Genomic DNA, 195000 nt, shown 5'->3' with positions numbered 1-195000 from the left:
CGCGCCTCCCTCGCCCTGCTCGACGCCATACACACCGCCCACGTCAGCCGACTCGTCTTCTCCTCCACCGCCGCCGTCTACGGCGAACCCACCCACCTGCCCCTGCTCGAAACCTCACCCACCAACCCAGTCAACACCTACGGCGACACCAAACTCGCCATCGACAAAGCCATCACCACCTACACCCGCGCCTCCACACTCGGCGCGATCTCCCTGCGCTACTTCAACGTCGCAGGCGCCCACCACTGCGGCGACGGCACCATGATCGGCGAACGCCACAACCCCGAAACCCACCTCATCCCCCTCGCCCTCGACACCGCCCTCGGCCACCACGACAAACTCACCCTCTACGGCGACGACTACCCCACCCCCGACGGCACCTGCATCCGCGACTACATCCACATCACCGACCTCGCCCACGCCCACCTCCTCGCCCTCGACAACATCCACCCCGGCGAACACAAGATCTACAACCTCGGCAACGGCATCGGCTACTCCAACCACCAAGTCATCCAAGCAATCCAAGACGTCACCGGAATCCCGTTCGACATCGAGACAGCACCACGACGACCAGGCGACCCCGCAACCCTCTACGCCTCCTCCCAACTCGCCCAACGCGAACTCGGCTGGACACCACAGAAACCAGAGATCACCGACATCGTGCGGGACGCGTGGAAGTTTCATAGTCGGCGGTCCGCGCCCTGACTACGAGAAGTAGCGCAACGCACTCAAACGCCGGGCCGTAGCGCAGCGTGAGGAATTGCGTATTGCGTCGTCAGCTGGATCCAGCGGAGCCATGCCATCGGCGGCACACCGCACTCGGCCGTCTGGCGCCAGTCGAATACGAGACCATCGTGACCCCCTCCGACCAACCAGGCCGCGTGATCGAACCTGTCACCGGGGCGTGCCGCAGTACCAAGCGCTCGTCGGCTACTTGGGACACGTAGTCGATCCAATCCTCATTGTTCCATGCGGATTCCACGCGACTGGCTCGGCCCCGATATCACCGACGGGATGGACACTGACCATCCGTGCCCAGCTCCACTCGATGTGACGACGAATCCGTCTCGACGCAGTGACTTCCGAGGTGACGGATGCGCGGGGTCTCGCCGTCGGACCGGTAATTGGGCTCGGAATCAACCGGGTCGAAAAGAAGGACTACGAAGAGCGGTGCGGTTCAACCGGCAGGACCACCGGCGATCGGGCCGAGGCGAACCACAGGGGTGAGACCAACTGCGTTGAATACCCGAAACACAACCCGGGCCAACTCCGATAAGGCTGACAGTTCCCGAGTTGCGCACCACGCAGAATCTGCGGGACGGAACCAAAGCCGACAACGCAAGGTGCAATGAGATGACGGTGCGTCATGGCTGCACATCACCTTTCGTCGACGCGGCGGCATGCGCCTGCACTCGGAGATACACCCCTACCTCGGAAAGAGACCATGACATCAACACGACGACATGTTGCCGCCCTCCTTTCGTGCGCGGCAGTGACGCTCACAGCCGCCGCTTGTGGTGCCGAATCCGCATCAACCCCAACCACCACAACACTCGTCTCCACATCAGTCGTATCCGCCGGTCGCACGACACTCCTGCCGCCGACAACCACTGACGTACCACTGCCGCCGACCACACTGGAAACGACCAAAGCCTCCACCTCGCCGCCGGCTGCGGTCGCACCTGTCCCGCCCGCGGCAGTGGTACCGACACCTCCGGCGGCGGCCGTGCCGGTGCCACCTCGACCGGCAGCTCCCAGCGTCTACTACTCCAACTGCGCCGCCGCCAAGGCCGCGGGCGCCGCGCCGCTACGGCGGGGAGAACCCGGCTACAGATCAGAGCTGGACCGCGATAAGGATGGCATCGCCTGCGAATAGGCCGACGATGATGTGCTGGGCGGCACAGTAATTGCAGCGAGGCATCTACTCACCGTTCCGCAGGTCGATCTCTGTGGTTAACGCAGGTTCCGTCCGGACGCCAATGACACGGTGGCAGATTTGCCGCGGACCCGCGTACTCGAGACGACGTTCCGACCAGCGAGCAGCTGCGGGGACCAGACGTACAGTGATTCCACATACGCGACGACTGTTGTAACACCGGCTGCCGGTGACCCGACAAACCGGACATGTCTCTCAATCCCAAGCAGTCGCAACAATTTTCGGCTCGTGCCGGTGTCGTCGCAGCGGTGGCCGCCACCGGGATGGTCGGGTTCGCAGCGCCCTCTACCGCCATACCGCATGACCCAGGCTTTCCGTTCTCGCCGACTCTGACGCGCTTGGTGCCGACGAGTTGCTCCGCGATCATCGACGCGGTCACCGTGCGGCAGGAGAAGGTCGGCACATTCGGTGTGCGGGTGAACGTCACCCAGGCCGGAGAAGGCTGCTCGGACTGGAAGGTTGCGGTGCGCTTCAAGAACCTCGATACCGGGTATGCGGACGGGCAGCAGCACCGCGTCGTGAACGGTGTCGTCCAAGACACGGTGGACGGCGTGATCGTCGGTTTCGGCACGGCGCCGGGCGTCGGCCGGGTGGAGGCTCGAATCGTCGCGCTGGACTCGAACAACCGGGAGATGGAGCAGATCTCGGGTACGGCGACGTTCACACTGAGCTGAGCGCAAGTGCCGTCTCCAGCGATCGCTGGGCACGGCATGCTCGGCGGACCGTTACCGCCAACCGGTGGCGAGTTGCAGGGCCAGGCTGGATATGCCGAGGGTGAGGGCGAGGATCCCGCCGAAGAACAGGGGACGGTGGCCCGCGGTGCGTAGACGCTGCGGCGTGAGGGTGGTCCCGATGGCGGCCAGGACTACGGCGATCAACCAGGCACTGAGGTGGCTCAGGGGCGGCGTCCAGGACGAGGGAATCACGCCGGTGGCGGCCAGGGCCGACGCGGCGACGAACAGCACGACGAACAGCGGAATGGTGCGCCACAGCGGAGTGGCGCCGCCGCCGTCGCGGCGGACTCCGAGATACAGCCCGACACACATCGGAATGATCGCCAGGCTGCGGACCAGCTTGACGATGACAGCGAAATGCGCTGCGCCGGAACCGAAGGCCACTCCGGCGGCCAGGACCGAGGATGTGTCGTTGATGGCGGTGCCCGCCCACAGGCCGAACGCCTCTTCGGACATGCCGAGCAGGTGCCCCAGTGGCGGATAGACGAGCACGGCGACGACGTTGAAGACGAAGATGGTGCCGAGAGCGTAGGCGACGCGATCGCGATCGGGCTTCAGGACGGCGGTGGCGGCGGCGATGGCGGAGGCGCCGCAAATGGTGCTGCCCACCGCCACCAGGACGGCCGACTCCCGGTCCAGCGCGAGCAGCCTGCCGGCGACGACCGCTGCCAGCGCGCCGACGGCAAGTGTGCCGAGCAGCACGAGCATGCTGCTCCGGCCCACGCTGACGACGGCGCCGACGGGCAGGCCGAGCCCGATCATGACGATGGCGGCACCCAGCAATCGCTCCTGCGCGGAGGCCAGGCCCGGCGCAAAACGCTCGTCCCCTGCTCGGCGCGCGAACACCCCGAATATCGCGCCACCGGTCAACGCGAGCACTGGCGCGCCGAGGGCGGGCCACACCGTGCCCGCGTAGGTGGCGGCGGTGGCGATACCGGCCGCCGCGAGAAGACCGGGACCGTGCCGGCGAACAATCGTCATCTTCGAGACGATCGCGGCAAACCGCTCGTTCCGGTAGCTGTCGTGATGACAGCACCTCATAAGCCACGCTGATGGGGCGGCGGATCCCGGGCCGTCGCGACCGCTCATAATCTGCCCATGACGTTGCCGCCGGGGACACCCGATCTGGAGGTGCTGGACCTGCTCGTCTCCGTGGCGGAGCTGGGCAGCCTGGGCGCGGCCGGGCGCAGGCACGGCATCAGTCAGCCGGCGGCGAGTATGCGGATCAGCGCCTTGGAACGGCGGCTGCGGCTACGACTGCTGGATCGCGGGCCGACCGGATCGGCGCTCACCGACTCCGGGCGCTCGATCGTGGAATACGCACGAGCTGTGCTCGACGCGGCGCGGGCCTTCGGTGCGGGCGTGGCCGCCCTGCACGCGGCCCAGGTTCCGCACCTGCGCATCGCGGCGTCGAAAACCCTTGCGGATCATAGGATCCCGCAGTGGCTCGGCGTCCTGCGCGAATCGTATCCCGAGGTGGCGGTGTCCCTCGAAGTGGACAACTCCAGGCAGGTCGCGGAATCGGTCCGGAGCGGTCGGGCGGACGTCGGTTTCGTCGAGGGGCCGCATCCGCCACCCGGCATGGGCAGTCGGGTGCTCGGCGTGGACGAGTTGGTCGTGGTCGTCGCGCCCGGCCATCCGTGGGCCCGGCGCCGCCGTCCGGTGACGTTGCGCGAACTCGCCACCACTCCCCTGCTGTGGCGCGAGCCGGGTTCGGGCACCCGCGACACAGTCTGGGAGATCCTGGGCGCCGCATGCCAGCCTGCCCGTCCCGCCGCCGAACTGGGCTCGGCCGCGACCATCGTCGCGTCGGCCCGGGCCGGGGTCGCACCCGCGGTGCTGAGCCGGTTGATCGCGGCGTCCGATCTGGGCAATGGAACCCTCACAGAAGTGAGAGTGGACGACACCGTCGTACTCACGCGAAATTTCCGCGCTATCTGGCGCCGTCGAACGCCTCCGTCGGGACCGGCGGAAGTTCTGGTCCGATGCGCCTCGGGCGACGGCGACCATGGGGGGCGGTGTCTCTGAGCTTTCGTCTCGCGATGTGTTTCCGCGGATGAGGGGACCGCGAGGACATCGATAACCGGCGGTAGGGCCCGTGCGGCGTCGTTTCGCCGAAGGAACGTTCGACGCATCGCACCCGAGCGGCAACTCCTCACGTGATGGCGGCTCATCGGCCCGCCGCGTGAAGCGGCCGAAACTCGACCGAGTCGTTCGCGACCGGGCGGAGCCGCCCAGGCCGAATGCGCCGCGGCGCCGGTCGCGGCGATGACCGACAGTCATCCGTGTGGCAGCGGCAGTCACCGATTACGTCATCCGACAGACGCGGCGGGATACGGGCGCTGCCTAGCGTCGTCGGTGGTGACCGGATGCGGTCAGGAGCCGGAGCCTTGCGAAGGAGTTGCGATGACCATCAACAGACGATTGTTCGGCGGAGCCCTGGCGGTGGGCGCCGCAGGGGTGGCCGCCGGCTCACTCGCCGCCTGCTCGGCAGCGGAGCCGACGCCCGCCACGGCGCAGGCGGGCGCTGCTCTGCGGGCCGGGGCGGGCGCCCACACGACGCTCGGCCCGGTCCAGCAGATCGAGGCGGGGTTGCTGAACGTCGGATACGTCCAGTACGGCCCCGCCACCGGCACACCGGTGCTGCTGCTGCACGGCTGGCCATACGATCCCTTCAGCTACGCCGACGTCGGGCCGCTGCTCGCGACGGCGGGCTACCGAGTGATCGTGCCCTACCTGCGCGGTTACGGCCCGACAACGTTCCGATCCGAGCGGACCGTCCGCAACGCCCAGCAGTCGGCGATCGCCCGCGACGTGGTCGATCTCATGGACGCCCTCGGTATCGATGCGGCGATCCTCGGCGGATTCGACTGGGGTTCGCGCACCGCCGACATCGTCGCCGCGCTATGGCCGCAACGCTGCCGGGCCCTGGTCTCGGTGAGCGGATACCTGGTCACCTCACTGACCGGCAACCAGCAGCCGCTGCCCCCGCAAGCCGAACTCGGCTGGTGGTATCAGTACTACTTCGCCACCGAGCGCGGTCGCCAAGGCTACGCCCGCAACCGGCACGACTTCAACAAGCTGATCTGGCGCAACGCCTCCCCGCAGTGGGACTTCGACGACGCCACCTACGATCGCAGCGCGGCGGCGTTCGACAATCCCGACCACGTGGACATCGTCATCCACAACTACCGCTGGCGCCTGGGACTGGCGCCGGGCGAACCGCAGTACGACGGCTACGAGCAGCAACTCGCGGCCGCTCCGGCCATCGCGGTGCCGACCATCACCCTGGCCAGCGATTTCGACGGCGCGGCCAAGGACGGCGCCGCCTACCGCGGCAGGTTCACCGGTCGCTATCAGCACCGGGTGCTCGACGGCATCGGGCACAACGTGCCGCAGGAGGCCCCGAAGCCCTTCGCCCAGGCGATCATCGACGCCGACCACTTGTGAGATCCGCGCGTCGAACACCCGTGGTGTTGCTGCACGGCGCGTGGTTGCACGCGTCGTCGTGGCAAGGGTGGTCACGGTGTCTCACGAGCCGGGGGTACGCGGTGAGCGCTCCCCGGTGGCCCGGTGAGCCGGACACTGTGGCCGCGACCCGCGCCGATCCTTCCGGGTGGCGAGGTCTCGGACTGGCGGCACTGACGGCGCATTACGCGCGCGTCGCGCGCTCGTTCGACACTCCCCCGGTGCTCATCGGCCACTGTGTCGGCGGTCTGATCGCCCAGTATCTACTCGGCGTGAATCTGGCTCGGGCGGCCGTGGCACTGGCGCCGATCCCGCCGGGCGATCTCACCCGGCCGGTCCTCGCATGGCCCGCCGTACCGGAATCCCCAGGCACGCCGGCCAGCCTTTCCCGGCGCGAATTCCAGGAGTTTTTCGCCAACGCGGTCGAGGCGAGCGAGGCCGCCGCACTCTTCGACCGGCACGTCGTCCCTATGCCCCGGCGGCTGCTCGGTGACATCGGCGCGCGAAGCGAACCCGGGCAGCCGGACCTGCCGGTGGACACCGGCAACCGGACCCGCGGACCGTTGTTGTTGGTCTCCGGGCAGGAGGACCTCCTGGCGCCCGACTCGATGACGCGGGCGATGTACAAGCGCTATGGCGACTCCGTGGCGGTGAGCGACCTCGCGCAGTTCGCCGATCGCGGGCATTCCCTCGTGATCGACAGCGGGTGGCCCGCGATCGCCGATCACGTCCTCGGCTGGCTGACCGACCACGGCATCCGGGCCTGATCGGTCGGCGCTCAGTCCTGCGGGCTACCCGCCGCACGGACCTCCGGCACGCGGGTGAGCGCGTCGCGGAGTGCGGCGCGGGTCGTGATGCCCAGTTTCGGGAAAATGCGGTACAGGTGTGAGCCGACGGTCCGTGGCGACAGATGCAGCTGTACGCCGATCTCCTTGTTGGTCAGTCCGGCCGCCGCCAGATCGGCGATCCGGCGCTCCTGCCAGGTCAACGTGGCGGGCTCCGCCGCTGCCCCGGCCCCGCTCACACCGAGCGGGCGCAGTTCGGCCCGCGCGCGCTCGGCCCACGCGGGAGCGCCGAGCCGATCGAACGAATCCGCCGCCGCCGACAGATAGTGCCTGGCCGCCGTCTTGCTGTTGGCGTGCCGCAGGCGCAGCCCGTGCGCCGACCGGATCCGTGCCAGCTCGAAGGGGAAACGCGCCGCCGCGGGATGGCTCTCGGCACGAGCCACCATGTCGGCGGCGCGCGCGTCGTCGGCGGTGGTCATCGCCGTGGCGCCGAAGGTGAGGATCGCCAGGCGCGGTGAGATCGCGGGCAGACCGGCGTCCCACGCGGCGGCGGCATGTGCGCGCGCCTCCTCCGTGCGCCCGGTGTGCACGGCGGCTTCGACCAGGTCCAGCAGGCTGCGCGAGGCCTGATAGGCGTACGGCGCGAACTCGCCCGGCGGTGTGATGCCGATGGCGTGCAGATAGGCCGCCTCGAAATCGCCCGCGGTGAGCGCCGCTGTGGTGCCCGCGGCGTCGGCGGCCTGCGTGAGGAATCCGAGACCACGCGGCCTGGCCCAGGAATCGACCACCGCCTGCAGTTCGCGGGCCTCGTCGAGGCGCCCGCGCAGCGCCGCCAGCTGCGCCAGGTAGCCGCGGCTCTGCTGGGCGAACAGGTCGTAGCCCAGGTCGGCGGCCCGCTGCAGCGACCGCCGCCCGGTGTGCTCGGCCGCGTCCCATTCACCGGTCAGCGTCTGATCGAGCATGATCAGGTGCAGCATGACGATGCCGCTGGCCGCCGCACCGGTCTCCAGCTCCCGGTCGACGATCCGCTGCAGGTACGGGCGGTACTCCCCGGCGATGTCCAGATGATAGGACGAGACCGCCAGCCGGGTGACATCCCACGGTTCCAGGTCCGGCAGCCGCGCCGCGGCCGACTGCACCGGCTGCGCCACGCCGGCGCCGTGGCGCACCACATCGCTCCACGAGTCGCGGTAGATCCGCGAACGCGGCGGCAGTCGCTCGCCCAACCCGGCGAGCAGGTCACGGGTCCGGGCCCACATCGCGGCGTTGCCGGCGTACTGACTGATCGCCAGCAGCAAATTCACCAGCCGGACCAGCACCTCCGGATGCTCGCGCGCGCGGTGGGCGGACAACTCCTCGATCGCGGCCGATACCCGCCGGTGCGAGGTGCGTACGTCACCGTCCTCGTACAGCGCCGAGTACGCCGAGGCCAGCACCGCGGCTGGTGACTCGTTCCCGCCCGGGGCCGGATCCGACTGCACGATCCGCTGCGCTTGGCCCAGCCGGGCCGCGTGCCCGGCGACGAAGGCGGCGTCGCCGAGGCGGCGCGAACGGTCCTCGTGGTTCTCGCTGAGCTGGGCCGCGCGCGTAAGCCATGCCACCGCCGCCAGCGCCCCGCCGCGGCGGGTCGCCGATTCGGCCGCCGCCTCCAGCGCCGCCGCCACCTGCTCGTCAGGATCGATGGTGGCCGCCGCCAGATGCTTGGCGCGGCGCTCGACGTCGTCGCGGTGCACCAGCGCCAGTGCGGCATGCGCGGCCCGCCGCTGGTTGGGTGTGGCCTGCTGCACTACAGCCGAACGTACCAGCGGATGCCTGAACGTGAAATCACCTGTGCGCAAGTCTATTTCGAGTAGCCCGAGGCGCACCGCCTCCTCGGCGTCGCGCATCCGGTAGCGGCTCGCCGGCCCCGCGGTCGCGGTGGCGCGCGCGCCCACCCCGTCGAGCGCGCCTTTCAGCAGCTCCGCGCGCACGGTCTCGGGGAGCGCCGCGATCCGCCCGCTGTACAAGCGCTGCAACCGCTTCGGCAGGGGAACCGCGAGCTCGTCGATGACGTCGTCGGGGGTGTCCGCCGCGGCGGCGATGTAGGCGGGCAACTCCAGCAGAGCCAGTGCGTTGCCGCGCGCGTGCTCGAGGGTGAGGCGGCGAGTACGCGCGTTCAATCCCGGGTGGCGCTGATCGAGCAGGCAGGCGGCTGCCTGCTCGGACAACGGCGGAATCGTGGTCTCGGGCAAGGCGGCGGTATCCAGCCGGGCGGGGATGTCGGCACGCAGCGCGATCAGCATCTTCACCGCGCTGCCGGTGAGCCTGCGTCCGACGAAACCGCACACCTCGGCGCTGGCGGTGTCCAGCCACTGGCCGTCATCGAGGACCAGCAGCAGCGGCCGCTCCCGCGCGGCCGCGGCGAGCAGGTTGAGCACGGCGATGCCCAGCGTCATGACCGAGGGCGGATCCCCGGCCCGCTGCCCGAAGACGGCGTCGAATGCGGCGCGAGTCCCCTCGTCGAGGTCGTGCGTGTGCGCCAGTAGCGGATACAGGAACTGGTGCAGCCCCGCGTACGGCAATTCGGATTCGGCTTCGACGCCGGTCACGCGCAGGACCTGGTACTCGGCGCGCTCGGCCAGGTCGGCGGCGTGGGCGAGCAGCGCGCTCTTGCCGACACCGGTTTCGCCGCGCAGGATCAGCGACCGACCGCCCGGGGCTGTCACGAACGAGGAAAGTCGCGCCTGCTCGTCGTCGCGGCCCACCATCGCCGCGGCACATGACTCCATGTCGGGTCGCTCCTCTCGCGCCTGCGGCAAGACTAACCGGTCGGTTCCAGTGCGGCGACGCCTTCGCGCAGCCGCGATACCGAGGTCATTCGACCGCTCGCGCGCCCAGCGCGAACCGCCCAGGCACCGGGGAAGATACGTCACCGCTGCGTCATCCGACGGATTCGGTGCTGTGCCCTCGGCAGCGATGCTCGACAGGCAGCCGGCACCGTCGACCGGCGGCACGGCCCGCCCCACCGGGCCACCGGACCTCGGTGTCCCGCCGGTCCAGACCTCGTATCAACGCCCAGGAGCAACCTCATGACCACGGCCCGCACTGAACGGAGCTTCCGATGACTCGGACCCGCATCGAATTCGACAGCGCCGGAATCACTCTCGCCGGGCACCTGTACTCCCCGGAGACCGGCTCGACCGCACTGCCCGCGGTCGTCGTCGGCCATCCGGGCACCGCCGTCAAGGAACAATCGGCGGGCTTGTATGCCGCACGCCTCGCCGAACGGGGTTACCTGACGCTGGCCTTCGACGCCGCCTACCAGGGTGAGAGCGGTGGTGAGCCACGCGGCCTGGAGGATCCGGCGCACCGCGTCGAGGACATCAAGGCCGCCGTCTCCTACTTGACCACCCGTTCCGAGGTGGACGGCGAACGCATCGGCGTGCTCGGCATCTGCGCCTCCGGCGGCTACGCCCTCAGCGCGGCCGGTGGTGATCGCCGGATCAAGGCGATCGCGACCGTCAGCGGCGTGGACATCGCCCGGCAGTTCCGGCTCGGCGCCGACGGAACCCAGGACCCCGCCGTCTTCCAGGGCATGCTCGACGCCGCGGCGCGGGCGCGCACCATCGCCGCCGCAGGCGGCAGGCCTGATCCGCTCTACCTGTTCCCAGAAACCGTCGAGCAGGCGTACGCGATCGGCGGCGAGCACGGCGCGGAGGGCTTCGACTACTACCGCACCGCGCGCGGCGAGCATCCCCGGGCAGCGCGGTTCTTCGACTGGGCCAGCGTGGACCGGATGGCGTTCTTCGACGCCTTCACCGCGGTGCCGCTCATCGGCGCGCGCCCACTGCTGATGGTCGTCGGCCGCCGCGCCGTCACCGCGTGGATGGCGGTCGAGGCGTTCCAGGCAGCGGTGGGACCGAGACGCATCCACTGGGTGGAGGGCGCCAGCCACGTCGACCTGTACGACGACGAACGCTACGTCGGCCCGGTCGTCGATGAGCTCACCGCCTTCTTCGACCACAGCCTGCGCCTGCCCGCCTGACACATCCGAGAGAGGCCATCATGAAAGACACCCGACGCCGCGGCGTCCGTATCCACCGGGTCGCTCGCGTGGTGACCGCGCTGACGGCCGTCGTGGCCGGGGGCGCACTGGCCGTGGCGTGCACGGCGAGCACCACCACCCACGCCGGCCCCACGCCGGACGCGCCGAGACCGACCATCGTCCTCGAACACGGGGCCTTCGCCGACGGTTCGAGCTGGAACGAGGTCATCGAGCGCCTCACCCACGACCGGTATCACGTTGTGGCGGCGGCGAATCCGCTGCGCGGCCCCGCCGCCGACGCCGCCGCGCTCGAGGCCTTGCTCGGCACCATCGACGGACCCGTCGTCCTGGTCGGCCACTCCTACGGCGGCTCGGTGATCAGCGCGGCGGCAGCAGGCAATCCCCAGGTCGCGGCGCTCGTCTACGTAGCGGCATTCCTGCCCGCACCCGGGGAGACGGCGCTCGACCTGACCGGCCGCTTCCCCGGATCGACCCTGCCCGCCGCCCTGGGCCGGATTCCGATCACCGGGGCCGGCGGTACGCCGGGCGAGGACCTCTACATCCGGCAGGACGCGTTCCACGACCAGTTCGCCGCCGACGTCGACACCGATCGCGCGGCCCTCATGGCAGCTACCCAACGCCCCATCGCGCAGTCCGCGCTCGAGGAGCCCGCCACGGCGGCGGCCTGGACCGACAAGCCCACCTGGGACGTGATCACCACCGAGGACCGCAACATTCCCGTCGCGGCCCAGCGCTTCATGGCCGAACGCGCCCACGCCCACGTCACCGAAGTGGCCGCCTCGCATTCGGTGGCCGTCTCCCATCCCGGCGTCGTCGCCGACGTCATCGAACAGGCCGCCCAGGGTGCGCGCCGATAACCACGAGAACAGGAGAGCCGCAATCGTGGACATGAAACTGGAAGTCGTCGTGCTGCCCGTCGCCGACGTCGACCGCGCGAAGGACTTCTACACCGGGCTCGGGTTCCGCCTCGACGCCGACTTCACGGTGGACGAGGGGTACCGGGTCGTCCAAGTGACGCCGCCGGGTTCGGAAGCCTCGATCATCTTCGGCACCGGCGTGGCGGCCGCGTCGCCCGGCACGCTGCACGGGCTGCACTTGGTCGTCACCGATATCGAGCGGTCGATCGCGGAGTTGCGCGAACGCGGCGTCGAGGTCGAGGGGCCGTTCCGCGATGCCACCGGAGTGTTCCACCACGCGGGCACCGCGCAGCGTGTCCCCGGGGCGCACCCGCAACGCGCCAGCTACGGCTCCTTCGCAGCCTTCCACGACCCCGACGGCAACAGCTGGTTCCTGCAGGAAGTCACCCAGCGGGCACCCGGCCGCTGACGAGCGAGACGAAAGCACTGCCATGACAGACGAGAACTCTCGGACCTACGACGTCGTGGTCCTCGGGGCAGGCCCGGTCGGCGAGAACGTGGCCGACCGAACCAGCGCAGCCGGACTGCGCACCGTCATCGTCGAAGCCGAGCTGGTCGGCGGCGAATGCTCTTATTGGGCTTGCGAACCCAGCAAGGCGCTGCTGCGGCCCGCCTTGCTGCACGCGGAGGCCCGCCGGGTTCCCGGCGTCGCCGCGGCGCTCACCCGGCCCCTCGACGCCGCGGCCGTCTTGGCACACCGCGATCGCATGTCCGCCGACTGGGACGACCGCGACCAGGTCGGCTGGCTCGGCTCCGCGGGCATCGCCCTGGTGCGCGGGCACGGGCGGATCACCGGCGCGCGCCGGGTGACGGTCGAGACCTCGGGCGGCGCGACGCTGGACCTCGAGGCCCGGCACGCGGTGGCCGTCTGCACCGGCACCCGCGCGGCGTTGCCGCCGCTGCCAGGGCTGGACACGGTGCGCGCCTGGACGAGCCGGGAGGCCACCAGCGCCCGCGCGGTGCCCGGCCGGCTGGTCGTGCTGGGCGCGGGCGTGGTGGCTGCCGAGATGGCCACGGCGTGGCAGACGCTGGGGGCGCAGGTGACGGTCGTCGCCCGCGAGTCCCGGCTGCTCCCCCGCGTCGAGCCCTTCGCCGCGGAGCTGGTCGCCGACCGGCTGCGCGCGGCGGGCGCCGAGCTGCGGTTCGGCACCACCATCACGCACGCCGAACGGGCGGGCGGACCGGACGACGGTGTGCACCTCACGCTCGGCGACGGCAGCCGGATCATCGCCGACGAACTGCTGCTGGCGACGGGGCGCGCACCTCGCACCGAGGACATCGGACTCGAGACCGTCGGCCTCACGCCTGGGCAGTGGCTCGACACCGACGACACCTTCACCGTGACCGCGGCAGGCGGGGACTGGCTCTATGCGGTCGGCGATGTCAACCACCGCGCGCTGCTCACCCACCAGGGCAAGTACCAAGCACGGATCGCGGGCGCCGTCATCGCGGACCGGGCCCGCGGACTCGCCCTCGAGACAGGTCCATGGGGGCGGCACACGGGCACCGCCGACCGGGTGGCGGTACCGCAGGTGGTGTTCACCGACCCGGAGATCGCCGCCGTCGGCCTCACCACCGAGGACGCGGAGCGCTCCGGGCGGAAGGTCGACGTGGTCGACTACGACATCGGCCGCGTCGCCGGGGCGGTGCAGCACACTCCCGGCTATCGGGGCCGCGCGCGGATCCTCGTGGACCCGGACCGGCACGTGGTGGTCGGCGCCACGTTCGCCGGCGCGGGCGTGGCCGAACTGCTGCACTCGGCCACCGTCGCGATCACCGGCGAGATCCCGATCGACCGGCTCTGGCATGCCGTCCCGCCCTTCCCCACCATCAGCGAGGTGTGGTTGCGCCTGCTGGAGACCTATCGCGACCAGCGGCGCTGACCCGTTCTCCGCCACCACCGGCCGCGACATGTCCGCGGCCGGTGGTCGACGTTCGGACTCGAAATACCGGCGTGAGTCGCTCTATCGGTGGCCGATCCCACCGGCCCTCGAACCGCCCGCTGAGCCGTCCGAGCAGCAGCCGGGACGAAATGTGCCCTGTGTCACAGCTCGAATCGCCAGTGACGTATTGACCACCGCCGGTCCGTCCAGCATGGTGTCGGGAGGTTAACAAGCGCTCAGTAACTTGCTCGAGAGGTTCGCAGTCATGCCCGAAGCCGTCATCGTCTCTGTCGCCCGGTCACCGATCGGTCGCGCCGGCAAGGGTTCCCTGCGGGATCTCCGGCCCGACGACTTGGGGGCGCAGATCGTGCGGGCCGCGCTGGCGAAGGTGCCCGCACTCGGTCCGAACGGCATCGACGATTTGATGCTCGGGTGTGGCCAGCCCGCTGGCGAGTCGGGCTTCAATCTCGCTCGGGTGGTGGCGATTCTGGCCGGCCTGGATCGGGTGCCCGGCACAACGGTCAACCGGTACTGCTCGTCGAGTTTGCAGACGACCCGGATGGCGCTGCACGCGATCCGAGCCGGCGAGGGCGACGTGTTCCTCTCCGCCGGTGTGGAAACCGTGAGCCGCTACGTGAAGGGCAATGCCGACGGCGTGCCCGACACCCAGAACCCGGTATTCGCCGACGCGGGGCGCCGGACCGAGAAATTCGCCGCGGGAGGCGAGATCTGGACCGACCCGCGCACGGAAGGTCTCCTGCCCGACGTCTATATCGCGATGGGGCAGACCGCGGAGAACGTGGCGCAACTGTGCGGCGTGAGCCGTGCCGAACAGGACGCTTTCGGTGTCCGCAGCCAGAACCTCGCCGAAGCCGCCCTCGCCAACGGATTCTGGGAGCGCGACATCACCGCCGTCACCCTGCCCGACGGCAGTGTCGTCGCCAAGGACGATGGCCCGCGGCCCGGAGTCACCCTGGAGAAGGTCGCCGAACTGAAGCCGGTATTCCGGCCCGACGGGACGGTGACGGCCGCCAACTGCTGCCCGCTCAACGACGGCGCGGCCGCGGTCGTGATCATGTCCGACACCAAGGCCGCCGAACTCGGCGTGACGCCGCTGGCTCGGATCGTCGCGACCGGAGTCAGCGCGCTGTCGCCCGAGATCATGGGCCTGGGACCGGTGGAGGCGTCGAAGCAAGCGCTGGCCCGGGCCGGGATGACCATCGACGACGTCGACTTGGTCGAAATCAACGAAGCGTTCGCCGCCCAGGTCATTCCCTCGGCGCGTGAGCTGGGCGTCGACTTCGACAAGCTCAACATCAACGGCGGCTCGATCGCGGTCGGTCACCCGTTCGGCATGACCGGCGCCCGCATCACCAGCACCCTGATCAACTCCCTGCAGTTCCATGACAAGCAGATCGGTTTGGAAACGATGTGCGTCGGCGGCGGTCAGGGCATGGCGATGGTGCTCGAGCGCCTCTCGTAACCGCTGACTCCACGAAGGGACGCATTGATGAACAGATTCGACGGCAAGACAGCGATTGTCACCGGCGCGAGCCGAGGCATCGGGCTCGGCATCGCACAGCGCTTGGTGGACGAGGGGGCGAGAGTCGTGATCACCGCCCGCAAACAGGACGCCCTGGACGAAGCGGTGAAAACACTCGGTGGGCCGGACCGTGCGCTGGCCGTCGCGGGCCGTGCCGATGACGTCGATCACCAGGCGGAGACCGTGGCGCGCGCGATCGACACCTTCGGCAGCGCCGATCTCCTCGTCAACAACACCGGGATCAACCCTGCGTTCGGGCCGATGGTCGACCTGCCGCTGGACGTGGCCCGCAAGATCGTCGAGGTCAACTGCCTGGCCGCGCTGTCGTGGGTGCAGCAGACGTACCGGGCGTGGATGAAGGACTTCGGAGGCGCGATCGTGAACGTGTCGTCGGTCGCCGGCCTCAAGCCTGCGCCGGGCATCGGCTTCTACGGTTCGAGCAAGGCGATGCTCACGCACATCACCCAGGAACTCGCGGTCGAACTCGGCCCGCACCTGCGCGTCAACGCCGTCGCCCCGGCGGTGGTGAAGACGAAGTTCGCCACCGCTCTCTACGACGGCAGGGAGGACGAGGTCGCCGCGGCCTACCCGCTCAAGCGGCTCGGCGTGCCCGAGGACATCGGCAGTGTGGTGGCGTTCCTGCTCTCCGACGACGCGAGCTGGTTGACGGGGCAGTTGCTGGTCGTGGACGGCGGCGTCACGCTGACCGGTGGGGTCTGACATGGCGCGGATGAAGGCATGGCGAGTCCACTCGCTGGGCGAACCGGGCGCGGTGCTGCGGCTCGATGAGGTGGGAGTTCCGGAGCCCGGCCCGAGCCAGGTTGTCGTGCGGGTCTCCGGTGCCGCGGCGAACTTCCCCGACGTACTGATGTGCCGCGGCCGCTATCAGGTGCGGCCGCCGTTGCCGTTCACGCCAGGCGTCGAATTGTGCGGCGAAGTGGTGGCCCTCGGTGCCGACGTGACCGGGATCGCTGTCGGTGACCGGGTGCTCGGGGGCGCGGCGCTGCCCCACGGTGGTTTCGCGGAATTCGCCGTGCTGGAGGCCGCCCAGACCTTCCCCGCGCCGCCGTCGTTGGATGACGCGCAGGCGGCCTCGCTGTTCATCGGCTACCAGACCGGCTGGTTCGGGTTGCATCGGCGCGCCGGATTGTCAGCGGGCGAGACCCTGCTGGTGCATGCCGCGGCAGGTGGCGTGGGCAGCGCGGCTATCCAGCTCGGCAAGGCCGCCGGCGCCCGGGTGATCGGGGTCGTCGGCGGTGCCGAAAAAGCAGCCTACGCCGAGGAGTTGGGCGCCGACGTGGTCATCGATCGGCACCAGCGGGACTTCGTCGAGGTCGTCAAGGACGTGACCGGCGGTCGTGGTGCCGACGTGATCTACGACCCGGTCGGCGGCGAGGTGTACCAGCGATCCACGAAATGCGTCGCCTTCGAAGGCCGCATCGTAGTGGTCGGATTCGCCGGCGGCGAGATTCAGACCGCCGCATTGAATCACGCGCTGATCAAGAACTATTCGATCCTCGGTCTGCACTGGGGGTTGTACAACACCCAGGACCCGGCCGCCGTCGCCGAATGCCACCGCGCACTGACCGCACTTGCCGCCGACGGTGCGATCCGTCCCCTGGTCAGTGCCCGGCTGGGACTGGCGGACATCGCCGACGCCGTGCAGCGACTCGCGGACGGCAAGACCGCCGGCCGCGTGGTCTACACGCCCTGAACTCCAGTAATTTCCGATCACATCTTCGAGGAGTATCCATGACCGATCCGACCCAGCGGACCGCGGTCGTCACCGGCGCCGCCCGCGGAATCGGCGCCGCTGTCGCCCGGCGGCTGGCCGCTGACGGTATGGCCGTAGCCGTGCTCGACCTGGACGAGACCGCCTGCACGCCGGTCGTCGACGAGATCGAGTCGGCCGGTGCCCGCGCGCTCGCGGTCGGTGTCGATGTGTCCGATGAGGCCGCCGTCACCCGGGCGGTCGATCGGGTGGCCGCCGATCTCGGCGCACCGACGGTGCTGGTCAACAACGCCGGGATCCTGCGCGACAATCTGCTGTTCAAGATGAGTGTCGACGACTGGGATGCCGTCCTGAACGTGCACCTGCGGGGGTCGTTCCTGCTGGCTCGGGCGGTGCAGGCGCACATGATCGAGCAGAAGTGGGGTCGCATCGTGAATCTGTCCAGCACGTCGGCACTCGGCAACCGCGGCCAGGCCAACTACGCGGCCGCAAAGGCCGGGCTGCAGGGATTCACCAAGACGCTCGCGCTCGAACTCGGGAAGTTCGGCGTCACCGCGAACGCGGTCGCCCCGGGTTTCATCGAGACGGAGATGACCGCGGCCACGGCCGCCCGGATGAACATTCCCTTCGAGGAACTCGAGACGGCGATGGCCGCCCAGATTCCGGTCGCTCGTACCGGCACTCCCGCCGACATCGCGCACACCGTGTCGTTCCTGGTGAGCGAGGGCGCCGGATTCGTGTCCGGCCAGGTGATCTACGTGGCCGGCGGCCCGCGGAACTGAACCGAGGAAGGAGAGCTGTGCGGGTATTTCAGGGCCTGTCCGAGCTGGAGTCCGCAGTCGGGACCCACCTCGGATACAGCGATTGGCACGCGGTGACCCAGGAACAGATCGATCGCTTCGCCGATGCCACCGGGGATCATCAATGGATCCATGTGGATCCCGCGAAAGCCGCCGCCGGACCGTTCGGCACCACCGTCGCACACGGGTTTCTCACCCTCTCGATGGTGCCGATGCTGGCCGGACAGGTGTATGCGGTGCGAGGCTTGTCGATGGGCGTCAACTACGGCACCGACAAGGTGCGATTCCCGGCTCCGGTCCCGGCCGGCTCCCGGATCCGAGCCGGTGTCGAGCTGGTTTCGCTCGTGCCGGGCACGATCGGGTCGCAGGCGGTGATCCGAGTGACGGTGGAGCTCGAAGGCTAGGACAAGCCCGCGTGTGTGGCCGAGACGGTCGCGGTGCTGGTGCCGTGATGGCCGATCCGGAACTCGGCCCCAATCTGTTCGGCGAACAAGAGGAGATCACGTGACGACTACCCAGCAGGTGCGGCTGGCGAAACGGCCTTCGGGGCTGCCCGACGCGGGCACATGGAACCTGACAACCGAGGAACTGCCCGCGCTGTCCCCGGGCCAGATCCTGGTCAAGGTGGACTTCATCTCGCTCGATCCGGCCATGCGCGGGTGGCTGAACGACGTGCGCTCCTATGTCCCGCCGGTCGGTGTCGGGGAGGTCATGCGGGCGCTGGATATCGCGACCGTCGTCGAGTCGACGCATCCGGACTTCGCCGTCGGCGACGCCGTCAGCGGAACTTTCGGCGTGACCGAATACGCCATCCATGACGGCCGGGGGGTGCACAAGGTCGATTTGCGTTCGGCGGGCGGTCCGACCTGGCTGGGTACGCTCGGAATGCCGGGAATGACAGCCTATTTCGGCTTGCTCGAGGTCGGCGCACTGCGAGCCGGAGACACGGTGGTGGTCTCCGCGGCCGCAGGTGCCGTCGGCAGCATCGCCGGTCAGATCGCGAAGATCAAAGGTGCGAGAGTGATCGGGATCGCCGGCGGGGCTGAGAAGTGCCGGATGCTGACCGAGGAACTCGGCTTCGATGCGGCCGTCGACTATCGGAGTGAGAACGTCCTGCTGCGCCTGCGGGAGGCCGCTCCGGAGGGGATCGACCTCTATTTCGACAACGTCGGCGGTGACATCCTCGATGCCGCGCTCGCCAACCTCCGGCGTGGCGCCCGCATCGTTATCTGCGGTGCGATCTCGGCCTACAACGCGGAGAAGCTCCCTCCGGGGCCTTCGCGGTATATGTCGCTGCTGGTTCACCGGGCGTCTATGACGGGCTTCGTCGTTTTCGACTATGCGGATCGTTACGGTGAGGCGGTCGGGGAGATCTCCGGTTGGCTGGCCGAGGGCAGGATCAAGAGCAGGGAGCATGTCGTGGACGGCGGCGTCGCCCGCTTCGGTGAAACCTTGAACATGCTGTTCACAGGTGCCAACACCGGCAAACTCGTGCTCGCCGTGTAGCGCCATACTGTCCAGGTGACCGATACAGAGGACCGCTCGCGCGCGGACCAGACCCGTGCGCGGCTGCTCGAGGCGGCGGTGGTCGCCTTCGCCGAACGCGGCTTCCACGGCTCGACGACGCGCGACATCACATCGATCGCCGGAGTGAGCACGGGGGCGATCTACGTGTACCACCGTTCCAAGGAAGAGCTGCTCTACCAGATCTCGCGCGCCGGTCACCTGGACACCCTGGAGCGCGTCCGCGCTGCCATCGCTTCGGCACAGGACCCCGCCGAGCAACTGGTCGCCGTGATGAGGGAGTTCACGATCCATCACGCACGCGCCCATACCGTCGCCCGGATCATCAACTACGAGCTCGCCGCTCTGAGCCCGGAACATCAACAGGAGATCAAGGAAACCCGGCGTGCGATCGAGGGAGAGGTCCGGAGCCTGATCGAGCGGGGGGCGGCCGCCGGGGTGTTCGAGAACTCGAACATCCATATGGCCGCGACCGCTCTGCTCTCGCTGGGAATTGATATCGCGCGCTGGTATCACGAGGGTGGTTCCTGGTCACCGGAGGACATCGGCGACTACTACGCGGACCTCGCGCTACGAATCGTGGGCGGTCGGCGGCCGGGTCACCCCGACTCCGCTCGATCGTGACGATCTCAGGATGATCACCTCCGGAGCGCAGCTACTGCCCACTAAATTTCTTCGGACGTCGGCTCGGAACCGGCCCCGAGGGGATTCGCCGCCATCCTGGCGGCGAGGCCGGACTGCATCGCACGGGCGGCGGAGCTGCCGGTCTTCCGGTCGGCTTGGGCCTGGAAGCAGGCAAGGAACTCGTCGGCGAGCCCGAGGCGGGGGTACCGCTGGAGTACTTCGGCACGGAACGCGGGGCTGAAATCATCGATGTTCATTCCCACGATGTCCACCGCAGCCGCCCGCGACAGCAAGTGACCCTCAGGGTCGTCGGCCACGTCCACGTCAGGCTCCATATGCCTGGCGATGACTTCGCCGAGGCGTTCGCGGCGCTCGCTCGGCCAACCGGCGCCGGCGGCGAACACCCGGGCGACATGGCCACCGGCCTCCTCGAAGGGGACGGTGTGGCTGTCGAACTCCGGCACCAGGCCGATGTCGTGGAGCATCGCGGCCGTGAACAGCAACTCGGCGTCGTATCGGATGCCCTGCCGGCTGCCGTAGGCAGCCGCCCAGACGTAGACGCGGCGCGAGTGGTTCAGCAAGGCGGCGGACTGGTAAGCGGAGACCACCTCCAAGGCAGCCGATGACGCGGCCGTGTCAGGCATCACGAGATCGTCCAGAACGCCCATGCTTCGACAATACGGCGTTTCACAACATCGGGCACGGCGGATTCGGGGGGTCGAATACCCCCGACAGCGGTGCCCGAATAGTGAAAACCGCAAAGAACTGCCTGATCGATATTCGACACAAAGGCAGCGAACTGGTCTTCTGGGCGGTTTGTCGACAGCGATATTCCGCCCGCCATTTCAGTTCCGGCGGTCGCTTGATCCCGGCATCCGAGGAGCGCATCATGGATCGTAGCGGACATGTTGCTGAACCGGCCGGACTGAGGCCGCCTCGAGAAACAGCCCCAGCGATGGCCTTCGAATGAACGACGTCGGCAGCACAGAAGGGTGGAGACAATGGCATCCAAGCGTCAGCCCCGGAGCGAAGTGCACGAAATTGATCCCCGCTGGGCCGAAGCCCTGGAAGCGTCGGATGAGAGACGCCTGTTCCGCGAAGCGACCCCCGTTCCCATGCCACGGGTGTCGGAGGAAGAACTGGCCGAGATCACGAAAGAGGAGCCAGAGGAGCAGTCCGAGAACGAGAGTTCGAGTAGATCCTTCATCGGTCCACGCACGGCGCCGACACAGGCCGATTTGGCGGTCTCCCCATATCGATATGGCGGGATACTCGTCTTCGAGGATTACAGTGACGGTCAGACACGCTACGGCACCGCACAGTTTGTCGCGGAACTGAATATACTACTTACCGCCGCCCATAATGTACGAGACTTCAAGACCGGTGGGTGGAATAGTAATCTGGTTTTCTACCGTGGTTACAAGAACGGCAACTACGCAACGAAGTACGCGATCACCTACGCGGGCACTATGGATCTCTGGGTCGGTGGAACATCGCCCAGGCTTCAGTATGACTACGCATTTCTCAGGACAGCCGGTTCCAGCGAGGGGGCGTTGGGCATGAAGACGTTGGAGAGCGAGCCCGGCTGGACGAGTATGGGTTATCCCAAAGGATACGCCATGGGGCAAGTAATGCACCGGGTCGATGGCACGAGGGGCACGAAGTCGGGCGGCGTCATCCAGATGCTCGGTAATCCGATGGATGGCGGTAGCAGCGGTGGAGCCTGGACTGTCGGCAGTATCGTCATGGGCAACAATTCCGCCAGGTACGCAAGCAATCCGGACGCGCAATGGGGGCCGGTCTTCAACAATTACGCATTCGATCTCTATAGAGCGGTGAAGAACGCCTGACGAGTTGCTACGCCTTATGTTCCAGGAATGAAGATGCTTCGGCATCCGCCGATCCCTGATAGAAACTGATCTGGAGTGGTTCATCACTTTGTAAAATTTTCAGCAGTGGGCCGAGGAGTTCCGGAAGCACATCCATGATGACATAACGGCTGTCTCCGAGAGCGGGACCGAACAGGGGACGCTGGATGTAGATGTAGCCTGCTGTCGTATTGCCATTCACCAAATGAATCCATCCCAGAAAATCCGCGTCGCGGCCTGCTCGGTACAGCGAAGTACGGTAACCGGTGACAGGATTGACTTGCCGAAGCGGATAATCGGCCGCCGAAACGCGCAGCCTGCGATCGGCACGCAATTCATCCGGTAGTAGCGCGGGATCCATCGCACAGTCCTTTCGTTGATTCACATCGCGGTCACGGACCGAGCCGTCGATCTGGTGAGTACGGTGCGTCCGCGGCCAGTCGAATGAGCGTGTGACTTGTGTCGGGATCGTTGCATTTGATCGTTTGCCGGGCGCTCGCACCATCTTCCGTAACGATCGCCCAAGTAAGCGTGCCGGTTCCGCCGGGCTCTACGCGATCAGGGTCGACATTTTCGAGCATGTACTTACCCTCGGCCCCTGGGGCATTGTCCTGATCGATGACAAGAGTTCCGGTGCCCCAGTTGCAGAAGTGGACGCTGACGCCGCTGGGAATCGACCGCTCGCAACTCTCTGCGATCCGAAACTCCTGCGACACTGCGATCCAAGGCCGCATCGCTTCATCATCGGTGCCCGCGGCTACCGCGTTCATACTGACTGGGGCGTCGCCGGTGTTGTCGACCGAAAATATCCACTGCCGGCCGGCGCGGTTGAGTTCTATGAAAATGCGGTGGACACCATGACTCTCGTCTTCAACGAACGCGGTCCCGGCTGGATTCTTTGTATCTGCGCCGTCGAACAGTTCGACAGGAGCGTCGGATAGCTCGACCAATCGGCCGCCGTCGGCCCGAACCGACATCGTCAGCGCCGACGAGCCCGCCGGCCGCACCGCCACCCGCACATGTAATGTGTCGCACCCCCGCGCGGTGAACGCGAACTCGGCGGTGCCTCTCGCCGGTATGCTCCACGGGGCGTTCCAGCCTTCTGGAAATAGTTCGACAGCCATGACAGATCTCCTACGTTGCCGCACCGCCGGTCGAATGACGGCGGTCTCACCGCAGCTTTGGGTCTTCGGGATCGCGGTGCAGCGCCGACTCCCACAGGCGGGGCCGGCGAACCACGGTCAAGAATGAGCGATCAGTTTGTGGCGGCAATACTCCCTCTCGCAAAGGCTATTCAAGCTGATGGGATCGCCGAGGAACGTGCTGCACTTCGGTTGCCCTGGGGGGCGTGAAATGCACGTATTACACGGGCCCCACGGCTGCGGAGGTGCTTTCGGTTCCTCTCGCTCGATTTGGATTCGTCTGTGACCGTCGTCTTTGTCATTACATTCGATTTTGTGGTCGAGCAGTCCCACTTTGCCGTCCAGCACTCGGAAGACGAGCTTCCCTTCCTCTCCGGGCTCGACAACATCGGGCTCGACGGATTCGAGCTCGAATATGTCGCCCGGTAGTGGCTGACCTGGACTCTGGGTAATCTTGAGCGTGGCGGTTCCGCAGTTGCGGAACCGAATCTCCGCACTCTCCGGCGCAGCCTGAAATCCGTGCGATTTCAGGATTATCTTCCCTTTGGGCAGATCGATCCATGGCCGTAGGGTGTCACTATCGGGATCGTCGGTGCCGGCAGCCGCGACATTGATGCTCGCGCTGGTGTCGGCAGAGTTTTCTACGAACAGCGTCCACTGCTGGTCTTGGACGTTGAAGATGATCTCGATGTGGTAGACCCCGTGCCCCTCATCGACCACGGAGGCCGTGCCCGCCGGCTGATCCGGATCTTCGTTCTCGTCGAGCACGTCGACGGTGGCTCCCGCACTCAACTCGAACAGTGCGCCCACGCCGGCCTGTAGGGAAAGCGTCATCAGCTCGGGATCGACGTCACGCACCCCGATCCGGATGTGGATTACTCCCATCGGTGCTCTTGCGGGGAAAACGACTGAAACACTGTCTCCGGCAGGTAATTCCTTGGGACTGCTCTGCCAGTCGTCGGGGAATAAGATGAACAAGATATCCATCGCTGGCCTCCCATGTCTCGGGGGATCATCAAGTCTTCGCGGTCACGATTCGATGCGGCAGCTCTGAGCGGGTTTCGGACAATCCGTCTGTTTCGTCGGAGCTTTCACAGGTGTTCGGTGCCTCCTCCTATTCACCGAAATGAGTGTGTGGGTCATGCCCACAGTTCCGGCACCTTGTGGGATCCCCCCAGACGCCACCTGGTTCATACTCGCGGCAGTCACACCCTGGAGCGTGGCATTTGTTGTGCGGCAGCTCTGGTTCTACCAGCAAGATCGTGAGTAGTGTGTGCTCCGGATCGGTGTCGTTGCACTGCAACTGGTGAGTGATCACCGGTGGTCCGTGGGGGTATGCGATTGTCGGGAAGCCGATAACGCATTCCACCTCGAGGCTGCCCACAGCGCCCGGCTTCAACTCGGAGGGCCGATCGCGTAGCACATACGGAGAGTCCGGCATGCCGAGAGGCGCTCCGATGGGCTCATCGATCCACAGAGTGGCGGTACCCGAATTGATGACCGTAGCGGGTGGCAGATTGGGGTTGATGAATCCGCGTTCGCCTACCAGGTGGAGCCAAGGCACCGACGTCGCGTGCTCGGAATCGCCTGCGACCGCACTGACCGAAACCACGTTTTGGTCGGTGTTATCGATCGTCAGGGTCCAGTCGAGTCCGGTGCTGTTGGGTTGGATCTCGATGAGGTGCAGTCCGTTGTCCTCGGCGGTGACCGAAGCCTCCCCCGCTGGTTCCGGGTATCCTTCCTCGAACACGTCGACCCACTGCCCTTCGCCCAGTTCCACCGGTTCCCCCGATCCGGCCTGTAAGCGGAATGTGAGGACGTCGCCCCGGTCAGGGCGCATCGCGACCCGGACGAAATGGGATCCCTCTTCGGCTGAGACGGTGAAGGTGAACCGAGCCGAATGCTGGCTTGCCAACTGGTGTGGTGTGGTCCAGCCGGCCGGGTAGAACTCAGTCGACATGGCTGATGTTCCTTGTGTCGAGTTGGCCGCTGGGGCCGATGGCGATGATGTCGGCGTAGATCAGCCGCGCCGGCCCGTCTACGGGGGATCCGGAATCCGGTGGGGGCGGATAGCTTTCGGCTTCGGTGAGCACGATGCGACGGGGCCGTCCGCCGGCGTCGGGGACGTGGATGCCGAAGGTGTTGTTCAATTTGTCGCTCGCGGTGACCACGGTGATCCACCCTGGGCTGCCGATCACCTCCGAGGCGGCTTGCCCGGACGGCGGTTGCCCGGAATCGTCGTCGTAGACCTGCACTTCGGCGGTGACGACGCTGCGGTCGCGTGGCGCCACCGGGCCCACCCCGGTAAGCCGAAGCTTCAACTGCTGGTTTGCGGTGTCCGGCGTGATCTCCAGCTGCCGATCGGGCAGCAATTGAATCGGCTCGGTTCGCGTCACCTCCGAAAGCGCCAGTTTCCTCGTGTCCGTGGTGCGGGCCTGGTAGCGGGCCAATGCCAATCGGACGAACGGGCAGTACGCTCGGCCCGGGTAGGGCGACAGGTCCACGTCGGCGTACCAGCGCCGGGCCGCGCTGTCGGACTCCACCGGGTAGGCCGCACCGGGGTGGGCAGGGCTCTGGGCGCTGTCGGCGGTAAAAGTCACAGGCGCGGAGAGGTGTTGCGCCATCAATAACGTCGGGATGGCACTTCCCAGCCACACCGGGTCACGGCCGACGAAACTACAGTCGGGGGGCACCTCGACGCCCGTCGTAGAAAACGGGCTGATCAGGACCGCCAGCATCTCCTCGGCGCCGGTCACATACCACGGTGGTCGCAGGTATACCCGTATACGCCCACCGCGGCGCAGCCGACGCACCTTGCCGTCGGCCGTGACATCGGTCGACCAGTGGAAGGAAGGCACACAGTGCGAGACATCCGGCGCCGGAGGGCGCGCGGTGCTCGGCACATCCACCTTGAATGGTGCGACCACCCGGCACGCCGCGGCGGATGCGCCGGGGTAGCAGTCTTCGAAACGCGACACCGCGGTCACCGTGTAGGTGATTTTGCGGCGCCGGGTATCGGCGAACTCGTGCCTGATCACCGGTAAAGCCTTGTCCCGCAGTGTTTGCCCGACGGTGAAGCTACCCAGCGCGACGGTGCGAGTCGTGCCGCCGGGGCCTTGGCCGGGGGTCTGGTCGGGGTCCGTCCAGGCGGCGCTGATCTCCAGGCGCCCGGTACTCGGGATATGCACGTTGAGGCCCGAGGTAACCAGCACGGCGTCGGTGCCCGCCGTGGTGCGCCGTGCGTCCAAGTTCCCGGTCGGTGCGGCGAGCGGCTTCTGTACCGCGTGCACCACAGTGAGTTCGCGGGGCGGGGTCACCAACGCGTTCCCGTTGTCTGCGATGCCGCGCGCCACGTCGTCCTCGGCAAGCCCGGCGCTGATCCAGCTCGCGATGCCGAACTTGCCGACGTCGTCCGGGTTCATCGTCGAGAGAATGTTCAATGTGAGCTGCTCTGCGCGGCCCAGCTCCACTCTGACAACCCTGTGGTCCGCTGAGGTTGTTGCCTTGCAGCCGGATTCGACGGCCACGAGATCCAACCGAATGGCCGGCCGATCGGGCCACGAAGCCCACACCGGCCGGGTGGGGATGCCGTGAATGACAGGCAGCGGATCGCCGTCCGGATCCGGCGGACGGCGTTTCACCGCGATGACCACGCGCTGGGCGCCCGGATCGGGCAGCCATGGAGCGTTCATCGTGTCGCTGGGGACCACGACGTAACGAGCATCTCCGGTTCCCTCCAGACGAGCGCCCGGGATATCTGTCGCCGTCTTATCCGCGCGCGTGGCGATCGCGAAGAATTCGTCGATTTGCTGGTCGGTGGCCTGCGGACCCAGCGCCGCATCGAAGACGGAATGCTGCAGCGCCAATTCCAGCGACGCGGACGGGCAGACCAGGTGACGGCGTGCGGTGGTACGAGTGACGTCGACGACCATCCTGTCCAGCGCCTCTCCAGCGGCCAGGCCGGCACCGGGAAGGATCTCCGGCGGTGGGATGGGTTCGAATCGCTGGTGTGGGAATTCCAGTGACTGTACGTTGTCCGCGGGCAGCAGCTCGTTCGGCCCGAGACCTCCGCCGGCGAGGTCGGCGATGCGCACGCGCATGTGGTACCTGCGGCCGAACCGCAGTCGCGGCAGGCTGCCCGGCTCGACCTTGTCGCTGACTCGGAAGGGCGGATCAGCCGGCGTGGGCGGCATCGAGTCGCCGGTAGGTACCGCGCGGCCGGGCCGCTGCACGGCAGTGCTGTATCCGTCCCATCGCGCCACCAGTTCATGGACGTACAACGCGTCGTGTGGACCGCCACCGGTGGTCAGCGCGTCAGGGCGGATGTAGCCTTCCTCCAGTACCGCTGAGCCCAGGGGTTGCCCGCCGACGGTGTAGCTCACGCGCCGCTGACAGGTGGACAACCACGTGGCGGCGTCCTGGATGTCGATGCGGTACCCGCCCACCAGGTCTCCGGCCAGCAGGGGCTGCGCAAGCAGATCCGCCGATGTTGCCGCGCTGCGACTCATTCGTTCGCGCATGGCGCTCGCACGGCCCCGGTCGACCAGCGCCACACCTGCCGATCGCAGGGCCGGCAGATTTCCTGCCACAGCGCGGGCGTCGCGGCGATCGGCGCGGCCCGCACCGACCATGCGCAGCGCGGCACCGTCGATGTCGAACGCCAGTGATGCGAAGCGGGCTCCGGCCTCCTCGGCGAGTCCGGCGCTTCCGATCGCCAACACTCCGTTGGCGATCGGGCTGCCGGTGGGGTCGGGGACGAAGCGCGTACCGGTCACGACGTATGCGGTGGACGGTGAGAGGTCCGGCCGTGTGGGATCGTCCGCAAGGCCGGTATTCGTCCACCCCGGAGGTTCGGCGGTCGACCACATCGGGCGGACGCTGAGAACCTTCTGCCCGTTTAGCACGGTCGCGTCGATGCCGAAGTCCAGTAGCAGACCCAGCGCCCGCAGCAGAACTGGATGGTCAGCTAATTGCGCCACTGTGGTGTGGAATTCGCGCTGGTCGTCGACCGTGTCCAGGCGCGGCTCCAACGGCGTTACGTCGCGATCACGCTGGTAGAAGGCGAATGCCTGATCGAGCGCCGAGGACCGCACTCTCCCGCCGTCCTCGGTCTCGTCGGCGGCCAGGCTGCCCTGCCATTCCGCCGTCGCTTCGGCCAGCGCGCGGTTCAGCTGCTCTTCGCTGCCGGGCGCCGAATACCGGGCATAGGCTCTGCCCGTGGCGCGGTAGGCATTCCGAACTTCCGTCACCGCAGCCGCCGCCGGGAAAACACGGATCGGCCTCCCGGCATAGGACGCGGCCCGATACGGTCTCACGGTCATACTCGCGCCGAACACCGCGGTCCACGCCGACAGCTGTTGCTGGAGGGTGAAGCCGTGCGGAATGCGTTGCACCTTCCCGGGCTCCACCTCAGCACCGCCGCAGGTGAACGCAAAGCCGGTGTTGTCGAGCCACTTCGGCCATGTGTCCAGCCCGAAGCTTTTCAATGTCAACGGTGCGCCACTCGGCCCGGACAAGCGCGGGGTGAGCAGCACTGACACCACCCCCACCTGTCGGCCCAGGCGTGGAATGATGCGGCCCGCAGGAATTGCGGTCCAGACGAACTGTCGACTCAGTACGACGGCAGGCTCCATGTCATTCTCCTGCGAACGCCCGGCAGTATGTCCGCCAGGGATAGGAATTTCCCACCGGACCCAGCGTGGCCGCCACTGACGACGCCGGTGACGCAGCAATGGCGACTCGCTCCGGCGCCAGCATGTCGGGGCCCGCGAAGCTCTTGCGGCAGGTGAGTTCGAAGCTTGCCGACCACAGTGTCAGGTCGATGACGACAACGAGTTTGGCGGATCCTTCCAGCCTGTTCGGGGTGTAGGTGAGGCTGAGGGTGAGTTCCACGGCCACCCTGGCCAGCCCGAGCAGGTCGATGCTGCCGCCGATGCGCAGGTATCCGGTGATGCTGACGCGACCGTCGTAGACGAACACGATCCCACCGAAGACGTGGACTTCGGCTGCCACTATGGCGAAGTCCACCGCGACACTGGCGCCGAACTCGATGCCTCCTACCAACTTGGTCAATCCATCTGGTTGACCACCGGCAGCCACTGCCAGCTCGAGGTAACCGCCGCCCCCGAGACCCGACACCGTGACCAGGAACGGCCGCTGCCGGGTAGCGAACTTGAAATCGATGGTGAGCGGCTTGTTGACCAAAGACAGCGTGACACCGGCCTCGATCGCCAGATTCGTCAAGTTGAAGACCCCGACCGAGACGGCAGGCACGGCCGCCACATAGCGCACCGCGACCGCTGTCGGCAGAACCGAAACTTGTGGTCCAGCACTGGATTTCAACATGAACGATTGCAGCGTCCGAACGAAGCGCAAAGCGCCGTCGAGGCTGACTCTACGCACGTCGACGGTGACGGTGGGTCGTGCGGTCGGACCAGCCGACCGGCTTGTGAAGGCTACTTCGTTCAGCTCGATGACCACGACCTGTCGTGCGCGATCGGGAATGTTCAGCGAGAAGTCCGTCACACGGCCCTTGGTCTCATCCGGGCCCGCGTCAAGGCTCAACGTCGAGGTAGGGCCCGGTACGAACGGGTCGACCGGTTTGGCCGCCGCGCCGTACAGCTGTTGGGACCAGTGCAGCCGGGGCGCCCCGTTGCGCCAGCTGATGGCGGGTTGATCGGTGACCGCCTGGATCAGCTTGTTCAATTTGATGACACCGAACAGGGTGGCGTCGTCGCTGAACAACGCGGCAGGGCTCGGATAAGGTTTACCGGACGGAGGCTTGACAATCGGTCCGCGGTCGCGGGCGACGCCGTTCACGGCGGGCATGGTTGGTGTGGCCACCGCACCGGTCGCCGCGCCGGCATCGGCGAAGTCGATCTTCGGGGTGTCCACAAGGTCGAGCAGGACGGTCGCATTGGGGTCGCTCAATACCTGTGCGCTCAACGTCGCGCGGATTTCTCCCGGCGCCTTGGCGCCGATCAGCTTCTGCAGAGCCGGCAGTGCCACCTTCAGCTGGGAGACCTTCGGATGGGTGCCGTTGGGTGCCTGGCCGATGCCGAACTCGGCAGTGAGCACATGCTGAATGGAGTCGCTCACCGGCTCATGGCCGTTGGCGCCGGAAGTCACCAGCAGCGGAATGGCGCGGTCGATGCGCGCCGCCGGTCGTCCTGGCACGTTCGGGGGTCCTTGCTTGTACTCGTCGTCCAATTTCTGGACTCCTGCCGGAGTCCCGTCGGTCACGAACAGCAGCGGCAACGTGGCCTCGACGGTCTCCCGCCCTGCCCGCAGGATCAGTGCGAAGTAGATCGGGTCGCCGTATTGCTGCGGCCAGAACATCTGTTTGCCCTCCGGCGGGCCGTCGACTTCCCATGTCAGCTGGCCGGCGAAGCTCACCTGCTGGAATGGGAACGCCCGCTCGTGGCTACCGCCCGCACCGCCGCCGAAGTCGCGCACCGGCTCGGTGATGACCAACGTATGCTTCACCTGCAGCGCCGCGGGGTGACTGGTCTGATCACCGAGCATGTCGGGTCTGAAGACACGCTCGAATGTCTCGATATGCACGACACGGTGCCCGAATGGGAACAGTCGCCCGCTTTTGACGACGCGGACGTAGTAGTCGCGGCCCATCGCCGCGCGGTGGCTCCATTTGAGTTCCGGAGCGCCGCCGAACTCTGCGGTCAGCGAGAACCAGGCGCCCAGACTACTGAGGATCAGCCGGTTCGCAGTGACCGGCAGTTGGGCTGCCCTCTCCACGATCCTGTCCACCGTCTCGTTACCCGCATCCAACGGCGTTTTCTGAAAGGTGTTCTGGCGGTGCAGGGCCCGGAACGGGCGCAGGGACACCACCGGACCTCCGGCTCGATTGAGGATCTGGCAGTGCCACAACCCGGTAACACCGCCTGCGCTTTTCACCGGCAGCGGTGCCGGGGCGCACCTACCTCCCGAGGGCAGCGTCATCAGCAACCGCCACGGCAGTTCCAGCACCGAACCAGAGTCCGGTTGACCCTCTGGGGGCGAGAGTTCGCGGGCGGTCATCGTGTCGAGCACGCCTTGCACAGACAGGGGTACGACTGTGCCTGGAGCAATTTTGAACCGCAGCCGTGACGGGCCGGCTGAGCGCGCATGACTGGCCTCGCTGGCCTCTTCGGCCATGTGCTGCGGAGGGAAATCGACATCCAGACGGGCGTTTTCCTCTGCGATCAGCTCCGGCGCGCCGTGCCCGTTCACGCCGCGTCGGAAACCACTGTCTTCCACGTGGACATGCAGCAGGTCGTCGGGCCGCAGCAGCGTGTACCCGGCGAGTGGGCCTGCCCAGGTATCCACCAGCTGCCACGGCGACCAGGCACGCGAATCATGCAGATCCCCGAGCGCGGAATCGTAGCGGCGATGCACCAGACCCGCCGGGGCCCACAAGGCGAAGATGTCGGTGCGTGTACTACTGGTGGCCGCGGCGGCGAGGATGTCGTACCGATCGCCGTCGGAGGTGATGATGCCGCCCATGTCCCGCCACAGAGCGGTCGCAACCGTTCGAACCCACAGGCGCTGGTCTCGGCCTGGGGCCAGCATCAGTTGATTCGCCGACGCCGCGAAGGTGTCCGAGAACGGGCGATCCAACAGGGGAGGAGCGTCCAGATCCGATGGCGTCCCCCAAGACCCCGTGTACCGCCTACGACGGTAACGACTTCCGGGCGGATTGGCCGGATTCGTCACATACAGCTCGAATCCGCCCGAAATGGGTATCGTGCGCAGCCGCCGCGACGGTCCACCTTGCATCCGGATACGCGAATTGTTCTCGAGTCGCCAATGCACGACCTCCGCACCGACGGTGTAGATGATGTGAAGGTCGTCGGGATCCGTCGCTGCCGTCGCGAATCCGGACGTAACGTTGTTGTCTGGGAGAGTCCGGGATGTCCAGTTCGGGGTCCAGGCGCCGCCGGCGAATCGCCGGTGGTACACCTTCGCCCCGGAACGGGCGAACAGCTCGATGCGATCCGTGCCCGAGGAAGTGACGCTGAGCCAGTCGGCTCCGGGTGCCGCCGTGCCCGGCATCGGCGGCCGACCGAGCTGCACCCAACTACTCCAGATCGGTTGAGAGGTAGCTGCCTCGACACGCCCAGGGCGGTACCAGATCACGCCCTGCTCGTCGCCTACAAACAAGTCGACCGTACCCGGCTTGCGGCAGCAGGCGGCCAGTGCATCGATCGCGTGTTTCATCATGAGGCCCCACTGCTCCTAAATTGCAGCCCTACCGGCTACTAATCAGCAACAGTATGAGTCCGCTGATGCACGAGGCATCGAGAAGTCGCCTACTCGAATTCGCGATTGCCTACCGAACCCCACCTCGTTCGTCGACGACCGGCGCGGCTCGGCCGCACTACAACGGCTCGACGTCGACGTACGTATCATCCACCGCGGTGGCGGGGCTCTGCTGCCGGGCTGCGGTCGCAATCTTGGTGCTTGCGCAGTCACCGCTCGCCAGCACACGGATCCGCACATCGAGCAAGAAGCCGAGACGGCCAGTCAGTGAAGTGCCGAAATTTCACCTGAGTATCAGACTACTCATTTTGTCAGTAAGCAACGTTCTGGCAAATAGGGTAGCAAGCAGGCTGGCACCCGCGCTGGGCGCAGAGGAAGATGATAGTCGACGCGGATCATGGTCCGGCTATCCATGTGGACGCACCACTGGCGGAGAGACTGCGATGTCTGATATCTCGATCGGAGAGGGCACCCTCAGGATGCATGGCGCTTCGCCAGATGGTCGAAAAGGTGCTGGCCGATGTCCAGCACTGTGAAATCACGGTCCGCATGCTGGGCAGCGGATCCCTGTGGAAAAGGAGCACTGCGATGAGCGACGTTTACGCACCTGAAGAAAGCAAGCATTCTTCCGTGCAAGACGCGGTTGAAGAGAAGAAGCGCACAGTGGCACTGAGGCTCGCCAAGACTTGGCACGTATTGGGACCCTATAACGACTTGGGCCCTCTGGTTACTCTTGCAAACAGTGATCCGATCTCGCAAGCGGGAGAATTCGTAACCGCCGCACAGAATGGCAAGTTCTGGGGGTTGTTGTTCTACTGACCGACGATCGGAGTCGCTGCTGCCCGGTAGCCATCCGTTGCAGCGACGCGCGGTCGCAGGGCCAGGCGCGTTCGGCTGCAACACAGAGCGCTCCGAGTGACCGCGATGGTGCTTCATCCATGGCCGAACCGGCAGCAGCGGCCATTCCGACGCCTACAGCCATAGGCAATAGCGTGCGCCGCGGAGTGGTATCGAATCGCTACGAACACCGCGCTTGCCGAACGCCGAGTCCGGCCAGGGACTTCGACCGGTGCCGATGGGGCAACCTCGGTGGAACCAGCCGATTCGGCATCCGAGGACGTAGGTGCCCGGAGAGCGGATCCGGTGCGGGGAGTGGTCAGGGTGACCGCCATGGCGGCTGCGATGGCCGCGGCGGCGAGGGCGGCGGTAGCGGGCCAACCGAACCAGCCGACGGCGGCTGCGCCGGACGCGGCGCCGAAGCTGCCGCCGATGAAGTAGACGATCATGTAGGCGCTGTTGAAGCGCGCTGGGGCGCCCGAGTCGATGGCGAGGACCGTGCTCTGGTTGGCTACCTGGGCCGCGAATAGTCCGGCGTCGAAAAGACCGAGGCAAACGAGGGTTACGACGGTATTCGACAGAAAAGCGCCCAGCGCTGCCGAGGCGGCGATGGCGAGCACGAGCCCGATAGCGATCACTCGCCGCGCGCCGATGCGATCGGTCCACGCCCCCGAGATGCGAGTGGCGGCGACACCGAGCAGTCCGGCGAAGGCGTACAGGCCGATCCGTTCGGGTGAGTACGAGAACGGCGGATGGGACAGCGCGACCGGGAGTCCGGCCCAGATCGTGCAGAAGGCGAAGAACCAGAGGGCACCGCGACCGGCCGCCAGGCGCAGCGTCGGATATCGGCCGTGTAACCCGGGAAGTCCGCGCACCGTCGCCAGATAACCCCCGGTCGCATTGCCCGCTACGGCGGGCAGCGTAAACCAGGCGGTGACCGCGACAGCCGCGCATGCCACTGCGAACGCGAAAAGCGTTCCGCGCCAGCTGATCGCATCCGTCATCCACCCGCCGACGATCCGGCCCGCGAGGATCCCCGCCGAAATGCCCGCCGTCACGACTCCCAGAACCGTGGCCCGCCGCCGTGGTTGCGCGAGACGTCCGGCGATCGAGCTCAATTGCGCACCGACCGATGATCCCGCTCCGATCAGGCCGACTACCAAGCCGAGCAGCCAGGCCGAACCGACCATCGCGCCCGCCGCCAGAGCGATGGCAAGGGTACCGAACTGTGCCGACAACACCCTCCGCGGCGGGAACCGGTCGACCAGCGGTACCAGTAGCGCCAGTCCCACCAGATAGCCGAGCGACCCGCACGCCAGGGCCGTGCCGACCACCGTGAGTGAGGCGTGCAGCGAGCCGGCGACTTCCGCGATGGCCGGTTGCAGCGGATAGATTGTGGCGGTGCCGAGCGCTGCCGCCAGCGCCATGAACCAAACGACGGGTGTCCGCAGCGCGGCGCCCTGTGCGTCTGGCGTCGGATCAGTTTCCATCGCACCGACGCTAGGAGCACCGCGCCCAAGAGTCCGGCGGGAAAACGACGCGATCGTCGCCGTCGTCGGGGGCATCCATGGTGCGGGCAAGCGCGAAAATTTGATCTCGCACCGTGTCGAGTGGGACCGCTCCGAGTGCTGGAGCGCGGCGCACGATCGTAGCTCTGGGTGCCGACGATCGCATGCGGCGCAGCGACCTCGATGGCGCGGCGCTGATTCCTACGCCGGGTGGCGCTGGTCGCGTCGGCGCACCGTGCGCAATCCGCAGGCTTGGCCTACGCTCGCGCCTTCGAGCAGGTACTGCAGCCCGATCACCACGAACCCGAACAACCATCGTGCGACCGTCTGCCATAAACGTGGACGCCGGCCGTCCTTCCATCGCACTACCCGCATTCCGAACAGCAGTTTCGCGAAACTGCCACGCAGCAGCAGTGTGCCGAGTACGTGGTTGGCGAACGACACCGCGAGCACGCACGGAACGAACGCGCCCAGGAATTCCGCGACACCGTCGAAAGCGTGAAAGACGCGTTGCGACAAGGCGAATCCGATGACCAGCGCTATCAATGCGTCGGTCGTCGCGGCCAGGGCGAGGCGGTTCTCCCCCGCCTTGTCCGGAACAGCGGCCCGCGGCGCAGGCGCCTGGTCGCGGGATCGGCTTCGGTCAGGACCGGGGCGTGTTGCGTTCACGCGACGTATTGTGGCCCAGCTCGCCGACTGTCCCCAGTAGTGCGATGCCGCCCCTCCACAACGGGACTTCGTTGCGGTCCGTCGCACGGGCCGCCGATGTGGATCCCACCCTGGTGAATTACTACTTCACCAACAAGTCGGGACTGCTGAAGGCGGCGCTGGAGCCGCCGGAAGCCTTCGGTGCCGACATCCCCTCGGAGCAGGTCGTCCGCCTGATCGCGCCGACTGTGCAGCACTACCTCACCGGCGCCCTGGGCGAGAACCTCCCGGCGAACGCCTGATCGGCGGCGGCTCCAACCACGGCACCTCGCCGACCGCTAACCCGCCAACTCCAGGACCTGGGCGCCCCCGCGGCCGTCATCGAGGCCTGCGCCAGCGACTTCCGGGCGCCGCGCGGTTACGCCCATGTCATCGCCGACCTGCGCGGCACGGTGGGCTCCGGCGGCGTCTACACCTATGCGGGAAGCGTTGCAGCCCATGCCTTGTCAGCGACTGTGGCGATGAACGACCGTCTCCGTAGATCGGCAACACAACGGCAGGTGATCTACCGGCGCGGCCTCTTACGGACGCCGAGGGGATTGTTCTTGGCATCGGAAAGGAGAGTTCCGCTTGGCGCGAACAAGGTCCTCGAGCACCCGGGGGGAGCACGCCGTTCTCCGGTACAGTGCATTCATGTTCTCTTCATATGACCGAGGACCGAGGCGCCCGTGACCAGCCTGGGCGAGAATCCGGCATGGAAGCAGCGCGCCGTCGAGCGCTCGCTACGCACCGCAAAGCTGCGCGCCGAGGAGCGTGTGCAGCGGTTCCTGGACGCCGCCCAGGCGATCATCACCGAGAAGGGCAGTACGGACTTCACGGTGCAGGAGGTCGTGGACCGCTCACGACAATCGCTGCGCAGCTTCTACTTGCAGTTCGACGGCAAGCACGAGCTGCTGCTCGCCCTTTTCGAGGACGCCCTGAGCCGCACGTCCGAACAGCTGCGCGCCGCCGCCGACGGGCGGACCGACCCGCTGGACAAGCTCCAGGTGGCCGTCGAGCTGCTGTTCGAGCTGTGCCGGCCGCACCCTTCCGCGCAGCGGCCGTTGTTCACCGATTTCACATCGCAGCTGCTGATCTCGCATCCCGACGATGTGAGGGTCGCGCACGCGCCGATGCTGGCACTGTTCACCGAGCTCATGGACGCGGCCGGGGAGGCAGGCCAACTGCGCCCCGAGGTCGACTCGCGCCGGACGGCGGCCATGGTCATCCAGACCGTCATGTGCACCGCGCAGTCCGCGGGAGCGTTCGACGAGGAGCCGCAGCATCCGATCACCGGGTCCGAAGTATGGAATTTCTGCGCACGTGGTTTCGCCCGCAGCTGACAGTGACAACGGCGCATTGCGCTTCCCGCCGTAGTAAACCGGCGTCGCGGCGAGCGAACCCGATCGGCCGCCCGCCTCGCGCCATCGCTGCCCGGTTCGTCCGGCCCGGACGCGACACGTGACGACCCACTGCGCCGGGGATCGATTCCGCTGGTTCTACACTGACCCCGCTCGGTGAATGACGTTTAAGCTGGAATCGGACGGCTTATGCCCTGGCAATAGGGAGCGGATGAACATCGCCAAAGCGCCTCAGCCGGAATACCGGCAGGCCTGCTTCGCCGATCTCGACGACATCGCGGCCATCGAGGCCGAGGTGTTCGCCGAGCCGTACCTGTATCTGATGCTGCGCCAGCTGTTCGACCTGCACGGATCCGAATGGCTGGTCGCGGAGGTGGGCGGGACGGTGATCGGGTACGCGCTCACCTTGGAGAAGAAGGGCCGGGCACTGCTGTTCACCTTCGCGGTGGCCAAGCGGTACCAGGGCGGAGGATATGGGCGCGGCCTGCTGAGCCGCACGTTGCAGACCTGCCGGGAGGTGGGAGCCGAAGTGGTGTACCTGACCGTGCGGCCGGACAATCAGCACGCGAGCAACCTGTTCAAACGAGCGGGATTCGAATTCGTCGAGCACGACGACAGGTACTTCGGCCCTGGGGAGCCGCGGGACGTTTTCGAATACCGGCTGAGGAGCCGCCCGCTAGACTCGTGACATGGGGGAGCTCTCACCCTTCGTCGCATCCGTCTCGACCCGGATCACCAGGCGCGCAGACGAATACACCGCCGAGATCGATCGGGGCGGCCGTTCCGAGCAAGAAGAACTCGAGCAGTTCACCGCCCATGTCGAGGCCATCCTGGCCGACTACGACCCACCCAGTACCCGGCGGCACTCCGACTCCCTGGTCTTCCGGCACCTCTACACCGCCGCACGGCAACCGGCGCCCGACGAAGCGGGCTGGCGGGTGCCGAGCGCGATCCCGGCGGCACTGCTGGCGGCCGAGATCGAATTCCGTGGTCCGCTGCGGCTGAGCAGCAGGCAGAACACCATGCTGGCCGAGGAATACGAGCAGTTGGGCGCGCAGCTCTCGGCGGCGGGGTTGCCCGCGCACGCGGCGCTGGCCTACCGGAGAGGCGCCGCGCTGTATCGGATGAACGAGGACGACGAGGCTCAGGACCGCTGCGGTCTGCGCTTGGCCCGTGCCCGCACTCTCGCGCTGCCGCCCGGCCCGCGGCGCTGGACGGGACAACTGTCCTACGTGCTGTGCGGCCACGGTTACCGGCCGTCGTGGCTGCTCGGCTGGGTGGGCGTGCAGTTGCTGCTGTTCACGACCGCCGCTTTGATCTGGAGCGGCGAGCCCTCCCCGGCCGCCACCGTCTACACCTGCGTGACCGCCTTCATCAATCCGCTGGGGCCCGGTGACACCGAGAGTCTGCGCCCGGCCGCCCGGCCGCTGTTCGCGGCGGAAGCGTGGATGGGCACCGTGTCGATGTCGGTGTTCTTCGCGCTGCTGGTGCGCAAATGGTTCCGGATGTAGCCTCGGCCGCTACCACTCGGTGTCGAAAGCTTTGTGCTGCAACGCGTGCAGGGTCGCGACCGCGATGCGATCCCGCAGCCGTGCGACCAGGGCGCTCCACTGGCGGGACAACCCGGGATCGACCTGCAGATCCCGCCACAACGCGCGCATCGATGCCGGGGTGTGGGCTCCCGGCATCCACAGCCCGGTGAGGTCTTCCAGCACCGGAGCCAGCAGGTCGGTGCGTTCCCGGCTGTGCGACGGGAAGCGGTCGGCCTCGGCCAGCGCGTCGGCGACCACGGTCAGCAACCAATCGTGCGCGGCCAAGTCCTCGCAGAACCGTTGCGCCGCATCCAGATCCGCTTCGTCGCGGACGATCATCCGGACCGTGCGGAGAGCGGCGTCGTCGAGGTACAGCGCGGCGGCGGGACCGGCGCTTCCCCCGATCCGCGCGGTCCAGCGCAGCCGGGTGGTCCCGGCTCGCACCGGCGGCTTCTGGTCCAGCCTGGTGTCGGCGCGCAGTCGAGCCAGCAGGCGTTCACTGATGGAGGCCAGGTCCAGCGTGTCGTCGCCGACCGGCCCGGTGAGATATCCCTCGGCCAAAGCCTCGGCAGCGGTGGCCCTTTCGGGAATGCGGCTGATCACCTCCGTCACGCCCTTCCGGCTGAGGTAGTGCGACCAGGTCTGTCTGCGCCGACTGCCCGCACGGATCACCTGAGTACGCGCGGTGGACTGCAGCACGCGTCCACCGCAGAGGACGGCGCTGGTCGCCACCGTGCCGACGATATGCGCGGTCCGCTCGCCCAACGACAGGTCGCAGTCGACGCCCACCGCGGTGGTCGGCGACACCGCCAGCGTGCCCGGCCGCTCCCGCCACCGCACCGTGCAGCCGGGCATCAGCGCCAGCAAATCGCAGGCCTCCGCGCCGGTCAGCGCGGTCGCCGACGGCAGCAGGCAGGTGCGCACCTCACCGAGGACGACCAGAGGCGTGGTCGCGGCCATATCAGGTCCCGTCGAGCAGCAGGTGGGAGAGCCGTTCGCTGACCTGGCGCGGCACCGGCACCGGCGGAACCTCCTCGGCGCCGCGGCCGATGATCTGCTCGAGCACGTCGTCGTCGAGACCGAGGTGGTCGAGCACCAGCCGCACGGCGTGCTCGATACCGATGTATCGCTTGGGCAACATCGACAGGGTCTTGTAGGCGGCGAAGGGCGCCGCGGCCGGGTTGAGCTGCACCACCGGCGGGATGTCGTGCCAGCGGCGCGGCGTGCGGTCTTCGCGGTGCCATGGTTGCGGATCCACCACGGCCTCACCGTGATAGCGCAGCATGCCGAGTCGCAGCAGATGCCAGACGGCGGCCAGGAAGGGGCACGACCACCTCGTCACGGTCACCCCGTCGACGACGTGCTTGCTCCACAATTCCACGTCGAGAAAGATCGAGTGCTCCCGGCGGCCGAACTCCTCCGGCGGCTGATAACTGCGCTGGCGCATGGCTTGGCCGCGTTCGTCCTCCGACGACCGGCGGCCGTTGCACAACCACCCCGATTCCGCGGTCGGCGGCCTGCGGCCGGTGCTCGGCGGCGCGGGCTCGGCGACGATGCGCGCGGCCACCAGCTCCGCCACCGGGATCGGCTCACCGAACGCCACACCGTCGACGAACCTGGCGGCGCGCCAGCAACCGGACTCGCGCGCCAGATAGTCGATGACCAGCCCGGACTCCTCCGCGGCGGCCAGCAGTTTGGCGAGGATGGCGGAGGGGTCGGTGTCGGGCTGGAAGTAGTCGTCGATCAGGTAGCAGGTGCTCACCCTGGCGTTCGGACCGTACTGCACCTTGGCCGACTCGACGAAGGCCGCGACCAGCGGGACGATGCGGCGGAACTCCGCGCCGACCCGTTCGATATCGGAGGTGATGTCGTTGGGATAGAAATGCCCGACCTCGATCGACAAGTGCGACAACGGGATGGAAGCGATTCGGGGCTCCTCGGTCGCCTCGCTGTAGCCCTGTGTATCCCGCATCTACAGCCTCTCCCACGTGGCGATGTCGATCAGCCGGCGAGCCAGTTCGGCATAGGCCAGGGCGGTGCCCTCGTTGGCGATCTGTGCGTTGACGTCGGCGTCGAGGATGAGCTGCTCGCGCCGCTGCAACACCGGCTCGATCGGGGTCGAGCCCAGGACCGCCGTGGTGCCGAGCCGTTTGGCGGTCGCCAGCCGCCGCAACGCGGTGTCCTGTTCTTGCAGCCACGCCGCCTGCGCCGGGCGCTGGGCGACTCCGTCCCAGTTGGCGTCGGGCACCGCGGTACGCACGTAACGCACCGAGCCGAGCAACTCCTCCGGGTCGTGTCCGCATTCGGCGCCGGCCTTCAGCAATCCGTGCGAGCCGTACACCAGGCCGGCGGCGGCCAGGATGTGCTGGCGAGTCCAGCGGTGGAAGATCAGCCAGCGCGCGGTGCGCTCGCGCAACTGCGGCAGGGCGGTGGCCTGCAGCGCGATCTGCAGCGCCGCGGAGCGTCCCGCGCTGAGATCCACGATCACGACGCGGAATTCCTGATCCAGCGCCACCAGCAGTTCGGCGCACCGCTGCACCACCGCGTCGTCGTCGGTGAGGAACTCGGCGCCGCCCTCGTCTCCGGGCAGCAGCACCAGCCGGCCCGAATTCGGGGCGATGCGCCGCAGTTCCGGCCGATCGGTGGCCGCGCCCACGTCGACGCGGGCCACGGTTCCGCTCTCTCCGAGCAGGTAGGAATGCACGCCGCCGCGCGGCACGCCGCGTTCGGTCGAGCTGATCTCGAACAGCGCACCGGCGGTGGGCGAGCCGAGGTCGAAGTCGGCGTAGGCGACGTTGAGACCGGAGCGGCACAGCCGGTAGGCGATGTTGCAACTGGTCACCGACCGTCCGGTGCCGCCCTTGTCGGAGGTGGAGAACACCAGCACCATGCCGCCCCTACCGTGTCGCGTCCCGGCGGGCGTACGCCAGTTCGTCGAGCTGGACCAACGCCTGTGTGGCCAGGCTGTACGCGGTGCCGGGACGATCGCGCAGCACGCGCCGGGCCCGGTCCAGCGATTGCCGGATCCGGTTCACCGCGGCCTGTTTCGGCGACAGATCCTGGCCTTCGACCTCCAGTTCCTCCTGATTGAGCAGATGCTCGGCCTCGCTGAGCAGATCCACCGCGCGGGCGACCATCGCCTGGGGCGCCAGCGGAGGTTGCTCGAACGTGCTGTACGCGATGACCAGGCACTCCATCACGCGCTCGGTGACGAACCAGGACGGCCCTTCCGGCAAATCGTCCGCCGTGCCGACCACCCGGCCGATGTCGTCCCACAGCCCCACTACCGGCCCGTCTCGCAGCACGCGCTGGTCGAGGTGGTCCATCGCGGCTTCGGCCAGCGCCATCAGCTGGTCACGGGTGTCCACGTCGGTGCGCAGGCGTGCGGCTTGCAGGCAGCGTTTGAGCAGCAGAGTCGCGAAATCCGGGACGTACCAGACCAGTTGCACTCCTTCGGCGACCTCCTCGCTGCCCGTCAAGCCCAGCCGCACGCCCGGATAGTGCAGCGGCGCGGCCGGATCATCGACGGTGAACCGGCTGGTGATGCGCCCGCGGCGGCCGAGCTGGTCGAGCACGGCCACCGTGCGCGCCAGATCCTCGGTGCTGTCCCGGTAGACCAGGTCCTGGATGAGCATCGCGGTGATCACGAGACTGAAGTACTCCGATTCCTCGCCGTCGGCGGTGCGCCACGGGATGTCCTCCAGCGGCCAGCGGCCGCTGCCGAAGCGGGCGACCCTCGACCAGTAGTTGCGCGTCAGCTCCAAACGCAGTTGCAGCGCGTCGGCGAGGACGCGCTGCTCGTCGGTGAGCAGATCGAGTTCCCGGATACGCTGCGAGGACAGGTCGAGGATGCCGTCCAGGGCGACGGCGGTGAAGTACAGGTAGGGACGGGATTCGGCGTGCCCGGCCACGCTGCTGGTTCTCCCGGGCACCAGGTCGATGGGTTCGGCGCTGCGCACGATGCCCCAGCTCCATCCGCATTCGAACAGCCGTCCGTCGTCGGCGATATCGATCTCGGTGGTCTGGCTGAGCCTGACCTCGTTGGCCGCCTGCACCCGCAGGCGTTCCAGCTGCGTGGACAGCCGTTCGATGATCTCGTCCGGCGACGTACGGGTCTGGTTGAGCATGTAGACGATCGACTGCCCGAACTCGGTGTGCGGCTCCGGGGTGTGGATGACGAAACTGCGGACCAAGCCCGCCATGGCGGCGGTGAGCCGCGCGCTGATCTGCTCGATCACCACCGGAATCCGCTCGCGCAGTTGCCGGGCCTCCCGGCGGACCTCGCCGCTGACGAATCGCAGGAATCCGCGCAGGAACCGCAGCGCCGCGATGCACAGGCTCAGCGACATCGAGTAGGAGTCGACCACCTCCACCGCCGATTGCGCCGCGCTGAGCGGGCTGCCGTCGCCGCAGCGGAGATAGGAGCCGCTGGCGAAGATCGGTTCGCCGTCGGGTCCGGTGTAGCGGCGCAGGTAGTCCTCCACCAGATCGACCAGCACACCGCCGATGCGGGTCTCCTCGCCGAACGGGGCGAGCGCGGCCTTGACGTCGGAACTCATGTCGTTCGGTTGGTCCAGCGCGAACGCTTCGATCTCGGTCGCCGGATACAGCAAGCACAGCAGTTGTTCGGCGTCGCTGATGGAATTGGCGCCGTCGCGTCCGCCCCAGACCCACTTTCCGTCCGGGTAGGAACAGGCGAGCACCGCTCGCCACAGCTCGAGCAGCTGCTGCCTCGGCCGAATCCTCATGTGCTGTCGGACCTCGCCCCCGCGTTCGACCGGCTGCGCCGGACGTCGTTACTTAGAGTGTGCCCCGGGAAGGATCACTTAGCCAAGCACCGTTTACGACGCGGCGTTTGCTACGAGATATCCGGCCGCGCAGGCGCTTCCGAAATTCGAAGACGAGGTGCCGCCTCGGCGGTGACTGCGATGCGGCGCACGGAACTGCGGCGGGGCCGACCGTATTCGCGAAGCGTCGCTCAGGATGCTCTGTGCGCGGCTACAGAACTGTTCACGCGTCGGCCTGAGCGAACCGAAGATCCGCGCACTCGAGCCGGTGGCGTCGTCGGAGCAATTCGGGCAGTCACGCGGCCGCCGGCGAAATCCGAGCGCACCCCGAAATGACGTGCGCTCGGACTCGGAGGGCGACGGCTGCGTCAGTCCTGCCGCGAGAAGCGCCGCGAGGCGAACTCTGCCACATGATCGGAGGACAGAGAGCCGAACGCGGCAGGCGCCCGATCGTCTCTCCCGTGCTCGGCCCCGCCGTGTCCAGCTGTGGTCAATCGGCACTGACCGTCGGCGCACGACCGCTGCAGGCGGCCCCGCGAGACGGTCTGCATCAGTCCGATCAGCCAGCAGGTCGGGCATCCGCGCAAGGCGAGAAATCCGACCGGTGCGAGCAGCAAGCTGAACGCCCCGACGACCGGCATCAACGCGATGGCGCCGATCAGCGCGCCGAATCCGATGACGCCGCGGGCCAGGTGCCGTGGCACCGAGGCGCTGGCGAAACTTCGCTCGTCAGTCATGTACTTCGCTCCTTTCCGGAGTCGGCTGCGGTGTATTCCGCAGCTCGTGCTGGACCGCCGCTCGGGCGCGGTGCAGACGTGATTTCATCGCCGCGACGCTCGAGCCGAGCATGTGCGCGACGATCCGGCCGCTGTATCCCTGGACGTCGCGCATGATCAGCACCTGCCGCTGGTCGGCGGGCAGGGCGGCGATCACCGCCGCCACCCGGCGCGCTTCGAGCCGCCGCACGGCCTCCTCCTCGGCGGACGCCACGGCGGAATCCGGGATCGGTTCGAAGTGCCGGGTCACCATGCGCCACTGCCGCAGGCACTCGTTGCGGACGATGCGGAACATCCACGACGCCAGCGCGCCGGAGGCCCGCAACGTCCCGATCTTGCGGTAGAGGATGATCAGCGCCTCCTGCGCGGCGTCCTCCGCGTCTTCGGCGGACGCGCACAGGGTGTGGGCGAACCGGCGAACATGCGGGTAGGAACCCGACACCAGTGCGGTGATGGCCGCGACGTCGCCCTCTCGGGCGGCGGTGACCAATTGCTCGTCAGGCCAGACGCGGTCAGTCACGGGAACGGCTCCAGCGGCGGAACAGGGTGACGCTACACCAGCCGACCAGCAGAACGGCGACGGCGATGGCGGCAACGATCACGACAACCTCCTCGATCCGTGCCGGCCCGGTTGCCGGCACAACTATGAGAGGACCGGACGTCGTCAAAGGATTCACACCGAATCTCAGCACACCGCGCCGGGCTCGAAGCAGCGCTCCCCGAACCGGTCCTCGGCTCGGCACTCCCCCGGCGCGAAATATTCGGATGTTCCCTTCGATTCTCCGGTTGTAGCGTCGAGTGATGGTCGATATCGCCGAACGGCGACAAGTGCTCGGGGCGGTGTCGCGCGCGGCTCGGGCTCGGCCTCGGTCGGCGATGGCCGTCGGTGCGCTCGGCGTCGCCACATCAGGGATCTTCATCGGCTTGTCCGGCGCCTCGCCGGCCACCGCCACGTTGTTCCGATGTCTGCTCGCGCTGCCGTTGCTGTGGCCGCTCGCCGGCGCGGAACGCGCCACAGAAGGGGCGCTGCCCTGGCGGCGCGGTGCGATCGCGGCGGTCGCCGGGGTACTGTTCGCCGCCGACGCGCTGCTGTGGACGCAAGCGATCGCCGAGGTCGGCGCCGGGTTGACCGCGGTGCTGGTGAACGCGCAGGTCGTCATCGTTCCCGTGCTGGCCTTGCTCATCGACCGCGAGCCGGTGCCGCGCGCGTTCCTCGTCGTGCTGCCGTTCATGGCGGCGGGCATTCTGCTCACCGGTGGCCTCTTCGAGACCGGAGCCACCGGCAGCGCCCCAGCCTGGGGCACGGCCCACGCCCTCCTCGCCGCCTTGTGCTATTCGGCGTTCCTCTTCCTCCTGCGGCGCGGTGGGCACGGCGGACAGGTGGCGCAGTCCTACCGGGTCGTGCTCGCCTCCGCGGCCGTCGTCGGGGCAGTGTGGCCGGGCGTCACCTACACGCCTGGCTGGGGGCCGCTGGGTTGGCTGGCCCTGACCGCGGTGTGCGGGCAGATCGGTGGCTGGCTCTTGATCGCCCTGGCCACCTCGCAGCTGAGCAGCACGGCGAGCGCGGCCATGCTGCTGCTGACCCCCGTCGGCGCGATCGGCCTGGCCGCTGTCGTCCTCGGCGAACACCCCACGATGCCGCAGCTGCTCGGCTGCGCCCTGATCCTCGCCTGCGCCTACGCGGCATCCACATCCGGCTCCGCGCGGCGCCGGATCGTCGTCACCGTCCGGAAACGGCTGAGCGTCCTTCGGGGCCACGCCATGTGAAAGCCCGCGTATTCGTCCGCCTTTCACGGCCGACGGCCGCGCTGGTGACCGGCCGCGATCACAGTGCCCTTGCCCCTTCGGGCGAGCCCGCGACCGGCTCGTCACGGGCGCGGGCTCGGCATGCAACATCAGGTTCCCTGCGGTCACGGTCGCGCTGCGGCCGGGCGGACGCGTGCAGCCGGTTCAGGAGGTGAACCCGCCGTCATTCGACAGCTGTCGAATGACGGCTCCGCTGGGCGTGGGCAGAACGATATTCAGTCGATGGTGCAGCCGGAGACAGGCTTTCCGGCGAGGCGATCCAGCAGATAGGTGATCGCGTTGTCGGGACCGAATCCGTCGATCATCTCGGGTCCGAAATGGTTCGGAACGGTGGCGCCCGGCAGGATCGGCGGCAGGTCGTTGGTGCGGAAGGTGACCGTAGCGCCCTTCGCGCACCAATCCTCGGCGAGCCGGCGCGCCTGGCCGTAGGGGACGGTGTCGTCGTTCAGGCCACTGGTGATCAGCACCGGCGTCACCGGAGTGTGGTTGCCGACGCGCATCTCGGCCAGGACGGGAGCGGCCTCGGGAATCGCGGCCAGATGCTCGGTCAGCGAACGGCCGTCGTTGGTCATCGCGCCGGTCCTCATGAAGGCGTGCCGGGTGATGATGTCGCCGATGCATTCGTCGCTGAGCGTCTCCAGCATCGCGCGCCCAGCGGGGCTGGTCACCCGGTCGACGGCCTTCTGCAGTTCGGGATAGCGGGCGAGCAGACCGTTGATCGCGAATCCGATGGCGCCACTGATGAGCGAGCCGTCGATGCGCTCGAGGATCGCGGCCAGGTCCGCGACCGGCCCGCCGGCCCAGGTCCCTTTCAGGGCGAGTTCGGGCGCGTACTCCGGTTGCAGCTCCGCCGCGGCCGCGGTGGCCCCGCCGCCTTGGGAATAACCCCACAACACCAGCGGTGTCTCGGGACCGACTCCAGCGAGGTTGTTGGCCGCGCGGGCGCCGTCGAGGACGGCATGCGCCGACTCGATCCGGTTGGCGTAGGTGTGGATTCCCGGTGTGCCCAGACCGATGTAATCGGTCACCAGCACCCGTGCGCCCAGACCGCTCCACACCACCGAGGCGGGCAGTTCCTGATTGGCCGACAGGCCCGGCGAGGGGTCGGTGAACACCGTGACCCCAGTGGAGAAGGCCACCGACATCGCGCAGCGGTCGCCCTGGCCGGAGGTGCCCGGGCCGATGACCACCGTCGGGCGCGGCCCCGGCCCCTGCCAGGGACCGGTGGCGTCGATGAAAGTTCCCGACACCGCGACCGGCGACCCGTCCTGCAGCCGCGAGGTGTACATGACGTGCTGCGCCTTGCCCGGCCATCCCTTGTCCGTGGGCAGCGTCGCGAACAGCGCCATCGGCGCGGTCTTGATGATCGCGCCCGGTTCCGGCGGGATCTGCGCGGGCGGGACGTAGAAGTCGCCCACCGGGGCGGCCGCGGCCTCGCGCGTGTCCATCCCCACCCCGGTCACCACGGCGACGCACACCGCGGCCACCGCCACCGCCACCGGAGCGGCCCAGCGCCGCAACCCCGCCCGAGAACGCCCATGCTGTCGATACATCGATCAACTCTCCGTGAATTCCACCCGGCACCGTCGCCGGAGTGACCTCAGCCGCGATAGCCGCTGGACATGAGACATGTCACAACCGCAGGCCCACCGTAGAGTAACACGATTACTACGCCTATGAATCCAGTTGGTGTCAGATTTTCGCTCAGCGCGCCGACCTACCAGCTCGCCGGCAGCTCGTACAACCCGTAGGCCACCCGGTCGTGCTCGAGCTGCACTTCTTCGAAGGAATCGCCGAGCGCAGGACGGGAATTCGCCGCACCAGCGCCCGGCCGACGGTCGGCGATTCCGCCCGGGCGATCCGCTGCCCCACACACTGCCGCGGCGCCCACGGCATCACCGGCGGGCATACCCCGACCCCGGTGGGAACCTGGCCGCCGCGTACACCTCGGCAAGTCGGCGCACATCGCGAACTCGCTGCTCACGGAAACGGGAGTAGTTGTCGCGCAAAGCTTCTCGCCGGTCGGCGGCCTGGCGGCCGGTCGACTCACCGGGTAAAGTGATCGTTGTACTCTTCTCGTGGCAGCCTGGTCGCCGCTTGGCGGCACCGCACATGCAGGAGGAATGCCGGATGGTCGTCCCCGAAGTACCGATCCCACGACGCGAACCGGGCGACGCGGCAGCGCATCCGGGCGACTCGGCCGACCGATCGTGACGACCCGGGACGTGGCGGTGCACCGCCGGTTGCGTTCGGACAAGCGCGCTTCCATCTTGCGAGGAGCCCGCGCGGTGTTCTGTCGCGACGGCTATGCCCGCGCCTCTGTCGATGCCATCGCACGCGAATCCGCGGTTTCGACGCGAACCATCTACAAGCACTTCGCTGATAAGAAACAGCTGTTCACCGCGGTGATAGTCGACAGCGCGGCGCACGCGCGCGCCAGTCGATGCGCTGCGATCGAACACCACCTCGGCGAGATGGTGGACCTCGAGGCCGATTTGATCGCCCTGGGCCGGGCGTTTGTCGTCGGTGGCGACGAGCACCACTTCGCCCTTGTCCGCCAGATCCGCGCCGAGGCCGATCACATTCCCGGCGCGGTCCTCGACGCGTGGCTCGACTCCGGCCCGCGCGCGGTACATGCCGCGCTGGCCGAGAAATTCGCCCAGTTGGCCGCGCGGGGCGTGCTTCACCTCGATGATCCCCAGCGCGCGGCCGTCCACTTCGTCCTGCTCGCCGCGGGCGAGGCCAACGACCGAACCTTCTGGGGCGCCGTAACTGCCGAGCCCGGTGTCGTCGAAGCCGACGTGACCTCAGGCGTCCGTGCCTTTCTCCGCGCCTATGCAGCCGCTTCCACCCATTGAACCGGGCGCAGCGCGGCCGCCGGGGCGACGGCGCCCTGGCCACCTCGATCGCCGACGATACGAAAGGACCCGATCATGTCCCCAGTGGATCTGGCGTCCGCCAGAGTGCTGCTGACCGGCGCCACCGGCGGTCTCGGTCACGCGGTGGCGCGTGAACTCGCCTCCCGCGGTGCGGCTCTGGTGCTGACCGGCCGTCGCGCCGACACCCTGTGCGCGCTCGCCGCCGAGCTCGACGCCACGGTGATTCCCGCGGATCTGTCGCACCACGAGGACCTCTCGCGCCTGCTCGACCAGGCCGGGCCGGTGGACGTGCTCATCGCCAACGCCGGTCTACCGGCAGGCGGGCATCTTCTCGACTTCTCCGCAGCCGACATCGACCGTGTCCTCGAGGTCAACTTGCGCGCGCCGATGCTGCTCGCCCGTCAGTTCGCCGTGCAGACGATCACCCGCGGGAAGGGGCACATCGTCTTCATGGGCTCGGTCGCGGGCCTGCTGCCCGCACCGCGCGTGAGCCTCTACAACGCCACCAAATTCGGCCTGCGGGGCTTCGCGCTCGGCCTGCGGCACGATCTGCACGACGCCGGAATCGGCGTGTCCATCGTCGAGCCGGGATTCGTCCGTGACGCGGGGATGTTCGCCGAGAGCGGCAGTCGGCTTCCACCCGGAATGCGAACGGCCACGCCGCAGCAGGTCGCCGACGCTGTCGTCCGCGCCATCCGGGAGAACGTCGATGAGATCGTCGTCGCCCCGATCGAAACGCGACTGCTCGCCACGGTCGGATCCATCGCCCCGAGGTTGGTCGCTCCCGTACATCGCTTCCTCGACTCCGAACGCCTCGGCACCGATCTCGGCAGCCGATTCCACCACGAAAGCTGATTCTCACCACCATGTGGTGACTTCCGAGAAGGAGGTCGGGTGTGCGTCATCACCAGGTCGTCGTGGTCGGCGCGGGTCCGGTCGGATTGTGGCTGGCGGCGGAACTGCGCCTCGGCGGCGTCGACGTGCTCGTGCTGGAGGCGCGCGCCGAGCCGGACCCGAACTCGAAAGCGCTGGCGATCCACCCTCGCACTCTCGAAATGCTGGCGTCGCGAGGGCTGCTCGACCGATTTCTCGCCGAAGGCAGCCGGATTCCGAGCGGGCACTTCGCCGCGTTGGCCACTCGGCTGGATTTCCGGCTGCTCGACACCCCGTACCAGTTCACGCTGTCACTTCCGCAAGTGCGCACCGAACAACTCCTGGAAACGCACGCTCGCTCGGCCGGAGCCGACATCCGGCGCGGGCGTCGCGTCGCGGGATTGACCGCGCGAACCGAGTCGGTCGTCGTACACCTCGATGAGGGAGCCGCCATCGAAGCGGAATGGGTCGTGGGATGCGACGGGGTCCGCAGCACGGTACGGCAGGCCGCGGGCATCGCCTATCCGGGAACCGAATCCACGATGCTGGGCTGGCTCGGCGATGTGGAACTCGCCGACCCACCACCGCAGCCCGTCCTGAGCGAATGGACCGAGGCGGGCCTGCTCATGGTTGTGCGGCTGCCCGGTGGCTGTTATCGCCTGATCGGTATCACGCCCAAGGATCTGCGCACCGATCGGCCCGGCGCACTCACCCTCGACGAATTGCGGGCGAAGACCCTGGCGATCGCGGGCACCGAGTGGGGGATGCACTCCCCCACGTGGTTGTCCCGCTTCGGCAACGCCTCGCGGCAAGCCGAACGCTACCGAGCCGACCGGATATTGCTCGCCGGTGACGCGGCACACCAGCACATGCCCGCGGGCGGGGTCGGAATGAATCTCGGCCTCGCGGACGCGATGAATCTCGGCTGGAAGCTCGCCGCCACCGTATCGGGGCGAGCACCCGAAGGCTTGCTGGACACCTATCACACCGAGCGGCACCCGGTCGGCGCCCGGGCATTGCGCAGCACCCAAGCCCAGGCGGCGCTGATGACTTCCTTCTCGTCGGACGGCAGGCAGTTGCGCACCCTGTTGTCCGACCTCATCGGCAACCGACCCGAATTCGCTCGCACGCTCGCCGAGCAGCTGTCCGGACTGTCGGTGGCCTACCCCGCCGCACCCGGCGCGCACGCCCTGACCGGTCACCGCGCCCCGGACCTGCCGCTCGCCGACGGCCGGTCGCTGTTCACGGCTCTCACCGACGCACGCCACGTCCTGGTCGACATCGCCGGCGGCCTGGGGCCGGTCGGTGAGCTACCGCTCGCGCGGGCGGTTCCGATCCACGACCGACCGGAGTGGGCAGGGGTGACAGCGGCGCTGGTGCGACCCGACGGCTACCTGGCCTGGGTCGGCAGCCACGACACCGGACCGGTCACCGCAGGCCTGGTCTGATGGCGACATAAACCACTGCACCACAATCCGTTTCGGCGGCACGTGCTGCCAGGATGGAGGAGTGCTCGCGCAGAATACGCTGAACTCGGTACGGACGAGAGTGTCCTCGACCTACGTGCTCGCCGCGCTGATCGTCCTGGCGGTGGGCCTGCAAGCTCCCCTGGTCCGCGTAGTCGGGTCCTCGGCGCGGTGGCAGACCGCGGTGACGGTCTTCGCCGGCGTGTTCGTGCAGGCGGTGCCGTTCTTGGTGCTGGGGGTCCTGGTCAGCGGCGCGATCGCGGCGTTCGTCTCGCCCGCTATGCTGCGGAGGGTGCTGCCGCGCAACGAGTCCGCCGCGATCGGAGTGGCCGGCCTGGCCGGTATGGCGCTGCCGGGCTGTGAGTGCGGGGTGGTGCCGGTCGCGCGGCGGCTCACCGAGCAGGGAGCGCCGGGTTCGGTGGCTCTGGCCTTCATGTTGTCCGCGCCCGCGATCAACCCGGTCGTGCTGATCGCCACCGCGGTGGCGTTCCCCGGCGAGCCGGGTATGGTCGCGGCGCGGTTCACCGGCTCGCTGGCCACCGCGATGGTGATGGGACTGATCTGGTCGAGGATCGGACGGCCGGCGTGGCTGCTACCCGGCGGCAGGCACGACCACTGCGCGGTGGGCCGCACCCGCTGGGAGGTCTTCACCGAAGCCGCTCGCCATGACCTGTTGCAGGCGAGTGCGTTTCTGGTGCTCGGCGCCGCGACCGCCGCCGCGCTGCACGTGCTGGTTCCGCCCGCCTGGTACGAGCACCTGGCCGGTCGGATGGTCTTGGCGGTTGTGGTGCTGGCGGTGCTGGCGATCGCGCTCGCGCTCTGCTCGGAGGCCGACGCGTTCGTCGCGGCGAGCATGTCGGCGTTGCCGCTGCTGCCGCGACTGGTGTTCCTGGTGGTTGGCCCGGCGGTCGATGTGAAGTTGTTCGCCATGCAAGCGGGCGCGTTCGGGCGCTCGTTCGCGCTGCGGTTCGCTCCGTTGACTTTCGTGGTGGCCGTGCTGTGCGGCACGATCGCCGGATACATTCTGCTGGGAGGCGCTCGATGAGGCGGGAGACACAGAATCTGCTGTTGCTGTTGATCGGCGGCGCGGTCTTGTGGACCGCGCTCGACGGCTCGTACCTGCGCTATGTGAAGCCGAGCCTGTATCCGTTCCTGGTGGTCAGCGGCGTCGGATTCATCCTGCTGGGACTAGTGGCCATCGGGCGCGACATCAGGCACGGCGCGGCGGCGGCCGCCGACGAGCACGACCACGCGCACGGCAGTGGCCGGGTCCAGTGGCTGCTGTTGCTTCCGGCTGCCGCACTGCTGCTCATCGCTCCGCCCGCCCTGGGCGCCCAAGCGGCGGTGACCAGCAGCCGGGTCCAGGTCGTGTCACGCGAATCATCCAGCGCAGGACCGGAGCAGCGGTCGTTTCCGCCGCTGCCCGCGGACGCGGTGCCTGCGCTGCGGCTCGTCGAGCTGGTGAACCGGGCGCTGCTCGACGCCGATCGCTCTCTGGACGGCAGGGAGGTGCTGGTCAGCGGATTCGTCATGCGGCCCGACGATCCCGGTCGGCAACGACCCGGCACGCCCGACGCCGACCTCGCCCGAGTAGTCATCACGTGCTGTGTCGGCGATGCCCGATACGTGCAGGTCCACTTGGCCGGGATGACCGAAACGATCGAGGACGACGCGTGGCTCGAGGTCCGCGGTTTCGTCGAGCCGGGGAGCGCACAACACGATCCCGACCTCGTACCGACCCTCCGCGTCACCGGCTATCAGAGGGTGGCCGCGCCGGAACACACCTACGAACAGGATCGATGAAGCGCCCGCGACAAGGATCACCTCGTGTACACGGTGGCGGTGGCGCCCGCGAAAACCGCGACATCGTCGCACTGCGCGGTGAGCGATATGGTCGCCCGCCCGGTGGCGTCGTCGACGGATCGGACCACGCCGCCGATGGAGATCTCGGCCATGCTGTCGGACGCCACCGGAACCGGGCTCGCGAACCGCACGTAGTAGCCGACGACGCCGTCCGCGACGCCGAGCCATTCGCTCAGGCACGCGGCGCCGAGACCCATCGTCAGCATGCCGTGCGCGGTCACCATGCGCAGACCCGCGTGCCGGGCGGCCTCGTCGCTCCAATGAATCGGATTGACGTCGCCGGAGACCCCGGCGTAGTGCACGAGTTCACCGCGGGACAAGCGGAACACGCGGTCGGGGAATCGTCGTCCCACTGTCAATCCCGGCACGGCGATGCGGGCGTTCCCCTCCCTCGTGAGCGAGGTCGACCGCACGGCTTGCGGCGCGAGCCGGGCCGCCGCCGGTACCGGAAGGTCGAGCATCGCGAGGGCCCGCACGGTCGGTGCCAGTTCCTGAGCGCGCCCGGCCAGGGTGGTGTGCACGGTCTGCACCGGGTTCGCCATCCCGTCGCGGATGACGGTGGTGACGGCGATGAGGTCACCACTCGGTGTGGACCGCCGGGAATCGACGACGACCTCGTGCGTCAGCCGATCTCCCGCGACCACCGGGCGGTGACAGCGGATGTCCTGATCCACGTGGAGCAGCTGCGCCGGGTCGTAACCGTCGAGCGCGGCCCGCATCTGCGACCGTTGCGCGAGAGAGCCGACCGCCGACGCGAAGGTGATCGGCGCGACCAGGCCCCGATGACCGAGCGCGGCGGCGCTGGAATCGTCCCAGTGCGCGGGATGCGAATCCTGCACGGCGCGAGCGAATTCCCGGATCTTCTCCCGGGCCACCTCGTAATGGTCCGAAACGCCGTGATCATCGGTGACGGCATGGCGCGGGAACATGACGGACTCCTCGGGTCACCGTGGGGCGCGAGCGGCGAAGACCCGCTGGCCGTGCGCGGCCAACGCGTGTTCCGGCCCGGGCAGAACCAGCCGGGCGGGCAGATCGGCCGCGACGAGCGCGGCACGCCACTGGGTTTCGGTCAGAAAGATGCGGTCGGTCCCCGCACGCACGTCATCGCGACCGGGGCGTACACCGCCGGGACGGGCGGACATCAGGAAATGCATGGAGGTGAGCAACTGGCAGTGTTCACGGCAGGACTCGATGACGACGAGGTGCCCGCCGGGGCGCAACACCTCCCGCAGCCCTCCCAACATCGCGCCGCAGTGGTGGGCGTTGTGCAACACGTTCGCGGCCAGGATGACGTCGAAGGATCGCTTCGGCGGCAACTCGGCATTGAGATCGAGCAGGCCGAACCGTAGCCAGGGGTAGTGCGAGAAGCGCGCCCGGGCGGCATCGAGGAAGAACGACGACACATCGGTGAAGTGGTATTCGACGGGAAGACCGTCGAGCACCGGGAGAAGGTCGGCGGTGGTGCCTCCGACACCCGCGCCCAGTTCGAGGATGCGGACGGGGTGGCGATCGGCGGCGAGTGCGTCCACGGCGCGGGTGACGATCGCGCCTGCCGCCGCGTTCAGATATCGGTTCACCGGATTGTCCCGGTACGCGGCCTCGGCGGTGAGCAGGTCGGCGTCCGGGAACAACAGCTCCTGGGCGAGCACTCGGTCCCGTAACAGATCGAGCGCATGGCGATTGGCTGCCGCGAAGAAGCGCGCCAGCTGCGGGGAGAACCCGAGGTCGGCGCACACTCGATCCAGATCGGCGCGACGCGGGGCAGCGGCCTCCCGCAGGGACGAGTAGGTTTGTCCGTCCTGGTGTTCCAGCCATCCGTGCGCGGTGAGCACGCCGAGCCAGCGCCGCAGCAGCCACCGATGTCGTGGTGCGACGTCCAGTGCTGCCGCGATGTCGTCCTCGGTGCGCGCCGCACCGCCGGACAGCGCCGGTCGCAGTGCGGCGGCCATGGCGCGCAGGCCGAACAGATCGAGGTCGTCGCGGGCGGAAAGGCAGTGCCGCGCATCGAAATCGGCGACCGCCGCGGCGGCGTGCGCAGCGATGTCGATGGCCTCGCCGGCGGTCATCGCGCCTCGTTCAGCGGCGGGATGTTGTGATTGCAACGAAACAGGTTGTCGGGATCGTAGCGGTGTTTGAGCTGTTGCAGTCGCGGATAGGAATCGCGATGGTAGGCGCGGCGCACCCGTTCCGGTGAGGCGGTGTCGTCGAGGATCCCGATATACGGCCCGCCCGCCGAACCGTCCTGCAGCGCGGCCACGACCTCGGCGATCCACCGGCGTGACGGGTCCAGATCCGTCCCGGCCGGCCCACCGGAGAACATGACCGCGTGGTAGGCGGCGTCGTGGTAGCCGAACGCGGTCGCGTCCACCGGCACACGGCGCAGCGCGCCGCCGAGTTGATGTACCGAGACCAGCGAATAGGGGGTGGGCATGTCGGCCGCGAGGTCGGTGAGGGCGTCGATGGCGTCATCGTCGAACGCGCGCAGCCATTCCGTTCCGGTCGCGGTGCCGTGGCCTTCGTGGAATGCCTGCTCGGTATTGCGTTGCAGCTGCGGGTAATCCAGCCGCCGGATGAGGTCGAGCTCCGGTTCGCCCAGGCGCTTCAGTCCGGCCAATGCCGCGCGGGCCCGGTCGTCGGGCCCGAAGTACGCGACCGTCACCGCGGCCATCGCAGGCCCCTCGGGCGCGGTGGGCGGCCAGTGCAAGAGGGTCGCGCGCAACGCCAACTCGTCCGGGGCTTGGGCACAGAGCTCCCGGAACTCGCGGAACACGGCGCGCCCGGACTGCAGCCGGAACAGCAGCGTGCCCGCGTGCACGGAGCCGATCGGATGCAGTTCGAACTCGACCGACACGACGACACCGAAATTGCCGCCGCCGCCGCGCAGCGCCCACAGCAACTCGGGGTGATGGTCCTGGGTAGTGTGCACCAGTCGGCCGTCGGCCAGCACCACGTGAGCCGAGCGCACGCTGTCACAGGTGAAGCCCGCCATCCGCTGCAGCCAGCCGCTGCCGCCGCACAGCGTCGAGCCGATCACGCCGACCGTGGACACGTCCGCTCCGGTCACGGCGAGGCCGTGCCGGTGGCAGGCGCGATCGAAATCCGCCCAGGTGACGCCCGCGCCGACGGTGGCACGCCGGGCGATCGGATCGATGGTGATCGTGCGCAGCCGCGACAGATCCAGCAGCAGCGCGCCGTTCGCCGCGGGGTGACGCGCGACTTCGTGGCCGCCCCCGCGCACCGAAACGGCCATGCCGTGCCGCCGCGCACTCGTGACGGCGGCGCGGACGTCGGGAACCCCGGCGCAGCGTACGACGGCGGCGGGCCGCTGGTCGACGGCCGCATTCCAGCGCTGCCGGGCCAGGTCGTATCCCGGATCGCCCGGCGTCAGGACGGCGCCTCGACAGGTCGCGCGCAGGTCGGCGAGATGGTCCGTCGATCGGATAGCGGTCATGTGGCGGCGAACTCCTCGGAGACGACGATGGAAGGCGATGCCGTTGCGCCGCGGAGCAATTCGAGATAGTCCGCGAGGACCTCCGGCATCCGGCGGCGCACATAGCGTGTGAACGGGTCGTTGCAGGCGACGAGCGCTTCGGCGTCCATCTCGACCTGGTGGTCCGGGCGGCCTGCGGCCAGCAGCCGCGCGTCGGCCGAGTCGAGCAGGACCGCGCATTCCGGCGGCAACGCCGCCGCGAGCGCAGCGGGCGCGACCGCGTCCGCGGCGTCGGGGACGAGCAGCGCGTTCGGTATGCCGGTGACCATGGTCGCCTCCCGGCGCACGGTGTCGGCGAGCGCGGCGATCCGGTCGGTGGCGTCGCGGCCGGGAAGCTCGCGCCAGGCGACGGTACGGTGCGGGCCCGGCGGTGGCGCGTCCACGGTGAGCACCACGTCGTAGCGGTATCGGGTCAGCTCGGTATCGTCTCGCATCGGTTTGGCGTAGCAGGCGACCCGCACCGATCGAGGATGCCGGCGGGCGATCCGGGTGAAGAGGCGAGGATCGCACAGCAGTTCTTCGTCCGCGTCGAGCCGGGCGGCGGCCCGCCGCGCCAGATCGTCGGCACTCAGGCCGGGATCGCGGGCCAGTTCGAGCCAGCGAGCGAAATCCCGCGCCCCGAGGAGATTGCGGATGTCACCGACGACGACAGCGCCTCCGGGCGCAACCACGTCGAGCGCGTCGTCGAGTACGGCGGTGAGGTAGCGCTCGTCCGGGAAGCACTGGGTCACGCTGTTGAGCACCACGCAGTCCGGCCGCCCGCTCGCGTCCAGCGCACGCAATGCCGCGCGCACCCGGTCGGTGCCGAGCTCGTGCGCGGCGGCGCGCAGCACCGAGACGCCCGGCAGGCGTCGATCGCGCAGTCTTTCCACCACGGGCGCGGCCGGGTCCAGGCCCACGTAGCCGCGCGTGGACGGAGCCAGACGGTGGACGAGAAGCCCGCTGCCGCAGCCGATCTCCAGCACCGTCCGGGGCCGACCGCGCCGCACCAGCCCGACGGCGTGATCGATCCACTCCAGCATGTGCTCGCGCGGGAACGCCGCACCGGTGTCGGAGGCGCGCCATCCGGACAGATCGAGATCGTCGCCGTGGCGCAGCTCCTCGGAGGAGTAGACGAACTCGTACACGTGCCGCCAGTGCTCGAGATACTCGACGAGCAACGCGCCTGGCCCGGGTCGCACCGCGAGGGCCTCCGGGGCGGGCCGCACCACCAGCGCCGCGCGCCGCTCGCACCACCGCGCCGAGTCGACCCACGGGTGCCGTCCGAGTACGGCGGCCAGCTCGTCGGTCACGGCTGGTGCGCCTGCGACACGGCCGCGAGCTCGGCCGCGGCGAACATACGGTACACGCGCTCGGGATCGTTGGCCGCATGCGCTCGGCCCCCGTGCACGTCGCGCCAGAAGCGCTGCACTGCGCTGTCGGGGCGCAACGCCCGGCCGCCGGAGCTTTCGAACAGCCGATCCATGGCGGCCACGGCGCGCTCGGTGCCGCGGACCTGATCGCGGCGCAACCGCAACCGATCACGCGGTCCGATGGGCCGGTCGGCCGCCGCCAGCGCGTACATGTCGTCGATGTTGCCGGTGAGCTGACGCCAGGCGGCATCGATCTCGGTCGCGGCGAACGCGATCCGCTCCAGTGTGGCCGGGTCGTCGCGGAACTGGTCACCGCGGTAGCCGGTGTCCTTTCGCGCGTCGCCGGGCAGCGCCGCCCGCACCCGGCCGCTCTGCTGCTCGAGATACGCCCGGTAACCCCCGCGCGCCATGCCGACGATGGCCGCGGTGATGGCGCTGGTGTGCAGGCAGCCGAACGGGATCCGGTACAGCGCACCGCCGTTGACCTGCTGGCCCGGTGTTCGGCACGCGGTCACCGCATCCGAGGAGAGCGCCCGGTGGGCGGGCACGAACACCTCGTCGACATGGATGTCGTTACTTCCGGTGCCGCGCAGACCCACCGCATGCCATACATCCGATACGCGATAGTCACCGGCGGGCACCAGGAACGTGCCCGAGTCGACCGGCTCGCCGTCGACGATCACCCGCGCGCCCAGCAACGCCCACCGCGCGTGGTCGCAGCCGGAAGCGAAACCCCACGTGCCGCTGAGCTGGTAGCCGCCCTCGACGGGAACGGCGGTGCCGGTCATGGCGTACGAGGAGCACAGGGGGACGTCGACGCCCGATCCCCACACCTCTTCCTGGGCGCGACCGTCGAACAGTGCCAGGTTCCACGGCGACACACCGAGGACAGCGGCGACCCATCCGCTCGAGCCACATGCGGAGGCCAGTTCGGCGGCCGCGGTGTAGAAGACGGCCGGATGCGCCTCGAGCCCGCTGTAGCGCCGCGGGCGCAGCAGGCCGAAGAATCCCGTAGCGGTGATCTCTTCCAACGATTCGATCGGAATCCGTCTGGCCAGCTCGGTGTCCTGGGCACGCTTGCGCAGCGTCGGCAGCAGGTCGCCGACCGCGGCCAGCACCGCGGCGGTGGCGTCGTCGGTCATTACGTTGTCCTCCATAACGGGTCGAGTGATCCGGTCGGCCGTCGCCGTTCGTTTGCGGGCGGCACGGATGCCGCGATCGGTCAGCGGGTGAAGCGCAGCAGCCCGGTCGCCGAGTCCACATCGGCGGGCCGCAGCCCGGCCGTGCGCGCCTCGGCGGTCAGGCGGTCGACGTCGGCCGGCCATACGCGGTGCTCGGTGCGCACCTCCTGCACCAGCTGGTCGCCGTCGTAGGCGCGGTAGGTCATCCGCCAGACGAGCGACTCCGCGTCCACCGGGTCGGCCCGGCTCCAGCCCTCGTACCGCAGGTCACCGGCCTTGGCGGTGGTGTATCGGCGTTCCGCCGACGGCTCGACGCGCCCGGGACGCTGCACCTCCACCACGGCGTCGGCGCCCGGGGCGAGGGCGTCCGCGACGGCGCTCCACACCCGGGGCCGGGTGGCGGGATCGAAGTGCCCGATGACGCCCAGCGCGACCACCGCCGCACACCCCCTCGGCAGTCGCGTATCGAGGAAACCGCGGGGCCGCACGGTGATCCGCTCGCGCAGGTCCTTGCGGGCGGCAAGTCGCGACAGCAGCACCGCGCGCATCGGCGCCGCCGGTTCCACCGCCACGATCCGCGCGTCGGGCAACGCGTCGGCGAGCAGCATCGTGGACAGGCCGGTGCCCGCACCGATATCGACCACCGGTCCGGCGATGGTGTCCACCTCGGCCAGCAATCTCGCCAGCACGGGTTCCACGGTGGCCACATACGGTGTGGCCATGAGGTCGTAGAACTCCGCGGCGGCGGCATAGTCGTCGGTCACGGCTTCTCCGGATCGTCCAGGCTCGCGAGCAGTTCCGACACCAGATGGGCGACCGTCGAGACAGCGGGCGGGCGCAGCAGCGCATAGTGGTGGGCCGCGACCGGCCGGGTGTCGATGACGACGTCGGTGTGCGCTGCCCATCCGAGGTCCTGGAGATCGGAGCAGTCGTCGACTCCCATGCCGACCCCGGAGTTGTGCGGCGCGGGCAGTTCGGCGCGCACCAACAGGACCTCGAGCCCGTCGCCGTCGAGGTGACCCGTGTGATGCGCGCCGAGCGCACGCAGATGACGCCGGAAGATGTCTTCCTTGACCCGCTGGTCGGCCGGGTCGCCGCGCTCGACGAGGCCCGCGTCGGCCAGCAGGCGCCGGATCTCGTCGCGCTGTCGCTCGTCCGGATGCCTGTCGAAATCAGCACTGGGCGTGCCGGTTTCGAGATCGAGGTAGGCGGCGAGCGAGCCGAGGTAGCGGGTCCAGAATCCCCGTCCGTCGACATGGTGGATGCGATCGGCGATGTTCGAGTCGAGCAGAATCAGCGCCTCGACGATGTCACCGGCCGCGCGCAGACTGCGTGCCACCTCGTGCGCGATGATTCCGCCCATCGACCAGCCGCCGATCCGGTAGGGGCCGGTCGGCTGGTGCGCGCGCACGACGTCCACGTACACCCGCGCCAGCTCGGTGATCGTCTCCGGGCCGGGAGCGCCGGCCAGTTGCGGGTCCTGTATCCCGATGATCGGTATGCCGGTGTCCAGCGTGCGCGCCAGATCGACATAACAGAGCACGTCGCCACCGGTCGGGTGAATGAGGAACAGCGGCCGTCCGGTACCGTCGCGCAGCGGCACCAGACAGTCACCCGGTGCCGACGGCTCCGCGGCCTCGCGCCGCGCGGTCGCGGCGACCGCGGCCAGGGTGGGGTCGGCGAGGAATTCCCGTGGTGTCAACGTCAAGCCGAGTTCGGCGCGCAGCCGATTCAGCATCCGGATGGCCAGTACCGAGTCGCCGCCGAGGGCGAAGAAGTCGGTGCCGCGGTCGAGGTCATCGGCGACGTCCGTCATCCGCTGCCACAGCCCGGCGACGGCGCGCTCGGTGTCGGTGGCGGGCGGGCCGCTCGCCACCGCCCGGACCGGTGCGGCGACGATGCGCGCGGGTCGTTCGGCATCGGGCACCTCCAGCGGCGCCGTCCAGGTGCCCGGCCGGTCCACGAGCGCGGTGATCATGTCGCACACCTGCGCGAACAGCGCGTCGAGCACACCCGGGGGAAACAGTTCCGCGACCGCGTCCAGGTTCACCACCACCGAGTCGTCCCAGTCCCACTGGAACACTTGCATGTCCAAGGCAACCTGCGGCGTGCGGACACGCTGATAGAAGTCGCGGACGACGACCGTGTCGGGGGTGCCGCCGGGCGGATTGAGCCCGAGGGTGCTGTGGAAGACGACGGGCGCCTGCGGCGCGGTGTCGCGCCTGCGCCGTGCCAGCTCGCGCAACACCTCGACGCCGGTGACCTGTCCGTGGTCCAGCATGGTGGCGACGGACTCCTGCACGGTCCGGGCGGCGGTCAGGAACGTCGGCCGCGCGGGCAGGGCGATGTCGAGCAGCACGGTCCCCGCGTAGGGACCGATGGCGTGATCGAGGTCGCGCGGCAGGTGCAGGCGGTTGAGATAGAGCACGTTGAGCAGGAAGCGGCGGTGCCCGGCCATCCGGGCCAGCGCCGCGGCCCAGCAGGTGGCGAACATCGTGGTGGGTGTGATGTTGTACTCGGCGCAGCGGTCGCGCAGGACCGCCATCTGCTCGCCGGATACGCGGAATTCCCGTCGTTCCAGCGTGTCCGGGCGTACCTGATCGAACGGCACCGCCAGGGGTAACGCGGGAGCGGGCGGAAGATCATCGATGCGTTCCCACCACCAGTCGCGCTGTGCTCGCCATTCCGGTTCGCCGCGCTGGCGTCCGATGGTCTCCACGTAGTCGCCGAAGTGGGCGGTGAGCGCGGGCAGCACCGTATTCGGTTCGTCCAGGTAGGTGAACAACTCGGTGAACATCAGCTGCACCGACCACCCGTCGGCCACGAGCAGGCTGCACACGATGTGCAAGCTCAGCTCGTCGTCCGGAAGCCGGACGGCGGTGACGGCGAACGGCCACGGGTTCAGCCGTGGACCGGTGCGCTGCACATCCGCGCGGATGGCGGCCAGCCGCTGGTCGATGTCCTCGGCGTCGGCCGAGCTCAGGTCGAGATGGATGATCGGGAGCGCGGCCAGCCGCGGATCGTCGACGGGCAGCACCTGCTGGGTGCCGTCCGGCAGGAAGATCGCCCGCAGCATGGGCTGGCGTTCCACCTGCCGACGCACCGCCTCGTCCAGCACGGTCGGATCTATCCCGCTGAGCCGGAAGTCGACATAGTTGTGCGCCGAGTCGTAACTGAGTGCGTATCCGTGCTGCTGCCCCACCCAATAGGCCTGTTGCAGCGGGGTGAGCGGGAACGGCGCCGCCGGGTCGGCCTGCCGCGCCAGTTCGACAGCCGCCGCCGCGATCCCGGAACGGCGCTGCGCGATCAGCGCGACGAGATCGGCGAACGAGAGATCCCCGACCAGTTCCGCCACGGGCACCGCCACGCCCAGCCGTGTGCGGACCATGGTGGCCATGCGCACCGCCAGCACGGAATCGCCGCCCAGACCCACGAAGGTGGAATGGGGTTGCACGGCAGGGGTTTCGACGCCGAGGACCTGCGTCCAGATCTCGGTGACCGCGGCGGCCACGTCTTCGTCGCGATCACCGCCGCGCATCCCGGAATCCGCTGCGGTCCACGCTTCCGGATCACCGGCGAGGCGGCGCAGCCACGCCACGTAGGAAGCGAACGCCGTATCCGCGTCCGCGGGATCGAGCACGGTCTCCAGGACGTCCCACTGCAGCTGCACTCCCCCGGCATGGACGAACGCCTGATGGTCGAGCCATACCTGCGGTGTCTGGCTCACGCCGTGCGCTATTCTGCCCGCCCACTCCAGATCCGGGGCGCCGTCCACCAGGTGAGCCGCATCGAGGGCACTGGTGAACACCACCGGCAACAGCCGGCGCTGCCCTGTGCGGGTGGACAGCTCGGCGAGCACGTCCAGCGCCGAATACTCGCGGTGATCGATGTCGTCGAATAGTCGCCGCTGGGTGCGGGCGACGCGCTGAGCGAAGGCGCCGCCCTCGGTGCGATCGACTTCGTGAGCCAGCAGCGTGGTGAAATCCCCTACCGCGCGGTCGATTCCCGGCAGCGCCACCGGTCGGTCGATCAGGGTCAGCGACAGGGTGAACCGCTCGTCACCGGACCAGGCGGCGAGCACGTCGGAGTACGCGGTGAGCAGTACGGCGGACGGCGTGACCCCGTGTTCTGCTGCCAGCCGCCGCAGCCCCTCCCATTCTCCTGGCGCGAGCCGGGCTTCCCGGCGGGCGAACCACGGCTGGGCCTGGGTGCGGGTGCGGGTCGGCAGAGCGGGCGCGCCGGGCAGGCTGTCCATCCGGCTCTGCCAGTAGTCGATCGCTCGCCTGCGGTCGGCGGACTCGGCGCGGGCCTCGATATGCGCGACGTAATCGGCGAAGCGTGTCCGCAAGGGCGGCAACACGGCGGCCGGGTCGGTGTAGAGCAGCCGCAGATCGCGGTCGAGGACGAGGAAACTGCCCGCATCGCAGATCAGCGCATCGATGCCGACGAACAGCCGGGTGGTGGTGTCGTCCAGGAGCGCGGCCCGCACGTCGAACAGCGGCCACCGGTCCGGGCGGTGCACCCGGTGCGACAGACGACGCCGCAGGTCCGACAGCGTGCCCTCGCGGGCCTCGGCGGCCGAGCCGGTGAGGTCGTGGCGGCGGATCCGGAATCGCGGCACCTCGGGGAGGATGTGGTTGCGCCCGTCCTCGGTGATGACCGCGCGCAGCATCTCGTGCCGGTGGATCGCCTGGTTCCACGCCTGCTCGTAGCGATCCAGATCCAGCTTGTCACAGTCGTATTCGAGATAGATGTGGCACGACACGTCACTCAATCCGAATGCGCCCGACCGGCCGACCCAATACGCGTGCTGTACCCGGGTGAGCGGGAACGTCAAGTCCAGGTTCGCCTCGTCTCGCGGACGGACGATATCGGTCGCAGGTGGCTCGGGTGGCACCGATGCGGCGGCGGGCGCCGCCGGGCGGCGATCTCGCAGCAGCGCCGCGAAAGCGGCAACGGTCGAGTGAGTGAGCAACTCCCGCATGCGGATATCGGTGTGCTCGCCGTCGTTGAGGATGTCGAGCATCCTGGTCGCCAGCATGGAGGTGCCACCGAGTGCGAAGAAGTCGGCCTCGGCGTCGACGACCGGCTCGCCCAGCAACTCTTCCCAGAGTGCGGCGATCCGCTCCTCTTCCGCACCCGCGAACCTCGGCGACGCGGCAGGCTCCGGAAGGGGCGCCGTCGTCTCCGGCTTATTCTGCGCGACAACAGGATCAGCGGACAGAAGCCCCGTCGCCGGTTGCGTGCTGCCGTTGCGCGTCGGCGCTTCGGGACGGATCGACTCCGTCTGGACCGGCCGACCGTCGGGCATGACCGGTGCATGGGTGGGCGATACCGCCGACCGCTCGACGGCCGCGGGAGCCTGCGCTACGGACGGTGCGCGCACCACCGCGGGCGTCTCGATCCGTCCGGCCGGGCTGGGCTGCGGACCATCGCCGTTCGGTGCCACGGCCCGGGGCGCGGGCTCGGTCGGCACCGTCTCGGTGGGCGGGTCGATCCAGAGACTGCGGCGTTGAAAGGGGTAGGCGGGCAGGCGAGTGCGGCGGCGGCGACGATGCAGGGCCTCGACGTCCACAGCCGCGCCCGTACACCACAGCTGACCGACGGCCGTGAGCAGGGCCGCCCGATCCGGGGCCGGGCCATCGGCCCGCTCCCCGGGGTCCGCGAGGGTGGTCAGCGCGGCGGTCAGCGTAGGCGGCGCGTTGCGGCGCGCGAGCGCGGCGAGGGAACTGCCCGGACCGACCTGGACCACGGTTGTGGGGGCGGCGGCCGTCGCGGCCTGCAGCGCGGCCGCGAAGCGCACCGGTTCCCGCAGATGCCGTGCCCAGTGCTCGGCGTCCACGACACGAACCGGCCGACCGGTGCGGGTGCTGTAGAGCGGCAGCGCGGCCGGAGCCGACCGCACCTCCGCGGCCGCGGCGCGCAGCGGCGCGACCGCCGCGGCGACAGCGGGAGAATGCAGGGCGGCGTCGACCCGAAGCCTGCTCGCGGGGATCCCGGCGCGACCGAGAGCCGCCGACAGCGCCTCGATGGCGTCGACCGGTCCCGCGACCACACAGGCGTCCGGGCCGTTCACGGCGGCGAGCGCGATCTCGGGGTACCGGGACACAGCGGCGCGCACATCCTCCTCGCCGAGGGTGACCGCCAGCATCGCTCCGGGCGCGGTGTCCGCCAGCGCGCTGGACCGGACCGCCACCAACCGCGCGGCGTCCGGCGGACTCAGCACCCCCGCGACGACGGCGGCGGCGTATTCGCCCAGACTGTGGCCGATGACGCCGTCGGGCTCGATTCCGTAGTGGCGCAGGGTCGCCGCGGTCGCGAGCGACACCGCGAACAGGGCGGGCTGTCCGTAGCGCACACGGTCGACGTCGTGCCGCGCGGCGCGGCCGCTCACGATCTCGCGAATGTCGTAGTCCAGCAACGACCGCATCGCTTCGGAGCATTCGTCGATCTGAGCGGCGAACACCGGCTCGTCGCGATAGAGCCCGGCCCCCATGCCCGAATACTGTGCACCGGCACCTGGAAACGCGAAGACGATGTCCGGTCGCTGGGACGGTACCCGCCCGGCGGCGAGGGGCCGTGGCTTCGGATCGTCGCCCGACAACAGTGCGGCGGCACGCCACCCGGACTCCGGATGCGCCCCCCGCGAAACCGTGTAGGCGTAGTCGGCTCCGGTTTCGGCCGTCATATCGTCGGCCTGCGCGATCTGTTCCCGGCAACCGGCCTCCGTGACCGCCGAGACCAAGAGCAGTTGCGGGCGCGGATCGGGGTCGCTCGACTGGCTGCGCACGGGGGCTTGTTCCAGCACCACATGGCAATTGGCGCCGCCGATACCGAACGAGCTCACCCCGGCGATCCGGGTGCCGTCCCGTTCGGGCCAGTCCCGGGTGTGCTCGATGACCTCGAACAGGCCGCGGTGGCGTTCCAGATCCGGATGGGCCGGACGCGCGTGCAGCGTCGCCGGAATGCGCCGATGGTCCAGGGCGAGGGCGGTTTTGATCAGCGAGGCGATGCCTGCGGCACTGTTGGTGTGGCCAATGTTGCTCTTGACCGATCCCAGCGCGATCGGCTGGGGAGCCGTCCGGTCGGCGAACACCGCGGCCAGCGCCGACAGCTCGATCTGATCGCCCAGTGCGGTGGCCGTGCCGTGCGCCTCGATCAGGTCGACCGCGTCGATGCCGATATCGGCGACCGCCAGCGCCTCGGCGATCGCTCGCGCCTGCCCGGCCGCCGACGGCGCGGTGAATCCGGCCTTGCCGCCGCCGTCGTGGTTCACCGCGCTGCCGCGCACGATCGCGTAGATCGGATCGCCGTCGGCGAGCGCGTCCGCGAGCCGCCGCAGCACCACCAGGCCCACGCCCTGACTGTGCACCATGCCGGTACCGCCGGCTCCGAACGCCCGGGTCCGGCCGTCCGCGGAGAAGACCGCGTCGGGTACATGCAGGTAACCGCGTCCCTGGGGCACGATCAACGACGCGCCCCCGGCGAGGGCGGCATCGCATTCCTCCGACAACAGCGCCTGGGCGGCCAGATGTACCGCGACCAGCGAGGTCGCGCAGGCGGCCTGCACCGCCACAGCGGGGCCGGTGAGGTCGAGCCGGTAGGCGATCTGCTGGGGGAAATAGTCGGTGAGCGTGCCCGTCTCCGCCTGCAACCGGCCGATCGGATCCCGTTCGGCATTCAGGCGATAGGCCGCGAGGTTGTGTTCCAGATAGTCACTGCGCGAGGCCCCGGTGAAAACGCCGACCGCGCCCAGGCCCGCGCCCGCGCGGTATCCCGCGTCGCCGAGCGCGTCCCAGGAGCATTCCAGCAGCAGCCGCAGCTGTGGATCCATCAATTCGGCATCGCGCGCCAGGATGCCGAAATGCTCCGGTTCGAAACGGTCCTGCCCATCGATCACCGCGCCGACGGGCACGTAATTGCGGTGCGCGCGCAGTTCGGCGGACACGCCACGAGCGGCGAGCTCCGCGTCGTCGAACCGGGTGAGGCCTTCCCGGCCCGCGGCGATCAGGTCCCAGTAAGAGGCCAGATCCGGTGCGCCCGGAAACCGGCACGCCATTCCGATGACGGCTACGGCGTTGTCTTCGTTCACGATTCGATCTCCACTTCCGAGTCCACCGCCAGTTGTCCGCGCATCATCGCCAGCACCGGGCACGAGGCCTCGACGAGCCGATGCAGGTCCCGATATCGGTCCGGTGCGTCCGGGCCGTCGATCCGGACCCGCACGCCGATGCGTCCCGGCTGGGCCGGGTCCGTGAGCCCGAGGACGGGACCGAGGTCCACCTGGGCGGTGACGTCCACCGACAGCGAATCGATGGCGATGCCCAGCCGGGCCGCGTGGAAGCGGTAGGTGACCGCCTGACAGGTGCCCAGTGCGGCCAAGGCCGTTCCGATCGGGTCGGGGCCCGCGTCACCGCCCCCGGCCGCCACGGGTTCGTCGACCACGAGGCTGTGGCGTCCGATGCGCACCCGCATCTCGGTCGGCGTGCCCGAGCGGTGTTCGGTACGAACAGTGAACCGCTGTCTGCGGTCGGTTGCGCGGCTCGCAGCCGAACGCAACCGGAATACCGTGTCAGCGAACGACATCCGCGAGCCTCACTTTCGATCGATGCGCCCGCCTGCGGCGTCCCCGCGCCGCGGCGCCGGTGAGATCGATCGGCACGGCACCGGATCGGCTCCTCGACGGGTCCGGTGCAACGCGGTCGGCGATCCAGTCCGCCAGTCGCCGGACGGTGCCGAGCCGGAAGATGTCCGGGACCGTGAGCGCCGGGGTGAGGTGCCGCAGTCTGCGATGGGCGCGAACCAGGGTCAGGGAAGTCGCGCCGAGATCGTGGAACGGCGTGGTCATCGCGATGCCGGGGCCGAGCAGATCGCTGAACACCTCGACGATCACCGCCTCCACACGTGCGCGGGCGGCCGAGGCGGTCGAGGCCGGGGCAGTGAGGACGAGTTCGGCCGCATCGCCGTACTGCGTTTCGGCGGTGAGCCCGGCGGCCGTGGCCGAGGCGTGCAGTCGGCCGACCCACTCCGCGGCGTGGTCCGCGGCGGCGCCATCGATGGGTTCCACGCGCAGCGTCAGCGTCAGCCCGAGCGCTTCGGCCTGTCGCGCCGCGTGCAGCAGCCAGTCGTCGACCGGTGTCGACGCCTGCTCCCGGTCCGGAACTCCGGCCGACGCGGCTGCTACCTCGTCGGCCGCGACGACGGTTGACCGCACCAGACCTGTTGCCGGCGCGCGCTTCTCGACCGCGGATCGATCATCGTCCGCTGCTGATGCCGCTCGACGGTCTTCGGCGGGTATCCCGGACGCCGCACCGGTCGCGTCGCGACGGAACGGGTTCGGCAGCCGGGCATGGTCGACCTTGCCGTTGGACGTCAACGGCAAGGCGTCCAACGGCACCCACCGGGACGGCACCATGTATTGCGGCAGGTGCCGCGCCGCGTGGTCGGCGAGTCCCGTGGTGTCCACCGGTGCATCGGCGCCGGTTACGTACGCTACGAGCTGCGGCCGATCGTCCGCCCCCGGCACCGCCGCCGCCACACAGCGGCGCACGCCCGGATGCCGGGCCAGCACGGCCTCGATCTCTCCCAGTTCGATGCGGTGGCCGCGCACCTTGACCTGCCGGTCGACGCGGCCGAGAAACTCGATGGTCCCATCGGGACGCCACTTGCCCAGGTCGCCCGTTCGATACAGCCGGAGGCCGAGCCGGTCGTGGCGGACGAAACGACGCGCGGTCTGCTCGTCGTCGCCGACATACCCGCGCGCCAGACCGGCTCCTCCGATGTGCAGTTCACCGGGCACGCCGACCGGACAGGGCCGGCCCTCTTCGTCGAGCACGAGGAAGAACTGCGCGCGCAGTGCCGTGCCGTAGGGGATGCTGGTCCATTCGGGCCGCACCTGCCGGATCGGGTGGCAGATCGACCAGATCGCGGCTTCGGTCGCGCCGCCCAGACTGATGATGCGCACATGCTCGCCGATCACCGCGCGGAGCCGGTCGGGCAGCGACAGCGGAATCCAGTCACCGGACAACAGGAATACCCGCAACGAGCGCAACCGCGCCGCGGCCGCCACATCCGCCTCGGCGTATTCGACGAGCATCTCGGCGAGCGCGGGCGCGGTGTTCCACACCGTGACCTCGTGCGCGGCGACGAGGTCGCACCAGTGCCCCGGATCGCGCAGCCGCTCGGCGTCCGGCACGACCAGCGCCCCGCCCGCGCCGAGCACGCCGAAGATGTCGTACACGGACAGATCGAAACTCAGCGCCGAGAGGGCCAGGACGCGATCGCTCGGGCCGACGCCGAAGCGGTCGTTGATGTCGTCGATGGTCGTGCGCGCGGCGCGATGTTCGATCGCGACGCCCTTCGGCTCACCGGTCGATCCGGAGGTGAAGATGACGTAGGCCAGAGCGTCGTCCGCGGCCGCCATCGGCTGATCCACGCTCACCGCGCCGGACGTGGCCTCCAGCGGATGCGCGGTGACGTTCGAGGGCAGTTCGACGCCGGGCGCGGCCACGGCATGGGTGATTCCGGCACGGCGACAGACCGAGGCGATCCTCGCCGCGGGCCACTCGGGCTCGACCGGCACGAATGTCGCTCCCGCCCAGAGCACTCCGTAGACGGCGACGATCTGGGCCGCCGACTTCGGGGCTATGACCGCGACACGGTCGTCCGGACGGACCCCGGCCGCGATCAGCCGCCCGGCCAGCGTGCGCGCCCGCGCGGACACCTCGTCGTGCGTCAGCGTCTCCCGGCTGGACAGCACCGCCGCCGCCCCGGGCCGCGCCGCCGACTGCTCGCGCTGCGGGTCGATGAGCAGCCCGGCGCCGAGCCCGGATGGAAGCGGCTGCGTCTGCTCGAAATGCGGATTCCAACCCAGGTCGACGGCTTCCCACGCCTCGTCGTCCTCCGCCAGGCGACGCAACAGGCGGGCATGGGCGCACAGCATCCGGGCCACGAAGTCGGCCGGGAAGGCCGCTTCGACCGCGTCCCAGGCCAGCCGGAGCCCGCCCGCCTCGTCCCAGACGATGTGGTCGAGGGTCACCTGCGGGGTCTGCGACACGCCGAAGATCTCATCGCCCAGCCATCCCGCCGCCGCCCCGTCGGCCTGGCCCAGCCCGACACCGCTGGTGAAGACCACCGGGTAGCGCGGTGCCAGGTCGGGGACCTGCTCGCGCTGGACCTCGACACCGCTGTAGGAACGGTGCTCCAGATCGGCCCAGAACCGCGCGTTCACGCGGCGGGCGAAATCGGTGAAGCCCTGCCACGAATCCGGGTCCGGCGACGGCATCTCGACCAGCGCGGTGGTGCTGAAATCCCCGACCACCCCGTCGATGTCCACGTGGTCGGGACGATCGAAGAGGGTCGCGTTGAGGCAGAACGCGTCGGTGGCGCCCCAGCGGGACAGGGTCAGGCCGAAGGCGGCGAGCAGCACGGCAGTGGGACTGAGTCCGCGCCGCGCCGCGTGGGCGGTGAGCGCCGACCAGTGAGCTGGACTCAGCCGTTCCTCATGGCGGCGGAAACGGGCGGTGCGAATGGTTTCCGGCGCGGCGGCGTAGGGCAACCGGGGACCGGGCGGCAGCGCGGCCAGGCGGTGTCGCCAGTACGCCTTGTCCCGCTCTCGCCGCTCTGTTTCGGACGCCCGGCGTGCGCGCAGTACGCGAAGGAACGTGGTGGAAGGCGCGCGCAACGCGGCCTCGGGATCGGCGAGGAACAGTCCCCACTCGCGCATGAGCTGGATCCAGCTCGCCATGTCCAGCATCATGATGTCGAAGCCGACGAACAGCCGCATCGCACCGGACGGCAGGAGTGCTGCGTGGATGTCGAACAACGGTCCGGTCGTGGCATCGCGCACCTGATGCGACTTCTCCTGCCGCAGCCGCGCCAGTTCGGCGGAGGCGTCGCTTCCGTCCCGTAGATCGGTGATCCCGATGCGGTAAGGATCTCCCGCCGGTAGCACCCGTTGCCTGCCGTCGTCGGTGACGACGGCTCGCAGCATGTCGTGACGCGTGACGACCTTGTTCCACGCCGCCTCGAGGGTGGCGACCTCCGACCACGCGTCCGCCGCCACGAACCGTTCCGGATCGCGGTCGAACTCGAAGTAGTAGAACGTGGCCACCCCGCCCAGTGGCATGCCTTCCTCGCGGCCGACCCAGTAGGACGCCTGGATCGGAGTGAGCTCCTCCTCGTCGACGGCGTCGGGCACCTCGGCGGTCGGCGGCTCGGCATCGGGGCCGGGCGGGTGATCGGTTGTCCCGCCGCGCTTCTCGACTTCGGCGGTCAGGGTTTCGATCGTGGCTCCGACGAAGGAGGCGAGCGGAACGCGGACCCCCGTGCGTTCGGCCAGGCGCACATGCAGACGGGCGGCGAGGAACGAATCCAGTCCGAGCTCCTGCAACGGCCGCCGTGCCTCGATCTCGTGCGCGTCGATTCCCAGAACCGTTGCAGCGCAACGGCGAACTTCATCCACGGTGGTCGCCATCTCCAGCCCTTGCTCGGCAAATCCAACGCGCTTACACTAACCAGTAATGACAATCTTTTTCAACAATGCGTTGGACTGCTACCGGTTGCTGGGTCGGTCGGGACTGCGCGTATCACCGATGGCGTTGGGTACGTTGACCTTCGGATCCGCCTGGGGATGGGGAGCGGACAAAGGGGAAGCCCGGCGAATCTTCGACGCGTATGTCACCCGCGGCGGCAACTTCTTCGACACCGCGGGCAACTACACCGGCGGCACCGCCGAGGAATGGCTCGGCGAGTTCGCCTCGACCGACCGGGACGCCCTCGTCCTCGCGACCAAGTACTCCGCGCTGCGACGGCTCACCGACCCGAACTCCGGCGGCAACCATCGCAAGAACATGATCGCGTCGGTCGAGGCGAGCCTGCACCGCCTGCGCACCGATTATCTCGACCTGCTCTATCTGCACCTGTGGGACGACCGGACACCGGCCGAGGAAATCCTGCGCGGCATGGACGATCTGGTGCGCACGGGCAAAGTGCTGTACGTCGGCATCTCGAACACCCCCGCCTGGCAGATCGCCCGCATGCAAACCATCGCCGATCTGCGCGGCTGGACACCGATGATCGCCGTTCAGCTCGAATACAACGTGGCCGAGCGCACCGCGGAGCACGACATGCTGCCGATGGCACGGGAACTCGGCCTCGGCGTCGTCGCCTGGTCGCCACTGGCGGGTGGCGTCCTCACCGGCAAGTACACCCGCGCCGACCTGCCGCCGGACGCACGCAAGCCGACGCTGGGCACCTCCCGCAAGGACCTGATCGTCGCCGGCGAGGGTCTCACCGATCGAAGCTTGGCCATAGCCGATTCCGTGCGCCGCGTCGCCGCGGAACTCGGCCGCTCACCGGCGCAGGTGGCCCTCGCGTGGACGCTGCGGCACCCCGATGTCACCGCGCCCGTCCTCGGCGCACGCACCCTCGCGCAACTCGAGGACAATCTCGGCGCGTTGACGGTGCAGTTCGACGAGCACCATCTCGACCAGCTCCGGGAAGCGTCTGCCATCACCGCGGGCTATCCGCACAACGTCCTCGCGCGCCCCATGGCGCGCCGGACCCTTGTCGGAGACATGCGCGTCGAAACGCGCTCCAGGTCCTGACACCCAGCACCGACACCCCCGAGGAAACGATCTTGGCTCTCTTCGACCTGTTCGTCGACCACCTGCTGCGCCGACCGCGAGGGCCGCTGGCCCGGCGGATGTGGCGGGACATGAAGTCCCACCACGACATCTTCCGGGACACGCTGGCGGCGCTGCACCTCACCCCCGACGACCGGCTTCTCGAAATCGGCTGCGGCGGCGGCACCTTCGCCGCACGAGCGCTCGAGTCGGGCTGCCGGACGACCGCGGTGGATCACAGCGCCGACATGGTGGCGCTCACGAAGTCGGCGAACGCGGACGCCGTGCGCGAGGGCCGGCTCGAGGTCGTCGAGGCGGCCGCCGAATCGTTGCCTCTGCCGGATCGGCACTTCACCTGCGCCACCGCGATGAACGTGTTGTTCTTCGTCTCCGTGCCCGCCATGCTCGCCGAACTGCATCGCGTGCTCGCGCCCGGCGGACGCCTCGTGCTGCACACCGTCGCACCAGAGCCGCCGCGCTCGGTCATGCCCGCGCCGCTGGCGGGACGCGTGCGCTTGCACTCCGACACCGAACTCGTCGCCATGCTCGAGGCGGCAGGCTTTCACCAACCGCGCGTCGAGCGGGTCGACGGCGCCTACCAGCTCGTCACGGCCTCACGTCCGGCCTGAAGTCCCGCGGGTCTCGGCGTGCTCCTTCACCGGGCGCGCCACAGGGAAACGGCGAGCGTCGAGACATCCAGCGCCGTCTCCGAGATCGAGATTCTCCCTATAGGAGAATACTCGTGCGGAAGGACCCCGCACACGACAGGGATTTCGGTGACCCCTTGCGGCGCGCACCGATGAGCGAGGTAATCGATGAGTGCGGGGTTCGTATCCCGCCCCGTCGCCGGATCGATCGCTCCGGCGGCCTGAGCATCCGTCGACAACCGAAACGGCCGGGCAGGGAGGCGCCCGGCACGACGACAGCGAGGTTCGTCATGAACAAGAAGTTGCACGCCGGGGTGGTCGCGCTGGCGCTAGCTCCCGCCATCGCCGCCGCTTCCGGCACGGCCACCGCCGAATCCGCACCCGCTCCCGGCACGGAGCAACGACACGAAGCCATGGCCGGGTTCTCCGCCCCGCCGTGTTTACCGTGGATCCTTCCGCCCGCAGTGAACGTCAACGCGTTCTTGATCTGTCTCGCGTGACCCCGGTATCAGCCGGAGGGCGGCGTGTCCGCACCCGCACGGCGCGCGCGGGCGCGCCGTTTACCCTCGTGCATCGCCTGCACCCGGGCCACCGGGATGGTGTGGCCCTCGGCGATCAAATCGTCCGGAAGCCGTTGCGTCGCGGGCATTCCGGTTCGCCAAGGATCGCGGTCCGCCAGCCGGGTCAGCGCGGTTCGCAGAGTGAAGTCCGTCGGCGTCACCTCGTCGAGCTGCGACCACGTGAGCGGGAAGGACACCGGCGTTCCGGGGCGGATACGGGGACTGTAGGCCGCGACCACAGTCGCGCCACCCGCGCGCGTCGAGTCGAGGAACACCTTCCCCGCACGGTCTTCTTTGATGAACGCCGTCGTGGCGAGGTCCGGATCCAGCCGCTCGGCTCGGGCCGCGATCGCGCGAGTGGCCGCGGCGGCATCCTCGACCGGCGTGCCCGGCTCGACCGGGACGAACACGTGCACGCCTTTCGCGCCACTGGTCTTCACCGCACCCGCCAAACCGTCGTTCGCCAGCGCCGTACGGATCAACTTCGCCGCGTCCGCGGCGTGCCGGAAGGTCTGCCCGGGTGAGGGATCGAGGTCGAGCACCAGATGTGTCGGACCGAGAGCATGGTCGGCGGGCAGCAGCGTCGGGTGGTACTCCACCGCGCGCTGATTGCCGAACCACAACAGGGTGCGCACGTCGTCGCACAACGCATAGGAGATCTCGCGCCGGGAACTCTCTGCCCACACCGTCACCCGCCGGACCCACTCCGGCGTGTACTTCGGCAGGTTCTTCTGCATAAACGCGGGCTGACCAGGCCGGATTCGCACCACCGACAGCGGCCGGTCGCGCAATACAGCGACCAGCCGCTCCCCGACCGCCTCGAGATAGTCGATCAGATCCCGCTTGGTCGCCTCCGCACCGTCGAACAGCGGCTGATCGAGATTGGACATCGCCACACCGTGACGCACCTCTTCCTGGCCCACCGGGCCACCATGCCCGCCCACGCCACCGAGGTCAACCCGCCACACGCGGCGATGACACGGCCGCGATCTCCCGCGACCTATGCCCGCGCGGTATCGCCGTACTCCACCATTCCGGAAGTCGTCGGATAGAGCCCGAAATGCCGGTTTCTGCTCGACGCCGTATCCGTCGATCGAGCCACCGACACAGCCATGAGGGTGACGAGGACGGCCAGCACCACAGCGACTGCCACGCCGATCGCCCTGCGCGGGACCGGATCCGAGACGGGGACCGGCGGCGGCAGACCCCCGAACCCGCCATAGGGCCGGTAACGTTTCACCGACTCCAGCACATATTCGCTTCCGCCCGAATATCGGTCGGTGGTGAAGGAGATGGATCCGCCGTCTTTACCTGCGTTACGGTAGGCTTCCACTTTCAGATCGCAGATGAGCAGTTGTCCCGTTCCGCTGTCCCAGCGAGGCCAACCGCTGGCGTGGCTGTACTTCCGCTGTATCAGAGGGTCGACCATCCGCGCGACGAGGAAGACGCTTTTCCCGGTGGGATATATCGCCAACCTGTCGATATCGCGCCACGAGAAGCGATGGACGACGCCGACTTTGCGGACCTCGACGCCGCCCGCATCGATCGCCAGTTTGTCACCGCGGCTGATCATGTAGAAATGCCCGGAGACGACGGAGACGCCGAAGAGCACCGAGAGCAGATCGCGCAGTTCACCGTGCACTCGGAATACGAACCAGACGAACAGCGGGATCGCGATGCCAGCGATCGCCACGTTGAGATACGTGCTGGCGCTCTCGCCGGTGTCGGGAAACACGGTGCCGCTGTCGGTCCTGCGCTCGGGGACGGATTGCGCGACGAGACCATCGACGATGCGGACCAGCCTGTCCGTATCGTCGTCGTAAACCTCGGACCTGATCCGAACAGTGTTGTGCTCGAGCAAATTCCGGATGCTCGGTGGCAACTCGTCCGGGTGGGGCAGTCTGGCATCGTCCACCAGAAGCGGGAGTATCACCTTGCCCAGGCTCAGCGCCGTCTCGATCTCCATGCGTACCGGGTCGTCGGGTGCGTGCAATCGGCTCTTGTTGTGGGCGCTGAGCCACTCCGACCCGATGACCACGATGACCACAGCCGATCCGGCGATGGCTTGGACAATCGCCTGACGAAAGGGAACCCCGACGTCGATCGAGTCCCGGTCGAAGAAAGTCAGGTCGTCCGGGAGCTCCTTTTCGAAGGTGGCGCGCAGCCGACCGACGAAGTGGTGAGTGCCGTCCCGGCGATAGCTGAGAAATATCCGATAGCGATTCATGTACCCCCCTCTTTCCCGAACGAGACTCTGACGAGCCTCGATGCGTCGCGAGATCTTGAACGGCATTATCGCGTCGACTTCAGCGAAAAGTCAGCCGATGGAGATTCTCCTCGCCGATCCCCGGCAGCACGAAACCAGAACCGCGCTCCTCCCTTGCCGGGCGGTAAAAGTCCGGTTGCCACCCTTGCCAGTACCACAGACCAATAGGTCTATTCGTCGTTCCCGCCCTGGACGCCAAGCGCGACCCGCGGGAGATCAAGGACGACGTCAAAGCGGACCTCGCCCGCCACAAGGTTCCCCGTGATGTGGTGTTCCTCGATGAACTGCCGCGCAACGCCACCGGCAAGCTGGTGCGCCGCCAACTGGAGCAGGCCGAGATCTAGCGTCGGGCGACGATCCGCCTCGACCCGGCCGTCGAGGCGGAGAACCGGCGGCGCACACCGCGCCTCGTCGCCCGGGGCCGGTCAGGGGCCGGTTGCTTCGATGAGGCGTTGCCGCAGCCAAGTCAAGGGCGTCGCGGCATCCGGGCCGATGGCGTACGAGGGATAGCTCTGGTGGATGCCGGATCGCAGGAAATCATCGATCTGCCGCTTCCTTTGTTCGTAAGCGGAGGCGTTGAGTTGATCGGACAAGAGGCCGAGCCCGCCCGCGGCCAGTGCGTCGCCGATGATTTCGGTCGCCTGTTGCTGGTAGCTGCCCAGCTGCGCCGGATCCGGATTCGACAACTGGACGAAGAAGCCCGCGATGCGTCCGGCGAAATCGCCATCCGGCATCGCGCAATACAGATCACCCGCGACGCAGAAGGTGTAGGTCCGCGCGGCGAGCCGGCCGAATCCGCCGATCCGGGGACCCGCCGCGCCCGCGCCGGGGACGGGCGGACCGATCAGCGTGTCACCGGGCGAGCGACGAGGGTCGGAGATCAGCCCCACCAGAACGACCCGATGCGGCGGCACCACGCCCCGCCCGGTACCGATCTCGGCAGCGAGATCACCTGCGGCATCGGCACCTTGGCTGTAGCCGAGCAACGCGATCCGGGTCGCGTCACACGCTTGCGCCATGCCCGAGACCAAGCCACGCGCTTTGTCGATAGCCTCCTGTTTGGAGCGGCCGTACACTTCGCTCTCCCAAGGGAAGGCCGTCGCCGCGTAACCGACATAGTCGACCTCGACGTCACCGGGCAGATCGTTCAGGCTCACCGCGAGCATTCCTTTGCCCGCGCCGGTGCTGGACGTCTCCCATGTTCCGGGGATCGCTACGGCGTACAACGCCGGGCAATGGGGCGGTGCGCCCTCGGCAACGGATACGACACCGAGTTGGAGACTGGTGGTCACCGCCGCCGCAAGGCATACGGCGGCGATCGTCTTCCATGCTCCGCGCAGGCCGAGTTCGTCCATATCTGCGCCACTCCTCATTGAGCCCGAGCACTGATCACGGAGACCGCGAGAGCGCTCATCACATCAGAACGACTATTAACATAACAGACGTTACGCTTCCCGTTCCACCACTTCCGTCGTTATCGACAACCTTGGTCCACCGCCATGCCTCCAGCTGGGCATTTCTGAATACTGCTTACCAGCATGGCTTTCACGCTGACATCAACGCGGTGCAGCCACAGGCCCACCGAACAACCGGCCGAAGCAGACAGCAGGGCTCATGCCAAGGATCATCGTTGCATGAGAGAAATTAGCAGTCACATAATGCAATTTCAGGCAGCCCTGCGACCGATTCGCGAGAGGCGGCCGCACACCTCCGGGAGCAGACTCGGACAGATTCATCGCTTCCAGATGTATCTCTCACAGATCAGTTTGGTGCGGTGAGGCGCGTGAACGGCAGGCAGCTCTATCGCCTGGCTCGGCGGCTGACCGAGCTGTCGCGTCAGGCCGACATCGCTCCCGGCGACCGCCTTCCGTCCCCGGGAGAGATGGCGATCCTCGGCGAGGTCGCCGAGTATCCGGGCTGCTCCATCCGCCAGTTGTGTGAGCGCACGGGGTTCGTCCAGAGTCACGTCTCCACGATCGTGGCCGGGCTCGCCGAGCGGGGTCTGCTCGTCACCGACACCGATCCCGCCGACCGTCGCCGCACCTTGGTTCACCCGGGTGAGCAGCTCACGCGAGGTATCGACCGTCGCCGGCGGCCCATCGACGACACCCTCGCCGGCGCCCTCGGCGACCCCGCCGCCGCGCGGCGTGCCGCGGCACTACTCGAGGAACTCGCCACGCTGCTGCTCGACGAACATCGACCCACGGTGGCGCCACGGCCGTCCACCCCCACCGACCGAAAGGACCGTCCATGACCGACACCAGCGAGCAGCCGGTCACCGTCGTCACCGGCGCGGGCTCGGGCATCGGCCGCGCCATGGCTCAGGCTTTCGCCCGGGCCGGACACCGAGTCGTGGTCGCCGACGTCGACGCCGACCGCGCGAACCAGGCCGCCACCGAGATCGGCGAGCATGCCCGGCCGTCGCGGCCGACATCTCCGACGCCGAGGCCGTGGACCGGTTGGTCGAGCTCATCCTCGACGCCTACGGCCGCATCGACGTGCTTTGCAACAACGCCGGGATCATGGACAGCATGGCGCTGCCCGCCGACACCTCGCTCGAGCAATGGAACCGGGTCATCGACATCAATCTCACCGGCACCTTCCTGGTCACCAAAGCGGTGCTGCCCCACATGCTCGAACGCGGGAGCGGCGCGATCGTCAACACCGCCTCCGAAGCCGGAATCCGCGGCGGCGCGGCCGGAATCGCCTACACCGCGTCCAAGCACGGCGTCTCGGCATCACGCGCAACATCGCCTGGGCACACGCGGGCGACGGCATCCGCTGCAACGCCATCCTGCCCGGCCCCACGATGACCGGCATCGCTTCCGACTTCGACCCCGAAGGCGTCGCCCCGCTGCGACCGATCATCGAACTCAACCAGCAACGCCTCGCCACGCCCGAACAGATGGCCGCGGTCGCGGTGTTCCTCGCTTCCGACGCCGCCTCGTTCGTCAACGGCGCCATCGTGCCCGTCGACGCCGGATGGTCGACCGGATGACCTGAGCCCGGATCGCTGTCGACGGACGGCTCGATGTCTTCCGCGAGCAACTGGCCGAGGCCGCGACCGGTCTCGTTCTCGCCGTCGCGGTCGACCACCGAACGCGGCATGCTCGGTCACATCCCGATGGCGTCGGACGCCTCGAGCCGAGCGCGGCGGCTCGCCGTTCACCGGTTCTTCATCCGAGCGTGACCACCCGGCGGCAGGATGACACGATGCGGCGAATGTGCGTGGTGGGCGCGGTGGCGGGGATGCTGGCAGCCGGTGGTCTGACGGCAGGCGCGCAGCAGGCGGCGGCCGACGGTCCGGCCGCGTTCGATCTCGAAGCCCATCGCGGCGGGCTGGGGCTGGTGGCGGAGAACACGCTGCCCGCCTTCGCGAACGCGCTGGAACTCGGGGTGAGCACGCTGGAGCTGGACGTGCAGATCACCGCGGACGGGTACGCGGTGGTCACCCACGACCGCGATCCGAGTCCGGCGAAGTGCGTGGACACCGCGCCTGACGTTCCCGGCGACCCGAAGTTCCCCTATGTGCCGGGGAACATCTTCATTCGCGATCTGACGCTGGCTCAGGTGCGGACGATCGATTGTGGTTCGGTGCCCTCCACCGACCAACCCGGACAGCGCACCGCGCCGGGAGCGCGAATGCCTCTGCTATCGGAGGTTTTCGACCTCGTGCGCGCGTATCACGCCGATCAGGTGATGCTGAACATCGAGACCAAGGTCGAGGCCGCCGCCCCGGAACAAACCGCGCCGCGTGAACAGTTCGTCGACATCGTGGTAGCGGAGATCCGCCGGGCGGGCATCGCGCGGCAGGTCACCATCCAGAGTTTCGACTTCGCCACCCTGCGGCGGCTGCGCGAGGCGGCGCCCGACCTACCGGTCGTCGCGTTGACCGACGGCCAGCCGAAGTTGCGAGCCGGAGAAGCCGGCGCTTCCCCGTGGCTGGGCGGAATGGACATCGACGACTTCCCGGGAACGCTGCAGGAGAAATACGTCGCGGCCGCGGCCGCCATCGGCGCCGCGGCGGTCTCGCCGGTCCACGGCACGCCACAGAACGCCCCGATCACCGATCCGGCTTATCAGCCGTTCACCACCAGAGAACTCGTTCGCGCCGCGCACCGCCGCGGCATGCGGGTGGTGCCGTGGACGGTCGATGACAGTCCGACCATGACCGCGCTGCTCGACCTCGGGGTGGACGGTCTGATCACCAATCGCCCTGACGTGTTGCGTGCCCTGCTGTCCGACCGCGGTTACCGCCTGCCACCGTCGTATCACCGCCCCTGAGCTCGGCGGCCGGAGAAGCAAGACGCCATCGAGTCCCGTCGCGCCGCACCCGCTGACCTCGGGTTCGCGAATATTCCTCTTTCACTTTTGTCGCCCTGCGGCCGCCCAGGCGCGCCGCCGGTCGGCGAGGCGCCGGCCACACAAGGCCATCCTCCTCCTGACCTGCGCTTGCGCGCGGGCCATACTGGACCGGTGACTGAAATGGGACAACGGGAGCAGGAGACTGCATCCGAATTGCTGGGCGGTTGCTCCAACATCGGCAGCTTTCGCTTCCGGTTCGCCGACCAGCGGTGGGAATGGTCCGACGACGCTGCCGCGATCTACGGGTACGCACCGGGCGAGGTCGACCCGTCCGCCGAACTCCTGCAAAGCCACCTGCACCCCGACGACCGCGTGCGCGTCGCCGAGGCGCTCGCCCACGCCGTCGAGACCGCCACGCCGTTCTGCACCCGCCAGCGGATCATCGACACCGAGGGCGAGACGCACGACGTGATCGTCATCGGCGATCAACTGTTCGACGACGACGGCGCGGTGGTGGGCTCCGCCGGTTACCTCATCGATGTCACCGAGACGCTCGAGGACACTCTGCAGGAAGCCCTCGATGACGTGCTACCCGACGTGATCGACGCCCGCGCGGTGATCGAACAGGCCAAGGGCGTGGTGATGTTCGTCTACGGCGTCAACGCCGATCAGGCGTTCCGGGTGCTGCGCTGGCGCTCGCAGGAGACCAATATCAAGATCCGCGCGCTGGCCGAGCAACTGACCGCCGACGTCGTCGCGATGGGCGGCGCGCTGGTGCAGCAACGCACCCGTTTCGATCATCTCCTGCTGACCCTGCACGAGCGGGTGACGCCCTCGGAACCCGTCATGGACTAGCCGGCGGTGCGACCGCTGCGGGCGAACGAAGTAGCAAAAGGTGGTTGCGGACTCGAACTGCCTGCCCACCGTGTGCCCTGCGTCTACCGTCCGGCAACAGAAATCGCGCGGTAGACGAATACTTCCAGTTCTTCGGCTGCGGCCCGCAGATCGAACTCGGGTTCGGTCAGCCATCGGCCGACCAGACCGTCGATAGCGGCGCTGATCACCACCGCGGTCGTCTCGACGTCGAACGCGCGGAACCGGCCATCCGCCTGCCCCGCGGCCAACAGGTCCGCCAGTACTCGCCAGCGCGAGGAGTCCGCGCGGATCGTGCTACGGCCTGCGGCCTCGCCGATCGCGATGGCCTCGGTGAGCGCTCGGATATGGGACGGGTGGGCGCTCAGATGGCCGAGCATCGCCCGGATGTACGCGCCGACCGCGTCGGCGGGCGTGCCCGCGGCGCGCACCGCCGCCTCCACGTGCTCGACCAGGCCGCCGAGCACGCGGTCGAGCACCTGATCGAGCAGTTCCTCTTTGTTCTTGAAGTGGTACAGCACCGCGGCTTTCGAGACGCCCGCCTTCTCAGCGATCCGCGACAGCGAGGTACGAGCATGTCCTACCTCGGCGATAAGGGCGATCGCACTGTCGACGAGCTGCCCACGACGCACGTCGGCGGCCGATTCTGCGGGGTCGACTGTCACGATGTTCTCCTTCGTCTCCACTGAGATCAATACGGTCCCGCAACGCGTTCACGACCGCGAAATGGCCACCGCAGGGGAGTACATGCCGGTCAGATCACGGGTGAACTCGAGGACGGTGTCGCTACCACGCCTGCGGACCGTCACCGAGCTGCCATCCGCCGCCAAGGTGCCGGTGGATCCCGGAAGCGACAGTGCCTTCAAGGTGACCTCGCGCCCCTTCGGATAGCCGACCACCAGGACATGGACGGCAGTGCTGTCGCACGTCAGCCGGACAGGCAGCCCCTCGGCCGTCTCGCCCGCCGCTTCGTTCCAGGGGCTGGTGCCGTAGATCGCCGAGCCGTTGACCCGCAGCCAGTCGCCGAACGCCGCGAGCCGATCGAGTTGCGCCGCGGGAATGACGCCCGCGCCACCGCTCGGGCCGACATCGAGCAGCAGATTGCCGTTCTTGGCGACCGTGTCGGCGAAAGCCGGGAAGAGATCGTCTTCGAAGGAGGCGTAGTCCGCGTCGGTCTCGTCGCGGTTGAAACCGAACGAGTTGCCGATACCCCGGGTCGCCTCCCATTCGACCGACTGAATCGTGTCGAATCGGGTGTACTCGCGAGTGGTGAAATCCGCGTGCGGAACCGCCTGCGGCGCCGCGTTGTGAAGGAGGTCCGGGCGCGCGGTGAGCAACTGCTTCATCAGCAGATCGAAACCGGCCCTGGCCGGTTTCCAGCGCATCACCTTCCTGACCCACGAGTCGATCTGCCAGCGATCGTTGACCACACCGTCGGGCACCACGTCGTAATAGTCGGCGAACAACGAGAGCAACTGTTCCCGGCCGGTCGGCCACGAGATGTCGTTCCACAAGATGTCCGGCCGATAGCGGGTCACGAGTTCACGCATCTGGGCGTCGGCGTAGGCGGGGTAATCGCGGCCGTGCGGGGAGTAGATGTAGTCCCCGAGGGTCTTCATCGTCTTCGGCTGGAAGGTCCAGTCGATTCCGCCGGAATAATAGACACCGAATCTCATCCCGCGCCCGCGCACCGCGTCCGCGAGTTCGCCGACCAGGTCGCGCTCGGTGCACCATCCGGCTTTGTGCGGGTTGCGTACACCGGTCGGCCACAACGCGAACCCGTCGTGGTGCTTGGTGACCATCACCACGTACCGGGCGCCTGCCTGCTGGAACGTCTCGGCCCACGCGTCCGGGCGCCAATCCTCCAGCCCCTGCTCGAACATCGTCTTGAAGCCGTCGTACGGCAGATCGCCGAAGTGCCGCCGATGGAACGCGGCGGTCGGCGAGCCGGGATCCTTCATCGCGTTCAGGTATTGCTCGGCGTAGGGATTCCTGGTCATGGCGTGCCGGTAATCGTCGCGCAACACATCGGTATAACGGCCTCTCGGAGCGAAGCCGGGCACCGAGAACAATCCCCAATGGACGAAGATCCCGAACTTGGCCTCCCCGAACCACGTCGGTTTCGGGCGCGCCGGTGATCCCAGCGAAGGCTCGTTCGCTCCACCCGCGAGCTGCTTCATCCTGCCCCTCTTCTCGTGTGCCTGCAGGCCAAGGGTAGCTGACCGATCGGTCAGCCGCTGCACGCCGGCGAGGACCGGATGCGGAACTCCCCGCCGCATTCACCCCGGACACTCATCTGGTCGCCCTTATGCTGTGGTAGTGAGCGTCGTTGTGGCTGAGCGCCTTTCCGGATGCACACGTGTCGGGGTCTGATGTCGCAGCCGGTGCGTATGCCTGGTTTCGACGAGCGGTAGACGAGATAGATCCGCGGATCTGGGAGTCCTGGTGGACCTCGCTCGAGCGGCGGGTGAACGACGGAACCGACGTGATGTGGCACGAACCGTGGCCGCACGACTACTGGGTTGCCCAGGGGGTCCGGTACTCCGTGATCGGCTTCGCGATGCAAACCTGGAGTCAGCGCGGCCCCTTGGACGACTGGCCGCTACTGGAAGCCGAGCCGACGGGTTTGGTTCCACCCGGCCTCGGCCGGACATCGAACTCCGCTGCCCTCGACGAGGTGCTCACCGGCGCGGAGCCCCTCGCCGACCGGCGGGCGGAGTGCCTCACTCGGCTCATTCCGATCCTTCGCGAAGAGCCAGGTGCGGCCGGACAACCGTCACAGCGGCTGCTGCAAGCGGAGTTCGTTCGCGCCTGGCTGAGTTCGATCACCGGTAGTGCGCTCACAGGCCTCCTCTTCGCCGAGACCACCGACGCCGACCTGCTCTATCGAGCGACATTGCAACGACTCGAACAAGTGCTGGACATCGTGGAGTGGACAGACCAGCCGCAGATCGACCTCGCCCGCGCCGTCGAGGCCTGGTATGCGGCGGAATGGCGCGACCAGCAACCGAATCTCGTTCCCACGCAGCAGGGACAACCCATCTGGTGGCAGGACCACTGGTACTGGTTGGGTCAGACATGGGAGCACGACGCTCTGCGCGCGGCCATACGCCTCGTCGCCGAACTCCTGGTCTGTCCGCCGATCGTGGCCGCTGTCGGCTTCGTGGCCACCAGGGACGATCCCGTGCAGGCACTCGGCTTGTGCGTCCTGCGCCGTTACGCCCTGGGACTGCGGGCCCTGGCCTGGCTCGAGGAGGCGATCTCGCATCCGTGGCAAGACGTCCGGCCGGCAGACGTCGTCCTCTACGCATTCAGCGCTGTCGCCCCGTGGTGGCCGCGCCCCTCGCTAGCGCTCAGCCACAGATCCGGCGATGTCAAACCGACGCTGATGACGCTCGGCCTCTGGGGCGCCGCCCACGTGTCCATCGACGCGGTGACGGTCCCGGCGGGTGAAACCAACACCGCAATGGTGTGGCGCCTCTTCGCCGCAGCACCGGTGATCGCTCGCGTGCGCTCGGAGCGATACGCCGCGAGTCTGTGGTGCAGACGTGAGGCGGAGCTGACGCAATATCTCCGGGATCGTTCCGACTTCCTCCGCGGCCGTGTCGTCGCGGATCTCACCGTCTCCGGCTTGACGGTGGTCGATCGAGAATTCGCGGCCCGGCAACTGCTCTCGGTGCGGTCGGGGCGGCGAACGCCCGACTTCCCGCCCAACACCCTTGTACTGGATGTACCGAGTCTTCCGCGCGTGCTCATCGACGTATTCGCGGCAGTGAGCACCTTACGGCTGCTGATCGGCCTCCTCCGCGACGTGGATACGGTCAATCGCATCGCCGACGACTTGTTCACCGATCAGCTCATCACTCTTCCGGCGCCGACCAACCACCCGATGGGTTGGGCGATGCACCGCGCGGCTTTTCGGGCATTGCCGCGGTACGGACGCAAGCACCAGCGATCGCCGGTGCGTCTGACCCGGGGCTATCCTCCTTCGGAGTTCGCGCTGGACTTCGCCGAGGTCGTCGACCGAGTACCCGATCTGAGCCGGCGCCAGAACGCAGATACCGACCTGTTGGCCGCGTTGGAGTGGAACCGTGAGATCCGCCGCTGGTTTTCGGACCGTTGGCAATCGCAGCGCGTGGTCATCGACTGCCGACCGCTGGACGCGAGAACATTCGCCGACGACCCCAGCCACGCCATCAAACGCGGCATGCTGCAACTGCGCACAGAGGCCATCGTCTTCCTCACCCAGCACGCCGACCAGGCGGCGGACACCTGGCCCGCGATCAGGGATGTCGACCTACCGATCCTCACCGTCTACCTGCCCGACCAACTGAGATGGCTCGGCCAGGCATTCATGCTGCCGACATGGATCGCCGCCTACTGCTCCCTCCCCACCCTCGAGTTCGCGCCAAGCCTCGTCGACGCGATGTTCACCGCCCTTGCCGACCAGTTCGCGGCCGACCCCGGCCTGCCTGCGCCACAACACTATTCCGACGTCTTCGCGGTCGATGCCGGGCCGGGCAGCCCGCTGTACGAAACATTGGAACTCGCTCGCGAACTCGACGAAGAGCCACCATCCTGACCGAAAATCGGGCACCCTCACCGACCCCGCAACCGGGTAACAGCTCCGGCTCAGGCGCACAGCGCCGAAGTGTGGCCCAGCAATACCGCACGTCCGACGCTTCACCTGAATCCCGCAATCGCTCTACGTGCGGCTCTGCACCAGGTGCGGGCTGAATACCGGCGGGAAGTTGTCACCGATGTCCGCGCGCTCAGCGAGCGGTCCGGAGGATCGGCCTTGATGCCGCCGCTGGTGCTGGGCCCGGCTTCGGTGTGGCACGTCTGCCGGTGGATCGATTTCGCCGCTCCGGTGTTCCCCACGGTGCGGGGCGTTTCGGGTGGATTCTCATGGTGCGTGGGCGAGGCGGTCGGCGAACGCCCTGCCGGTGAGCGTGGTGTCAGTCGGCAGTGAAACGCGGGGCATTGTCGGCGGCCCAGCGGGCGAAGGTTGTCGCGGGTCGGCCGGTGACATCCTGGACGCTGGTGACGGGCAGGGCCTGAGGAGGCACGTCGAAACTGGTGAGGACGTTGTCGACGTACCACGTTGCGGTGTCGCCCATGGTGGGGGTAAGCGCAGCGATAGTGTCCTCGCGCGTGGATTGCCGGAACGTGATGTCGCGGCCCAGTGCCTCCGCGAGGTGTCGGACGAGATCGGTGCGGGTGAGGATCTCCGGTCCCGCCAGTGGGTAGGCCCGGCCGAGATGAGTGTCGCTCAGCAGGGTGGTGGCGGCGACGGCGGCGATGTCGTCCATGGCGATCGGTGCGCTCGCGGCGTCGGGCCGCGGCTCCAGCACCGCACCGGTCTCGCGGATCTGGCGCGACCAGATCAGCGTGTTCTCCATGAAATCGCCGGGCCATAGATGAGTCCAGGCCAGGCCGCTGTCCTCGACAGCCGTGCAGACGCTGCCCCACCAGCTCTCCGGTTCACCGGACAGGTCGACGACGTGCCGCACACCGGCCGCGCGGGCCAGCGCGAGCACCTCGGTGACGCTGTCGGGTGTGGGCGCCAGATACATCCGCTCTACCCCTGAAAGCGCGGCGGGCAAGGTGTCCGGTCGCCGCAAGTAACCCTCGGCCACCTGCACCGCGGCCGGAAGCGCGGCCTTCCGCGGGTTGTTGGTGAGCGCGCGAATATCGGTGGCTCCCAATTCGAGCAGGTGGTCGACAACCTTGCGGCCGATGTTTGCGGTGGCCCCGGTTACCAGGATGGTCATCTGCACCCTCTCCGGTGTGGATCGCTGAACAACCCATCCTGCACCCTGAGGCGCCCAGGAGCCGCGCCGCCGGCGTCGATGTCTGCCCGGGCTCCGGTTTCGGCACAGGCGGCTAGGCGCGTTGTTCGACATCCAGGACGTACTCGAGGTCGCGGATGCGGTCGGCGGCTTCCGACGAGCACAAGATGACGACGCGATCGGCGCCGCAGAGTTCGACGGGCTCGGCGTCGACGGTCTGCAGCCAGTCGAAGAACGCGCCTCGAACCCCCTTCGGTGTCGCACTTTCGTCGCGTAGGCAGGGGTCGAGACGAACGAGGTAGGTACGGTGTCGCGCCGCCATGACGCTCTCCTCCCATCCTCCGGGCCGCTGCCATGTCGCAGTGGCGTACCGCGATTTCCGAACGCTCGCCTTTTGCGCTGCGCAGACGTGATACCCAGTTCGGGCGGTCGCACGCCAAGAAAGCTGTCCTGGGCCTACTGCCGCTCGGTGTGGTGGTGCACCGCGGGCGCCACCCAGGTGGCGAGGTTGCGGCGTAACCCGGCACCGGAGCGGGGCGGACGGCCGGGGTCGATGACGAAGGACTGCACGATGCGCAGCATGTGTTCGACGAGTTCATCGAGGCGGTCGTCGTCGATGCCCGCCCTTGCCCAGTCCACGGCCATGTTCGAGCACGGCGCGGCACACTCGTCGCGGCCCCCGAACTGATCGCAACCGGGGGCACGTGGCCGACACGAGGGCGGAGGGCGGTCGCGCCGTGCCCGCTCGGTTGATCCATGGGTCACCGAGCCGGTCTCCCGGCGCTAACCGATCGGCAGCACGCTCAGGATCGGGTGGTAGGCCCAGTTCAACATGCGCTCGGCGTCGTCCTTCGCGGCGACGTCGCTGTCGGCCGAGCTGTGCAGAACCACACCGATCAGCGGTATTCCCGCCCTGACGGTCTCGAACAGCAGGCACGTTCCCGCGGCGTCGGTCCATCCGGTTTTGATGCCGACTGTGCCGGGATAGTCGCGCAGCAGCCGGTTCGTGGTCTGCCAGAGGTGAGCGCGGTTGCCCGGTCCGGCGGGCACGTGATAGCTCTGCGCGCTGACGATCTCACGAAACACCGGCAGACTCATCGCGCGCAGGCCGAGTGCCAGCAGGTCCGCCGGGGTGGAGTAGGTGGAGTGGTCGGTGGGGATGGGAAGTCCGCTCGGATCGGTGAAATGTGTTCCTGCCAGGCCCATGTGAAGCGCGGTGTCGTTCATCTCGGCGATGAAGCCGTCTTGGCCGGGCCCGTAGGCTTCGGCGAGGGTGTAGGCGGCGTCACAGCCGGACGGCAGCAGCATCGCGTACAGGAGTTGTCGTGCGGTGAGCACCTCGCCGAGGACCAGGCCCGCGTTGCTTCCGTCGTGCTCGGTGCAATAGGCGATGGCTTCACGCGGCACGGTGATGACTCGGTCGAGGTCGCCGGCATTGATCACGACCAGTGCCGTCATCACCTTCGTGATACTGGCTATCGGGACCGAGGTGTGCGGCTGCCGGGACCACAGCACCGTGCCCGTGATCCCGTCCGCCAATATGGCTCCCGACGCCCGCACTCCGTCCGGCTCAGAAGTCAGCCAGGGCAACCGAAGATGGACCTCTCCTGCGGCGGGAGCGGCCACGACGCTGTGACCGGCCACCACGATCAGCGCCCCGAATACGACACACCGCAACAACCGGGCAAATGTACGCATAGCCGCATTCTGCCGTGTGCCTCCGCCGATCAGCGGGATTTCACCGTCCGAATTGAGGTGCCGCTCCAGCGACAGCATGCAACCGGCTAATCCAGCATCCTCGGGACCGGAGGGGTGTCGCGTGGGGCCGCTCCCTCGGCATGACGAGGTGTTCGCAGTACCCGCGCCGGGTGATGTTCCCGGCTTACCGGCAGGTGCTGGACTGCGCCGCGAATCCCCCTTCAGGTGGAGGAATTCGCGCGGCCAGGTTACCGGAGTTCATACCATCTCGGGCGCGCGTCGGCAGTGGAAGAATGTCTGGATCACCGTGCGCACCAGGCCGAATAGCGTCCACAAGCCGACCAACCGAGCGTCGCCGAGGAACGCGAACGAATCGCGCTGCGGGGGCTCTGGACCGGCAGCCCACCACAGACTGTTGGCCGGCCGCTCCGACACCCTGGCGTCCGCCTCGGATGCGTAGCCGCAGAAGCGGGGGTTGCCGGGCGCATCCGATCGACGAACTTCGGGCCAGGGCTTCGTTTCTCACGTAGGCATCGGTAGGCAGAGAGACCGCGACGGCCGGTCGCGGGCCAACTTGGAGCAAATCCTGGTCGCCGACCGCCGCCGAGCTTTAGAGTTATCGGCTATGGGTGGTAGGCATCGGAAGGATCGGGAGCGGAGCAGCATCGACTTCGCGGCGGTCGCTCGTGTCGCCGCCGCGTCGCGGCGTGATCCGGAAAGCCCGACCGCGCGTGCAGGATTCGCTGTTCGTGCGCTGGCCGCACAGCCGGAGGTTCCGGGGTGGATCGTGTGGCTGTATGAACACGCGGGTGAGCAGTTGGCGCGGTTGGAATACCAATCGCATTACCCGCTGGACTACGGCGGTCCGGGAGTTCGCACGAGCGAGGAATGGCTGATCACGCAACGCGCCTATCTCGCCGAGCGGTCGGCTCGCGCGGTGGAGCGGGCGCGCCGCTTCCACGGGGACCGTCCCGGCGTCGTCTACGCCCATGGTCCGGAATTGCCCGATGACGAGGAGTTCTACGCAGCCCTCGAGGCAGGGCGGGAATGGACCGGGCATTGGTATTCCCGCGACCCGGTGGAAGCGTGGGACTGCGCGGGGGTGCCGGCCTGACCGAATCGGTGCAGGCCGAGCCCACATGAGCCCCTTTGGGGCCCCGGGGGGTGGAGGGCGCCCACCCCCCGGGTGGGTGGGCACCCGCAGGGGGTGGGCACCGTGCACCCAACTCGGACCGTAGCGCCTTCGGGTCGGCTACGAGGCGATTCGACAGCGGCGTCAAGCGGGGCACGACGTTGTCCTTACCTGATCTCACGAACGTAGGTCGCCACTGCCTGCGGAAACGACCTCCATCAGCCACATCCGCCCGTCGTACTCCACCACAGTGACCGGGTTGCGCCGAGCCAGGCCAGCTCGGCGCCCCCCGCTCAGGCTCTCCACCACCGTTCACGCCGTCGATTTACCGCTGCTGCCAGTGGGCTGGAATCGGATACAGCCACGTCAGTGCCGCGAGGCTCTTGTCGAGATACCTCCGCAGCCCGTGCTCGAGCCCGTAAGCCATATCCTCCAGCACGCTGCACCTGGCATAGAAAGCAGCACGCGCCCGGATCGCCCGCAAGGCGTGCGCACTGGTCCGGTAATTGTCCAATGCCATGTCCAGAGCGCGACGTTGTCCTCCCCCTCCCCGAGCAGCGCTACCGAGTCGATCCGATAGTTGGGCAGTTGCGCGGCCACAACGTCCCGGACGTCTACGGCACGATCGCCGTCGCGAATTCCCATGGCACGACTCTAGAACCCTCGAATCCGCCCTCCTCGGGCCCGGATGTTCCGCGATCCGCCAACCGGCACGGCTCGCCGAGCAACTGCCTCGGCTTCGAAGAACGACCGGCGGGGGCTGTCGGCCTCTCCAGCCGAGGGCTCCTGCATCCGTCCATCACCGGGAAGACGAGCACCGATGTCCGGTGTCGCGCGGCTCGGCGCAGACGGTGAACACGGGAAACCGGTCTTCCCGGGGATGCGGCTGGAAGTGGACGCGCACCGTGTCTCCCTGGATCGGGGGGATGTCCCCTTCGATGGAGGTGTAGACCCACGGGCCCTCGTCGAGTTCGACGATGGCGATCGTCAACGGCACCAGTTCGCCGCGCCGGTCGGACGGAGCCCGATCCACTACCCGCCACGACACGATGGAACCGCCGCCGGACGACGGTACGCGCACGAGGTCGTCGGATCCGCACGACGAGCACCCGGCCGTGATCGGCGCCAGCAGCTTGTCGCAGCTCGCGCAGCGGCGAATCATCAACGTGTCATTCGCGCGCTCGGCGATGCCGTCGCCGACGACGGTCGCGCCGTCCTTCGTATCGTGTGCGTACATTGCGATCCTCCGCGAAAGAGTGCCGGTAGGTTTCCCTCCAGAGTGGTCCGGTCGGCGCGTCGCGGCGACGGTCGAATTACCTACGACATACCTATTTTTTTCCGGGCGCCCGCCGCGGCACCTAGCGCGCGGGTGGCATTTCCGCCCACTGACCCGGGGTAATCATCTCGGCGCCCCGTCAGGGCTCGAGATCGACCACACCTTTGCCGCTCGGGATATCGAGCGGCACCGAGACCTGGTCGTGGGCGATCAACCAGGTGCCGTCGATCCTCCGCATGCCGTAGGTGACCCGGACCCACATACCGGTCGTTGCCGCTCCGTCTTGCAGTGTGCCGCTCAGACGAGCGAAGGCGTGCCCGAATGCCACGTCACCGCCCACGGTGAACGTCAGATCGCGAACCTCATAGGTCACACTCGCGAAGAACAAGAACACTCTCGCCCAGTTCTCCAGTTTCGCCGCTATTCCGACATGCTGGAGTGGCGGCTCGACATCGAAGGACACGACGTCGGCTGTGTAGCACTGCTTCAGTGTTTCGAGATCCTTGGCTCGCAGTGCTTCGACCACCTTGTCGATTTGCCGGCGGAGCTCGGCGTCATCCGCCTCGATGCGGTCGGCGGGTGATTGGAAGTCGTCGGATTCGGTCATGGTCGGCTCCTCAGGAATCGATGAGCGTGGTTTCGGCGCCCGCCCGCAGCGGCGCGAGCGCAGCGCTCCAGGCGAGGACCTGATCCAGCGTCTTGTGCAAGGCCGCGACATGGTGGTCGCGCGGTGTGAAGGTCGTGTGGTTCTCGAAATCGGTGAGCACCGAGAGCGCGACCTGATAGCCCACGTCGGCCATGCCCAGCGTGCCGCAGACCGTCCGCAGCTGCACCACGGCGCGGGCGCCGCCGCTCACGCCGTAGGAAACGAAGCCGACCGCCTTGTCGGTCCATTCCGCGAACAGGTGGTCGATGGCATTCTTCAGCACCCCGGGGGCGCCGCCGTTGTATTCCGGGGTCACCATCACGAAGCCGTCGAACGGGGCGATCCGCTCGGCCCAGGCGCGGGTGTGGTCATGGGTCGATGGACCGAACATCGGCGGCACGGGCTCGTCCAGATGGGGCAGCGGGTGGTCGCGCAGATCGACGAGTTCGAACTCGGCGTCGCCGCGCTGCGATGCCGTATCCAGCACCCACTGCGCGACCTGCGGGCCTTTGCGGTTGGGCCGGGTGCTGCCGAGGATGATGCCGATTCTGGTCATTTTTCCCACTCCTGCTTTGCTGACAGTGTCACGACCTACCGACGACACAGCTGTCCGGAATGTCAGGCCGCCTCACAAATCGGGTCGCTGATTCGTCGATTTCGGTGAGCGCCCACAGACCGAAGGAGCCGAGCATGACCGACCCGCACCTGCCCGCGGTGATCAGCGAACGTCGTCAGCTGATCAATCTCGCCTACCGGCTGCTCGGCTCCCTGGCCGAGGCCGAGGATGTGGTGCAGGAGACCTACGCGCGCTGGTACGCGCTGTCCGAGCGGCAGCGGCGGGAGGTGGCGGCGCCCGGCGCGTGGTTGACGACGGTCGCCGGCCGGATCTGCCTCGATCTGCTCGGCTCGGCGCGCGCCAGACGGGAACAGTACGTGGGCGAATGGATTCCGGAGCCGATACCCGGCCGGTCCGAATGGCTCGACGGTCCCGCCCCCGTCGATCCCGCCGACCGGATCACTCTCGACGAGTCGATCAGCATGGCCTTTCTCGTCGTGCTGGATTCCATGACGCCCGCCGAGCGGGTCGCGTTCGTCCTGCACGACGTGTTCCGCTACTCCTTCGCCGAGGTCGCCGAGGTCGTCGGACGTACCCCCGCGGCCTGCCGTCAGCTCGCCTCCTCCGCCCGCCGCCGCATCCGCACGGCACAGGGTCCGTCCGCAGTCCAGCGCGCCGAGGTGGTCAGGAACTTCAAACGGGCCTGGGAGACGAAAGGCATCGAGGCGCTGATCGGCCTGCTCGATCCACGGGCGACCGCGACGGCCGACAGCGGCGGCCTGGCACCGGCCTTCCTCGCACCGATCGACGGCGGCGAGCAGATCGCCCGCGCCTGGATGGAAATCGCGGCGCGCGGCCCCGCGGTAACCCTGCTGGAGCGCACCGTGAACGGCCAGCCCGGCCTGGTAGCACAGCTCGACGGCACCATCGTCTCGGTCTACGCCTTCGACATCGCCGACGGCCGGATCACTCGCATCTGGGCGATCCGGAATCCGGAGAAACTGCGGCTATGGGTGGGCGCCACCGGATAGCCAGTCGGCCCACGGGATGCTCCAATCGCCGTTCTGCCAGATATCGAGGGGGTCGCCACCGGTGTTGCGGACCTCGACCACGTCGCCGGGGATGACGAAGTCGTAGAACCATGCGGCGTCGTCCGGGGAGAGGTTCAGGCAGCCGTGTGAGACGTTGGTGTTGCCTTGAGCCCACATGCTCGCGGCCAACGCGTGCACGAAGATCCCGTCGTGGCTGATGCGGACCGCGTGGTCGATGCTCGTGCGGTAGCCGAGCGCGGAGTTGGTGGGCAGGCCGTAGGTGGCGGAGTCCATGATCACCGGGTTTTTCTGGTCCAGCACGGTATAGATGCCGGGGCGAGTCCAGAACGACATGACTCTGCCGCCGACCACCGCGGTGCCGCCCATGCCCATCGAGGTCGGCATGGTGCGCACCAGGTTTCCGTTGTCGAAGACCTCGATCTGTTTGGTAGCGTCGTCGGCGATCGCGACGTGCGCGGGCCCGATCATCACCGAAACCCGTCGGTCACGTGCGCCGTAGCGGCCCTCGCCGAGCGCGCGGCCGAACAGTTCGGCCTCGATCGTGATCCTGGTTCCGGGGGCGTGGTAGTGCTCCGGCCGCCAGTGCGCGTTCTGATCGTCGAGCCAGTACCAGGCACCGGTGACGGCAGGCTCGGTGGTGATCTTCAGGTGGCTTTCCACGGCGGCTCGATCGACGGGTTCGTCGAAATGCGCGACGAGCACGAAACCCACTCCGTAGGTGTCGTTTTCGGCCAGCTCGACGAGGTTCGCCGAGCGGAGGGAGACGTCGACCAGCTGTCGTGGTCGCACCGTTGTGCAGGTCGTCGTCGCGGTGACGTCGCCGGTGTCGCCGTGAGCCACGGCTTTCGCGGTGTAGGTGTGGCCGTAGCCGAGTGGTTCGGTACTGGTCCAGGTCCGATGGTCGGGTGCCGATGCGCCCGGCAGCGATCTGCCCGTCTCATCGATCCATTCGACCGACCGCAGCGTCCCGTCGGTGACAGTGATCGTGCCGGGGCTGCGCGCGTCGACATCGTGGGTCCCGGGTGGGGGATCGAATCGGATTGTGGCAGGTTCGGGTGGGGGCGCGACTTCTCGCGACCACCCCCATCCGGCCAGGGCGAGACCACCCGCACCCGCGAAGCCGATCAGCAGCCGACGACGTCCCAATGCCACCGTCCATCTCCCTTCGCCGGGTGCTGGGTCGACCTCCGTCCGTCAGCATGCGGCAGCTGCAAGTCCCCGTGACACCGACGACCAGCATCTCCACCGATCCGCCGCACAACCGATACCGTTCCTCGATCGATCCGGATGCTCCCGAAACGGCCGTCGGCGGTCGGCAAACCCGCGCGATCCGGTGACGCGACCGGCTAATTGTGATTTCCATCACACCCTGTCAGAAATCGGCGGCCCGAACTGTCTTATGGGCAGCCGTCGTCGTCGACCGGGAGGTCTTGCCAGTTATGAGCACCGTGCTACGGGGCGCAGATGCGGCGGATCAGCGTTACCGCGCTTCCGCCTTCGTCAAGCGCTCGATCAACAAGGTCTTCCCGACCCACTGGTCGTTCTTGCTCGGGGAGATCGCGCTGTACAGCTTCATCATCCTGCTGCTGTCGGGCGTGTATCTGACGTTGTTCTTCGACCCTTCGATGACCGAGGTCGTCTATGACGGCGCGTACCAGCCCCTGCGCGGGGTGACCATGTCGCGGGCCTACGAGTCGACGCTGAATCTCAGTTTCGAGGTCCGCGGCGGATTGTTCGTACGGCAGGTACATCATTGGACCGCGTTGCTTTTCGTGGCGTCGATGATCGTGCATATGTGCCGGATATTCTTCACCGGCGCGTTCCGCCGCCCGCGCGAGATCACCTGGGTGATCGGCTCGCTGCTGCTGATCCTCGCGCTGTTCGAAGGCTTCTTCGGCTATTCGATGCCTGACGATCTGCTGTCGGGTACCGGTCTGCGCGCGGCCTTCTCGGGTATCACGATGTCCATTCCCGTAGTGGGCACGTGGCTGCACTGGCTGATCTTCGCGGGCGATTTCCCCGGCGACATCATCATCCCCCGTCTGTACATCACGCACGTCCTGCTGTTCCCGGCGATCATGGCCGCGCTGGTGGTCGCACACATCGGAATCGTCTGGTATCAGAAGCACACCCAGTTCCCCGGACCGGCCCGAACCGAGAACAACGTCGTCGGCACGCGGATCGTGCCGGTGTTCTCCCTCGACCAGGGCGCATTCTTCATGTTCACCCTCGCGACAGTGTCGTTCATGGGCGGGGTGTTCCAGATCAATCCGGTCTGGAACCTGGGTCCGTACAACCCGTCGCAGGTGTCGGCGGGTTCGCAGCCGGACTTCTACTTGATGTGGACCGACGGCATGGCCCGGCTGATGCCGCCCTGGGAGCTGTACATCGGCAACTACACCGTGCCCGCCGCCTTCTGGGTCGCGCTGGCGATGGGGTTGGTGCTCGTGGTGCTGATCGTGTACCCGTGGATCGAGAAGCGGCTGTCCAGGGACACCGCGCACCACAATCTGCTCCAGCGCCCGCGCGACGTGCCGGTGCGCACCGCGATCGGCGCCATGGCCCTCACTTTCTACGTGGTGCTGACGCTGGCGTGTGTCAACGACATCATCGCGTTGAACTTCCACATTTCGCTCAACGCGACGACCTGGTTCTTCCGCATCGCGGTGCTGCTGGGCCCGCCGATGGCCTACTTCCTGACCTACCGGATGTGCCTGGGCCTGCAGCGCAGCGATCGCGCGGTGCTCGCCCACGGCATCGAGACCGGTGTCGTCAAACGCCTACCGCACGGGGAATACATCGAGATGCACCAGCCCTTGGGTCCGGTCGACGACCACGGGCACCCGGTTCCGCTCGAGTACCGAGGCGCCCCGGTACCGAAGAAGATGAACAAACTGGGGTCGGCGGGCAAGCCCGGACCGGGCTCGTTCCTGCGACCGGATCCGGCGCCCGAAGCGGAACACCTCGTGACGACCGCGCACACCGAAGAACGCAGACAACTGGCCGTTCTCCGCGAATACCAGCGGCGCCGCGACGGCGAACGATGAGACGGCGCCAGGTCAGGCACGCCGACGACTACGGCCTGCTGGTCCCCGCGGCCACCGTTGCCAGCGATTACGCAGGTCACGTGGTCAGAGACACCCTGCGATCGAACGGGATCCGTTCGACTGTGGGATGGACCCACCGGCGCGGTCGGCGCCATCGCCTGCTCGTTCTGGTCTTCCCCGAGGACGCCGTCCGGGCCTACGAGGTGATCTGCGCCCACACGAGGCCGCCCGATCCGCGAGCCGGAAAGTAGGCGTTGTCGCGCCTGCCGATCGGCCGCTCATCGAACACAGCCATCGGTGGCTACAACGTTGCCGGCAGCCCGGCTCGGCGCTGGAATGCCGACCGGGGTCGGTACGGTGACCTGGGTTTCGTGTGAGAATCAGCCGGAGAACGGCCGGTCTCTTTCGAGAGGTTCAGCGGCCGACCTGCGGTGTCGCCGACGCTGCAGCCGAGCGACACAGGTGATTCGATGGACGAGACACATGCCGATTTCACCCGCAGGGAGTCGTGGGAGCGGACGACCGGCATTCCCTTGATGGTGCTGGCCGTCGCGTTCCTCGGCGTCTACGCCTGGCAGGTTCTCGATACCGGGGCCTCACCTCGTCTGGACGCCTGGCTCACGCGGGTCGACGTGGTGATCTGGGCAGCCTTCGCGCTGGATTTCGCGGTGCGGTTGGGGCTGTCGGGCAACCGTTCGCGATTTCTGCGTACCCACCCGGTCGATTTGTTGATCGTGCTGTTGCCACCGCTTCGCCCACTGCGGCTGTTGCGGGCGGCCATGCTCGTGATCGGCACCTTGAACCGGAACACGACGACCAGAGCCAGGCTCGCGGTGTTCGTCGGGGCGAGTTCGCTGCTGCTTCTGCTGCTGTGCAGTCTGGCCTTCTTCGACGCCGAATTCGGGGCGCCCGACAGCAAGATTCACAATTTCGGTGACGCACTGTGGTGGTCGATGGTCTCGGTGACCACCGTCGGCTACGGCGATGTGTATCCGGTGACGACCGAAGGCCGTTTGATCTCGTTGATTCTGATGACCTTGGGCATCGGGCTGATCAGTTTCGCGATCGGCACCACCACCAGCTGGGTGATGGATCAGCTCAAAAGCGTCGAGACGAATGTGGAGAACACCGACCGCGAGATCACCGAACTCGTCGCGGAGATCAAAGCGTTGCGCGCCGAAGTGGCCGCTCTGCGCTCCACGGCGATCGGGCCGGAGACCGTGCGGGCCGAATGAGCAGCGGATCACCGAGCCGGTTCACAGGGGTCCGGACCGCCGCGCTCGGCGCACTGTCGCACCGGCCTTCCTGCCCGGATCGCGAGGATCGTCCGGAAATTCCTCCGAGGTGAAGATCAAATTGTGTTACTTGCCCACAATATCTTGTTAGCTCATTATTAACGGTGATTATTCACACAAGGAGAGAAGTGGCTTTGCTGATTTCTTTTTCCTAACGTTGCTGGTGCACGTCGTGATGGCGTCGTTATCCAGCCGTGAAAGGAAGCTCCGCATATGTTCTCTCGCAAGGCCCTTGCCGCCGCAGGCACCATCTCCGCCGCCGCCCTGTTCTTCGGCCCGGTCGCGGTGGCCTCCGCCGCCCACTCCCCCGCCACCGGCTCCGCCGGCGTGGCCTCGGGTTCGGCCGACGGCGGCTCGTCCACGGGTTCGGCCGGCTCGTCCTCCGGTTCCGCCATGCTGGACTCCGGTAGCTCGGCCCTCGACGGTGGCACCTCCGCCATCGTCAACATCATCGATGCGATCACCGGCGTCCGGGACTTGAACCAGCCCCAGCCCGCCGCCTGATCCGGCCTCGAGAGATCACCGCTTCGCCCGATTCTCCCGGGTACGGATTTCTTCTGTGCCGCTGCGCAGTAGCGTGCTCTCGCTATTGCAGTGAAATTGCCGGATTCAACTATCCATTCGCTGTAGTGGGGTAGCTATGGCGATGAACCCTGATGATTCCGTCTATCTTTCTGCGAGGAGATAGCACGCCGCGCTCTGCGTGCGCGGCTTCCTCGAACACCAGCTTCGTGCCGTCCGGCGATCCCGCCGGACGGCACGACAGCCGGGACCACCGCCTCCGGGACGGTGTATGGCCATGCCGCCGCGGACCGGAAGTGGCTGGCCTTCGGGCTGTTCGACCGCCACGGATGGTTTCCCCGGACGGCGGCTTCGCGCCCCGCCCGCTGAACCGGCTGGCCGACGACGAGCACAGGCCTCCCGGTTATGCGTTCGCCACCGCCTGTTCTTCTTCCGCCCGAAGGGCGGTGATCGTGGCGCGCACGGACTCCACGGTGGGTGTGGGCTCGATGCCGAACGCCGCGGTCGCGGCGGACGAATCGATGACGAACGGGCCATCGAACTGGTAGCGCAACTCACGCATCTCGCGGGCGTTGGGCTCGAAAAGCCCCGCGGCCCACAGCACCGCGGCGGGCATCCGGCTCACTCGCGCGGGCGGCGCGCCCGCCACCGTCGCGGCCATCCCGGCCAGTTCGCGGATGGAGGTGGGCGGCGCGGTCGGCGTGTGCCACGCTCGCCCCCAGGCCGTCTCGTCGTCGGCGACCGCGACCAGCGTCCGGGCGGTGTCACCGACGTCGGTCCAGCTGTGCGCGGCGTCCGGATCCGCCGGGAACCACACTCGGCGACCTGAGAGCACGGCAGGCAACGCCACCATGGTGAAAGCCGATTTCGCCCCCGCGCCGAGGTAGTCCGATCCGCGCACTTCGGCGACGCGCACGCGGCCTGCCTCGTGCGCGCCGAGCGCCTCAGCCCATATCCGCGCCCGGACCCGGCCCTTCACGCTGTTGGGCCGCAGCGGATGACGCTCGCTGATCGGGCCGTCGACCTGTCCGTAGCCGTAGAGATTTCCGACGCTCAGCAGCACGGCGCCGGTCGCTTCCGCCGCTCGCAACGCGGCGGCGGCCAGCGGTGGAAAGTCGGTCGCCCAGCGGTGATAGGGAGGTTGGGCGCACTGGTAGACGACATCCGCGCCCGCACAATGCGAAATCAATGCCGCGGCGTCGGCCGCGTCGGCGGCGACGCGCTCGATCAGCGGGTGGTCCGGGCCGGATCCGCGCCGGGTGATCGTGCGCACCCGGATCCCCCGTGTGGCGAGCAGTTGGGCTGTGGCCGATCCGACCGGACCGGCTCCGACAACGACGTGCAGGGACATGGCAATCCAACCTGTTTGGCGTGATGTTCAGAGAACAGCGTTCTCGTCGAGAGCTCGAGCCTAGGCCAGAACAGCAGTCCGAGTCAAGAACAGTGTTCACAAAACGTGCTTCCGTTCTCTTATCTGTCGTCTGTTCCTTAAACTGGGAGCCATGTCCGCCCAGTCACTGCGCGCCCGCGTCCGCTCCGAGATGATCGAGGAGATCAAGGCGGTCGCGCGCAAACGGTTGGCGGTGGATGGCGCGAATCTGTCCCTGCGCGGGGTCGCCCGCGATATGGGCATCGTCGCGTCCGCGCTCTACCGGTACTTCCCGAGCCGGGACGACCTGCTGACCGCGCTGATCATGGAGGCGTACCAGGCGCTCGCGGCCGAGGCCGAAGCCGCGGACGCGAAACCACCCGCCGCCGATCTGCGCGGCCGATGGATTGCGGTGTGCTCGTCCGTCCGGGAATGGGCGCTGTCCCATCCGGCCGAATACGGCTTGCTCTACGGCAGTCCGGTGCCCGGCTACGCCGCGCCGGAGGACACGATCGCCCCGGCCGCGGCCGTGGTCCTCCGGCTGGCCGCCATCGCGCGGGCAGGTGCGAAAGAACTGACCCCACTGCCGCTTTCGACGCCGCTCCCCGCGCCCGTCCACGCCGACTTGCGCCGGCTCATCGAGCAGCAGTCCTCCGACCTGCCCGAAGACGTGCTCGACCGGGTCTTCGTCGGCTGGACTCAACTGTTCGGCCTGATCAACTTCGAGATCTTCGGCCGCCTGCACGGCCTCATCGACGCACGCGCCGACTACTTCGGCCACCACATGAACGTCATGGCCGATCTGGTGGGCCTGCCGTAATCCGGCTTCCGGCCGTCACCGCCTGGTTACGGTCCGGCCGGCTCCTGCGTGACGTCGGCACGGCGGCGTGTCCGCACCGGAGTGCGGCTGCCGCGCGCCCGGCGGCGCTACGGTGACAGCACCGAGATTCTCCGCGTTCCATTCGCCCGACGGACATCACTCATTCGTGGAGGAACATTGCCGAGCTCGTTCACTCGCCGGGGATTTCTGACCAGCGCGGCCACCTCGGCGACAGCCGCGGCCGCCGTGTCCACCGGGGCCGCTCCGGGCCGGGCGCGGGCGGACACCGATCCGGACAAGCCCAACATCTTGGTGATCATCGTGGACGAGATGCGCACACCCGTCTGGTTCCCGGATCAGCAGACGCTGGACGCCGTTCTGCCGAACATCGCCCGGATCCGCCGGGGCAGTGTGTCGTTCGAGAATCACTACACGGCGGCCAACGATTGCACGCCCGCACGCGGCTGCCTGCTGACCGGCCTCTACGCACAGCAGACCGGGGTCATGGTCGTGTCGGAGTCGACATTGTCGCCCCTGTTCCCGACGTGGGGTTCCATGCTGCGCGACCACGGCTACGACACCACCTACTGGGGTAAGTGGCATCTCGGCAGCTATCCGGACCGCACACCCGGAGCCCTCGAAGCCTACGGTTTCCACGGTGGCACCTATCCCTCCCCGAACGGTGCGCCGGGGCAGGGCTTGCAAGCGGATCCGAAGATCGTCGATCAATTCGCCGATTGGTTCCACAACGACTCGGGCAACGCGCCATGGTGTACGACGGTGTCGCTGGTCAACCCGCACGATATCCAGTGGTGGCCGCGCTGGACCCGGCGCGACCAGTTCAACGCCGACATCCCGCGGTGGATGAACGAGTTGCCGCCCAATTTCGAATCGCTCGAACAACTGTCGCGCAAGCCGCGCTTGCAGATGGCGTTGGTGGAGGTCTCGGCGGTGGCGTTCGGCGCGGCGCCCTACGGGACGCCGGAGGCCTTGCAGGCCTGGATCGAGATGCGCAACCTCTACCTGTGGGCGCAGCAGCAGGTCGACATCCAGATCGGCCGGGTGCTCGACACCTTGCAGTCGCGTCCCGACGTCGCCGCCAACACCGTCGTCGTCTTCACCTCCGACCACGGCGACTACGCCGGTTCGCACGGCCTGCACGGTAAAGGCGGCGCGGCCTACGACGAGGCGCTGCGCGTCCCGCTCTATGTCCACGACCCGCGCGGCTACCTGAGCCCGGTGGACGGGACGAGCACCAGGGATCAACTCACCTCCAGCGTCGACTTCACACCCCTGCTGCTCACCATCGGCACCGGCGGCGACGACTGGCGCAGCGACGGACGGTACGAACATCTCAGCGGACGTCTGGACATCGCCGCGCTCTGCCGTAACCCGGGCGCGACCGGCAGGCCGTGGATCGCCCACACGACCGACGAGGCTTCGATCGAAGAAGCCGCGATCCTGTTCAACCAGGACGCGCCCGGTCATGTCGCCATGGTGCGCACCGCCGACGCGAAGTTCGCGTCGTATTCCCATTGGGTGCACGGCCGGATCCAGATCGATCCGGCGCGACAACAGGAATTCGAACTCTACGACTACAGCACCGACGGCGGCCGGCTCGAACTCGACAACCAGGCCGCGACCGGAAATCCGCTGCGGGGCGAGATGGAGGCGCTGCTGGACAACGTCATCCGCACCGAGATCCAACAGCCGCTGCCGCCGTATCTGCAGGCGGCCCAGGAACAAGGCATCGGCGACTACATCTCCGCGCAGACGAACATCCTGGTCCAAGCCGAACGCATCGCCAACGCCCTGCTGGATGCCGTGCCGCGACCGTCCTAGCTCCTACACCAAGCCGCGCAGCCGCAGATCCGTGACGTATTTCTCGATGAGTTCCCGGGAGATCTGCGGAATATCCTGTTCTGGACCGATTTTCGCGCTTCGGACCGCAGAGCGGAATTTCTCCGCGGGCAGGGCCGAGCCGCGTACGGCCGGGGCCGGTCGCCGATAGGCGTGCAGCAAGGGCAGGACGGATGCTTGGCGCTGTCGTTCCGGAAGCGCCCGCAGGGCGGTCTCGAACCGGGTGACCCACTCGTCGTAGTCGGCGATCCGCTCGATCCGATGGCCTGCGGCGATCAGCCAGTCGACGAACTCGTCGAGCGAGCGGCCGTCGTCGTGCGGGTTGAGCACATCGAAACTCTGGAAACCGGTCGCTGCCGAGGCGCCGAGCACGGTGATCGCCTCGGCGGTGAAATCGACGGGCAGGCCGTCGTAGTGGGCGCGCGAGCGGTTGCCGCCCGCGTCGGTGCGGTAGAAGGAGAACGGCGCGATACCCGTGACGATCAGGCTCAACAGGAGCCGGGTGAAGATATCGGGCACGTTGAGCTGACCCGCGTAACGGCGGTCGGCGAGGATCATGTCCGACCGGAACACCGCAACCGGCAGCCCACACAGGTCGTTGGCCTGGCGCAGGAGCACTTCGCCCGCCCACTTGCTGTTGCCGTAGCCGTTGGCGTAGCTGTCGTCCACCGCCCGCACCGGGCTGATCCGGCGAATGTCGCCGTCCTCGGCGAAGACGGCCGGATCGATCTGCGCGGCCACGGCGACCGTGGACAGATATGTGAACGGCTTGAGCCGCGTGGTGAGGGCGAGCCGGATCAGTTCGGCGGTGCCGACCACGTTGGGGCCGAACAGTTGCCGGTAGGGCAGCACATGGTTGACCAGCGCGGCGGGATGCACGATCACATCGACGCGTTCGGCCAGCCGCTGCCACGTCGCGTCGTCCAGGCCCAGGTTCGGCTCTCCGATGTCACCGGGGATCACCTCGAGATGCTCGGCGGCCAGTGCTCGGAAATCGCGGAGCAGCGCGGGGTCTCCGGAGTCGAAGGCGCTGTCGAGGCGCCGGCGCGCCGCGCCCGCGTCCGAGCCGCGGACCAGGCAGACGAGGGTGCCCCCGCTGTCGTGCATGCGCCGCAGCCACTCCAGGCACAGGAAGCGCCCGAGGTAACCGTTCGCGCCGGTGAGCAGCACGGTGCGCGGGCTCGCGGACGGGCGTGGCAGAGCCGGTGCCTCGGCAAGTGTGCGGGCGTCGAGGAACTTGTCGAGCGTCAGGTCGGCGGCGCGGACCTGCGGGCCGTCGCCGTGCACCGCGGCGTAGGTAGCGCCCCGCCCGCCGGAAGCGCGCTCGGCCGCGATGTAGTCCGCCACCTCGCGCAAGCCGTTGGCCGGGCTGATCACCACCGACACCGGCACCTCGACCTGGAAGATCTCGTGCAGCAGGTTCGACAGCGACAGCGCTGAGAGCGAGTCGCCGCCGAGATCGGTGAAGTGCGCGTCCGGGCGCAGGTCGGCCTCCGCGCAGCCGAGGACGGCCTTCGCCGCGCGGCTCACCGTCTCCAGCACGGGCCGATCGAGCGCGGTGTGGCGCAGGTCGAGCAGCTCGTTCGCCTGCCCGGCGGCCAGCTCGTCGTACAGCTCCCGCAACCGCGGCTCGTAACGCTCTTTCAGCTTGGGACGCAGCAGTTTACCGATGCCCGAGAGCAATCCGTCGGCGGCGGTGAACGGCTCGGGCTCGATCAGGAAGTCCCGGGGGATCTCGTAGGACTGCAGTTCGGCGTCCTTGGCGAGCTGTCGCAGCGATTCGCTCAACGCCGTCTTCATCTTGTCGGTGTCACCCCAGCCCAGCACGTCCTCGGTCGGCACGATCACGGCGAGGAGGTAGGCGCGTTCACTGCTGCCGTACACGAAGATCTGCCGGATCAGCGGACTGGTCGCGTAGACCGCCTCCAGACGCGAGATCGCGACGAATTCGCCCTGGGACAGTTTCAGCACGTTGTTGCGGCGGTCGACGTAGACCAGGTGGTCCGGGGCGAGCTCGGCGACGATGTCGCCGGTCCGGTAGAAGCCCTCGGAGTCGAAGATCTCGGCCGTGAGTTCGGGCCGCTTGTAGTAGCCCGAGATCAAGGTGGTGCTCTTCAACAGCAGCTCGCCGCGCGGATGGGGTTTGTCGGTGCGGAAGTAGCCCAGCTCGGCGACGTCGGCGAGCTTGTAATCGAGCACCGGAGGACGCTGCACCCGTCCATCGATGACGACCACGCCACCCGCCTCGGTGGACCCGTAGCCGTCGTGCAGCTCCAGGTCGAGCACCGACTCGACGAACGATTTCATCTCCGCCGACACCGGAGCGCTTCCGCAGATCGCCACGACCATGCGCCCGCCCAGGAAATGCTCGCGCAGTTCGGTTCTCACCTCTGCCTCCAGCGCGGCCCGGTCGATGCCCGGTGCGTCGCGCCGCTCCACCTCGCTGCGGAAACGCTGGAAGATCATGTCGCACACGCGCGGAACGAAGAACAGCTCGGTCGGTCGCGCGAGCGCGATGTCGTCGAAGAGCGTCGACATGTCGCTCTTGGCCGCGAAGTACGCGGTGCCGCCGCGCGCCAGCACGCCGGTCAGCGATCCGCGACCGGCCACGTGGCTCATCGGCATGTAGTTGAGGTTGATCGCGGCGACCTCGGGCCGGTTCACCCAACTCCGGGCGACCAGCCGCTGGGTGTACATCGCCCCTTTGGGTGTTCCGGTGCTTCCCGAGGTGTAGATCAGCAGCGCCAGCGGGTCCTCGCCCGGCTCGGCGGCGAACAGCGGCGCCCGCGGCAGCGACCTGCCGCGCGCGAGCACCTCGTCGAGGGTGTCGACGACCACCGGGCTGCCCGCATCGGCCAGCCGGGCGCGAGCCGCGTCGAACGCCGCGCGCTGGTCGTCGTCTCCCGGGTGGTAGTCGAAGACGACCAGCCGTCGCGGTCCGGACTCCGCCAACGCACAGGTCACCGCGGCGTCGAGCAGTTCCGGTGTCGCGGCGAGCACGCGGGGCGCGGTCTCGCCGACGATCGCGGTCAGCTGAGCGACGGGCGCGCTCGCTTGCAGTGGAACCGCGACCAGGCCCAAGTGGATGCACGCCAGATCGAGTGTGGTGTAGTCGCTGCTGGTGAAACCGAGGATGGCCACGAAGTCGCCCGCCCGGAGCGGATGGCCGGCGTCACCGTGCCACGCCGCGGCCACCGCGCGTACGCGCTCCCACAGTTCGCCGTAGGTGATGGTGTCGAACTCGGGCAGCAGCGCCAGCGTCGTGCGGCCGGTCTCGCCGGTACGCAGTTCCGTCGCGCGCCGGCCGAGGGCGGGCCGGTCGGCGTAACCGACCATGACCGTCTCGATGATCTTCGCGAGGCCCACGCCGGATTCGCGAACCTTCTCGGTGACCTCCGCACGCGGTGTGGCGTTGCGGATGTCGTCGTATTCGGCGTACAGCCGGGCGATGCGGCGCAGGAGCCGCTCCCTGCGTGTCTCAGATGCCACGACGACCTCCTTTGGTCCGGGAACGGCCTTACCCAAACACGTTAGCTCGCCTAAGTACTTCGGGTTAGGTGATAGCCGCCGCATGGGTCTGTGACACTGGACACAATGCCGGAAATGTCCCAAAGGTTCCGCAATTCCCTTGCGGGACACCCTCAGCCTGGTGCTGCCGGTACCAGTGTCATCGGGCTCCTGTTACCGGTGCCCGGCGCACCGCATCCTCGATGCATGACACAGACCATATCGCCGGGGCCGGCGGCGGCAACGACGCCCGCCGCGACTCCGGCCGCTCCGCCCGCCGCGCTGGGAGCGCGGCGTTCGCTGGCCGTCCTCATCGTCATCCTCACCGGCCAGTTCATGGCGGTGCTCGACTCCTCCATCGTCAACGTCGCGATCCCCTCGATCCGCGGTTCGCTGCACACCAGCGGCGCGGCCCTGCAGCTGATCGTCGCCGGGTACGTCATCGCCTACGCCGTCCTGCTGGTCACCGGTGCACGGCTCGGTGACCGGTTCACCCAGCGGCGCGCGTTCGTCGCCGGGCTGGCGCTGTTCACCGTGGCCTCGCTGGCCTGCGGTCTGGCCTGGAACGAGACCGCGCTGATCGTCTTCCGTTTCGCCCAAGGCGTCGGCGCGGCGGCGATGGTGCCGCAGATCATGACGCTGATCCAGCGCACCTTCACCGGTGACGCCCGCGCGCGGGCCCTGAGCGTCTACTCGGCGATCATCTCCGGCGGCATGGTCGCCGGGCAGGTGCTGGGCGGTCTGATCGTCAACGCCGATCTGTTCGGCAGCGGCTGGCGCGGGGTGTTCCTGGTGAACGTGCCGATCGGGCTCGCGCTGCTCGTCGCCGCGCCGCGCATCCTGCCGTCCTCGGCCCAGCGCCTCGAGCGCAAGCTCGACCTGCCGGGACTGGCCACCCTCACCGCGTCGGTGTTGCTGCTGGTGCTGCCGCTGGTGCTCGGACGGGAGCTGGATTGGCCGTTGTGGTCGTGGATCGCGTTGGCCGTCAGCGTGCTCGGCTTCGCATCGTTCGTGGTGATCGAACGGATCGTCGCTTCCCGTGGCGGCGAACCCCTCTTCGCGCGGCCGGTACTCACCGCGCCTGGCCTGGTCCCCGCCGCGGTCGCGCTGTTCGTGATCATGGCGACCTTCGGCGGCTGGATGTTCGTCATGGCGATCCATCTGCAGAGCACGCTGGGCTACAGCGCGTTGCACGCGGGTCTGCTGTTCGTTCCGCTCGGTGTGGCCTTCGCCGTCGCCAGCCTCAACTGGGAGCGCGTCCCGGCCCGGTTCCACGCGACGATGATCCCGCTCGGGCTCGTACTCGGCGCGGTGAGCATGGTCGCTCTCGGCGCACTGCTGCGCGACGGCGCCGAGCTCGGGCCGCTGGCCCTGACCCTGCTCGGCCTGTGCGGCGCGGGCAACGGCATCGCCTTCAGTCCGCTCATGACCCGCACGCTGGCCAAGGTGCCGATGACCCTGGCGGCCGACGCCAGCGGCATCCTGGTGACCAACGTGCAACTCGGCATCGTGGTCGGGATCGCCACCTTCGGGTCGCTGTTCCTCGGACTGGCGGGCAGCACGGTGACCAGCGCGGCGCACGCCCTCGGCGGCACGGCGATCGCGGAAGGCGTCACCGTCCTCGTGGCCGCGGCGTTCGCGGCCCGCGCCGCGCGGTAGCCCGCCTGCCATTCGACAACCTTCGAATCATCGCGACGCAAACCATCGCGTATCGCCGCCCCGCCGCGCATGCTCGCCAGGGGTGCGCCACCGGTGGCCCGAGCCGGATCGTGCCCGGCTCGGACCACCGTTGTCGCGCATGGTTCGCGGGATGAAAGAAGGTGCGGGATGGGCGTTTTCGCGCTCGGCGTGGAACTCGACGGAGAGGGATTCCGCCCCGAGGCGTGGCGGCGGGCGGCGCACGCACCGGACCGCCTGCTCACCGGCGACACCGTGCGCAGGCGGGTGGCCGCCGCCGAGAACGCCGGATTCACCCTGGCCACTTTCGCCGACTCGATCCTGCCGGGACACGAGATATCCGGCCGCATCGACGCGGTGACCCGGGCGTCGTTCGTGGCGGCCACCACCAGCACGATCGGGCTGGTTCCCACCGTCGCCACCACCTACGCCGAACCGTTCCACACGGCATCGCAGGTGGCGTCGCTGGACTACGCCTCGCGCGGGCGGGCCGGCTGGATCGCCGAGCGCGTCGACGACGCGCGAGCCGCCGCCGCGTGGGGGCGTACGCCGGTCACTGGAGACGCCGAACTGGCCCGCGAGCAACGGGATTCGATCGAGGTGGCCCGTCGCCTCTGGGATTCCTGGGAGGACGACGCGGTCATCCGCGATTACCCCAGCGGCCGCTTCCTGGACCGGACCAAACTGCACTACATCGACTTCGAGGGCGAGACCTTCGCGGTGAAAGGACCGGCCATCGTGCCGCGCCCGCCCCAGGGCCAACCGGTGGTGTTCGGCGCGGAAGGGGAGGTCGACGTCCGGTTCGTCGCCGCCGATTCGGTCGCGGCGGCGGTCGAGGCCGGGACCGCGGTGCGCTCGGCGGAGGATGCGCTGGTCTTCGCCGAGGTCGAGGTCACCTTGGACGTCTCCGGTGTTCCGGCCGCGCGGCGATTCGGCGCGGCCGCTGATTCCCCCGGCCGGCTCGCGTTCTCCGGTGCGGCGCCGGAACTGACCGCTCTGCTGACCGAGCTCAGCGCCCACCTCGACGGGGTGCGGCTGCACCTGGCCGTGATCGATGAGGACCTGCCCGTGCTCGCGCGCGAGGTCCTGCCCGCCTTGTTGCGCACCGGGGTCGCGCACCGGCCCGTTCCCGGTTCCACACTGCGCGCCAATCTCGGTCTGCCCCGTCCCGCCAACCGCTACGCGACCACGCGCTGATCGTCAGGAGATCGTTTCCGTGACCGACTTCCCGCGTCCCGACGCCCAGGTCCACTTCGGCGTCTTCTTCCAGGGCGTGAACCACACCACGATCTGGTCCGACCCGGCCAGCGGCTCGCAGATCGACTTCGAAACCTTCCGCCGGGTGGCGCTGACCGCGGAGCGCGGGCTGTTCGACGCGTTCTTCCTCGGCGAGGGCCTGCGGCTGCGCGAGCAGGACGGCGCGATTCTGGAACTGGACATCGCGGGCCGCCCCGACGCGATCACCCAGCTCGCCGCGCTGGCGGGCATCACGCGGCACATCGGCCTGGTCGCGACCCAGAACACCACCTACAACGAGCCCGCCGACCTGGCGCGCAAACTGGGCAGCCTGGATGTGCTGTCCGGCGGCCGCGCGGGCTGGAACGCGGTCACCACCGACAACGCCTGGACCGGAGCGAACTTCCGGCGCGGCGGATTCCTCGACCACGCGTTGCGGTACGAGCGCGCCGCGGAGTTCGTCGCGACGGTGCGGGCGATCTGGGACGCCTGGGACGACGGCGCGATCGCGACGTCGCAGCAGAGCCCGGCGTGGGCGAGCGCCGAGGCGATCCACCCGGTCGTGCGCACCGGTCCCCACTTCGACGTGCGGATCACCCCCACGCTGCCGCGCAGCGCCCAAGGGCATCCGGTGATCTTCCAGGCGGGCGATTCACCGGCAGGTCGCGATTTCGCCGCGGCGCACGCCGATGTGATCTTCTCCCGGCACGGAACGCATTTCGACGACGCGCTCGCCTTCGCGACCGACATCCGCGCACGCCTGCGCGCGGCGGGCCGCCCGGAGGACGACATCCGGATCCTGCCCGGCACGCAGATCATCCTCGCCGAGAAGGAATCCGAGGTCGAGGAGAAGGTGCGCTGGGTGAAGAACGGCCAGTACACCGGCCAGACCGCGCTGTCGCTGGCCGGCCAGATCTGGGGCCGCGATCTGTCCGGCCTCGACCCGGACGGCCCCCTGCCCGCGGACGACCCGCAGCCGCGCCCGATCTCCGAAACCCGTGGCGCACCGCGCTCCGGCCAAGACCCGGCCGCCATCGCCCGCGACTGGCGAGCCAGGGCGGAGGCGGAGAATCTTTCCCTCCGCGAAGTAGTGATCGCCTCCACCGAACGCTCCGGCTTCGCCGGCACCCCCGCTCGAGTCGCCGACGAACTGGCCCGCTGGGTCCGCCACGGCGCGAGCGACGGTTTCAACATCTCCCCGTACCTGGTCCCGACCGGCCTGGACGAAATCGTGGACTGGCTCGTCCCCGAACTCCAGGAACGCGGTGTCTACCGCACCGAGTACACCGGCACCACCTTGCGCGAGCACCTCGGCCTCCGTGCTCCCCTCACCCACCGCTCCTGACGATCCCGCGAGTGGCACACCATCGAGAGGCTTACTCGCAATTCGCCGCAGCGATGTGCCCCCTCAACCACTTGGCGATCGAAGATGACGAGGTTCGTTGCCGGCATTCGCCGCTGAACAAAGCCGCCGTCTCGAGCGGACGGCGGCCCCGGCTGTTCGTCGTGACTACCTCAGAGCACGGATTCGATGGCGGCGACCAGTTCCGGCGCGTCCGGGGTGGTGCGCGGGCGGAAACGGCCTGCGATCTTGCCCTCGCGGTCGATGAGGAATTTCTCGAAGTTCCATTGGATGTCGCCCGCGCTACCTTCGGCGTCGGGGGTTTCCACCAGCTGCTGGTAGAGGGCGTGGCGCTGCTCGCCGTTGACGTCGGTCTTCTCCAGCAAGGGGAAATCGACGCCGTAGGTGGTGGAACAGAATTCCTGGATTTCCTCCGCCGTGCCCGGTTCCTGGCCCATGAACTGGTTGCACGGCACGCCGACCACGCTGAAACCGCGGGGGCCGAAGGACTTGTGCAGTTCGACCAGCCCGGAGTACTGCGGCGTCAGTCCGCATTTCGAGGCCACGTTGACCAGCAGGACGGCGCGGTCGCCGACCAGGTCGGCCAAGGTCGTCGGCTCGCCCGACAGCGTGCGCAGCGGAACTTCTCGAAGGCTCATAGGTATCCGTTCTCGATTCCGTGGACCCACCCCGGCGGCCACGCTACCGGATCGGCCGGGCCAGTGACCGTCGTCGGTCGGCGGCGGGAACCGGGCTCAGCGCAACCTGGTGCGGCGCATCAGCCGCAGCGACAGCAAGGTCATCTTCAGCTGCTTGTCGTAGGGCTGGCCCGCCCGTGCGGCGAGTACCTGCTTCTTGAGCACGCCGACGTTCACCGTGTCGGTGTACTTCAGCAGGCCCTGGTCGCCGTGCCGGGTGCCGACGCCGGACTGCTTCACGCCACCGGAGGGCGTGCCCTTGGCGGCGTAGGTTGCGACGAAACCGTCGTTGATGTTGATGTTGCCCGCCTGCAACTGCGCGGCGACACGCTCGCCGTGCGCCAGGTCGCGGGTCCACACGCTGGCGTTCAAGCCGTAATCGGTGGCGTTGGCCAGGCGCACCGCCTCCTGCTCGTCGTCGAACGGGTAGACGGTGACTACCGGGCCGAAGGTCTCCAGCGTCGCGTGGGTCATCTCCGGGGTCACGCCGGTGAGCACGGTGGCCTCGTAGAACGCCGGACCGACATCGGGACGCGCTTGCCCGCCCACGTGCACGGTGGCTCCCTTGGACCGCGCGTCCTCGACATGGGCGGCGACCCGTTCCAGCTGCTGCGGGGAGACGAGGGATCCGAATTCGGGGACGTAATCGTAGCTGCCGCCGATCTTTCCGTTCAGCTCCGCCGCCGCGGCGACCAACCGGCGCAGGAATTCGTCGTGGATGGAGCGGTGCACATAGATCCGCTCGATGTGCATGCACGCCTGCCCCGAGTTGGCGAACGCCGCGAACACCGCGCCGGGAATCACCTCGTCCAGGTTCGCGTCGGCGAGCACGATCATCGGATTCTTGCCGCCCAGCTCCAGGCTGCACCCGATGAGGTTGCGCCCGGCCTGCGCGCCGACGATCCGGCCGGTGGCGGTCGAGCCGGTGAACATGACGAAATCGACATTGTCGATCAGGGTCGGGCCGATATCGGGTCCCTCACCGCACACCACCTGGACCAGCCCGCGGGGCAGCCCGGCCCGGTGCAGCAACTCGACGCCGAAGAGCACGCACAGCGCGGTCTTGTTGTCGGGCTTCAGCACGACGCCGTTGCCCGCCATCAGCGCGGGCATGGCGTCGGACAGGGCGATGGCGAAGGGGAAGTTCCACGGGGCGATCACGGCGACGAGCCCTTTGGGCCGGTGCTGTTCGGTCGACGTGGTCAGCAGCGGCATCGGCCCGCCGCGCCGTTTCGGCCGCAGCACCCGGCGCGCGGTCTTGAGGTAGTGGCTGATCACCATGGGCACGTCGCAGGATTCCTCGACGGCCATCCGGCGGGTTTTGCCGCACCCGATCTGGATGAGGTCGGCGATGGTCTCCACTTCGCCGAGGATCAGCTCGTGCAGCCGCTCGAACACCCGCAGCCGTTGCCGAAGCGGCAGCGCGGCCCACTCGGCCTGCGCCGTCCGGGCGGCGGCGCACGCGTCCAGGACATCCTGCGGTGTCGATTGCGGAAGCGCACCGACCGGAGCGCCGGTGTAGACCTCGAGCATCTCGAACGGCGCCGCGCTGCCGTCGGCGGCGACCGCACCGGTCAGCCGGGTGATCAGCTCTGCGGTGATCCTGGCGGGCAGCGTGCCCGCCGCCTTCTCGGTGTGTGCTGTGCTCATCGGATCTTCTCCATGACGTCGGGCATCCCCGCAGGTACCGGGCCGGGCCGTGCGACTGAATTAGAACACGTTCCGGTTTTGGATTCATCGTATTCGCCCCGGCCCGCCCTGCCTACCGTGCCGCCGGTGCGGAATTCCGGTTCACTCGTCGGCTCACTCGTCGGCGACGATCGACAACGCCTGAGTCGGGCAGTAGCGGACGGCGCGCTGGACCTCGGTCTGCGCGGCGGGGTCGGCGGCCGCGTCGAGAATCTCCACTTTGCCGCGCTTGGGGACGTGGAACGCCTCGGGCGCCTCGTCCTGGCATACGGCATGCCCTTGACACAGATCCAGATCGGCCCGCACTCGCATCGTCGCTCCCTACTGTTCGTTCGATCCCGCCCCGTCGGCGAGGGGACGGATCGGCGCCTCGGGTTGCACCTCCACCAGCACCAGATGTGAACCCCGCGGCGTGGCCACCACCGCCACCACCGCCGCGGCGAGGTCGCTCGCCCGCAGCATGTACGGGTGCCTGGCGAATCCCCAGGCCTTCCAGTCCTCCAGGACCGGGCCGACGACCTCGGGCGTGGAGTTCATGCCCATACCGGTCAGGGTCGGGCCGGGGCGGACCAGCGACAGGCGGACGCCGCTGCCTTCTAGTTCCATGCGCATCTGCGCGGCCATCGCTTCCAACCCCGCCTTGGCGGCGCTGTAGGCGCCCGTGCGCGGCCGCGGTTCGGGCGCGCAGTCCGAGCTGATCAGCACGATGTCGCCGCGTTGCCTGCGCAGCATGCCGGGCAGCACCCGGTGCACGAGGCGCTGCGCACCCACGAGATGGACTTGCACCTGGCGCACGAACCGTTCCGGATCCATCGCGTGCGCCTGCCCGAATTCGATGTCGCCCGCGCTGGAGACCAGGATCTCGGTGGGGCCGAGCGCTTCTTCGGCCGCGCGCACGAATTCCTCGACCGAATCCGGTTCGGTGACGTCCAGGCGGTGCGCGAACGCCTCGCCGCCATCGGCGCGGATCTTGTCCGCCAGTTCGGCGCACTGCTCGACGCGGCGCGCGCCGAGCGCGACCGGGTGGCCGAGTTCGGCCAAGGCCACGGCGGTGGCCGCGCCGATCCCGGAGGAGGCGCCGGAGACCAGCGCGGGCCTGCGCTCCGGATGGGGTGTGAATCTGGGCATTATCGGCTCTCCACGGTACAGGCCGGCCGGGCGAAACCAGAGGAAATCGAGAACACGTTCCGCCGGACGCCATGACTGCGGCCTGCGCGTGAAGACAGATAGCTGGACATGTGTCCGGACACTACCACCGCCCCATCGCCTCCGACAATCATTCGCTCACCCTGTTTCGCCGATTCGATGCCGCCACATCGCAAGCATCCGACCGCCATGCCACTCCGGGCGCCGACGTCGGCGAGAATGGCAGAGTTAGAACCTGTTATTGCAACCGATCATCGCCCCGGACTATATTCCGTACACGTGTCCAGACAGTATCGGAGTAATCCATGAGCAGCCTCCTGCCCGCCGACGGGTCCCGCCTGCTGATCGGCGGCAAGCTGGTCGAGGGCGCCGACGGTGTCTTCGCGACGGTGAACCCCGCGACCGAGGAGGTCCTCGGCCTCGCCGCGGACGCGAACGCGGCCGATCTCGACGCGGCCGTCGAGGCCGCGCGCACCGCGTTCGACGAGACCGACTGGTCGCGCGATCACGCCTTCCGCGCCCGCTGCCTCGAGCAATTGCGTACCGCGCTGCAATCCCACGTCGAGGACCTGCGCGAGATCACGATCGCCGAGGTCGGCGCGCCGCGAATGCTCACCGGCGGCCCACAGCTGGAAGGCCCGGTCGCCGACCTCGCCTATGCGGCCGGGCTCGCCGGAACCTACGACTGGGAAACGGATCTGGGCGTCGCCGAGCCGATGGGCATCAAGACCCGCCGAGTCCTGCGCCGGGAACCGATCGGCGTGGTCGGGGCGATCACGCCGTGGAACTTCCCGCACCAGATCAACTTCGCGAAGCTGGGACCCGCGCTGGCCGCGGGGAACACCGTCGTGCTCAAACCCGCCCCCGACACTCCCTGGTGCGCGGCGGCGGTCGGCGCCGTCATCGCCGAGGAGACCGACATCCCGGCGGGCGTGGTGAACATCGTGACCTCCGCGGACCACGCGCTCGGCGCCCGGCTCACCGCGGACCCGCGCGTCGACATGATCAGTTTCACCGGGTCGACGGCCACCGGCCGCGCCGTCATGACCGGCGCCGCCACGACGCTGAAAAAGGCGTTCCTCGAACTCGGCGGCAAGTCGGCGTTCATCGTGCTCGACGACGCCGACATCGCGGCGGCCTGCTCGGTGGCGGCGTTCTCGGTGTGCGTGCACGCCGGGCAGGGATGCGCGCTGTCCACCCGGCTGCTGGTTCCCCGCGCCGCCTACGACCAAGCGGTGCAAGCGGCCGCGGCCACACTCGGCGGGATCCGGCCGGGCGATCCGGCCGACCCGCGCACGGTGTGCGGGCCGCTGATCTCCGAACGCCAGCGCGCCAGAGTGGAACGCTACATCGACATCGCGCGCGCCGAGGGCGGGCGCATCGTCGTCGGCGGCGGGCGGCCGGAGCGCGAGCGCGGATTCTTCGTCGAACCGACGTTGATCGCGGACGTCCCCAACAGCTCGACCGTCGCCCGCGAGGAGATCTTCGGCCCGGTGCTGGTGATCATTCCGCACGACGGCGACGAGGACGCGGTCCGCATCGCCAACGACTCCCCCTATGGCCTCTCCGGTTCGGTGTGGGGAACGGACCCCGAACGCATCCGGCGCGTCACCGAAGGCGTGCGCACCGGGACGCTGAGCGTGAACGGCGGCATCTGGTACTCCGCCGACGTTCCGTTCGGCGGATACAAGCAATCCGGCCTCGGCCGTGAGATGGGCATCGCCGGTTTCGAGGAGTACCTCGAGACCAAAGTCATCGCCACCGCGGCCTGACCGCCGCGGGACAACACAGAGGAGCTGAACTCCATGGCCCGTTTCACGGGAAGATCCGCCATCGTCACCGGCGCCGCCCAGGGCATCGGCGCCGCCTACGCGCAGGCGCTGGCCGCCGAAGGCGCGAACGTCGTCGTCGCCGACAAGAACGCCGAGAGCGGGGCGGCGGTGGTCGAGAAGATCGTCGCCGACGGCGGCACGGCGGTATTCGGTCAGGTCGACGTGGCCGATCCCGAATCCGCCACGGCGCTGGCCGATCTCGCCGTCGCCGAGTTCGGCGGCATCGACCACTTGGTGAACAACGCCGCCATCTACGGCGAGATGAAGCTGAACCTGCTGCTGACCGTGCCGTGGGACTACTACAAGAAGTTCATGAGCGTGAACATGGACGGCGCGCTGATCATGACCCGCGCCGTCTGGCCGCACATGTCCAAGCGGGGTAGCGGATCGATCGTCAACCAATCCTCCACTGCCGCATGGCTGTATTCCAGCTTCTACGGCCTGGCGAAAGTGGGCGTCAACGGGCTGACCCAGCAACTGGCCTTCGAGCTCGGCGGGTCGAACATCCGCGTCAACGCGATCGCGCCGGGTCCGATCGACACCGACGCCACCAAGGCCGTCACCCCGGAGGTGATCGTCGACGACATCGTCAAGCGTCTGCCGCTCAAGCGGATGGGCACGCCGCAGGACCTGGTCGGCGCCTGCCTGTACCTGCTGTCGGACGAGGCGAGCTGGGTCACCGGGCAGATCTTCAACGTCGACGGCGGACAGATCGTGCGGTCATGAGCGCTCGCATCGGATTCCTCGGCCTCGGCAACATGGGCGCGCCGATGGCCAAGCGCCTGCTGGACTGGCCGGGCGGGCTCGCGGTGTGCGACATGCGGCCGGAAGCGGTCGAGCCGTTCCTCGCGGCCGGCGCCGACGCGGTCGCCTCCGCCGCCGAACTGGCCAGGCAGGCGGCGATCATCTCGATCACCGTCGTGAACGACGCCCAGGTCCGCGACGTGATCACGGGCCCGGAAGGCGTGTTGCGGACCGCCGCGCCGGGCACCGTGGTCGCCGTGCACTCCACGATCAGCGACCGCACCGCCGAAGAACTCGCGGCGGTCTGCGGCGAGCGCGGCGTCGAACTGGTGGACGCGCCGATCAGCGGCGGCGCGCCCGGCGCGACCCGCGGCGCGCTCGCGGTCATGGTCGGCGGCAGCGCGGCGGCGTTCGAGCAGGTGCGCGAACCCTTCGGCTGCTTCGCCGATCTGATCGTGCACGCCGGGCCGATCGGCGCGGGCACGCGCATGAAATTGGCGCGCAACCTGCTGCACTTCGTCTCCTTCACCGCGGCCGCCGAGGCGCAACGGCTGGCCGAGGCGGCCGGTCTCGACCTCACCGCGCTCGGCAAGGTGGTGCGGCACTCCGACGCGGTCACCGGTGGGCCGGGCGCCATCATGCTGCGCGACACCACCGCCCCGATCCAGGACGGCGACTTCTGGCTGCCGATCCTGCGGCACGTGCGCGACCTCGGGGAGAAGGATCTGAGTCTCGCCCTGGAACTGGGTGAGCGGCTGGGCACCGCGCTGCCGCTGGCCGCACTCGCCCTCGACCGGCTCGGCCCCGGCCTCGGCGTCGGAACGGGCACCTTCGCAGCGGAAAGGCAACCCTCATGAGCGACAACGGATCCGGTGATACCGTGCGGCAGCGCGGTCTGGCCAGGATGGCCGAGGTCTACGGCACGGAATTCCAGGAGTACCCGGGCGCCCACTTCGCCGTCACCGCCGACCACCTCTTCGCCGACATCTGGTCGCGGCCCGGGCTCACCATCCGCGACCGCAGACTGCTGCTGCTCGGCGCACTGGCCGCACAAGGCGCGATCGACACCGCGGGCATCCAGATCGGGGCCGCGCTGCGCAACGGCGAACTCACCGAAGACCAGTTGCACGAGATCGCGGTGTTCCTGTGTCACTACGTGGGTTGGCCGAACGGCACCAAACTCGACATCCTGGTGGGCACGATCGTGGCACAGCAGAAGAAGGCCGCCCGCGCGCAATCCGCGTCCGCCGAGCAGTGAAGGATTCGTTGACCATGTCCGACGCCACCACCATTCGTCCCCTGCGCGCGAGCCGGGTCGAGACCTGGGATCACCGGGCCGACGTCGTCGTCGCCGGATACGGCATCGCCGGGATCTGCGCCGCCATCGAGGCCGCCCGCGCCGGTGCGGACGTGCTGGTCCTGGAGCGCACCGGCGGCTGGGGTGGCGCCGCCGCCCTGGCGGGCGGCTTCATCTACCTGGGCGGCGGCACACCGCTGCAACAGGCCCTCGGCTTCGAGGACACGCCCGAGAACATGGAGACCTTCCTGCTCGCCGCGCTCGGCCCCGGCGTGGACAAGGCGAAGATCGCCGACTACTGCCGCGGCAGTGTCGAGCACTTCACCTGGCTGGTGTCGTGCGGCGTGCCGTTCCGCGAGGCGTTCTGGGGCGAGCCGGGGTGGGAGCCGCCGCACGACGAGGGACTGATGTACTCCGGCGGTGAGAACGCCGCGCCGTTCAACGCGATCGCGAAACCCGCTCCGCGCGGGCATGTCCCGCAGATGGCCGACAAGCGCACCGGCGAGAAGGGCGGCGGCTACATGCTGATGAAGCCGCTGGCCGACACCGCGCAAGCGCTGGGCGTGCGCGCGGAGTACGACATGCGGATCGCGCGGCTGATCGTCGACGACGACGATCGAGTGGTCGGCGTGCTCGCCCGCCGGTACGGCAAACCGGTCGCCATCCGCGCCGAACGCGGCGTCGTGCTGGCCACCGGCAGCTTCGCCTATCACAAGGAGATGATCGAAGGCTACGCACCGCGGCTGATCGGCAGGCCCGCCGCGGCGATCGAGGAACACGACGGCATCGGCATCCGGCTGGCCCAGGCGCTCGGCGCGGAACTGGCGCACATGGACGCGACCGAGGTGGCGTTCTTCGGCGACCCGCAGCTGCTGGCCCGCGGCATCCTGGTCAACGGGCGCGGCCAGCGCTACGTCACCGAGGACACCTACCCCGGCCGGATCGGGCAGGCGACGCTGATCCAGCAGGACAACCAGGCGTACCTGGTGATCGACGAGGCGTCCTACGAGGAGGCGCTCACGACCGAGACCTCGACGCCGTTCTTCCGTCAGCCGCCCACGTGGGCGGCGGAGACCATCGCCGAACTGGAAGCCGAGATGGGCCTGCCCGGCCAGGCGCTGCAGGCCACCGTGGAGTGCTACAACCTGCACGCCGCCAACGGCGAGGACCCGTTGCTGGGCAAGAAGCCGGAATGGGTGCGCCCGTTGCGCGGACCGGTGGCAGCGTTCGACATGCGCGGCTTCACGGCGGGTTTCACCTTGGGCGGACTGCGCACCGACCTCGACTCCCGGGTGCTGCACGTGTCCGGGGAGCCGATTCCGGGGCTGTTCGCGGCGGGCCGGTGCACCTCCGGCCTGTGCGCGGGCGGGTACGTCAGCGGCGCGTCGCTGGGCGACGGCAGTTTCTACGGGCGCCGGGCCGGTATCGCGGCGGCCAAGAACTGAACCGTTCCAGTCCGCCTAGTAGGATCCAGACACATGTCCGAACCCGATTCCGTCATTCTCGAGGCGACCCGCCGCAGGCTCTCCGGCAAGCAGGCCGACACCGTCGACAAGCTGACCCGCGCGGCGGTGGAAGTGCTCGCGCGGGAAGGGTTCGCGGGCATGACCATCCGGATGGTCGCCGCGGCCGCCGGCGTCGGCACGGCCACGGCGTACACCTACTTCTCGTCGAAGGAGCATCTGGTCGCGGAGATCTTCTGGCGGCGGCTGGTCGCCTCGCCGTCGCCGGTCAGCGAGGACCAGGACCCGACCGTCCGGGTGGTCGCCGAACTGCGCAACATCGCGATGCTGGTGGCCGACGAGCAGGAGCTCTCCGGCGCGGTCACCAGCGCGTTGCTCGGCCGCGACCCCGATGTGGAGCATCTGCGCGGACGCATCGGCGCCGAGATCCGTAAACGCATCATCCGCGCGCTCGGTCCGGATCCGGACCCGGACGTGGTCGAGTCGCTGGAATTGCTCTACGCGGGCGCACTGGTGCGCGCGGGCATGGGTTACGGGTCGTACTCCGAGATCGCCGACCGTATCGAGGCCTCGGCGCTGCTGATCCTGCGGTAGCGCGGACAACGCCGGACGACTTCGGGCCGGTTACCCGAAACCGGACCGCACGGCGCGTGCTTGCTCGTATCTTTGCCGTAGTCGGTGCAGATCGGAGTGGGAAAAGTGCAACCTGGTGAGCTTTCCGCGGACTACGTCGTCGTCGGCTCGGGATCGGCGGGCGCGGTGGTGGCCAATCGGCTCAGCGCCGATCCGGGCACCACGGTGGCGTTGCTGGAAGCGGGCCCGCCGGACAAGAACAAGTTCGCGCACATCCCCGCCGGCTTCGCGAAACTGTTCCGCTCCGAAGTGGATTGGGACTACCTCACGCAGCCGCAGCCGGAACTGAAGAACCGCGAGATCTACTGGCCGCGCGGCAAGATGTTCGGCGGCTCGTCCTCGATGAACGCCATGATGTGGGTGCGCGGGTTCCGCGCGGACTACGACGAGTGGGCGCTGCTGGCGGGTGCGGAGTGGGGCTTCGCCGCGGCCGTCGAGCAGTTCCGGCGCATCGAACGCGTGGAGAACGCCCAGTATCCCGACGAGGGCACCGAAGGTCCGCTGCACGTCTCCCGCCAGCGCAGCCCGCGCGGCCTCACCGCCGCCTACCTGGCCGCGGTCCAGGAGGCGGGCTACCAGGTGGAGCCGCCGAACCGTCCGCAGCCGGACGGGTTCAGCGAGACCATGGTCACCCAGCGCGGCGGCCGCCGCTGGAGCACCGCGGACGCCTACCTGCGGCCCGCCCTGCGCCGGCCGAACCTCACCGTGCGCAGCGACGCGCTGGCCACCCGAGTGCTGTTCGACGGCACGCGCGCCGTCGGCGTGGAGTACCGCCGCGGCGGCGCCACCCACACGGTGACCGCGCGGCGCGAGGTCGTGCTGTGCGGCGGCGCGATCAACAGCCCGCAACTGCTGATGCTCTCCGGCATCGGCGACAGGGACGACCTGACCCGCCACGGCATCGAGGTCCGCCACCACGCGCCGGAGGTGGGCGCGAATCTGCAGGACCATCTGGTCGCCGGGCTCGGCTACAGCGTCGCGGGCGATTCGTTGTTCGGCGCCGAGAAGCCGCGCCAGCTGCTGGCCTACCTGATCCGCCATCGCGGCATGCTCACCTCGAACGTCGGCGAGGCGTACGGCTTCATCCGCAGCCGGGCCGATCTGGAGTTCCCCGATCTGGAGCTGGTCTTCGCGCCCGCGCCGTTCTACTACGAAGGACTGCAGGACCCGACCGAACACGGCGTCATCCTGGCGACGGTGCTGCTGCGCCCGCAGAGCCGGGGACGGATCGCCCTGTCCGGCGCCGACCCGGCCGCCAAACCCGTGATCGATCCGCGCTACCTGTCCGACAGCGCGGGCGCCGACCGCGCCGCCATCATGGCCGGACTGCGCGTGTGCGCCGCCATCGCCGCGGAACCCTCGATGAAGGCGGTGCTCGGCCCGCTGATCTATCCGCCGCAGGCGCCCGCGGAACCCGAAGCCGTACTCGAACTGACGCTCAACTCTTACGCGCACACGCTCTACCACCCCGTCGGCACCTGCCGCATGGGCACCGACGCCGCCAGCGTCGTCACGCCGCGGCTGGAAGTGCGTGGCGTGCAGGGACTTCGGGTGGCCGACGCCTCGGTGATGCCGCTCATCATCCGCGGGCACACGCACGCACCGGCGGTGTTCATCGGCGAGCAGGCGGCCAAGTTCATCCTTGCCGGGTAAGGGCGGTCCGCCGGCTCGCGTGCACCGGCGCGATGGCGGGACTGCCCCGCGCCGGTGTGCGACGGCAACGTTCATAGCGCCCGTCGATGCGCGTTCACGACGCGACGAACAGCCCGAGTGAAGCGGCGGCCAGCAGAAGATATGGCAGCGGGTATCCGATGTGCGTATAGAAACGCGCCCGGACGACGGTCAGCACCGCGCCGACGAAGTAGAGCACCAACCCGGCCGCCGCCGCCACGCCGATCGGCGGAAACGCCAGACCGGCAAGCAGCGCGGTCCCGCCGAGCGCCTTGACGACGGCCAGCGGCGTCAGCCACGACTCCGGAACCCCGTAGGCGCGCATATTCGTCCGCACCCACTCGGCGCGGACCACATCGATGCCCGCCGCGAGCAACGCGGCCGCGGCCGCCAGCACCGTGGTGACGACGTAGGCGATGTCCATGGCAATACCCTTTCGTCAGGTGCCGCACCCGGTCCGGATGCCGGTCACCTGTGAGCTGTCGAATCCGTCATCCCGATGACGGACCCCGGAGCGGAAAGGTGACCGATGCCCACCGACGACGGCTTGGCGCGAGAATTCGAGGCGCAGCGCGGCCACCTGCGCGCGGTCGCCTACCGCATGCTCGGCTCGCCTAGCGAGGCCGACGACGCGGTGCAGGAGACCTGGCTGCGGCTGGCCCGCCACGATGCCGAAGACGTACGCAACCTGCCGGGCTGGCTCACCACCGTCGTGTCCCGCATCTGCCTGGACATGCTGCGCGCCAGGTCGGCGCGGCGCGAGGAACCGCTCGGCCACCCATCCGGGCTGGAGGACGGCGCCGAGGAGAACGAACCGGAGCAGGAGGCGGTCCTGATCGAGTCGGTCGGCCGGGCGCTGCTGGTGGTGCTGGACCGGCTCGGCCCCGACGAGCGGGTGGCGTTCGTCCTGCACGACCTGTTCGCGGTGCCGTTCGACGAGATCGGGCCGATCGTCGGCCGCACGACACCGACCACCAAGAAACTGGCCAGCCGGGCCCGGCACCGCGTGCGGGGTGTCGATGCCGCGGCCGCACCGGCACTCACCGCGCAGCGGCATGTCGTCGACGCCTTTCTCGGCGCGGCGCGCAGTGGCGACCTCGATGGGCTCCTGGCGGTGCTCGCGCCGGATGTGGTCCGCACGGCCGACGCCGCCGCGCTTCCCGCCGGCATGGCCACGATCGTGCGCGGCGCGTCCTCGGTGGCCGGGGAAACCGTGCTGTTGCGGCGGCGGGCGCAGATGGCGGCGCTCGCGCTGGTGGACGGTCAGCCGGGCATCGTGGTCGCGCCGCACGGCCGACTGCGCCTGGCGCTCATCGTGACGGTGCGCGACGACCGGGTGGCGGGATACCGCGTGATCGCCGACTCGTCCCGGCTGCATGATCTCTCGATCACTGTGCTGCCCAACTAGTTTCGGGACACCCGTTCAGGGCGACGGCACGGGCTCCCGCGCCTCGCCCGGCTCGGCGCGCTCCGCTGATCTGCGCCGCCGGAACTCCCGCGGCGTCTCGCCGAAGCGCGCCTTGAACGCCGCGGAGAACCAGGCCGGGGTGAATCCGGCCCGGACCGCCAGCTCACGGATGGGATCGTCCTCCCGCGCCGGATCCTCGAGCAGAGCGCGCGCGGCCCGCAGCGCCTCCTCCCGGCGCACGTCGCGGTAGGTGGTGCCGGCCTGCTGCAGTACCGAGCGCAGTTGCCGAGGCGACCAGCCCAGCGCGTGCGCCACCGCGGGCAGCCGCACGTCGCCCCGGCCGACGTTGGCGCGCACGAACTGCCGGATCTGCGCGACGACGTGGGCGTGGTGGGTACGCTGCGGCTCGGTGTCGCCCAGCGACATCAGGCTCAGCAACTCGGCGATCCGGTCGCAGACCGCGTTGAACTCGCGATCCGACAGATTCGATTGCTCGGCGTGCGTGCTGCGGATCATCGCCTGGGTGATCCGGCCGAGTCCGGAATTCAGATCGATCGTCATGCCGCGCTCGGCGAGCGGTCCGGCGCGATGGTCGAGTTCGGCCCGGGGCAGCTGGATCGCGTAGGCCGACAACAGCGGGATATGGATCTGGCACAGGTCGTCGAGGGCGGTCACCGCCGCCTGATCGGGCTGCGCGCGCGTCTCCTCGCCGCGATAGCGCACCGAGTACACGCCCCGCTCGGGGATGACCACCCAATAGAAGTCGTCGCACGGACCACGGCGGATGTTCGTCCGGGTGCGGTAGGAGGTGCTCGTGCCACGCTGTTCCCAGCGCAACAACCGGTAGGAGGCCGATTCCTGCACCGTCAGGCCCGAATACCACCGTTCGGGATCGCCGTAGCGGTAGTCCATCGGAACGAAGCCGTTGGCGATCGCGGTCCACGAATCCGCATCGTTGGCGGTCACGCCGTAGCACTGCATGGTGACAACCTATCGCCGCCCGATTTCACCGACACCGTATTGTCCACCAGAACGATCCGGCCCCGGCGGGATACTCGCGCCGGTGGGAAGCCTCGGCCGCGGACCCGGCTCGGACGCCGGATTCCGCTGGTAGGAAGAACATTACGTGTTCACCCGGAAATCAGCGCGCGGGCACCCGGGCGAATCCGAGCGGCGGCGTGGGAGCGGGCCCCGTGCGCAACACGGGACGGAAATCGGGGAGCACCGGAAGGACGTCGGCATTACGTGCGGCGTAGCAGCGCACGGTGGGCAGCGCACGCGACACCTCGGCGCGCTCCACCGGCTCGTGGTCGATGAAACCCACGGTGTCGAAGCCGAGACCGAGCGTGCGCGCGATCCGCACGATCGCCGAAGACTTGGGACCCCAGCCGATCTCGACGGCCGAGAACATCTCGTAGACGCCGTACCGGTACAACTTGTCCAGCGTCCACTCGCGCTCGCCGCGGCTCGCCACGGCATGCCAGATCCCTCGCTCGCTGAGCACGCGCAGGGTGCGCAGCGCGGCAGGCCGCAACGCGCCGACGGTCGCGTCGCACACGGCGCCGTCCCACAAGGTGTTGTCCAGTTCCCAGACAAGACATCTCAGAGCCGGTGCCATCGCCTGCCCCTATCGTCGCGCCATCACTGCCTTCCGCCGTGGCGTGCGCGGCGGACGGGCACTGCACACCATCCGGGACACGACACGTGCCGGACAAGACCCTCGTTACATGGCCATGGCCGGCGCGGGTGATCCTACCGGCATGTCGGCCGCGCCTCGCGGCGACAACGGACCCGACCCAGGACCCGAGGCCGACGACCTCGGCCTCGCGGTGTGCCGGCCGCCCCCGAGAATCGGTCATATGTCCAGCTGCTGTGAGCGCTCACAAGCGCGCCTCGACCGGTCTCACCTGCTCTCACAGAACCCGTCGATCGGGTCCGCGAAAGGGATCGACGGATTAGTGTAAATGCGCTGCACAGCAATCGTGGGCGGAAGGGAGTCGCCAATGTCCGTCGACAGTTCGGCCCGGCAGAGCCTGAGCCTGTCGGGGAAGCCGATGTCGTCCCCGCTGAAGGACGTTCGCGGGCTATCGCGTCAGATGGTCGGGCACTTCGTCGAGAACGTCATCCCGTGCGGCACCCTACCGGGTGACGCGATCGCCGGAGACGTCACCACCATCACCCGGGTCTGCCTGGAGCTGGCGGTGAGCATGCTCGACGGAAAGGACCTCCCGGAGAAACTCCAGCGACTCGGCGACGCCGCCGCGGGATGGGCGCGCGAGGGAGTGCCGATCGACACCATCCACCACTCGATCCACGAAGGCTTCAAGATGGGCCTGGAGCTGGTGGTGTCCGACGCGACGATGAAGGACTACGACGACCTCGTCGACGGCGCCAAGATGGTCGTCGAGATGCTCGACATGATCAACTCGGCGGTCTCCATGGCCTACGTCCGGGAACTGCGCGCGGTGGTCAGCGAGCACCACACCGCCGTGCACACGCTGACCTCCGCGCTGCTGGGCGGGCACAGCACCTCCACCATGGCCCGCGAATGCGGCATCGCCATCGCGTCCTCGTACGTCGTTCTGGCCGTGGCGATTCCGCCGCACCGCGAGGAACGCAACCCGATGGTGGACGGCAAAGTCGTCGCCCGCCGGAAACTGCGCCGGGTCCAGGCCGAGCTCGCCACCCGTTGCGGCGAGGCCGCGCTGTCGCTGCTGAGCGTGGACGGCGGCACGGTGCTCATCCCGTCCGGCCACCTGGACAACGAGCAGCTGGACGCGCTGGTCACCCAGCTGTCGCACGCCGCGCAGGTGGGCGTCACCGCGACCATGGTCGAGGCGACTCCGGAGAAGATCCCCACCGCCGCCGACCAGGCTCACGAACTGCTCGACATGGTGCAGCGATTGCAGGCCGTGGCCGGGCTCTACCGCTTCGACGAGCTGGCGCTGGAATACCAGCTCACCAGACCGGGACCCGGCCGCGAGTACCTCGGCTCGCTGCTGGACCCGCTGGACGCGCACCCGGAACTGCTGGAGACACTGCAACGGCACATCGCCAACAACCTCAACCGGCAGCGCACGGCACGCGTGCTGCACGTGCACACCAATACCGTGGACTACCGGCTCAAGCGGATCGGACAGCTCACCGGATTCGACCCGTCCCAGCCCTCGGGCTTGTGGTATCTGCGCTCGGCACTGGTGGCCCGCACGTATCGCACGACCTGACCGCCCGCCGAGCAGGTCCCCGTCCCCTCGGCCCAGTGCGGCGGGACCGCGTGCCGCTCGTTCCCATGCCCGGGAACGGCGGCTGGTCATTGTGGCCGCCCACGCCGACGATTACCGTGAGCGGCGAGTCTCGACGGCCGGTAGCGGTGCAACGTCGGTCGTCGCGACCTGAGGTACCGAGGAGACAGCGATGACATGGGCGGGCGCGCCTGCGGCCGAGATCGCGGCGGGAGTCCAGAGCCGGACGGTGTCCCCGCTCGAGGTGGCCGACGAGCACCTGGCCCGCATCGCGGCCCTCGACCCACGGATCAACGCCTTCCGCATCGTGCGGCACGAACAGGTCCGCCACGAAGCTCGCGCGCTGGCCACCCGCGGCGATCTCCGCGACCTCCCGCTGGCCGGAGTTCCGGTGGCGGTGAAGGACAATCTCGACCTCGCCGGCTGCGTGACCGGCAACGGATCGCGCGCGGCGCGGCAGACCGCCGCCGACTCCGACAGCGAGCTGGTCGGCCGGTTGCGCGCCGCGGGCGCGTTGCTGATCGGCAAGACGAATGTGCCGGAGCTGTGCCAGTGGCCGGTCACCGAGAGCGCCGCGCACGGCGTCACCCGCAATCCGTGGCACCTCGCGCACACCCCCGGCGGCTCCACCGGTGGCGGCGCCGCGGCGGTGGCCGCCGGAATGGCCGCGCTGGCAATCGGTTCCGACGGCGGCGGGTCGATCCGCATCCCGTCGTCCTGCTGCGGGCTCGTCGGCCTGAAACCGGGTGACGGCGTGCTGCCACGTCCCGCCGAACTCGGCTCGAATTGGCTGGGCATCTCCACCTTCGGCCCGCTGGCGACCACGGTGTCCGACGCGGCCCTGCTCCTCGCCGTGCTAGCGGCCGACGACCGTTACCGCGCCCCCGCCGCGCCCGAGCGGCCGCTGCGGATCGGCATGACCACCCGGCCACCGGTACTCGGCGCGTCCGTCGACCCGCAGGTACGTTCGGCGATGCTGGCCGCGGCCGAGGCGCTGCGCGAAGCGGGCCATACCGTCACCGACGCGCCGCCGCCGTGGCGGCCGCAGGACGCGCTCGGCTTCCTGGCGCGCTACTTCGCCGGCGTCGCCGAGGACACCACGAATCTCAGCGCAGACCTGCTGGAACCGCTGACCCGCAAGGTGGCCAGGGCCGGACGGGTGCTCACCAGGGTGCGCCCGGTGCCCGACGCTCCCCCGGCACGGCAGGCCGAGCGATTCGCCGCCTGGTTCACCGAGCACGATCTTCTGCTCACGCCCACGCTGGCGACCCCGCCGGTGCCGGTCGGAGCCTTCGCCGGGCAAGGGTTTCTGCGGACCTTGCGCGACGTGCCCCGCTTCATCCCGTTCACCCCGCCGTTCAACACCGTCCGGTATCCGGCGATCTCCGTTCCCGCCGGGCTGTCCGACACCGGCCTGCCCATCGGCGTACAGCTCGCCGCGGCGCCCGGCGGCGAGACCACGCTGCTGGCGGTCGCCGCGCAACTGGAGCGGATCCGTCCCTGGCGACGGCACGCTCCCCTCGACGACGCGGCTCTTCGGTAACAGACCGCTACACCGGGCGGACGGCGACCGGGCGCGACGCGCGCACCGACCCGCGAGAACGTGTCGGCCTCGAATGAGTTCGGCTTATCCGGTGGTTTTCCGTGCCATCCGCCGCGGCAACGCTCGCTCGCCCATCTCCCCGTACATGCGCCGTTAATGCCGTGTTTACGATGTCTCGGTGCTTGTGAACGACGTGCGAGGAAGCTTGACCCCACCGGGCGAGCGAGTGGGTATCGAAGAGCTTCCGGAGCGTCGGTTCCGGCCGGTGACCGTATGGTGCGGCGTCGCGGCCATCGTGCTCGCGCTGGCCTGCGGCGAACTCATGGCCGCGCACATCGGGGCGCTCGGGCCGCTGACCAGCCTGTTTCGGGACTATGCCGGTACGCCGAAGTCGGCGACCACACCGTGGGCCGGGTTCCTGCTGGCCTTGGTCGGGATCACGGTGCGCGCCCGCGTCGGCGCTGTCGCCGCGGCGATCGCCATCGACCTGCTGTTCGTGGTGATCAGGACGGCCGAAGGACGGCCGTTCACCGTCGGCAACGGTCCGACCATCGTGCTCACCGCGCTGGCGGTGCTGGCGTTCGCGCGGTGGGACGGGCAGCGCCGCCGTACGGCGTTGCGCACCATCGCCTTCGGCGCCCTGCTGATCTGCGCGACGAAGATCAGCGAGATCTGGTTGGACATCACCGCGTGGGCGTGCCCGATGGTGCTCGATCCGTACGTGCAAGTCGCCGATCGCGTCCTCGGCAGTCCGTCGTGGCTGGCCGGGCAGGCACTGGACGCGGCGGGGCCGGTGGCGTCGGGCGTGGTGCGCTGGGTCTACTTCGAGCTTCCGCTGGCGGCCGTCCTCGTCGCGGCCTGGCAGTTGCGCGGCGTGACGACCGGTGGGTGGCCACGGCACTACCTGGTGCGGACGTTCCTCACCCTGGGCCTGGTCGGGCCGATCTGGTACGTGGTCTTCCCGGTGGTGGGGCCGGTGCTCGCGTACGGACCGCAGGGACTGGGCTTCGAGATCACCGACGTCTGGCCGAATGTCGTTCCTGAGGTGCCCTCCTCGATCGAGGCGCTGCGCTTCGACGCCATCACCCCGCGCAACTGCATGCCGTCCCTGCACACCGCCTGGGCGCTGTCGCTGTTCATCCACTCGCGGCGCGGCCCGCTGTGGCTGCGCTGGGGCGGCGCGTTCTGGCTGGTGTGCACACTTGTCGCGACGCTCGGCCTGGGGGCCCACTACGGCGTCGACCTGGTCGTGGGCGCGGCGTTGTGCCTGACGGTCGAATCCGCGCTGCGCGATCCGGATCGCGGCTGGGATCGCTCGCGCGTCCGCCTCGTGGCCATGGGCGTCGCCGTCTGCGCCGGGGTACTGCTGTGCATTCGCTTCTTCGCCCTGCAGATGGCCGCGCACCCGCTCCTGTCCGGCATCGTGCTCCTCGGAGCCCTCGGTGCGCTGGTGATCACGTTCTACGCCACGTGGTTCGGCTCGGCGTCGGTGGAGCCCACAGCGGCGAGTGCGGACTCGGCGGTCCAGCGAGAAGAAGACGACATCCAGCCGGAGCAGCTGACCCGCTCCGCGACGGGAGACCACAGTGACGACAGCGGGCATACCAGTTCCCTGCGCGCGATGCCGTAGCACCGAGTCGGCCGGCGCACGCGTGACGAATCCCGCGTGCGCCGACGACGAATCACTCGCCTTTCGTAGTCAGCGCCCGGCCCCGCCACGGCGCTGCGCGGCCAGCGTCTCGGCCAACGCCGACCGATCGAGCTTCCCCCGCGGTGTGCGCGGCAGGCTGCCCACGATCGCTACCTGCACCGGCATACTCGGGCTCGGCAGACTCGCGCGCAGCCGCCGCCAGATCTCCTCGAGAGCAGGGGCGCCCGCGTCTACCACGATCGCCGCCGCGGGCGCCTCCCCCATCCGCGCGTCGGGCACGCCGATGCAGGCGGCCTCGGCGACACCCGAAATCGCCGTGAGCGCCGCTTCGACCGCGGCGGGTTCCACGTTGAGACCCGCCCGAATCAACATCTCGCTCTCCCGGCCGAACAACCGGAGACGCCTGCCGGTCACCTCGCCGCGATCGCCGACGGTCATCCAGCCGTCGACCGGACCGCCGACCACACCGTCGGCGGTGAGGTAGCCGTCGAACAGCATGTCACTGCGCACGTATACCAGTCCGCCGCGAATATCGGCATCGACACCGTCGAAGAGTTCGCCCGCCGACTTCTCGTCGGTGCTGCCGAGCCCCCGGTCGAAGGACACGAAGCTCAACTCGGACGCACCGTAGAAGTGCACGAGCGCGGCGTTGGGCAGCGCCTCCTGCAACGCTCGCCGTCCCGGGCGCGGCCACCGGGCCGCCGAGGACAGCACTTCCCGGACGCTGCCGACCGGACCGATCCCCGCACGCACCACGTCCCACGCGATCGTCGGCACCGAATACAGCTGCGTCGCGCCATCGTTCAGCGCATCGGCCACCGGCCGCAGGTCGACCGTCGCGCCCCGGGTCAGGGCGTGCAACGCGCCGTACAGGAAATGCGTGTGGTCCAGCACGCCGGGTACCGACACCCGATCGCCGGCGCCGATGTCGAAGGTGTGGTCGGAGCGATCCAGCGTGGCGGCCCACGACCGGTGGTCGCGCACGAAAAGCTTCGGCTCGCCGGTGGTGCCGGAGGTGATCCCGACCAGCAGCTCGGCGCCCGGGTCCACCGGACGCACCGAGCCCGCGGATTCGAGGGCGGCGGCGGTCCGCACGGTCGCGTCGAATCCCAGGCGCCGCAACCGCCGATGCTGGTGCGGCGCGGCCACGACGGCTGCCGGCTCGGCCAGCGCGAGCACCCGGCTCAGCTGGGCGGGCAGCAGATGGCGATGCAGCAGGACGACGCTCACCCCGGCGTGCATCGCCGCCGTCACCACGACCAGCGATTCGACATCGGAGGTGGGGAGCACGGCCACCCGCCGCATGCCGTCGAGCCCGGCGGCGACACGAACGACCCTCGACCAGAACCGCTCGTAGCCGACCCGTTCGCGTCCCGAGATCACCGCGGTCACCGCCGGATTCGCCGCGGCCTGCCGGGCTATCCGCGCGGCGAGCAGTTCAGGCATCGTCCACTCCCCGCGCGGCGAGGGCGTCGCCCATCGCGTCGGCGGTCCGCAGCGCCCGCACCAGCACCGGCGTGACCAGCGCCGTCATCGACCATTGCAGGCCGCGAGCGCGCCGCGCCTCGGCGACGTCGTGCACGATCCCGGCCAGCAACGGGACACACCGGATGGCCAGTGCCAGCAGCAGTCCGATCCGCTCGGGATCGACACCCACGCGGCGCAGGGGCCGCAGCCACCGGGTGACCGCGTCCAGCATGTCGCTCACCCGCGTGGTGAGCGTGAACAGCGCCGCGAGCGCCACCGAGATCACCAGCACGCCGCACACCACCGCGGCCCGCGCAGGCGACGTGACCAGCACCTGGAACACGGCTATGAGCAACAGCATCCACACCAACGGGCGCAGTTGCGCCAGCGCGACTCGCCACGGGATCCCGGCCACCGCGAACAGGCCCGCCACCACCCCAGCGGCGACGGCCACCTGCGGCGGAGTCCGCAGGAACACCGTGGCGGCCACGATCGACACCAGCAGCAGCACCAGCTTCACCCCGGCGGGCAGCCGGTGCAGCGGGGAATCGCCGGGACGGTAGAGGCCGATCATTCGACCGCCGCCCGGTAGGCCGCGACGGCGTCGCCGGGCGTCCCGTCGAACGCCACCGCGCCGTCATCGATCACGATGACGCGTTCGAAACTCTCCAGCAGCGACAGCTGATGGGTCACCACGATCACCTGCTGGTCCACGGCGTCCAGGGCGCCCGCGACGATCCTGGCGTTGCGCAGGTCCAGCAGCGTGGTCGGCTCGTCGGCGACGATCACCTCCGGCCGCCGGATCAGGACCGCACCGAGGGCGAGCAACTGTTTCTGGCCGCCGGACAGCAGATGCGAAGGATGTTCGGCGTGGCCCACGAGCCCGAATCGCTCCAGGATCTCCCCGACGCGCGCCGCGATCTCCGGCCTGCTCAACCCGCTGCGCCGCAGTGAGAACGCGAGATCCTCGGCGACCGTGGGCATCACGATCTGCGTATCGGGATCGGTGAAGACGAACCCCACCTTCCGCCGCACCAGCGCGCCCTTGCGGGAGGCGTCCACGCCGTCGACCGTGACCGTCCCGGAACTCGGCGCCAGCAGGCCGTTGATCATGCGCGCCATCGTCGATTTGCCGGAACCGTTGGACCCGATGACGCCGACGCGGCGTTCGGTGATCCGCAGGCTGATGTCGCGCAACACGTTTCGCTCACCGAAACGGTGGCTCACCGAGTCGAAGACGATCTCACTCACGACGGCACCTCGCTGAGGATCGGTCCGGCCGTGCGCGACGGCGCGCTGTGTTCACCGCTCACCCGCCGACGCTCGCTCACGACACGCGCTCCACCAGTACGGCGATCCCCTGGCCGCCGCCGATTGCGCAGGCCGCGAGCCCGAGTTCCGGGCCGTCCGCGCGGAGCATCTGGCTTGCCAGCCGCACCAGCAGGATGGCTCCCGACGCACCCCAAGGGTGCCCCATCGCGATGGCACCGCCCTGCGGGCAGATCATGGACTCGTCCAGGCCCAGTTCGTCCGCCACCGCCAGCACCACCGACGCGAACGCCTCGGTGATCTCGACGACGCCCAGGTCGGCTAGGCCGACGCCGGTGCGGCGCAGCAGTTTACGGATCGCGGGAACGGGACCGAGGCCGGGATACGCCGGGTCGGATCCGGCGACCGCGCAGCCGAGGATCCGCAACGCGGGCAGACCGGCGGCCATCGCCTCGGTGGTGACCGCCATGACCGCGGCTCCGTCGGAGATGCCGCAGGAATTTCCCGCGGTGGCGGTGCCGTCGACGCCGAAGCTGGGGCGCAGGCGCGCGAGCCGGGCCGCGGTCATCCCCGCCCGGATGCGTTCGTCCCGGTGCACGTCGCCGATCGGCACGATCTCCGCGGCGAAGTCGGCGGCCGCGGCGCGGGTGTGCGAGCGGGCCGCGTAGGCGTCCTGCCGCTCCCGGCTGATCCCGCGCGCTCGCGCGAGATCGTCGGCGGCCGCGCCCATATCCGGATCGGGAAAGCCGGGTGGCGCGAACGGAGCGCGGGTGTAGCGCACCGGGTCGGCGTCGCCCACGGGCGGCCAGAATCGCCACGGGGCGGTGCTCGCCGATTCGACCCCTCCGGCGAGGACGAGGTCGTCCGCGCCGCCGCGCACGCGCAACGCTGCCTGCATCACCGCGTCGAGGCCCGACCCGCACTGCCGATCCACGGTGACGCCGGGGACGTGCACACCCAGTCCCGCCGCCAACGCGGCGACCCGGGCGGGATCGCCGCCGGGTCCGAGGCAGTTGCCGAGCACCACGTCGTCCACCTCGGCGTCGATGCCGGCGCCGCGCAGCGACGTCAGCACCGCGCGCAGCACGGCAGCGGCCAAGTCGGTGGTGGTCAGGTTCGCGAATCCGTGTCCCGCATTGCCGATCGGCGTGCGGTACGGCGCTACCAGAACAGGGACCGGGCTCATGTCAGCAAGTCTTTCAGCCGCCCCCTGGCCACCTTCCCGGCCGCGGTCCTGGGCAGGGCGGGCAGTGGCACCCAGCGGCGCGGCATCGCCTCCTTGGCCAGCACGCGACGTGCTCGCCCCCGGATCTCGTCGAGACCAGCACCGTGGTCCAATTGCACGGCGGCCGTAACGGTTTCGCCCAACACCGTATGCGGCGAGCCGATCACGGCCACCGCGACGACGCCGTCGAGCGATTCCAGCACGCGTTCCACTTCCTCGGCGACCACCACGGTGCCGCCGACGTTGATCGCGCAGTCACCCCTACCGAGCACGGTCAACTCGCGGCCCGGACCGAGCTCCGCGAGATCGCCGACGCCGAACCAGTCGGGCGCGCCCAGCACACGGTAGGGCGACCGGACGAAGAGCAGTCCGTCGCGCACTTCGGCCTCGACTCCGTCGAGCAGCCGCATCGGCTCGGGTACGCGCCGCGCCGCCACGAGCGAGACCTCCGCGGAGCCGTAGTACTCGACGACGTCGACGCCGGCGGCCGCCGCCAGCGCACCGTCGTCGAGCGCGATGCCCGCGACGATCGCGGTGCGCAGGCGCGGACAGGTCCGCACCACCTCGCGCAGTACCGCGGGCACCGCGTGCACGACGGTCGCGCGCGCGGGGTCGTCGGTGACGCACGCGCCGCGCCACAGCGCGTGCAGCGCGCCGAACAGGTGCATGGTCGCGTGCAGCGGCCCGGTGATCAGCACGCGGTCGGCCGGTGCGACGCCGGTGATCGCGGTGAACGCGGGAAAGCTGTCGTACCAGGAGGCGGCCGTCCGCGCGAGCGGCCGGGGACGACCGGTGGAGCCCGAGGTCGCCACCAGCAGAAACGCCCCGGGCGGGATGCCGGTCCGGTGCGGACGAGCGGCGGGGTCCTCGACGAGGACCGGGATGCCGCGCCGGGCCGCAGCGCAGACGCGGATCAGCGCGTCCGCGACCGTGAGGTCCGACGCGTCGTACACCGCCGCGTCCGGATCGCGGTCGATGCACTGCTCGATCGCGCGGTCGAGGTCACGGTAGGTGTAGCTCCTGCCGCCGACGTCGACGGCAGGCGCGTCGTCCGCGCCGCCGAGTTCGGGACTAGGCACGGATCAGACCGGGGTATGCGCGGTGCACTCCCTTGGCCACCACGCTCGCGACGACGACTTTGAGCAGGTCGCCGGGAATGAACGCCCAGTTGGTGGCGACGGCGGCCCCGACTCCGAGATCGGTGCGCAGCAGCAGGCCCACGGTGCCGAAGAGATAGATGATCACCAGACCGCCGACGGCGTTGATCAGCAAGCCGAGCGCGATCGGGTATTTCGGCAGGACGCGAGCGGTGCACAGGCCGATGAACAGCGCCGCGGGAACCCAGCCGATCAGGTATCCGGCGCTGGGACCCGCCAGCGCCGTCAGGCCGGTGCGGCCGCCGGACAGCAGCGGCAGGCCGATCATCGTCAGCGCCAGGAAGACCAGGACCGCCGCCGTGCCCTTGCGCGCTCCCAGCACCGCACCGGCCAGGATGACACCGAGGGTCTGCACGGTGATCGGCACCCCGCTGAATCCGACGGTGATGGCGCCGGGCAGACCCAGCGCCGCGATCAGCGCCGCGAAGACGGCGATCTGCGCCATGTCCCGCGCCGAAACAGCGACCCTCGGCTTCCGAGAGTTCTCGACACCTTCCACGACAACCCTCCGCATAGAACTTGAACGACGTTCAAGGTAGCAGGCCGAATGCGGTACCGCGCGAGACGGCCTGCCCGGTGCACCGGGCGGCAGACCGCGGCGGTCCCCGGCGACCTAGCGATGGGTCCAATCAGGTTGGGTGAAGTGCGCGACGCGGGCGGCGGAGGGGCTCGTGCCGAGCAGGACGACTTCGCGGAATTGCCACAGCAGCGCGCCGGTCGGCGCGTGAATGGTCATCTTCGGGCCGAGCCGCATCTGCAACAGGCCGGCCGCATCGGCCGGCGCGGCGTCGTCGCGCAACTCCGCCTGCCGCACCGCGTCCTCAGGCCGGACCCAGCGCGGGGTGTCCTCGGCGGCGAGCCGGGCGAGGTCGACGAAGTGGACGGAATGGACCTCGTCCGGGTTCGGCCGCAGCCGCGTGGCGTCGGTCAGCGCCAGGACCAGCGGCGTGATCGCGAAACCGGACGCGGCCGGGAAGTCGTCGAGCGCGCCGAGCAGATCTTCCGGCCGCGCGTGCAGGCCCAGTTCTTCGTGCAGTTCACGCAACGCGGCTCGCTCGGCGGTCTCGCCTTCGTCCAGGCGGCCGCCGGGCAGTCCCCACTGTCCGGCGTTGCGGCCCCGGTAGGCCCGCTTGATCACGATCACCGACAGCGGTCCATCCGGCTGCTCCACCACGCACAGCACGACCGCGGCGCGGCGCGTACCGGGCGCGCCGGCCACTTCGACGCGCGGGAATCCGGCCAGGCGGGAGTGCGCGAGCACGCGGAACTCATCGATGCTCGTGGGCAGCGGCACGCGCTGGGTCGGCTCCATGGCTTCGATCTTGCCCGACCGTCGCCGCCGACGTGCGCCGAGGGAAGTCGTTGACAGCGACTGTCGTACCTGCCACCGTATCGGGAACCTCGGGGCTCCGACCGTGGCCCCGGCGTTCTCGATCGGAGCGTGCTTGATGGGGTTTCTCGAGCCCGACCTGCCGGTGGTCGACATGGCCGAATGGAGCAAAGGCACACGCGGCGAACGCATCCGGCCCATGGCCCGGCACTGGGCCGAGGTGGGCTTCGGGACGCCCGTGGCGCTGCACCTGTTCTACGTCGGGAAGATCTGCCTCTATGTGCTCGGCGGCTGGCTCGTCGTGCTGACCACCGCGGGCATCGACGGATTCACCGACGTCGGAGCCTGGTGGTCGGAGCCGATCGTCTTCCAGAAGATCGTGCTGTACACGCTGCTGTTCGAAGTGGTGGGCCTGGGCTGCGGATTCGGCCCGCTCAACAATCGGTACTTCCCGCCGTTCGGCTCGATCCTGTATTGGTTGCGCCCCAACACCATTCGGCTACCACCATGGCCCGGACGGGTACCGTTCACCACCGGTGACAACCGCACGCCGGTGGACGTCGCCCTGTACGCGGCGCTGCTGGCGATGACGATGGTCACCTTGCTGTCCGACGGCACGGGTCCCATCCCCGAACTGGACACCACCGTAGGATTGCTGCCGCACTGGCAGATCGCCACGATCCTCGGCCTGCTGGCGGTACTCGGCCTGCGCGACAAAGTCATCTTCCTTGCCGCCCGGGGCGAGGTCTACGCCACCCTCGCGGTTGCCTTCCTGCTCCCGGGAGCCGACTCGATCGTCGCCGCGAAGGTCGTCTTCGTCGTCATCTGGATGGGCGCGGCCACGTCGAAACTCAACAAGCACTTCCCGTTCGTGGTTTCCACGATGATGTCCAACAGTCCGGTGTTCCGGCCGAAACCACTCAAGCGCGCGTTCTTCGAACACTTTCCCGACGATCTGCGGCCGGGGCGATTGTCCCGCGTCTTCGCCCACGGCGGCACCGCCATCGAGCTGTGCGTTCCGCCGGTGCTGTTCTTCTCCCACGGTGGGTGGCCGACCGCGACCGCGGCACTGGTGATGGTGTGCTTCCATCTCGCGATCCTGACCGCCATACCCATGGGCGTGCCGTTGGAGTGGAACGTCTTCATGATCTTCGGGATCGCCGCGTTGTTCGTCGCTCACGCCGACCTCGGTCTGGGCAGCGTGCGCAACCCGGTGCCGGTGGCGGTGCTGTTCGTCGTGGTGGCGAGCATCGTGATCGCCGGAAACTTGTTCCCGCGCAAGATCTCCTTCCTGCCCGGCATGCGCTACTACGCCGGAAACTGGGACACCACGATGTGGTGCCTCAAACCCTCTGCCGCGGAGAAGATCGGCAAACACATCGTCGCTATCGCGAGCATGCCGCAGGCGCAACTGGAACGGTTCTACGGCAAGGATCGCGCGCAGATCCCCCTGTATCTCGGATACGCCTTCCGGGCCATGAACACCCACGGCCGCGCGCTGTTCACGCTCGTCCACCGCGCCATGCCGCCCGGTCGCGAACACGAGTACACCATCACCGACGGCGAACGCATCTGCAGCACCGCCATCGGCTGGAACTTCGGCGACGGCCATCTGCACAACGAACAACTCATCGCCGCCATGCACCGGCGCTGCCACTTCGAACCCGGGGAGGTACGCGTGGTGCTCCTCGACGCCCAGCCGATCCACCAGCAGACCCAGCAATACCGCCTCGTCGACGCCGCCACCGGCGAGTTCGAACGCGGAGAAGTGCGCGTCGCCGACATGGTGACCCGCCAGCCCTGGGCCGACGACGTCCCGGTGCGGGTGCACTACAGAGCAGGCGAGCGGGACTAGCACAATCCGGCTTCCGGGGAGCATATGGTTCTCGGCTGTTCAATGCCTTGATGCGCATATCTGAGTAGCAACATGTTTCCTGCGTCATTTATCTGAACCCTGGTCGGGTCTGCATATCCCGCTCAGCGGTGGAGGACCGAAGGTCTTCGTCAGAGGGAGCCCGCATCTCGTCGACGATCACCGGCCGCTGAGCGGTTCGCCGCTTCGCCGACACGGTCCTCCACCCAGGACAGGAAGGCTCGGACGTCTGTGCTGGGCAGCGGAAGTGCCGCCGAGCGGGGGCGCTGGAAGCTGCGCAGCGCCGTTTCGATGAGGGGGCGGAACTCCGTCTCCTGCGCCGCGATCAGTTGTGCTGCGTGGCGTTTGGCCAGCCAGCGGTTCGTTCGGCTGAACGCTGCCGTCCGGCAGCCGTTGAGTACTCGATTGTCGCCGAGATGACCCTCTCCCCCGGCGTGCTCCCGGATCGATGCCTGCAGCGCGGCGTACAGGTCGCGCTGCGACGGGGCTGCCATGACCTCCCGCACGGGCTTGCCGTGCAGGAGACGGCCGGCCTGGTGAGCGATGGAACGATCGATGACATACCAGAAAGCCGAGGATTCCGACGGATCGAAGCTGACCCGGTTCGGCAACAACGGACCGGTGTTGAGGTCCATGAGGTAACCGGCCGCGCCGGACGGTTCGGCGACGAAATCCGCCCCGTACACCACCAGTTCCAGCCCAGCCGCGGGGCAGGCCAGGCCAGGGTGTGCGAGCGCCTCGGCCAGTTCACGCAGTGCCTGTGCGGGCAGTAGCGGGTCGGCGACCATCGCCACGTCGACGTCGCTGCGCCCGTGCCGGTAGTCCCCGAGCGCGATCGACCCCACGGCGAAGACACTGACCAGATGCGGTCCGCAGACCGCGCGGGCGCGTCGCGCGAGAGCGTCGAGGTACGGACGCAAATCAACCGGAAGGGATCGGGAGTCCACCAGCGCGTGGGTCATACGGGCCAGTATCCGCCCACGGCCGTTCCGACCGGCCGCGCGATTCAGTGCGGCAGGCGCAATCCGTCGGCCAGCACCGGCCACGAATTCTTCAGCGCTTCCTGCCAGTAGCCCCACGAATGGGTGCCGGTGGGCTGGAAGTCATAGGTGGCGGGAATGCCGAGCGCGTTCAAGCGGTCCCGCATGTTGTGGGTGCACCAGTTCACCGCCGCCTCGATGACGCCACCGAGCACCAGCTGGTTGAGGTAGCCGCGCGGCCCCGGCTGGGTGTAATCGCCGTTGTAGACGTCGTACATGCCCGGGACGCCGGTTCCGGTGGAGAGGAACAGGCGGATGCCGCGGAGTTGGTCGGCGTGCAGATAGGGGTCGTTCGCGGCCCACATCGGGTCCTCGGGTGGGCCGTACATGTTGTCGGTGTCGCCGCCGCCCCAGCTCTCGACGGCGAGCTTCACGAACTCCCGGCCGATCGGGTCGCTGACTTGCGCGCAACCGCTGTATGCCGCGACCGCCTGATACAGGCCAGGTTTGGCGATAGGCAGTTGCAAGACCGAGGTGCCCGAGGTGGACAGGCCCGCTATGGCGTTCACTCCAGTGGTGCCGAACTCCGCATCGATCAACGGCGGCAGCTCCTCGGTGAGGAACGTCTTCCACTTGTAGACACCGAGTTTCGGATCAGGTGCGCGCCAGTCGGTGTAATAACTCCAGCGCCCGCCCACCGGCTGCACCACGTTCACGTCCTTGCCGGCGAGGAAGCCCAGCACGTCGGTGTTCTTCTGCCAGGTCGCGCTGTCCTGCCCGCCGCCACCACCGTTCAGCAGGTACAGCGTCGGCCGTGGCACCGAACGGTCGGCCGGGCGCAATACCTTCACCATGATGTCCTGGCCCATCGCCGCGGAATGCACCCGTAGCTGCACGGTCCGGTCGCCCTCCGCCCACGACCCGGTGATCGACGCAGCATCTGCCCTCGCGGGCGATGATGCCGTCACCACACCGGTGGTCACGGCGAACACCGCCGCCAGGACGACGAGCGCGCGCCCCATCGAGCGGCATAACAGTCCGGATCCGATGCGTACTCTTGCCGAATCGCCAACAGGCGCAAACGCACGTCCCGGACCGGCGTCGGAACTTCGTTTCATCGCTTGCACTCCTCCAACGTCACGTTCGCCTACCCGGCACCGACTCACCTGCTCGACGCAAGTCCGCCAACGCTAAAACAGAAGAAGGCAGCGTACTTTCCCGGTCCGATGGGTCTGGACACCTCACGAATCGGCCCGGATGCCACTGAGGGCGCAACACAAGCAGAGGCAAGCCCACGCATCCGTTCCTGGATGGATCGCCCCTACATCGAGGCAACCCAGAGTCCTGCTCGATCCGCGCCCCGCGCTCAGCTACCCGTCGGACCCCGCCGAGCGCATCGGCGTCTCGCGCCAGATCCTGTCCACCCCTTCGGCATGCCTGCGAGGGTGCGGTCCGGCCGTCGCGGTCCCCGGAAGCCCGACGCTCGCGCTACGAGCCGACCGGCGCCCGGGTCGGCTGCACCCGCGTCGGCCTGTGTCGAACCATGCCCACCCAAGCCCGGCGGCCTGGTGAAGTCGGCCGCACGCATTCATCGCCGCACCGGCGGCAGCGCCATCGCGAGTTCACCCCGCCGGGCAGCGCGCCACCACCGCTGCCCGGAGTCGATGCCGCGCCGGATCTTCCGGACAGTGGGCACCTGTGTGAGCAGGTGTAGCTGGTACCGCCACGGCACTTGTGGCCCGTGCCGAGCCGCCATCGCATAGGCGAACTGCACGGCGCTTCGGTCGAGATACCGGTCGGCGTGTTCGAACCAGATCATGCTGGTACGGGCGGCGGCCTGGATCGGGCGCAGCGCGGCCCGCCGCTGCGCATCGTAGTTCTCCAGCGCGTCGGCCACCTCCGCATGCTCGTACAGGTTCTGTGCGAGCACGACGGCGTCGACGATCGCCAACCGGGTGCCCGAACCGATGGTGAAGTGCGTCGTGTGCGCCGCATCGCCGAGCAGTACCACGTTGTCGTGATACCAGGTCTTGTTGGTGACTTCGGGAAAGCGGCTCCACCTCGCGGGCTCGCCTCGTGTCTTGCTGATCAAGGAATGACCGTCGAGAAAGCGCGTGAATATGTTCTCCAGAACACGCAAGTTCTCGAGGCTGTCCATGGAATCGAACCCCAGTCCCTGCCACGTCCGCGATTGGCACTCAACGATGCAGGTGCTCATTTTCTCGGCAACCGACGGGTAGGCGTGGAACCAGATCCAACCGGCCGAGGTGTGTTCGAAGGCGAAGGTGAATCGGGTGAAGACCTTGTCCGTGCCGAGCCAGATATATCGATTCGCGCCGAGTGTGACGGACGTGCCGAAGCGGTGGTTACCCAGCTGCCGTACCCGGCTGTTCGCGCCGTCGGAGGCGACGATGAGATCGGTGTCGTCGAAGCCGGACAGATCGTGGACCTCTCGCCCGTGCTGGACATCGACGCCCAAGTCGCTCGACCGCCGGGATAGTACGTCGAGCAATGCCGCGCGCCCCATACTGAACCCGTAGCCCCCGAAATACGCGGTTTGGTCGTCGCGCACATGGATTGCCTGTTCACGCCATAGGACCGACCCAGCACGCACCGCCTGGGCGCTGTCGGGGTCATTCCGATACAAAATGTCGAGCAGGTCGTCCCAGTACACGACGCCCCAGCCATAGGTGGACCCGAGGGGATCACGGTCGATCACCGTGATCTCATGGGCCGGGTCGCGCCGCTTCATCGAAATAGCGAAATACAACCCGGCCGGCCCGCCACCGATACATACGATCTTCATCTCGTCACCAGCTCCAGCCCGGTGGGTCGAACCGGGATCGGTAGTCGACGCGACCGAGCCCGGCACGCTGTGCGTGTCCGGGCTCGGTCACCAGCGCTAGAAGCTGCCCCAGCCACCCCAGCCGGGTGGGTTCCACCAATTCCACCAGCCGGGGTTCCCTCCCCAGCCGTTACCCCAACCGCCGCCGCGACCCCAGCCGTCGCCGCGACCCCAACCCCAACCGCCCCCACGACCCCAACCATCCCCACGACCCCAACCGTCGCCGCCCCAACCGGGGTTGTCGACGAGTTGGGTTGCGGACGTGGGCGTCGTTGCGTGCGCACCAGGCGCTTGCGCCGCGGCTGCGACGACCGGAATCGCGGCAACAGCGGCTATACCGGTGGCGGCCGCCAACCGGGCGAACTTCGTGTGTGAATTCTTTCTCTCGAACATGATAGGGCTCCAGATACAGTCCCGACCTGCCCGAATTCTACGCGTTTTCGTCGAACTCCAGAAGTCGCCGCGTCGACTAATTTATCGTGCTTGCCACATTTCCTACCGCCGCCCGCTCCGAGGATGCCCGCGCACTCCATGGCAGAGGCAGCAGGTGGCGAAGGTAGCCCACGCCGACGGCGGCGGGGTTAATCCTCTAATCCGCAAACTCGGCCCGGACAATCGGTGATACGAAAAACGTCGTCCGGATTTTCGATCGCAGGCCGAGGAATTCATCAGCCGCATTGTGCACACGCAACGGACAGCCCGCCCGGCGTGGCGCATCGACAGCCACGGGGACTACATCTTCGCCGCAGGATCCCAACTCACCGGGATGCCCGTACCGGCGCCTCGACAACGAGCGCCGATTCTGTTGCCGCAGTGGCCGACTGGACCCGCTCAGCCCACCCGCGCCGGGGCTGCCGATTACCACCTCGCATACCCTCCCTCCCGGCAGGACCATCGGACCTTCCGGCCGGGGTCATCGGACCCTAGGCGAGCCACCGGCACCGGGGCGACGCTGGTGTCATGTCCCCTACCAGCGACTTACCCGCAGCGTCCGTGCGCATCGCGCGTTCGTGGCTGACCGCCGCCGCCCGGACCGTCACCGAGCTGCCGACCCGCCTGCGCTCGGCGCTGCCCGGCGCCGACCGGATCGCGGACGCGGACGCCATCACCGAAAGACTCGACGACCTGGAACACCGGGTGCTGTTGCTCGGTGACACCATCGCGGTGCTCACCCGCGGGCTCGAACAGTTGCCGAGCAGTGAGATCGATGACCGACGCCGCGCCGATGCGGCCCAGCAGGCGCACCGCATTCTGATCGCCGAACACCTCACCACCGGATCCGCGCCCCAGTAGCCCTGGCGTCGACGGCTCGCCCGGCGCGTTCGCGGCCACGCACCCAACCGATCGAGCGCGTCGACTTCGCGACAACCACGCCCTGCTTCTCCGGCAGAGCGCGCGAATCCGAATTTCCTTGCCGCCATTGATCGTACCGTCATGCAACGGTACATTGTGGGCGTGACGATTCGGGTAGTCGCGCCGCAGTCGGTTCGTCCGGAAACCTCTCCGGCGCGGGGTTATCCGGGAGTCGCGCAGAGCGGCGGGCAGCACGAGGGAACGTTCCCGCGCCGCCGAGATGTTTCGTCCGGAATCTCACGACGCGTGGTCGGCGCGCTCCGCGCGCACGGCCGTTCACCAGGGACTGAGCATGCAGAACCACGAGGCCATCCAGATCAGATATGTCGTCCGACGACTCGTGCAGTGCCATCCGCGGGTTTCCCCCGATGCCGTGGCATTGGTGGTGCGACGAGCCCACGAGCGCTTCGGGCACGCGTCTGTGCGCGAGTTCGTGCCGTTACTCGTGGAACGCCGCGCGGGTAGAGAACTCTCCGAGACCGGGTGGGAGGAACCGGTGGTGCAGAACCACGCGGAGCGGGCTCAGGCGGAGAAGTTCGTCGACCTGCTCATCGCCGAGGCGGACGAACTGGACTCCTTCATCGCGGCCATGACGCGCACCGGGGCGTCGAGCCAGCTGGAACAGGCCACCGAGTTGCGCAGGCTCCGAAACGAACTGAACGAAGTGCTCCGCTGCATCACTCAGCTACGCCGCCGATTTCCCGGAGTCGCCCCCGGCGGCTCGCTGCCGGCAAAGGAAGCCACCGCCCGCGGTGGCAACGATCCGGTGCCCGCACCCGGCTGAAGGCCTATCCCGCCGCCCGGACAGATCCGGGCCCGGCCACCCGCCTCAACCGGAAGCGACCCCGAGTCGGCTGTCGTCCGGACGGACACGAAACATGTTGTCCCACTTGCCATCCAGCCGCTGTTTCGCTTCGGTCAGCGGCACCGCGCCCAGCGTGCCGTGCTCGTGTTCGATGAGCAGGTCGTATGCGCGGAGCCTGCGAAGCCCGTCGCGGATCCGGAAGTCGAAGGTCGTCCCCCACCACCGACTGAACCAGTCCTCGATCCGCTGATCGAGTTCGGCGGCGGTGAGCGGCCGGTCGGCCGTGCGCAGGAAGTGGTAGGCGAGAACGGCTTCCTTCACCTCCGATTCCTCGGCCGCGCCGAGCAGATGGTGGAACACTCCCGCGTCGTTGTCGAGATTGCGGAAGTAGAGATGCTCCGACAGCGTCTTCATCAACTTGATCTTGCGGTTCTTGAACTTGGAGAACTGCCGCACCAGATAACCGCCGAAGGCCGCCAACCCGGCGCCCAGGGTGATCAGCGTGGCCTGATCCAGCCGTACGGATTCCTCGCGCAGCCCGGCCCAGAACGCCAGCAACAGGACAAGCGGCCCCAGCGAAGCCACCAGCTTGGTGACGACCACGACTATTCCGGAGGCCACTGCCGGCACCCCGATCAGCAGCTTGTCCACCGGTCGCATCCGCACCCGAACGCTCGGATACAACATCTCGAGATCGTTGCTCGGAACGTTCCCGAACAGCTTCAGCAGCACACCGCCGTTGGGTCGATCCGCCACCGCATCCGGGCGCTCGGCGAACGCGACGTACACGAGAACCTTGCTATAGCTGGTGAATTCGACGCTGCGGCGTCGCAGACCGAACAGCCATCGGACCTGTTCGGTACGCTGCGCCACTCCGCGCCGGAAGAACATCGCCGTCTCGATGTCGTCCTCGTCGATCTCCAATCGCACCTTCACCAAGGAGTGCTCGGCGAACGCCCGCTCGATCTCGGTGGCATCGATGCGCGTGAAATCCGCCGCCTCGGCAAGCGCGACCAGTTCCCGCTCCACCCGCGCCCGCGCCGCGGCCCGGTCCTCGGGCGTAGCGGCACGGATCACCCGCTCATCCTCCGCGGGATCGACCACGTGATAGGCGTCGAGCACCGCCTCACCCCGCATATGGAACTCGTGGTGCACCATGGCCGTCAGCAGACGCGCGAACTCGGCGAACGACGCGCGTTCCGCATCGGGAAGCTCGTCGGCACATAGCGAGATCACCGCGCTCTTGCGGAACGGCAGGAAGTGTTCGGCATCCATCGGCAACTCCTCTCGACGGACCGGCCCGTCGGCCCCAACCCTATGGGGCGGATGGGCACGCTCGACGCACCCGCATGCCGCTGCGCCAAGACCCCGGGCTGGGCAGAGGCTACCGCCCGCCGGCGAACGATTGCGTCGGAGTGATGGTTCGGATGCGCAGAACGATGTCGAACCAGTCACCCAGGCCGGCACCGGTGATGTGGTGATCGGTGTCGTGGGTCGGGTCGTAGGTTCCGATGACGAGGCGGAGTTTCCCGGGTCGACGCAGCCACCGCTGAACCGCGCCCGCGGGAGCGGTCCGTAGATCGAGCAGGTAGTTCCTGAGGCCGGGTTGGTCGAGCACGCTGTCGACGAAGTCCGCCGACGGCGCGGGCACGGCGAGCCCGGCGCGGACGCTGCCGTGATGGAAGGTGATCGCGACGGACAGGTAGCCGGATCCGAAGTGTTGTCGCAGCAGGAATCCCGTGCTCGGAAAGCTCTGTGCCATGGCGGCCACGGTGAGCTGTCGCGCGACGGCGGTGTTGGACACCCCTTCCCAGAACACGACCCGCTGTCCGGTGCGGTCGTGCCAGTCCGCGATGCGGCGAGCGGCATCGGCGGACTCGGCGGCGAAGTCACGGCGGCCCGAGGCGGTGCTGTTCGCGTGGTATCGCACGATCAGGCGGGCCGCGTCCAGGACCCCGGGTGCGTCGGCGGCGCCAGGCAACGACTCGACCAGGGTCAGTGCTTCTGCGGCATGGTCGGAGAACGGGCGCCCGGGGTGGGTGCCGTTCGCGCGCTGGATGTGCTCACCCACCTGATGGGCCGTGACGATCGGATCGTAAGCGGAGCGCAGATCTTCGATCCGATGCGGTGCGACCGTTCCGACGAACCGTGCCACGTGCTCGTAGTGCGATGGCTTGGCGGCCTCGGGAACCAAGCCGAACAGGCGCAGCGGATCGTGCGGATGCGCGACGTTGAACCGACGCGCCCACTCCAGGACAGCGAGCGTCTCGGCAGTCCGCCACGGCACCCACGCCTCGCCCAGGATCGCCCGTGGGTCACCGGCACCCGTCCGCGCGTAGTCGTCCATGGCCGCGACGACGGATTCGTCATCCAGCAGGGCGAGCGCCCGGAATCCCAGTGTCTCTACCGACAATCGCAGTAGGCGATGCGCAGTCGCGGACAGTTCGTGCCCGGCGCGGGTGGTTGTTCCGATTCCGACGACGACAGCGTCACCGGCCCGGTCCGCCAACGCCGCCAGCTCCGCGAGCGGCCCGTCGGCACCGACCGGCGCGAGCGGGTGCGCGAAGTCACGGATCCAGCGCGCCGCGTCCGCGGCGTCGTGCGACTCGTGCGACATGATTGCCCTTCGGTGAGCGACCGCCACTCGCCGAACCGGCGTGGGCGTCGGAGACGGTAAACTACCTTTGCAAACAAAGATAGTTTGCTTTGATCGCAAAGGTAATTGAGGGAGCGGCGCGTGTCAACCACAGCCGGACAGGGGAACCGGCTGCGCTCGGACCATGCAGGTTCCTGCAGCGCGGTGTGCAACCTCTGCTCTTCCTCGAACAGTGCGGCGACAGCCATTCTGTGCCGTATGGATCGCCTGGATGTCATCGAAACGTGCACGCGGATGGCGTGGTACGCCGATCTCCGCGAGTGGGACAAGCTCGCGGAGGTGTTCGCCGAGACGGTGACGCTGGACTACACCAGCCTCAACGGAGGCGAGCCGGTCGTACTCACTCCCGCGCGGATCGCGACCGCGTGGCAGCAAGCGCTCGGTGGTTTCGCGGCGACCCAGCACCTGCTCGGCAACCACCTGGTGAGCATCGAGGGCGACAGCGCGGTCTGCACCGCCTCCTTCCAAGCGACCCATCGCAAGTCGGCCCCCTATGGCGCGTCCCTGTGGACGCTGGGCGGTTCCTACCGTTTCGACCTCGTGCGATCCACCGATGGCTGGCGGATCACCGCGGTGGTGATGACGGCGCTATGGGGCGACGGCAACCGAGCGCTGCCGTGAGGGTTCGCGCCGCGGCCGGTGTGCCGGTGGGAGCCGATTGGAAACGCTACGAGGAGAGATCGAGGTTATGAAGGTCGAATTCGACAGTGCCGGAGTGCGACTCGTCGGCAACCTGTACTTGCCACCGGGCCAGGACCCGGCGCCGGGCGTCGCGGTGGCCGGGACCTGGACCAGCGTCAAGGAGTTGATGGCCGACCGGTACGCCGAGCGGCTGGCGGCACACGGTTACGCGGCGCTGTCGTTCGACTTCACCGGCTTCGGCGAATCGGCGGGCGAACCGCGGGACGTCGAATCGCCGGAGCGGAAGGTCCGGGACATCCACAACGCGATGACCTTCCTGGCCGCGCACCCGGCCGTCGACGCCACGCGGCTGGGCGCGCTGGGCATCTGCGCGGCGGCGATGTACATGTCCGCTGACGCGGCGGAAGACGCGCGGGTGAAGTCGCTCGCACTGGTGGCGCCTTGGCTGCACGACGCGGCCATCTGCGCACAGGTCTACGGCGGAACCGAGGCGGTGGCGGCCAGAATCGCGCTCGGCGAGCTGGCGCGGTCACGATTCGAGGAGACGGGTGTGGTCGACTACGTGCCGGTGGTCAGCGCCACCGACGAGCGCGCGGCCATGCCCTACGACATCGACTTCTACCTCAACCCCGCCCGTGGCGGAATACCCGCCTGGCCCAACCGGTTCGCCGTCATGTCCTGGGTCGACTGGCTCACCTACGACGCCATCGCACTGGCGCCGAATATCTCCCAGCCCACGGTGCTCGTGCACAGCGAGCAGGCCGCGATCCCCGACGGTGCGCGCCGCTTCCACGCCGGGCTGGCCGGACCAAAGGACATCGTCTGGACTCCGGGCACCCAATTCGACTTCTACGACCAGGAACCACAGGTCACCATCGCGGTCGAAGCCGTCGCCGCCCACTTCGCCCGGACGCTGTGATCCAGCGGGACACTCGCTTGGGCGCGGCAAGATGATGGACATTCGCCGATTCGAGTCGGTGTTCGTGGCGGTCGCGGAAGGCAAGCTGGTCGGATATCCGACAGGCTGAGGTCAGAGCCAGTTGCGTTCCTTGGCCAGCAGGGCGGCCTGGAATCGGGTACGTGCGCCGAGCCGGTCCATCAGGTCGGCGACATGGGCGCGGAACTTGCGCACCGAGACATTGAGCGCACGCGCCGCCGATTCGTCGGTGTCGTAGCGGGTCAGCGCCCGCAGGACCCGCCGCTCGTCGGGTGAGACCGGGAGTTGGTCCAGGTCGCGGGCGCGGTCCCAGATGCCGTCGAAGACCTCCGCGAGTATCCGGACCACACCGGTACGCCGGATCTGGAGCACACCCGTCTCCGGTGCGGAGAGATCGGCCGGCACGAAGGCGACCGACCGGTTGACCAGGGTCAGCGGCCAGACCGGTTCCGCCGTCACCCGGTGCAGCTCGCCGAGCGCATGCTGTCGGCTCGCGTGGGCCGCCTGCCGGGGATCGTCCAACGCGTGCGCGGGAAATACGGTGCGACTGCGCAGCCCGGCGATCAGTAGGCGGCCGTGCCGGACGGAGGCGAGCCGCGATTCGTCGTGCAGCACGTCGGTCCGCAGCGCCGAGAATTCGCCGGGACGATCCGTCAGCAGTGCGTTGATGCGCCGCGCGGTCTCCGGCCCGTTCGACAGCAGCTCGATCAAGCCCGCGGGCCGGCCGGTGCGCTGTTCCTCGCTCAGTTCACGCACCGCGTCCCAGGCGGCGGCGATGCCCTCGAACTGTTTCTGCGCCTGTGTGATCCGCCGCCGCACCAGAAGATCCACCGCGGCCGCCGGTGGCACCGCGGACAGGTTCTCGTCCACCAGGCCCAGCAGACGCAGTTCGGTGAGCACGGGCCCGACTGCGCCCGCCCCGCCCGCGCGCGAGGAGACGCTGGGCCGGGTGCGCAGCAGCTCCCGGTAGACGCGCTCCTGTTCGGCGGTCAGCCCTAGTCCGGTCAGGCTCATGCTCGGCGCCCGCCGGTGGAGACGAGTTCCGCGCGCCGGGGCGAACGTCCGCGTTCGAGCCACGCTTCGGCGATCAGCAGCGCGAGGGTCCATCCCAGCCAGGTGCCGATGCCGGCGATGGTCTGCGTCAGCAGTGTCTCGTCGCCGTGGAAGGACGTCTCCAGTCGCGGGCTCAGCACAAGCAGCAGGACTCCACCGAGCAGCCGGTTGAGCACGATCGACAAGGTCAGCGCGAAACTGCGGATCATCCAGCGGCGATGCTCGGCGAAGCGGCGGCGTCGCGCCATGCGCCAGCCGATGAGCGTGGTGATCAGCCACAAGGCCGCCAGCATGACGTTGCTGACGCGCGCGACGGGACCGAACGGACTGGTCGCCCCGACCACCAATCCGGCGAGCCCGGCGGGCAGCACGCCGGCGAAGACATACCAGCGGCCCAGCCGCCGATGGGCCGCCGGATGCCTGCGGCGGAACCACGGCCACACTTGGAAACCGCAGACCAGGATGGCGACCGAGCCGCAGATCACGTGCACGACCAGCATCGGATAATGCGGGGCGAACCCCGGGTCCGGTACCCGCGACCGGGCCGGATCCAACGTGAGATACGGCGGCAGAGAGAAGGCGACGAACGCGAACGTGAGCACCAGCAGTGGCCCCACCCAGGGGCGCTGCCACCACCGTGGTCGATTCGGCTCGGACACGACGGAATTCGAAGGTCTGGCAGGAACTGCCATGGTGAACCACCCCGGACATCGGAGACGACGTAGTACTGCGTATCATATACGCATTGCGTAGGCGATACGCAATTAGATCGCTAGGAGCGAACATGGCTGACGAACTGCCGCCGGTGGCGCAGCTGCTGTGGGCCGGCGGCCGGCGGTCCGGTCGCGGCCCCCGGCCGGCACTGAGCCTGGACCGGATCGTCGGCGCGGCCATGGCCGTCGCGGACGCGGACGGCATCGGCGCGCTGTCGATGCAGCGGGTGGCCAAGGAGCTGGGCGCGGCCACCATGTCGCTGTACAGACACGTGCCGGGCAAGGACGAACTCGTCGCCCTGATGCTCGACGCGACCATGTCCGAACCGCCCGACCTGCCGCGCGGCGACTGGCGCGCGGCGCTGGAACTCTGGGCGCGCCGTACCCGTGAGCTGTACCTCCGTCACCCGTGGGTGCTGGCGGTCGGCACGAGCAATCGCTGCATGGGCCCGAACGAGGCCGCGTGGGGCGAGGCCGCGATGAGTGCGTTGATCGAGGCCGGGCTCCCACCGCACGGCATCTTCGAGATCACCCTGTCCATCAACGCTTTCGTCGGCGGCGCCGCCCGTCTGGCGATCGATCCGACCCGAGGACGCGACGCGGCCGGGCACATCGGCCCGATCCTCGACCCGGCGATGATCCACCGGTACGGGCAGCCCGAGCGCTACCCGGCCATGCTGGCCATGCTCGCCGCAGGTCCCCCCGACCACCGGGACACCGGCGATGTCGCGGAAGGCGTCTTCGAGTTCGGGCTGAGCAAACTACTCGACGGCATCGCCGCACATCTCACGGGGTGATTTCCCGCCGGCCGAAGGGCAGCGGCTGCACAGTGTGCTGCAGGAAGCTGCAATGGCCGGGCCAAACCGGCCGAGTACTGCAAAGATCGGCGAAATGATCCTCGTGACAGGAGCGACCGGCAATGTCGGCGCGGAAGTTGTGCAGGCCCTGGCCACAACGGGAGAACCGGTGCGCGCGCTGGTGCGCGATCCCGAGCACGCCGTCGTGCCACGAGGCGTGACAGCCGTGCCGGGCGATCTCACCTCACCCGATAGCCTGAGTTTCGACGGGGTGCGCGCGGTGTTCCTGCTGCCGGGTTATCCGGGGGTCGCCCAGGCGGCCGCGAAGGCGGGCGTCGAGCACATCGTGCAGCTCTCCGGCGTTTCCGCGGGTACCGGGGACACCTCCAACGCCATCACCCGCTACATGATGGCCTCCGAGCAGGAGACCACCGAAAGCGGTGTGGCCTGGACGATTCTGCGCCCGTGCGCCTTCGCCTCCAACGCTCTGCGCTGGCTTCCCCAGCTTCGCGACGGAGACGTGATTCGCGCACCGTTCCCCGAGGTGCGCACGGCCGCTCTCGATCCGCAGGACCTCGGCGCGGTGGCCGCCGCCGTCCTGCGTGACAACGGCCGGCACGGCGAAATCCTCTGGCCTACCGGGCCGGAGCCGCTCACGCCCGCCGAGCAGGTGGCGATCCTGGCCGAGGCCACCGGCCGCGACCTGACCTGCCAGGGCCTCACCGACGAGGAGGCCCGCGCCGACATGCTCCGGACCACTCCCGTCGAGTACGTGGACGCCTTCTTCGACTTCTACGTGCACGGGGCGATCGACGAATCCATCGTCCGCCCGACGGTGGAAGAGATCATCGGCCGCGCGCCGCGCACCTTCGGGCAGTGGGCCACCGCGCACGCGGACGCCTTCCGCTGACGCCCAGCGCCGCGGACAGCCGGTGACGACGTCGCCACCGCTGTCCGCGCCGGTCGGCGTAACTATCTGGAAACCCGGCATTTCGCTGCCCGCAACCCCGCATTACGATGCTCGTCCACCCTGTTGACGATTCTTACCGGCAGAGTCGCCTACCAGAAAGAACGTGCGCAATGCGCAGTATGCAGGACCGTCTGGACGAGGTTCTCGAAGAATTGCAGCAGCTCGATCGCGCCGCCGACCTCGTCGTGATCGACCGGATCCGATGGCGGGTGGAACGACTCGAGGACGAGTTGCAGATCCAGGTCGCCGATCACACCCGCCGCTTCGAGTTGTTCGCGGTCATCCGGCAGGCGCGAGCGCTGATCGATGACGCGCAATTGCGCGCCGAACGCAGCCGGTAGGCAGCCGCGATCGGCGCGGGAGTCCCGCGATCAGTCGACCGGCAAGAGCAATCCGGTCTCCGGGTCGTACCAGCGGCATGCCGCGGGCGGCAGGTACAGACTCGCGGCCTCGCCCTCGGCGGCGCGGAATCCGGGTGGCGCTTGCACTTTCACCGTCTGCCCGCTGACGCGGGTGGTGAGCAGGGTGGACGAGCCGAGCGGCTCGAGCACTTCGAGTTCGCACCGCACGGTCGCGTCCGCGGGTCCCCGCTCCACCACGATGGCCTCGGGGCGGATGCCGAGCCGGATCGTGCGGCCCGCGAAGGATGACAGTGCCTCCGGCACGGCGAGCGATTGCCCGCCCAGGTCGATGCGCGGCCCGCTCGCTCCAGCGGAAACCGGGCCGGTGAGGAAGTTCATCGGTGGACTGCCGAGGAACCCGCCGACGAATTCCGTCGCCGGGTCGTCGTAGACCTCGGTGGGCGGGCCGCACTGGACGATCGCCCCGTCACGCAGCACGGCTACCCGGTCGCCCAGCGACAGCGCCTCGACCTGGTCGTGGGTGACGTAGATGGTCGTGGTGCCGAGTTCCGCGACGAGTTTTTTCAGCTCGGCCCGGAACGACAGCCGCAGCAGCGCGTCCAGGTTGGACAGCGGCTCGTCCATGAGCAGCACGTCGGCGTCCATCACGATCGCCCGCGCCACCGCGACGCGCTGGCGCTGCCCGCCCGACAACCGCGCCGGATACCGGTCCAGATACGGCGTCAGCTGCAACAACTCCGCCGCCCAGGCGACTTTGCGACGGATCTCGTCGGACGGCACGCCGTGCACGCGCAGGCCGAAGCCGATGTTGTCGGCGACCTTCTTGTTGGGGAACACCGCGTAGGACTGGAACACCATCGACAGGTTGCGCCGTCGCGGCTCCAGATAGGTGACGTCCTTGCCGCCGATCACGATCTGTCCCGAGTCGGGTAGTTCCAATCCGGCGATCATGCGCAGCAGGGTCGTCTTGCCGCAGCCCGACGGCCCGAGCAGCACCATGAACTCGCCGTCGGCGATCTCCAGCGACACCTCGTCGGTGGCACGCGCCGTGCCGCCGGGATAGGTCTTCACCAGATCCCGGACCACCACCTCAGCCATCAGCCAACCCCTGTCATCGCAGCGTCGTCCCCCACATGTTCACCAGGTAGCGCCGCATCACGAAGATGAACGCCAGCGCCGGGATGATCAACGCGAAACCGCCGGCGAAGCGGTAGGCGGTCGACGCCTCGTCCAGCGCCGTCAGCACCTGCGCGGGCAGAGTGCGGTGCCCGAGGGTCACGATCGTCGCGCCGAGGATCTCGTTCCAGGACAGGACGAAGGTGAAGATCGACGACGCGGCCAGCCCCGGCAGCGCGAGCGGCACCACGACCCGGCGCGCGGCCTGCCATCGACCGCACCCGAAGACCCGCGCCGCCTCCTCCAGATCGGGCGGCACCGCGACGAAGATGCTCGCGGTGATGAGCACGGTGGTCGGCAACGCGAGTGTGGTGTGCACCAGCGTCACGGCGAAAACCGTGTCGTACACGTCGATGCGCAGGAACATCGTGGCCAGCGGCACCGAGAGCACCACGATCGGCAAGGCCCGGACGAACAGGATGAAGACCTGATAGGTGTCCTTGCCGCGAAAAGCGTGCCGGGCCAGCGCATATCCCGCGGGCGCACCGATCACCAGGGACCAGAACACCGTGTAGAGGCCGACCAGCACCGAGTTGCCCAGTGCCGCGACGGTCCCCGTGGCGCGGAAGAAAGCGACCAAGGTCTCGGTGGAGAACTCCTTCGGCACGAGCGGCTTCGGGAACTCGTTGAGCGCTTCCCTCGAGGACACCGCGGCGAGTCCGATGAGAACGATCGGCAGCGCCATGAACAGGCTCACGGCAATGCAGGCGAGCTGCACCCACACGGCGCGCCTGCGGCGCCTGCGCAGCGGTGCGCGATCGATCGGCGGCAGCACGCGCTGCGCGGGCGCGTCGGTTCGGTTCATCGCGCTCCTCGCCTCCTGCGATGGCTCATCGGGCCTGCTCCGGCTGCCGGACCGCCCGCAGGTAGAACACGGCGGTGGCGAGCGAGATCGCCAGCACGATCAGCGAGACGGCGCTGGCGACCGCCGGGTTCTGCAGATTCGCGTACCACTCGTAGGTCTCGCCGACCAGCAGCGGGAAGTCCCGTCCGGTCAATGCCTGCGCTACGGCGAAAGCCTGCAACGCGAGGATCGTCCGCAGGATCAGCGCCACCTGCAGGCTGGGCCCCAGCAGCGGCAGCGTCACGTGCCGCAGCCGCTGCCAGAGATTCGCGCCGAACACCTGCGCGGCCTCGTCGTAGTCGCGCGGGATCATCTGCACGCCCGCCACCACGATCACGAACACCAGCGAGGTCGCGCGCCAGATCTCGGCGACCACCACGGCGAGCAGCATCGTGCCCGGGTTCTGATAGCCGAGCCACTGCACGCCGTCGTCGGAGAGCCCGAGGCCGACCAGCAGGGAGTTCAGATAGCCGCGGTTGTCGAAGATGGCCAGCCAGACCAGCCCCGCGGCCAGTTCGGAGATCGCCAGCGGCAGGCACCACAGGTAGAAGTGGCCGCCGGCGAACCGCGGCCGGGCCTGCATGAGCAGCGCCATGCCGACGGCGAGGACGAGCTGGACCGGTACGACGATCACGATCAGCAGCAGCGTGTTGCGCAGGGCGGTGAAGAGGTACGGATCGTCGAACAGCCGGTCCCAGTGGGCGAGGGTGAATCCGTCGTCGCCGCGGAACGCCGCGAGCACGCCCTGTACGAGCGGCCAGCCGAACAGCGCCGTCAGCAGGACGATCGAAGGCAGCAGCAGGATCCACGGGGAGCGCGGTCTCGACCTCACGGCTATCCCACCCGGCAGAGGTCGGCGGCCGGGTCGGGAGCCCAGCACGGCACTTTCAGGTCGTCGAGGATGCCTTGCAGCACCCGCGCCTGCTGGTCCAGCGTGGCGCGAATATCGGCCCGGTCGAGCACGATCGAGCGGAAGCTGTCTTTGAAGACCTTGCTCACCTCCCCTTCTCGCTGGCCGAGCCCCACCGGCGGCAGAGAGAGGATGGCGCCGGGCGCCTCCTGCTGCCTGCGCACCGCGTCGGCCTCGAGCCGGATGGCCGGCGGCAGGTCGTCCGGGATCGCCGTGTCGATCGCGGGGAAGAACCCGTTGGAACGCAGCAGCCGCAGCTGGGTTTCCGGGCGGGTGAGCGTGCTGATCGTGCGCTGCGCCAGTTCGGGATCCGGACCGCCCTTCGGAAGCGCGAGCCCGGCGAGCACAGCCATGTAGCCGAGGCCGTGCGAGCCGCGCGGCGCCGGAAGCATCCGCCAGTTCCGCGGGTCGCGCTCGGGCGCGTGGACCAGGCGCACGACGTGGTCCCACGCCAGACGCGCTTCGCCGCTGTCGAGCGGCTCCTGCATGAAGTCGAAGTTCGTGCTCGACGGCGCGCAGTTCGCCCACAGCTCACGCAGATACTGCCACGCCGTCACGGCCTCGTTCGAGCGGAAGGTGGTGATCTGGCCGCCGGTGAACGAGGGCAGCAGGAAGCCCTGCACGAACCGGTGCAGCAGACCCTTGGGACCAGCGGGCAGGCCCAGCACGGGGCGATTGCCATTGGCGCGGCGCGCGGCGATCGCCCAGTCGAGGAACTGGTCATAGGACAGCGACGCGGCGTCGACGCCGGGCGGCAGATGCTCGAGCGCCTCCGCGTGTGCCGCGAGGACGTAACTCGCGGTGGCCCATGGGATATACCACGTGCGGTCGGTGCCCACCCTGGCCAGTTCCAGATAGGCGGCGGGCCAGCCACGGGAACCGAGGTCGGCGAGCAGGCCGGTGAGGTCCTGCAAGTAGCCGTCGGCGAGCGGCGCGAGGTCGCCGTGCAGGCCGCCGAGCAGGCCGATCCGGGTCGCGCCCGCGTCGACCTGGCTGCGCACCTGGCTCGCGAACGGGCTCTCCTCGATGGTCACGTAGCCGACGCCGGGTGCGGCGGCGGCGAGCAGGCCACGGAACCGCTCGGCCTCGTCGGCGGGACGGAACTGCGTGGACAGGAAGACCATGCCGCCGTTGCCGCTGGTGGCGAATCCGGTGCAGGCCGCGGCGGAAAGGGCCGCCGCGCCGGAGCCCACCGCACGCAAGAAGGACCTGCGCGTCGAACCGGATACCAGCATGCATGGCTCCTGTTCGCGCACAATGTGTTTCACATTCTGGTAAGGCTGGTCAACCTAGGTGTGCCGAGGAAGATTGTCAATACTCGTCATCCCGGTGCTGGGAACGACGCGGCTCGATCGCCGGAGCGGGGGCTGTTCGCGAAACCGGCGGCGAGGCCGGTCCCGGGAGGTGCGAGTTGCCGGCTTGTCGCCCCTGGCCCAGAGCGCTGCCGGCTTCAGCCGTGCACCGCTGATGGCATGGGCCGCCAGCGATTGCGGAGGCGGGTAGCTGCCGTTAGGTTCATCCCATGAGTTCCGCCTTTCCTCATTTGCTGTCGCCGATCGAACTGGGGAGGGTGCGACTGCGCAACCGAGTCGTGATGGGCTCCATGCACACCGGCCTCGAAGACCGGGCCTGGCACATCGACCGGCTGGCCGCGTTCTTCGCCGAACGCGCACGCGGCGGGGTGGGGCTGATCGTCACCGGCGGATACTCCCCCAGCCGCGACGGATGGCTGTGGCCGTTCGCGTGCGCCATGCTGGACGAGACCGACGCGGAGCGGCATCGCGTGATCACCCAGGCCGTCCACGAGGCGGGCGGCAAGATCGCCCTGCAGATCCTGCACGGGGGACGCGATTCGAACATCCCCACCAATCTGGCTCCCTCGGCGGTGGCGTCGCCGCTCACCGCGTTCGAGCCGCGTGCGTTCACCGAGCAGGAGATCGAGACCACGATCGCCGATCACGTGCGCTGCGCGCGGCTGGCGCGGCTGGCCGGTTACGACGGTGTCGAGATCATGGGCGGCGAAGGGTTCCTGATCAACCAGTTCCTCGCGCCGCGCACCAACACCCGCACCGATCGCTGGGGCGGATCGGCGGCGAACCGGCGGCGGTTCCCGGTCGAGGTCGCCGCCCGGACCAGGGCCGCCGTCGGGGACGACCTGCTCATCATGTTCCGGATGTCGCTGGCCGAATTCGTCGAGGACGGGCAGACCTACGCGGAGATCATCGATCTGGCCAAGGAATTGGAAGCCGCCGGGGTGGACGTCATCAACACCGATATCGGCTGGCACGAGTCGCGGGTGCCGACGATCGTCACCTCGGTGCCACGGGCCGCGTTCGTCGGATACACCGCGGCGCTCAAAGAGCACATCTCGATTCCGGTGTGCGCGTCGAACCGGATCAACATGCCCGAGGTCGCCGAACAGATCCTGGAGCGCGGTGAAGCCGACCTCATCTCGCTGGCGCGGCCCTTGCTGGCCGATCCGGAGTGGGTGAACAAGGCCGCCGGATCCCGCGTGGACGAGATCAACACCTGCATCGCCTGCAACCAAGCCTGCCTGGACCACACCTTCACCCGGCAGACGGTGTCCTGCCTGGTGAACCCCCGCGCGTGCCACGAGACGCTGCTGCGACTGCTGCCCACCAGACGGGCCAAGCGGGTGGCGGTCGTCGGCGCCGGTCCGGCCGGGCTGTCGGCCGCGATCGGGCTGGCCGAGCGCGGGCACCGGGTGGAGCTCTTCGAAGCCGAGGATCGGATCGGCGGTCAGTTCGACCTCGCCCGCCGCATTCCCGGCAAGGAGGAGTTCGACGAGACGATCCGGTACTACCGGCGCAAGCTGGAACTCACCGGCGTCACCGTCCATTTGAACGCCCGCGTCACCGCCGCACAGCTCGCGGCCGGCGACTGGGACGACGTGGTGCTGGCCACCGGCGTGCGTCCCCGCGTGCCCGACATCCCGGGAATCGATCACCCGATGGTGCTGTCGTATCCGGAACTGATCCGGCGGGAGAGGCCCGTCGGGGACCGGGTGGCCGTCATCGGCGCGGGCGGAATCGGATTCGACGTAGGCGAATTCCTCACCGCGGGTCATCAGGGGACGCTCCCGCTCGATCAATGGCGCGACGAGTGGGGTGTCACCGACGACATCCACGCTCCCGGCCAGTTGCGGACCCGCAGGCCCGCCCCCGGAATCCGGGAAGTCACCCTGTTGCAACGCAAGTCGGGGCCCTTCGGACTGACTCTGGGGAAGACGACCGGCTGGATCCATCGCGCCGCCCTGGAGGCACGCGGTGTCGAGCAGATCGGCGGAGTCAACTATGAGCGGATCGACGATCGCGGCCTGCACATCAGCTTCGGCCCGCAACGGCAGGGCCGCCGGGTGATCGAAGTCGACAACGTCGTGGTGTGCGCGGGCCAGGAATCGGTTCGCGACCTAGGCGACCAGCTCGAATCCCTGGGCGTGCGCGTGCATGTCATCGGCGGAGCGGACGAGGCGAAGGAACTCGACGCCAAACGCGCCATCCAGCAGGGCACCCAGCTGGCCGCGGAACTCTGATCCCGGACAACGGTGGGCCCGGGGACTCGATCCCCGGGCCCACCGGCAGTCACCCGTTCCCGCCGCCCATTCGCACGAAGGTCGCGGTGGCGGTCGCGTAGACCTTGCCGTGGGCATCGACGAGGCGGCTCTCGGCGGTGGCCGTGGTCCGGCCGACGTGCACCGCCTCCGCTACCGCCTGCAACGCACCCTGGTTGTGCGACACTCCGCGCACCAGATTGGAGGTCATGCTCACGGTCGTGAGCATGGACTTGTCGTCCACCGACAGCTGCACCGCGCCCCACATCGCGACGTCGAGCACCGTGCCGACAACACCGCCGCCGACCACGCCGAGGAAGTTCACATGCCGCTCGTCGGGGGTGAGGCTCAGCGTCATCCGCCCCGGCTCGGCGTCGACCACCTCGATATTGAGCAGTTTGGCCAGCGGCGGCAGCGGCAGGGCGCCGGTGCGGATGCGCTCGACGAGTTCGTCACGCGAGAGCTGGATCATGCCGAGCACGGCGATGCCGGGATCTTCCCACTCCAGGTGCAGCGAGCGCACGCCATCGGTCATCGCGATCGCCGACACGTCGTTGTGTGTCATGAGCTTTCCTCTACTTTCCGGAGATCTGCTGGTCGATGAGAGCGAACAGTTCGTCCGCGGTGGCGGCCGCCTCGACGGCGTCCCGGCCCTGCGCGGCGGCGGGTTCGGGCTCGGGTTCCTCCACGGCCTCGGTGAGCGCCGCGCGGATCCGTTCGGCCAGCCGGGCCTTGTCCTCCGCGGACGGCAGAGTCGCGAACAACGCGGTGAGCGCGTCGATCTGGTCGTCGATCGCCGAGGTGGTCGCGGTCGCCTCCCAATGCGACCGCAGTAATTTCGCCACCGCGCTCACCGTCGGGTAGTTGAAGACCAGCGTCGAGGGCAGGCGCGTACCCGTGCCCTCCGACAGCCGGTTCCGCAACTCGACGCCGCTCAATGAATCGAAACCCATTTCGTTGAACGGCGTTTCGGGATCGATGGCGGCCGCGGACCGGTATCCCAATACGGCCGCGGCGTGCTCGCGGACGAACCCGAGCACCAGCGCGTCGCGTTCGTCCTCCGGCGCCGCGGCGAGCCGGTCGGCCAGCAGACCGCCGGACGCGCGCGTGGCCGCGACTCGCCGCGCACGGCTGGGTACCAAGCCGCTCAGCACCTCGGGCAGCAGTCCGGCACGTGCCTGCGCGGCCAGAGCGGGCTGGTCGAATGCGACGCAGGCGACCACCGCCGCGTCCGTGGCGAGCGCCGCGTCGAACAGCGCCGTCCCGTCCGCGTCACCGAGGATCCGCAGACCCATGCGCTGCAGCCGCGCCAGCGTGGCGCGGTCCATCTCGGCGGTCATGCCCGTGCCCTGGTTCCACAGCCCCCAGGCGACCGACAAGGCGGGCAGCCCTTGTGCGCGGCGGGCATGCGCGAGCCCGTCGAGGAACGCGTTCGCGGCCGCGTAGTTGCCCTGCCCGGGCGATCCGAGAATCGCCGCCGCGGAGGAGAACACGACGAACGCGGCCAGCTCCTGGTCCCGGGTGAGCTCGTGCAGGTGCAGTGCGCCGTCGACCTTGGGCGCGAGCACACGATCGAGCTGTCGTTCGGTCAGCGTCTCGATGGTGGCGTCATCGATCAGGCCCGCGGAATGGATCACCGCCGTCAGCGGGTGCTCGTCCCCGATCGACTCCAGCACGGCGGCCAGACCGGCGCGATCGGCCACGTCACACGCGGCGACCCGGGTGCGCGCGCCCAGCCCGTCCAGCTCGGCGACCAGCTCCGCGACCCCGTCGGCGGTCGCGCCGCGGCGCGACACCAGCAACAGATGCCGGACGCCGTGCGCGGTGACCAGGTGCCGGGCGAGCACCGCGCCCAATCCGCTGGTACCGCCGGTGACGAGCACCGTTCCGTCACCGAAAAGCCCTGTGCTGAGGGTTGTTTCGGGCATATCGGTAGGGGCCAGGCGCGGCAGGTGGAGTTCTCCCCCGCGGACCGCCACTTGGGCGTGCCCGGATTCGATCACGCCGAGCACCGTCGTCGCGTCCAGGTCCCCGTCGTGGTCCAGGAGCACGACGCGGCCCGGTTGTTCCGACTGCGCGCTGCGGACCAGGCCGGTCACCGCCGCGGCGGCCAGATCGATCGGCTCCCCGGGCAGGCCCGCCGCCCGGCGGGTCGCCACCACGAGCCGAGTGTCCGCCAGCCGCTCGCTCGAAAGCCAGGACCGCAACAACTCCCATGCCGTGCGGGTAGCGCGCCGCACCGTCCCCGGCTCCACCGGGCCCGCGGGTCCGTCGCCGGGCGACCACACGACAACTTCCGGAAGTCGTTCGGACGCAGCCACTTCGGTGACATCGGCGTAGTGGCGATCGACGCCGGATACCCGTGGCCGCCCCATCGTCGCCACGCGGTCGGGCACGGCCCGCAGCGCGGGTAGCTCCGCGCGCGTCCAGCGCAGGTGCAGGGGCGCCGCACGACGTGCCGCGGCTATGGGCCCCAACGCGTCGGCCGCGATCGGGCGTGCGGAGACCGCATCGATGCGCGCCACGAGCGAGCCGGTCTCGTCGGCGATGTCGATCGCGACCTGTCCCTCGGCATCGCGGACGACGCGGACGCGCACGGCGGTGGTTCCCGATCGCCACAACCGCACACCGGCGAACGAGAAGGGCAACGGCACCTGCCCGGCGGGCAGGTCGTCGATCAGATCGCCGAGCGCCGCGTGCAGGCAGGCGTCCAGCAGCGCCGGGTGGATACCGAACGGGGCCGCCGCGACGGTGACGGATTCGTCCAGGGAGACTTCGGCGAACGTCTGCTCGCCGCGCGACCACAGCGCGGTCACGCCCTGGAACACCGGACCGTAGTCCAGGCCGCGCTCCGCCAGCCGGTCGTAGAGCGACCCGTCCGACGGCTCGGCATCGGAAGGCGGCCGGAACCGCTCCCCCCAGACCGGCGCGGGCTCGTCGTCGGCCGTGGTCAAGACCCCGCTCGCGTGCTGCACCCACGCGTTCGCGTCGGCCGCGTCCGGGTCCGCCGGGCGGGAATGGATGGCGAAACCGCGCCGCCCTTCCTGGTCCGGCACACCGACACTCAGCTGCACATCGATCTCGACGCCCGCGTCGAGCACGAGGGGAGCTTGCAACAGGAGTTCCTCGACCACCCCGGCGTCCAGATGCGCGCCCGCGGCCAGGGCCATCTCCGCGAAGGCCGTCCCGGGCAGCAATACCGAACCGAACACCGCGTGGTCGCCGATCCAAGGCTGGGTACGCGTGGAACACCGGCCGGTGAACAACCATTCGTCCTTCCCGGCCAGCGGCACCGCGCTGGTCAGCAGCGGATGCCCGAACGAACCCGGCACGGCCTCGGGCGCGGGCTGCACCCAGTAGCGGCGGCGCTGGAACGCGTACGTCGGCAGCGTCACCCGCGCGTCTCCCGCGGGCAGCAGGGACCGCAGGCGAACCGGCACGCCTGCCGCGTAGGACTGGGCGAGGAGGGTGACGACCTGGGTCACCTCCTCGACCGACCGCCGCGACGACGCCGCCACCAGCGACTTCGCCGCCACCTCCGGACGCTCGGCCAGGCATTCCCCGATCATCGCGGTGAGCGCGGCGTCCGGCCCGACCTCGACGAAACGACGCACTCCGGCGTCGAGGAGACTGCGCACGCCGGGAGCGAAACGCACACAGCTGCGCACCTGCGCCACCCAGTAGCCCGGATCGCACACCTCGTCACCGGCCTGCGCGCCGGAGACGTTCGACACGATCGGCACGGCGGGCTTGCGATAGGTCAGCCCCTCCGCCACCGCGCGGAATTCCTCCAGCACGGGCTCCATCAGCATCGAATGGGACGCGTGCGAGATACGCAGCAGGGTGTTCTTACGTCCCCCCTCGGTCAGCCGCCGCTGCATCTCGCCGACGGCGTCGGCGTACCCCGAGAACACCACCGACTCCGGCCCGTTCACCGCCCCGAGCGCGAGCCGGTCACCGAGGCCGGTCAGCAGTTCCTCCGCTTCCGTCTCCGACACCGCGGCCGCCAGCATCGCCCCACCGGAGGGCGCTGCTCCCATCAACCGTCCCCGCGCCGCCACCAGGACACAGGCGTCGGCGAGCGACCAGACCCCGGACACGTATGCCGCGACGAGTTCGCCGAGCGAGTGACCCGCCAGCACATCCGGTACGAGACCGTGCGATTCCAGCAGCCGGAACATCGCCACCTCGAACGCGAACAACGCGGGCTGCATCCGGTCCATCCGGTCCAGCACCCCGGCCGCGTCGGTGAACATCACCTCCCGCAGCGAACCGCCGAGATGCCGGTCGAACTCCGCGCAGACTTCGTCCAGCGCGGTCGCGAAGACCGGGAACGCCCGGTACAGGTCCGCGCCCATGCCGACGCGCTGCGCGCCGCCGCCGGTGAACAGGAAGGCCGTGGCACCCGGCACCGCCTGCGCCTCGACCGCGTGCGGCGACCCCGCGCCCGCCGCCAGCGCGGCCAGCCCGGCCAGCAGTTCCCGCCGATCGCGTCCGACCACCACGCCGCGGCGATCCAGCAGTGCGCGCGAGTCGAGCAGCGCACTCGCCACCCGCCGCGAGTCGATCTCCGGCGCACCGGCCAGCCAGGAGCGCAAGCGTTCGGCTTGACCGCGCAGCGCTTCGGAGGTTTTCGCGGAGACCACGAGCGGCACCGCGCCGCCCGCCACCGGATCGGTGTCCGCCGCCGAACGCTCGTCGCGCGCGGACGGGGGCGCTTCCTCGAGGATCACATGCGCGTTCGTGCCGCTGATGCCGAACGACGACACCCCCGCGCGCCGTACCCGGCTGCCGGCCGTCCACGGCTCGGCGTCGGTCAGCACCCGCACCGATCCGGCCGACCAGTCCACGTGCGGGGAGAGTTCGTCCACGTGCAGGGTTCTCGGCAGCACCTCGTGGCGCAGCGCCTGGACCATCTTGATCACGCCGCCGACACCGGCCGCCGCCTGGGTGTGGCCGATATTGGACTTGAGCGAACCGACCCGCAGCGGGCCTTCCGGACGTCCCTGCCCGTAGGTGGCGAGCAACGCCTGTGCCTCGATCGGGTCGCCCAAGGTCGTTCCGGTCCCGTGCGCTTCCACGGCATCCACGTCCGAGGGGCCGAGCCCGGCATCGGCCAGCGCCGCCGCGATCACCCGCTCCTGCGACGGGCCGTTCGGCGCGGTGAGGCCGTTGCTGGCGCCGTCCTGGTTCACCGCGCTGCCGCGCACCACAGCGAGCACGTTGTGGCCGAGTCGCCGTGCGTCCGAAAGTCGTTCGACCACCAGGACGGCCGCGCCCTCCGCCCAGGCCACCCCGTCGGCGGCGGCCGAGAACGATTTGCACCGCCCGTCCGCGGCCAGACCGCGCTGGCGGGAGAATTCCACGAACACCGTGGGCGTGGCCATCACCGTCGCACCGCCCACCAGGGCGAGCGAACTCTCCCCCTGCCGCAGCGCCCGGCACGCCACGTGCAGCGCCACCAGCGAGGACGAGCACGCCGTGTCCACCGTCATCGCGGGGCCTTCCAGGCCGAGCGAATACGCGATGCGTCCCGAGACCACACTCGCCGCCGAGCCGGTCCCCACGTAGCCTTCGGCCTCGGGCCCCGCTTTGCGGGTCAAGACCTCGTAGTCCTGATACATCACGCCCGTGTAGACGCCGGTGTCGGTGCCCCGCAGCGACATCGGATCGATACCGGCGTGCTCGAGCGCTTCCCACGACACCTCCAGCAGCAAACGCTGCTGCGGGTCCATCGCGTTCGCCTCCCGCGGGCCGATTCCGAAGAATCCGGCGTCGAATTCCGCCGCGTCCGTCAAGAACCCGCCCTCTTTGACGTAGGAGGTTCCCGGATGCTCGGGGTCCGGATGGATCAGGCGATCCAGATCCCAGCCGCGATCCGCCGGGAACTCGGTTATGGCATCCGTACCCGAGGCAACCAGATCCCAGAGTTCGTCCGGAGACGTGACTCCGCCGGGGTACCGGCAGGCCATGCCGACGATCGCGATCGGTTCGTCGGCTCGCGTGCGTTGCTGCGTCCGGCGGATTCCCGGCCCGGCGCCCTCGATCCGGGAACGCAGCAGCCGAGCGACGGCGGCCGAGGTCGGGTGATCGAAGGCGAGGGTCGACGGAAGACGCAGACCGGTGGCCTTGGTGAGGCGGTTGCGCAGGTCCACCGCGCCCAGCGAGTCGAATCCCAGCTCGCTGAACGGTTTGTCGGCCTCGATCAGGTCGCCCGTCGCGTGGCCCAATACCTCGGCGACCTGCCCGCGAACGAATTCCAGCACGATCGCGTCGTGCCGGTCCGGCGGCGCCGAGGCGAGCCGCTCCGCCAGCTCGCCGCCGCCCCCTGCGGCGCGGCGCGGCACCGCTACCAGCGAACGCAGCGGCGGCGGCAGCAAACCCGCGCGGGCCTGTGCGGACAATGCCGCGGTGTCGAAGTCCACGGCGGCGACCAGCGGCGTGTCCGCGCCGACGGCGCGGTCGAACAGCGCGAGCCCGTCGGACTCGGTCAGTGGCCGGAAACCCATGCGGGACAGACGTTCCAGACCCGCACGGCCCAGGTCGGCGGTCATCCCGCCGTGCTGGCTCCACGGACCCCAGGCCATCGAGACCGCGGGCAGTCCCGCCGCGACGCGGCGGCGGGCCAGCGCGTCCAGCACCGAGTTGGCGGCGGCGTAGTTGCCCTGACCCGCGGAGCCCAGAACCGCGGCGATCGACGAGAAGAGAACGAACGCCGACAGGTTCCGGTCGCGGGTTAGTTCGTCCAGGTGGAGGGCGGCGTCGACCTTCGGCGCGAAGACCCGTTCGATCCGGTCGGGGGTGAGTGCGTGGAGCGTCGCGTCATCCAAGACGCCCGCGGCGTGGACCACGGCGGTCAGCTCCGGACCGTCGGCCAACTCGTCGAGCAGGGCGCGCACCGCGGCACGGTCGGCGACGTCGCAGGCCAGCACCCGCGGCCGAGCACCGAGTCCGGTCAGTTCGGCGACCAGTTCACCCACACCGTCGGCCCGTTCGCCGCGGCGTGACACCAATACCAGGTCGCGCACACCGTGCGTCGCGGCCAGGTGCCGGGCCACCAGGGCGCCCAACCCGCCGGTGCCGCCGGTGATCAACACCGCGCCCGAACCCAGGGTGACCGGCCCGCCGGTCACCTGGCCGCGCCGGGTGAGCCGGGGCGCGAGCAGTTCGCCCCCGCGCGCCGCCAGCTGCGGTTCGTCGGTCGCGAGGGCCGCCGAGATCAGCTCGGGCCCGACGACCGCGTCACGCTCGGCGTCCACCAGGACGATCCGGCCGGGATGCTCCGATTGCGCGCTGCGCAGGAGTCCCCAGGTCGCCGCGGCCGCCAGGTCCTCGCCGTGCTGTCCGGCGCCGTTGCGGGTCACCACGACCAGCCGGGTGTCGCCGGACTCGGGCAGGCGCAACCAGGACTGCACCATCGCCAGCGCGGTGTTCGCGCTGCGGCGTACCCTGTCGGCCTCGGCGCCTTCGGTGTGCCCGGGTTCGGATTCCGCGAACCACACCACCGCGTCGGCCTGCCGGGCGTTCGAGGTCCCAGCGGCCGCGGTCAGCGCGGCCATGTCCGGATGGTGTTCGCCGAAAGCGGATCGCGCCGGTCCGCCGACCGCGGCCAGCCGCACCGCGCCGGACGGCGCACCGGATGCCACTGCCACCCACTGCACGTCGTAGAGACCGTGAGGTGCGGCCGAGCGCGTGTCGCGCACCGCGTCACTGTCGACCGGACGCGCCTGTAGCGCGTCGATCGTGAGCAGCAACGCGTCCATGTCGTCGCGCAACTCGACCCGCACTCCGTCCGCGCCCACGGGCCGGATCAGCGCCCGTGCCCCGCTCGCGCCACCGCGATACAACCGCACACCGGTGAAGGAGAACGGCAGCGGCGCGTGGTGCGCGGGCGCATCGGCGGCCAATACATCGACCGCGGCGTGCAGTGCGGCATCCAGCAGTGCGGGGTGCACACCGAAACGCGAGGCGTCCGGGGTCGTCTCGCCGAGGCGCACGTCGGCCAGGACGGAGTCGTCGCGGCGCCACAACCGGTGCACGCCTTGGAATGCGGGTCCGTAATCCAGGCCACGGGCGGCCAGGTGGTCGTACAGCGCGGCTCCGGTCGTCGCGTCCTCGTCCGGGGACGGTCCGTCCGTACCGCCGGATGCCCCCGCGCCATCCGTGGCGGGCGCGAGCACACCACGTGCGTGCGTGGATCCGGCGGTCCGGTCGCCGACCGTCCGCGAGGCGATGACGAAGCGCCTGCGTCCCGCGTCGTCGGGCGATTCGACGCTGATCTGGAGATCGACCTCGGTTCCCTCGTCCAGCCGCAGCGGCGCCTCCAGCACCAGTTCCTCGACCGTCGCGGCGTCCAGTCGCGCGCCGACCGCCAGCGCGAACTCCACGAACGCGGTGCCCGGCAACAGCACCGTGCCGAACACCGTGTGGTCGGCCAGCCACGGCTGCGACAGCGTGGACAGGCGGCCGGTGAACAGCCACTCGTCCGTACCGGCCAGGGCCAGCGCCGCGCCGAGCATCGGGTGGTCCATCGCGGTCAGACCGGCGCGGCTCACATCGCCGATCCCGTCGGCCGGCGGCAACCAGTACCGCTGACGCTGGAAAGCGTAGGTGGGCAACGGCACTCGGCGCGGCCGGGTGTCGGCGAACAGCGGGCGCCAGTCCACTTCGGCGCCCGCGGCGTGCGCGGCGGCCAGGAAAGCGGTGAGCTGCCCGGCCTCGTCCGCGCCACGCCGCACGGCGGCGACCACCGTGCAGCGGGCCTCGACATCGGGTTGTTCGGCGAGACATTCCCGGGTCATCGCGGTCAGCACCGCGTCGGGACCGACCTCCAGGAATCGCACCACCCCACTCGCGGCCAGTGCCCGGATGCCCGGTGCGAACCGCACCGCCGACCGCACCTGACGGACCCAGTACTCGGGATCGGTCAGCTCGTCGCCTGCCGGTGCGCCCGAGACATTCGAGACGATCGGGATCGTCGGCCGCCGGTAGGTGACGCCGGAAGCCACGGCCCGGAACTCCGACAGCATCGGTTCCATCCGCGCCGAATGGAAGGCGTGGCTGACGCGCAGCCGGTTCGTCCGGCGACCTCGCTCGGCGAAGAGCCCCTCGATCTCGGCGACAGCGTCGGCGTCACCGGACAGCACCACCGACGACGGGCCGTTCACCGCGGCCACGGAGACCCGGCCGTGGTACCCGTCGAGCGCGGCCGACGCCTCTTCTTCCGGGACCGCCACCGCCAGCATCGCGCCGCCCGCGGGCAGGCCGCCCATCAGCCGGCCCCGCGCCGCCACCAGCGCACACGCGTCCGGCAGCGACCACACTCCGGCGACATACGCCGCCGCCAGTTCACCGATGGAATGGCCCAGCAGCACGTCCGGTGTCAGACCGAAGGACTCGACGAGCCGGTACAGCGCCACTTCGAACGCGAACAGCGCGGGCTGGGTGAACTCGGTCCGATCCAGCGGTCCGGGCGCGCTGTCGCCGTCCGGCGACTCGGTATAAAGGAGGTCTTTCAGCGAACGTCCGAGCAGCGGATCGAATTCGGCGCACACCCGGTCCAGTTCCGCCGCGAACACCGGGAACGCCGCGGACAGTTCCCGTCCCATTCCGGCGCGCTGCGCGCCCTGACCGGTGAACAGGAACGCCGTGCGGCCCGAGCGCGCCCGGCCCTCGACCACGCCCGGCGTGGAACGCCCTTCGGCGAGGGCCGCCAAACCGGCCAGAAGGTCGTCCCGGTCACGACCGACGACCGCGCCGCGCCATTCCAGCCGGGCACGGGAGGTGAGCAGCGAATGCGCGATATCCCGCGGATCCGCCGCCGGGGTGTCGGTCATCCAGCGCCGCAAGCGGTCGGCCTGTTCCCGCAGTGCGGCGCCAGAACGCGCGGACAACAGCAACGGGAGCACCTGCGGCGAAGGATGATTCGCTGCGACAGGCTCGGTAGGACCGGGCTCGGATTCGGTCTCGGTGGGCGCATCGGCGGGCGCTTCCTCGAGGACGACGTGGGCGTTGGTACCGCTGGCGCCGAACGACGACACGCCCGCGCGCCGGACCCTGGCGCCGGTGGGCCACGGCTCGCTCTCCCGCAGCAGCCGCACGGTGCCCGCCGACCAGTCCACATGGGGAGTGGGCGCGTCGATGTGCAAGGTCTTCGGCAGCATCTCGTGCCGCATGGCCTGCACCATCTTGATCACGCCCCCGACGCCCGCCGCGGCCGAGGTGTGACCGATGTTGGATTTCAGCGATCCCAGCCGCAAAGGCGCCTCGGGTTCCCGAGCGCCGTAGGCGGCGATCAGGGCGCGGGCCTCGATCGGGTCGCCCAGCATCGTGCCCGTACCGTGCGCTTCCACCACGTCGACGTCGGCGGGCGCCAAGCCCGCGTCGCGCAACGCCTGCCCGATCACGGCTTCCTGCGACCGTCCGTTCGGCGCGGTCAGCCCGTTGCTCGCGCCGTCCTGGTTGATCGCGCTGCCGCGGACGACCGCCAGCACGGTGTGCCCGAGCCGCCGTGCGTCGGAGAGCCGTTCGAGCACCAGCACGCCGAGTCCCTCGGAGAAGCCGGTTCCGTCCGCCGCCGCCGCGAATGCCCGGCACCGGCCGTCGGGCGAGAGGGCGCGCTGCCGCGCGAACGCGATGAGCAGCGACGGATCCGACATCACGGTGACCCCGCCCGCCAGCGCGAGGGTGGCGTCGCCGTTGCGCAGCGCCCGGCACGCGAGATGCAGGGCGACCAGCGACGAGGAGCATGCCGTGTCGATCGAGACGGCCGGACCCTCCAGCCCGAGGGTGTAAGCGATCCGGCCCGACAGCACACTGCTGGAAACACCCAGATAGGCATGGCCTTCCGTTTCGGCCGTGATATCCGGGGAGCCGACGCGGGGCCCGTAGTTCTGGTGGGCCACCCCGGCGAACACGCCGGTGTCGCTCCCGCGCAGCGACAGCGGGTCGATGCCGGCGTCTTCCAGGGCCTCCCAGGCCGCCTCGAGCATCAGGCGCTGCTGCGGGTCCATCGCGGCGGCCTCGCGCGGGCTGATGCCGAAGAAGCCCGCGTCGAAATCGGCCACACTGTCGAGGAAACCGCCTTCCCGCGTGTAGACCGTCCCGGGGACGTCCGGATCGGGATCGAACAATCGCTCGAGGTCCCAGCCGCGGTCGGAGGGATACCCGCCGACGGCGTCCACGCCCTCGGCGGCGATGCGCCACAGGTCCTCGGCGGACCGGACGCCGCCGGGGTATCGGCAGGCCATCCCGACGATGGCGATGGGCTCCCGCGTCCGATCGGTGAGTTCGCGCAGGTGTTGTTTGGTCTCGTAGAGTTCTTTCGCGGTCTTCTTCAGATAGCGGCGTAGCTCGTCGGTGTCGGCCATCGGTGGGGCTCCTGATCGTGCGCGTTCAGCTGAGGTTGTCGATGAACTCGAAGAGTTCGTGATCGTCCGCGGTGTCGAGGTGGTCGGCGTCGCCGCCCGGATCGACGGCACCGGCGTCCCTGCCTTCGAGCTCACGCAGCAGGGCGGACAAGGTGGTCGCCAGCGACGACCGGTCGGCGGCCGACAGATCGGCGGAGGCGACGCTGCGGCCCAGCGCTTCGACGTCGGCGGCGATCCGTTTCGCGGGGTCCTCGATCGGAGCGATCTCCTGACGCAGGTAGCCGGCCAGTTCCCGCGGAGTCGGGTAGTCGAACATCGCTGTCGCGGGCACCGGGACGCCGGCGGCCGATTTCAACCGGTTGCGGAATTCCATGACACCGAGTGAGTCGAATCCGATATCGGTGAAAGGTTTGTCGGCGGGGATCGACTCGATGTCGCTTCCGAGCACGGCCGCGGCCTCGCCGCGAACCAGATCGAGGACGACGCGATCCTGCTCGGCGGTCGGCAGGCCCGCCAGGCGGTGCACCGGTTCCGGCGATGCGCTCCCCCTGGTCTCGGCTCGGCGCGGGGTGGGTCCCAGCAGGTCGCGCATGATCGGACGCGGGTCGTGATCGGCGATCTCCGTGAGCACGACCCGGGCCGCGACGAACGCCGCTCTACCGTCGGCCAGTGCGGCGTCGAACAGAGCCATCCCCTCTTCCTCGCCCAGCGGCGGGAAACCCTCCCGCCGCAACCGGGCGAAGTCGGCGTCGCCGAGCGCTCGCGTCATGCCGGTGTCCGCCTGCCACGGGCCCCAGGCGATCGAGGTCGCTGGTAGGCCGTGCACGTGCCGGTGCTGCGCCAGGGCGTCGAGGAACATATTCGCCGCCGCGTAATTCGCCTGTCCGGCATTGCCGATCACACCCGCGATCGACGAATACAACACGAACATCGACAGATCCATGTCCCGCGTCGCCGAATGCAGATTCCACGCCGCGTCCACCTTCGGCCGCAACACCTCCGCGATCCGCTCCGCCGTCAGGTTCTCCAGGAGCGCGTCGGCCAGCACCCCGGCGGCGTGCACGACGCCGGTCAACGGATGCTCCGGCGGGATCGCCGCCAGTACCGCGTCCAGCGACTCCCTGTCCGCCGCATCACAAGCGACCACGTCCACGTGGGCGCCGAGGGCGACGAACTCGTCGCGCAACTCCGCGGCACCGGGTGTGTCCGGGCCGCGTCTGCTGGCCAGCACCAGCCTGCGCACCCCGTACTCGGAGACCAGGTGCCGCGCCGCCAACGCACCCAAACCACCGGTACCACCGGTGATCAACACCGTGCCCTCCGGCCGCAACGGCCTCGGCACGGTGAGCACGTTCTTGCCGATATGCCGAGCCTGACTCATGAAGCGCAACGCCTCAGGGAGATCCCGCATGTCCCAGGCGGTCAGTGGAGACGCGGTGAGCACACCCGCCTCGAAGAGGTCGACTATGCGGGTCAAGATTTCGTGGAGCCGGTCGGGGTCCACGTCCATGAGCATGAAACCGCTGTAGGTGACCCCGGGGTATGCGGCGGCTACCTGGGCGGGGTCGCGCCGATCCAGCATCCCCATCTCGACGAACCGGCCACCAGGCCCCAGCAGCCGCAACGACGCGTCAACGAACTCCCCCGCCAACGAATCCAGCACCACATCCACACCACCGGTCAGCGCACCGAACTTCCCCTCGAACTCCAACGACCGCGAATCACCGATTTCCTCATCACCAAAACCCAAACCCCGCAACACACCCCACTTCGACCGGCTCGCCGTCACCAACAACCGCGCACCCAACCAACGCCCCACCTGCACCGCCGCCAACCCCACACCACCCGTCGCCGCATGCACCAACACCGTCTCCCCGGCACGTACCCCGGCCACATCGACCAACCCGTAGAACGCCGTCGCGAACACCGCAGGCACCGCCGCCGCCTCCGCGAACGACCACCCCGCGGGAATCGGCACCACCGACCGGGAATCAACCACCACCAACGACCCCACACCCGTCAAGAACCCGAAAACACGATCACCGGGCGCGAGTTCGGTCACTTCCGAACCCACCTCGACCACCACACCCGCACCCTCGACGCCCAGCACGGCGTCCGGGTCGGGGTAGGTGCCGAGCGCGACGAGCACGTCCCGGAAGTTCAGGCCGACCGCCATCGTGCGCACCCGCACCTGCCCCGGAGCCAGTGGCGCCCAGGCGGCCGGAAGTTCACGCAGCTCGAAGTTGTCCGCGCTGAGCGTGCCTTTCCCGATCGGCGCCAGTCCCCATTCGCGGTGGTCGGCGGACCCGGCGGCGCGCAGTAGCTCCGCGCCGCGCAGGCCCGTGTGCCCGGCACGGTGCAGTCGCGGTGCGTGCGGGACGCCGCCGCGGACGGCGAGTTGCGGTTCGACCTCCAGCGTCAGCGCCGATACGACGCTGCGCCGCAGGTGATCCCACTCGTCGACGTCGACGAGGACGAGCCGGTCCGGGTGTTCGCTCTGGGCGGTGCGCAACAACCCCCACGCCGCGGCCGCCGCCGGATCCACGGGCTCTCCGGTGTGGATCGCCACCGCCCGCCGGGTCACCACGACAACACGGCCGTCCCGTTCCAGCAACTCCCGCACGCGCGTAGCCGTCGCGGTCACCACCGCGCGCACGGTCACGGGCACCGCCACCCCGTCGACGGCGGTTTCGACCCGGGCCACCGTCACGTCCCGGCCCGCGACGTGCACGGTTTCGAGGTCACCGGCGACGTCCCAGATCCCGGTGGCGCTCGCTTCGACTGCGGGCAGCGCCGTCCAGTCGAGTCCGTAGCCGACCGTGCGGTGCCGCGCCGAGGCGAACGCGCCGGTCGCGAGACTGCGCAGGCTCAACGCCCCGATCTCGGCCACCGGCCGTCCCGAAGTGTCGGTGAGGGTCACCGCGATCCGGGTTTCTCCCGCCGCCGCGCCGGACACGGCGGCATGGACCCGCACCGTGGTGGCTCCGGCCGCATGCACTCCGATGTCTTCCCAGGAGAACGGCACAGTCACCGCACCGGCCACCGGCTCGGGCGCCAGCCCCCCGACCAGGACGGAGTGCAGCGCCGCGTCCAGCAGCGCCGGATGCAGGCCGTACCCGCCGGCCTGGGCGCGAGCGGACTCGGGCAGGACGACCTCGGCGAAGACTTCGCCGTCGCCGCGCCACAGCGCGGTCAGCCCCCGGAAGGCCGGGCCGTACTCGTAGCCGAGTTCCTCCAGATCCGCGTAGGCGCTCGTCAGTTCCCGTGCGGTCGCACCGGCCGGCGGCCAGCTCGCCGCCGTCGGGGCCGACGGGCCATCCGCCCGCGCGGTCACCGTCGCAGTCACGTGACGCACCCATGGAGCGTCGGCATCGGGCTCCTGGCGGTCACGCGACCGCGAATACACCGTGACCGCCCGTGCACCGGATTCCTCCGTCCCGCCGGCGACCACCCGCAGCTCGACCGCACCCGTCGCGGGCACCGGCAGGGGCGCTTCGATCACCAGCTCCGACACCGCTGGACAGGCCAGAACCGTACCGGCGTGCAGGACGAGTTCGACGAAAGCGGCGCCCGGGAACACGACCGCCCCGCCGACCGCGTGATCGGCCAGCCACGGATGATCCGCTGTGGACAATCGCCCGGTGAACACCACATCCGGCGAATCCGGCAACCGCACCAGGGCGCCCAGCAATGGATGACCCGCGTCGTCCAGACCCGAGTGCGCGACGTCCGCCACCCGGACCGACGGCAACCAGTACCGCCGACGCTCGAACGCGTACGTGGGCAACGCTACCCGCGCGCTCGCACGGCCCGCGAACAACGGCGTCCAGTCCACCGGCACACCTCCGGCGGCGGACTGCGCCAGCGCGGTCACGAACCGATCCGGCTCGTCGGTCGAGCGCCGAGCGGCCGCGACCACGATCGACTCCCCTTCGGCCGCGGGCATTTCGGCCAGACACTGCCGGACCATCGCCGCCAGCACGGCATCCGGGCCGACCTCCAGGAATCGCCGGACGCCGTCGTCGATCAGGGTCGCGATACCGGGCGCGAACCGGACACACCCGCGTACCTGGGCCACCCAGTAGTCCGGGTCGGTCACTTCGGCGTCGACCAGAGCGCCCGACACATTCGACACGATCGGGACGGACGGCCGGTGGTAGGTCAAACCTTCTGCCACGCCGCGGAATTCGCCGAGCATCGGATCCATCGCCGCCGAATGGAACGCATGGCTCACCCGCAGCCGCGAGGTCCGCACATTCGCCGTGGCCAGCCGACCGGCGATCGCGTCGATCGCGGGGGCCGCGCCGGAGAACACCACCGACTCCGGCCCGTTCACCGCGGCGATCGAAACCCGGTCCGCGAACTCGCCGAGCACGTCGACCGCCCGGTCCTCGGGCATCGCCGCGGCCAGCATCGCGCCGTCGCCGGGCAGTGCGCCCATCAACCGCCCGCGCGCCACCACCAGCGCGCACGCATCCGGCAGCGACCACACTCCGGCGAGGTAGGCGGCGGTCAGTTCGCCGATCGAATGTCCGATGAGCACATCCGGAACGACGCCGAACGATTCCAGCAGCCGGAACAGCGCCACCTCGAACGCGAACAACGCGGGCTGGGTGAACTCGGTCCGATCCAGCAGCCCGCCGCCGTCCGGGTCGAAGACCAGCTCCCGCAGCGACCGGCCGAGCAGCGGGTCGATGTGGGCGCACAGTTCGTCGAAGGCCGTGGCGAACACACCGAACGCCGCGTACAGACCGGCGCCCATCCCGGCGCGCTGCGCGCCCTGACCGGTGAACAGGAACGCGGTGCGGCCGGTCGTGTTCGCCTTCGCCGCGATCGCGCCCGGGGCACCGGCGGCCAATTCCGCCAGCCCCGAGAGCAATTCGTCCCGGTCATGTCCGACGACGACGCCACGCCACGGCAGCTGTGCGCGGGAGGTGATCAGCGCATGGGCGGTATCCCAAGGGGCGGCGTCGGGATGGTGGATCGACCACTGCCGTAGCCGCTCGGCCTGCGCCCGCAGACCTGACTCGGAGCCGGCCGACACCAGCCAGGGCACGACCGTCTCGAGGCGCGGCCCGGGCGCGGGCACGACCGGCGCCGGCGCGGGCGCCTCCTCCAGGATGGCGTGGGCGTTGGTGCCGCTGACACCGAACGACGAGACGCCGGCGCGACTCACCCGGTCACCGGCGGGCCAGGGCTCCGGCTCGGTCAGCAACCGCACGTCGCCCGCCGACCAGTCCACGTGCGGGCTCGGCTCGTCCGCGTGCAGTGTCTTCGGCAGGGTTTCGTGCCGCAGCGCCTGCACCATCTTGATCACGCCACCGACACCCGCGGCGGCGATGGTGTGGCCGAGATTGGATTTGACCGACCCGATGAACAGCGGGCGACCGGCGCGGTCGCGCCCGTAGGCATTGATCAGGGCCGTGGCCTCGATCGGATCGCCCAGCGTCGTACCGGTGCCGTGCGCCTCCACCGCGTCCACGTCCGCGGGTGTGAGCCCCGCGTCGGCCAGCGCCGCCGCGATCACCCGCTCCTGGGACGGACCGTTCGGCGCGGTCAAGCCATTGCTCGCGCCGTCCTGGTTGACCGCGCTACCGCGCACGAGAGCGAGAACAGGGTGCCCGAGGCGCTGGGCGTCGGACAGCCGTTCGAGCACGAGCACCCCGACGCCCTCGGCGAAACCGACGCCGTCGGCGGCGGCGGCGAACGATTTGCAGCGTCCGTCGGGCGCCAGGCCGCGCTGACGGGCGAAGTCGACGTAGAGATACGGCTCCGCCGCGACCGTCACACCGCTCGCCAGTGCCAGCGAGGTCTCTCCGTCGCGCAGCGCGCGGGTGGCCTGATGCAGGGCGACCAGCGACGACGAGCACGCGGTGTCCACGGTGACGGCGGGACCCTCGAAACCGAAGACGTAGGCGACCCGGCCGGAGATCACGCTGTGCGTGGTGCCGGTGAGACGGTAGCCCTCCAGGTCTCCGGTGATCCGGTCGCCGTAGCCGGACGAGCACGCTCCGGCGAACACGCCGGTATCGCTGCCGCGCAACGCGGCCGGGTCGATCCCGGCGTCCTCCAGTGCTTCCCAGGTCGCTTCCAGCAGCAGGCGCTGCTGGGGATCCATGGCGGACGCCTCCCGGGGACCGATGCCGAAGAATGCGGCATCGAAATCGCCCGCGTCGGGGAGGAAGCCGCCGCGCCGGGTGTAGGAGGTACCCGGTTTGTCGGGATCCGCGTCGAACAGTCGCGCGAGATCCCAGCCGCGGTCGGCGGGGAAATCGCCGCTGGCGTCCGTGCCCGCGGCCAGCAATTCCCAGAGGCTCTCCGGTGAGGTGACTCCGCCGGGGAAGCGGCAGCTCATGCCCACGATGGCGATCGGTTCGTCGACCGGGCGGCTGCGCGGCGCCTGCTCGGCGGGTTCGGGCGCGTCGCCGGGCATCGCCAGGGAGCGCACCAGCTTCGCCATCGCGGCGGCGGTCGGGTGGTCGAAGACCAGTGTCGACGGCAACTGGAGACCGGTGACTTCGGACAGCCTGTTGCGGAATTCCATGACACCGAGTGAGTCGAATCCGATCTCGCGGAACGGTGTGTCCGCCGGGATCGACTCCGCGCCGGTGTGCCCCAATACCGCCGCGGCTTGGGCGCGGATGAGTTCGAGCACGACGCGGTCCTGCTCGGCAGCCGAGCGACCCGCCAGCCGCGCGGCCAATTCCGGGCGTTGCGCCACGTCATCGGCGACGCGGCGGCGGGACGGACGCGCCAGATCGCGGGTCAGTGCGCGAGGTTTCGTTTCGGCCAAGGCGTCGCGGTCGACGCGGACGGCCACGAACCCGGACGCGCCGCTCGCGAGTGCGCCGTCGAACAGGGCCATCCCCTCTTCCTCGCCCAGCGGCGGGAAACCCTCCCGCCGCAACCGGGCGATGTCGGCGTCACCGAGCGCACCCGTCATGCCGGTGCTGCGACCCCACAGTCCCCAGGCGATCGAGGTCGCGGGCAGACCTTGCACATGCCGGTGCTGGGCCAAGGCGTCGAGGAAGACGTTCGCCGCCGCGTAATTCGCCTGCCCCGCATTGCCGATCACACCCGCGATCGACGAATACAACACGAACATCGACAGATCCATGTCCCGCGTCGCCGAATGCAGATTCCACGCCGCGTCCACCTTCGGCCGCAACACCTCCACGATCCGCTCCGCCGTCAGGTCGGTGAACAGGCCATCCGCCAGCACGCCCGCGGCGTGGACGACGCCGGTCAGGGGATGCTCGGAGGGGATGGCCGCGAGCGTCGCCGCGAGGGCGTCCCGGTCCGCCGCGTCACAGGCGACCACGTCCACGTGCGCATCCGAGGCCACGAGTTCGTCACGCAGTTCGGTCGCACCGGGTGTGTCCGGGCCGCGTCTGCTGGCCAGCACCAACCTGCGCACCCCGTACTCCGAGACCAGGTGCCGCGCCGCCAACGCACCCAAACCACCGGTACCACCGGTGATCAACACCGTGCCCTCCGGCCGCAACGGCCTCGGCACGGTGAGCACGTTCTTGCCGATATGCCGACCCTGACTCATCAGCCGCAACGCCTCCGGCGCCTGCCGCAGATCCCATGCGGTGAGCGGGGACGGCGTCAGGGTTCCGGCCTCGAACAGCTCCACGACCGTGGTCAGGATCTCCCGCAGCCGTTCCGGCGCCACATCCAGCAGGACGAAACTCTCGTACCGCACGCCGGGGTGTTCGGCGGCTACTCGCTCGGGGTCACGCCGATCCAGCAACCCCATCTCGACGAACCGCCCGCCAGGCCCCAGCAACCGCAACGACGCGTCAACGAACTCACCCGCCAACGAATCCAGCACCACATCCACACCACCGGTCAGCGCACCGAACTTCCCCTCGAACTCCAACGACCGCGAATCACCGATTTCCTCATCACCAAAACCCAAACCCCGCAACACACCCCACTTCGACCGGCTCGCCGTCACCAACAACCGCGCACCCAACCAACGCCCCACCTGCACCGCCGCCAACCCCACACCACCCGTCGCCGCATGCACCAACACCCTCTCCCCAGCACGCACCCCCGCCACATCCACCAACCCGAAAAACGCCGTCGCGAACACCGCAGGCACCGCCGCCGCCTCCGCGAACGACCACCCCGCAGGCATCCCCACCACCAACCGCGAATCAACCACCACCAACGACCCCACACCCGTCAAAAACCCGAAAACACGATCACCAGGCGCGAGTTCCGTCACTTCCGAACCCACCTCCACGACCACACCCGCACCCTCCACACCCAACACAGCGTCGGAGTCGGGGTACATCCCCAAGGCGATGAGGGCGTCGCGGAAGTTGAGACCGACCGCCCGCACCGCCACCCGGATCTCGCCGGGGCCGAGTGCCCGCAACGCCTCCGGCGTCTCGACCAACGTCAGGTTGTCGCCGGACAAGGTGCCCTTGCCGTGGTGGGTCAGCGCCCACGCCGGTGCCCGCGTCGCCACACTCGCGTTACCGACATCTCCTGCGGCTCGGTGCAGGCGCGGAACATGCGCAACGCCACGGCGGACGGCGAACTGCGGTTCGGAGGTCGTGGTGATCGCGAGGGCGACGTCGTGCCGGTAACCTGCCCAGTCGTCGACGTCGACGAGGAGGATCCGGTCCGGATGCTCGCGCTGAACGCTGCGCAGCAACCCCCACGCCGCTCCCGCGGACAGATCGACCGGCTCGCCGGGATGCGCCGCCACGGCCCGGCGGGTGACCACGACGATGGTGTCTTCCCCATCCAGCAGTCGCTGAATCCGGGTGGTCAGCGCGGTCACCACATCCCGCGCCGATTCCGGCACAGCGCGGTCGGCGTCCTCGTCGAGCCGGATCACCGTCGCCGCCCGGCCCGCGAGACGCACGGTGTCGCCGTCCTCGCCTTCGCTCCAGACTCCGGTGTCCGCGATCGCGTCCATCTCGGGCAAGGCGACCCACTCCACGCGATAGCCGAGCCCCTCGCCGGGCGGCCGGGACCGTCCGAGTGCCTGGACCGGAATCGGACGCATGGTCAACGCGCCCACCTCGGCCACCGGCAGACCCGATGCATCGGTGAGCGTGACCGCGATCCGCCTGGCTGCGGCGGCGGCGCCGGATACGGTCGCGTGGACCCGCAGCGTGGTCGCTCCGGTCGCGGACAACTTGACGTTCTCCCAGGAGAACGGGACCGCGACCGTCCCTTCCGGCACGTCGGATATGAGTCCGCCCAGCAGGATCGGATGCAGTGCCGCGTCCAGCAGAGCAGGGTGCACCCCGAATCCGGCGACCCCGGCGCGGCCGGGCTCGGGCAGGGTCACTTCGGCGAAGACTTCGCCGTCACCACGCCACAGCGCGGTCAACCCTTGGAACACCGGCCCGTAGTCGTAACCGCGTTCGGCCAGATCCGCGTAGGCACCGGCGATATCCACGGCGGGCACACCGGCCGGTGGCGCGACGGCCACGGCCGGGGCCACGGCGTCCGCTTCGGCGGTGATGGTGGCGGTGACGTGGCGGACCCACTGCGGTGCGCCCGCGCTCTGATCGACCGGACCGCGCTCGGCGCGAGACGCCCCGTCCGACCGCGAATACACCGACACGGAACGTGAGCCCTTCTCGTCCGGGGCACCGGCTACCACCCGTAGTTCGACGGCTCCTGTCGACGGCACCACCAAGGGCGCCTCGAGCACCAGTTCGGACAGCAGCGTGCACTCGACCACCGCGCCGACATGAAGGACGAGTTCCACGAAGGCGGTTCCGGGCAGCACGGCCACGCCCGCGACCGCGTGATCGGACAGCCACGGATACGCCGAACGCGACAGCCTGCCGGTGAACACCGCCTCGTCGCCGTCCGGCAGACGCACCATCGCCGCAAGCATGGGATGCGCCGCCTCGTCCAGGCCCGAGTGCCGGATATCCGGCGCACGGCCCGGTATCAGCCAGTGCCGCCGGTGCTCGAACGCGTACCTCGGCAGGTCCACCCGGGTGGCGACGGGAGCCAATGCCCGCGCCGCGACGTCGACACCAGCGCAGTGGGCGCGCGCCAGCGCGAGCGACAGCTGCTGCGGCCCACCCTGATCGCGTTTCAAGGTGCCCAGGACGGCCACCCGGCCGGACGCGCCCACGGCGTCCGCCGTCAACTCGATCCCGACCGTGAGGACCGGGTGCGGGCTGACCTCGATGAAAGCGTTCACACCCGCTCGCCGCAGCGCGTCGACCGACTCGGCGAACCGGACGGGCTCACGCAGGCCGCGATACCAGTAGGCGGCGTCCAGCAGCGCGGTATCGACATAGTGCGCGGTCACCGTCGAGAAGAACGGCACCGAACCGGATCGCGGCGCGACCGCGGCCAGCTCCGCCAGTACCCGATCGCGGATGGCCTCCACCGCGGCCGAATGCGACGCGTAGTCCACCGGAATCCGTTTCGCCCACACGCCGTCGGCCGCGCAGGCCGCGAGGAATTCGTCCATGGCCGAGGTCTCCCCCGAGACCACGGTTTGCGCCGGACCGTTCACCGCCGCCACGGACAAACGGTTCCCGAACCCGGTCAACCGGTTCGTGACCGCGTCCACCGCCAGACCGACCGACGCCATGCCACCGGCTCCCGCCAGTTCTTCGGCCACGATCCGGGACCGCACGGCGACCACGCGCGCACCGTCGGCGAGCGAAAGACCGCCCGCGACCACGGCCGCCGCGATCTCACCCTGCGAATGTCCCACGACCGCGGCGGGCTCCACCCCGCTCGCCCGCCACACTCGCGCCAGCGACACCAGCACCGCGAAGAGCGCGGGCTGCACCACGTCCACCCGGTCCAAGGACGCCGCGCCCGGTTCTCCGCGCAGCACCGCGGTCAGCGACCAGTCCACGAACGGCGCCAGCGCCGCCTCGCATTCCGCGATCGACGCCGCGAAAACCTCGTGTGTGGCGAGCAGTTCGGCGCCCATCGCGGGCCACTGACTGCCTTGACCTGGGAATACGAACGCCACCCTGCGTGCCGCGGCCCGGCCCGTGACCACGGCGTCGTCGGCGCTCGCGGATCCGGCCAGACCAGCGAGCCCGGAGCGCAGATCGTCGAGGTCGCGCCCGACGATCGCGGCGCGGAATTCCAGCTGCGCGCGGTGCCGCAGTAGGGTGTGTGCCACATCGTCGGCGTGCAGGTCGTCTCGCGCCGTCAACCATTCGGTGAGCCGAACGGCCTGCGCGCGCAGCGCTTCCTGGGTGCGCGCCGACACGGTCCACGTCCGGACGCTCCGATCACCGGAATCGTCCGCGGCACCCGTGGTTGCGGCCGGAAGCATCGACGGCGGCGCCTCCTCCAGGATGAGGTGCGCGTTGGTCCCGCTCATCCCGAACGACGACACCCCGGCACGACGCACCCGGTCGCCGGCCGGCCAGGGCTCCGCCTCGCTCAGCAGCCGCACGGAACCCGCCGACCAGTCCACATGCGGGCTCGGCGCATCGAGATGCACAGTCTTCGGCAGTGTTTCGTGCCGTAACGCCTGCACCATCTTGATGACACCACCGACACCCGCGGCCGCGACGGCATGACCGATATTCGATTTCACCGATCCGATGCGCAGCGGTCGCGCCCGCTCGGCGCCGTAGGCCGCGATGAGCGCCTGCGCCTCGATCGGATCGCCCAGCGCGGTGCCGGTTCCGTGCGCCTCCACCGCGTCCACCTCGGTGGGCGTCAGTCCCGCGTCGGCCAGCGCCGCCGCGATCACCCGCTCCTGCGACGGACCGTTCGGCGCGGTCAGGCCATTGCTCGCGCCGTCCTGGTTGATCGCGCTGCCGCGCACGACCGCCAGGACCCGGTGCCCGAGGCGACGGGCGTCGGCGAGGCGCTCGACGACCAGCACGCCGACCCCCTCCGACCAGGTCACGCCGTCGGCCGCGGCGGAGAACGGCTTGCACCGCGCGTCCGCCGCCAACCCCCGCTGGCGCGCGAAGTCGACGAACAGCGCCGGACTCGCCGAGATGCTCACGCCACCGGCCAGCGCGAGGGAGGTCTCCCCCTGGCGCAGCGCCTGACACGCCAGATGCAGCGCGACCAGGGACGAGGAGCACGCGGTGTCGACCGTGACGGCGGGGCCTTCCAGGCCGAAGAGGTAGGCCACGCGGCCGGAGATCACGCTGTGCGAGGTCCCGGTCAGCCGGAAGCCTTCGTACTCCCCGGTCACGCCCTCCGCGTAGCCCGAGGCGCAGGCGCCGACGTACACGCCGGTGTCCGTACCGCGGAGCGCGGCGGGATCGAGGCCCGCGTCCTCCAGGGCTTCCCAGGCGACCTCCAGCATCAGCCGCTGCTGCGGATCCATCGCCGCCGCCTCGCGCGGCCCGATCCCGAAGAACCCGGCGTCGAATTCCGCGGCGTCGGGGAGGAAGCCGCCTTCCCGGATGTAGACCGTGCCCGGCTGGTCCGGATCGGGGTGGAACAGCCGCTCCAGGTCCCAGCCACGGTCCTCGGGGAACGGCGTGATCGCGTCGGTTCCGGAAGCGACGAGACGCCACAGGTCCTCGGCCGATCCGACACCGCCGGGGAAGCGGCAGCCGATCCCGACGATGGCGATCGGCTCGTCGGATCGGCCGCGGCGCACCGCGCGCGGCGCGGCGGGGTCCACGCCTTCGAGGCGCGCGCGCACCAGCCGCGCCACCGCGGTGGGCGTCGGGTGGTCGAACATCAGCGTCGCGGGCAGCGTCAGCCCGGTGGCGGCGGCCAGCCGGTCGCGCAACTGGACGCCGCTCAGCGAGTCGAATCCGAAGGCCGTGAAGGGCAGGTCGGCGGGAACGGCCTCGGGCGACTCGTAGCCGAGTATCGCGGCGGTCTGCTCGGCGACGACCCGCCACACCAGCGCGTCTCGTTCCGGCTCCGGCACGGCGAACAGCCGCGGCGCCAGCGGGCCTTCCACGGCGGCACGCCTCCTGCGCACCGGAGCGGGCGCGGACGCCGTGGACTCCGCCACCCGCTCGACCATACGCATTCCCAGCGAGCTGACCGTGAGCACCGGGTCGCCGTCCTCGGACACGGCCGTCACTCGCAGGGTGTCCGCACCGATCAGTTCGACCCGCACCCGGGCCGCGGCGGCCCCGGCGCGATACAGCCGAGCGCCCCTGGCGGACAGTGGCATCGGCGTCCGAGGGGCTGCGTCGTCGGCGAGCAGATCCGTCGCGGCGTGCGTCATGGCGTCGAGCAGCGCGGGATGGACGCCGAACCGGCCCGGATCGCCCACCGACTCATCCAGCGACACCTCGGCGAACACCTCGCGACCGCGCCGCCAGGACGCCGTGACTCCCTGGAACGCCACGCCGTAGCCGAGCCCACGGCCGGCCAGCCGGTCGTACAGTTCTTCGGCGGCCACGCGCTCGGCCCCGGCGGGCGGCCATTCGATGCCCGGCCGGGCGGAGGTCTCGTCGCGGTCGACGGCCAGCACGCCCTGCGCGCACCGAGACCAGTCCGCAGCGGCGTCGGCGGTGGCGGGCCGGGCGTGGACGGTGAACGTCCGCCGCCCGCTCTCGTCGGCCGCCGCGACGCGCACCTGGATCGCCCACGGCAGGTTCGCCGGGAGCGGCGCCTCGATCCGGAGGTCCTCGATCTCCGGAGCGCCCACCCGAGCGCCCACGCTCCACGCGGTCTCGAGCCACACCGCCGCGGGCACGGCGGGAGCCCCGAAGACGAGGTGATCCGCCAGCCAGCGCTGGTCGTCCGGGGCCAGGAGCCCGGTGAACAGCCATTCGTCGCGCTCGGCCACCGGCACCGCCGCGCTCAGTACCGGATGGTCCGGCGCGAGCAGCCCGGCGCGGCGCAGATCCGCGGCGCCCGCGCCGACCTGCGGTGTCCAGCACCGGCTGCGCTGGAACGCGTAGACCGGAAGGTCGACCCGCGCAGCGGGGGGAGCCAATTCCGCCACCACCGCGTCGATACCCGCGCAGTAGGCCCGGGCCGACGCCACGGCGAACTCGTCGGGTCCCCCGTGGCCACGACGCAATGTGCCGCACACCGCCACCCGGTCGGCCGCGCCCAGCGCCTCGGCCACCAGTTCGATCGCCGAGGCGACCACCGGATGCGGGCTCGTCTCCACGAACGCGGTCAACTCCGCACGCAGCAACGCCTCGATCGACTCGGCGAAGCGCACCTGCTCGCGCAACCCGCGATACCAGTACGCCGCGTCCAGTCCGGCGGTGTCCACGAACTCGGCCGTCACCGTCGAGAAGAACGGAACAGCACCGGTTTTGGGCTGGATCGAGGCCAGGTCGGCAAGCACCCGGTCGCGAATGCGTTCCACCGCCGCCGAATGCGACGCGTAGTCCACCGGGATACGTTTCGCCCAGACCCCTTCGGCCGTGCAATCGGCGAGGAACTGCTCGATCGCGTCGGCCGCACCGGACACCACGGTCTGGCCGGGAGCGTTCACCGCCGCCACCGACAACCGGCCGCCGAAGGCCGCCAGCCGGTCCGCGACCGCCTCGCCCGGCAGACCGACCGACGCCATGCCGCCCGAGCCCGCCAGCAGTTCCGCCACCGCGCGCGAACGCAAGGCCACCACGCGCGCCCCGTCTTCCAGCGACAAGCCACCGGCCACCACCGCCGCCGCGATCTCGCCCTGCGAATGCCCCACCACGGCGGACGGTCGCACACCGGCGGCCTGCCACCGCCGTGCCAGCGATACCAGCATCGCGAACAGGACGGGCTGCACCACGTCGACGCGATCCAGCGAGGCCGCTCCCGGCGTCCCGCGCAGCACCTCGGTCAGCGACCAGTCCACGAACGGCGCGAGCGCCGCCTCGCATTCCGCGATCGACGCCGCGAAGACCTCGTCGGACGCCAGCAGTCCGGCGCCCATGCCCACCCACTGGCTGCCCTGACCCGGGAACACGAACACCACCCGGCGCGACGCGGCACGGCCGGACACCACCGCGGGATCGCCGACGCCCGGATCGGGCGCCCGCTCGGCCAGGGCGGCGAGCCCGGCACTCATCCGCTCGGCGCCGGACCCCACCACGGCTGCCCGCCACTCCAGCGGCGTCCGGGTGTGGGCGAGCGAGTACGCCACGTCGGCGGTACCGGCTTCCGGGTTCTCCGCCAGCCACTCGCACAGACGAACGGCCTGCTCCCGCAATGCTTCTCGGCTCCGAGCCGACAGCACCCACACCGCGGGCCGGGGCTCGGCGGTCGCCGCCGCGGCCGCCGCCGCGGGCGCCTCCTCGAGGATCACGTGCGCGTTGGTTCCGCCCATCCCGAACGAGGACACACCGGCCCGGCGACGCGCGTCGCTCGTCCACGGCTGCGTGCTGGTCTGCACCCGCAGCCCCAGCTCGTCCAGCGGGATCCGGGGATTGGGGTTGCGGAAGTTCAAGCTGGGCGCCAGCTGCCCGTGCCGCAGGCACAGTGCGGTCTTGATCAACCCCGCGATTCCCGCGGCGCCTTCGAGATGCCCGATATTGGTCTTGACCGAACCCACGGCCAGCGGCTGACCCGCCGGACGCCCCGCGCCGTAGATTTCACCGAGCGCCGCCGCCTCCACCGGGTCGCCCGCCGGCGTACCCGTGCCGTGCAGCTCCACATACTGCACCGAGGGCCCGTCGACCCCGGCCGCCGTCAGGGCGGCCCGGATGACGGCGGCCTGGGCAGCGGCGCTGGGGGCGCTCAGCACCTGCCGTTCGTTGCCGTTGTTGACGGCGCTGCCACGGATCACGGCGTAGATCCGGTGTCCCGCGGCGATCGCTCGCTCCACCGGCTCGAGCACGATCATGCCGCCGCCCTCGCCGCGGACCGTACCGTCGGCCCGGTCGTCGAAGGTGTGGCATCGCCCCGTCGCCGAATGCGCGCCGAACTGTTCGTATCGTTCGCCGCTCAACGGGGACAGGATGAGATTCAGCCCGCCCGCCACGGCCACGTCGCACTCGCCGTCGCGGATCGCCGCGCAGGCCAGGTGCACCGCGACCAAGGAGGAGGACTGTCCGCTGTCGACGACCATGCTCGGCCCGGTGAACCCGTAGTAGTTCGAGATCCGGTTGGCGGTGACTCCTCGCCCGACGGCCCACAGCGAGTGCCTGCCGATGCCGGGTATGCCCTGGGTCGCCACGATTTCGGCGAAATCGGTGCCGGTGCAACCCAGGAACACGCCCGCCCGCGAGCCCGTCCCGGGACCGAGACCGGCGTCCTCCCACGCCTCCCAGCTGAGTTCGAGCCCGAGCAGCTGATGCGGGTCGAGAACGTTCGCCTCGTTCGGCGGGACACCGAAGAATCCGGCGTCGTATTCCGTAGCCGAGTCGAGGAATCCCGCGGTCTCCTCGACACCGGGCCGGTCGGCGGGCGCGGGCCCGACGGCATCGCGGCCCTCGCGCAGCAATCGCCAGAACTTCTCCAGGTCGGAGGCGCCCGGCATCCGGCACGACATTCCGACGATAGCGATGTCACTCGCTGCTTCGACCATGGGATTTCCTCTGTCTCGCCTCTTCGATGCCACGTGTCACGCCCGCCCGGCGGTCACCGCGGAGCACCGTCACTGCCTGCCGCCGAGCGCGCGAGCGCCGGCTCCGTTTCATCGAGTTCGCCCAGCCAGCGCCGTATCTCGGCCGCGACGGCCGAGGTGGCCGCGCCGATGATCGAGAAATGGTCGGCGTCGAGCTCGACCGTCTCGCCGGTGTGCAGCCAGGCCGGCACCGGCTCGGCGAGGTCCAGCCCCGGCAGCGGCGTCGCGGCCCGCAGGTCGAACGTCGGCGCGGTGATCGGCAGCGGCAGGCGTTGCTCGAACAGCCGCGCGTATTTCGCCATGGCGACCAGGCCGTGATCCCCGATCTCGGTGACCTCGTGTCCGAGGTCGAGCACCGAGCCGATCGCGCTCAGCAACACCCGGCGGTTCTGCTCCGGATCGTCGGGTGAATACGTGTCCAGCAGGATCACCGCGGCCGGGCCGCGCCCGTCCCGCTCCAGCCGATGCGCGAGCGCGTGCGCGATCGCGCCGCCTGCCGAATAGCCGAGGAGCACGACCGGCCGCTCGTCACCGCGGTTGCGCACCGCCGCCGCCAGGTGATCCAGCAGCACCTCCCAGGATTCGGGCAGCGCCTCGCCCGGCTGCGTGCCGGGCAGGCGCAGCGCCGCGATCGTCCGGTCGGCACCGAGTTCCCTGGCCAGCCGGGCGAACTGGTGCGGTCCGGTGCCGACCACGAACGACGGGACACAGAGCAGGGTCGCCCGTCCGGTCCCCCTGCTCAGCGGAATCGGCGCCGTGCCGGCCACATCGGTGAAGGTGTCCACGAGTTCCGCGCTCTCCAGCAGCATCGGTATCGCCGCGCCGACCCGGCCGCGCCGGTGCGCGGCCAGCACCAGTTCGGTGAGCGCGCCCCTCGCCCCGGTTTCCACGGGCACTACGGCCGCGGGCGCGTCGGTGGTCACGTCCGCGGGCGCCATCTCCGGGATCCGGGAAACCAGGTACGCCGCCAGGGCCTCGCCGGTGGGATGGTCGAAGACGAGGGTCGACGGCAGCGTCAGCCCGGTGGTCTCGGCCAAGCGATTGCGGAACTCGATGCCCGCCAGAGAGTCGAATCCCAGCTCCGTGAACGGAGCCCGTGGATCGATCGCCTCGCCCGAGGTGTGGCCGAGGCTCGCCGCGATGTGCTCGCGCACGGCGGCGAGCACCACGCCGGGGCGCTCCGCTTCGGCGGTCGCGGCCAGTTGCCGTGCCAGCGACCGCGCTCCGCCCGCCCGGCGCGGCGCCGCGGTGACCAGGGCGCCGAGCATCCTGGGCAACGCGCCCGCCGCGGCGAGGGCGTTCAGCACCGCGGGATCCAGACGCGCGCCGACACCGGTCGGCTCGCCTCCGGCTATGGCGCTGTCCAGCAAGGACATTCCGTAGTCGTCGTCGAGTGGCATCAGACCCTCGCGGCGCATCCGCGCGATGTCGGTGCCGGTGAGGGTGCTCGTCATTCCGCTCTCCGCGCGCCACGGTCCCCACGCGAGCGAGGTGGCGGGCAGTCCGCGGTGGTGCCGGTGCTGCGCGAGCGCGTCGAGGAAGGCGTTCGCCGCCGCGTAGTTGGCCTGTCCCGGGCTGCCGATCGTGCCCGCGAACGAGGAGAACAGCACGAACATCGACAACTCGAGATCGGCGGTGGCTTCGTGCAGGTACCAGGCCGCGTCCGCCTTGGGCCGGAGCACGGCGGCGAGGCGCGCCGGGGTGAGGTCGGCCAGGAGTCCATCGGCGAGTGTTCCCGCGGTGTGCACGACGGCGGTCAGCGGATGTTCCGGCGCGATGGTCGACAGCAGCCGGTCGACCGCCGCCCGGTCGCTCACATCACAGGCCACCACCTGCACGTGCGCGCCCAGTCCGGCCAGTTCCGCCGCCAGTTCCGCGGCGCCCGGCGCGTCCGGGCCGCGCCTGCTCGCCAGCAGCACCCTGCGCACACCGTGCGCGGCGACCAGATGCCGGGCCGTGAGCCCGCCGAGGCTTCCGGTGCCGCCGGTGATCAGCACCGTGCCGTCGGGATTCGGTCGAGGAGCGGGCCTTCCGTGCTCGCCGGCCGCGCTCCGGCTCAACCGGGGCACGTACACGGCACCGTCACGCACGGCCGCCTGGGATTCGTCGGCCATGGCCAGCAGCGTCGCGACGGCACGGCGGTACCCCGCCCAGGCCGCCACGTCGACGAGGAGGATCCGGCCCGGGTTCTCGTGCTGTCCGCTGCGCAGCAGCCCCCACACCGCCGCTCCGGCGAGGTCCACCGGTGCTGTGGGTGTCACGGCGACCGCTCCGCGGGTGACGACGACGACACGGTTGTGGCGGGTCAGGAGTTCGGTGATCCCTTGCGCCGTATCGGTGAGCCGGGTGCGCAGCACATCGGGCACATCGCTGTCCGCCGGTGTGTCCTCGATCCGGAGCACCGCGACGGAACCTCCGTCTACGCGCACGATCTCGTCGTCGCCGACAAACGCCCAGTCCTCATCCACGACGAGTCCGGCGCGCTCCCCGGCCGGCGCGGGCACCCACCGGAGCCGATACGGGTCGTGCCCGGTGCGGGCGGCGCCGGCGGTCCGCAGCGCGTCGATCGGGATCGGGCGCATGGTCAACGCCGCGACCCGGAAGATCTGCTCTCCGTGCGCGTCGGTGAGCGTCACCGCGATCGGCTGGTTGTCCCGGTCCCCGGATCGGGGCTCGGCCGCGGCCAACCGTACCCGCGCCGCGCCCGCACCCACGGCGTGCAGGTCCACGTCCTCCCACGAGTAGGGGACGTAGATCTCGTCCGCGGCGGGCTCCCCGGTGAGCCCGGTGAACCGGATCGCGTGCAGCGCCGCATCCAGCAACGCCGGATGCAGCCCGAATCGGTCGGCCGCCGAATGCTCTTGTCCGGGCAGGCGCACCTCCGCGAAGACCTCGTCGCCGCGCCGCCACAGTGCGGTCAGCCCCTGGAACAACGGCCCGTGCCCGTAGCCGCGGTCGGCGAACTCGGTGTACATATCGCTGACGTCCACCGGCAGCGCCCCGGCCGGCGGCCAGGGTTCCGTCATGGGGGTCGTCTCGGCCGGCGTCGTCTGCGGGACAAGGGATCCGGTGGCGTGCCGGATCCATTCCGCCTGTTCCGGCGTGCCGACGCGATGCGGACGCGAATACACCGACACCGCACGCGCGCCGGTGTCGTCGGGGCCGTCCGCCAGCACCCGCAATTCGACCGAGCCGTCGGCCGGGACCGCCAGGGGCGCCGTCACCACGAGCTCGGCCAGGCGCGGATTGCCGGTCATCGCGCCGAGGTACAGCGCCAGCTCGGCGAAGGCCGTCCCCGGCAACAGCACGGTTCCGCCGATCATGTGGTCGGCCAGCCACGGATGGCTCGCCAGCGACAGACGGCCGGTCGCCACCACACCGCGGGAGTCCGGCAGCCAGACGGCGGCGCCGAGCAGCGGATGGTCGACCTCGTCCAGACCGGAGGACCGCACGTCGGGGGTGTGTTCGGTGGCGGTGAGCCAATACCGCTGATGATCGAACGCGTACGTCGGCAACGAAACTCGGCGCGCCGCGCTGCCCTCCCACAGCGGTTGCCAGTCCACCGCCAGCCCGGCGACGTGCGCGCGGGCCAGGAAGGTCACGAAGTGCCGCGCTTCCGCACCCACGCGGCGGCTCGCGGCGGCGGTCAGCCATCCGTTCGCGGCCTCGTCCCCGAGGCAGCCGCGGGTCATGGCCGTGAGCACGGCGTCCGGACCTATCTCGAGGAACCGGCGCGCGCCGGTGTCGGCCAACGCCCGGATACCGGGCGCGAACCGGACCGCGGCGCGGATCTGCCCGACCCAGTACTCCGGGTCGGTGAAGGTATCCCCCACGGCCCCGGTCACATTCGACACGATCGGCACCAACGGTTGCCGGTAGGTCAGTTCTCCGGCGACGGCGCGGAACGCGGCCAGCGCGGGTTCCATCCGCGCGGAGTGGAACGCGTGGCTCACCTTCAGTCGCGTCGTCTTGTGCCCCTGCGCCGCGATGGTCCGTTCCAGTTCGCCGATCGCGTCCTCGTCACCGGAGAGCACCACCGCCTCCGGTCCGTTCACCGCGGCGATCGAGGCGCGATCCCCGAAGCCGGTGAGCAGTGGCAAGGCATCGGTTTCCGGAAGGGACACCGCCAGCATGGCGCCGTCCTCCGGCAGCGCACCCATCAACCGTCCGCGCGCCGCCACCAGAGCGCACGCGTCCGGCAGCGACCACACCCCCGCCGCATACGCCGCCACCAGCTCGCCGATGGAGTGCCCGATCAACACGTCCGGGAACACGCCGAACGACTCCACCAACCGGAACAACGCCACCTCGAACGCGAACAACGCGGGCTGCGTCCACTCCGTCCGATCCAGCACACCCGACGGATCGGCGAACATCACCTCCCGCAACGACGGCGCCGGATCGCCGGTCGGGGCCGTCTGCGCCGCACCGGCGGCGTTCTCCCGCAGCCGGTCGAATTCGGCGCACACTTCGTCGAGCGCCTGGGCGAAGACGGGGTAGGACGCGTACAGCTCGGCGCCCATGCCCACTCGCTGCGAGCCCTGGCCGGTGAACAGGAACGCGGTCCTGCCCGAGCCTGCCGTCCCCTCGATCACACCGGACCCAGGACCGGCCGCCAATTCCGCGAGTCCCGCCAGCAATTGCTGCCGATCATCGCCGACGACGGCGCCGCGCCACTCCAGCTGCGCGCGGGTCTGCACCAGCGAGCGTCCGATGGAACCGGCATCGGCGTCCGGATGCTCGACCGCCCACGCGCGCAGCCGCTCGGCCTGCGCCCGCAGACCGGCCTCCGATTTCGCCGAGACCACCCACGCGATCACGCGGTCCGGCTCGGATCCGCGGTCGCGCACGGCGGGCTGTCGGTCGCGTGCGGGCGCTTCTTCGACGACGACGTGCGCGTTCGTCCCGCTGATCCCGAACGACGACACCCCCGCACGCCGTACCCGCTCCCCGGCGGGCCAGGGCTCCGCCTCGGTCAGCAACCGCACCGACCCCGCCGACCAATCCACATGCGGCGAGGGGGCATCCACGTGCAGCGTCTTCGGCAGCATCTCGTGCCGCAGCGCCTGCACCATCTTGATCACGCCGCCCACGCCCGAGGCCGCGACCGAATGGCCGATATTCGACTTCAGCGAGCCGACCCGCACGGGTTCGCGCCGACCCTGACCGTAAGTCGCGATCAAGGCCTGCGCTTCGATGGGATCGCCCAGCGGCGTTCCCGTTCCGTGTGCCTCCACCGCGTCGACGTCGGCCGGTTCCAGGCCCGCCGCCGCCAGCGCCGCCGCGATCACCCGCTCCTGCGACGGACCGTTCGGCGCGGTCAGGCCGTTCGACGCGCCGTCCTGGTTCACCGCCGAACCCCGGATCACCGCCAGCACCTCGTGGCCCGACCGCCGGGCGTCCGAAAGCCGTTCCAGGGCCAGCACGCCGACCCCTTCCGACCAGCCGACACCGTCCGCGGCGGCGGCGAAGGATTTACACCGCCCGTCGGGGGCCAGCCCCCGCTGCCGCGCGAAGTCCACGTACAGCTCCGGGCTGCCCGACACGGTGACTCCGCCGGCCAGCGCCAGCGACGTCTCCCCGTTCCGCAGCGCCTGGCAGGCCAGGTGCAGGGCCACCAAGGAGGACGAGCACGCCGTGTCCACCGTCATGGCCGGACCCTGCAGGCCCAGGACATAGGCCACCCGTCCCGAGGTGACGCTGTCGGAGTTGCCGGTCATCCGGAAGCCCTCGTACGCGCCGACCACCCGCTCGGAATAGCCGGACGGGGTGGCGCCGACGAAGACTCCGGTGTCACTGCCGCGCAGCGCGGTCGGATCGATGCCCGCGTCTTCCAAGGCTTCCCAGGCGGCCTCCAGCATCAGCCGCTGCTGCGGGTCCATGGCCGTCGCCTCACGGGGGCCGATTCCGAAGAAGGCGGGGTCGAACGCGCCCGCGTCGGTGAGGAATCCGCCCTCGCGCACGTAGGTGGTGCCGGGCTGGTCCGGGTCCGGATGGTACAGCCGATCGAGGTCCCAGCCCCGGTCCGTGGGGAACGGCGTGATCGCGTCCGTACCCGAGACCAGAAGCTGCCACAGCTGCTCCGCCGAACTCACGCCGCCGGGATACCGGCAGCTCATTCCGACGATGGCGATCGGCTCGTCGACCCGGGTCCGTGGCGTCATCCGCGCCGGGCGTGGCCGCGCGGCCGGAGCGTCGCCGATCCTGGACACGAGGAACTCCGCCACCACGCGGGCGCTCGGGTGATCGAACACCAGGGTCGAGGGCAGCGATAGTCCGGTGGCCTTGGCGAGGCGGTTCCGGAATTCCACACCCGCCAGCGAGTCGAAACCCAGCTCGGTGAACGCGGTCTCGGGGTCGATCGCCTCCGCCGAGGCGTGTCCGAGTACCGCGGCCGCCTGTTCCCGGGTGACGGCGAGGGCCACTTCGGCGCGGTCGGCGGGCGTGGCCGCGGCCAGCCGTCCGACCGGCTCCCCGCCGGTGCGGCCCGGCCGCGCCGACGCGGGGGCCAGCGCACTCAGCAGTGCGGGCAAGGCTCCCGCCTCGGCCTGCTCCGCCAGCCCCGATCGATCGAATTCCGCGCCCACCACCAGCGCCGACCCCGCGGTGAGCGAAGCGTCGAACAGCGACAGCCCCGTTGTGTCGCCGAGCGGGCGGAAACCCAAGCGCCGCAGCCGTTCCAACCCCGCCGGACCGAGGTCGGCGGTCATCCCGGTGCCCGCGTTCCACGGACCCCAGGCCACCGATACGGCGGGCAGGCCCGCGGTACGGCGCATCCGGACCACCGCGTCGGCGAACGAGTTCGCCGCCGCGTAGTTGCCCTGCCCGGGGGATCCGGCCAGCCCGGCGACCGACGAGAACACCACGAAGGCCGAGACTTTCGCGTCCCGCGTCGCGTCGTGCAGCAGCCAGGTCCCGTCCACCTTCGGGCGCAGCACGCGGTCCACCTGCGCGGCGGTCAGGGTCTCGACCGTCCCGTCATCGACCACACCCGCGGCGTGCACGATGCCGGACAACGGGAATTCCTCCGGTACCGCCGCCAGGACCGCGGCGAGGTCGCCGCGATCCGCGATGTCACACGCCTGGACGTCCACCTGGGCGCCCAGCGCCGACAGGTCCGCGACGAGTTCGGTGACCCCCGCGGCGTCAGGACCACGTCGCGAGACCAGCAAGAGTCGCCGAATCCCGTGCTCGGACACCAGATGTCGCGCGATCAGCGCGCCCAGACCGCTGGTGCCGCCGGTCACCAGCACCGTGCCCGTCCCGAACGAGATCGTCCCCGTTCCCGGTGCCGCCGCGATCCGGCGCACCCGGGGCACCGACAACCGGCCGTCGCGCACCGCGACCTGCGGTTCGCCCGCGGCCAGCGCCGCCGACACCGCCCCGGCGTCGATGTCGCCGTCCCGATCGATGAGCACGATCCGGCCCGGATGTTCCGCCTGCACGCTGCGCAGCAGACCCGCGACGGCAGCGGCCGCCGGGTCGGGCGATTCACCCGGCAACCCGAGCGCGTTACGAGTGACCACGACCAGCCGGGCGCGGTCGTACCGCGTATCGGTGAGCCACGACCGCGCCAGTTCCACTGTCCGCGTGACCCAGTGCCGGGCCGCTTCAGCCGGATCGGCGTCCACCGCTTCGGCGGTCTCGACTGCCCAGACGATCGTCGCCGCGTCCGGATCGCCGCCGTCCGGTTCGCGCGGGTCGGTGACGCGCAGGTCGATTCCCGCCACGCTGCCCGCGCCCAGCATCGCCATCGTTCCCGCCGGCCCGGCGTGGCCGGTGGACACCGGCACCCACTCCAGCCCGTGCAGCGGCACCGGCGCCGTATTCGACCGGACCCGCTCCACGGTGCGCCGCTCGACCGGATGCACCACCAAGGAGTCCACGCTCAGCACCGGTGCGCCGTTCTCGTCCACGACATCCATCCGGATCCGGTAACCGCCGGACAGCACCGCGCGAACCCGCACCGGCCCGGAGCCCGACCGGACCGTCCGCAGCCCACCGACCGTGACCGGCAGCGGCACCCGTCCGGCGGGCAGGTCGTTCATGACGAAGTCGAGCGCGGGGTGCAGACAGGCGTCGAACAACGCGGGGTGGATACCGTAGCCCGATGCCCGCGCGGCGGTGACGTCGTCCAGCGATACTTCCGCGAACACTTCGTCGCCGCGTCGCCACGCCGCGCGCATGCCGCGGAAGGCGGGACCGTATTCCATGCCCAGGTGCGCGATCCGGCGATAGATCGCCTCTTCGTCGAGCTGTTCCGCGCCTGCGGGCGGCCAGATCCGATCCCAGCCGGTGGAGTGGCCGGGGCCGGGGTCGGCGGCGAGCACGCCACCGGCATGGGGGACCCACGCCTCGGCGTCGTCGAGGTCCGCGGTGCGGGAGTAGAGGGTGAAACGCCGCCGTCCGTCGGCTTCGGCCGCACCGACCGCCACCTGCACGTCGACGGTGCGCTCAGCGAGGGCGAGCGGGATGTCCAGTTGCATCTCCTCGACCGAGCGCGCTCCGAGCCGGTCGCCGATCGCCGACATCAGTTCGAGGTAGGTGGTCGCCGGGACCACCGGTGTACCGAACACCACGTGGTCGGCGACCCACGGATGCCGGGCATCCGACAGCTGTCCGGTGAACAGCCATTCGTCCTTGCCCGCCACCGGCACCGCGTCCAGCAGGATCGGATGATCGATGGAGCCCGCCGCGACCGGCCGGACCACGTCCAGCCAATAGCGCCGTCGCTGGAAGGCGTAGGTGGGCAACGCGAGACGCTTCGAAGACCGGCCCGCGAGCAAGGGCTCCCAGTGCACCTCGATGCCGCTGTTGTGGGCGTGGGCGAGGAAGGTCAGGAAATGCCGCACCTCGTCGACGCCGCGCCGTCCGGCCGCCGCGACCAGTGATCGGGCCCCGACCTCCTCGGGCAGGCACTGCCGCGTCATCGCGGCCAGCACGGCGTCCGGCCCCAGCTCCAGGAATCGCCGGACACCCAGGTCCACCAGGGTGTCGACACCTCGGGCGTAACGGACGGTGTCGCGCACGTGACCTGCCCAGTACAGGGAGTCGGAGAACGCCTCGCCGCCGACGACCCCGAACACGTTGGAGATCACCGGCAACAGTGGACTGCCGTAGGTGATTCCGGCGGCCAACGCCTCGAATTCCGGCAGCATGGGTTCCATCAGCGCCGAGTGGAACGCGTGACTGACTCGCAACCGGGTTGTCTTGACCCCCTCGGCGGCGAGTTCGAGTTCGAGTTCGGCGATGGCGTCCTCCGTGCCGGAGAACACGATCGCCGACGGCCCGTTCACCGCCGCGATGGACAGCCGCCCGCGGAATCCGGCGATGGCTTCGGCCGCCCGCTCCTGTGGAAGCGCGGCGGCGAGCATGGCGCCGCCTTCGGGCAACCCACCCATCAACCGCCCCCGCGCCGCCACCAACGCACACGCATCAGCCCTCGACCACACCC

At 69.3% G+C, this 195000-nt stretch carries 138 protein-coding genes and 4 pseudogenes; 69 read left to right on the top strand and 73 right to left on the bottom strand.

Going from position 1 to position 195000, the window contains the following annotated elements; genetic code table 11:
• From galE to ABZ552_RS29100, 3 genes are all read left to right on the top strand, one after another.
• On the top strand, positions 1-705 hold a 705-nt coding region (gene galE, locus ABZ552_RS29110; protein WP_357441188.1), incomplete at its 5' end, for a UDP-glucose 4-epimerase GalE.
• Positions 706-1366: 661 nt separating this feature from the next.
• Entirely contained in the window at positions 1367-1876 is a 510-nt protein-coding gene (locus ABZ552_RS29105; RefSeq protein WP_357441185.1) for an excalibur calcium-binding domain-containing protein, read from the top strand.
• A 398-nt stretch (positions 1877-2274) separates the two neighbouring features.
• On the top strand, positions 2275-2610 hold the full coding sequence (locus ABZ552_RS29100; protein WP_281873258.1) for a hypothetical protein: 336 nt from the start codon (positions 2275-2277) through the stop codon (positions 2608-2610).
• Between the two features lie 51 nt (positions 2611-2661).
• Here the strand turns inward: ABZ552_RS29100 and ABZ552_RS29095 are convergent, their stop codons facing one another.
• A complete protein-coding gene (locus ABZ552_RS29095) occupies positions 2662-3651 on the bottom strand; it encodes a putative sulfate exporter family transporter (RefSeq protein WP_281873260.1) in 990 nt (329 codons plus the stop codon).
• Positions 3652-3768: 117 nt separating this feature from the next.
• On the opposite strand from ABZ552_RS29095, the gene ABZ552_RS29090 reads away from it, so the two are divergent.
• The 3 genes from ABZ552_RS29090 to ABZ552_RS29080 all read left to right on the top strand — a co-directional run bounded on the left by ABZ552_RS29090 (position 3769) and on the right by ABZ552_RS29080 (position 6905).
• Positions 3769-4698 carry a LysR substrate-binding domain-containing protein gene (locus tag ABZ552_RS29090; protein WP_281873261.1) on the top strand — a complete coding sequence of 310 codons (930 nt, stop codon included), beginning with the start codon at positions 3769-3771 and terminating at the stop codon, positions 4696-4698.
• A 378-nt stretch (positions 4699-5076) separates the two neighbouring features.
• Positions 5077-6120 carry an alpha/beta hydrolase gene (locus tag ABZ552_RS29085; protein ID WP_281873262.1) on the top strand — a complete coding sequence of 348 codons (1044 nt, stop codon included), beginning with the start codon at positions 5077-5079 and terminating at the stop codon, positions 6118-6120.
• Entirely contained in the window at positions 6117-6905 is a 789-nt protein-coding gene (locus ABZ552_RS29080) for an alpha/beta hydrolase (protein ID WP_357441181.1), read from the top strand. The genes ABZ552_RS29085 and ABZ552_RS29080 overlap by 4 nt, the downstream gene beginning before the upstream one ends.
• An 11-nt stretch (positions 6906-6916) precedes the next feature.
• On the opposite strand, the gene ABZ552_RS29075 is transcribed toward ABZ552_RS29080, so the two are convergent.
• A complete protein-coding gene (locus tag ABZ552_RS29075) occupies positions 6917-9691 on the bottom strand; it encodes a LuxR family transcriptional regulator (protein WP_281873264.1) in 2775 nt (924 codons plus the stop codon).
• Positions 9692-10023: 332 nt separating this feature from the next.
• On the opposite strand from ABZ552_RS29075, the gene ABZ552_RS29070 reads away from it, so the two are divergent.
• The 11 genes from ABZ552_RS29070 (at position 10024) to ABZ552_RS29020 (ending at position 19991) form a co-directional block, all read left to right on the top strand.
• On the top strand, positions 10024-10947 hold the full coding sequence (locus tag ABZ552_RS29070; RefSeq protein WP_281873265.1) for an alpha/beta hydrolase: 924 nt from the start codon (positions 10024-10026) through the stop codon (positions 10945-10947).
• Between the two features lie 20 nt (positions 10948-10967).
• Complete coding sequence (locus ABZ552_RS29065) at positions 10968-11825, top strand: alpha/beta hydrolase (protein ID WP_281873268.1); 858 nt, start codon at positions 10968-10970, stop codon at positions 11823-11825.
• Positions 11826-11856: 31 nt separating this feature from the next.
• A complete protein-coding gene (locus ABZ552_RS29060) occupies positions 11857-12294 on the top strand; it encodes a VOC family protein (protein ID WP_281880999.1) in 438 nt (145 codons plus the stop codon).
• A 22-nt stretch (positions 12295-12316) separates the two neighbouring features.
• Positions 12317-13768, top strand: a complete 1452-nt coding sequence (locus tag ABZ552_RS29055; protein WP_281873271.1) for an NAD(P)/FAD-dependent oxidoreductase — start codon at positions 12317-12319, stop codon at positions 13766-13768.
• Positions 13769-14033: 265 nt separating this feature from the next.
• A complete protein-coding gene (locus ABZ552_RS29050; RefSeq protein ID WP_281873273.1) occupies positions 14034-15251 on the top strand; it encodes an acetyl-CoA C-acetyltransferase in 1218 nt (405 codons plus the stop codon).
• A 24-nt stretch (positions 15252-15275) separates the two neighbouring features.
• Positions 15276-16031: an SDR family oxidoreductase gene (locus tag ABZ552_RS29045; protein ID WP_281873274.1), complete on the top strand. Its 756-nt coding sequence runs from the start codon at positions 15276-15278 to the stop codon at positions 16029-16031.
• Positions 16032-16041: 10 nt separating this feature from the next.
• Positions 16042-17025, top strand: a complete 984-nt coding sequence (locus tag ABZ552_RS29040) for an NADPH:quinone oxidoreductase family protein (RefSeq protein WP_357441175.1) — start codon at positions 16042-16044, stop codon at positions 17023-17025.
• A 38-nt stretch (positions 17026-17063) separates the two neighbouring features.
• Positions 17064-17825 carry a 3-oxoacyl-ACP reductase FabG gene (fabG, locus tag ABZ552_RS29035; protein ID WP_357441172.1) on the top strand — a complete coding sequence of 254 codons (762 nt, stop codon included), beginning with the start codon at positions 17064-17066 and terminating at the stop codon, positions 17823-17825.
• A 17-nt stretch (positions 17826-17842) separates the two neighbouring features.
• Positions 17843-18247 carry a MaoC family dehydratase gene (locus ABZ552_RS29030; RefSeq protein WP_357441169.1) on the top strand — a complete coding sequence of 135 codons (405 nt, stop codon included), beginning with the start codon at positions 17843-17845 and terminating at the stop codon, positions 18245-18247.
• Between the two features lie 100 nt (positions 18248-18347).
• Positions 18348-19349 carry an NADP-dependent oxidoreductase gene (locus ABZ552_RS29025; RefSeq protein ID WP_357441166.1) on the top strand — a complete coding sequence of 334 codons (1002 nt, stop codon included), beginning with the start codon at positions 18348-18350 and terminating at the stop codon, positions 19347-19349.
• Between the two features lie 15 nt (positions 19350-19364).
• Positions 19365-19991 carry a TetR/AcrR family transcriptional regulator gene (locus tag ABZ552_RS29020; RefSeq protein WP_357441164.1) on the top strand — a complete coding sequence of 209 codons (627 nt, stop codon included), beginning with the start codon at positions 19365-19367 and terminating at the stop codon, positions 19989-19991.
• A 41-nt stretch (positions 19992-20032) separates the two neighbouring features.
• On the opposite strand, the gene ABZ552_RS29015 is transcribed toward ABZ552_RS29020, so the two are convergent.
• Positions 20033-20659 carry an HD domain-containing protein gene (locus tag ABZ552_RS29015; protein WP_281873284.1) on the bottom strand — a complete coding sequence of 209 codons (627 nt, stop codon included), beginning with the start codon at positions 20657-20659 and terminating at the stop codon, positions 20033-20035.
• A complete protein-coding gene (locus ABZ552_RS29010; protein WP_357441161.1) occupies positions 20635-20898 on the bottom strand; it encodes a hypothetical protein in 264 nt (87 codons plus the stop codon). The genes ABZ552_RS29015 and ABZ552_RS29010 overlap by 25 nt, the downstream gene beginning before the upstream one ends.
• Positions 20899-20992: 94 nt before the next feature.
• On the opposite strand from ABZ552_RS29010, the gene ABZ552_RS29005 reads away from it, so the two are divergent.
• Entirely contained in the window at positions 20993-21841 is an 849-nt protein-coding gene (locus ABZ552_RS29005) for a hypothetical protein (RefSeq protein WP_357441158.1), read from the top strand.
• Between the two features lie 7 nt (positions 21842-21848).
• Here ABZ552_RS29005 and ABZ552_RS29000 read toward each other — a convergent pair whose 3' ends face one another.
• The 6 genes from ABZ552_RS29000 to ABZ552_RS28975 all read right to left on the bottom strand — a co-directional run bounded on the left by ABZ552_RS29000 (position 21849) and on the right by ABZ552_RS28975 (position 32220).
• Positions 21849-22220 carry a hypothetical protein gene (locus ABZ552_RS29000; protein ID WP_357441155.1) on the bottom strand — a complete coding sequence of 124 codons (372 nt, stop codon included), beginning with the start codon at positions 22218-22220 and terminating at the stop codon, positions 21849-21851.
• A gap of 31 nt (positions 22221-22251) precedes the next feature.
• Positions 22252-22983, bottom strand: coding sequence for a hypothetical protein (locus ABZ552_RS28995; RefSeq protein WP_281873290.1), 732 nt, complete (start codon positions 22981-22983; stop codon positions 22252-22254).
• Between the two features lie 117 nt (positions 22984-23100).
• Positions 23101-23988 (bottom strand): hypothetical protein, encoded by an 888-nt coding sequence (locus ABZ552_RS28990; RefSeq protein WP_281873292.1) that lies wholly within the window; start codon positions 23986-23988, stop codon positions 23101-23103.
• 127 nt (positions 23989-24115) lie between these two features.
• Positions 24116-24961 (bottom strand): hypothetical protein, encoded by an 846-nt coding sequence (locus ABZ552_RS28985; protein ID WP_281873294.1) that lies wholly within the window; start codon positions 24959-24961, stop codon positions 24116-24118.
• Positions 24951-28541, bottom strand: coding sequence for a hypothetical protein (locus ABZ552_RS28980; protein WP_281873296.1), 3591 nt, complete (start codon positions 28539-28541; stop codon positions 24951-24953). Before ABZ552_RS28980 ends, ABZ552_RS28985 begins: the two co-directional genes overlap by 11 nt.
• A gap of 94 nt (positions 28542-28635) precedes the next feature.
• Positions 28636-32220 (bottom strand): hypothetical protein, encoded by a 3585-nt coding sequence (locus tag ABZ552_RS28975; RefSeq protein WP_357441151.1) that lies wholly within the window; start codon positions 32218-32220, stop codon positions 28636-28638.
• 522 nt (positions 32221-32742) lie between these two features.
• On the opposite strand from ABZ552_RS28975, the gene ABZ552_RS28970 reads away from it, so the two are divergent.
• Positions 32743-33078 (top strand): hypothetical protein, encoded by a 336-nt coding sequence (locus ABZ552_RS28970; protein ID WP_281873298.1) that lies wholly within the window; start codon positions 32743-32745, stop codon positions 33076-33078.
• Between the two features lie 113 nt (positions 33079-33191).
• Here ABZ552_RS28970 and ABZ552_RS28965 read toward each other — a convergent pair whose 3' ends face one another.
• Both ABZ552_RS28965 and ABZ552_RS28960 read right to left on the bottom strand, forming a co-directional pair.
• Positions 33192-34586, bottom strand: coding sequence for an MFS transporter (locus ABZ552_RS28965; RefSeq protein ID WP_357441148.1), 1395 nt, complete (start codon positions 34584-34586; stop codon positions 33192-33194).
• Between the two features lie 219 nt (positions 34587-34805).
• The gene (locus tag ABZ552_RS28960) at positions 34806-35273 is read right to left on the bottom strand and encodes an RDD family protein (RefSeq protein ID WP_357441145.1); all 468 of its coding nucleotides are present in this window, start codon (positions 35271-35273) and stop codon (positions 34806-34808) included.
• Between the two features lie 44 nt (positions 35274-35317).
• Between ABZ552_RS28960 and ABZ552_RS28955 the strand changes: the two genes are divergently transcribed.
• From ABZ552_RS28955 to ABZ552_RS28935, 5 genes and pseudogenes are all read left to right on the top strand, one after another.
• Complete coding sequence (locus ABZ552_RS28955) at positions 35318-35554, top strand: TetR family transcriptional regulator (RefSeq protein WP_357441142.1); 237 nt, start codon at positions 35318-35320, stop codon at positions 35552-35554.
• Between the two features lie 42 nt (positions 35555-35596).
• Positions 35597-35962, top strand: a pseudogene (locus ABZ552_RS28950) (hypothetical protein); the annotation flags it as partial.
• 18 nt (positions 35963-35980) lie between these two features.
• On the top strand, positions 35981-36634 hold the full coding sequence (locus ABZ552_RS28945) for a TetR/AcrR family transcriptional regulator (RefSeq protein ID WP_357441140.1): 654 nt from the start codon (positions 35981-35983) through the stop codon (positions 36632-36634).
• A gap of 229 nt (positions 36635-36863) precedes the next feature.
• On the top strand, positions 36864-37340 hold the full coding sequence (locus ABZ552_RS28940; RefSeq protein ID WP_357441137.1) for a GNAT family N-acetyltransferase: 477 nt from the start codon (positions 36864-36866) through the stop codon (positions 37338-37340).
• Position 37341: 1 nt separating this feature from the next.
• Entirely contained in the window at positions 37342-38163 is an 822-nt protein-coding gene (locus ABZ552_RS28935; protein ID WP_357441134.1) for a hypothetical protein, read from the top strand.
• Positions 38164-38172: 9 nt separating this feature from the next.
• On the opposite strand, the gene ABZ552_RS28930 is transcribed toward ABZ552_RS28935, so the two are convergent.
• The 6 genes from ABZ552_RS28930 to ABZ552_RS28905 all read right to left on the bottom strand — a co-directional run bounded on the left by ABZ552_RS28930 (position 38173) and on the right by ABZ552_RS28905 (position 44267).
• Positions 38173-39144, bottom strand: coding sequence for an SCO2521 family protein (locus ABZ552_RS28930; protein WP_357441131.1), 972 nt, complete (start codon positions 39142-39144; stop codon positions 38173-38175).
• A gap of 1 nt (position 39145) precedes the next feature.
• The gene (locus ABZ552_RS28925; protein WP_357441128.1) at positions 39146-40156 is read right to left on the bottom strand and encodes an SCO2522 family protein; all 1011 of its coding nucleotides are present in this window, start codon (positions 40154-40156) and stop codon (positions 39146-39148) included.
• Positions 40157-41074 (bottom strand): SCO2523 family variant P-loop protein, encoded by a 918-nt coding sequence (locus tag ABZ552_RS28920; protein ID WP_357441125.1) that lies wholly within the window; start codon positions 41072-41074, stop codon positions 40157-40159. It abuts the gene before it with no gap.
• 7 nt (positions 41075-41081) lie between these two features.
• Positions 41082-42932 carry an SCO2524 family protein gene (locus tag ABZ552_RS28915; RefSeq protein WP_281873310.1) on the bottom strand — a complete coding sequence of 617 codons (1851 nt, stop codon included), beginning with the start codon at positions 42930-42932 and terminating at the stop codon, positions 41082-41084.
• A 407-nt stretch (positions 42933-43339) separates the two neighbouring features.
• Positions 43340-43708 (bottom strand): hypothetical protein, encoded by a 369-nt coding sequence (locus ABZ552_RS28910; protein ID WP_281873311.1) that lies wholly within the window; start codon positions 43706-43708, stop codon positions 43340-43342.
• Positions 43701-44267, bottom strand: a complete 567-nt coding sequence (locus ABZ552_RS28905) for an RNA polymerase sigma factor (protein ID WP_357441121.1) — start codon at positions 44265-44267, stop codon at positions 43701-43703. Before ABZ552_RS28905 ends, ABZ552_RS28910 begins: the two co-directional genes overlap by 8 nt.
• Before the next feature lie 281 nt (positions 44268-44548).
• On the opposite strand from ABZ552_RS28905, the gene ABZ552_RS28900 reads away from it, so the two are divergent.
• Positions 44549-45514, top strand: coding sequence for a DMT family transporter (locus ABZ552_RS28900; RefSeq protein ID WP_357441119.1), 966 nt, complete (start codon positions 44549-44551; stop codon positions 45512-45514).
• Positions 45515-45768: 254 nt separating this feature from the next.
• On the opposite strand, the gene ABZ552_RS28895 is transcribed toward ABZ552_RS28900, so the two are convergent.
• Entirely contained in the window at positions 45769-47106 is a 1338-nt protein-coding gene (locus ABZ552_RS28895; protein WP_357441116.1) for a lipase family protein, read from the bottom strand.
• Positions 47107-47763: 657 nt separating this feature from the next.
• Between ABZ552_RS28895 and ABZ552_RS28890 the strand changes: the two genes are divergently transcribed.
• The 5 genes from ABZ552_RS28890 (at position 47764) to ABZ552_RS28870 (ending at position 52574) form a co-directional block, all read left to right on the top strand.
• Positions 47764-48411 (top strand): TetR/AcrR family transcriptional regulator, encoded by a 648-nt coding sequence (locus ABZ552_RS28890; protein WP_357441113.1) that lies wholly within the window; start codon positions 47764-47766, stop codon positions 48409-48411.
• A gap of 75 nt (positions 48412-48486) precedes the next feature.
• A complete protein-coding gene (locus ABZ552_RS28885) occupies positions 48487-49287 on the top strand; it encodes an SDR family NAD(P)-dependent oxidoreductase (RefSeq protein WP_357441110.1) in 801 nt (266 codons plus the stop codon).
• Positions 49288-49328: 41 nt separating this feature from the next.
• Positions 49329-50753 (top strand): FAD-dependent monooxygenase, encoded by a 1425-nt coding sequence (locus ABZ552_RS28880; RefSeq protein WP_357441107.1) that lies wholly within the window; start codon positions 49329-49331, stop codon positions 50751-50753.
• Between the two features lie 61 nt (positions 50754-50814).
• Positions 50815-51816, top strand: a complete 1002-nt coding sequence (locus ABZ552_RS28875; protein ID WP_357441104.1) for a permease — start codon at positions 50815-50817, stop codon at positions 51814-51816.
• Positions 51813-52574 carry a TIGR03943 family protein gene (locus ABZ552_RS28870; protein WP_357441102.1) on the top strand — a complete coding sequence of 254 codons (762 nt, stop codon included), beginning with the start codon at positions 51813-51815 and terminating at the stop codon, positions 52572-52574. Before ABZ552_RS28875 ends, ABZ552_RS28870 begins: the two co-directional genes overlap by 4 nt.
• Positions 52575-52591: 17 nt before the next feature.
• Here the strand turns inward: ABZ552_RS28870 and ABZ552_RS28865 are convergent, their stop codons facing one another.
• From ABZ552_RS28865 to ABZ552_RS28825, 9 genes are all read right to left on the bottom strand, one after another.
• Complete coding sequence (locus tag ABZ552_RS28865; RefSeq protein WP_357441099.1) at positions 52592-53563, bottom strand: fused (3R)-hydroxyacyl-ACP dehydratase subunits HadA/HadB; 972 nt, start codon at positions 53561-53563, stop codon at positions 52592-52594.
• 15 nt (positions 53564-53578) lie between these two features.
• Complete coding sequence (locus ABZ552_RS28860; RefSeq protein ID WP_281873321.1) at positions 53579-54700, bottom strand: class I SAM-dependent methyltransferase; 1122 nt, start codon at positions 54698-54700, stop codon at positions 53579-53581.
• A complete protein-coding gene (locus tag ABZ552_RS28855) occupies positions 54697-56085 on the bottom strand; it encodes an FAD-binding oxidoreductase (protein WP_357441095.1) in 1389 nt (462 codons plus the stop codon). Before ABZ552_RS28855 ends, ABZ552_RS28860 begins: the two co-directional genes overlap by 4 nt.
• Positions 56082-57416 (bottom strand): class I SAM-dependent methyltransferase, encoded by a 1335-nt coding sequence (locus ABZ552_RS28850; protein ID WP_357441092.1) that lies wholly within the window; start codon positions 57414-57416, stop codon positions 56082-56084. The genes ABZ552_RS28855 and ABZ552_RS28850 overlap by 4 nt, the downstream gene beginning before the upstream one ends.
• Positions 57413-58618 carry a 3-hydroxy-9,10-secoandrosta-1,3,5(10)-triene-9,17-dione monooxygenase oxygenase subunit gene (hsaA, locus tag ABZ552_RS28845; protein ID WP_281873324.1) on the bottom strand — a complete coding sequence of 402 codons (1206 nt, stop codon included), beginning with the start codon at positions 58616-58618 and terminating at the stop codon, positions 57413-57415. Before hsaA ends, ABZ552_RS28850 begins: the two co-directional genes overlap by 4 nt.
• An 80-nt stretch (positions 58619-58698) precedes the next feature.
• Positions 58699-59421 carry a class I SAM-dependent methyltransferase gene (locus ABZ552_RS28840; protein WP_357441088.1) on the bottom strand — a complete coding sequence of 241 codons (723 nt, stop codon included), beginning with the start codon at positions 59419-59421 and terminating at the stop codon, positions 58699-58701.
• Positions 59418-66749: an acyltransferase domain-containing protein gene (locus ABZ552_RS28835; RefSeq protein WP_357441085.1), complete on the bottom strand. Its 7332-nt coding sequence runs from the start codon at positions 66747-66749 to the stop codon at positions 59418-59420. Before ABZ552_RS28835 ends, ABZ552_RS28840 begins: the two co-directional genes overlap by 4 nt.
• The gene (locus tag ABZ552_RS28830; RefSeq protein ID WP_281873327.1) at positions 66746-67243 is read right to left on the bottom strand and encodes an OsmC family protein; all 498 of its coding nucleotides are present in this window, start codon (positions 67241-67243) and stop codon (positions 66746-66748) included. The genes ABZ552_RS28835 and ABZ552_RS28830 overlap by 4 nt, the downstream gene beginning before the upstream one ends.
• Positions 67230-71132, bottom strand: a complete 3903-nt coding sequence (locus ABZ552_RS28825; RefSeq protein WP_357441082.1) for an amino acid adenylation domain-containing protein — start codon at positions 71130-71132, stop codon at positions 67230-67232. The genes ABZ552_RS28830 and ABZ552_RS28825 overlap by 14 nt, the downstream gene beginning before the upstream one ends.
• Positions 71133-71178: 46 nt before the next feature.
• On the opposite strand from ABZ552_RS28825, the gene ABZ552_RS28820 reads away from it, so the two are divergent.
• From ABZ552_RS28820 to ABZ552_RS28810, 3 genes are all read left to right on the top strand, one after another.
• Positions 71179-72264 (top strand): aldo/keto reductase, encoded by a 1086-nt coding sequence (locus tag ABZ552_RS28820; RefSeq protein WP_357441079.1) that lies wholly within the window; start codon positions 71179-71181, stop codon positions 72262-72264.
• A 32-nt stretch (positions 72265-72296) separates the two neighbouring features.
• On the top strand, positions 72297-72911 hold the full coding sequence (locus tag ABZ552_RS28815; RefSeq protein ID WP_357441076.1) for a methyltransferase domain-containing protein: 615 nt from the start codon (positions 72297-72299) through the stop codon (positions 72909-72911).
• A gap of 308 nt (positions 72912-73219) precedes the next feature.
• Positions 73220-73429, top strand: coding sequence for a hypothetical protein (locus tag ABZ552_RS28810; RefSeq protein ID WP_281873331.1), 210 nt, complete (start codon positions 73220-73222; stop codon positions 73427-73429).
• A gap of 8 nt (positions 73430-73437) precedes the next feature.
• Here the strand turns inward: ABZ552_RS28810 and ligD are convergent, their stop codons facing one another.
• Positions 73438-74412 (bottom strand): non-homologous end-joining DNA ligase, encoded by a 975-nt coding sequence (gene ligD / locus ABZ552_RS28805; RefSeq protein WP_357441073.1) that lies wholly within the window; start codon positions 74410-74412, stop codon positions 73438-73440.
• A 77-nt stretch (positions 74413-74489) separates the two neighbouring features.
• Positions 74490-75716, bottom strand: coding sequence for a toll/interleukin-1 receptor domain-containing protein (locus tag ABZ552_RS28800; RefSeq protein WP_281873333.1), 1227 nt, complete (start codon positions 75714-75716; stop codon positions 74490-74492).
• A gap of 212 nt (positions 75717-75928) precedes the next feature.
• Here ABZ552_RS28800 and ABZ552_RS28795 point away from each other — a divergent pair.
• Positions 75929-76099: pseudogene (locus ABZ552_RS28795) on the top strand (acyl-CoA synthetase); the annotation flags it as partial.
• Positions 76100-76180: 81 nt separating this feature from the next.
• Here the strand turns inward: ABZ552_RS28795 and ABZ552_RS28790 are convergent.
• On the bottom strand, positions 76181-77110 hold the full coding sequence (locus tag ABZ552_RS28790; protein ID WP_357441069.1) for a cutinase family protein: 930 nt from the start codon (positions 77108-77110) through the stop codon (positions 76181-76183).
• A gap of 419 nt (positions 77111-77529) precedes the next feature.
• Here ABZ552_RS28790 and ABZ552_RS28785 point away from each other — a divergent pair, with 419 nt between their 5' ends.
• The 4 genes and pseudogenes from ABZ552_RS28785 to ABZ552_RS28770 all read left to right on the top strand — a co-directional run bounded on the left by ABZ552_RS28785 (position 77530) and on the right by ABZ552_RS28770 (position 80915).
• Positions 77530-78009, top strand: a complete 480-nt coding sequence (locus ABZ552_RS28785) for a helix-turn-helix domain-containing protein (RefSeq protein WP_357441066.1) — start codon at positions 77530-77532, stop codon at positions 78007-78009.
• Positions 78006-78753 (top strand): annotated as a pseudogene (locus ABZ552_RS28780) (SDR family oxidoreductase). Before ABZ552_RS28785 ends, ABZ552_RS28780 begins: the two are co-directional and overlap by 4 nt.
• 188 nt (positions 78754-78941) lie before the next feature.
• Positions 78942-80039: a glycerophosphodiester phosphodiesterase family protein gene (locus tag ABZ552_RS28775; protein ID WP_357441064.1), complete on the top strand. Its 1098-nt coding sequence runs from the start codon at positions 78942-78944 to the stop codon at positions 80037-80039.
• A gap of 201 nt (positions 80040-80240) precedes the next feature.
• Positions 80241-80915, top strand: coding sequence for a PAS and ANTAR domain-containing protein (locus ABZ552_RS28770; protein WP_357441191.1), 675 nt, complete (start codon positions 80241-80243; stop codon positions 80913-80915).
• An 83-nt stretch (positions 80916-80998) separates the two neighbouring features.
• On the opposite strand, the gene ABZ552_RS28765 is transcribed toward ABZ552_RS28770, so the two are convergent.
• Together ABZ552_RS28765 and ABZ552_RS28760 are read right to left on the bottom strand one after the other, a co-directional pair.
• On the bottom strand, positions 80999-81598 hold the full coding sequence (locus ABZ552_RS28765) for a TetR family transcriptional regulator (protein WP_281873337.1): 600 nt from the start codon (positions 81596-81598) through the stop codon (positions 80999-81001).
• 48 nt (positions 81599-81646) lie between these two features.
• On the bottom strand, positions 81647-83113 hold the full coding sequence (locus ABZ552_RS28760) for an alpha-L-fucosidase (RefSeq protein ID WP_357441061.1): 1467 nt from the start codon (positions 83111-83113) through the stop codon (positions 81647-81649).
• A 287-nt stretch (positions 83114-83400) separates the two neighbouring features.
• Between ABZ552_RS28760 and ABZ552_RS28755 the strand changes: the two genes are divergently transcribed.
• On the top strand, positions 83401-85515 hold the full coding sequence (locus tag ABZ552_RS28755) for a hypothetical protein (protein ID WP_357441058.1): 2115 nt from the start codon (positions 83401-83403) through the stop codon (positions 85513-85515).
• 376 nt (positions 85516-85891) lie between these two features.
• On the opposite strand, the gene ABZ552_RS28750 is transcribed toward ABZ552_RS28755, so the two are convergent.
• The 4 genes and pseudogenes from ABZ552_RS28750 to ABZ552_RS28735 form a co-directional block, all read right to left on the bottom strand.
• The gene (locus tag ABZ552_RS28750) at positions 85892-86707 is read right to left on the bottom strand and encodes an NAD(P)H-binding protein (protein WP_281873340.1); all 816 of its coding nucleotides are present in this window, start codon (positions 86705-86707) and stop codon (positions 85892-85894) included.
• Between the two features lie 112 nt (positions 86708-86819).
• Positions 86820-87047: a hypothetical protein gene (locus ABZ552_RS28745; RefSeq protein WP_281873341.1), complete on the bottom strand. Its 228-nt coding sequence runs from the start codon at positions 87045-87047 to the stop codon at positions 86820-86822.
• Positions 87048-87181: 134 nt separating this feature from the next.
• Positions 87182-87364: pseudogene (locus ABZ552_RS28740) on the bottom strand (TetR family transcriptional regulator); the annotation flags it as partial.
• 144 nt (positions 87365-87508) lie between these two features.
• Positions 87509-88423 (bottom strand): serine hydrolase, encoded by a 915-nt coding sequence (locus ABZ552_RS28735; RefSeq protein ID WP_281873342.1) that lies wholly within the window; start codon positions 88421-88423, stop codon positions 87509-87511.
• 625 nt (positions 88424-89048) lie between these two features.
• On the opposite strand from ABZ552_RS28735, the gene ABZ552_RS28730 reads away from it, so the two are divergent.
• Positions 89049-89537 carry a hypothetical protein gene (locus ABZ552_RS28730; protein WP_281873343.1) on the top strand — a complete coding sequence of 163 codons (489 nt, stop codon included), beginning with the start codon at positions 89049-89051 and terminating at the stop codon, positions 89535-89537.
• 343 nt (positions 89538-89880) lie between these two features.
• Here ABZ552_RS28730 and ABZ552_RS28725 read toward each other — a convergent pair whose 3' ends face one another.
• The 4 genes from ABZ552_RS28725 to ABZ552_RS28710 all read right to left on the bottom strand — a co-directional run bounded on the left by ABZ552_RS28725 (position 89881) and on the right by ABZ552_RS28710 (position 92033).
• On the bottom strand, positions 89881-90075 hold the full coding sequence (locus ABZ552_RS28725; RefSeq protein ID WP_357441053.1) for a hypothetical protein: 195 nt from the start codon (positions 90073-90075) through the stop codon (positions 89881-89883).
• Between the two features lie 279 nt (positions 90076-90354).
• Entirely contained in the window at positions 90355-90792 is a 438-nt protein-coding gene (locus ABZ552_RS28720; RefSeq protein WP_357441050.1) for an OB-fold domain-containing protein, read from the bottom strand.
• Positions 90793-90970: 178 nt separating this feature from the next.
• Positions 90971-91438, bottom strand: coding sequence for a nuclear transport factor 2 family protein (locus ABZ552_RS28715; protein ID WP_281873345.1), 468 nt, complete (start codon positions 91436-91438; stop codon positions 90971-90973).
• Positions 91439-91448: 10 nt separating this feature from the next.
• On the bottom strand, positions 91449-92033 hold the full coding sequence (locus ABZ552_RS28710) for an NAD(P)H-dependent oxidoreductase (RefSeq protein WP_357441047.1): 585 nt from the start codon (positions 92031-92033) through the stop codon (positions 91449-91451).
• A 134-nt stretch (positions 92034-92167) separates the two neighbouring features.
• Here ABZ552_RS28710 and sigJ point away from each other — a divergent pair, with 134 nt between their 5' ends.
• Positions 92168-93064 (top strand): RNA polymerase sigma factor SigJ, encoded by an 897-nt coding sequence (sigJ, locus tag ABZ552_RS28705; protein ID WP_357441044.1) that lies wholly within the window; start codon positions 92168-92170, stop codon positions 93062-93064.
• Here the strand turns inward: sigJ and ABZ552_RS28700 are convergent.
• Entirely contained in the window at positions 93041-94237 is a 1197-nt protein-coding gene (locus ABZ552_RS28700) for an Ig-like domain-containing protein (protein WP_357441041.1), read from the bottom strand. The two genes, sigJ and ABZ552_RS28700, sit on opposite strands and share 24 nt — an antisense overlap.
• A 287-nt stretch (positions 94238-94524) precedes the next feature.
• Between ABZ552_RS28700 and ABZ552_RS28695 the strand changes: the two genes are divergently transcribed.
• From ABZ552_RS28695 to ABZ552_RS28685, 3 genes are all read left to right on the top strand, one after another.
• Positions 94525-96132, top strand: a complete 1608-nt coding sequence (locus ABZ552_RS28695; RefSeq protein ID WP_357441038.1) for a cytochrome bc complex cytochrome b subunit — start codon at positions 94525-94527, stop codon at positions 96130-96132.
• Positions 96133-96602: 470 nt separating this feature from the next.
• Positions 96603-97367, top strand: coding sequence for a potassium channel family protein (locus ABZ552_RS28690; protein WP_357441036.1), 765 nt, complete (start codon positions 96603-96605; stop codon positions 97365-97367).
• A gap of 273 nt (positions 97368-97640) precedes the next feature.
• Positions 97641-97931 carry a hypothetical protein gene (locus tag ABZ552_RS28685; protein WP_281873351.1) on the top strand — a complete coding sequence of 97 codons (291 nt, stop codon included), beginning with the start codon at positions 97641-97643 and terminating at the stop codon, positions 97929-97931.
• Between the two features lie 421 nt (positions 97932-98352).
• On the opposite strand, the gene ABZ552_RS28680 is transcribed toward ABZ552_RS28685, so the two are convergent.
• Positions 98353-99300 carry an NAD-dependent epimerase/dehydratase family protein gene (locus ABZ552_RS28680; protein ID WP_357441032.1) on the bottom strand — a complete coding sequence of 316 codons (948 nt, stop codon included), beginning with the start codon at positions 99298-99300 and terminating at the stop codon, positions 98353-98355.
• 151 nt (positions 99301-99451) lie between these two features.
• Here ABZ552_RS28680 and ABZ552_RS28675 point away from each other — a divergent pair, with 151 nt between their 5' ends.
• Together ABZ552_RS28675 and ABZ552_RS28670 are read left to right on the top strand one after the other, a co-directional pair.
• Positions 99452-100138, top strand: a complete 687-nt coding sequence (locus ABZ552_RS28675; protein ID WP_281873353.1) for a TetR/AcrR family transcriptional regulator — start codon at positions 99452-99454, stop codon at positions 100136-100138.
• Between the two features lie 177 nt (positions 100139-100315).
• Positions 100316-101980: a sulfatase-like hydrolase/transferase gene (locus ABZ552_RS28670; protein WP_357441029.1), complete on the top strand. Its 1665-nt coding sequence runs from the start codon at positions 100316-100318 to the stop codon at positions 101978-101980.
• Positions 101981-101983: 3 nt separating this feature from the next.
• On the opposite strand, the gene car is transcribed toward ABZ552_RS28670, so the two are convergent.
• Positions 101984-105487, bottom strand: a complete 3504-nt coding sequence (gene car, locus ABZ552_RS28665) for a carboxylic acid reductase (protein WP_357441026.1) — start codon at positions 105485-105487, stop codon at positions 101984-101986.
• A 225-nt stretch (positions 105488-105712) separates the two neighbouring features.
• On the opposite strand from car, the gene ABZ552_RS28660 reads away from it, so the two are divergent.
• The 3 genes from ABZ552_RS28660 to ABZ552_RS28650 all read left to right on the top strand — a co-directional run bounded on the left by ABZ552_RS28660 (position 105713) and on the right by ABZ552_RS28650 (position 109763).
• Positions 105713-107164, top strand: coding sequence for an MFS transporter (locus ABZ552_RS28660; RefSeq protein WP_281873356.1), 1452 nt, complete (start codon positions 105713-105715; stop codon positions 107162-107164).
• A 168-nt stretch (positions 107165-107332) separates the two neighbouring features.
• Positions 107333-108379, top strand: a complete 1047-nt coding sequence (locus ABZ552_RS28655) for an LLM class flavin-dependent oxidoreductase (RefSeq protein WP_281873357.1) — start codon at positions 107333-107335, stop codon at positions 108377-108379.
• Between the two features lie 19 nt (positions 108380-108398).
• Positions 108399-109763 (top strand): NtaA/DmoA family FMN-dependent monooxygenase, encoded by a 1365-nt coding sequence (locus ABZ552_RS28650; protein WP_281873358.1) that lies wholly within the window; start codon positions 108399-108401, stop codon positions 109761-109763.
• Positions 109764-109933: 170 nt separating this feature from the next.
• Here ABZ552_RS28650 and ABZ552_RS28645 read toward each other — a convergent pair whose 3' ends face one another.
• The 4 genes from ABZ552_RS28645 to ABZ552_RS28630 all read right to left on the bottom strand — a co-directional run bounded on the left by ABZ552_RS28645 (position 109934) and on the right by ABZ552_RS28630 (position 113275).
• Complete coding sequence (locus ABZ552_RS28645; protein ID WP_281873359.1) at positions 109934-110419, bottom strand: glutathione peroxidase; 486 nt, start codon at positions 110417-110419, stop codon at positions 109934-109936.
• 96 nt (positions 110420-110515) lie between these two features.
• The gene (locus ABZ552_RS28640) at positions 110516-112108 is read right to left on the bottom strand and encodes a succinic semialdehyde dehydrogenase (RefSeq protein WP_281873360.1); all 1593 of its coding nucleotides are present in this window, start codon (positions 112106-112108) and stop codon (positions 110516-110518) included.
• A gap of 153 nt (positions 112109-112261) precedes the next feature.
• Positions 112262-112459: a ferredoxin gene (locus ABZ552_RS28635; protein WP_281873361.1), complete on the bottom strand. Its 198-nt coding sequence runs from the start codon at positions 112457-112459 to the stop codon at positions 112262-112264.
• Positions 112460-112468: 9 nt separating this feature from the next.
• Positions 112469-113275: an SDR family oxidoreductase gene (locus ABZ552_RS28630; protein WP_281873362.1), complete on the bottom strand. Its 807-nt coding sequence runs from the start codon at positions 113273-113275 to the stop codon at positions 112469-112471.
• Positions 113276-113598: 323 nt separating this feature from the next.
• Between ABZ552_RS28630 and ABZ552_RS28625 the strand changes: the two genes are divergently transcribed.
• From ABZ552_RS28625 to ABZ552_RS28595, 7 genes are all read left to right on the top strand, one after another.
• Positions 113599-115065 carry an aldehyde dehydrogenase gene (locus ABZ552_RS28625; RefSeq protein WP_281873363.1) on the top strand — a complete coding sequence of 489 codons (1467 nt, stop codon included), beginning with the start codon at positions 113599-113601 and terminating at the stop codon, positions 115063-115065.
• Positions 115066-115098: 33 nt separating this feature from the next.
• Positions 115099-115851 carry an SDR family oxidoreductase gene (locus tag ABZ552_RS28620; protein WP_281873364.1) on the top strand — a complete coding sequence of 251 codons (753 nt, stop codon included), beginning with the start codon at positions 115099-115101 and terminating at the stop codon, positions 115849-115851.
• A complete protein-coding gene (locus ABZ552_RS28615; protein ID WP_281873365.1) occupies positions 115848-116726 on the top strand; it encodes an NAD(P)-dependent oxidoreductase in 879 nt (292 codons plus the stop codon). The genes ABZ552_RS28620 and ABZ552_RS28615 overlap by 4 nt, the downstream gene beginning before the upstream one ends.
• Positions 116723-117127 (top strand): carboxymuconolactone decarboxylase family protein, encoded by a 405-nt coding sequence (locus tag ABZ552_RS28610; RefSeq protein WP_281873366.1) that lies wholly within the window; start codon positions 116723-116725, stop codon positions 117125-117127. The genes ABZ552_RS28615 and ABZ552_RS28610 overlap by 4 nt, the downstream gene beginning before the upstream one ends.
• Before the next feature lie 14 nt (positions 117128-117141).
• Positions 117142-118611, top strand: a complete 1470-nt coding sequence (locus ABZ552_RS28605; RefSeq protein ID WP_281873367.1) for an FAD-dependent oxidoreductase — start codon at positions 117142-117144, stop codon at positions 118609-118611.
• Between the two features lie 33 nt (positions 118612-118644).
• On the top strand, positions 118645-119223 hold the full coding sequence (locus ABZ552_RS28600; RefSeq protein WP_357441016.1) for a TetR family transcriptional regulator: 579 nt from the start codon (positions 118645-118647) through the stop codon (positions 119221-119223).
• A gap of 105 nt (positions 119224-119328) precedes the next feature.
• Positions 119329-120915, top strand: coding sequence for a GMC family oxidoreductase N-terminal domain-containing protein (locus tag ABZ552_RS28595; protein ID WP_281873368.1), 1587 nt, complete (start codon positions 119329-119331; stop codon positions 120913-120915).
• A gap of 94 nt (positions 120916-121009) precedes the next feature.
• On the opposite strand, the gene ABZ552_RS28590 is transcribed toward ABZ552_RS28595, so the two are convergent.
• Complete coding sequence (locus tag ABZ552_RS28590; RefSeq protein WP_281873369.1) at positions 121010-121357, bottom strand: DoxX family protein; 348 nt, start codon at positions 121355-121357, stop codon at positions 121010-121012.
• A 105-nt stretch (positions 121358-121462) separates the two neighbouring features.
• On the opposite strand from ABZ552_RS28590, the gene ABZ552_RS28585 reads away from it, so the two are divergent.
• Positions 121463-122341 carry a sigma-70 family RNA polymerase sigma factor gene (locus ABZ552_RS28585; protein ID WP_281873370.1) on the top strand — a complete coding sequence of 293 codons (879 nt, stop codon included), beginning with the start codon at positions 121463-121465 and terminating at the stop codon, positions 122339-122341.
• 15 nt (positions 122342-122356) lie between these two features.
• On the opposite strand, the gene ABZ552_RS28580 is transcribed toward ABZ552_RS28585, so the two are convergent.
• Together ABZ552_RS28580 and ABZ552_RS28575 are read right to left on the bottom strand one after the other, a co-directional pair.
• Positions 122357-123307, bottom strand: a complete 951-nt coding sequence (locus tag ABZ552_RS28580; protein ID WP_281873371.1) for an AraC family transcriptional regulator — start codon at positions 123305-123307, stop codon at positions 122357-122359.
• 175 nt (positions 123308-123482) lie between these two features.
• The gene (locus ABZ552_RS28575) at positions 123483-123959 is read right to left on the bottom strand and encodes an HAD-IIIC family phosphatase (protein ID WP_281873372.1); all 477 of its coding nucleotides are present in this window, start codon (positions 123957-123959) and stop codon (positions 123483-123485) included.
• A gap of 385 nt (positions 123960-124344) precedes the next feature.
• Between ABZ552_RS28575 and ABZ552_RS28570 the strand changes: the two genes are divergently transcribed.
• From ABZ552_RS28570 to ABZ552_RS28560, 3 genes are all read left to right on the top strand, one after another.
• Positions 124345-125565, top strand: coding sequence for a helix-turn-helix domain-containing protein (locus ABZ552_RS28570; RefSeq protein ID WP_281873373.1), 1221 nt, complete (start codon positions 124345-124347; stop codon positions 125563-125565).
• A 190-nt stretch (positions 125566-125755) separates the two neighbouring features.
• The gene (locus ABZ552_RS28565) at positions 125756-127126 is read left to right on the top strand and encodes an amidase family protein (protein WP_281918709.1); all 1371 of its coding nucleotides are present in this window, start codon (positions 125756-125758) and stop codon (positions 127124-127126) included.
• Between the two features lie 178 nt (positions 127127-127304).
• Positions 127305-128756, top strand: a complete 1452-nt coding sequence (locus ABZ552_RS28560) for a DUF5933 domain-containing protein (RefSeq protein ID WP_357441009.1) — start codon at positions 127305-127307, stop codon at positions 128754-128756.
• Between the two features lie 69 nt (positions 128757-128825).
• On the opposite strand, the gene ABZ552_RS28555 is transcribed toward ABZ552_RS28560, so the two are convergent.
• From ABZ552_RS28555 to ABZ552_RS28525, 7 genes are all read right to left on the bottom strand, one after another.
• On the bottom strand, positions 128826-130223 hold the full coding sequence (locus ABZ552_RS28555) for an AMP-binding protein (RefSeq protein ID WP_357441006.1): 1398 nt from the start codon (positions 130221-130223) through the stop codon (positions 128826-128828).
• A complete protein-coding gene (locus ABZ552_RS28550) occupies positions 130216-130818 on the bottom strand; it encodes an energy-coupling factor transporter transmembrane protein EcfT (protein ID WP_281873377.1) in 603 nt (200 codons plus the stop codon). The genes ABZ552_RS28555 and ABZ552_RS28550 overlap by 8 nt, the downstream gene beginning before the upstream one ends.
• Positions 130815-131495 carry an ABC transporter ATP-binding protein gene (locus ABZ552_RS28545; RefSeq protein WP_357441002.1) on the bottom strand — a complete coding sequence of 227 codons (681 nt, stop codon included), beginning with the start codon at positions 131493-131495 and terminating at the stop codon, positions 130815-130817. The genes ABZ552_RS28550 and ABZ552_RS28545 overlap by 4 nt, the downstream gene beginning before the upstream one ends.
• 76 nt (positions 131496-131571) lie before the next feature.
• Positions 131572-132699, bottom strand: coding sequence for a thiolase family protein (locus ABZ552_RS28540; protein WP_357440999.1), 1128 nt, complete (start codon positions 132697-132699; stop codon positions 131572-131574).
• Positions 132696-133817, bottom strand: a complete 1122-nt coding sequence (locus tag ABZ552_RS28535) for a synthetase (protein ID WP_357440997.1) — start codon at positions 133815-133817, stop codon at positions 132696-132698. Before ABZ552_RS28535 ends, ABZ552_RS28540 begins: the two co-directional genes overlap by 4 nt.
• Positions 133810-134394, bottom strand: coding sequence for a biotin transporter BioY (locus ABZ552_RS28530; RefSeq protein ID WP_281873381.1), 585 nt, complete (start codon positions 134392-134394; stop codon positions 133810-133812). Before ABZ552_RS28530 ends, ABZ552_RS28535 begins: the two co-directional genes overlap by 8 nt.
• A 114-nt stretch (positions 134395-134508) precedes the next feature.
• Positions 134509-135207 (bottom strand): CoA pyrophosphatase, encoded by a 699-nt coding sequence (locus ABZ552_RS28525; RefSeq protein WP_281918715.1) that lies wholly within the window; start codon positions 135205-135207, stop codon positions 134509-134511.
• Positions 135208-135343: 136 nt separating this feature from the next.
• Here ABZ552_RS28525 and ABZ552_RS28520 point away from each other — a divergent pair, with 136 nt between their 5' ends.
• A complete protein-coding gene (locus ABZ552_RS28520; protein ID WP_357440993.1) occupies positions 135344-137080 on the top strand; it encodes a DUF3556 domain-containing protein in 1737 nt (578 codons plus the stop codon).
• A 149-nt stretch (positions 137081-137229) separates the two neighbouring features.
• Here ABZ552_RS28520 and ABZ552_RS28515 read toward each other — a convergent pair whose 3' ends face one another.
• The 3 genes from ABZ552_RS28515 to ABZ552_RS28505 all read right to left on the bottom strand — a co-directional run bounded on the left by ABZ552_RS28515 (position 137230) and on the right by ABZ552_RS28505 (position 140950).
• Complete coding sequence (locus tag ABZ552_RS28515) at positions 137230-138060, bottom strand: aminoglycoside adenylyltransferase domain-containing protein (RefSeq protein ID WP_357440990.1); 831 nt, start codon at positions 138058-138060, stop codon at positions 137230-137232.
• A 44-nt stretch (positions 138061-138104) separates the two neighbouring features.
• A complete protein-coding gene (locus tag ABZ552_RS28510; protein ID WP_281918719.1) occupies positions 138105-139100 on the bottom strand; it encodes an alpha/beta hydrolase family protein in 996 nt (331 codons plus the stop codon).
• A gap of 566 nt (positions 139101-139666) precedes the next feature.
• Positions 139667-140950 carry an FAD-dependent monooxygenase gene (locus ABZ552_RS28505; RefSeq protein WP_357440987.1) on the bottom strand — a complete coding sequence of 428 codons (1284 nt, stop codon included), beginning with the start codon at positions 140948-140950 and terminating at the stop codon, positions 139667-139669.
• A gap of 933 nt (positions 140951-141883) precedes the next feature.
• On the opposite strand from ABZ552_RS28505, the gene ABZ552_RS28500 reads away from it, so the two are divergent.
• Both ABZ552_RS28500 and ABZ552_RS28495 read left to right on the top strand, forming a co-directional pair.
• Positions 141884-142216 carry a hypothetical protein gene (locus tag ABZ552_RS28500; protein ID WP_357440984.1) on the top strand — a complete coding sequence of 111 codons (333 nt, stop codon included), beginning with the start codon at positions 141884-141886 and terminating at the stop codon, positions 142214-142216.
• Between the two features lie 352 nt (positions 142217-142568).
• Positions 142569-143060 (top strand): three-helix bundle dimerization domain-containing protein, encoded by a 492-nt coding sequence (locus tag ABZ552_RS28495; protein ID WP_357440981.1) that lies wholly within the window; start codon positions 142569-142571, stop codon positions 143058-143060.
• 45 nt (positions 143061-143105) lie between these two features.
• Here ABZ552_RS28495 and ABZ552_RS28490 read toward each other — a convergent pair whose 3' ends face one another.
• Complete coding sequence (locus tag ABZ552_RS28490) at positions 143106-144356, bottom strand: TMEM143 family protein (protein ID WP_357440979.1); 1251 nt, start codon at positions 144354-144356, stop codon at positions 143106-143108.
• Between the two features lie 109 nt (positions 144357-144465).
• Entirely contained in the window at positions 144466-145698 is a 1233-nt protein-coding gene (locus ABZ552_RS28485) for an erythromycin esterase family protein (RefSeq protein WP_357440976.1), read from the bottom strand.
• 237 nt (positions 145699-145935) lie between these two features.
• On the opposite strand from ABZ552_RS28485, the gene ABZ552_RS28480 reads away from it, so the two are divergent.
• Positions 145936-146358, top strand: coding sequence for a nuclear transport factor 2 family protein (locus ABZ552_RS28480; protein WP_281873392.1), 423 nt, complete (start codon positions 145936-145938; stop codon positions 146356-146358).
• Positions 146359-146425: 67 nt separating this feature from the next.
• A complete protein-coding gene (locus ABZ552_RS28475; protein WP_357440973.1) occupies positions 146426-147298 on the top strand; it encodes an alpha/beta hydrolase in 873 nt (290 codons plus the stop codon).
• Positions 147299-147409: 111 nt separating this feature from the next.
• Here ABZ552_RS28475 and ABZ552_RS28470 read toward each other — a convergent pair whose 3' ends face one another.
• Both ABZ552_RS28470 and ABZ552_RS28465 read right to left on the bottom strand, forming a co-directional pair.
• Complete coding sequence (locus tag ABZ552_RS28470; RefSeq protein WP_281873396.1) at positions 147410-148330, bottom strand: hypothetical protein; 921 nt, start codon at positions 148328-148330, stop codon at positions 147410-147412.
• Entirely contained in the window at positions 148327-149028 is a 702-nt protein-coding gene (locus ABZ552_RS28465) for a DUF2306 domain-containing protein (protein WP_281918724.1), read from the bottom strand. Before ABZ552_RS28465 ends, ABZ552_RS28470 begins: the two co-directional genes overlap by 4 nt.
• Before the next feature lie 125 nt (positions 149029-149153).
• On the opposite strand from ABZ552_RS28465, the gene ABZ552_RS28460 reads away from it, so the two are divergent.
• From ABZ552_RS28460 to ABZ552_RS28450, 3 genes are all read left to right on the top strand, one after another.
• On the top strand, positions 149154-149879 hold the full coding sequence (locus ABZ552_RS28460; RefSeq protein WP_357440969.1) for a TetR/AcrR family transcriptional regulator: 726 nt from the start codon (positions 149154-149156) through the stop codon (positions 149877-149879).
• 94 nt (positions 149880-149973) lie between these two features.
• Positions 149974-150789, top strand: coding sequence for an NAD(P)H-binding protein (locus ABZ552_RS28455; RefSeq protein WP_357440966.1), 816 nt, complete (start codon positions 149974-149976; stop codon positions 150787-150789).
• A 170-nt stretch (positions 150790-150959) separates the two neighbouring features.
• Entirely contained in the window at positions 150960-151190 is a 231-nt protein-coding gene (locus ABZ552_RS28450; RefSeq protein ID WP_281873403.1) for a hypothetical protein, read from the top strand.
• 30 nt (positions 151191-151220) lie between these two features.
• Here the strand turns inward: ABZ552_RS28450 and ABZ552_RS28445 are convergent, their stop codons facing one another.
• From ABZ552_RS28445 to ABZ552_RS28430, 4 genes are read right to left on the bottom strand one after another with little or no spacing between them, the layout of a single operon-like run.
• The gene (locus ABZ552_RS28445; protein ID WP_281873405.1) at positions 151221-152309 is read right to left on the bottom strand and encodes an ABC transporter ATP-binding protein; all 1089 of its coding nucleotides are present in this window, start codon (positions 152307-152309) and stop codon (positions 151221-151223) included.
• Positions 152310-152322: 13 nt separating this feature from the next.
• Positions 152323-153192 (bottom strand): carbohydrate ABC transporter permease, encoded by an 870-nt coding sequence (locus tag ABZ552_RS28440; RefSeq protein ID WP_281873406.1) that lies wholly within the window; start codon positions 153190-153192, stop codon positions 152323-152325.
• Positions 153193-153217: 25 nt separating this feature from the next.
• The gene (locus tag ABZ552_RS28435) at positions 153218-154063 is read right to left on the bottom strand and encodes a sugar ABC transporter permease (RefSeq protein ID WP_281873408.1); all 846 of its coding nucleotides are present in this window, start codon (positions 154061-154063) and stop codon (positions 153218-153220) included.
• A 2-nt stretch (positions 154064-154065) separates the two neighbouring features.
• Positions 154066-155376, bottom strand: a complete 1311-nt coding sequence (locus tag ABZ552_RS28430; protein WP_357440961.1) for an extracellular solute-binding protein — start codon at positions 155374-155376, stop codon at positions 154066-154068.
• A gap of 287 nt (positions 155377-155663) precedes the next feature.
• Here ABZ552_RS28430 and ABZ552_RS28425 point away from each other — a divergent pair, with 287 nt between their 5' ends.
• Positions 155664-157694 carry an NADPH-dependent 2,4-dienoyl-CoA reductase gene (locus ABZ552_RS28425; RefSeq protein ID WP_357440958.1) on the top strand — a complete coding sequence of 677 codons (2031 nt, stop codon included), beginning with the start codon at positions 155664-155666 and terminating at the stop codon, positions 157692-157694.
• 49 nt (positions 157695-157743) lie between these two features.
• Here the strand turns inward: ABZ552_RS28425 and ABZ552_RS28420 are convergent, their stop codons facing one another.
• Genes ABZ552_RS28420 through ABZ552_RS28405 form a run of 4 tightly spaced genes read right to left on the bottom strand, consistent with a single transcriptional unit; the run spans position 157744 to position 194998 of the window.
• Positions 157744-158277: a PaaI family thioesterase gene (locus ABZ552_RS28420; protein ID WP_281873413.1), complete on the bottom strand. Its 534-nt coding sequence runs from the start codon at positions 158275-158277 to the stop codon at positions 157744-157746.
• Between the two features lie 10 nt (positions 158278-158287).
• A complete protein-coding gene (locus tag ABZ552_RS28415; RefSeq protein WP_357440955.1) occupies positions 158288-169081 on the bottom strand; it encodes a type I polyketide synthase in 10794 nt (3597 codons plus the stop codon).
• Positions 169082-169106: 25 nt separating this feature from the next.
• A complete protein-coding gene (locus ABZ552_RS28410) occupies positions 169107-185507 on the bottom strand; it encodes an SDR family NAD(P)-dependent oxidoreductase (RefSeq protein ID WP_357440952.1) in 16401 nt (5466 codons plus the stop codon).
• A 53-nt stretch (positions 185508-185560) separates the two neighbouring features.
• Entirely contained in the window at positions 185561-194998 is a 9438-nt protein-coding gene (locus tag ABZ552_RS28405; protein WP_357440949.1) for an SDR family NAD(P)-dependent oxidoreductase, read from the bottom strand.
• Positions 194999-195000 lie beyond the last annotated feature (2 nt).

Source organism: Nocardia sp. NPDC019219 (genome assembly GCF_040632645.1).
Taxonomy (GTDB): Bacteria; Actinomycetota; Actinomycetes; order Mycobacteriales; family Mycobacteriaceae; genus Nocardia; species Nocardia sputorum.
This window is presented reverse-complemented; position numbering and strand designations above follow the sequence as displayed.

What these genes read in the sequence shown, in the direction of transcription:
- ABZ552_RS28695 (WP_357441038.1), top strand. Translation starts at nt 94,525, where the DNA reads ATGAGCACCGTGCTACGGGGCGCAGATGCGGCGGATCAGCGTTACCGC.
- ABZ552_RS28660 (WP_281873356.1), top strand. Translation starts at nt 105,713, where the DNA reads ATGACACAGACCATATCGCCGGGGCCGGCGGCGGCAACGACGCCCGCC.
- ABZ552_RS28450 (WP_281873403.1), top strand. Translation starts at nt 150,960, where the DNA reads ATGCGCAGTATGCAGGACCGTCTGGACGAGGTTCTCGAAGAATTGCAG.
- ABZ552_RS28855 (WP_357441095.1), bottom strand. Translation starts at nt 56,085, where the DNA reads ATGACCGCTATCCGATCGACGGACCATCTCGCCGACCTGCGCGCGACC.
- ABZ552_RS29060 (WP_281880999.1), top strand. Translation starts at nt 11,857, where the DNA reads ATGAAACTGGAAGTCGTCGTGCTGCCCGTCGCCGACGTCGACCGCGCG.
- ABZ552_RS28630 (WP_281873362.1), bottom strand. Translation starts at nt 113,275, where the DNA reads ATGCCCAGATTCACACCCCATCCGGAGCGCAGGCCCGCGCTGGTCTCC.
- ABZ552_RS29065 (WP_281873268.1), top strand. Translation starts at nt 10,968, where the DNA reads ATGAAAGACACCCGACGCCGCGGCGTCCGTATCCACCGGGTCGCTCGC.
- ABZ552_RS28415 (WP_357440955.1), bottom strand. Translation starts at nt 169,081, where the DNA reads ATGGCCGACACCGACGAGCTACGCCGCTATCTGAAGAAGACCGCGAAA.
- ABZ552_RS28770 (WP_357441191.1), top strand. Translation starts at nt 80,241, where the DNA reads ATGGGACAACGGGAGCAGGAGACTGCATCCGAATTGCTGGGCGGTTGC.
- ABZ552_RS28540 (WP_357440999.1), bottom strand. Translation starts at nt 132,699, where the DNA reads ATGAGCCCGGTCCCTGTTCTGGTAGCGCCGTACCGCACGCCGATCGGC.
- ABZ552_RS28940 (WP_357441137.1), top strand. Translation starts at nt 36,864, where the DNA reads ATGAACATCGCCAAAGCGCCTCAGCCGGAATACCGGCAGGCCTGCTTC.
- ABZ552_RS28475 (WP_357440973.1), top strand. Translation starts at nt 146,426, where the DNA reads ATGAAGGTCGAATTCGACAGTGCCGGAGTGCGACTCGTCGGCAACCTG.
- ABZ552_RS28555 (WP_357441006.1), bottom strand. Translation starts at nt 130,223, where the DNA reads ATGCCTGAACTGCTCGCCGCGCGGATAGCCCGGCAGGCCGCGGCGAAT.
- ABZ552_RS28640 (WP_281873360.1), bottom strand. Translation starts at nt 112,108, where the DNA reads ATGAGCACAGCACACACCGAGAAGGCGGCGGGCACGCTGCCCGCCAGG.
- ABZ552_RS29050 (WP_281873273.1), top strand. Translation starts at nt 14,034, where the DNA reads ATGCCCGAAGCCGTCATCGTCTCTGTCGCCCGGTCACCGATCGGTCGC.
- ABZ552_RS28510 (WP_281918719.1), bottom strand. Translation starts at nt 139,100, where the DNA reads ATGGGGCGCGCGCTCGTCGTCCTGGCGGCGGTGTTCGCCGTGACCACC.
- ABZ552_RS28445 (WP_281873405.1), bottom strand. Translation starts at nt 152,309, where the DNA reads ATGGCTGAGGTGGTGGTCCGGGATCTGGTGAAGACCTATCCCGGCGGC.
- ABZ552_RS29090 (WP_281873261.1), top strand. Translation starts at nt 3,769, where the DNA reads ATGACGTTGCCGCCGGGGACACCCGATCTGGAGGTGCTGGACCTGCTC.
- ABZ552_RS28550 (WP_281873377.1), bottom strand. Translation starts at nt 130,818, where the DNA reads ATGATCGGCCTCTACCGTCCCGGCGATTCCCCGCTGCACCGGCTGCCC.
- ABZ552_RS28975 (WP_357441151.1), bottom strand. Translation starts at nt 32,220, where the DNA reads ATGATGAAACACGCGATCGATGCACTGGCCGCCTGCTGCCGCAAGCCG.
- ABZ552_RS28570 (WP_281873373.1), top strand. Translation starts at nt 124,345, where the DNA reads ATGTCCGTCGACAGTTCGGCCCGGCAGAGCCTGAGCCTGTCGGGGAAG.
- ABZ552_RS28935 (WP_357441134.1), top strand. Translation starts at nt 37,342, where the DNA reads ATGGGGGAGCTCTCACCCTTCGTCGCATCCGTCTCGACCCGGATCACC.
- ABZ552_RS28585 (WP_281873370.1), top strand. Translation starts at nt 121,463, where the DNA reads ATGCCCACCGACGACGGCTTGGCGCGAGAATTCGAGGCGCAGCGCGGC.
- ABZ552_RS28480 (WP_281873392.1), top strand. Translation starts at nt 145,936, where the DNA reads ATGGATCGCCTGGATGTCATCGAAACGTGCACGCGGATGGCGTGGTAC.
- ABZ552_RS28645 (WP_281873359.1), bottom strand. Translation starts at nt 110,419, where the DNA reads ATGAGCCTTCGAGAAGTTCCGCTGCGCACGCTGTCGGGCGAGCCGACG.
- ABZ552_RS28590 (WP_281873369.1), bottom strand. Translation starts at nt 121,357, where the DNA reads ATGGACATCGCCTACGTCGTCACCACGGTGCTGGCGGCCGCGGCCGCG.
- ABZ552_RS28485 (WP_357440976.1), bottom strand. Translation starts at nt 145,698, where the DNA reads ATGTCGCACGAGTCGCACGACGCCGCGGACGCGGCGCGCTGGATCCGT.
- ABZ552_RS28830 (WP_281873327.1), bottom strand. Translation starts at nt 67,243, where the DNA reads ATGTCGTTCGCTGACACGGTATTCCGGTTGCGTTCGGCTGCGAGCCGC.
- ABZ552_RS28675 (WP_281873353.1), top strand. Translation starts at nt 99,452, where the DNA reads ATGTCCGCCCAGTCACTGCGCGCCCGCGTCCGCTCCGAGATGATCGAG.
- sigJ (WP_357441044.1), top strand. Translation starts at nt 92,168, where the DNA reads ATGACCGACCCGCACCTGCCCGCGGTGATCAGCGAACGTCGTCAGCTG.
- ABZ552_RS28900 (WP_357441119.1), top strand. Translation starts at nt 44,549, where the DNA reads ATGGTCGATATCGCCGAACGGCGACAAGTGCTCGGGGCGGTGTCGCGC.
- ABZ552_RS29055 (WP_281873271.1), top strand. Translation starts at nt 12,317, where the DNA reads ATGACAGACGAGAACTCTCGGACCTACGACGTCGTGGTCCTCGGGGCA.
- ABZ552_RS28680 (WP_357441032.1), bottom strand. Translation starts at nt 99,300, where the DNA reads ATGTCCCTGCACGTCGTTGTCGGAGCCGGTCCGGTCGGATCGGCCACA.
- ABZ552_RS28525 (WP_281918715.1), bottom strand. Translation starts at nt 135,207, where the DNA reads ATGGAGCCGACCCAGCGCGTGCCGCTGCCCACGAGCATCGATGAGTTC.
- ABZ552_RS28925 (WP_357441128.1), bottom strand. Translation starts at nt 40,156, where the DNA reads ATGCGGGATACACAGGGCTACAGCGAGGCGACCGAGGAGCCCCGAATC.
- ABZ552_RS28930 (WP_357441131.1), bottom strand. Translation starts at nt 39,144, where the DNA reads ATGGCCGCGACCACGCCTCTGGTCGTCCTCGGTGAGGTGCGCACCTGC.
- ABZ552_RS28655 (WP_281873357.1), top strand. Translation starts at nt 107,333, where the DNA reads ATGGGCGTTTTCGCGCTCGGCGTGGAACTCGACGGAGAGGGATTCCGC.
- ABZ552_RS28610 (WP_281873366.1), top strand. Translation starts at nt 116,723, where the DNA reads ATGAGCGACAACGGATCCGGTGATACCGTGCGGCAGCGCGGTCTGGCC.
- ABZ552_RS28685 (WP_281873351.1), top strand. Translation starts at nt 97,641, where the DNA reads ATGTTCTCTCGCAAGGCCCTTGCCGCCGCAGGCACCATCTCCGCCGCC.
- ABZ552_RS28985 (WP_281873294.1), bottom strand. Translation starts at nt 24,961, where the DNA reads ATGTCGACTGAGTTCTACCCGGCCGGCTGGACCACACCACACCAGTTG.
- ABZ552_RS28760 (WP_357441061.1), bottom strand. Translation starts at nt 83,113, where the DNA reads ATGAAGCAGCTCGCGGGTGGAGCGAACGAGCCTTCGCTGGGATCACCG.
- ABZ552_RS28490 (WP_357440979.1), bottom strand. Translation starts at nt 144,356, where the DNA reads ATGGATGCCGAACACTTCCTGCCGTTCCGCAAGAGCGCGGTGATCTCG.
- ABZ552_RS28620 (WP_281873364.1), top strand. Translation starts at nt 115,099, where the DNA reads ATGGCCCGTTTCACGGGAAGATCCGCCATCGTCACCGGCGCCGCCCAG.
- ABZ552_RS28605 (WP_281873367.1), top strand. Translation starts at nt 117,142, where the DNA reads ATGTCCGACGCCACCACCATTCGTCCCCTGCGCGCGAGCCGGGTCGAG.
- ABZ552_RS28860 (WP_281873321.1), bottom strand. Translation starts at nt 54,700, where the DNA reads ATGACCGCCGGCGAGGCCATCGACATCGCTGCGCACGCCGCCGCGGCG.
- fabG (WP_357441172.1), top strand. Translation starts at nt 17,064, where the DNA reads ATGACCGATCCGACCCAGCGGACCGCGGTCGTCACCGGCGCCGCCCGC.
- ABZ552_RS28800 (WP_281873333.1), bottom strand. Translation starts at nt 75,716, where the DNA reads ATGAATCGCTATCGGATATTTCTCAGCTATCGCCGGGACGGCACTCAC.
- ABZ552_RS28625 (WP_281873363.1), top strand. Translation starts at nt 113,599, where the DNA reads ATGAGCAGCCTCCTGCCCGCCGACGGGTCCCGCCTGCTGATCGGCGGC.
- ABZ552_RS28420 (WP_281873413.1), bottom strand. Translation starts at nt 158,277, where the DNA reads ATGACACACAACGACGTGTCGGCGATCGCGATGACCGATGGCGTGCGC.
- ABZ552_RS28735 (WP_281873342.1), bottom strand. Translation starts at nt 88,423, where the DNA reads ATGCGTACATTTGCCCGGTTGTTGCGGTGTGTCGTATTCGGGGCGCTG.
- ABZ552_RS28965 (WP_357441148.1), bottom strand. Translation starts at nt 34,586, where the DNA reads ATGGAAACTGATCCGACGCCAGACGCACAGGGCGCCGCGCTGCGGACA.
- ABZ552_RS29085 (WP_281873262.1), top strand. Translation starts at nt 5,077, where the DNA reads ATGACCATCAACAGACGATTGTTCGGCGGAGCCCTGGCGGTGGGCGCC.
- ABZ552_RS28710 (WP_357441047.1), bottom strand. Translation starts at nt 92,033, where the DNA reads ATGACCAGAATCGGCATCATCCTCGGCAGCACCCGGCCCAACCGCAAA.
- ABZ552_RS28635 (WP_281873361.1), bottom strand. Translation starts at nt 112,459, where the DNA reads ATGCGAGTGCGGGCCGATCTGGATCTGTGTCAAGGGCATGCCGTATGC.
- ABZ552_RS28895 (WP_357441116.1), bottom strand. Translation starts at nt 47,106, where the DNA reads ATGTATCGACAGCATGGGCGTTCTCGGGCGGGGTTGCGGCGCTGGGCC.
- ABZ552_RS28910 (WP_281873311.1), bottom strand. Translation starts at nt 43,708, where the DNA reads ATGACTGACGAGCGAAGTTTCGCCAGCGCCTCGGTGCCACGGCACCTG.
- ABZ552_RS28820 (WP_357441079.1), top strand. Translation starts at nt 71,179, where the DNA reads ATGACAATCTTTTTCAACAATGCGTTGGACTGCTACCGGTTGCTGGGT.
- ABZ552_RS28790 (WP_357441069.1), bottom strand. Translation starts at nt 77,110, where the DNA reads ATGGACGAACTCGGCCTGCGCGGAGCATGGAAGACGATCGCCGCCGTA.
- ABZ552_RS28955 (WP_357441142.1), top strand. Translation starts at nt 35,318, where the DNA reads ATGCCGCCCCTCCACAACGGGACTTCGTTGCGGTCCGTCGCACGGGCC.
- ABZ552_RS28565 (WP_281918709.1), top strand. Translation starts at nt 125,756, where the DNA reads ATGACATGGGCGGGCGCGCCTGCGGCCGAGATCGCGGCGGGAGTCCAG.
- ABZ552_RS28600 (WP_357441016.1), top strand. Translation starts at nt 118,645, where the DNA reads ATGTCCGAACCCGATTCCGTCATTCTCGAGGCGACCCGCCGCAGGCTC.
- ABZ552_RS28410 (WP_357440952.1), bottom strand. Translation starts at nt 185,507, where the DNA reads ATGGTCGAAGCAGCGAGTGACATCGCTATCGTCGGAATGTCGTGCCGG.
- ABZ552_RS28730 (WP_281873343.1), top strand. Translation starts at nt 89,049, where the DNA reads ATGGGTGGTAGGCATCGGAAGGATCGGGAGCGGAGCAGCATCGACTTC.
- ABZ552_RS28615 (WP_281873365.1), top strand. Translation starts at nt 115,848, where the DNA reads ATGAGCGCTCGCATCGGATTCCTCGGCCTCGGCAACATGGGCGCGCCG.
- ABZ552_RS28990 (WP_281873292.1), bottom strand. Translation starts at nt 23,988, where the DNA reads ATGGATATCTTGTTCATCTTATTCCCCGACGACTGGCAGAGCAGTCCC.
- ABZ552_RS28915 (WP_281873310.1), bottom strand. Translation starts at nt 42,932, where the DNA reads ATGAGGATTCGGCCGAGGCAGCAGCTGCTCGAGCTGTGGCGAGCGGTG.
- ABZ552_RS28870 (WP_357441102.1), top strand. Translation starts at nt 51,813, where the DNA reads ATGAGGCGGGAGACACAGAATCTGCTGTTGCTGTTGATCGGCGGCGCG.
- ABZ552_RS28725 (WP_357441053.1), bottom strand. Translation starts at nt 90,075, where the DNA reads ATGGCATTGGACAATTACCGGACCAGTGCGCACGCCTTGCGGGCGATC.
- ABZ552_RS28495 (WP_357440981.1), top strand. Translation starts at nt 142,569, where the DNA reads ATGCAGAACCACGAGGCCATCCAGATCAGATATGTCGTCCGACGACTC.
- ABZ552_RS28460 (WP_357440969.1), top strand. Translation starts at nt 149,154, where the DNA reads ATGGCTGACGAACTGCCGCCGGTGGCGCAGCTGCTGTGGGCCGGCGGC.
- ABZ552_RS29010 (WP_357441161.1), bottom strand. Translation starts at nt 20,898, where the DNA reads ATGTCCGCTACGATCCATGATGCGCTCCTCGGATGCCGGGATCAAGCG.
- ABZ552_RS28440 (WP_281873406.1), bottom strand. Translation starts at nt 153,192, where the DNA reads ATGAACCGAACCGACGCGCCCGCGCAGCGCGTGCTGCCGCCGATCGAT.
- ABZ552_RS28920 (WP_357441125.1), bottom strand. Translation starts at nt 41,074, where the DNA reads ATGGTGCTGGTGTTCTCCACCTCCGACAAGGGCGGCACCGGACGGTCG.
- ABZ552_RS28425 (WP_357440958.1), top strand. Translation starts at nt 155,664, where the DNA reads ATGAGTTCCGCCTTTCCTCATTTGCTGTCGCCGATCGAACTGGGGAGG.
- ABZ552_RS28745 (WP_281873341.1), bottom strand. Translation starts at nt 87,047, where the DNA reads ATGGCGGCGCGACACCGTACCTACCTCGTTCGTCTCGACCCCTGCCTA.
- ABZ552_RS28520 (WP_357440993.1), top strand. Translation starts at nt 135,344, where the DNA reads ATGGGGTTTCTCGAGCCCGACCTGCCGGTGGTCGACATGGCCGAATGG.
- ABZ552_RS29070 (WP_281873265.1), top strand. Translation starts at nt 10,024, where the DNA reads ATGACTCGGACCCGCATCGAATTCGACAGCGCCGGAATCACTCTCGCC.
- ABZ552_RS29015 (WP_281873284.1), bottom strand. Translation starts at nt 20,659, where the DNA reads ATGGGCGTTCTGGACGATCTCGTGATGCCTGACACGGCCGCGTCATCG.
- ABZ552_RS28500 (WP_357440984.1), top strand. Translation starts at nt 141,884, where the DNA reads ATGTCCCCTACCAGCGACTTACCCGCAGCGTCCGTGCGCATCGCGCGT.
- ABZ552_RS28430 (WP_357440961.1), bottom strand. Translation starts at nt 155,376, where the DNA reads ATGCTGGTATCCGGTTCGACGCGCAGGTCCTTCTTGCGTGCGGTGGGC.
- ABZ552_RS28575 (WP_281873372.1), bottom strand. Translation starts at nt 123,959, where the DNA reads ATGGCACCGGCTCTGAGATGTCTTGTCTGGGAACTGGACAACACCTTG.
- ABZ552_RS28515 (WP_357440990.1), bottom strand. Translation starts at nt 138,060, where the DNA reads ATGACCCACGCGCTGGTGGACTCCCGATCCCTTCCGGTTGATTTGCGT.
- ABZ552_RS28995 (WP_281873290.1), bottom strand. Translation starts at nt 22,983, where the DNA reads ATGGCTGTCGAACTATTTCCAGAAGGCTGGAACGCCCCGTGGAGCATA.
- ABZ552_RS29075 (WP_281873264.1), bottom strand. Translation starts at nt 9,691, where the DNA reads ATGGAGTCATGTGCCGCGGCGATGGTGGGCCGCGACGACGAGCAGGCG.
- ABZ552_RS29005 (WP_357441158.1), top strand. Translation starts at nt 20,993, where the DNA reads ATGGCATCCAAGCGTCAGCCCCGGAGCGAAGTGCACGAAATTGATCCC.
- ABZ552_RS28455 (WP_357440966.1), top strand. Translation starts at nt 149,974, where the DNA reads ATGATCCTCGTGACAGGAGCGACCGGCAATGTCGGCGCGGAAGTTGTG.
- ABZ552_RS28865 (WP_357441099.1), bottom strand. Translation starts at nt 53,563, where the DNA reads ATGTTCCCGCGCCATGCCGTCACCGATGATCACGGCGTTTCGGACCAT.
- ABZ552_RS28750 (WP_281873340.1), bottom strand. Translation starts at nt 86,707, where the DNA reads ATGACCATCCTGGTAACCGGGGCCACCGCAAACATCGGCCGCAAGGTT.
- ABZ552_RS28720 (WP_357441050.1), bottom strand. Translation starts at nt 90,792, where the DNA reads ATGTACGCACACGATACGAAGGACGGCGCGACCGTCGTCGGCGACGGC.
- ABZ552_RS29000 (WP_357441155.1), bottom strand. Translation starts at nt 22,220, where the DNA reads ATGGATCCCGCGCTACTACCGGATGAATTGCGTGCCGATCGCAGGCTG.
- ABZ552_RS28810 (WP_281873331.1), top strand. Translation starts at nt 73,220, where the DNA reads ATGAACAAGAAGTTGCACGCCGGGGTGGTCGCGCTGGCGCTAGCTCCC.
- ABZ552_RS28715 (WP_281873345.1), bottom strand. Translation starts at nt 91,438, where the DNA reads ATGACCGAATCCGACGACTTCCAATCACCCGCCGACCGCATCGAGGCG.
- hsaA (WP_281873324.1), bottom strand. Translation starts at nt 58,618, where the DNA reads ATGACCGACGACGCCACCGCCGCGGTGCTGGCCGCGGTCGGCGACCTG.
- ABZ552_RS29105 (WP_357441185.1), top strand. Translation starts at nt 1,367, where the DNA reads ATGGCTGCACATCACCTTTCGTCGACGCGGCGGCATGCGCCTGCACTC.
- ABZ552_RS28885 (WP_357441110.1), top strand. Translation starts at nt 48,487, where the DNA reads ATGTCCCCAGTGGATCTGGCGTCCGCCAGAGTGCTGCTGACCGGCGCC.
- ABZ552_RS28690 (WP_357441036.1), top strand. Translation starts at nt 96,603, where the DNA reads ATGGACGAGACACATGCCGATTTCACCCGCAGGGAGTCGTGGGAGCGG.
- ABZ552_RS29040 (WP_357441175.1), top strand. Translation starts at nt 16,042, where the DNA reads ATGAAGGCATGGCGAGTCCACTCGCTGGGCGAACCGGGCGCGGTGCTG.
- ABZ552_RS29095 (WP_281873260.1), bottom strand. Translation starts at nt 3,651, where the DNA reads ATGACGATTGTTCGCCGGCACGGTCCCGGTCTTCTCGCGGCGGCCGGT.
- ABZ552_RS28970 (WP_281873298.1), top strand. Translation starts at nt 32,743, where the DNA reads ATGGCGCTTCGCCAGATGGTCGAAAAGGTGCTGGCCGATGTCCAGCAC.
- ABZ552_RS28470 (WP_281873396.1), bottom strand. Translation starts at nt 148,330, where the DNA reads ATGAGCCTGACCGGACTAGGGCTGACCGCCGAACAGGAGCGCGTCTAC.
- ABZ552_RS28825 (WP_357441082.1), bottom strand. Translation starts at nt 71,132, where the DNA reads ATGGCGACCACCGTGGATGAAGTTCGCCGTTGCGCTGCAACGGTTCTG.